The 229,739-nt window shown below is 63.5% G+C and carries 197 protein-coding genes, 2 other RNA genes and 5 pseudogenes (1 of these 204 cut by a window edge); 138 read left to right on the top strand and 66 right to left on the bottom strand.

Translation table 11 applies throughout. The features are described 5' to 3' along the window. Positions 1-135: the 5' end (the start) of an ATP-binding cassette domain-containing protein gene (locus tag LB558_RS13690; protein WP_318011639.1), read on the bottom strand. The gene continues 606 nt to the left of window position 1, outside the view; the window shows 135 of its 741 coding nt (coding positions 1-135); it begins with the start codon at positions 133-135; its stop codon lies off the left edge, out of view. A gap of 466 nt (positions 136-601) precedes the next feature. On the opposite strand from LB558_RS13690, the gene LB558_RS13685 reads away from it, so the two are divergent. Both LB558_RS13685 and LB558_RS13680 read left to right on the top strand, forming a co-directional pair. Then, positions 602-1,591, top strand: coding sequence for a sugar-binding protein (locus LB558_RS13685; protein WP_127396614.1), 990 nt, complete (start codon positions 602-604; stop codon positions 1,589-1,591). Positions 1,592-1,789: 198 nt separating this feature from the next. After that, positions 1,790-2,572, top strand: coding sequence for a FadR/GntR family transcriptional regulator (locus tag LB558_RS13680; RefSeq protein WP_224698017.1), 783 nt, complete (start codon positions 1,790-1,792; stop codon positions 2,570-2,572). Positions 2,573-2,594: 22 nt separating this feature from the next. Here LB558_RS13680 and LB558_RS13675 read toward each other — a convergent pair whose 3' ends face one another. Next, complete coding sequence (locus tag LB558_RS13675; protein WP_224698016.1) at positions 2,595-3,533, bottom strand: NAD(P)-dependent oxidoreductase; 939 nt, start codon at positions 3,531-3,533, stop codon at positions 2,595-2,597. 119 nt (positions 3,534-3,652) lie between these two features. Between LB558_RS13675 and LB558_RS13670 the strand changes: the two genes are divergently transcribed. Together LB558_RS13670 and LB558_RS13665 are read left to right on the top strand one after the other, a co-directional pair. Further along, entirely contained in the window at positions 3,653-4,549 is an 897-nt protein-coding gene (locus LB558_RS13670; protein ID WP_224698015.1) for an NAD-dependent epimerase/dehydratase family protein, read from the top strand. A gap of 102 nt (positions 4,550-4,651) precedes the next feature. After that, entirely contained in the window at positions 4,652-5,428 is a 777-nt protein-coding gene (locus LB558_RS13665; RefSeq protein WP_224698014.1) for a FadR/GntR family transcriptional regulator, read from the top strand. A 17-nt stretch (positions 5,429-5,445) separates the two neighbouring features. Here LB558_RS13665 and LB558_RS13660 read toward each other — a convergent pair whose 3' ends face one another. Beyond that, complete coding sequence (locus LB558_RS13660) at positions 5,446-5,733, bottom strand: DUF3175 domain-containing protein (protein ID WP_224698013.1); 288 nt, start codon at positions 5,731-5,733, stop codon at positions 5,446-5,448. 170 nt (positions 5,734-5,903) lie between these two features. Here LB558_RS13660 and LB558_RS13655 point away from each other — a divergent pair, with 170 nt between their 5' ends. From LB558_RS13655 to LB558_RS13625, 7 genes are all read left to right on the top strand, one after another. Beyond that, positions 5,904-7,133 carry an MFS transporter gene (locus LB558_RS13655; protein WP_224698012.1) on the top strand — a complete coding sequence of 410 codons (1,230 nt, stop codon included), beginning with the start codon at positions 5,904-5,906 and terminating at the stop codon, positions 7,131-7,133. A 180-nt stretch (positions 7,134-7,313) separates the two neighbouring features. Beyond that, positions 7,314-8,342 (top strand): LacI family DNA-binding transcriptional regulator, encoded by a 1,029-nt coding sequence (locus LB558_RS13650; RefSeq protein ID WP_224698011.1) that lies wholly within the window; start codon positions 7,314-7,316, stop codon positions 8,340-8,342. Between the two features lie 301 nt (positions 8,343-8,643). Beyond that, positions 8,644-9,771, top strand: coding sequence for a sugar ABC transporter substrate-binding protein (locus LB558_RS13645; RefSeq protein ID WP_224698010.1), 1,128 nt, complete (start codon positions 8,644-8,646; stop codon positions 9,769-9,771). 79 nt (positions 9,772-9,850) lie between these two features. After that, positions 9,851-11,398, top strand: a complete 1,548-nt coding sequence (locus tag LB558_RS13640) for a sugar ABC transporter ATP-binding protein (protein ID WP_224698009.1) — start codon at positions 9,851-9,853, stop codon at positions 11,396-11,398. Positions 11,399-11,409: 11 nt separating this feature from the next. Further along, the gene (locus LB558_RS13635; protein ID WP_224698042.1) at positions 11,410-12,390 is read left to right on the top strand and encodes an ABC transporter permease; all 981 of its coding nucleotides are present in this window, start codon (positions 11,410-11,412) and stop codon (positions 12,388-12,390) included. After that, positions 12,387-13,373 (top strand): ABC transporter permease, encoded by a 987-nt coding sequence (locus LB558_RS13630; protein ID WP_224698008.1) that lies wholly within the window; start codon positions 12,387-12,389, stop codon positions 13,371-13,373. Before LB558_RS13635 ends, LB558_RS13630 begins: the two co-directional genes overlap by 4 nt. 2 nt (positions 13,374-13,375) lie before the next feature. Continuing rightward, on the top strand, positions 13,376-13,924 hold the full coding sequence (locus tag LB558_RS13625) for a gluconokinase (RefSeq protein WP_224698007.1): 549 nt from the start codon (positions 13,376-13,378) through the stop codon (positions 13,922-13,924). Here the strand turns inward: LB558_RS13625 and LB558_RS13620 are convergent. After that, positions 13,919-15,079, bottom strand: a complete 1,161-nt coding sequence (locus LB558_RS13620) for a hypothetical protein (RefSeq protein ID WP_224698006.1) — start codon at positions 15,077-15,079, stop codon at positions 13,919-13,921. The two genes, LB558_RS13625 and LB558_RS13620, sit on opposite strands and share 6 nt — an antisense overlap. Positions 15,080-15,238: 159 nt before the next feature. Continuing rightward, positions 15,239-16,144 carry a LysR family transcriptional regulator gene (locus LB558_RS13615; RefSeq protein WP_224698005.1) on the bottom strand — a complete coding sequence of 302 codons (906 nt, stop codon included), beginning with the start codon at positions 16,142-16,144 and terminating at the stop codon, positions 15,239-15,241. 119 nt (positions 16,145-16,263) lie between these two features. Here LB558_RS13615 and LB558_RS13610 point away from each other — a divergent pair, with 119 nt between their 5' ends. Both LB558_RS13610 and LB558_RS13605 read left to right on the top strand, forming a co-directional pair. Then, positions 16,264-16,686 (top strand): DoxX family protein, encoded by a 423-nt coding sequence (locus LB558_RS13610; protein ID WP_224698004.1) that lies wholly within the window; start codon positions 16,264-16,266, stop codon positions 16,684-16,686. Positions 16,687-16,729: 43 nt separating this feature from the next. Continuing rightward, entirely contained in the window at positions 16,730-17,599 is an 870-nt protein-coding gene (locus LB558_RS13605; protein ID WP_224698003.1) for an NmrA family NAD(P)-binding protein, read from the top strand. 118 nt (positions 17,600-17,717) lie between these two features. Here LB558_RS13605 and LB558_RS13600 read toward each other — a convergent pair whose 3' ends face one another. Both LB558_RS13600 and LB558_RS13595 read right to left on the bottom strand, forming a co-directional pair. Further along, the gene (locus LB558_RS13600; RefSeq protein ID WP_023813227.1) at positions 17,718-18,167 is read right to left on the bottom strand and encodes an RrF2 family transcriptional regulator; all 450 of its coding nucleotides are present in this window, start codon (positions 18,165-18,167) and stop codon (positions 17,718-17,720) included. Positions 18,168-18,427: 260 nt separating this feature from the next. Then, on the bottom strand, positions 18,428-19,414 hold the full coding sequence (locus tag LB558_RS13595) for a sulfate ABC transporter substrate-binding protein (protein WP_224698002.1): 987 nt from the start codon (positions 19,412-19,414) through the stop codon (positions 18,428-18,430). Positions 19,415-19,666: 252 nt separating this feature from the next. On the opposite strand from LB558_RS13595, the gene LB558_RS13590 reads away from it, so the two are divergent. The 3 genes and pseudogenes from LB558_RS13590 to LB558_RS13580 form a co-directional block, all read left to right on the top strand. Beyond that, on the top strand, positions 19,667-19,948 hold the full coding sequence (locus tag LB558_RS13590) for a DUF1778 domain-containing protein (protein WP_224698001.1): 282 nt from the start codon (positions 19,667-19,669) through the stop codon (positions 19,946-19,948). Beyond that, positions 19,948-20,433 (top strand): GNAT family N-acetyltransferase, encoded by a 486-nt coding sequence (locus LB558_RS13585; RefSeq protein ID WP_224698041.1) that lies wholly within the window; start codon positions 19,948-19,950, stop codon positions 20,431-20,433. The genes LB558_RS13590 and LB558_RS13585 overlap by 1 nt, the downstream gene beginning before the upstream one ends. Positions 20,434-20,548: 115 nt before the next feature. Further along, a pseudogene (locus LB558_RS13580) lies at positions 20,549-20,791 on the top strand (antitoxin); the annotation flags it as partial. Positions 20,792-20,825: 34 nt separating this feature from the next. Here LB558_RS13580 and LB558_RS13575 read toward each other — a convergent pair. The 7 genes from LB558_RS13575 to LB558_RS13545 all read right to left on the bottom strand — a co-directional run bounded on the left by LB558_RS13575 (position 20,826) and on the right by LB558_RS13545 (position 33,592). After that, on the bottom strand, positions 20,826-21,866 hold the full coding sequence (locus tag LB558_RS13575) for a sulfate/molybdate ABC transporter ATP-binding protein (RefSeq protein ID WP_224698000.1): 1,041 nt from the start codon (positions 21,864-21,866) through the stop codon (positions 20,826-20,828). A gap of 13 nt (positions 21,867-21,879) precedes the next feature. Beyond that, positions 21,880-22,764 carry a sulfate ABC transporter permease subunit CysW gene (gene cysW / locus LB558_RS13570; RefSeq protein ID WP_224697999.1) on the bottom strand — a complete coding sequence of 295 codons (885 nt, stop codon included), beginning with the start codon at positions 22,762-22,764 and terminating at the stop codon, positions 21,880-21,882. Beyond that, complete coding sequence (cysT, locus tag LB558_RS13565; protein ID WP_224697998.1) at positions 22,757-23,608, bottom strand: sulfate ABC transporter permease subunit CysT; 852 nt, start codon at positions 23,606-23,608, stop codon at positions 22,757-22,759. Before cysT ends, cysW begins: the two co-directional genes overlap by 8 nt. A 22-nt stretch (positions 23,609-23,630) precedes the next feature. Further along, positions 23,631-24,659, bottom strand: coding sequence for a sulfate ABC transporter substrate-binding protein (locus tag LB558_RS13560; protein ID WP_224697997.1), 1,029 nt, complete (start codon positions 24,657-24,659; stop codon positions 23,631-23,633). Positions 24,660-24,876: 217 nt separating this feature from the next. Beyond that, a complete protein-coding gene (locus LB558_RS13555) occupies positions 24,877-25,593 on the bottom strand; it encodes a M15 family metallopeptidase (RefSeq protein WP_224697996.1) in 717 nt (238 codons plus the stop codon). A gap of 245 nt (positions 25,594-25,838) precedes the next feature. Beyond that, positions 25,839-27,920, bottom strand: a complete 2,082-nt coding sequence (gene pbpC / locus LB558_RS13550) for a penicillin-binding protein 1C (protein WP_224697995.1) — start codon at positions 27,918-27,920, stop codon at positions 25,839-25,841. Between the two features lie 173 nt (positions 27,921-28,093). Further along, a complete protein-coding gene (locus tag LB558_RS13545) occupies positions 28,094-33,592 on the bottom strand; it encodes an alpha-2-macroglobulin family protein (RefSeq protein ID WP_224697994.1) in 5,499 nt (1,832 codons plus the stop codon). A 272-nt stretch (positions 33,593-33,864) separates the two neighbouring features. On the opposite strand from LB558_RS13545, the gene LB558_RS13540 reads away from it, so the two are divergent. From LB558_RS13540 to LB558_RS13515, 6 genes are all read left to right on the top strand, one after another. Beyond that, positions 33,865-35,793, top strand: coding sequence for an autotransporter assembly complex protein TamA (locus LB558_RS13540; protein WP_224697993.1), 1,929 nt, complete (start codon positions 33,865-33,867; stop codon positions 35,791-35,793). A 3-nt stretch (positions 35,794-35,796) separates the two neighbouring features. Then, positions 35,797-41,850: a translocation/assembly module TamB domain-containing protein gene (locus tag LB558_RS13535; RefSeq protein ID WP_224697992.1), complete on the top strand. Its 6,054-nt coding sequence runs from the start codon at positions 35,797-35,799 to the stop codon at positions 41,848-41,850. A gap of 266 nt (positions 41,851-42,116) precedes the next feature. Then, positions 42,117-43,769, top strand: coding sequence for an ABC transporter substrate-binding protein (locus tag LB558_RS13530; RefSeq protein WP_127255393.1), 1,653 nt, complete (start codon positions 42,117-42,119; stop codon positions 43,767-43,769). A gap of 226 nt (positions 43,770-43,995) precedes the next feature. After that, positions 43,996-45,030 carry an ABC transporter permease gene (locus tag LB558_RS13525; protein ID WP_027035014.1) on the top strand — a complete coding sequence of 345 codons (1,035 nt, stop codon included), beginning with the start codon at positions 43,996-43,998 and terminating at the stop codon, positions 45,028-45,030. 12 nt (positions 45,031-45,042) lie between these two features. Next, complete coding sequence (locus tag LB558_RS13520) at positions 45,043-46,200, top strand: ABC transporter permease (protein ID WP_127255391.1); 1,158 nt, start codon at positions 45,043-45,045, stop codon at positions 46,198-46,200. Between the two features lie 67 nt (positions 46,201-46,267). Next, entirely contained in the window at positions 46,268-48,604 is a 2,337-nt protein-coding gene (locus LB558_RS13515; RefSeq protein WP_224697991.1) for an ABC transporter ATP-binding protein, read from the top strand. Positions 48,605-48,803: 199 nt separating this feature from the next. Here LB558_RS13515 and LB558_RS13510 read toward each other — a convergent pair whose 3' ends face one another. Continuing rightward, positions 48,804-49,394: a transglycosylase SLT domain-containing protein gene (locus tag LB558_RS13510; RefSeq protein WP_027035011.1), complete on the bottom strand. Its 591-nt coding sequence runs from the start codon at positions 49,392-49,394 to the stop codon at positions 48,804-48,806. 218 nt (positions 49,395-49,612) lie between these two features. Here LB558_RS13510 and LB558_RS13505 point away from each other — a divergent pair, with 218 nt between their 5' ends. Both LB558_RS13505 and LB558_RS13500 read left to right on the top strand, forming a co-directional pair. Further along, entirely contained in the window at positions 49,613-51,151 is a 1,539-nt protein-coding gene (locus LB558_RS13505) for a trimethylamine methyltransferase family protein (protein ID WP_224697990.1), read from the top strand. Between the two features lie 56 nt (positions 51,152-51,207). Further along, the gene (locus tag LB558_RS13500; RefSeq protein WP_224697989.1) at positions 51,208-53,634 is read left to right on the top strand and encodes a GcvT family protein; all 2,427 of its coding nucleotides are present in this window, start codon (positions 51,208-51,210) and stop codon (positions 53,632-53,634) included. Positions 53,635-53,747: 113 nt separating this feature from the next. Here the strand turns inward: LB558_RS13500 and LB558_RS13495 are convergent. Next, positions 53,748-54,133: pseudogene (locus LB558_RS13495) on the bottom strand (DoxX family protein). 196 nt (positions 54,134-54,329) lie between these two features. Between LB558_RS13495 and LB558_RS13490 the strand changes: the two are divergent. Beyond that, positions 54,330-54,818 carry a hypothetical protein gene (locus LB558_RS13490; RefSeq protein WP_224697988.1) on the top strand — a complete coding sequence of 163 codons (489 nt, stop codon included), beginning with the start codon at positions 54,330-54,332 and terminating at the stop codon, positions 54,816-54,818. 82 nt (positions 54,819-54,900) lie between these two features. Here the strand turns inward: LB558_RS13490 and LB558_RS13485 are convergent, their stop codons facing one another. Further along, the gene (locus LB558_RS13485) at positions 54,901-55,677 is read right to left on the bottom strand and encodes a VOC family protein (protein WP_224697987.1); all 777 of its coding nucleotides are present in this window, start codon (positions 55,675-55,677) and stop codon (positions 54,901-54,903) included. A 173-nt stretch (positions 55,678-55,850) separates the two neighbouring features. Here LB558_RS13485 and LB558_RS13480 point away from each other — a divergent pair, with 173 nt between their 5' ends. The 11 genes from LB558_RS13480 to LB558_RS13430 all read left to right on the top strand — a co-directional run bounded on the left by LB558_RS13480 (position 55,851) and on the right by LB558_RS13430 (position 67,343). Continuing rightward, a complete protein-coding gene (locus LB558_RS13480) occupies positions 55,851-56,579 on the top strand; it encodes a gamma-glutamylcyclotransferase (protein WP_224697986.1) in 729 nt (242 codons plus the stop codon). Positions 56,580-56,709: 130 nt separating this feature from the next. After that, positions 56,710-58,074: an NAD(P)-dependent oxidoreductase gene (locus LB558_RS13475; RefSeq protein ID WP_224697985.1), complete on the top strand. Its 1,365-nt coding sequence runs from the start codon at positions 56,710-56,712 to the stop codon at positions 58,072-58,074. Positions 58,075-58,076: 2 nt separating this feature from the next. Then, positions 58,077-59,390 (top strand): NAD-dependent dihydropyrimidine dehydrogenase subunit PreA, encoded by a 1,314-nt coding sequence (preA, locus tag LB558_RS13470; protein ID WP_224697984.1) that lies wholly within the window; start codon positions 58,077-58,079, stop codon positions 59,388-59,390. 108 nt (positions 59,391-59,498) lie between these two features. After that, complete coding sequence (locus tag LB558_RS13465; RefSeq protein ID WP_224697983.1) at positions 59,499-60,002, top strand: RrF2 family transcriptional regulator; 504 nt, start codon at positions 59,499-59,501, stop codon at positions 60,000-60,002. A 42-nt stretch (positions 60,003-60,044) separates the two neighbouring features. Further along, the gene (locus tag LB558_RS13460; RefSeq protein WP_024501510.1) at positions 60,045-60,503 is read left to right on the top strand and encodes a carboxymuconolactone decarboxylase family protein; all 459 of its coding nucleotides are present in this window, start codon (positions 60,045-60,047) and stop codon (positions 60,501-60,503) included. Between the two features lie 68 nt (positions 60,504-60,571). Next, positions 60,572-60,949, top strand: coding sequence for a DoxX family protein (locus LB558_RS13455; RefSeq protein ID WP_224697982.1), 378 nt, complete (start codon positions 60,572-60,574; stop codon positions 60,947-60,949). A gap of 113 nt (positions 60,950-61,062) precedes the next feature. After that, positions 61,063-62,124 (top strand): glycosyltransferase family 4 protein, encoded by a 1,062-nt coding sequence (locus LB558_RS13450; RefSeq protein ID WP_224697981.1) that lies wholly within the window; start codon positions 61,063-61,065, stop codon positions 62,122-62,124. A gap of 50 nt (positions 62,125-62,174) precedes the next feature. Beyond that, positions 62,175-64,337, top strand: a complete 2,163-nt coding sequence (locus tag LB558_RS13445; RefSeq protein ID WP_224697980.1) for an amylo-alpha-1,6-glucosidase — start codon at positions 62,175-62,177, stop codon at positions 64,335-64,337. 145 nt (positions 64,338-64,482) lie between these two features. Continuing rightward, on the top strand, positions 64,483-66,261 hold the full coding sequence (locus LB558_RS13440; RefSeq protein WP_224697979.1) for an alpha,alpha-trehalose-phosphate synthase (UDP-forming): 1,779 nt from the start codon (positions 64,483-64,485) through the stop codon (positions 66,259-66,261). 17 nt (positions 66,262-66,278) lie between these two features. Then, positions 66,279-67,037, top strand: coding sequence for a trehalose-phosphatase (gene otsB, locus LB558_RS13435; protein WP_224698040.1), 759 nt, complete (start codon positions 66,279-66,281; stop codon positions 67,035-67,037). A gap of 57 nt (positions 67,038-67,094) precedes the next feature. Then, positions 67,095-67,343, top strand: a complete 249-nt coding sequence (locus LB558_RS13430; RefSeq protein ID WP_224697978.1) for a hypothetical protein — start codon at positions 67,095-67,097, stop codon at positions 67,341-67,343. Positions 67,344-67,348: 5 nt separating this feature from the next. Here LB558_RS13430 and LB558_RS13425 read toward each other — a convergent pair. Then, positions 67,349-67,690: pseudogene (locus tag LB558_RS13425) on the bottom strand (SDR family oxidoreductase); the annotation flags it as partial. A gap of 1 nt (position 67,691) precedes the next feature. Between LB558_RS13425 and LB558_RS13420 the strand changes: the two are divergent. Next, positions 67,692-68,108 (top strand): annotated as a pseudogene (locus LB558_RS13420) (transcriptional regulator); the annotation flags it as partial. A 4-nt stretch (positions 68,109-68,112) separates the two neighbouring features. Here the strand turns inward: LB558_RS13420 and LB558_RS13415 are convergent. Next, positions 68,113-68,748: a TetR family transcriptional regulator C-terminal domain-containing protein gene (locus LB558_RS13415; RefSeq protein ID WP_224697977.1), complete on the bottom strand. Its 636-nt coding sequence runs from the start codon at positions 68,746-68,748 to the stop codon at positions 68,113-68,115. A 226-nt stretch (positions 68,749-68,974) separates the two neighbouring features. Between LB558_RS13415 and LB558_RS13410 the strand changes: the two genes are divergently transcribed. The 5 genes from LB558_RS13410 to LB558_RS13390 all read left to right on the top strand — a co-directional run bounded on the left by LB558_RS13410 (position 68,975) and on the right by LB558_RS13390 (position 73,971). Next, entirely contained in the window at positions 68,975-70,303 is a 1,329-nt protein-coding gene (locus tag LB558_RS13410; protein ID WP_224697976.1) for an aspartate aminotransferase family protein, read from the top strand. A gap of 139 nt (positions 70,304-70,442) precedes the next feature. Then, positions 70,443-70,862 carry an endonuclease domain-containing protein gene (locus LB558_RS13405; RefSeq protein ID WP_224697975.1) on the top strand — a complete coding sequence of 140 codons (420 nt, stop codon included), beginning with the start codon at positions 70,443-70,445 and terminating at the stop codon, positions 70,860-70,862. Positions 70,863-70,865: 3 nt separating this feature from the next. Next, entirely contained in the window at positions 70,866-72,116 is a 1,251-nt protein-coding gene (locus tag LB558_RS13400) for a Zn-dependent hydrolase (protein ID WP_224697974.1), read from the top strand. Positions 72,117-72,178: 62 nt separating this feature from the next. Continuing rightward, positions 72,179-73,630 carry a dihydropyrimidinase gene (gene hydA / locus LB558_RS13395; RefSeq protein ID WP_224697973.1) on the top strand — a complete coding sequence of 484 codons (1,452 nt, stop codon included), beginning with the start codon at positions 72,179-72,181 and terminating at the stop codon, positions 73,628-73,630. A gap of 2 nt (positions 73,631-73,632) precedes the next feature. Then, on the top strand, positions 73,633-73,971 hold the full coding sequence (locus LB558_RS13390) for a hypothetical protein (protein ID WP_224697972.1): 339 nt from the start codon (positions 73,633-73,635) through the stop codon (positions 73,969-73,971). A gap of 60 nt (positions 73,972-74,031) precedes the next feature. Here the strand turns inward: LB558_RS13390 and LB558_RS13385 are convergent, their stop codons facing one another. Further along, on the bottom strand, positions 74,032-74,436 hold the full coding sequence (locus tag LB558_RS13385; protein WP_109668350.1) for a cupin domain-containing protein: 405 nt from the start codon (positions 74,434-74,436) through the stop codon (positions 74,032-74,034). A gap of 130 nt (positions 74,437-74,566) precedes the next feature. Between LB558_RS13385 and LB558_RS13380 the strand changes: the two genes are divergently transcribed. From LB558_RS13380 to LB558_RS13365, 4 genes are all read left to right on the top strand, one after another. After that, the gene (locus LB558_RS13380) at positions 74,567-75,358 is read left to right on the top strand and encodes an ABC transporter ATP-binding protein (RefSeq protein ID WP_224697971.1); all 792 of its coding nucleotides are present in this window, start codon (positions 74,567-74,569) and stop codon (positions 75,356-75,358) included. Between the two features lie 361 nt (positions 75,359-75,719). Beyond that, positions 75,720-76,598, top strand: a complete 879-nt coding sequence (locus LB558_RS13375; RefSeq protein WP_224697970.1) for an ABC transporter permease — start codon at positions 75,720-75,722, stop codon at positions 76,596-76,598. Then, positions 76,595-77,749, top strand: a complete 1,155-nt coding sequence (locus tag LB558_RS13370) for an ABC transporter permease (protein WP_224697969.1) — start codon at positions 76,595-76,597, stop codon at positions 77,747-77,749. Before LB558_RS13375 ends, LB558_RS13370 begins: the two co-directional genes overlap by 4 nt. 41 nt (positions 77,750-77,790) lie before the next feature. After that, the gene (locus LB558_RS13365; protein ID WP_127260347.1) at positions 77,791-78,762 is read left to right on the top strand and encodes an ABC transporter substrate-binding protein; all 972 of its coding nucleotides are present in this window, start codon (positions 77,791-77,793) and stop codon (positions 78,760-78,762) included. Between the two features lie 50 nt (positions 78,763-78,812). Here LB558_RS13365 and LB558_RS13360 read toward each other — a convergent pair whose 3' ends face one another. Continuing rightward, entirely contained in the window at positions 78,813-79,271 is a 459-nt protein-coding gene (locus LB558_RS13360; protein ID WP_224697968.1) for an Lrp/AsnC family transcriptional regulator, read from the bottom strand. Between the two features lie 122 nt (positions 79,272-79,393). Here LB558_RS13360 and LB558_RS13355 point away from each other — a divergent pair, with 122 nt between their 5' ends. Together LB558_RS13355 and LB558_RS13350 are read left to right on the top strand one after the other, a co-directional pair. Then, complete coding sequence (locus tag LB558_RS13355) at positions 79,394-80,677, top strand: cystathionine gamma-synthase family protein (protein ID WP_224697967.1); 1,284 nt, start codon at positions 79,394-79,396, stop codon at positions 80,675-80,677. A gap of 159 nt (positions 80,678-80,836) precedes the next feature. Then, positions 80,837-81,277 (top strand): CHRD domain-containing protein, encoded by a 441-nt coding sequence (locus LB558_RS13350; protein WP_224697966.1) that lies wholly within the window; start codon positions 80,837-80,839, stop codon positions 81,275-81,277. A gap of 41 nt (positions 81,278-81,318) precedes the next feature. On the opposite strand, the gene LB558_RS13345 is transcribed toward LB558_RS13350, so the two are convergent. From LB558_RS13345 to LB558_RS13335, 3 genes are all read right to left on the bottom strand, one after another. Further along, the gene (locus LB558_RS13345; protein ID WP_224697965.1) at positions 81,319-82,968 is read right to left on the bottom strand and encodes a thiamine pyrophosphate-binding protein; all 1,650 of its coding nucleotides are present in this window, start codon (positions 82,966-82,968) and stop codon (positions 81,319-81,321) included. Then, entirely contained in the window at positions 82,965-84,140 is a 1,176-nt protein-coding gene (locus LB558_RS13340; RefSeq protein WP_224697964.1) for a CaiB/BaiF CoA transferase family protein, read from the bottom strand. The genes LB558_RS13345 and LB558_RS13340 overlap by 4 nt, the downstream gene beginning before the upstream one ends. Positions 84,141-84,239: 99 nt before the next feature. Continuing rightward, positions 84,240-85,172, bottom strand: a complete 933-nt coding sequence (locus LB558_RS13335; RefSeq protein ID WP_224697963.1) for an alpha/beta fold hydrolase — start codon at positions 85,170-85,172, stop codon at positions 84,240-84,242. 180 nt (positions 85,173-85,352) lie between these two features. Between LB558_RS13335 and LB558_RS13330 the strand changes: the two genes are divergently transcribed. Then, positions 85,353-86,360 (top strand): ribonuclease T2 family protein, encoded by a 1,008-nt coding sequence (locus tag LB558_RS13330; protein WP_224697962.1) that lies wholly within the window; start codon positions 85,353-85,355, stop codon positions 86,358-86,360. 69 nt (positions 86,361-86,429) lie between these two features. Here the strand turns inward: LB558_RS13330 and LB558_RS13325 are convergent, their stop codons facing one another. Next, positions 86,430-87,716: a sensor domain-containing diguanylate cyclase gene (locus LB558_RS13325; RefSeq protein ID WP_224698039.1), complete on the bottom strand. Its 1,287-nt coding sequence runs from the start codon at positions 87,714-87,716 to the stop codon at positions 86,430-86,432. A 274-nt stretch (positions 87,717-87,990) separates the two neighbouring features. Between LB558_RS13325 and ettA the strand changes: the two genes are divergently transcribed. The 3 genes from ettA (at position 87,991) to LB558_RS13310 (ending at position 91,754) form a co-directional block, all read left to right on the top strand. Continuing rightward, a complete protein-coding gene (ettA, locus tag LB558_RS13320; protein WP_224697961.1) occupies positions 87,991-89,640 on the top strand; it encodes an energy-dependent translational throttle protein EttA in 1,650 nt (549 codons plus the stop codon). A gap of 46 nt (positions 89,641-89,686) precedes the next feature. Continuing rightward, positions 89,687-90,454, top strand: coding sequence for a trans-aconitate 2-methyltransferase (tam, locus tag LB558_RS13315; RefSeq protein ID WP_224697960.1), 768 nt, complete (start codon positions 89,687-89,689; stop codon positions 90,452-90,454). A 178-nt stretch (positions 90,455-90,632) separates the two neighbouring features. Then, on the top strand, positions 90,633-91,754 hold the full coding sequence (locus tag LB558_RS13310) for a beta-ketoacyl-ACP synthase III (RefSeq protein WP_224697959.1): 1,122 nt from the start codon (positions 90,633-90,635) through the stop codon (positions 91,752-91,754). A gap of 10 nt (positions 91,755-91,764) precedes the next feature. Here the strand turns inward: LB558_RS13310 and LB558_RS13305 are convergent, their stop codons facing one another. Then, positions 91,765-92,331: a methyltransferase family protein gene (locus tag LB558_RS13305; protein WP_224697958.1), complete on the bottom strand. Its 567-nt coding sequence runs from the start codon at positions 92,329-92,331 to the stop codon at positions 91,765-91,767. Between the two features lie 197 nt (positions 92,332-92,528). Between LB558_RS13305 and LB558_RS13300 the strand changes: the two genes are divergently transcribed. After that, positions 92,529-93,146 (top strand): MOSC domain-containing protein, encoded by a 618-nt coding sequence (locus tag LB558_RS13300; RefSeq protein ID WP_224697957.1) that lies wholly within the window; start codon positions 92,529-92,531, stop codon positions 93,144-93,146. Between the two features lie 44 nt (positions 93,147-93,190). On the opposite strand, the gene LB558_RS13295 is transcribed toward LB558_RS13300, so the two are convergent. Together LB558_RS13295 and LB558_RS13290 are read right to left on the bottom strand one after the other, a co-directional pair. Next, the gene (locus tag LB558_RS13295; protein ID WP_224697956.1) at positions 93,191-94,030 is read right to left on the bottom strand and encodes an SDR family oxidoreductase; all 840 of its coding nucleotides are present in this window, start codon (positions 94,028-94,030) and stop codon (positions 93,191-93,193) included. A 132-nt stretch (positions 94,031-94,162) separates the two neighbouring features. After that, positions 94,163-95,125: a D-amino acid aminotransferase gene (locus LB558_RS13290; RefSeq protein WP_224697955.1), complete on the bottom strand. Its 963-nt coding sequence runs from the start codon at positions 95,123-95,125 to the stop codon at positions 94,163-94,165. A gap of 159 nt (positions 95,126-95,284) precedes the next feature. Here LB558_RS13290 and LB558_RS13285 point away from each other — a divergent pair, with 159 nt between their 5' ends. Next, on the top strand, positions 95,285-95,788 hold the full coding sequence (locus LB558_RS13285) for a hypothetical protein (protein WP_224697954.1): 504 nt from the start codon (positions 95,285-95,287) through the stop codon (positions 95,786-95,788). A gap of 6 nt (positions 95,789-95,794) precedes the next feature. Here LB558_RS13285 and LB558_RS13280 read toward each other — a convergent pair whose 3' ends face one another. Together LB558_RS13280 and tsaA are read right to left on the bottom strand one after the other, a co-directional pair. Beyond that, positions 95,795-96,109, bottom strand: a complete 315-nt coding sequence (locus tag LB558_RS13280) for a DUF2293 domain-containing protein (protein ID WP_224697953.1) — start codon at positions 96,107-96,109, stop codon at positions 95,795-95,797. After that, positions 96,106-96,645: a tRNA (N6-threonylcarbamoyladenosine(37)-N6)-methyltransferase TrmO gene (gene tsaA / locus LB558_RS13275; protein ID WP_224697952.1), complete on the bottom strand. Its 540-nt coding sequence runs from the start codon at positions 96,643-96,645 to the stop codon at positions 96,106-96,108. The genes LB558_RS13280 and tsaA overlap by 4 nt, the downstream gene beginning before the upstream one ends. 122 nt (positions 96,646-96,767) lie before the next feature. Between tsaA and LB558_RS13270 the strand changes: the two genes are divergently transcribed. Both LB558_RS13270 and metF read left to right on the top strand, forming a co-directional pair. Continuing rightward, positions 96,768-97,790, top strand: a complete 1,023-nt coding sequence (locus tag LB558_RS13270; protein ID WP_224697951.1) for an ArsR/SmtB family transcription factor — start codon at positions 96,768-96,770, stop codon at positions 97,788-97,790. Continuing rightward, a complete protein-coding gene (gene metF / locus LB558_RS13265) occupies positions 97,787-98,704 on the top strand; it encodes a methylenetetrahydrofolate reductase [NAD(P)H] (protein WP_127260326.1) in 918 nt (305 codons plus the stop codon). Before LB558_RS13270 ends, metF begins: the two co-directional genes overlap by 4 nt. A 468-nt stretch (positions 98,705-99,172) precedes the next feature. Here metF and LB558_RS13260 read toward each other — a convergent pair whose 3' ends face one another. Continuing rightward, a complete protein-coding gene (locus tag LB558_RS13260; protein WP_224697950.1) occupies positions 99,173-100,090 on the bottom strand; it encodes a DMT family transporter in 918 nt (305 codons plus the stop codon). A 313-nt stretch (positions 100,091-100,403) separates the two neighbouring features. Here LB558_RS13260 and LB558_RS13255 point away from each other — a divergent pair, with 313 nt between their 5' ends. Next, on the top strand, positions 100,404-101,624 hold the full coding sequence (locus LB558_RS13255; protein WP_013530936.1) for an alanine racemase: 1,221 nt from the start codon (positions 100,404-100,406) through the stop codon (positions 101,622-101,624). Positions 101,625-101,726: 102 nt separating this feature from the next. Here LB558_RS13255 and LB558_RS13250 read toward each other — a convergent pair whose 3' ends face one another. Next, positions 101,727-102,905, bottom strand: coding sequence for a lytic murein transglycosylase (locus LB558_RS13250; RefSeq protein WP_224697949.1), 1,179 nt, complete (start codon positions 102,903-102,905; stop codon positions 101,727-101,729). 127 nt (positions 102,906-103,032) lie between these two features. After that, a complete protein-coding gene (locus tag LB558_RS13245; protein ID WP_224697948.1) occupies positions 103,033-103,833 on the bottom strand; it encodes a GH25 family lysozyme in 801 nt (266 codons plus the stop codon). 228 nt (positions 103,834-104,061) lie between these two features. Here LB558_RS13245 and LB558_RS13240 point away from each other — a divergent pair, with 228 nt between their 5' ends. Beyond that, on the top strand, positions 104,062-105,441 hold the full coding sequence (locus LB558_RS13240; protein WP_224697947.1) for a serine hydrolase domain-containing protein: 1,380 nt from the start codon (positions 104,062-104,064) through the stop codon (positions 105,439-105,441). Positions 105,442-105,444: 3 nt separating this feature from the next. On the opposite strand, the gene LB558_RS13235 is transcribed toward LB558_RS13240, so the two are convergent. The 3 genes from LB558_RS13235 to LB558_RS13225 all read right to left on the bottom strand — a co-directional run bounded on the left by LB558_RS13235 (position 105,445) and on the right by LB558_RS13225 (position 111,103). Continuing rightward, on the bottom strand, positions 105,445-106,128 hold the full coding sequence (locus tag LB558_RS13235; RefSeq protein WP_224697946.1) for a class I SAM-dependent methyltransferase: 684 nt from the start codon (positions 106,126-106,128) through the stop codon (positions 105,445-105,447). After that, a complete protein-coding gene (locus tag LB558_RS13230) occupies positions 106,125-107,372 on the bottom strand; it encodes a DUF3419 family protein (RefSeq protein ID WP_224697945.1) in 1,248 nt (415 codons plus the stop codon). The genes LB558_RS13235 and LB558_RS13230 overlap by 4 nt, the downstream gene beginning before the upstream one ends. Positions 107,373-107,455: 83 nt before the next feature. Next, complete coding sequence (locus tag LB558_RS13225; protein ID WP_224697944.1) at positions 107,456-111,103, bottom strand: hydantoinase B/oxoprolinase family protein; 3,648 nt, start codon at positions 111,101-111,103, stop codon at positions 107,456-107,458. A 194-nt stretch (positions 111,104-111,297) separates the two neighbouring features. Between LB558_RS13225 and LB558_RS13220 the strand changes: the two genes are divergently transcribed. From LB558_RS13220 to rnpB, 5 genes are all read left to right on the top strand, one after another. Then, positions 111,298-111,558, top strand: a complete 261-nt coding sequence (locus LB558_RS13220) for a hypothetical protein (RefSeq protein WP_013530943.1) — start codon at positions 111,298-111,300, stop codon at positions 111,556-111,558. Positions 111,559-111,724: 166 nt separating this feature from the next. Continuing rightward, entirely contained in the window at positions 111,725-112,444 is a 720-nt protein-coding gene (locus tag LB558_RS13215; RefSeq protein WP_224697943.1) for a J domain-containing protein, read from the top strand. Continuing rightward, positions 112,441-113,196 (top strand): N-acetylmuramoyl-L-alanine amidase, encoded by a 756-nt coding sequence (locus LB558_RS13210; protein ID WP_224697942.1) that lies wholly within the window; start codon positions 112,441-112,443, stop codon positions 113,194-113,196. Before LB558_RS13215 ends, LB558_RS13210 begins: the two co-directional genes overlap by 4 nt. 209 nt (positions 113,197-113,405) lie before the next feature. Further along, positions 113,406-114,137, top strand: a complete 732-nt coding sequence (locus tag LB558_RS13205; protein ID WP_224697941.1) for a lytic transglycosylase domain-containing protein — start codon at positions 113,406-113,408, stop codon at positions 114,135-114,137. Positions 114,138-114,187: 50 nt separating this feature from the next. After that, positions 114,188-114,597: RNase P RNA component class A (rnpB, locus tag LB558_RS13200), an RNA gene on the top strand. Between the two features lie 160 nt (positions 114,598-114,757). On the opposite strand, the gene LB558_RS13195 is transcribed toward rnpB, so the two are convergent. Continuing rightward, complete coding sequence (locus tag LB558_RS13195) at positions 114,758-115,873, bottom strand: cystathionine gamma-lyase (protein ID WP_224697940.1); 1,116 nt, start codon at positions 115,871-115,873, stop codon at positions 114,758-114,760. 410 nt (positions 115,874-116,283) lie between these two features. Here LB558_RS13195 and mraZ point away from each other — a divergent pair, with 410 nt between their 5' ends. The 23 genes from mraZ to LB558_RS13080 all read left to right on the top strand — a co-directional run bounded on the left by mraZ (position 116,284) and on the right by LB558_RS13080 (position 143,725). Further along, positions 116,284-116,742, top strand: coding sequence for a division/cell wall cluster transcriptional repressor MraZ (gene mraZ, locus LB558_RS13190; protein ID WP_224697939.1), 459 nt, complete (start codon positions 116,284-116,286; stop codon positions 116,740-116,742). After that, positions 116,739-117,788: a 16S rRNA (cytosine(1402)-N(4))-methyltransferase RsmH gene (gene rsmH, locus LB558_RS13185; protein ID WP_224697938.1), complete on the top strand. Its 1,050-nt coding sequence runs from the start codon at positions 116,739-116,741 to the stop codon at positions 117,786-117,788. Before mraZ ends, rsmH begins: the two co-directional genes overlap by 4 nt. Positions 117,789-117,792: 4 nt before the next feature. Next, positions 117,793-118,191, top strand: a complete 399-nt coding sequence (locus LB558_RS13180; RefSeq protein WP_127260311.1) for a hypothetical protein — start codon at positions 117,793-117,795, stop codon at positions 118,189-118,191. Further along, on the top strand, positions 118,188-119,897 hold the full coding sequence (locus LB558_RS13175) for a peptidoglycan D,D-transpeptidase FtsI family protein (protein ID WP_224697937.1): 1,710 nt from the start codon (positions 118,188-118,190) through the stop codon (positions 119,895-119,897). The genes LB558_RS13180 and LB558_RS13175 overlap by 4 nt, the downstream gene beginning before the upstream one ends. Positions 119,898-119,951: 54 nt before the next feature. Beyond that, positions 119,952-121,406, top strand: a complete 1,455-nt coding sequence (locus LB558_RS13170) for a UDP-N-acetylmuramoyl-L-alanyl-D-glutamate--2,6-diaminopimelate ligase (RefSeq protein WP_224697936.1) — start codon at positions 119,952-119,954, stop codon at positions 121,404-121,406. After that, a complete protein-coding gene (locus LB558_RS13165) occupies positions 121,403-122,860 on the top strand; it encodes a UDP-N-acetylmuramoylalanyl-D-glutamyl-2,6-diaminopimelate--D-alanyl-D-alanine ligase (RefSeq protein WP_224697935.1) in 1,458 nt (485 codons plus the stop codon). Before LB558_RS13170 ends, LB558_RS13165 begins: the two co-directional genes overlap by 4 nt. A gap of 18 nt (positions 122,861-122,878) precedes the next feature. Then, positions 122,879-123,961: a phospho-N-acetylmuramoyl-pentapeptide-transferase gene (mraY, locus tag LB558_RS13160; protein WP_224697934.1), complete on the top strand. Its 1,083-nt coding sequence runs from the start codon at positions 122,879-122,881 to the stop codon at positions 123,959-123,961. A gap of 8 nt (positions 123,962-123,969) precedes the next feature. Continuing rightward, a complete protein-coding gene (murD, locus tag LB558_RS13155; RefSeq protein WP_224697933.1) occupies positions 123,970-125,370 on the top strand; it encodes a UDP-N-acetylmuramoyl-L-alanine--D-glutamate ligase in 1,401 nt (466 codons plus the stop codon). Continuing rightward, complete coding sequence (gene ftsW / locus LB558_RS13150; protein WP_027034940.1) at positions 125,370-126,521, top strand: putative lipid II flippase FtsW; 1,152 nt, start codon at positions 125,370-125,372, stop codon at positions 126,519-126,521. Before murD ends, ftsW begins: the two co-directional genes overlap by 1 nt. 1 nt (position 126,522) lies before the next feature. Continuing rightward, positions 126,523-127,650 carry an undecaprenyldiphospho-muramoylpentapeptide beta-N-acetylglucosaminyltransferase gene (murG, locus tag LB558_RS13145; protein ID WP_224697932.1) on the top strand — a complete coding sequence of 376 codons (1,128 nt, stop codon included), beginning with the start codon at positions 126,523-126,525 and terminating at the stop codon, positions 127,648-127,650. Next, on the top strand, positions 127,647-129,053 hold the full coding sequence (gene murC, locus LB558_RS13140; RefSeq protein WP_224697931.1) for a UDP-N-acetylmuramate--L-alanine ligase: 1,407 nt from the start codon (positions 127,647-127,649) through the stop codon (positions 129,051-129,053). Before murG ends, murC begins: the two co-directional genes overlap by 4 nt. Continuing rightward, positions 129,050-130,015, top strand: a complete 966-nt coding sequence (murB, locus tag LB558_RS13135) for a UDP-N-acetylmuramate dehydrogenase (RefSeq protein WP_127260304.1) — start codon at positions 129,050-129,052, stop codon at positions 130,013-130,015. Before murC ends, murB begins: the two co-directional genes overlap by 4 nt. A 448-nt stretch (positions 130,016-130,463) precedes the next feature. After that, complete coding sequence (locus tag LB558_RS13130) at positions 130,464-131,390, top strand: D-alanine--D-alanine ligase (RefSeq protein WP_224697930.1); 927 nt, start codon at positions 130,464-130,466, stop codon at positions 131,388-131,390. Next, positions 131,378-132,319: a cell division protein FtsQ/DivIB gene (locus LB558_RS13125; protein ID WP_224697929.1), complete on the top strand. Its 942-nt coding sequence runs from the start codon at positions 131,378-131,380 to the stop codon at positions 132,317-132,319. Before LB558_RS13130 ends, LB558_RS13125 begins: the two co-directional genes overlap by 13 nt. Further along, positions 132,316-133,623: a cell division protein FtsA gene (gene ftsA / locus LB558_RS13120; RefSeq protein WP_127260302.1), complete on the top strand. Its 1,308-nt coding sequence runs from the start codon at positions 132,316-132,318 to the stop codon at positions 133,621-133,623. The genes LB558_RS13125 and ftsA overlap by 4 nt, the downstream gene beginning before the upstream one ends. Positions 133,624-133,691: 68 nt before the next feature. Beyond that, positions 133,692-135,371: a cell division protein FtsZ gene (ftsZ, locus tag LB558_RS13115; RefSeq protein ID WP_224697928.1), complete on the top strand. Its 1,680-nt coding sequence runs from the start codon at positions 133,692-133,694 to the stop codon at positions 135,369-135,371. A gap of 281 nt (positions 135,372-135,652) precedes the next feature. Further along, positions 135,653-136,603 (top strand): UDP-3-O-acyl-N-acetylglucosamine deacetylase, encoded by a 951-nt coding sequence (lpxC, locus tag LB558_RS13110; protein ID WP_224697927.1) that lies wholly within the window; start codon positions 135,653-135,655, stop codon positions 136,601-136,603. A gap of 262 nt (positions 136,604-136,865) precedes the next feature. Further along, positions 136,866-137,735 (top strand): outer membrane protein assembly factor BamD, encoded by an 870-nt coding sequence (locus LB558_RS13105; protein WP_024501459.1) that lies wholly within the window; start codon positions 136,866-136,868, stop codon positions 137,733-137,735. Positions 137,736-137,855: 120 nt separating this feature from the next. Further along, on the top strand, positions 137,856-139,529 hold the full coding sequence (gene recN / locus LB558_RS13100) for a DNA repair protein RecN (protein WP_224697926.1): 1,674 nt from the start codon (positions 137,856-137,858) through the stop codon (positions 139,527-139,529). Positions 139,530-139,641: 112 nt separating this feature from the next. Next, positions 139,642-141,846 (top strand): NAD-dependent DNA ligase LigA, encoded by a 2,205-nt coding sequence (ligA, locus tag LB558_RS13095; RefSeq protein ID WP_224697925.1) that lies wholly within the window; start codon positions 139,642-139,644, stop codon positions 141,844-141,846. Continuing rightward, on the top strand, positions 141,846-142,538 hold the full coding sequence (locus LB558_RS13090) for a DUF2461 domain-containing protein (protein WP_224697924.1): 693 nt from the start codon (positions 141,846-141,848) through the stop codon (positions 142,536-142,538). The genes ligA and LB558_RS13090 overlap by 1 nt, the downstream gene beginning before the upstream one ends. A gap of 165 nt (positions 142,539-142,703) precedes the next feature. After that, complete coding sequence (locus LB558_RS13085) at positions 142,704-143,432, top strand: AzlC family ABC transporter permease (protein WP_224697923.1); 729 nt, start codon at positions 142,704-142,706, stop codon at positions 143,430-143,432. Then, a complete protein-coding gene (locus tag LB558_RS13080; RefSeq protein ID WP_057142891.1) occupies positions 143,429-143,725 on the top strand; it encodes an AzlD family protein in 297 nt (98 codons plus the stop codon). The genes LB558_RS13085 and LB558_RS13080 overlap by 4 nt, the downstream gene beginning before the upstream one ends. A 74-nt stretch (positions 143,726-143,799) precedes the next feature. Here the strand turns inward: LB558_RS13080 and LB558_RS13075 are convergent, their stop codons facing one another. From LB558_RS13075 to LB558_RS13065, 3 genes are all read right to left on the bottom strand, one after another. Next, positions 143,800-145,644 (bottom strand): aminopeptidase P family protein, encoded by a 1,845-nt coding sequence (locus LB558_RS13075; protein ID WP_224697922.1) that lies wholly within the window; start codon positions 145,642-145,644, stop codon positions 143,800-143,802. 145 nt (positions 145,645-145,789) lie between these two features. Continuing rightward, positions 145,790-146,662, bottom strand: a complete 873-nt coding sequence (locus tag LB558_RS13070) for a 50S ribosomal protein L11 methyltransferase (RefSeq protein ID WP_224697921.1) — start codon at positions 146,660-146,662, stop codon at positions 145,790-145,792. Between the two features lie 10 nt (positions 146,663-146,672). After that, positions 146,673-147,251: an SCO family protein gene (locus tag LB558_RS13065; protein WP_224697920.1), complete on the bottom strand. Its 579-nt coding sequence runs from the start codon at positions 147,249-147,251 to the stop codon at positions 146,673-146,675. A gap of 197 nt (positions 147,252-147,448) precedes the next feature. Between LB558_RS13065 and LB558_RS13060 the strand changes: the two genes are divergently transcribed. The 3 genes from LB558_RS13060 (at position 147,449) to LB558_RS13050 (ending at position 149,429) form a co-directional block, all read left to right on the top strand. After that, complete coding sequence (locus LB558_RS13060) at positions 147,449-147,958, top strand: CreA family protein (protein ID WP_224698038.1); 510 nt, start codon at positions 147,449-147,451, stop codon at positions 147,956-147,958. Between the two features lie 148 nt (positions 147,959-148,106). Then, positions 148,107-148,748: a DapH/DapD/GlmU-related protein gene (locus LB558_RS13055; RefSeq protein ID WP_224697919.1), complete on the top strand. Its 642-nt coding sequence runs from the start codon at positions 148,107-148,109 to the stop codon at positions 148,746-148,748. A 255-nt stretch (positions 148,749-149,003) separates the two neighbouring features. Next, the gene (locus LB558_RS13050; protein WP_224697918.1) at positions 149,004-149,429 is read left to right on the top strand and encodes a low affinity iron permease family protein; all 426 of its coding nucleotides are present in this window, start codon (positions 149,004-149,006) and stop codon (positions 149,427-149,429) included. Positions 149,430-149,432: 3 nt separating this feature from the next. Here the strand turns inward: LB558_RS13050 and LB558_RS13045 are convergent, their stop codons facing one another. Continuing rightward, positions 149,433-150,299 (bottom strand): SDR family NAD(P)-dependent oxidoreductase, encoded by an 867-nt coding sequence (locus LB558_RS13045; RefSeq protein WP_224697917.1) that lies wholly within the window; start codon positions 150,297-150,299, stop codon positions 149,433-149,435. 188 nt (positions 150,300-150,487) lie between these two features. Here LB558_RS13045 and LB558_RS13040 point away from each other — a divergent pair, with 188 nt between their 5' ends. Next, positions 150,488-150,769, top strand: a complete 282-nt coding sequence (locus LB558_RS13040; protein WP_023813121.1) for a hypothetical protein — start codon at positions 150,488-150,490, stop codon at positions 150,767-150,769. A 51-nt stretch (positions 150,770-150,820) separates the two neighbouring features. Here the strand turns inward: LB558_RS13040 and LB558_RS13035 are convergent, their stop codons facing one another. Then, positions 150,821-151,396: a TMEM175 family protein gene (locus LB558_RS13035; RefSeq protein ID WP_224697916.1), complete on the bottom strand. Its 576-nt coding sequence runs from the start codon at positions 151,394-151,396 to the stop codon at positions 150,821-150,823. Positions 151,397-151,636: 240 nt separating this feature from the next. On the opposite strand from LB558_RS13035, the gene LB558_RS13030 reads away from it, so the two are divergent. Together LB558_RS13030 and LB558_RS13020 are read left to right on the top strand one after the other, a co-directional pair. Next, positions 151,637-152,038: an SH3 domain-containing protein gene (locus tag LB558_RS13030; protein ID WP_224697915.1), complete on the top strand. Its 402-nt coding sequence runs from the start codon at positions 151,637-151,639 to the stop codon at positions 152,036-152,038. Between the two features lie 184 nt (positions 152,039-152,222). Continuing rightward, positions 152,223-153,433, top strand: a pseudogene (locus LB558_RS13020) (MFS transporter). A 33-nt stretch (positions 153,434-153,466) separates the two neighbouring features. Here the strand turns inward: LB558_RS13020 and LB558_RS13015 are convergent. Next, positions 153,467-154,939: an MATE family efflux transporter gene (locus LB558_RS13015; protein ID WP_412033464.1), complete on the bottom strand. Its 1,473-nt coding sequence runs from the start codon at positions 154,937-154,939 to the stop codon at positions 153,467-153,469. Positions 154,940-155,107: 168 nt separating this feature from the next. After that, positions 155,108-156,583, bottom strand: coding sequence for an esterase-like activity of phytase family protein (locus LB558_RS13010; RefSeq protein WP_224697912.1), 1,476 nt, complete (start codon positions 156,581-156,583; stop codon positions 155,108-155,110). Positions 156,584-156,893: 310 nt separating this feature from the next. On the opposite strand from LB558_RS13010, the gene LB558_RS13005 reads away from it, so the two are divergent. From LB558_RS13005 to LB558_RS12995, 3 genes are all read left to right on the top strand, one after another. After that, positions 156,894-159,305, top strand: a complete 2,412-nt coding sequence (locus tag LB558_RS13005) for a GcvT family protein (RefSeq protein WP_224697911.1) — start codon at positions 156,894-156,896, stop codon at positions 159,303-159,305. A 12-nt stretch (positions 159,306-159,317) separates the two neighbouring features. Further along, a complete protein-coding gene (locus LB558_RS13000; protein WP_224697910.1) occupies positions 159,318-160,871 on the top strand; it encodes a trimethylamine methyltransferase family protein in 1,554 nt (517 codons plus the stop codon). 119 nt (positions 160,872-160,990) lie between these two features. Then, complete coding sequence (locus LB558_RS12995; RefSeq protein WP_224697909.1) at positions 160,991-161,305, top strand: hypothetical protein; 315 nt, start codon at positions 160,991-160,993, stop codon at positions 161,303-161,305. Positions 161,306-161,330: 25 nt separating this feature from the next. On the opposite strand, the gene LB558_RS12990 is transcribed toward LB558_RS12995, so the two are convergent. Beyond that, positions 161,331-162,356, bottom strand: a complete 1,026-nt coding sequence (locus LB558_RS12990; RefSeq protein ID WP_224697908.1) for a LacI family DNA-binding transcriptional regulator — start codon at positions 162,354-162,356, stop codon at positions 161,331-161,333. 206 nt (positions 162,357-162,562) lie between these two features. Here LB558_RS12990 and LB558_RS12985 point away from each other — a divergent pair, with 206 nt between their 5' ends. The 5 genes from LB558_RS12985 to LB558_RS12965 all read left to right on the top strand — a co-directional run bounded on the left by LB558_RS12985 (position 162,563) and on the right by LB558_RS12965 (position 167,549). After that, a complete protein-coding gene (locus LB558_RS12985) occupies positions 162,563-163,594 on the top strand; it encodes a Gfo/Idh/MocA family protein (RefSeq protein WP_224697907.1) in 1,032 nt (343 codons plus the stop codon). After that, positions 163,591-164,499 carry a sugar phosphate isomerase/epimerase family protein gene (locus LB558_RS12980; RefSeq protein ID WP_224697906.1) on the top strand — a complete coding sequence of 303 codons (909 nt, stop codon included), beginning with the start codon at positions 163,591-163,593 and terminating at the stop codon, positions 164,497-164,499. The genes LB558_RS12985 and LB558_RS12980 overlap by 4 nt, the downstream gene beginning before the upstream one ends. Before the next feature lie 103 nt (positions 164,500-164,602). Then, positions 164,603-165,616 (top strand): substrate-binding domain-containing protein, encoded by a 1,014-nt coding sequence (locus LB558_RS12975; RefSeq protein ID WP_224697905.1) that lies wholly within the window; start codon positions 164,603-164,605, stop codon positions 165,614-165,616. Between the two features lie 89 nt (positions 165,617-165,705). Beyond that, positions 165,706-166,503 carry an ATP-binding cassette domain-containing protein gene (locus tag LB558_RS12970; RefSeq protein WP_224697904.1) on the top strand — a complete coding sequence of 266 codons (798 nt, stop codon included), beginning with the start codon at positions 165,706-165,708 and terminating at the stop codon, positions 166,501-166,503. Then, complete coding sequence (locus LB558_RS12965; RefSeq protein WP_224697903.1) at positions 166,500-167,549, top strand: ABC transporter permease; 1,050 nt, start codon at positions 166,500-166,502, stop codon at positions 167,547-167,549. The genes LB558_RS12970 and LB558_RS12965 overlap by 4 nt, the downstream gene beginning before the upstream one ends. Before the next feature lie 232 nt (positions 167,550-167,781). Here LB558_RS12965 and LB558_RS12960 read toward each other — a convergent pair whose 3' ends face one another. Beyond that, complete coding sequence (locus LB558_RS12960; RefSeq protein WP_224697902.1) at positions 167,782-170,454, bottom strand: ATP-dependent helicase; 2,673 nt, start codon at positions 170,452-170,454, stop codon at positions 167,782-167,784. A gap of 273 nt (positions 170,455-170,727) precedes the next feature. Here LB558_RS12960 and LB558_RS12955 point away from each other — a divergent pair, with 273 nt between their 5' ends. Beyond that, positions 170,728-173,043, top strand: a complete 2,316-nt coding sequence (locus tag LB558_RS12955; RefSeq protein ID WP_224697901.1) for a glucose/quinate/shikimate family membrane-bound PQQ-dependent dehydrogenase — start codon at positions 170,728-170,730, stop codon at positions 173,041-173,043. Positions 173,044-173,180: 137 nt separating this feature from the next. Here LB558_RS12955 and LB558_RS12950 read toward each other — a convergent pair whose 3' ends face one another. Next, positions 173,181-173,615, bottom strand: a complete 435-nt coding sequence (locus LB558_RS12950; protein ID WP_224697900.1) for a hypothetical protein — start codon at positions 173,613-173,615, stop codon at positions 173,181-173,183. Positions 173,616-174,047: 432 nt separating this feature from the next. On the opposite strand from LB558_RS12950, the gene LB558_RS12945 reads away from it, so the two are divergent. Further along, a complete protein-coding gene (locus LB558_RS12945; protein ID WP_224697899.1) occupies positions 174,048-174,935 on the top strand; it encodes a dienelactone hydrolase family protein in 888 nt (295 codons plus the stop codon). A 10-nt stretch (positions 174,936-174,945) separates the two neighbouring features. Here the strand turns inward: LB558_RS12945 and LB558_RS12940 are convergent, their stop codons facing one another. Then, complete coding sequence (locus tag LB558_RS12940; protein WP_224697898.1) at positions 174,946-175,854, bottom strand: EamA family transporter; 909 nt, start codon at positions 175,852-175,854, stop codon at positions 174,946-174,948. 90 nt (positions 175,855-175,944) lie between these two features. Here LB558_RS12940 and LB558_RS12935 point away from each other — a divergent pair, with 90 nt between their 5' ends. Then, positions 175,945-176,424 carry an Lrp/AsnC family transcriptional regulator gene (locus LB558_RS12935; protein ID WP_224697897.1) on the top strand — a complete coding sequence of 160 codons (480 nt, stop codon included), beginning with the start codon at positions 175,945-175,947 and terminating at the stop codon, positions 176,422-176,424. Between the two features lie 15 nt (positions 176,425-176,439). Here the strand turns inward: LB558_RS12935 and LB558_RS12930 are convergent, their stop codons facing one another. Continuing rightward, complete coding sequence (locus tag LB558_RS12930) at positions 176,440-176,637, bottom strand: hypothetical protein (RefSeq protein ID WP_013531006.1); 198 nt, start codon at positions 176,635-176,637, stop codon at positions 176,440-176,442. Positions 176,638-176,872: 235 nt separating this feature from the next. Next, positions 176,873-177,352 (bottom strand): thioesterase family protein, encoded by a 480-nt coding sequence (locus LB558_RS12925; RefSeq protein WP_224697896.1) that lies wholly within the window; start codon positions 177,350-177,352, stop codon positions 176,873-176,875. Between the two features lie 162 nt (positions 177,353-177,514). Between LB558_RS12925 and LB558_RS12920 the strand changes: the two genes are divergently transcribed. Next, complete coding sequence (locus LB558_RS12920) at positions 177,515-178,930, top strand: FAD-binding oxidoreductase (protein WP_224697895.1); 1,416 nt, start codon at positions 177,515-177,517, stop codon at positions 178,928-178,930. Here the strand turns inward: LB558_RS12920 and LB558_RS12915 are convergent. After that, positions 178,893-179,915 (bottom strand): Dyp-type peroxidase, encoded by a 1,023-nt coding sequence (locus tag LB558_RS12915; protein WP_224697894.1) that lies wholly within the window; start codon positions 179,913-179,915, stop codon positions 178,893-178,895. The genes LB558_RS12920 and LB558_RS12915 overlap by 38 nt on opposite strands. A 132-nt stretch (positions 179,916-180,047) precedes the next feature. Between LB558_RS12915 and LB558_RS12910 the strand changes: the two genes are divergently transcribed. Beyond that, the gene (locus LB558_RS12910; RefSeq protein ID WP_224697893.1) at positions 180,048-184,049 is read left to right on the top strand and encodes an AsmA family protein; all 4,002 of its coding nucleotides are present in this window, start codon (positions 180,048-180,050) and stop codon (positions 184,047-184,049) included. Positions 184,050-184,072: 23 nt separating this feature from the next. Here the strand turns inward: LB558_RS12910 and LB558_RS12905 are convergent, their stop codons facing one another. Beyond that, a complete protein-coding gene (locus LB558_RS12905) occupies positions 184,073-184,510 on the bottom strand; it encodes a MarR family winged helix-turn-helix transcriptional regulator (RefSeq protein WP_224697892.1) in 438 nt (145 codons plus the stop codon). A 155-nt stretch (positions 184,511-184,665) separates the two neighbouring features. Between LB558_RS12905 and LB558_RS12900 the strand changes: the two genes are divergently transcribed. After that, positions 184,666-186,468 (top strand): chloride channel protein, encoded by a 1,803-nt coding sequence (locus LB558_RS12900; RefSeq protein ID WP_224697891.1) that lies wholly within the window; start codon positions 184,666-184,668, stop codon positions 186,466-186,468. Here LB558_RS12900 and LB558_RS12895 read toward each other — a convergent pair. From LB558_RS12895 to LB558_RS12880, 4 genes are all read right to left on the bottom strand, one after another. Further along, positions 186,465-186,689 carry a ribbon-helix-helix domain-containing protein gene (locus LB558_RS12895; RefSeq protein ID WP_224697890.1) on the bottom strand — a complete coding sequence of 75 codons (225 nt, stop codon included), beginning with the start codon at positions 186,687-186,689 and terminating at the stop codon, positions 186,465-186,467. The two genes, LB558_RS12900 and LB558_RS12895, sit on opposite strands and share 4 nt — an antisense overlap. Before the next feature lie 10 nt (positions 186,690-186,699). After that, entirely contained in the window at positions 186,700-186,897 is a 198-nt protein-coding gene (locus tag LB558_RS12890; RefSeq protein WP_127260259.1) for a DUF4169 family protein, read from the bottom strand. Between the two features lie 16 nt (positions 186,898-186,913). After that, positions 186,914-187,450, bottom strand: a complete 537-nt coding sequence (locus LB558_RS12885; RefSeq protein ID WP_127260258.1) for an SspB family protein — start codon at positions 187,448-187,450, stop codon at positions 186,914-186,916. Positions 187,451-187,568: 118 nt separating this feature from the next. After that, positions 187,569-188,258 (bottom strand): TetR/AcrR family transcriptional regulator, encoded by a 690-nt coding sequence (locus LB558_RS12880; RefSeq protein WP_224697889.1) that lies wholly within the window; start codon positions 188,256-188,258, stop codon positions 187,569-187,571. Between the two features lie 188 nt (positions 188,259-188,446). On the opposite strand from LB558_RS12880, the gene LB558_RS12875 reads away from it, so the two are divergent. Next, positions 188,447-189,652, top strand: a complete 1,206-nt coding sequence (locus tag LB558_RS12875) for a multidrug effflux MFS transporter (protein WP_224697888.1) — start codon at positions 188,447-188,449, stop codon at positions 189,650-189,652. 43 nt (positions 189,653-189,695) lie between these two features. Here the strand turns inward: LB558_RS12875 and LB558_RS12870 are convergent, their stop codons facing one another. Both LB558_RS12870 and ssrA read right to left on the bottom strand, forming a co-directional pair. Beyond that, positions 189,696-190,250, bottom strand: coding sequence for an AAA family ATPase (locus LB558_RS12870; RefSeq protein WP_224697887.1), 555 nt, complete (start codon positions 190,248-190,250; stop codon positions 189,696-189,698). 87 nt (positions 190,251-190,337) lie between these two features. Further along, positions 190,338-190,697, bottom strand: a transfer-messenger RNA (tmRNA) gene (gene ssrA / locus LB558_RS12865). A gap of 170 nt (positions 190,698-190,867) precedes the next feature. Between ssrA and LB558_RS12860 the strand changes: the two genes are divergently transcribed. After that, positions 190,868-191,179 carry a DUF2853 family protein gene (locus tag LB558_RS12860; protein ID WP_224697886.1) on the top strand — a complete coding sequence of 104 codons (312 nt, stop codon included), beginning with the start codon at positions 190,868-190,870 and terminating at the stop codon, positions 191,177-191,179. Between the two features lie 154 nt (positions 191,180-191,333). After that, positions 191,334-192,128 carry a thymidylate synthase gene (locus tag LB558_RS12855; protein WP_224697885.1) on the top strand — a complete coding sequence of 265 codons (795 nt, stop codon included), beginning with the start codon at positions 191,334-191,336 and terminating at the stop codon, positions 192,126-192,128. Positions 192,129-192,164: 36 nt separating this feature from the next. On the opposite strand, the gene LB558_RS12850 is transcribed toward LB558_RS12855, so the two are convergent. After that, positions 192,165-192,344, bottom strand: coding sequence for a TOBE domain-containing protein (locus tag LB558_RS12850; RefSeq protein WP_224698036.1), 180 nt, complete (start codon positions 192,342-192,344; stop codon positions 192,165-192,167). Between the two features lie 107 nt (positions 192,345-192,451). On the opposite strand from LB558_RS12850, the gene modA reads away from it, so the two are divergent. From modA to LB558_RS12830, 4 genes are all read left to right on the top strand, one after another. After that, positions 192,452-193,246: a molybdate ABC transporter substrate-binding protein gene (gene modA, locus LB558_RS12845; protein WP_224697884.1), complete on the top strand. Its 795-nt coding sequence runs from the start codon at positions 192,452-192,454 to the stop codon at positions 193,244-193,246. Positions 193,247-193,261: 15 nt separating this feature from the next. Next, positions 193,262-193,966, top strand: coding sequence for a molybdate ABC transporter permease subunit (gene modB / locus LB558_RS12840; RefSeq protein ID WP_224697883.1), 705 nt, complete (start codon positions 193,262-193,264; stop codon positions 193,964-193,966). After that, complete coding sequence (gene modC, locus LB558_RS12835) at positions 193,963-195,075, top strand: molybdenum ABC transporter ATP-binding protein (RefSeq protein WP_224697882.1); 1,113 nt, start codon at positions 193,963-193,965, stop codon at positions 195,073-195,075. Before modB ends, modC begins: the two co-directional genes overlap by 4 nt. A gap of 80 nt (positions 195,076-195,155) precedes the next feature. Beyond that, positions 195,156-195,497, top strand: a complete 342-nt coding sequence (locus LB558_RS12830) for a winged helix-turn-helix domain-containing protein (RefSeq protein ID WP_013531026.1) — start codon at positions 195,156-195,158, stop codon at positions 195,495-195,497. Between the two features lie 42 nt (positions 195,498-195,539). Here the strand turns inward: LB558_RS12830 and cobF are convergent, their stop codons facing one another. Next, positions 195,540-196,325, bottom strand: coding sequence for a precorrin-6A synthase (deacetylating) (cobF, locus tag LB558_RS12825; RefSeq protein WP_224697881.1), 786 nt, complete (start codon positions 196,323-196,325; stop codon positions 195,540-195,542). Positions 196,326-196,498: 173 nt separating this feature from the next. Between cobF and LB558_RS12820 the strand changes: the two genes are divergently transcribed. The 6 genes from LB558_RS12820 to LB558_RS12795 all read left to right on the top strand — a co-directional run bounded on the left by LB558_RS12820 (position 196,499) and on the right by LB558_RS12795 (position 202,119). Next, the gene (locus LB558_RS12820) at positions 196,499-197,500 is read left to right on the top strand and encodes a DUF4424 domain-containing protein (RefSeq protein ID WP_224697880.1); all 1,002 of its coding nucleotides are present in this window, start codon (positions 196,499-196,501) and stop codon (positions 197,498-197,500) included. Beyond that, entirely contained in the window at positions 197,500-198,018 is a 519-nt protein-coding gene (locus LB558_RS12815) for a dihydrofolate reductase (RefSeq protein WP_224697879.1), read from the top strand. Before LB558_RS12820 ends, LB558_RS12815 begins: the two co-directional genes overlap by 1 nt. Positions 198,019-198,186: 168 nt before the next feature. Further along, on the top strand, positions 198,187-199,311 hold the full coding sequence (hflK, locus tag LB558_RS12810) for an FtsH protease activity modulator HflK (protein WP_224697878.1): 1,125 nt from the start codon (positions 198,187-198,189) through the stop codon (positions 199,309-199,311). After that, complete coding sequence (hflC, locus tag LB558_RS12805) at positions 199,311-200,279, top strand: protease modulator HflC (RefSeq protein WP_013531031.1); 969 nt, start codon at positions 199,311-199,313, stop codon at positions 200,277-200,279. Before hflK ends, hflC begins: the two co-directional genes overlap by 1 nt. A gap of 6 nt (positions 200,280-200,285) precedes the next feature. Next, a complete protein-coding gene (locus tag LB558_RS12800; RefSeq protein ID WP_013531032.1) occupies positions 200,286-200,474 on the top strand; it encodes a DUF2065 domain-containing protein in 189 nt (62 codons plus the stop codon). A 127-nt stretch (positions 200,475-200,601) separates the two neighbouring features. Next, complete coding sequence (locus LB558_RS12795) at positions 200,602-202,119, top strand: DegQ family serine endoprotease (protein WP_224697877.1); 1,518 nt, start codon at positions 200,602-200,604, stop codon at positions 202,117-202,119. A gap of 46 nt (positions 202,120-202,165) precedes the next feature. On the opposite strand, the gene LB558_RS12790 is transcribed toward LB558_RS12795, so the two are convergent. Together LB558_RS12790 and serB are read right to left on the bottom strand one after the other, a co-directional pair. Then, positions 202,166-202,738 (bottom strand): GNAT family N-acetyltransferase, encoded by a 573-nt coding sequence (locus LB558_RS12790; RefSeq protein ID WP_224697876.1) that lies wholly within the window; start codon positions 202,736-202,738, stop codon positions 202,166-202,168. Next, complete coding sequence (serB, locus tag LB558_RS12785) at positions 202,735-203,622, bottom strand: phosphoserine phosphatase SerB (protein ID WP_224697875.1); 888 nt, start codon at positions 203,620-203,622, stop codon at positions 202,735-202,737. The genes LB558_RS12790 and serB overlap by 4 nt, the downstream gene beginning before the upstream one ends. Between serB and miaA the strand changes: the two genes are divergently transcribed. Together miaA and LB558_RS12775 are read left to right on the top strand one after the other, a co-directional pair. Next, complete coding sequence (miaA, locus tag LB558_RS12780) at positions 203,612-204,580, top strand: tRNA (adenosine(37)-N6)-dimethylallyltransferase MiaA (RefSeq protein WP_224697874.1); 969 nt, start codon at positions 203,612-203,614, stop codon at positions 204,578-204,580. The genes serB and miaA overlap by 11 nt on opposite strands. A 105-nt stretch (positions 204,581-204,685) precedes the next feature. Beyond that, on the top strand, positions 204,686-205,477 hold the full coding sequence (locus tag LB558_RS12775) for a GGDEF domain-containing protein (protein WP_127260243.1): 792 nt from the start codon (positions 204,686-204,688) through the stop codon (positions 205,475-205,477). Positions 205,478-205,686: 209 nt separating this feature from the next. Here LB558_RS12775 and LB558_RS12770 read toward each other — a convergent pair whose 3' ends face one another. Continuing rightward, a complete protein-coding gene (locus LB558_RS12770) occupies positions 205,687-207,516 on the bottom strand; it encodes an ATP-binding protein (RefSeq protein WP_127260799.1) in 1,830 nt (609 codons plus the stop codon). Between the two features lie 155 nt (positions 207,517-207,671). Between LB558_RS12770 and LB558_RS12765 the strand changes: the two genes are divergently transcribed. From LB558_RS12765 to LB558_RS12755, 3 genes are read left to right on the top strand one after another with little or no spacing between them, the layout of a single operon-like run. Beyond that, positions 207,672-208,235: a helix-turn-helix domain-containing protein gene (locus LB558_RS12765; protein WP_224697873.1), complete on the top strand. Its 564-nt coding sequence runs from the start codon at positions 207,672-207,674 to the stop codon at positions 208,233-208,235. Positions 208,236-208,239: 4 nt separating this feature from the next. Continuing rightward, complete coding sequence (locus tag LB558_RS12760; protein ID WP_224697872.1) at positions 208,240-208,548, top strand: hypothetical protein; 309 nt, start codon at positions 208,240-208,242, stop codon at positions 208,546-208,548. Between the two features lie 38 nt (positions 208,549-208,586). Further along, complete coding sequence (locus LB558_RS12755; RefSeq protein ID WP_224698035.1) at positions 208,587-209,114, top strand: GNAT family N-acetyltransferase; 528 nt, start codon at positions 208,587-208,589, stop codon at positions 209,112-209,114. 4 nt (positions 209,115-209,118) lie between these two features. On the opposite strand, the gene LB558_RS12750 is transcribed toward LB558_RS12755, so the two are convergent. Further along, positions 209,119-209,997, bottom strand: a complete 879-nt coding sequence (locus tag LB558_RS12750) for a LysR family transcriptional regulator (RefSeq protein WP_224697871.1) — start codon at positions 209,995-209,997, stop codon at positions 209,119-209,121. 121 nt (positions 209,998-210,118) lie between these two features. Between LB558_RS12750 and LB558_RS12745 the strand changes: the two genes are divergently transcribed. Together LB558_RS12745 and LB558_RS12740 are read left to right on the top strand one after the other, a co-directional pair. After that, positions 210,119-211,270, top strand: coding sequence for a gamma-butyrobetaine dioxygenase (locus LB558_RS12745; protein ID WP_224697870.1), 1,152 nt, complete (start codon positions 210,119-210,121; stop codon positions 211,268-211,270). Continuing rightward, positions 211,267-211,857 (top strand): HD domain-containing protein, encoded by a 591-nt coding sequence (locus tag LB558_RS12740; RefSeq protein ID WP_224697869.1) that lies wholly within the window; start codon positions 211,267-211,269, stop codon positions 211,855-211,857. Before LB558_RS12745 ends, LB558_RS12740 begins: the two co-directional genes overlap by 4 nt. 76 nt (positions 211,858-211,933) lie before the next feature. Here LB558_RS12740 and LB558_RS12735 read toward each other — a convergent pair whose 3' ends face one another. Beyond that, a complete protein-coding gene (locus LB558_RS12735) occupies positions 211,934-213,736 on the bottom strand; it encodes an NAD(P)/FAD-dependent oxidoreductase (RefSeq protein WP_224697868.1) in 1,803 nt (600 codons plus the stop codon). A gap of 350 nt (positions 213,737-214,086) precedes the next feature. Between LB558_RS12735 and LB558_RS12730 the strand changes: the two genes are divergently transcribed. From LB558_RS12730 to LB558_RS12685, 10 genes are all read left to right on the top strand, one after another. Continuing rightward, a complete protein-coding gene (locus LB558_RS12730; RefSeq protein ID WP_224697867.1) occupies positions 214,087-215,310 on the top strand; it encodes a DUF6600 domain-containing protein in 1,224 nt (407 codons plus the stop codon). 256 nt (positions 215,311-215,566) lie between these two features. Then, positions 215,567-217,348 (top strand): acetolactate synthase 3 large subunit, encoded by a 1,782-nt coding sequence (locus LB558_RS12725; protein WP_224697866.1) that lies wholly within the window; start codon positions 215,567-215,569, stop codon positions 217,346-217,348. A gap of 84 nt (positions 217,349-217,432) precedes the next feature. Continuing rightward, a complete protein-coding gene (gene ilvN / locus LB558_RS12720) occupies positions 217,433-218,005 on the top strand; it encodes an acetolactate synthase small subunit (RefSeq protein ID WP_023757090.1) in 573 nt (190 codons plus the stop codon). A gap of 84 nt (positions 218,006-218,089) precedes the next feature. Further along, on the top strand, positions 218,090-218,686 hold the full coding sequence (locus LB558_RS12715; protein ID WP_224697865.1) for a LysE family translocator: 597 nt from the start codon (positions 218,090-218,092) through the stop codon (positions 218,684-218,686). A 237-nt stretch (positions 218,687-218,923) separates the two neighbouring features. Further along, positions 218,924-220,183: an efflux RND transporter periplasmic adaptor subunit gene (locus LB558_RS12710; protein WP_224697864.1), complete on the top strand. Its 1,260-nt coding sequence runs from the start codon at positions 218,924-218,926 to the stop codon at positions 220,181-220,183. After that, positions 220,180-223,341 (top strand): efflux RND transporter permease subunit, encoded by a 3,162-nt coding sequence (locus LB558_RS12705; protein WP_224697863.1) that lies wholly within the window; start codon positions 220,180-220,182, stop codon positions 223,339-223,341. Before LB558_RS12710 ends, LB558_RS12705 begins: the two co-directional genes overlap by 4 nt. A gap of 76 nt (positions 223,342-223,417) precedes the next feature. After that, positions 223,418-224,023 (top strand): nitrile hydratase subunit alpha, encoded by a 606-nt coding sequence (gene nthA, locus LB558_RS12700; RefSeq protein ID WP_224697862.1) that lies wholly within the window; start codon positions 223,418-223,420, stop codon positions 224,021-224,023. Then, positions 224,020-224,679, top strand: coding sequence for a nitrile hydratase subunit beta (nthB, locus tag LB558_RS12695; protein WP_224697861.1), 660 nt, complete (start codon positions 224,020-224,022; stop codon positions 224,677-224,679). The genes nthA and nthB overlap by 4 nt, the downstream gene beginning before the upstream one ends. A gap of 7 nt (positions 224,680-224,686) precedes the next feature. Further along, positions 224,687-225,025: a nitrile hydratase accessory protein gene (locus LB558_RS12690; RefSeq protein ID WP_412033466.1), complete on the top strand. Its 339-nt coding sequence runs from the start codon at positions 224,687-224,689 to the stop codon at positions 225,023-225,025. Positions 225,026-225,170: 145 nt separating this feature from the next. Continuing rightward, complete coding sequence (locus LB558_RS12685; protein WP_127260782.1) at positions 225,171-226,298, top strand: ATP-dependent DNA helicase; 1,128 nt, start codon at positions 225,171-225,173, stop codon at positions 226,296-226,298. On the opposite strand, the gene LB558_RS12680 is transcribed toward LB558_RS12685, so the two are convergent. Further along, positions 226,291-226,713 (bottom strand): STAS/SEC14 domain-containing protein, encoded by a 423-nt coding sequence (locus tag LB558_RS12680; protein WP_224697859.1) that lies wholly within the window; start codon positions 226,711-226,713, stop codon positions 226,291-226,293. The genes LB558_RS12685 and LB558_RS12680 overlap by 8 nt on opposite strands. A gap of 133 nt (positions 226,714-226,846) precedes the next feature. Here LB558_RS12680 and LB558_RS12675 point away from each other — a divergent pair, with 133 nt between their 5' ends. After that, positions 226,847-227,587 (top strand): pyridoxine 5'-phosphate synthase, encoded by a 741-nt coding sequence (locus tag LB558_RS12675; RefSeq protein ID WP_224698034.1) that lies wholly within the window; start codon positions 226,847-226,849, stop codon positions 227,585-227,587. Positions 227,588-227,686: 99 nt separating this feature from the next. Further along, entirely contained in the window at positions 227,687-229,597 is a 1,911-nt protein-coding gene (locus tag LB558_RS12670; protein WP_224697858.1) for a potassium transporter Kup, read from the top strand. Positions 229,598-229,739: the final 142 nt, after the last annotated feature.

Genomic DNA, 229,739 nt, shown 5'->3' with positions numbered 1-229,739 from the left:
CAGCGTCGACTTGCCGGCGCCGTTGTCGCCCATGAGGCCGACCACCTGTCCGGGCTCGATCGACAGCGAAACGTCGTTGACAGCCTGGATGGCGCCGAAATGCCTTGAGATGTTGGTGAGTTCGAGAACCGCCACCAGCCTTTGCCTCCCCGTGATTTGCGACCTGCCGCTGTTCCCGGCGTGGATGCCGGCGCTGCTTTGGCCTCGCTCTCCCCGGCTCCTCCCGAAGACGGCGTTAGCGTTCTTTTACGCAAAAGCCGGCGCACGTCAATCAATTGTCGGACGAATTGGGCCAGGACTATTTTAAAAATCCGTTTTGTAGGACAAATAGCATTGACGTTGGCGCCAAGCCGATATTAGCTAAGCGTCGGAGGAGATTATGCCGATCCCCGCTGGCGGTTCGCCGGCAGGAATCGGCGGAGGTTTGACGGTCCAGGATCCGGCGCCACCTGTGTGTGAGCTGATCTGAAGCCGAATCTGGAAATGCTTATCGATCTGTCCTGGCGATACGAGCGCTCGCGAAACGACCCTCGGTCATCACGCATCCGGTCGATCTGTATGGCGGGCACGCCGTGTCCGTTTGTTTCAAGGGAGGACTGACATGAGGAAGACACTTTTGCTCGCCGCCGTCGCCGCCATGGCGTTGGGTGCCGGGCCGGCTTTGGCCAAGAAACAGCTCGTCATTGTCGTGAAAGGTCTCGACAATCCGTTCTTCGAAGCCATCCACCAGGGCTGCGAGAAATGGAACAAGGAAAACGCCAGCTCGGAGTATGAATGCTTCTACACCGGTCCGGCGTCGACTTCAGATGAAGCCGGCGAGGCGCAGATCGTCCAGGACATGCTGAGCAAGGCCGACACGGTGGCGATGGCGATTTCGCCGTCCAACGCGCCGCTGATCGCGCAGACGATCAAGAGTGCCAATCCGACGATCCCGATCATGACGGTCGATGCCGATCTCAGCAAGGAAGACGCAGGTCTTCGCAAGACCTATCTCGGTACCGACAATTACCTGATGGGCAAGAAGATCGGCGAGTACATCAAGAAGGGCAAGCCGAATGGCGGCACGATTTGCACGATCGAGGGCAATCCTGCGGCTGACAACATCCTGCGCCGTGCGCAAGGCATGCGTGACGCACTGTCGGGCAAGGAGGGCCTTGCCGCACTTGCCGGTGAAGGTGGCTGGACCGAAGTCGCCGGCTGCCCGGTGTTCACCAATGACGATGGCGCCAAGGGCGTGCAGGCGATGACCGACATCCTCGCCGCCAATCCCAAGCTGGACGCCTTCGGCATCATGGGCGGCTGGCCGCTGTTCGGCGCGCCGCAGCCCTATCGCGACCTGTTCGGGCCGCTCAAGGACCGGATCGCCAGCAACGACTTCGTCATCGGCGCCGCCGACACGATCGGCGACGAAGTGGCGATCGCTCGTGACGGCCTCGTGACGGCTCTGGTCGGTCAGCGGCCGTTCGAAATGGGCTACAAGGCACCGTCGGTGATGATCGATCTGATCGAAGGCAAGGCGGTCGCCGATCCGGTGTTCACCGGCCTCGACGAGTGCACCAAGGATACGGTCGACACCTGCATCCAGAAGTAGGTTCTCGATTTCGGGGCGCCCGGTTGCGGGTGCCCCGTCATTCCTGAACGGAAGCGATAATTCCCGAACGGATGCAATGGTTGGGGCAACCGGCTCCGGCTTTGCAGCGCCCGTGATCTGGATTTTTCGGCAACGAAATCGGCGCCCGTGCGGTTCGGACCAGTCCGGACGACAGACGGTCGACGCATTGGAACGTGGATGCCGGACGAGAAATCAAGCAAGCGAGCCGACCGGGCCAAGGCACAAGCCAGCCACGGCCCGGCTGTCATGCGGAAGGCTGGTGCCGCGCATTTTGCTGGAGCGAGCGTCCATGTCTCGCTGGCCGGCGAGATTGGCCTGCGGATCGTGCGTGGCGACTATCCGCCTGGCACCATCCTGCCCAACGAGTCCAAATGGGCAGAGATCTTCAATGTCAGCCGTTCGGCGGTGCGCGAAGCCATCAAGATGCTGATGGCGAAGAGCCTGTTGGCCTCACGCCCCAAGATCGGCAGCTGGGTCGAGCCGAAGGAGCGCTGGAACCTGCTCGACCGCGACGTGCTGGCCTGGTACGCGACGGCGCCCGACCGCGAGGCGTTCCTGCGAACCGTGCAGGAGTTTCGTCATATCATCGAGCCGGAAGCATCGGCCTTTGCCGCCATGCGGCGCAGCGACGAGCAAATGGCGGAAATCAGCCAGGCCTGCCGCGAGATGGGCGAGGCCTTGAGCCTGCAGGAGCGTATCCGCGCCGACACACGCTTTCATCTCGCCATTCTGCGCGCCTCCGGCAACGATCTTCTGGTGCCGCTCGGCGTGCTGATCGAGTCGGCGCTCGACCATCTCTTCGCATTCACGACACAACAGGTCGCCGATCAGCGCCAGGCTCAGAAGCTGCATGAGGCGATCGAAAAGAACATCCGCCTGCAGCGCCCAGCCGCAGCGCGCAACGCCGTGCACAAGCTGCTTGCGGATACCGATGAAGGGATCGGGCGCTGGAGGCGGTGATCCACGCTTGCGTTTGGCAATCTCAAATCGTCTGTTTCTTCCCATCCTTCATCGGCATCAGGTCGACACCGTTCACCTCAGCGATATGCGTCGCCAGCATCGGCACGAATTGCTCGGCCGAGCCGGTTGCATGGGCACCGGCGAAGGAGTTCTTGGTAGCGTTGCCGAGCGGGTTGGCAATGCCGGCCGCACCCGCCATCGATTCCAGATAGGTCAGGTCCTTGAAGGCATTGGCGATGGTGAATTTGTGCGCATCGCGGTCACCTTCCAGCGTCCAGCGCATGAAGGTCTGGTAGAAACCGCAATCCATGCGGCCATTGCGGATGACGCTGTCGAAGCGCGGCGGCGAGATGCCGACCTTCTCAGCCAGCGCCAGTGCCTCGGAATAGATCGCTGCGTAGCCGAGCGAGATGAAATTGTTGAGCAGCTTCATGCGATGGCCATCGCCGGTGTCGCCGATATGGACGATGCGGCCGGCCCAGGTTTCGATCACCGGTTTCACCCTGGCAAAGAGGGCGTCCGGTGCGCCGACCATGGCGTCGAGCGTGCCTTCCCAGGCTTCCTTCGGCGTGCGGCTGAGCGGTGCGTCGACAAAATCGATGCCGAGCGCATTGAGCTCAGCCGCAAGCGCAATGGTCGAGACCGGGTCGGAGGTCGAGCAGTCGACGACGACCGAACCTTTCTTCAAACCCTCCTTGAGGCCGCCCGGGCCGCGAATGATGGCTTCGACCTCGCGCGAACCGGTGACGCAGATGAAGACGATTGTCGATGCCGCCGCCACATCACGCGGGGTCGATGCTTCCGTGGCGCCGCGGCCAAGCAGGTCTTCTGCCGGCTTGCGGTTCTTGCGGCCGAGGAAAGTCAGGCTGTAGCCCTTGTCGACCATGTTCTTGGCGATCCCGTGGCCCATCAGCCCAAGCCCGATGAAGCCGATCTTTTCGCTCGCGGCAGTCGTGTTCATGTCTTCAAGTCCTGTTGCAATGATTGATGTCAGGCGCTGCCGTTTTGCAGGCGTGGGTGGTTGCGGATGGCGATATTGTCTGACAATACACATAAATTCCTGAGGATGTGGAGAGCAAAATGACGAAGCGGATCATGTTCACCGGCGGCAGCGGCAAGGCCGGACGCCATGTCGTCCAGTATCTGGTCGAGCAGGGTTGCCAGGTGCTCAACATCGACACCAGGCCGCTCGACAATCCCAAGGTGCGCACGCTGATCACCGACATCACCGACAGCGGGCAGGTGTTCAACGCACTGTCGAGCTATATGGGCCTGCATGAATTCGACCCCTCGCTGCGCCCGCAGCCGGTCGATGCGGTGGTGCATTTCGCCGCCATCCCGCGCATCATGATCACCACCGACAATGAGGTGTTCCGCATCAATGCGCTCGGCACGTACAATATCATCGAGGCGGCGGTGAAGCTCGGCATTCCCAAGGTTATCATCGCCTCGAGCGAGACGACCTATGGACTTGTGTTCGCCAACGAGCCGCGCGATCCCAAATATTTCCCGCTCGACGAGGAGTATGATGTCGACCCGATGGACAGCTATGCTTTGTCCAAGGTCGTCAACGAGAAGACGGCGCGCGCATTTGCGCAGCGCAATGGCACCGACATCTATGCCCTGCGCATCGGCAATGTCATCGAGCCGCACGAATATTCGCTGTTTCCGAAATGGTTCGCCGATCCGGGCTTCCGCAAGCGCATCGCCTGGAGCTATGTCGACGCGCGCGACCTTGGCCAGATCACGTTGCGCGCCGTAGAGAAGGACGGGCTCGGCTATCAGGTGTTCAACGCGGCCAATGACGACACATCATCCGACCTGCCGACTGCCGAACTCTTGAAGCGGTTCTACCCCGGCGTGCCGGTCAAGGCCGAACTCGGCGAATACGAGACGCTGCTGTCGAACCGCAAGGCGCGCGACGTACTGGGCTTCCGCCCGGAGCATAGCTGGCGCAAATACGTTAAGCAGGACTGATCCGCGAAGCAATCGAGGCTGATCTGTGCACAGCGGGCGGCTTTGCGGTGCAAGCCGCTTGCCGCGCTTGACAGCCTGCTTAATACGGACTTTCTGGAGCCCATGCGGGACGCGAAGCCGAACAAGGAAAAATCGTTGGGGAAAGCGGCCTCGGGGGACCGTCCGGGCGGCGTTCGCCGGGCGGACGCCGCGCGTATTCCAGGCTCCAGCGTCCACGCCTCGCTGGCCAGCGAAATCGGCCTCAGGATCGTGCGCGGCGACTATCCGCCCGGCACCATCCTGCCCAATGAAGCGAAATGGTCAGAGACCTTCAGCGTCAGCCGCTCGGCGGTGCGCGAGGCCATCAAGATGCTGATGGCCAAGAGCCTTTTGGCCTCACGTCCCAAGATCGGCAGCTGGGTCGAGCCGAAGGAACGCTGGAACCTGCTCGATCGCGATGTGCTTGCCTGGTACGCGACGTCGCCGGATCGCGAAGTGTTCCTTAAGACGGTGCAGGAATTCCGCCACATCATCGAGCCGGAAGCGACCGCGTTTGCAGCCATGCGAAGAACCGACGAGCAGATGGCCGGGATCAGCCTGGCCTGCCGTGAGATGGGAGAGGCGACGAGCCTGCAGGAGCGGACCCGCGCCGACACGCGCTTCCATCTTGCCATCCTGCGGGCTTCGGGCAACGACCTGCTGGTGCCGCTCGGCGTACTGATCGAATCCGCCTTCGATCATCTCTTTGCCTATACGACGCGGGAGATCGACGATCTCAACCACGCGCAGAAGCTGCACGAGGCGATCGAGAAGAACATCCGCCTGCAGCGCCCTGACGCGGCGCGCAATGCTGTGCGCAAACTGCTCGCCAACACAGACGGCGTCATCCGCGCCCGGTAGGGCCTGACCGGCCGGCGCTAATCGTCCTTGTCACGTCCGAAGGCGCTGCGCAGTTCGTCCTTGGCGTCCTCAAGCACTTTTTTGCGCGCGGCAGGCAAGTTCTTGCCGGCGCGGTTGATGTAAAAATTCAGCATCGACATGGCGGATTGAAAAGGCTCGGCCTTGCGCCTGTGGCTGTGTTCGGCGGATCGTTTCAGCGAGGCAGCGATCTTCCTGGCGTCGTCGGATTCGAAGACGTGATCCTCAAGATCCATCGCGTTGCTGTGCTCGGTCACCTCGGCCGACCATTTCCTGGTGGCGGTCATCGCAGGACTCCTTGCAGGGTGGGTTGCCGGGAAACTCCGCACATCGGCATCGGTTCCGCCCTGGCTCTGGAGCCACGGATTTGCCCGCTGTGGCGCTGCTGCGGCCTGAGAATGCGCCGATAGTGGCGCAAACGGCAGCCGTTTTTCCGAGACCGCCGACAGGAAACGCCTTGACCCGAACCGACAGTATCCAGCCCGGCCCCGGCATCGACAGCTCCTATGCCTGGATGCGGCTTGCCATCTCAATGCTGCTGGCGACGATCGGCGCCGTGGGCATGTGGGCTGTCGTCGTCGTGCTGCCCGCCGTGCAGGCCGAGTTCGGCGTCGACCGCGCCGCGGCGTCCATGCCTTACACTGCGACCATGGTCGGTTTCGCCGTCGGCAACGTGCTGGTCGGCCGCGCCATCGACCGGATGGGTTACTGGATCCCGGCGCTGCTCTCTTCGATTGCGCTTTCCGCCGGCCTGCTGCTCGCGGCGCTGTCGACCTCGATCCTGCAATTCACGCTTGCCCAAGGAGTGCTGATCGGTGTCGGCACGTCGGTGATCTTCGGGCCGCTGATCGCCGACATCTCGCACTGGTTCAACCGCCGTCGCGGTGTTGCGGTCACGGCGGCGGCGGCTGGCAACTATCTCGCCGGGGCGTTGTGGCCGACCATCATGCCAACAATGATGAAGGCGGAGGGCTGGCGCTTCACTTATGCGGCAATCGGCATCTTCTGCCTGGTGACAATGGTGCCGCTGGTGCTGATGCTGAGGCGCGGTGCCCCGGCGGCGGCCGTCGCGGGTTCGCCCGGAAGCCGGTCGGTGCAGCCGATCTCGCTGTCGCCGGCGGCCTTGCAGGTGCTGCTGGTCGTCGCCGGGCTCGGCTGCTGCGTGGCGATGTCGATGCCGCAAGTGCATATCGTCGCCTATTGCATGGACCTTGGCTACGGCGTCGCACATGGCGCCGACATGCTGTCGATCATGATGGCGGGCGGCGTCGTCAGCCGGCTGGCGTCCGGCTTCCTCGCCGACCGCATCGGCGCCGTGTGGACATTGATGATCGGCTCGGTGCTGCAGTGCCTGTCGCTGCTGTTCTACATCCCGTTCGACGGGCTAGCCTCGCTTTATGTGGTGTCGCTGGTGTTCGGCCTGTCGCAAGGCGGCATCGTGCCTTGCTACGCGATCATCGTGCGCGATTACATGCCGGCCAAGGAGGCCGGGCAGCGTATCGGCATCGTCATGATGGCGACAATTTTCGGCATGGCGATCGGCGGCTGGATGTCGGGCTGGATCTATGATTTGACCGGCTCCTATGCGGCTGCCTTCCTGAACGGCATCGCCTGGAATCTACTGAACATTCTGGCGATCGGGCTGCTGTTCTGGAGGGCACGGCGCAGCACCGCCGCGATGGCCTGAAGGAAGTCGGTGGTCTTCACACGCACGTAAGCCCGGCACGTGCCTTGGCTTGACAACCGGCGGGTGCCGCGCGACGCCAGAAGGCAAGTTGGGGCGGCAAAGGGCCGGTGAGATGGCGACAGCAATAACGATCGTATCGCGACCGCGCCCTGCCGGCGGTATTTCCGAGCGAGCGGGGCCGTGATCAAGCCGCGCTCACGTCGGGGTGGCGGCCGCCCGACGATTGCAGATGTCGCGCGCAAGGCCGGTGTCGGCGCCATCACCGTGTCGCGCGCCCTGCGCGAGCCGGAGCGTGTGTCCGAAGAGCTGCGCCGCCAGATCCAGGCCGCGGTCGACGAACTCGGTTACGTGCCGGACCCGAATGCGCGGGCGCTGGCCTCGGCGCGCGCCGAAGTGTTCGGCGTGCTGGTGCCGTCGCTTACCAACAACGTCTTCGCCGAGGTGGTGCGCGGCATCTATGACAGCCTGTCGGCCAGCCCGTTCCGCATCCAGCTTGGCAACACCCACTATTCCGGCCTCGAGGAAGAGCGGCTGCTGCAGGTGTTCGGTTCGCAACGGCCAGCCGCGCTGATCGTCGCTGGCATCGACCAGACGCCGACCTCGCGAAAACTGCTGGAGAACGCCGGCTGCCCGGTGGTGCAGGTGATGGAAACCGGTCTCGATCCGGTCGACATGATGGTCGGCTTCTCGCATCTCGATGGCGGCAGGGCGGCGACCGAGCATCTGATCGAGGCCGGCTATCGCCGCATCGGCTTCATCGGCGCGCGCATGGACCCGCGTTCGCAGCGGCGCCTGGCCGGCTATCGCGCGGCGATGGAGGCCGCGGGCTTGTTCGACCCACGCCTCGTCACCACCACGCCGGTGCTGTCCAGCGTGTCGCTTGGCCGCGAGATGTTCCGCGACGCGCTGGCCAAGGTGCCGACACTCGACGGCGTCTTCTGCAACAATGACGATATCGCGCTCGGCGTCTTGTTCGAATGCCATCGCGCCTCGATCGCGGTGCCGAAGACGATCGGCATCGTCGGTTTCAACGATCTCGACATGATGCAGGTGGCGTTTCCTTCAGTCACCAGCATCCGCACCCATCGTTATGAGATCGGCCGGCGTGCCGTTGCCATGGCGCTGGCGGCGATTGCCGGCAACAGACCGGAGCAACGGATCGTCGACCTCGGTTTCGAGCTCAAGCGCCGCGAGAGCACGGCGCGTTGAAACGCACAGAGGCGACTGTGCGAATGCCGGTTTACAGGCCAATTTGGTAGCGCTACCATTTCCTCCAGGCAGGTGCATGAACGATAGGTCGTACCTGTTTATTATACATAAGCGACAACTAATCCTTGTTTATTATGGATAATATGATAGTTTTCGCCCCGCTGGCGGCGACAAGGGAGGAACCGGGTCGGCCACCACGGGCGGCCAAGGAAGCGCATGGCGAGGCGGGAGGTGCCGGTCCATCGCGCGAAAAATTCGCATTGCGAAACGACAATCAGAACTGCAATCGGGAGGATTATCGATGATCAAGTCACTTGTTGGTGGCGTCGTTGCCGCCACTGCATTCGTCATGCTCAATTCGGCCGCCATGGCCGCCGGACCCGAAATCGTGTCGGGTCCTGCCGCTCAGGCGGACTGTTTCGCGCCGTGGAGCGCGGAGACCAAATTCTTCAAATATCCCAAGAAGGAAGGGCCGTTCCGCATCGCCTTCGCCAATGGTTATATCGCCAACACCTGGCGCATCCAGATGGTGCAGACGGCCAAGGCCTACGCCGCACAACCTGAAGTCAAAGCCAAGATCAAGGAATTCAAGGTCGTCTCGACGGGCGAGGACGTGCCGGCACAGATCTCAGCGATCAACAATTTCATCGATTCCGGCTATGATGCCATCGTCACCGACGCCCAGAACCCGACGGCCTTCGGTCCGGTCATCAAGCGCGCCAAGGAAGCGGGCATCGTTCTGGTCGCCTTCGACAACATTCTCGACACCAAGGACGCCATCAACGTCAATGTCGATCAGAAGGGCCTTGGCGAATTGTGGGCAAAGTGGCTGGTAGCCAAGATATCGAACGGCGGCAAGATCCTGGAAGTGCGCGGCGTCGCCGGCACCTCCGTCGACACCGATCGTCACAACGGCATCCACGAGGTCTTCGATGCATCCGGCAAGAAGTGGGACGTGACCGAAGTCGCCGGCAAATGGGATGACGGCGTGGCACAGAAAGTGACCGCGGATGCGATCGCCACCAACGGTCCGTTCGACGGCATCACCGGGCAGGGCGGCGACACCGGCATCGTGCAGGCGATGATCGACGCCAAGCATCCGTTCGTGCCGTTTGGCGGAGAGACCGAGAACGGCTTCCGCAAGTTCTGCGCCGCGCATTCGGCCGACGGGCTGAAGTGCTCGTCCGCAGGCTCGGGTCCGGCTCAGGTCGCCGTCGCCATCAAGACCGCGATCGCCGCACTCGAAGGGGAGGTGGTGCCACAAGAGGTGAAGCTGCCGCTGGCGATCGCCGAAGACCCGAACTTGAAGGAAGGCACGGATTACTTCCCCAAGGAATCCGATAATTTCTTCGTCGGCAATTCCTTCCCGACCTGCGGCATCAATTTCAGCGCCCAGGAAATCATGGGTCAGACCAAGGAAAACCAGTAAATCAGCACAGGCTGTCACCTGGCGCCGCGGCTTGAGCCGCGGCGCTTGTCTCAATTACACAATCGCCCTGGGAGGGCCGATGGACGGTGCGGCTCCGCTCTTTCGGATGGAAGGCATATCCAAGCGCTATGGCGGTGTACGCGCGCTGGAGAAGGCCGAGCTTGTTGTCGAAGCCGGTAGCATCCACGCCATTCTCGGCGAAAACGGCGCCGGCAAGTCGACGCTGATCAAGGTCATGGCAGGTGTCGTGGCGCCCGATGAGGGTCGCATGACGCTGGACGGGCGCGAGGCGACCTTCGCTTCTCCGGGTGCCGCCAACAAGGCCGGCATCGTCTGCATCTTCCAGGAACTGTCGCTGGTCCCCGAGCTCAGCGTTGCCGACAACATCGTCATTTCCGACCCGCCCAAACGCTTCGGCATGATCGACCGCAAGGCGCAGCGCCGCATCGCCGAAGAAGCACTTGCTCGTGCCGGCGCCGCCGACATCCACCCGCTGGCGCTGGTCAAGGACCTGCCATTGTCCCGCCGGCAGATGGTCGAGATCGCCAAGGCATTGGCACGTAAGCCGCGCATCCTCATCCTCGACGAAGCGACCTCCGCGCTGACCGCCGCGGATGTCTCGAAGATCTTCGCGGTGCTCAAGCGGCTGCGCTCGGAAGGGCTGGCGCTGCTTTACATCTCGCACCGCATGAACGAGATCGCCGAACTGGCGGATCAGTGCACGGTGTTCCGCAACGGCCGCAATGTCGCCAGCTATCCGGCCGGCTCGAAGAGCGACAATGAGGTGGTCGAACTGATGATCGGCCGCGAATACAGCCATATCTTTCCGCCCAAGCCGGCGGCCGTGCCCGCCACCGCGGCCCCCAGGCTCGAGGCCCGCAAGCTCTCATGGGCCGACCGGCTGCACGACATCTCGCTGACCGTCAGGGCAGGCGAGGTGGTCGGCCTCGGTGGTCTCGACGGCCAGGGCCAGCGCGAATTGTTGCTCGCCTTCTTCGGCGTGCTGCGCGGCCTCAGCGGCCAGATCCTGATCGACGGCAAGCCTGTGTCGATCACCAGTCCATCCGTTGCGCGCGACGACGGCATCGGCATGGCGCTCATTCCCGAGGACCGCAAGACCGAAGGTCTGATGCTGCCGATGACGGTGCGCGAGAACCTGTCTTTCGCGGCGCTCGACCGGCTGTCGAAAGCCGGCATCATCGACCGCGCCGCCGAGCAGCGGCTGATCGACGACATGGTCGGCCTCTTGGCGATCAAGACGGCGGGCCTCGACATCCCGGTCGGCGCGCTGTCGGGCGGCAACCAGCAGAAAGTGGTCATCGCCAAATGGCTGATGCGCCAGCCGCGCATCATCCTGCTCAACGATCCGACGCGCGGCATCGACGTCGGCACCAAGCAGGAACTGTACCAGCTGATGCGCAAACTGGCCGACGCGGGTGCGGCGATCCTGTTCTACTCGACTGACTATGACGAGCTGATCGGCTGCTGCGACCGTGTGCTGGTCCTCTATGACGGGGCGGTCAAGCGCGAGCTGGTCGGTGCCGAGATCACCGAACGGGCGCTGATATCAAGCGCGCTCAACATCCACGGCGAGGACAGCCCGGTGGGCCTGGGAGCAAGCGCGTGAAAGATTGGCACATGAAGGATTGGCGCTACTGGCTGGCCGAGCAGCGCGGAACGCTGCTGGCGTTCGGCATCTTCATCGTCATGTTCGTCATCTACACCTCGAACCATCCGGCCGGCTTCACCGCCAATGTGGTGCAGACGGCGGCAAACAAAGGCGTGCTGCTCGCCTTCGTCGCCATGGCGCAGACGCTGGTGGTGATCACGGCCGGCATCGACCTGTCCGTCGGCATGATCTTCCTTTTGACCAACTGCCTGGCCTCTTGGCTGGTGGTCGGCACGCCGATGCAGACGACGCTCGGCGTCATCGCCGTGCTGGCGGTGGGGCTGCTGTGCGGCGCCATCAATGGCGCCATCGTCATCTATGGCCGGCTACAGCCGATTGTCGCCACCATTGCCACAGGCGCCGTCTATTACGGCATCGGCCTGTTGCTGCGGCCATTTCCGGGCGGCTCGGTCAATGAGGATCTGGCCGATGCGCTGACCGGCCGTGTGTTCGGCGTGGTGCCGGCAAGTATCGTCGTGCTGCTGGCCATCGTGCTGGTGATCTGGGTGCCGTTCAGCCGCTCGGTGCTCGGCCGCGCCGCTTACGCGGCAGGCTCATCGGAGACGGCGGCCTATATGTCGGGTGTGCCGATCCGGCGCGGCAAGTTCGCTGCCTACACGCTGGCTGGCCTGCTGGCGGCGATCGGCGGACTGTTCCTGACCTTCTTCACCTATACGGGTGAGGCGGCCTATGCCAGCGGCAACTCCTACACGCTGTTTTCGATCGCCGCCGTGGTGCTCGGCGGTGTCTCGCTGTTCGGCGGCAAGGGCAGCGCCATCGGCGCCATCTTCGGCGCGCTGGCTTTCCGTACGATCGGCGACCTGTTGTTCGTCTTCGATTTCGATCCGCTCTGGCAGCCGCTGTTTCAGGGCGTTATCCTGCTGGTCGCCGTCAGCCTCGGCGCCTTCACCCTGTTTCGGATCCGCAACCGGCTGGAGTGGTTCCTGTGAGCGAAACGACGCTTGGCGGCATTGCCGGCCGCATGCCCAGATTCATCCGCCGCGCCGACCCGGCGGTGCTGACGGCCTTTGCCTGCATCGTACTTTTGCTGTTCCTGGGCAGCCTCTATTCCAGAAGCTTCCTGTCGCCTGAATATCTTCTGCAGCAGCTCAAGGTGGCTTCATTCCTCGGGGTCATCGCGACCGGCATGATGTTGGTCATCCTGCTCGGCCAGATCGACCTGTCGGTGCCTTGGGCGGTGGCGGCGGGCGCCATGATGGCCTGCGCTGCAGCGGCGTACGGCCCGGTCGGCGTGGCGTTGGCCATCCCGTTCGGCATCGTCTGCGGCATGCTGATCGGCATCGTAAACGGCATCGGCGTCGCCTATCTGCGCATCCCCTCGATGATCATCACGTTGGCCACCAACGCTGTCGCGCAAGGGCTGATGGTGGTCTACACCGGCGGCTTCTCGCCGCAGGATTCGGCAACGGGCGCGATGCGCTATCTGGCGACCGGCTTCGCCATTCCGGGAGTGCCCAACGCGGTCATCATCTGGGCGCTGATCGGGGCCGCGATGGTGTTCGTGCTGACGCGGACCAGCTTCGGCCGCACCGTTTACGGCATCGGCAACCGCGAGCGCGCGGCCTATCTCTCCGGCATCGATACAAGGCGCGTGGTGATGATCGCCTTCGCCGTCTCCGGCGGGCTCTCGGCTTTCGGCGGCGTGCTTCTGGCTGGCTATGCCTCCAAGGCGGCCCAGTCGATGGGTGACGCTTATCTGCTGCCGTCGATCGCCGCGGTGGTGCTTGGCGGCACCTCGATCCTGGGCGGGCGCGGCTCCTATCTCGGCACTGTCGCCGGTGTCATCCTCATCACGCTGCTGCAATCCATCCTGTCGGTCATGCAGATGCCGGAGGCCGGGCGGCAGATCATCTACGGTGTCGTCATCGTCGCCATGCTGCTGCTCTACGGCCGCGCGCCGGCAAGCCGCTGACAGTGGACGAAAAGGCAGCACAAGCGCCAACGGGCGCTCCCGGCTCGGTGCCTCCGGCCATCGTGGTGATGGGCGTCGCCGGCTGCGGCAAGTCGGCAGTGGGTATTGCACTGGCGGCCGCGCTGGGCGTTATCTTTATCGAGGGCGACAGGCTGCACCCGCCGGAAAATGTCGCACGCATGGCAAGCGGCGAGCCGCTCACCGATCAACTGCGCGAAGGCTGGCTCAACGCGATCGGCGAACGCGTCGCGGCGTCGGTGGGGCAGGGACAAGGGGTGGTTGCCGCCTGCTCGGCTCTGAAGCGCAGCTACCGCGACCGGCTGAGCGGCTTCTGCCCAGGGCTCGTCTTCCTCTATCTGGAGATCGACCCAGCCACGGCCAGGCACCGCGTCGGCAACCGCAAGGGCCACTTCATGCCGGCGAGCCTGGTCGACAGCCAGTTCGCCATCCTCGAGCCGCCGGCTGCGGAAGAGCGCGCCTTGACACTTGATGCCACACGCCCGGTCGGTGAGATCGTCGCTGCCGCGGTCCGCCTGATACGCCGGTCATGAGCCTTCATCCATTCCGATGCCGGTGCTGTCCTGGGCCTCGGTCAGCCGCTGCCGGCGGGACCACGTCAGCATCTGCTCGGGGTAGAGCCTCAGCGCTTCCAGCAGGCGGTCGCGCTTGAGCAGGATGTAGTGCGCCTGCACAGTCATGTTCTTGGCGCCATCCCTGGCCATGTCCGTTGCCGGGGTGACAGATGCCTCCGGCGTCAGTTCGGGGCTGAGCACGGCCCTGTATTCGACGAAGGGAACCACTTCGAAGGTCGACATGGCAAACAGGGCGGTTCTGCCCCTGGCGGCAAAATTCGCCGGCGCCGAGGCCAGATGCGTCCAGCCGCTTTCGCCCATGGCTGCCTCGGTGAAGGTCGTGCCGGCATGGACGGTATTGGTCATCGTCACCACGCCATTCTGCTTCAGGATTTTCTGGATGCGGATGGTGACCTGATAGGCGTCGTCGCGATCAAAGACGACCCGGCTTTTCAGGAACCGGTTTTCGACATTGATCAGCGGCGGGTTGAGGAAACGCAAGCCAAACGCCGATTCGGAAATACCGTGGGTGTTGACGCTCACCTGATGCGCTTCGATACCGGCCTCGTACAAGGCGCGCTTGCCGATGATGGTCTGGGCGGTGAACTGATCGCACCAGAGGATGGCGCCGTGGCCGCGCTGCAAGGCCGACCGCAGCCCCTCCAGCCCCTCCAGCCCCTCCAACCGGATCGTCGGCGACCAGCGGCCGGCCACCAGATGTGCGGCGAGCTGCAAGCGGCGGCGGTGGCGCGCCGCCAGCAATCCCTCGAACAGCTTGCGTGCATCGATACCCTCCCCAAGCACCGCGCGTGTGGCGGCAGCGAAGGCCGGGAATTCCTTGCGCATATGGCGCTTGAGGCGAAACCTTGATATGCGGCCGCAGATCGGCGCCCACCAGCGCACCGGCAGTGCCGCTGCCACCAGGAGATAGAAGACGGACAGCAGGCCTTCGCGGAGATCCTTGTTGGAAAAGCGGCGAAGCCGGCCGGGGTGAACCAGCTTGCGGCTGAAGAAGCGCACGTCCTCCGCCCGTTCCGGAACGAAGACGTCGGCGATGACTTCAGTGCGGAAACTGGCTGCCGATGGCAGCTTGCGGGCGGCCTTGCGGGATTTTGCTAACCACCACAGCCTCATCGGTCCAGCCCGTTCTTCGAACCCCGCTTTACTGCGTCGGGTTGGGCCGTGCAAGGTCATGTCCGCGCTCGAACTGGCGTCGGCGACGCCGGACCGCCGGTCGGCAGACCTGACCTCAGAAACGTTGATTCCGAGGGCCGGACGAAGATATTCGTGTCGCTATTCCATATATGGCGTCAGCACATCTTCGATCCATTTCATGAACGCGCGGACTCGGCGCGATAGATTGCTCCGATGTGCGACGACGAGGGACACGGCGAGCGCCCGGCGACGAAAATCGGGTATGATCTCGACAAGCGCTCCACTCTCTAAGTATCGGCCAATGCCCAAGAGTGGCGCCTGGATCAGGCCAAGGCCGGCGAGGGCCGCGGCTTCGTAGGTCTGCGCGCTGTTGACGTGTAGAGCACCTGGCAACTGAAGCGTCGCGTAGCTGTCGCCGTCCGGATATTCCCATCCATAAGGTTTCGCCCCCAGCATCGTCGAAAAATGAATTGTCCTATGTTCCTGACGCTGGAGATCTTCCAGCGATCGAGGCACGCCATAGCGCGCCAGATAGGCGGGACTGGCAGCGTTGGCCATGCGCAACAGGCCCAACGGGCGGGCAATCAGGGTCTCGTCCCGAATGGGCCCAAGCCGCAATACACAATCGAACCCCTCTTGAACCAGATCGACTTGCCGATCGGTACTCGACACCTCCAGCTCCAATTCGGGGTGCGCCGCCATGAAATCCGGCAAGGCCGGCACGATCGTTGTGCGCGCCACTTCGGTCGGAAGGTCGACCCGCAAACGCCCGCGAAGTGCCACGCGGTCGCCTGCGAACATCGAGTGCAGATCATCGACTTCAGCAAGCAGATCGCGGGCACGGGCATGAAATGCGCGTCCGTCCTCCGTCAACCGCACGCTGCGCGTCGTCCGGTGCAGAAGCCTGACACCCACAACTTCTTCCAGCTTCCGGACCGCCGTTGAGGCTCTCCCCTTTTGGATGCCCAGGCTATCGGCCGCGCGGGTGAAGCTCCCCATTTCCGCTACCGTTGTGAAAATGAGGATGGGTTCGAGATTCTGCATTTTCGTGGCCCGGTATTGTTTCCCGAAAAGAGAACAGTTGGTTCATTTCCTGGGTGTTTATCACACCTGGGAGGCACAGTAAGCTTCGAATATGGGATCTCCCCATCGGAGAATGACAAGTGTCCGAAACTGTGAACCTGCATCAGACACCGGAAACTATGACCTTGCATCGCGCCGTGTGGGCCGGCCGGTTAATGAGCGCGTTTGTCGTCATCGCTCTGACGGCAGATGCCGCTGTTCAGCTTTTCGCGCCGGCGCAGATCGCGAGCATGTTGCAGGAAACCGGGTTTGCGATGGACCTGACCCGTGTCGTGGGTCCGATCATCCTCGCCTGCGCCATCCTCTACGCCATCCCGGTCACCGCCGTCCCCGGCGCGATCCTGGTGACGGGCTTTTTGGGAGGTGCCATCTGCGCCCATCTCCGCATCGGTGAGGTGGGGTCGCCGCCGGAAATCATCTCCCTGCTTCTGGGCGCGATGACCTGGGGCGGCCTCTATCTGCGCGATCCCCGTGTCCGGGCCATTCTGCCGCTCATCCATTGAACCAACAGGGGCAGCTCTGTCCCTCAACATCAGGAGAAAACACATGTTCCTAGTAATGGGAATCACAGGAAAAGTTGGCGGCGCAACGGCAGAGCATCTGCTGGCGCACGGCAAGGAGGTACGCGCGCTCGTCCGCAATCGTGAAAAGGCGGCCACTTGGGCAAACCAGGGCGTGGAACTGGTAGACGGCGATTGGAATGATTCGGCAGCCATCGAGCGAGCGCTCGAAGGCGTCGAAGGCGCGTTCGTCATGTTGCCCCCTGTCTGGGCGCCGTCGCCCGATTACAAAGAAGCAAAGAGCGTGATTGCCAACTATGTCGAGGCGCTCACCAAGGCGGCGCCGCCGCGGGTGGTTGCGCTTTCGTCGATGGGTGCGAACAGAACCAGCGGGCACGGGGTGATCGCGGCCTTGTCGCTTCTGGAGCAAGGTTTTCGCGACCTGACCTCGCCAACCGCATTTGTACGCGCGGGTGGATTCTTCGAAAACTTTCTTTACGGCTTGCAGGTCGCGCAGGGCGGAACGCTGCCGGTCTACTACAATCCGACAAACCGGAAATCGACCATGGTCGCGACGAATGACATCGGCGCGGAGGTCGCAACCCTTTTGGCCGGGCCAGCGTGGTCAGGGCAGCGTATCGTCGAGATTGGTTCGATGGTCACGGCGGATGAGGTCGCGGAGCAGTTGGGTGAAGTCCTGAATCTCGACGTGAAAGCCTTTGCAATTCCGCGTGAGGGATGGGCGGAAGCGTTCGAGCAATTCGGCATCCCGAAGGGTCGCTCCGGACCTGCCGAAGAAATGTTTGAGGCCGTGAATGCAGGATGGATGGACCTCGGTGTGGCGGGTACGGAGCACGTAGCGGGTACGACGTCCGCACGCGATGTATTCGAGGCTGCGTCTATTGTGAACGGGTAGGCCAAAACTGCATGGGGTTCTCCGTGATTTCGAGCTTCGTAACGCGAGATTCGGAGAGCCCTTCTTCAATCGAAGGATCTCATGTCTGTCTGAGTGCGGTCAGCTTGGAGTCGGTGGTTTAGATCTGCGACGTCAGCTCGACCGGAAAATCATCATTGTCGGCGTCGCGCATGGCGGCGAGGCTGCGATTGTCCAGCACCTCGGCGATCGCCTGCCGCACCTCCAGCATCATGTGGCGGACCTGGCAGGTCGCCTCGTCGCAATCCTCGCAGCGTTGATACTGCGTGCGGCTGGCGCAAGGGATCGGCGCCAGCGGCCCGTCAAGCACGCGCACGACATGGCCGATCTTGATTTCGGAGGCCAGCCGGGCGAGGCGGTAGCCGCCTTCCTTGCCCTTGCGGCTCTGGACGAAGCCGGCATTGCGCAACTCCCCCAGGATGGCATCGAGAAATTTCTTCGGGATGTTGTTCGCTACAGCGATGTCATTGACGAAGGCCAATTGGCCGGCCGGCAGGCCAGACAAATGCACGAGGGCCTTGAGGCCGTATTTGCCTTTTTTTGTCAGCATGCCCAGATCAACCCATAAAAGCCCCAACCACCCGCATCTGGCGACTGTTTGTGTGCAAATAATGACGTTCTCGCCGCGCGATGATGTTTCGCGAAACAGCCACCAAATTGCACGTTAGGCACAAACGCGTTGATTCTTTCTAACGTTTTGCACTGAGAACGCGGATATTCCGCTCACAACCAGGTTTTCGGCGTTCAAAACGGAAAGGCCGGCAGGGCGCCGGCTTTTCCGTCTGCTCTGCTCCGAGATCATCGCTGCCTTCAACGGCTGCCGTAGGTCTGGTCGAGCAGGCCGCCGGCGGCGAAATGCTCTTTCTGCACTTTGTCCCAGCCGCCGAAAACGTCTTCCACCGTCAGGAGCCGGATATCGGGGAAATCGGCCTTGTATTTCGCCGCAACAGCGGCGTCGCGGGCTCTGAGGCCGTTGCGGGCGGCGATGTCCTGGCCCTCCGGCGTGTAGAGGAAGTCGAGATAGGTCTTGGCCAGATCGCGTGTGCCGTGCTCGTCGGCAACCTTGTCGACGATCGCGATCGGGAATTCGGCCAGCAGGCTGACCGTCGGCGTGACCTGCTCGAACTTGTCGTCGCCATACTCCTTGCGGATGCCGCGCGTCTCGGACTCGAAGGTGATCAGCACATCACCGATCTCGCGCTGCACGAAGGTGGTGGTTGCGGCGCGGCCGCCGGTGTCGAAGATCGGCACGTTGTTGAACAGCTTGGTGATGAACTCTTTCACCTTGGCGTCGTCGCCCTTGAAGGCTTCCTTGGCGTAGGCGGTGGCCGCCAGATAGGTGTAGCGCGCATTGCCGGAGGTTTTCGGGTTGGGGAAGATCACCTGCACGTCGTCGCGCACGAGATCGTTCCAGTCCTTGATGTGCTTGGGGTTGCCCGCACGGACAAGGAACGAAGGCAGAGAATAGAACGGCGAGGCGTTGTCGGGGAAATCCTTCTGCCAGTCGGCCGAGACGAGGCCCTTCTTGACCAGGAAGTCGATGTCGATGACCTGGTTGAAAGTAACAACGTCGGCGCCAAGGCCCTCGGCGATAGCGCGCGCCTGCGCCGAAGTGCCGGCATGCGACTGGTCGACGGTGACGCCCGGATGCTGAGCGATGAAAGCCTTGTTGACCTGCACGAACAGCTCGCGGCCGACATCATAGGACGCGTTGAGCAGTTTGTCCGCCGACCAGGCCGGGGAGGATGCGAGGAAGAGGCCGGCGACGGTGGCAAGCCCGAGGAAAAATCGCTTCATGAAAACAGGCTCCGATGCAATGCGTTTATGGTCGGACCATAGCCGGGGTACATGGTGTGCGACGAGGCATGGGTCCGAGGATCAATGCATCGCTTCTAGAAAACCTATCCCCGGAACAGAGGGTTCGTAGTTTTTTCTTTCAAGCGCGACTTGGCCTCGGTGCACGCCGATCGTTCCAATTCGTTGACCTTCGCCAAAATAGATACACATTGTGTATGCGGGTGTGCTACGGGAGTGACAAGGAGCGCCGCCATGACAAAGACCACACCCGAGACCCACGCCAAGCCTGTCAATCTGCGCATTCGGGAAGATGTGCGCACGCTGATCGACCGTGCTGCGAAAATACGCGGGAAAACCCGTTCCGACTTTATGATCGATGCTGCATATCGTGCGGCCGAGGACACGCTGCTCGACCAGGCACTGATCAAGGTGGATCCCGAGAGCTACCGGCACTATCTCGACATCCTCGATGAGCCGCCAAGCGGTGAAGGTTTTGCACGCCTTATGAACGTACCCAGGCCGTGGCAGGGATGATGCTATCGGCGCCCGCGCCTCTGGCCGAAAACCATGATCTCGACCTTTTCCAAAGTGGGACGGAAAGTCTCGACCAATGGCTTCGCCTGAGGGCGCGAGCCAACCAGGTCAGCGGCGCGTCGCGTACCTATGTGGTGGCGGAAGACGCGCGGGTTGTCGGTTATTACTGCCTCTCTTCGGGCGGGCTTGATCTCGCGCAGGCACCCGGCGCCATTCGTCGCAACATGCCAGATCCCATTCCAATGGTCGTGCTCGGGCGTCTCGCCGTGGACGCGGGCTGGCAAGGGAAGGGGGTGGGCGCTGCGCTGCTGCAAGACGCCGTTTTACGGGCAGGTCACGCCGCGACGATCCTCGGCATTCGTGGTATTTTTGTTCATGCCATATCGGATGAAGCGAAAGCCTTTTATGAGCACTATGGCTTCGCGGCTTCCCCGAAGAATCCAATGACCTTGGTGCTATCGTTGAAAGGCCTGGTGAAAGGGTAGCCGATGTCGATCGGGATGAAGCAGCGACCGGTATCAAACCAAGATGTTCCTGGTGCAATAGTCGGCCGATGTCGTCTGCCGAGTTTTCCTGCATCTTGCATCGAGGAGTGTCCTTATGTCCCGGCATCGTCATTCAACAACGCCGCCACCGAAGGAGGCGAAACTGTTTCGCAACAACCGCAGCCAGGCGGTGCGCATTTCTGTCGAGTTCGAGTTGCCCGGCGATAAGGTTCTGATCAGTCGCGAAGGCGGCCGCCTGATCATCGAGCCGGTCCGCAAACCTGGCCTTGGCGCGTTGCTCGCTCAGTGGACGAAGGAGGCGCCTCTTGCCCCTGAAGACGACTATCCCGTGATCAAGATCCGCCTGCTTGCAATAGCGCTCGGCCAGAGGGTCAAGCCGCCGGAAAAAGCTTCCAGCGTCCGGGGCGGAACGCCACCCGGCTTTTCTGGGCCGCGGGGTGATCGACCGGCAGTTCGATTTCGACGCGCTGGCGCTCACCACCGATCTTGAGCTCGACCCGGCGCGTGCCGGCGACGCGGCGGCTGGCAGCGACCGTGCCGGCGATACAGCCGCTGCAGCCGTCCAGCAGTTCGATATCATGCGGGCGGAAGTAGAGCGTCGCGTCGCCCGAGGGCTCGTTGGGCGCGGCAATCCCGATCGGACGGTCGGCGAGCCAGATCTCGCCATTCTCGACCTTGACGGGAAGCGAGCTCGATTCACCGATGAAGCCGTAGACGAAGGGCGAGTTCGGCGTGTCGTAGATATCGTCGGCAGTGCCGACCTGTTCGATGCGGCCCTGGCTCATCACCACGACGCGGTCGGCAAGCTCCAGCGCCTCTTCCTGGTCGTGGGTGACGAAGACGGTGGTGTGGCCGGTGGCGTCATGGATTTCGCGCAGCCAGCGGCGCAATTCCCGGCGCACCTGCGCGTCAAGTGCGCCGAACGGTTCGTCGAGCAGCAGCACCTTGGGTTCGATGGCCATGGCGCGCGCCAGCGCCACGCGTTGCCGCTGGCCGCCGGAAAGCTGCGCCGGATACCGCTTCTCCAGCCCGGAAAGCTGGACAAGGTCGAGAAGCTCGGAGGCGCGGCGGCGGATCTCCTGCGCCGGCGGGCGCGACGGCCCGTGCCGGACCTTCAGGCCGAAGCCGATATTGTCGGCCACCGTCATGTGCCGGAACAGCGCATAGTGCTGGAAGACAAAGCCGACATTGCGATCCTGGATCGACTTGTGCGAGGCGTCCTCGTCGCCGAAGAAGATATTTCCGCGCGTCGGCCGCTCCAGTCCGGCGATGAGCCTGAGCAGCGTCGTCTTGCCGGAGCCGGACGGCCCGAGCAACGCGATCAGTTCGCCCGACTTGATGTCGAGCGACACGTCGTGGAGAGCCGGAAACCGGTCGAACTCCTTGCGCACGTTGGCAACGCGAACTTCCATGCAAATCCCTCTGTCAGTGTCCGCGCGTCGCGGCGATCTCGGCGCCGTAGCGCATCTCGAGAAGTGTTTTCAAGACCAGCGTGACGAGCGCCAGGCCCGCAAGCAATGAAGCGACGGCGAAGGCGCCGACGGCGTTGTACTCGTTATAGAGGATTTCGACATGCAGCGGCATGGTGTTGGTCAGGCCGCGTATGTGGCCCGACACCACCGAGACCGCGCCAAACTCGCCCATGGCACGCGCATTGCACAGGAGCACGCCGTAGAGCAGCCCCCATTTGACGTTGGGCAAGGTCACGTACCAGAAGGTCTGCCAGCCATTGGCGCCAAGCGAAAGTGCTGCCTCCTCGTCGCCATTGCCCTGCTCCTGCATCAACGGGATCAACTCGCGGGCGACGAAGGGGAAGGTGACGAAGACGGTGGCCAGCACGATGCCCGGCACGGCAAACAGGATGACGATGCCATGCGCTTTCAACCAGCCGCCGAGCAGCCCCTGGGCGCCGAACAAAAGCACATAGACGAGGCCCGATATGACCGGCGAGACCGAGAAAGGCAGGTCGATCAGCGTGGTCAGGAAGGCCTTGCCCTTGAACTCGAACTTGGCGATCGCCCAGGCGGCGGAGATGCCGAAGACGATGTTGAGCGGCACCGAGATCGCCGCCACCAGCAGCGTCAGCCGGATCGCCGAGCGCGTGTCGGCATCACTCAGCGATTGCGTATAGGCACTGACGCCTTTTGCCAGTGCTTCGTGGAAGACGATGATCAGCGGCAGGAGCAGGAAGATGCCAAGGAAAGCGAAGACGATTGCCATCAGGACGGCCTGCGCCGGCCGGCTTTCGGTGACCGCCGGCGAGCGGCTCTCGTGATGCGGTGCGTAGGATTTGATCTCGGGATCAGCCATAGCGCTTGCGGCTCCATGATTGTGCGAGATTGACGATCAAAAGCATCAGGAACGACAAGAACAGCATGATCGCCGCGATCGCGGTCGCCGCCGGATAATTGTACTCCTCCAGCCGGATGACGATCAGAAGCGGCGCGATCTCGGATTTGTAGGGCAAATTGCCGGCGATGAAGATGACCGAGCCGTATTCGCCGACGCCGCGCGCGAAGGCCAGCGAAAAGCCGGTGATGATGGCCGGCGCCAGGCCCGGAAACAGGATGCGGGTGATGATCTGGAAGCGGCTGGCGCCAAGCGTGGCGGCGGCCTCCTCCACCTCCTTGTCGATCTCCTCCATGATCGGCTGCACGGTGCGCACGACGAAAGGCAGGCCGATGAAGATCAGCGCGATGACGATGCCGAGCGGCGTATAGGCGACCTTGATGCCGAGCGGCATCAGCAATTTACCGATCCAGCCGTTCGGCGCATAAAGCGTGGTCAGCGCGATGCCAGCCACCGCCGTCGGCAGCGCGAAGGGCAGGTCGACCATGGCATCGACGATGCGGCGGCCGGGAAAGCGGTAGCGCACCAGCACCCACGCGACGAGCGTGCCGAAGACGACGTTGACGCCAGCCGCGACGAAGGCGGTGCCGAAGCTGATCTCAAGCGCATTGATGGTGCGGCGGTCGGTTGCGATCGCCCAGAACTCGGGCCAGCCAAGGGCGGCCGAGCGCCAGATCAGTCCCGACAGTGGGATGAGGATGATGAGGGTGAGGTAGGCAAGCGAGAAGCCGAGCGTCAATCCGAAACCCGGAATGACACTCGGCTGTCTGAACCGCCACCCCGCCTGCGCGGGTGCTATGGTCATATCGTCCTGATCTAGATTTAGCTCACTGGGCCGGCTTGTAGATCTGGTCGAATATACCACCGTCGCCGAAATGATAAGGCTGTGCCTTCTTCCAGCCGCCAAAAAGCGGATCGTCGATGGAGATCAGCTTGATTTCAGGTGTTTTGGGCAGATCCGCCGGAGCCACGAGTTCGGGCTTGGCCGGACGATAGTGGTTCTTGGCGATGATCGTCTGCGCTTCCTTGGAATAGAGCCAGCCCAGATAGGCTTCGGCGACCTTGCGCGTGCCTTTGGCGTCGACATTGGCGTCGACAATCGCCACCGGCGGCTCGGCCAGGATCGATGTCAGCGGGTAGACAATGTCGAAATTGTCGGCACCGAATTCGTCGAGTGCCAGATAGGCATCGTTTTCCCAGCCGATCAGCACATCGCCGATGCCCTTTTGCGCGAAGGTCACGGTCGAGCCGCGCGCACCGGTGTCGAGCACGGGGGCATTGGCGTAGAGCTTGCCGACGAATTCCTTGTTCTTGGCCTCGTCGCCGCCGTCATTGGCATTGGCGTAAGCCCATGCGGCGAGATAGTTCCAGCGTGCGCCGCCGGAGGTCTTGGGGTTGGGCGTGATCACCTGGACGCCGTCCTTGACGAGGTCGCTCCAGTCGTGGATCCCCTTGGGATTGCCCTTGCGCACAAGGAAAATGATGGTCGAGGTGTAAGGCGCTGAATTGTTTTCGAATTTGGTGCGCCAGTCCGGATTGATCTTCTTCGATTTCGAGACGATGGCGTTGATGTCGCCTTCGAGTGCCAGCGTCACCACGTCGGCGTCGAGGCCATCGATCACGGCGCGGGCCTGGGCGCCCGATCCGCCATGCGATTGCTGAACGGTGACCGTCTCGCCGGTCTCGGCCTTCCAGTGGGCGATGAAAGCTTCGTCATAGGCCTTGTAGAGCTCGCGTGTCGGATCGTAGGACACGTTGAGAATGGTGGTGTCGGCAAACGCGAAACCGAGCGTACCGAACTGGACAGATGTGGCGACCAGTGCGCCGAGCAGCTTCCTGAAATGAGGTTTGGTCATTTCTGCCTCCGTTGAACCCGCGCCAAATCTACCGAATTGGTAGAGATTAGATGCATTCAATGTTGCCTTTTTTGCCCCTTTGGAGAAAATATTCGACGCCATTTCGTCGTTTGGAGAAATGTTTTCCTCTCGCGCCCACAGGAAGAATCTCTGCCGGCCACTCAGCCTATCTAGCAATGGGCGGTGCCCAGGCAAGGTGTGGAATTTGGCCTGGGCCTCAATCAGCGGTGATGGGGAAGTCGAAACGCTGCCTGGCGAACGGTTCGTTTGTCAGCGTGAAATGCCACCATTCCCGTGCAGAGTTTTTGAAGCCGCCGGCGCGCATGGCGTCGACGAGCATCTTGCGGTTTGCCGCCGCTTCAATGGCAAGGCCGCGGTGGGCGGTTTCGCTCATCGGGTCGAAGCAGTCGAAGCCAGTGCCGAAATCGAGTGTGTCGGCGTCGCCGGCGCCGCAGGCCGGGTTCGGGCTGGACCTGCGGTCCGTTCGGGCGATGGCGACGTCGACGGTTGAGCCACGTGAATGGGTCGATAGTTCTCCGACATAACCCTTGGCGATCAGCTCGCTGCGCCTGACTTTCGGATACCATTGCGGATCGGGCAGGCCGCCCCCACGCGTCCACTCGCCCATGTCGGCGACTGCGCGGGCAGGGCGATAGCAATCGAACACCACCAGGGTCAGGCCTTTCGCCGCGATCGCCTTCTGGACCGCGGAGAGTGCCTTTGCCGCCTGCTCGGTGAGAATGCAGGCCGGCGCGTCATAGCCGTTCACCTTGCGATGCAGAAAATTGTCCGATCCGGCGTAGCGGATGTCCTGGCGGATCGAGGGGTCGACATCGGCGAGCCGGACGAAGCCGGCGGGCAGGGCATCGGCGAAGGTGGGGAGGGTGATTGCTAAAACGAGCGCTGCCGCAGCCAGCGCCGAGGCTGCCGACAATCGAGGACTTCGCGAGGCACCCCCCTCTGCCCTGCCGGGCATCTCCCCCTCAAGGGGGGAGATTGGCAGCATTGGCGTTCTGCTCCACCATCGACAATTGGCGAAAGCGGCAAGGACATCCGATCTCCCCCCTTGAGGGGGAGATGGCCGGCAGGCCAGAGGGGGGCGCCTTGGAACCGGCATGGGCAAGTGTCCTGCTATTCTCTGGCCTTGGAAAGCTAAGCCTATGAATCGCTTGCAGCGATCTATTCGACGAACACCTTGACGCTGGCGGCACGCCCCGCGGCGTCGATCACGGTCAGCGTCGAATAGCCGGCGCCGTCAGGCTGCCAGGTCGCGGTGCGGCGACGATCGATGCCAACCAGCGGCTTGCCGTTGGCCAGCCAGCGGAAGGGCGCGCGGCCGCCTTGCAGCTTCAGCACCAGCGGCGAGGCGTCGACTGAATTGGTGCCGAGATCGACCCGGGCGCCGTCGGGCGGGAAGATGATGGTCGGTGCGGGTTCGGTCACCATCGCCTGCACCAGGCCGTCCGACCCGGCGCCAAAGCGGGCGAGCGTCACCGGCAGGTCCTCGCGCCTGGGGCTGAACAGGCCGGGCGGCTTGCCCGGCAACGGCACCGTGGCCAGACCCGAGCGAACAAAACCCTCGAACAGGATGGGGGCGGCCGAGACATAGCCGGACAGGCCCGGCACCGCGCCGGCGTCGGGGCGGCCGACCCAGACACCGAGCACATAGCGGCCGTCGAAGCCGACCGACCAGGCGTCGCGGTATCCGTAGGACGTGCCGGTCTTGTAGGCGATGCCGCGCTGCAGGGCGCCCTCGGGCGGCTTGACGCCCGACAGTATGTCGATGATCTGCCAGTTGGCCTGACCGTCGAGGATGGTGGCGCTGGTGCGCTCCGCATTGGCCGACTCGGTGCCGTCATGCAGCGTGTGCGTCTTGCCGCCATTGGCCAGCCCTGTGTAGAGCTGGACGAGGTCGCGCAGCGTCACGCCGACACCGCCAAGGCCGATGGCCAGGCCCGGCGCTTCGTTGACCGGCAGTATGGGGCTGACGCCGGCCTGGCGGAAGCGCGCCATCAGCCGCGTTGGTCCGACCGCGTCGAGCACGCGGATTGCCGGCACGTTGAGCGACAGTTGCAGCGCTTGCCGGATGCTGACATCGCCCTGGTAGCCCATGTCGAAATTCTTCGGCCGGTAGCCGGAGAAATCGACGGGGCTGTCGTCGATCAGCGTTTCTTGCGCCACCAGTCCCTGTTCGAAGGCAAGACCGTAGATGAACGGCTTCAGCGTCGAGCCGGGCGAGCGGACGATCTTTGTCATGTCGATCCAGCCGGAGCGGCTGGCGTCGAAGAAATTGGCCGATCCGACTTCACCGAGGATGTCGCCAGTGCGGGAGTCGGCCAGCACCATGGCCACTGACAGGCGAGGCCCAAGCTTGGTGGCAGCGTCCCTCGCCACCTGTTCCAGCCCTTCCTGGACGCTCTTGCGGATCGTCAGTTGCAAGGGCTGGCCGGGCACGGCCTTGGGCAACATCGCATAGGCGGCATGTGCGGCGAGCGCCGGCAGGGTACGGCGCAGGCCCGACACATCGTCAAGCGCGGCGCGCGCGGCCTCGCGCTCGCCGAGCAGGCCGGAGGAGACCATGCGGGTCAGCACCCGGTCGCGGGCGCCGTGGGCAATTTTCAAATTGCGGTCGGGCCGGCGCTTTTCCGGCAGTTGCGGCAGAGCGACGAGCAGCGCGGATTCGGAAACGGTAAGCCGCTTCGGCTCCTTGCCGAAATAGGCGAGCGAGGCGGCGCGCACGCCTTCCAGATTGCCGCCATAGGGCGCCAGCGTCAGGTAGCGTTCGAGGATCTCGCGCTTGGACAGCCGGCGTTCGATCTGGATGGCGCGCAGCATCTGCTTGATCTTGGAGCCGAGGCTGCGGCTTTCGCGCGGTTCGATCAGCCGGGCGAGCTGCATCGACAGCGTCGAGCCGCCGGAGACGATGTGGCCGCTGGTGGCGAACTGGCCGGCGGCACGCGCCAGCGCCAGCACGTCGACGCCTTCATGGTCCCAAAAACGCTTGTCTTCGTAGGTGACCAGCATGTCTACGAATTGCTTGTCGACCTGGTCGAGACGGGTCTCCAGCCGCCAGTAGCCGTCCGGCGTAGCGAAGGCACGCAACAACTGGCCGTCGCGATCCTGCACTTCGGTGGAGACCGTGAGTTCGGCCGACAGCGGGGGCGGGAAGGCGCGGTCGAGTTCCCAGAGGGTGGCTGCGGAAAGGGCGAGGATGCCGGCGCACCCTGCAGCTCCAACAGCGAATTTGCGAAGCGTCTTCATGTTAGTAAAGATGCCCCCTCATCCGGTCGCGTCGCGGCCACCTTCTCCCCGACGGGAGAAGAGACTGGCGCCGGCGCTGGCCGTCTCCTCTCCCCTCGGGGAGAGGTCGACCGAGCGAAGCGGAGGGCGGGTGAGGGGGCACTTTGCTCATCGCGTCCGTCACCATCAGCGCCTTACGGCGCCTTGATCTCCATCATGCCGGTGGCGGTGCGGGCCGAATATTGCGGCCGGTACATGTCCTCCACCGTTGCCGCCGGATGCGCGTAGGTGCCCGGTGTCACCGCGCGTACGACATAGGCGAGGGTCAAATTGTGGTCGTGGTCGCCGTCGGCCGGGTTGAACGCCGCGACGAAACGGTCGTCGCGGAATTCGAGATGGGCCGCGTCGGTCTGCGCCAGCCACGAGAAGTTCGTCAATTGGGCGCTGGACACCAGGCCGGGATTGTCGATCTCGAAGCCGGCCGGCAACAGGTCGGTGACCAGCAGGCGCGACGGCCATGTGTTCTGCTCGTTGACCTTGAGCACGACGACATAGCGTTCGTTCTGCGTCGCCTCGGTGACATTGGCTTCGGTGCCATCAAGCTTGTAGTAGGTGCGGCTGATGGTGAAGCCGTCGCCACCGGCCGGCAAGGGCTGGACCGGCGACGCCACCGTGGTGACGACGGCCTGCAGCGAGGTCTTGCCGGTGTTGGCGATGGTCAGCGGGCTGTCAACCAGGTCAGAGCCTTCGACCTGGTTGGAGTAGCCGCCGGAATGCGACGCGCCATTGACGGTCAGCGTGATCGTATCATTGCCTTCCTTCAGCGCGCGGGCTGCCAGCAGCATCCAGGATTCGTCCTGGGTGCTGGTCCGGCGGGCTTCGGCGCGTTCCCTGGTCACCAGCTTGATCAGCTCCGGCACGATCGTCGGCGCCGGCTTGGATTCCGCCGCCAGCGCCAGCATCGCCGCGCCATCACGCAGCCGCGAACCGTAGTCGGAGCGGTAGTAGTCGTAGTCGGTGGTGGACTTTGCCAACTGCAAGGCAGTCTTGAAGGTGGCTTCTGCACGTGGCGTATCGCCGTAGAGCGCCAGGCTCGCCGCCAGCTGGGCAACGGCCATCGGGCTCGAGAAAGCTTCGAGCTGGGTGTCCGCGTAGTAGCGCAGGTCGCCGATCGAGGCCTTCTTGTTGCGGGCCAGAACGTAGAGGGCGTAGGCGATCTCGCTGCCACGGTCCTGGACGCTCTGGTCGTAGCCGAGCGAGTTCTGCAGATTGCTCAGCGCCTGGTTCATGGCCAGGCTCGGCACGTCGTATTTCTGCTCGCGCGCCCTGGTCAGGAAGTCGGTGACATAGGCATCGAGCCACAGATCGCCGGAGCCCGGACCCCACAGGCCGAAGCTGCCGCCCGAGGCCTGATAGCTCAGAACCTTGTAGATGGCGTCCTGGATGCGGCCATGGATATCGGGATCGCTGGCCATGCCGATGCCGGATGCCAACTCGTTGACGTAGAGAAGCGGCATGGCGCGGCTGGTGGTCTGCTCGGCGCAACCATAGGGGTAGCGGTCGAGCGTCATCAGCAGCGACGGCACGTCGAAGGCGGCTGCCTGCGAAACGCCGACGCTGACGGAAGCGCCGTGGAGCAGGCTTGCCGCCAGCAGTTCCTTGTCGACGCGCAGCGCGCCGCCATTGCCCTTGAGGTCGACCACCAGGCGGGTGGTGACCGGCAATTGCGCCGGGCGCACCGGCACATAGAGTGTCTGCTCGACCTTGGTGCCGTCGGCATGGGCGAGCTTGATGGTGAGCGAGGCATTGCCCGCCGTCTGCGCGATCAGCGGCACAGTCAGCGTCTGGCGCTTGCCCTGGGCGAGCGTCAGCTTCTGAGGCAGGGGCTTGTCGCCCGTCGACAGGTCGCCCGTCGTTTCGATTGACAGCGCATAGTCGCCGGCAGGACCGTCGGTGTCGGCGACATCGAGGCGCATGACGGCGGCGTCACCAGGCGCCAGGAAGCGCGGCAGGCCGGCGGTGATCACCACGGGATCGCGCACGATGACATCGGACTGGGCATGGCCGACCGCATCTTTGGTCCAGGCGACGGCCATGACGCGCACGGTGCCGTTGAACTGCGGGATGTCGAAGTCGACCCGCGCCTTGCCGTCGGCATCGAGCTCGACGATACCAGAGAAGAAGGCGACCAGCTTTTCGGTCGGCGGGCTGCCTTGCGCCTGCATGTTGGCGCCGTCGCCGCCGGTCCTGAGCTTGCCGGTGTTGCCAAGCGAGCCGTCGATCAGGCGACCGTAGATGTCGCGGATTTCCATGCCCAGCATGCGCTGACCGAAGAACCAGTTCTCCGGATCCGGCGCCTTGTAGTTGGTCAGGTTGAGGATGCCGACATCGACGGCGGCAACCATGACATAGGCGTTGCTGCCCGGCTGCACGCCGGCGACTGAAACCGGGATCGACAGCTGTTGGCGCGGCATCGTCTTGTCCGGCGGCGTCAAGGTAATAGCGAGCTTCTTCGAGCCCGGATCGACCTTCAGCCATTTCACGCCGATGGCGCGGGCCGGCATACGTGATTCCTGCGCATCGCCCGGCCTAAACAGAGTGGCCGTGACATAGGCGCCGGCGCCCCAGTCCTCGCCGACCGGAATATCGACGGTGCTGCCGCCGGCCGGCACGAACGCGGTGACGGTCTTCAACAGCTTGTCGGAGCCGATGTTGATGAGAAGTTCGCCGGCAAAGTGCGGCGAGACTTTCAGCTTGGCCACTTCGCCGGCGGCATAGTTGTCCTTGTCGAGGGCGATCTCGAGACCGTCAGGCGTTTCTGTGGTGGTCGACGAAACATACCAGCCGGCATCGAACTCGTAGCTGGTCGCCGGTCCCTCGGGATCCGATGTCTCCACCTCAAGCCGGTACTGGCCCCAGTCGACCGGCACGGAGACCGTTGCGTCGCCGTCGGCGTTGAGGTCGACCTGGCCGTTGGCGATCGACTTGGTGAAGGTGACCGGCTCGTAGTTCCAGGAATTGTTGGAGCGATACCATTGGTAATTGCGTTCGACCTTGACCAGCGTCCATTGCGCGCCTTTCAGCGCCTCCCGCTTGCCGTCGGGATCGACGGCGATCAGGCTGAACTTGGCCGTGCCGCCCTGCGGCACTTCATTGTCGGCGAAATCCGGACGAATGCCGATCATATGGCCCTGCGGGCGGATGCCGATGTTGAGCGAACGCTCGATGGCGCGGCCACCGGTTTCGCGCATCCTGACCGTCACCTTGGCGTCGACCAGCTTGGTGGTCGAGGGCAGTTGGTCGACGGAGACCGGGAAGGTCACCTTGCCGTCATCGCCGACCACCGGCAGATCGGCGAGGGGGGTGACCGTGGGTTCGGCCGACTGCTCGTCGGCGAGGCCGAAGAAAAAACCCTGGAAACGGTCCCAGTCGCGCGACGTCGACAGCGTCAGCTCGCCTTCCAGTGCCAGGCCTGCCGCCGGCGCGCCATAGAGGAAGCGGCCGTCAATGTCGATGTTGGCGGTTTCGCCCTGCGCGATTTCCTGCTTGTCGGCCTTCATGTCGAATTCGATGCGATCCGGCACGAAATCCTCGACCAGGAACATCTGGCTGGCCACCGCCGGCTGCTTGGGATCGGTGTAGATCGACACCGACCAGGTGCCGCGCATAGCGTTGGGTGCGAGCGGCAGGTCGACGGCATGGCCGCCGGCGGAGGCGCCGTCGCTGACGATGCGGCGGTCCTCGACGCCGTCGGGGCGCGAGAAGATGAAGGTCAACGGCAGGTTCTCGACCGCCTTGGCGGCGCCGTCGCGAGCAAGTGCCGCCACATGAACATCCTCGCCGGCGCGGTAGATGCCGCGTTCGGTCCAGGCATAGACGTCGAGGGCGCCAGGCGCCGCGCGCCCGGTGACGCCGCGGTCGGACAGGTCGAAGCCGGCCCGGCCCATGTCGAGGAAGACGAAGTCATTGTCGCCCTGCTTGGCCATCAGCACGGCCGGCACCATGCCGCCGTCACCGCGCGTCAGGCCGGGGTTGAAGACGGCATGGCCGTCGGCATCCGACGTCGCCGTGCCCAGAACCTCATTGTTCCTGGCAACCAGCGTCAATTCGGCGCCGGCGATCGGCTTGGCGCTGCCCAGCGAACGGGCAAAGACATTGAGCCCGTCCTGGCCGGTATAAGTCGACAGACCGATGTCGGAGACGACGAACCATTGCGTGGCCATCGAATTGTAGTCGTCGCTCTTGTCGTTGACGGCCTGGGCGGTCAGTACATAGACGCCGGGCTTGCGCTGCGGCACCGCCTCGTCGACCGGGAAGGAGGTGGTGACCTCCTTGTTGAGATCATTGGCGATGTCGAGCTGGCCTTGCCAGACCGGCGCGCCCATCTGTTCGGAAATGTTGGAAATATCATAGCCATCGAGCTGGTGCAGGAACTGGTAGCCCGACAGAAGCTGGGCCAGCGAACGATCGCCGATGCGGTAGAGCTTCATCTCGGCGGCGTTCATGTTGACGGTAACGACCGGAATGCCACGGCGCGCGCCGGCCGGCAGCACGAAGCTGTCACCGGTGAAGCGGGCGGACGGTGCGCGGTCCTGCACATAGATCGACAGCACCACGGGTGCCGCGGTCACTTCTCCGATTGCCGCCGGCAGGCCGGCGCGGAAGGTGACGTCGTAATGCTGGCCGTGCTCCAGCCCTTCGACGCAGATCTGCTTGTCCTTGGCCTCGACGCCCTTGGGCGGTGCATTGTCGACGGTGACGAATTGCGCGTAGTCGACGCCGGTCTTGACCAGATCCTCGGAGAATTGCGCGCAGATGCGCGGCGCGCTGGTGTCGGCGTCGATGGTGTGGTCGATGACGCGGAAACCCTTGCGCGCCTTCAGATCGGCATAGTCGGCCTGGACCGCCGGCGAAGGATTCAGGGCAAGGCTGGCCTCATAGGCCTGCAGCGCCGGCCGGTAGAGATCTCGCTTGTCGAGGCCGTTGCCGAGCAGCGCCAGCACTTCGGCGCGCGTCTTGGTGGTGCGCAGTAATTTATAGGCGTTGAATGCGGCCGAAGTGCCGTTCGTCGGCAAAGTGGAAGCTTCGGACGTGCTGGCGGCGGGCTGCACGGCCAGCGTTTCACGCGCCAGGTTGAGCCAGAGCTGGCCATCATCGGGCAGCACCGAGACCGCGGCCTCGTATTTCAGCATGGCTGAGCGGTGGTCGCCGGTCAGTGCGGCCTGTTCGGCGGCGCTCAGCAAGGCAGCCATGCCTTCTGTCGGCTCGTCATAGGCCGGGCCGAGCAGCTTGTTGCGGTATTGCTGGGCCTGATCGGACATCCAGTTGGGGAAGAAGGCGAGTTCCGGCGGCGCGCCGATATCAGGATCGCCATCGATGTTGACGACCTTGCCCGCGACCGCGCCGTTGAAGGTTTTCAACTGGTTGTAGTCGGATTTGAGGAAGCACCATTTGGCTTTTTTGTTGTAGGTGAAGGCGCGGCAGGCCGGGTCTCCCAGGCATGTCGTCTTGCACTGGTCGATTGTCACATTCTGGTCGGACCTGAGATCAAAGCCGAAATAATCGGAATTGTCAGTTGTCGCGATTCGCCGGGCTTCGGCTGCTTGCGCGACGCTGCTCCAGGCCAGGACATTGGCCCAGGCAAAAAACAGGAGAATCAGAATCGAAAGACCACGAGCCGCGCGCATTGCCATAACACCCCTCCAGACACAGCTGACGTCCGGGCATGATCAAGCTTCAGTCAGGCTTGTCAACACAAGGACGCGGCAGGGTTCCGCCTGCCAACGGTTTCCTTTCCGGCCGATGACCGGTAGTACCTCCATAGGACAGGGGATCACGCATTCTTGCGGCGACGCAAAAGGTGTGAATTCCAAGCCCGCCCTATTTCAGACAATTGGATTGTGGCCCCTTTACGAGCGCTTCAGAACTTCATTCCAATTTTAGGTTTGTAATCTAGGTTGTCTTAATGCCGGCGCATGAAGAGCAGATGTCAGGAGGTCGCGCGCCAGGGCGTGCGCTTCCGCGCGCCCTGCTGCTGGCCATGATGTGCTCGACCGTGCTCGTCGCGGAATCGCGCCCGTCGGCCGCTTTCGAGCTTTTCGGCATCAAGCTGTGGGGATCGTCCAGCGACGAGGATGCCGATATCGTCGATCCTCTGCGGTACGCCGTGACCATCAACGCCCCCGACGCCGACAAGGATCTGGTCAAAAAGCTTGAAAATGCCTCGGCGCTGAAGAGTGACGAGGAGCGTCCGGTTTCAGGCTCGCTCGGGCTGCTGGCCAAGGCGCGCAGCGACCGCGAACAGCTTGTCGCCGCGCTCTATGCCGATGCCCGCTACGAAGGCGTCGTCACCGTCACCATCGACGGCAAGCCGCTCGACGATTTGCCGCCGGATGCCGAATTCAAGGGTCCGCAGCCGGTTCCCGTGGCCATCGACATTGCTACCGGGCCGAAATTCACCTTGGGCAATATCAGGCTGCAAGGCGACGCGGCAGGCCTGATGAGCGCCGATTATGGCCTGATATCAGGCGGCGACGCCGGATCCGGCGCCGTGCTCAAGGCCGAGGCGCTGATCGTGCGCACGCTGAAGGAGCAAGGCAGGCCGCTGGCCAAGGTGACGGATCGCCAGATCGTCGCCGACCATGCCTCTTCGACGCTCGACGTGACGCTGACGGTCGCCGCCGGCCCGGTCGCCGGCTATGGCCCGACCACGGTGGAAGGCACCGAGAAGGTCGATCGCGACTTCACCGAATACATGACCGGCCTCAAGCGTGGCCGGCAATATTCGCCGCAAGAAATCGACGATGCGCGCGACCGGCTGCTGGCGCTTGAGGTCTTCAACAGCGTGACGTTCAGGGAAGCCGACGCACTCGATGCCGAGGGCAACATTCCGATCGGCGTCCAGGTCAGCGAGCGCAAGCCGCGCTATTTCGGCGTCGGCGGCACTTTTTCCAATACCGAGGGACTGGGCCTTGAGGGCTATTGGGGCCATCGCAATTTGTTCGGCCGGGCCGAGAAGCTGCGCATCGAGGGCAAGATCAGCGGCATCGGCAGCAACGATCTCGGCGAGCTCAACTACAATGCCGGCATCATGTTCGAGAAACCCGGCGTGGTCGGGCCGGCATCGAAGTTCTTCGCCAGCGTCAAGACGGTGCTCGAACATCCTGATGCCTATGACCATTTCTCGGTCAAGGGCAGCACCGGCCTGTCCTACGAACTGACCAAGAAGCAGACGGTTTCCGCCGAGGCAGCGCTCGACTATTCCCGCATCCACGATGCTTTCGGCAAGCACAAATACCTGATCGCCAGCATTCCGCTGCAATATGTCTACGACAGCCGGGACAACCGGCTGAACCCGACAAGCGGCTTCCGGGTGCTGGCCTATGCCGAGCCCAGCTACGACATTTTGAGCGGTGCGGCCTTTCTCAAGCTGAAGGGAGAGGGGTCGGCCTATCAGTCGCTGGATTCAGCTTCGAAGTTCGTGCTGGCCGAACGTGTCGCCATCGGTTCGATCGTCGGCACCAGCCTCGAACATGTGCCGGCCGACCGGCGCTTCTATTCCGGCGGCGGCGGTTCGGTGCGCGGCTACGCCTATCAGGGCATAGGTCCGAAGGATTTCACCGGCCAGCCGATCGGCGGCCTGTCCTTCTTCGAAACCTCGGTCGAGATGCGCATCGCCATCACCGACACGATCGGCATCGTGCCGTTCGTCGATGCCGGCACCGTGTCGACCAAATCGGTTCCCGATTTCTCCGATGTCAAGGTCGGCGCCGGCGTCGGCCTGCGCTATGTCACGCCGTTCGGGCCGCTGCGCATCGATGCCGCCGTGCCGCTCAACCGCGATCCGGGTGACCCGCATTTCGGCATCTATGCCGGCATCGGGCAGGCATTCTGAGCGATGAAGATATTCAAGCGCATCCTTCGCATTGTCTTCTACACGCTGCTGATCGTGGTCGCGGGGGCGATCGGTGCGCTGGTGGTGCTGACCAAGACCGAGCGCGGACGCGACAATCTCGCCGGCATCATTTCGCGGCTGGCCTCGAGCGACGACCGCAAGATCACGGTCAGCGGCATAGATGGCATCTGGTCCGGGGCTCTCAGTGTCGACCATGTCGTGCTGGAGGACCGCGAGGGCGCCTGGCTGGTGGCGCGCAAGGTGGCCGTCGACTGGTCGCCGCTGGCGCTGCTGTCGAAAAACTTCAGCGCCGACCGTATCGCTGCCGAGCGTATTGAACTGGCGCGATTGCCGGTGGCCAGCACGCAGCCAGCGCCGAGCGGCGGCACGACGACGCTGCCGGTTTCCATCGACATCAAGCAGATCGACCTGCCCGAGATCGCGCTGGGGCAAGACCTTGCCGGCAGCGGCATCGCCGAGCTTGCGGCCAAGGGATCGGTCAAGGCCGATGCCGCACCGCTGGCGGTCGAGACTGTCCTCAACATCACCCGCCATGACGGCAAGCAAGGCGATGTCGATGCCAAGATCCACTTTGCGCCGGCGGACAACAGGCTCGATCTCGACCTGAAGGCCTCGGAGCCGGCAGGCGGCATCATCGCCAATCTGCTCGAGCTGCCCGATACGCCGCCGGTCAACATAAATGTCTCGGGCACCGGGCCGCTCGCCAATTGGAACGGCATCGGCACGTTCTCAGTCGACGGCAAGATCGTCACCCAGCTGACAGGCCGCCACCAACTGACCGACAAGGGTAATCATATCGAGGCCAAGGGCGACGGCGATTTCGCTCGCTTCCTGCCTGAGAATCTCAAGCCGCTATTTGCCGGGAAGACCAGTTTCGACGTCGCCGGCACCGCCACATCGGCCGGTGGCGTCAGTGTCGACCGCGCCAACATCGACAGTGATGCGGTGCACGGCACCGCGACCGGCATTGTCGATCCTGCCGGCGCCAGCGACCTCTCGGTCCAATTCGCCGCCAAGGGCCCGCCCGTGGTGATCAGCGTCGGCAGCAAGGCGCAGCCGATCACGCTGGCGATCAGCAATGCCACCGCCCGTGCCTTCGGCGACGGCAAGGCGCCGATCATCGACATCGGGGCCTCCTTCGTCTCCATCGTCGCCGGCGGCACGCGGCTGGATGATCTGGCGGCGCAGATACATTCCGACGGCTTCGATATCCAGAACCGCGCCGGACCGGTCACCGTCAAGCTGGGAGCGGGCGGCCTCAAGACCGATGTGGCGACGCTGGCGCCGCTGATCACCGGCAAGATCGATGTCGATCTGGCCGGGTCGGTCAGCAAGGATGCCATTGCCATCGACCAGGGCACGCTGCGTTCCGACGCGCTCAACGCCTCGCTGACGGCAACGGTGGCGCTTGCCGACCTGTCGATGCAACTGAAGATGAACGCGGATGCCGTGGCGACGGCCTTTCCGCCGCAGATCGCCTCGGTGCTCGGCGCCCGAGTGAAATTCTCGGCCAGCGCGGCCCGCGATCCGCAGGGATCCTTCGCCGCCAACTCGATCGAATTCACGTCCGGCACGCTCAGCGCCGCCGGCACCGCCAGCATGCAAGGCACCGACATCCAGGCCGACATCAAGGGCAAACTGGGCGATGTTTCGGTGCTGTCGCCGACGGTCGGCGTGCCGGTTACCGGCGGCGTCGATTTCGCGCTGTCGGCAAGCGGCGCGATGACGGCGCCGGATTTCACCGTTACCGCCGGCAGCGACAGCCTGACCGCCTCGGGCCGCACGGTGAAGACCATCAAGCTGACGGCGAGCGGCAAGGCCGATATCACCAGTCCCGCCGCCAACGTGTCGCTGACCGGCTCCGTCAACGACCAGCCGCTCGACATCAAGGCAGCGCTGGTGACAAGCGAAGGCAAGCGTTCGATCAACGGATTCCTGGTCTCGCTGGGCGACAACAAGGTCTCGGGCGATCTCGCGCTGGACGACAAATATATGCCGCTCGGCACGCTGACGCTCGACGCGCCTGCCATCGACCAGTTGGCCGCACTTGCCGGCCAGGCGGTGACGGGCGACATCGACGGCACCATCAGCTTTGCCAAGGAGGGCGACGCGCCCTCCGTCGCTATCGACGCCAAGAGCACGTCGATCGCGCGCGGCGAGGTGACGGCCAAGGCCATCACCGTCAATGCGCTGATCGCCAATTATCTCAACGCGCCGGCGATCGCCGGTTCAATCAAGGCCGACAGCGTGACCTCGGGGGCTACGGAAATCGGCGGCATCGCCGTCGACCTGAAGCGCGACGGCGCTTGGACCAATTTCACCGGCGGCGCCACCATAGCAGGCATTCCGGCAACCGCTGCCGGCCGGGTGAAGATCGCCGACGGCACGACGAGCGTCGAGATTGCTTCGGGCGAGGCGACGGTTCGCGGCATCAAGGCGGCAATCGCTCAGGCGTCGACACTGAGCATCGCCAACGGCACGGCCAGCATCGAGAAACTGGCTCTCGATGTCGGTGGCGGCTCGGTGACCTTGTCGGGTACCGCCGGCCAGACACTCGATCTCGCGGCGCAATTTTCGGCACTGCCCGCGGCACTCGCCAATGAATTTTCGCCCGGCCTCGAGGCTGTGGGCACGCTCAACGGCACGGCTGGTGTGACCGGATCTCCGGCCGCTCCCGATGTCCGCTTCAATGCGCAACTGGTCGGTATCGAAACCAGCCAGACCCGGCAGGCCGGGATCGGGCCGCTCGCTGTCGATGCGGCCGGCAGCTACACCATGGCCGGCGGCGTGATGCTCGATCAGGCGACGCTGACCGGCGACAAGATTTCGGGCAAGGCGACCGGCACCCTCAACCCGAACGGCGCCAGCGATTTTGCGCTCGATCTCATATCATCCGGCCCCAGCCTGCCCCTGACTGTCGGCAGCGCCGAGAGCCCGGTCAAGATCGAGATCCAGTCGCTGTCGGCAAAGGTGGCGGGCGAGAGCACGCGGGCCCGCCTGGATGTCTCTGCGATCCTGCCCTCGATCGTCACCAGTCCAGCGAGGGTGGAGGGGCTTGCCCTGGCGTTGCATTCGGATGCGTTCGATCTCAAGAACCGTGCAGGGCCGGTTTCCGGCACCGTGTCGGTGGACAAGGTCGGTCTCGACAATCCGGTGATCGCGCCGCTGATCGCCGGCAAGGTCACGGCAGCGCTCAGCGGCCGCCTGACAGCCGATGCGGTTGCCATCGACAGCGGCTCGCTCAAGAGCGATGCGCTGAACAGCCAGGTTGCCGGCCAGGTGTCGCTGCGTGACGGTGCCATAGACCTCAACCTGAAGGCGGATGCCCCATCGTCGGCCTTGCCGGCGGCGGCGCGCGGCATGCTTGGCGAACGCGCTGAGATCAGCGCCACGCTGAAGCGCGACCCCAATGGCAGTATCAATGTAAGCGGATTGAAGCTGGCCTCGGGTGCGCTGACTGCCGATGGGCAGGCGAGCCTTGCCGACAACAAGGTGGCCGCCGACATCAAGGGCGCGCTGAGCGACATCTCGCTGCTGTCGAAAGACGCCAAGGGCGCCATCGCCTTTTCGTTGAACGCGCAGGGCCCGGCCGCGGCGCCCGACCTGTCGCTGACTATCGACAGCGACCGCCTTCTCGTGGCGGCGCGAGAGATCACCGGGCTGAAGCTGACCGCCACCGGCAAGGCCGATGCCGCCAATCCGGCGGCGAATGTGCAACTGACCGGCAATGTCGCCGGCCAGGCGCTGCAAGGCAGCGCGGTGCTGGCGACGGCTGACGGCAAGAGCGCCATCAACGGCCTGCTGCTGTCGCTGGGCAAGAACAGGATCTCAGGCGATCTGGCGCTGGATGAGAAGTTCGTGCCGGTCGGCACCATCGCGCTCGACCTGCCCGATATCGGCCCGCTGGCGGCACTTGCCTTGGAAAAGGCCGAAGGCGACGTGCGCGGCACGATCGCTTTCTCGAAGAACGGCACCGCGCCGCAGGTCGCCATCAAGGCGGCGACAGCATCGATTACGCGCGGCGACCTGCAGGCGAAAGCCGTCTCGATCGATGCGCTGGTCGCCAACTATCTGGTGGCGCCCGTGATCTCCGGAAAAATCCGCGCCGACACCGTCACGTCGGGCGGCACCGTGATCAGCGGCATCGATGTCGACTTGAAGCGCGACGGCGACTGGACCGGCTTCTCCGGCGGCGCAACCGTCAAGGGCATTCCGGCACAGGCCGCCGGCCGGGTGAAAGTGGCCAACGGCACGACAACCGTCGAGCTTGCCTCCGGCCAGACGACCGTCCAGGGCATCAAGGCGGCCATCGCCCAGCCCTCGACCGTCAGCATCGCCAATGGCACGACGACGCTGGACAGGCTGGTGCTCAACCTTGGCGGCGGCACGGCGACGGTGACCGGCAAGGTCGGCACCGCGCTCGACATCAATGCGACGCTGGCGCGGGTGCCGATGTCGCTCGCCAACAGTTTCTCGCCGGGGCTCGACGCCGCCGGCTCGATTTCGGGCACGGTAAAGGTGACGGGCGCGCCGGCAAATCCCGCCGTTGCCTTCAACATCGACGCGGCCGGCGTGCAGACCTCACAGACCCGCGGTGCCGGTGTCGGTGCGGTGAGTGTTTCCTCGTCGGGCACCTTCGGCGCCAACAAGCTGACCTTCAATGCCAATGTCAGCGATGGAGCCGGCCTTGGCGTCAAGGGCGGCGGCACCGTGACGACGGCCGGCACGCCGGCACTGGCGCTCGACTTCAATGGCGCCGTGCCGTTCGGCCTGCTCAGCCAGAAGCTTGCCGCGCAGGGCCTGTCGCTGTCTGGAACCGCCAATGTCAACGTGCAGGTGCGCGGTCCCGCGACATCGCCCGTCATCGGTGGCAGCGTCAGCACCTCCGGTGCACGCCTTGTCGATGCGCGCTCCGGCCTCGCCGTGAACGATCTCGCCGCCGATGTCTCGATTGCAGGCGGCGTCGCCAGGATCAACCGGCTGACCGGAACGCTGTCGACGCGCGGCAGCCTGTCGGCCAGCGGCACGGTCGGCATCAACCCGGCGCAGGGTTTTCCGGCCGATCTGTCGATCAAGCTGGTCGACGGCCGCTATACGGACGGAAGGGTGGTGACCGCCAATCTCGGCGGCGACCTGACGATCAAGGGACCGCTGACCTCCGCACCGGTCATCGCCGGCACCGTCAATCTCGCCAAGACGGTGATCACCGTACCGGACAAGTTGCCGGGCTCACTGGCTGCGCTCGACGTCAAGCACAAGAATGCGCCAGGTGCGGTCAAGGCGCAGGACAAGGCGCTGCGGCCGCCGACGACCAGCGGCAAGGGCGGCGGTAGCGGCCTTGCGCTCGATGTCTCGGTCAACGCGCCGAATCAGATCTTCATCCAGGGCAGGGGCGTCGATGCCGAACTCGGCGGCTCGCTGAAGCTGACCGGCCCGGCCTCCTCGCCGCAAGCGGTAGGCACCTTCACCTTGCAGCGTGGCCGGCTGTCGATCCTCGGCAAGCGGCTGACCTTCACCGAAGGCACGGTCGGGTTTTCCGGCTCCCTGGTGCCTTATCTCAATTTGACGGCGACCACGACGACGACCAGCGCCACCGTCACCATCGTGGTGTCGGGCGAGGCGACCAATCCGAAATTCACCTTCTCCTCGGTGCCGGCGCTGCCCGAGGACGAGGTGCTGGCGCAATTGATCTTCGGCCGCTCGATGTCGAACCTGTCGCCACTGCAGATCGCCCAGCTCGCCGAAGCGGCCGGGCAACTGGCCGGCGTCGGCGGCTCGACGTCGCTGCTGGAAAACCTGCGCAGCGCCATTGGCGTCGACGATCTCGACGTCACCACCGACGACCAGGGCGGCACGGCGGTCTCGGCCGGCAAATACCTCAACGACCGCACCTATGTCACGATCCAGAAGGGCGACAAGCCGGGCTCGGGCAAGGCGACGATCGACCTCAATGTCGGGCGCGGCGTCAAGCTGCGTGGCGAGGCCAACGATGCCGGCGAAGCCAAGGGCGGCATCTTCTACGAGAAGGAATACTGATAGTTCGTTGGGATTTTTGGCCTCATGGTGGATCGATTCTGGTGCTGTCCGGGCCAGAGTAAATGTCTCAGTCTAATCGGCTATCGAGATTCCAGAAGAATCCGTCGGACAGTAGCAAATTTGCGCCAAGACTGTCGTTATCACGCGAACCGCTCCCCTTTCAAAGTTGCACATTCCCTAACATGTTCTCAATCCACGCCGTCTTTGACATCATGGCCTGGATGCGGAATGTTAAAAGGCGGAAAGCCAACAATGGGAGTTAAGTCATGACAATTTATAAGAGCAATGGCGATCGCGTTCCGGATCACATCCTGGCCATGGCCGAAGAAGCCAAGGCAGGCAAGGTGGATCGCCGCGAATTCCTGGCCATGGCCAGCGTCTTCGGCGCATCGACGGCAATGGCTTACGGCTTGCTCGGACTCGCCGATCCGACGCCGGCGAAGGCCGAAGAGGTAAAGGGCAAGAAGGGCGGCACGCTGAAGATTGCCCAATGGATCAAGGATCCCAAGGACCCGCGCAAGGCCGACTGGTCGGAAATCGCCAATGCCGAGCGCCAGGCGCTCGAGCCGCTGGTCAAGTACACCTCCGAATACACGTTCCGCCCTTATCTGCTGGAAAGCTGGGACGTCAACGACGATGCCACGCAGTACACGCTGCATGTGCGCAAGGGCGTCACCTGGTCGAATGGCGATGCCTTCACCGCCGATGACGTCATCTTCAACCTGAAGCGCTGGGCCGACAAGAAAGCCGAAGGCAATTCCATGCCCGGCCGTCTCGGCTCGCTGGTCAAGGACGACAAGCTCGACGAAAGCGCCGTGACCAAGCCGGACGACCACACGGTCGTGCTGAAGCTCACCAAGCCGGACATCGCGCTGATTCCGAACATGTGCGACTATCCCGGGCTGATCGTCCACAAGACCTTCGATGAGAAGGGCGGCGACTTCAAGGCCTGCCCGATCGGCACCGGCCCGTTCGAACTCGTCTCCTACGATGTCGGCCAGAAGGTGGTCTACAAGCGCCGCACCGACGACAAGTGGTGGGACGGCGAAGTGTTCCTCGACGGCCTGGAATTCATCGACTACGGCACCGATCCGGCAGCCATGGTCAGCGCTTTTGAAGCCGGCGAAGTGCACACCAATTTCGAGACTTCGGCCGACTACGTGTCGATCCTCGACGGCATGGATCTGGTGAAGTCGGAGATCGTCACCGCGTCGACCATCGTCTGCCGCACCAACGTCAACAACAAGCCCTATGGCGACCAGAAGGTGCGCAACGCGCTGCAGCTTGCGGTCGACAACAATGTCGTCTTGCAGCTCGGCTACGGCAATGCCGGCTCGGTCGCTGAAAACCATCATGTCTGCTCGATCCATCCGGAATATTACGAGCTGCCCAAGGTTGCTCGTGATCCGGCCAAGGCGAAGGCGCTGATGGCGGAAGCCGGCCAGGCCGACTTCGAACACGAGCTGATCACCGTCGACGAAGACTGGCACAAGAACACCGGCGATGCGATCGCCGCCCAGCTGCGTGACGCCGGCATCAAGGTAAAGCGCACCGTTCTGCCGGGTTCGACGTTCTGGAACGACTGGACGAAGTATCCGCTGTCGATGACCAACTGGAACATGCGCCCGCTCGGCGTCCAGGTTCTGGCCATCGCCTATCGCACCGGAGAGGCCTGGAACGAGGCCGGCTGGTCGAATCCGGACTGGGATGCCAAGCTCAATGCGGCGCTCGCCGTTGCCGACGCCGCCAAGCGCAAGGACATGATGAAGGACATCGAGCAGATCCTGCAGGATTCCGGCATCATGATCCAGCCGTACTGGCGCAAGCTCTACAGCCACTCGGTCAAGGCGGTGCAGAATTACAAGATGCATCCGACCTTCGAGCGCGACTACGGCAAGGTCTGGCTCGACCAGGCTTGATCGCATCGACATGGGGGAAGGGGTTCGCTCCCTTCCCCCGCTCTTTGCATCGTCCGTCCCTGCTGATCCGCACTTTCTCAAAAAAGTTACGGACTCGCGGTCCGGGCCATGCAACAAAACAGGGTTGATCGCATCCGAAGGCCTGTTTGACAGCCAGCCCCGCCGGTCACGGCAGGGTTGGCTTTCATAGCCGGCTCAAACCCCAACCCATCGGCAGGGGGCCGCCATGCTTTCCTTCGTTATCAGGCGTCTCGGCACCATGGCATTGACGATGCTGTGCCTGACCATGGTCGTCTTCTTCCTGATCAACCTCGAACCCAATTTGAAGAAGCTGGCGATCAGCCAGACCGAAATGCATACGTCGGCCGAGCAGCTCGAGAGCTGGCTGGTCAACCATGGCTATCGGCAGAACTTCTTCGTCCGCTATGGGCAGTGGCTGGGCGTGGTGCCCAAGCAACCTGTGACAGACCCGGCGACCGGCAAGCCGGCGCAGCGTTTCTCCTTCTGCAACGATCCACTCGTGCCGACCTTCGCCGGCGTTTTCCAGGGCGATTTCGGCTGCTCGACCAAGTTCAAGGCGACCGTCGCCTCAAAACTGTTTCCGGCACTCGGCGCTACGGGCATCCTGATGTTCTGGGTGCTGGTGGTGATGGTGCCGATATCGCTGCTGATCGGCATTCTGGCCGGCATGCGCGAGGGGTCGCGAACCGACCGGGTGCTGTCCGTGGCGTCGATCGCCTCGACGGCGACGCCTGAATATGTGTCGGGCGTCATCTTCACCGTCATCTTCGCCTCATGGCTAGGCTGGCTGAACGGCTCGGCGGCTTCGGCCAGCCAGGGCATCACCTTCTACAATTTTACTTTGCCGGTGATGACGCTGGCGATCTACGGCATCGGCTATATCGCCCGCATGACGCGTGCTTCGATGGTCGAAGTGATGACGCAGCAATATATCCGCACCGCCAGGTTGAAGGGTCTTTCCTTCGGCAGCGTCGTGGTCAAACATGCCTTGCGCAACGCGCTGATCGCACCGTTCACCGTCATCATGCTGCAGTTCCCCTGGCTGCTCACCGGCGTCGTCATCGTCGAGGTGATGTTTCGCTACCAGGGCTTCGGCTACACGCTGGTCGAGGCGGCCGGCAACAACGACATCGACCTTTTGCTCGGCTGCTCGCTGGTCTCGGTGTTCATCGTCTTGATCACGCAGCTCATTTCCGATGTCGGCTACGCGTTTCTCAATCCGCGTATCAGAGTTCAGTAGGGAGCGAAGCGGATGCCGGTTCAATACATCAGTGGCTTCACCGTCGTTCTCGAAGTGCTGTCGCGCTTCTGGCCGGTCTGGATCGCGCTCGTCATCGTCATGGGCGCGAGCTTCGCCTACAAGAAGAAGCTGGCGCTCTACGGCCAGCTGTTCGACAGCGGTGTCGGCATCGTCGGCGTCGGTATCTGCCTGTTCTGGCTGTTCACGGCGATCTTCGCGGCGACCATCTCGCCCTTCGATCCGTTGGCCCAGATCCCCATCATGAAGGACGTGTTGCCGGGCGCCGTCGAACCGCAATCGGGACTGACCTATCTGTTCGGCGGCGACAAGCTGGCGCGTGACGTGTTTTCGCGCATGGTCTATGGCAGCCAGATCGTGCTGATCATCGCGCCTGCCGCGACCGGCTTCGCGCTGATGGTCGGCATCACGCTCGGCCTGCCCGCCGGCTATTACGGCGGCAAGATCGACACCGTGCTGTCGTTCCTGGCCAATCTCGTGCTGGCCTTCCCGGTCATCCTGCTGTTCTATCTCTTGGTGACGCCGGGCATCATGGACACGCCAATCCCCTATGGCATGGCCGGCGTCTTCTTCCTGTTCCCGATCATCTTCTTTTCCGTGCTGTTCTGGACCCGCTACAAGAACCGGCCCGACCGGCTCTATATCCTGCTCGGCATCACCCTGATCCTCGGCGGCTGGATCTATCTCGGCCTGGTCTTCGACGCCGATCCGCTGAAGATCGTGCATATCGATCCTAACCAGCTCAACATTTTCGTGGCGGTGGTGTTCGCGTCCAGCCCCGGCGTGTTCCGCATCGTGCGTGGCCTGGTGATGGACATCAAAACGCGCGATTATGTGGCGGCGGCGCAGACGCGCGGTGAATCGCCCTGGTACATCATGCTGTGGGAGATTCTGCCCAATGCGCGCGGGCCGCTGATCGTCGACGCCTGCCTGCGCATCGGCTACACCACCATCCTGCTCGGCACGCTCGGTTATTTCGGCCTTGGCCTGGCGCCGGAAAGCCCGGATTGGGGCACCGCGATCAAGGACGCCAGCCGTCTGCTGCGCTCCTTCATCCACCCGGCGCTGCCGCCGACCATCGCATTGATGTCGTTCGTGCTGGGCTTGAACCTGCTCGCCGACTCGCTGCGCGAACAATCGATGAAAGACTGATCTCGCGGGTTTCGACCCGATGCGCCTGAGAGAAACAGGCCCAAAGGAAACAGGATTGGAGCGACCCATGAACGAGGCAGTTCGAAATCCCGCCACGCCAACCAATGGGCCGATCATCGAGATCGAGAACCTGTCGATCTCCTTCTTCACCCGCAAGGGCGAGATCCCGGCCGTCATGGATTTTTCCTGCACCGTCATGCCGGGCGAGGCGATGGGCATCGTCGGCGAATCCGGCTGCGGCAAGTCGACCGTGTCGCTCGGCATCATGCGCGACCTCTCCAACATCGGGAAGATCGTCGGCGGCAAGATCAAATTCCAGGGCAAGGACATGGGCGAACTCTCCGACGAGGAGTTGCGCTCCATTCGCGGCAACAAGATCGCGATGATCTATCAGGAGCCGATGGCGAGCCTCAACCCGGCGATGAAGGTCGGCCAGCAGTTGATGGAAGTGCCGCTGATCCACGACAAGGTGTCGAAGGAAGAGGCGTATAAACGCGCCCTGGATATGGTGCGCTCGGTCAAGCTGCCGGACCCCGAGCGCATGATGCGCTCCTATCCGCACCAGCTTTCGGGCGGCCAGCAACAGCGCATCGTCATCGCCATGGCGCTGCTGTCGAAGCCGGCGCTGCTTTTGCTCGACGAGCCGACGACGGCGCTCGACGTGACGGTGGAGGCGGGCATCGTCGATCTGGTCAAGGGGCTGGGCGAGAAGTTCGGCACGTCGATGATTTTCGTGTCGCACAATCTCGGCCTGATCCTGGAAACCTGCGACCGCATCACGGTGATGTATTCGGGCGAGGCGGTGGAGACCGGCAAGATCAAGGACGTCTTCGACCGGATGCGCCACCCCTATACGCAAGGGCTGTTCCGATCGATCCCGCTGCCCGGCGCCGACAAGAATTCACGGCCGCTGATTTCGATCCCCGGGCAGCTGCCGCTGCCGCACGAGCGCCCCAAGGGCTGCAATTTCGGCCCTCGCTGCCACCATTTCGTGGAAGGCGTCTGCAACGCCGCCGAAATCCCGATGATCGAGGTCGCTGGTCACGAAGGCCATTTCTCGCGCTGCGTGCGCTTCAACGAGATCGACTGGGAGGCGCTGCCGCCCGGCGCCAAGAAGGTCAATGAGCGCGTCGTGCCCGGTGCGCCGGTGCTTAAGATCGAGGATCTCAGAAAATACTACAGGGTCGGCGGCAGCGAGGTGTTCGGCTCGAGCGAGGGCCGCGTCGTCAAGGCCAACGAGACAATCTCGTTCATGGCGCGCGAATCCGAGACGGTCGCCATCGTCGGTGAATCCGGCTGCGGAAAGTCGACGCTGGCCAAGGTGCTGCTCGGGCTGGAGACGGCAAGTGCCGGCACGGTGACGCTGGGCAACAAGGAAATCCAATCGACGGGCATCGAGAAGCGGAGCGTCGACACGGTGTCGTCGATCCAGATGGTGTTCCAGAACCCGTTCGACACGCTCAATCCCAGCCATTCGGTCGGTTCGCAGATCATCCGCACGCTGGAGAAGTTCAATGTCGGCAAGACGGTTGCCGATCGCCGCAAGCGCATGCTGGAACTGCTTGACCTGGTGAAGCTGCCGCGGGCCTTCGAGACCCGCAAGCCGCGCCAGCTTTCGGGCGGCCAGAAGCAGCGCATCGGCGTGGCGCGCGCCTTTGCCGGTGACGCCAAGGTGGTGGTGGCCGACGAGCCGGTTTCCGCACTCGACGTGTCGGTGCAGGCGGCGGTGACCGAACTTTTGATGGACATCCAGCGCAAGAACAAGACGACGATGCTGTTCATCAGCCATGACCTGTCGGTCGTACGCTACATCGCCGATCGCGTCGTCGTCATGTATCTCGGCTATATCGTCGAGCAAGGCACGACCGACCAGATCTTCGCGCCGCCCTACCATCCCTATACCGAGGCGCTGCTGTCGGCGATTCCCATCGCCGACACCAGCGTGGTCAAGCGGCACATCGTGCTGGAAGGGGACATTCCCTCGGCGATGAATCCGCCTTCCGGCTGTCCTTTCCAGACCCGCTGCGGCTACAAGAAGCTGGTGCCTGACAATCTCTGCGAAACCAAGGTGCCGCCAGTCAAGCATCTCGGCGACGGCCATATGAGCCTGTGCTGGCTCCCCGACGACGTGCTGGCCAAGATGGAGCCGGTGATCAAGTTCGACAAGGAACACGCCGCGCAGGAAGGCGTGCCGGATGACGCGCCGCATGGCGATGGCCCCGGTTTTGCCGGCACGCCGCCAAAGCGTCCGCGCGGCAAGACGGGCAGTGCGCAAGCCGACATCATCGGGCAGGCTGCCGAGGAGACGGAAGCCGTTTCGAAAGCCCGCCGTCACGAGGTTCGCGATGAGATTTCGGAAACGGGCGATTCCCCAAAGCCGGGTGATTCCACGAAGCCGAATTGACCAGCATCAGGCACCGCGGCGGCGATTTGAAGTCGCGGCATGGATCCCTTGGGCTGCGGAGCAGCTCCAGGGGGGCTGCGCCGCGTCGCTGCGCTCCTTGCTCCGCCCGTCGATGACGAGGCGATGAGCGTTTGCCGCTAATCGGCAAGCATACTGCCCACCAGCGCACTCGGTTGGTTGAAATGCTTGTGCGCGGAAATCAGTTGCCGCACTCGCTCAATTGCTGCGCATAGTCCCGCGCCATCTTGTCGGTAGCCCGGGCATAGCCCTGCACGCCGGCATCGCCCCGGTTGCCGCGGCCATAGGCGGTCCAGCCGAGATAATAGGCGAGGTAGAGATTGTAGGTGTCGTTGCGGGCAACGCCGTACGTGTCAGCGGTCTTGGAATGATACCAGCCGACGAAATCGACCGCGTCGGCGAATTTCGTCCGCCGCGCCGCCCAGTTGCCGGTCTCGCGCTGATATTGCGACCAGGTCCCGTCCAGCGCCTGCGAGAAGCCGGTGGCCGATGAGACATGCTTCCACGGAATGAAGCCGAGAAGCTTGGTGCGTGGCGGCCTTGCATTGCTTTTGAAGCCGGATTCCTTGCGAACCGTCGCCATCAGCACGGGAACGGGGATGCCGTATTTCTGCTGCGCGCGCTCGGCGGCCGACTGCCAGTTGTCGAACCAGCCGTCATTCTGGTCGAAGACGGCGCAGACATTGTTGATGTGATTGGGCGGCGTGGCGCAGGCCGAAAGCGCCAGCAGCACGCAAACCGCACCAATTTTACTAAAACTCGAGCTACGCATTGGCAGAGCAATAGGCCGAAATCATAAAGGGAATCTTGCAGCGTCTGTTAACGCTTCGCCCGGAACAGTCGCTTGAGGGGATCTTGTATCAGTAATCCGACGCATTTCGTCGCTTTCTATAAATACGTGTTGGAGAAATGCCGCCGTGGCTAAAATCACGCCTGCTAACGGCGTTTTTCTGACAGCTTGCCCGGTTTGCCGGGGCTTTGATGCCAGGCATGACCGAACCAAGACGCAAACGCGGCGCCGAGCGCACCAGCAACAGGGGGCCGTCGGCCATCCCGCAACTGCCGCTCAGGCGGGTGACAAATCCCTATCCACCTATGGCCATGCTGTCGCCCGATCAGATCGAGCAGATCCACCAGGCGTCGATGCACATATTGGAGAATTTCGGCATCGAGATGATGAGCTCGCGCGCGCTGTCGCTGTTCGAGAAGGCCGGCGCCAGGGTCGATCATGCCTCGGCAAATGTCCGCATCGATCGCGGCCTGATCGAAGACGTGCTGAAGACCACGCAGCCCAGCTATGTGTTGACGCCGCGCAACCCGGCCAACGCGGTTCATCTCGGCGGCAACACCATCAATTTCACGCTCGTTGCCGGTCCGCCGAATGTGCACGACATGGAGCGCGGCCGCCGCGCCGGAAATTTGCGCGACTATGCGGATCTCACCCGGCTGGCGCAGCATTTCAACTGCATCCACATGCTCGGCAACCAGGTCTGCGCACCGGTCGAACTGCCGGCCAATTCCCGCCATCTCGACACTTACTTCACCAATCTGACGCTGACCGACAAGAGTTTCCATGTCTCGGCGATCGGCCGGGGCAGGGCGCTTGACGGCATCGAGATGATGGCGATTTCGCGTGGGCTGACGCTCGACCAGATGCGCGATGATCCCGGCATTACCACCATCATCTCGGTCAACTCGCCGCGCCGCTTCGACGAGATGATGGCCGAGGGGCTGATGACCATGGCCGAATTCGGCCAGTCGGTGGCGGTGACGCCGTTCACGCTGATGGGAGCGATGAGCCCGGTGACACTGGCCGGCGCGCTGGCGCAGCAGAACGCCGAGGCGCTATTCGGCGTCGTGTTGACACAGCTTGTCCGTCCAGGCGCGCCGGTCATGTATGGTGCCTTCACCTCCAATGTCGACATGAAGTCGGGCGCGCCGGCCTTCGGCACGCCGGAGAACACCAAGGCCAATATTGCGTCAGGGCAGTTGGCGCGGCGCTACGGGCTGCCGTACCGCACGACACCGGGCTCGGCCTCCAACGCCGCCGATGCGCAAGGCGCCTATGAGACGCTGATGGCGCTGTGGGGCGCGGTGCTCGGCCACGGCAACCTCGTCTACCACGCCGCCGGCTGGCAGGAGGGCGGACTGACGGCGTCGTTCGAAAAACTTATCATCGATGTCGAGATGATCCAGCACATGATGGAGTTCTTGCGCCCGATCGAGGTCAACGAGGCGGAGCTTGCCGTCGAGGCGCTGGGCGCGGTGCCGACCGGCGGGCATTTCTTCGGCGAGCCGCACACGCTCGAGCGCTACGCCACCGCCTTCTACCAGCCGATGCTGTCCAACTGGCAGAATTACGAAGCCTGGCAGGAAGCCGGCGGACTCGACGCCACCGTACGCGCGACGCGGCTGTGGAAGAAAGCCCTGGAGGACTATGTCGAGCCGGTGATGGATATCGCGGTGCGCGAGGCGCTGGAGGCCTACATGGCCAGGCGCAAGGAAGCGATCGGGCAGGGCGAGCCGTGATCGTTCCCATCTTGAATCTACCCACCCATCCACTCACTGATATCAGAGAAAAATCCATGAAGTCGCATGCAAAGGTCGTGATCATTGGCGGCGGTGTCGTCGGGTGCTCCGTGCTGTTCCATCTCGCCCGCCACGGCTGGACCGATGTTGTCCTGCTGGAGCGCGACGAGCTGACGTCCGGTTCGACCTGGCACGCGGCCGGCGGCATGCACACCATCAATGGCGACCCCAACGTCGCCAAGCTGCAGAAATACACGATCAACCTCTACAAGGAGATCGAGGAGCTTTCCGGCCAGGCGACCGGCGTGCATCTGACCGGTGGCGTGCTTCTGGCGGCGACCGAGGCGCGGCTGGACTGGCTGCGCGGCGTCGTCGCCAAGGGCCGTTATCTCGGCATCGAGCTCGAGGAGATCTCGCCCAATGAAGCGGCCGAACTGATGCCGCTGCTCGATCCCAAGCAGTTCGTCGGCGCCGTCAGGAACAAGGAGGACGGCCATCTCGATCCCTCAGGCGTCACCCATGCCTATGCCAAGGCCGCGCGCAAGCTCGGTGCCGAGGTCGAGCGCTTCACCAAGGTCGAGGACATCGTGCGGCGGCCCGACGGCTTATGGCGCGTCATCACCAACAAGGGCGAGGTGGTGGCCGAGCATGTCGTCAATGCCGGCGGCCTGTGGGCGCGCGAGGTCGGCCGCATGGTCGGGCTCGAACTGCCTGTGCTGGCCATGGAGCACATGTACCTGATCACCGAGGACATGCCGGAGGTCGCCGCCTGGAACGCCAAGACCGGCACCGAGATCATCCATGCGGTCGACTTCGACGGCGAGCTTTACCTGCGCCAGGAGCGCGGCGGCATGCTGATGGGCACCTATGAAAAGGCCAACAAGCCTTGGTCCGAATACCAGACGCCGTGGAATTTCGGCCATGAACTGCTGGCGCCCGACATCGACCGCATCGCGCCGTCGCTTGAGGTCGGCTTCCGCCATTTCCCGGCCTTCCAGAACACCGGCATCAAGCAGATCATCAACGGGCCTTTCACCTTTGCGCCGGACGGCAACCCGCTGGTCGGGCCGGTGCGTGGCCTGCCTGGCTTCTGGGTCGCCTGCGGTGTCATGGCCGGTTTTTCGCAAGGCGGCGGCGTCGGCCTCGCTTTGTCGAACTGGATGATCGAGGGCGATCCCGGCGCCGATATCTGGGCGATGGATGTCGCGCGCTATGGCGACTGGGCGACGATGGCCTATACCAATGCCAAGGTGCGCGAGAATTATTCCAGGCGCTTCTCGATCCGCTTCCCCAATGAGGAACTGCCCGCCGGGCGGCCGCTGAAGACGACACCGGTCTATGATCTGCTGTCGGCCAAGGGTGCGCAATGGGGCGTTGCCTATGGGCTGGAAGTGCCGCTGTGGTACGCGCCGGAAGGCGTCAAGGACGAGTTCTCGTGGCGCCGCTCGAGCGACTTCACGCAGGTCGCCAAGGAGGTCGCGACGGTACGCGACAGTGTCGGCCTGTCCGAGATTTCGAGCTTCGCCAAATACAAGATGACGGGTGAGGGGGCGGCCGCCTGGCTCGACCGGATGCTTGCCTGCAAACTGCCGAAACCCGGCCGCATGACGCTGGCACCGATGCTGAAGCAGGACGGCAGGCTGATCGGCGATTTCACCCTCGCCAATCTCGGAAGCGAAGGCTGGTTCCTCGCCGGCTCCGGCATCGCCGAGCAATACCATATGCGCTGGTTCGAGCAGCACCTGCCCGCCGATGGATCGGTCCGCATCGAGGCGCTGGGCGCGAAGCTCACCGGGCTGTCGATCGCCGGTCCGAAGGCGCGGGATGTGCTGGCAAAGGCCACGCGCTCGGATGTCTCCAATGCCGCCTTTTCCTTCATGGCCATTGGCCGGATGGATGTCGGCATGGCGCCGTGCCTGGTCGGCCGCGTGAGCTATACCGGCGATCTCGGCTACGAGATCTGGGTGGCGCCGGAATACCAGCGCGCCGCCTATCAAGCGCTGATGGCGGCGGGCGAGGAATTCGGCATCGGCCTGTTTGGCTCGCGCGCGCTCAACGCGCTGCGGTTGGACAAGAACTACGGTTCATGGGGGCGTGAATACCGGCCGATCTACGGACCGCTGGAAGCCGGGCTCGACCGCTTCGTTGCTTATGGCAAGGAGGCCGACTTCATCGGCAAGGCCGAGGCGCTGGCCGAGCGCAAGCAGGGCGGCAAATTGCGCCTGCGTGCCTTTATCGTCGAGGCCGACGATGCCGATGTCATCGGCGACGAGCCGATCTGGTTCGATGGTGCGGTGCGCGGCTGGGTGACTTCGGGCGGCTATGCGCATCATTCGAAGAAATCCGTCGCCATCGGCTATGTGCCGAAGGAGATCGCCGATGAGAGCGACGGCTTCGAGATCGAACTGCTGGGCAAGCGCCATGCGGCGCGCATTCAGGCGGCGCCGCTGTTCGACGCCAATTTCGAAAGGATGCGCGCCTGAAGCGCCTCGGCTTCGCCGATGCGCTTCAGATTCCTGTTTTGTGCATGTCGTTGTCCCAAAACCGCTGGGCACTTTTGGGCGACATGCACTGGGCACGCCCCCTTCTTATGGCGTCAGGCGCCGCGGCGGTTGTCCAGCGCGAAGGCGCCGGCGCCGGCAAACACCAGATAGAGGAAGATGAAGCAGAACGAGATCGCCGAATCGCCGCCATTGTTGACCGGGAAGAAGTCGCGCGGCATGTGCGCCATGAAATAGGCGATCGCCATTTCGCCGGCCAGAAGGAATGCCACGGGCCGCGTGAACAGGCCCAGCGCCAGCAGGATGCCGCCGGCGAATTCGAGACAGTGAGTGACAGTCCGCTCAAAGCACCGGCGTGGTCGCTGACCGGGAAATTGAACAGTTTCTGGGTGCCGTGTTCGATGAACTGCAGCGCGGTCACGATGCGCAGAATGCCGAGTGCCTGCGGCTGATATCTGGCAAGGCCGTCGAAATGCTTCATCTAAAACTCCCTTAAGCTTCCGGATCGGCCGTAGATTATCGCCCGGCATTGCACCATTCACTTCCCATGGCTTGCCATCAACAATCGGTGATTGGGAATGTTCCCAATTCCTGCAAATTCTTCTCGCAATGGTTGCATTAATAACTCTATGGTTGTATCAATGCGTGTACAACAATCTGAATGTGGGGGTCTTGCCATGAAAAAAGTCGTCATCAGCCTGTTCGCGATCGTCGCAGGCACCAGCTTCGCCATGGCCGAGGACGCCGGTTGTGAGGCCTTCAAGTGGCCGGTGACGCGGGAGCAGACCTTGTTTGCCGCGGCACCGGCAGCGCCGTCCGGAGCGGCGCTGGCGGTTGGTGCGGCTGCGGACCTGGCGCTGGTGCCGGTAGAGAAAGCCGGTTTTGCGGTGTCGCCCGAACGTGCGCCGGCATCAGACACGTTCGGGGCCGTCGCCAGCGTGGAAGTGCCATCCGAGGGAGCCATCCAGATAAGTCTCTCTGGGGAGGCCTGGATCGATGTCATTCAGGATGGCCAGGCCATCAAGTCGGCTGGCTATAGTGGCGTGAAAACATGCCCTGGTATTCGCAAGAGCGTGCGCTTCAAGCTTGCGCCCGGACCGGCCACCGTCCAGTTCAGCGGCGCGAAAAAAGCTGAGCTGAAGGTCGCGGTGCTGGCGCCGGAATAGGTCGGCCCCAGCAGAGGAATACGGCCTTTCATCGGTGGTGCGATGAAAGGCCGGTGCTTTGTACCAGCCGTGTTTATCGCCGTCAGCGGACCGGCGCCATCAAGGCGAAGTGCGCGCCTTGCGGGTCCTGGCACTGCACGACCCAACTGCCGCCGGGGACCTCCATCGGCCCCATCAGGATCTTGCCGCCATTGTCGGTCACCCGCTTGGCCGCCGCATCGATGGCCGGGACGTTGAAGTAGAACTGCCAGACCGGGACCGGAATCTGCTCCGGCTTGTTCATGATGCCGCCGCCGGATTCGGGGCCGGCGGTGAAGGTCTGGTAGGTGCCCATCGGGCCCATGTCGAAATCGCCGGCATCGACCCAGCCGAACTGGTCGCGATAGAAATCGAACGCGGCTTTCCAGTCGCTCGTGTAAAGCTCGTGCCAGCCGATATGGCCCGGCGTGCTGGCCGGCACGACTGGCTGGTCCGGGCCGTTCGGCTGCAGGAACATGAATGTCGCGCCCTGCGGATCGGCGACGACGGCAAAGCGGCCGACGCCCGGAATATCGTCGGGCTGGCGATGAACGGTGCCGCCGGCTTTCTCCAAGGCAGCCGTGGAGGCGTCGACATCCTTGGTGTGGATGTAGCCGAGCCAGGCGGGCGGCATGCCCATCTTGGCGGCGTCCTCGGGCATCGTCATCAGGCCGCCGACGCCACGTTCGCCGACATTCATGACGACATAGCGCGGCATGCCGGGCGCCACGTCGAAAGGCTTCGCCGTCCAGCCGATCACTTTGGGGTAGAACGCCTCGGCAGCGCCGAGATCTGTGGTCATCAATTCGTACCAGAAGAAGGGCATCGGGGATTTTGGCATTTTCGGTCTCCTCACCTTTCATGCATCGATCGTCGTCCGATCCATCATAGGACGATCCTCACGACGGAAATCCGACACCGCCCGGACAGTAATGGTCGAACCGAGGCAAGCGTTCCGAGGCTTGCACGCCGAGCGGTTTTCGATTTCTCTGCGATGATGAGGGGATGTCGTTCATGCGCTTGATGTCGCTCACGCCCGAGCTTGTCGCACTGTGCCACCGGGAGGAGGCCGATCCCGGTCCGGACCCGAGCTGGACGGAGTTGAACGACGAGGATTTCCGCACCCTTGCCTTGCGGCTGTCCGAGCAAGCCGACGAGGGGCCACTATGGGTGTTCGCGTATGGGTCGCTGATCTGGAAGCCGGAATTCGAATCGGTCGAGCAACAGCTCGCCACCGCTTTTGGCTGGCACCGCTCTTTCTGCCTCGACATGGTGCGTTGGCGCGGCAGCGCCGAGCAGCCGGGTTTGATGATGGCGCTCGAACGGGGCGGACGCTGCAACGGGGTGATCTACCGCTTGCCGGAGGGCGAAAAGCCGGTCCAGATCGAAAGGCTGCTGCGGCGCGAGATCAGCGACCACGAAAGCATCGACACGGTCAGGTGGCTGCCGGTGCATACGGCGCAAGGTGCGCTGCGCGCGCTTGGCTTCTGGGTCGGCGTGAAGGGCAGGGGAACGTCGCCGAACCAGCCGCTGGACAAGGTGGCGAGCGTGCTGGCCCGAGCCTGCGGGCATATCGGATCCGGCGCCGAATATCTCTACAACACGGTCAGCCACCTCGAAGCATTCGGCATCCATGACCGCAATCTGTGGCGGTTGCAGGAATTGGTCGCGGACGAGGTCAGGGCTATCCATGGCCATGGACTTGAGCCCGGCCATTCGCTCACGCTGCAAACGCAGCCGTAATTGCCAATAACATGAGTAAAAAAATCATGTTATTGTCGAGCCTTTTCAAGGGCTTGTGCCGAAAATTGACCAATTGATAAAAAAATAAAACGTGCTAGCCTTCCCCAAAAGAAAACATGGGGAACTGACGATGCCAGAAGGCCAATTCAGGGAAGGGATTGCGGGCGGCAGGCTCTCGGCCGACCAGTACGCGGACAATTTTTCCGACCTGCACCCACCGCTCGACCACCACGAGGCGCTGGTCGAATCCGACCGCTGCTATTTCTGCTACGACGCGCCGTGCATGAATGCATGCCCGACCTCGATCGACATTCCGCTGTTCATCCGACAGATCTCGACCGGCAACCCGATCGGTTCAGCCAAGACCATCTTCGACCAGAACATATTGGGCGGCATGTGCGCCCGCGTCTGCCCGACCGAGACGCTGTGCGAGGAAGTCTGCGTGCGCGAAGTGGCGGAAGGCAAGCCGGTGCAGATCGGCCGCCTGCAGCGCTACGCCACCGATGTCGCCATGGGCGAGAACAAGCAGTTTTATCCGCGCGCCGAGCCGACCGGAAAGACGGTCGCCTTGGTCGGCGCCGGGCCGGCCGGCCTTGCCGCGGCGCACCGGCTCGCCCGCCACGGCCATGACGTGACCATCCTGGAGGCGCGCGCGAAGGCCGGCGGCCTCAACGAATACGGCATCGCCGCCTACAAGAGTGTCGACGATTTCGCCCAGGCCGAAGTCGATTACGTGACCGCGATCGGCGGTATCGACATCCAGAACGGCAAGGCGCTCGGCCGCGACTATCAGCTGTCGGATCTGATCCGCAATTACGATGCGGTGTTTCTCGGCATGGGTCTTGGCGGCGTCAATGCGCTGCGTGCCGATGGCGAGGAGGCCGACGGCGTCATCAACGCGGTCGAGTTCATTGCCGAACTGCGCCAGGCCAGCGACCTTTCCGGCCTGCCGGTTGGCCGCCGCGTCGTCGTCATCGGTGGCGGCATGACGGCCATCGACGCCGCGGTACAGTCGAAGCTGCTCGGCGCCGAGGAGGTTACGATCTGCTACCGTCGCGGCCAGGAACACATGAACGCTTCCGAATTCGAACAGGATCTGGCGGCAGCCAACGGCGTCAGCATCCGCCACTGGCTGCAGCCGAAGCGGGTGATCGCCAAAGACGGCAAGGTCACCGCCGTCGAACTCGAATACACCGCCCTCAACGGCGACAGGCTTGCCGGCACCGGCGAGACACTGACGCTCGTTGCCGATCAGGTGTTCAAGGCGATCGGCCAGAGCTTCGTGCCGGCAGCCCTTAACGGCAGCGGCGCTTCGATCGACCTCGAAGCCGGCCGCATCAAGGTGGACGCGGAAGGGCGCACGTCGCTCGACAGGGTCTGGGCCGGTGGCGACTGCATCTTCGGGGGCGACGACCTCACCGTCTCGGCGGTCGCGCAGGGCCGCGACGCGGCGGAGAGCATCAATCGGGCACTGACCTCGAACGGGAGGGCATGAGCATGGCAGATATCAGAAACAATTTCGTCGGCATCAAATCGCCCAACCCGTTCTGGCTGGCCTCGGCGCCGCCGACCGACAAGGCCTACAATGTCACCCGCGCCTTCAAGGCCGGCTGGGGCGGGGTGGTGTGGAAGACGCTGGGCGAGGAAGGCCCACCGGTGGTCAACGTCAACGGCCCGCGCTATGGCGCGATCTGGGGCGCCGACCGCCGACTGCTCGGCCTCAACAACATCGAGCTGATCACCGACCGCGACCTGCAGGTCAACCTGCGCGAGATCAAGCAGGTCAAGAAGGACTGGCCCGACCGCGCCATCGTCGTCTCGCTGATGGTGCCCTGCGTCGAGGAGGCCTGGAAGGCGATCCTGCCGGTGGTCGAGGAGACCGAGGCTGACGGCATCGAGCTCAATTTCGGCTGCCCGCACGGCATGTCGGAACGCGGCATGGGTGCCGCCGTCGGCCAGGTGCCGGAATACATCGAAATGGTGGTGCGCTGGTGCAAGCAGAACACCCGCATGCCTGTCATCACCAAGCTGACGCCCAACATCACCGATGTGAGGAAGCCCGCGCGTGCAGCACATGCCGGCGGCACCGACGCGGTGTCGCTGATCAACACCATAAACTCGATCACCGGCGTCGATCTCGACAGTTTTGCGCCGCAGCCGACCATCGATGGCAAGGGCTCGCATGGCGGCTATTGCGGTCCGGCGGTTAAGCCGATCGCCATGAACATGGTGGCCGAGATCGCGCGCGATCCCGAAACCCACGGCCTGCCGATCTCCGGCATCGGCGGCATCACCACCTGGCGCGATGCGGCCGAATTCATGGCACTCGGCGCCGGTAATGTGCAGGTCTGCACGGCGGCGATGACCTACGGCTTCAAGATCGTGCAGGAGATGATCGCCGGCCTCGAAAACTGGATGGACGAGAAGGGCCACGCCTCGCTCGACGACATCGTCGGCCGTGCCACGCCCAATGTCACCGACTGGCAGTATCTCAATCTCAACTACGTCGCCAAGGCGCGTATCGACCAGGACGCCTGCATCAAATGCGGCCGCTGCCACATCGCCTGCGAGGACACCTCGCACCAGGCGATCACCAGCATGGTCGACGGCATCAGGCACTTCGAGGTCATCGAGGCCGAATGCGTCGGCTGCAATCTCTGCGTCAATGTCTGCCCGGTCGAGAACTGCATCACCATGGAGCCGCTGGCGGCCGGCGTGATGGACCAGCGCACCGGCAGGCCGGTATCGCCGGTCTATGCCAACTGGACGACGCACCCGAACAATCCGATGGCCAAGGTGGCTGCGGAGTAGGGATCGCAGGATTCGAAAAGCGGCGCTTTCGAGCGCCGTTTTTCATTTTCTTATTGCGGATAATGATTATCCACGATAATGTGTATCCATGAATTGGAGATCAACACAATGAAACTGGGCGAGGGCGTCGAAGCAGCCATCCATTGCGCCGCCACGCTGGCCAGTGTGGAAGGTAGCAGCACCATGCCTGGCGCTGCTCTCGCCGAGGCCTTTGGCCTTTCGCCGAGCTATCTGCTGAAGCATCTCAACATGCTGAGCGCGGCGCGCATCCTGGAATCGGTGCCCGGGCCTGCCGGTGGCTATCGGCTGGCCCGGCCGGCCGAGCGCATCACGCTGCTCGACATCGTGCTGGCCGTCGAGGGCCGCGAGCCGGCCTTCCGTTGCGGCGAGATCCGCCAGCGCGGTCCGGTGAAGCTCGATGCATCGGCCTATGTCAAACCCTGCGGCATCAACGCCGCGATGCTGAAGGCCGAGCGCGCCTATCGCGCCGCGCTCGCCGAGACCAAGCTCTCCGATATCGTGGCCACCTATGCTGCGGAAGGCGATCCGAGATCGCTTGCCGCGAGCTGCGCCTTCGTCGAGCGCCACCAGCGGCCGCAGAAATCCAGTTAACCCCGTAGACCCAAACCCAAGCAGATTTGAAAGGACAAGACGATGAAACAGAGGCTGCAATTTTTCGCCAAGGCGCCAGAGATCATGAAGGCGGTGTCGGCGCTCAACAAGGCGGTGGACGAATGCGGGCTGGAGGTGAGCCTGCTGCACCTGATCAAGCTCAGAGCGTCGCAGATCAATGGCTGCTCGTTCTGCGTCGAGATGCATAGCCGCGAGGCGAGGCGCGACGGCGAGACCGAGCAGCGGCTCTATCTGGTTTCGGCGTGGAAGGAATCGCCGCTGTTTTCCGAACGCGAACGCGCCGCCTTGGCCTGGACCGAGGCCGTCACCCTGATCGCCAACAATGGCGTGCCGGACGAACTCTATGCAAGGACGCTCGAGCATTTCTCGGAAGAGGAGCTGGTCAAGCTGTCCGTTGCGCTCGGCATGATCAACACCTGGAACCGGCTGTGCATCCCGTTCCAGGCCATTCACCCGATGCCGGCGGCCAAGGCTGCCTGATTGTCCGGATTGTGTTTTGGAGCGCCGTCGAATGGCGGCGCTCCAACTGTTTCTGAAGGGAGAGTCTGATGCCTGCTGATTTGCCTTCAACGCTGTTGTTTCTTGGCCGCCTGTTGCTCGGCGGTGCCTTCGTCTTCGCCGGCCTGCGCAACATCCAGAACGCGGCCTTCCTGGCCCAGATGATGGCCGCGCGCGGTGTGCCGCAGGCAAGATTGGCGCTGTGGCTCGGCATCGTGCTTCAGATCACCGCCGGCGTGCTGGTCATCGCAGGACTCTGGACCGCATTCGCCGCAGCGGTGCTGCTGCTGTTCCTCATCGTCGCCACGCCGATGTTCCACAATTTCTGGAACCATCAGGGTCCGGACCGTGCGTCCCGCGTCAACGGCTTCGTCGGCAATGTCGCGCTGAGTGGTGGTTTCCTGACGCTGATCGCGCAGTCTGTTTGACGCGCAGTTCCACGCCGACTGCGGCCTCTGGTGCCGACGCTCGACCATAAAATCGGAACCAATCGAGCCGTTGACGCATTTCACACCTGCATGCCCAGCATCCAGGATGAAATATGAAAATCGCCCATGTCGCGCCGCTTTATGAATCGGTGCCGCCGAGGCTCTATGGCGGCACCGAGCGCATTGTCTCGTATTTGACCGAAGCGCTGGTCGATCTGGGCCATGAGGTGACGCTGTTTGCCAGTGGCGACAGCCGGACATCCGCGACGCTGGTGCCCAGCCGGGAACGCGCGCTGCGCCTCGATCCGCGTCCGCTCAAATCCGAGATCGCGGCGCATCTTTCGATGCTTGCGCAGGTGAGGGACAGGGCGTCGGAGTTCGACGTCATCCACTTCCACCTCAGCCACTTCCTGCACTTTTCCTTCTTCGAGGATCTCGCTGACCGGACGGTGACGACGCCGCATGGCAGGCTGGATTATGTCGACCTGGCGCCGGCCTACGAACGGTTCCCGCGTTTTCCCCTGATTTCCATTTCGCACAGCCAGAAGGCGGGCCTTGCCAACGCCAACTGGTTGGCGACGATCCATCACGGGTTGCCGACCACTCTCTACGAACCGTCTTTCGAGACGACGGCGGAAGAACCCTACCTTGCCTTCCTCGGCCGGTTCTCACGCGACAAGCGCCCGGATCGCGCCATCGAGATCGCCTTGCGTTCGGGGCTCAAGCTCAAGCTCGCGGCAAAGATCGGGGACGACGACCGCGCCTATTTTCGTGAGGTGGTCGAGCCTTTGATCGATGGCGATCGCGTCGTCTATGTCGGTGAGATCGAGGAAAACCAGAAGGCGGAATTTCTCGGCAAGGCGGCCGGCCTGCTGTTCCCGATCGACTGGCCGGAGCCGTTCGGCCTTGCCGCCATCGAGTCCATGGCCTGCGGCACGCCGGTGATCGCCTGGAATTGCGGTGCGCTGCCCGAGATCATCGATCAAGGCGTGACCGGTTTCATCGCTGATACAATGGATGGCGCGGTCGCCGCGGTGCCGGACTTGCTGCAGCTCGACAGGCGCAAGGTGAGGGCCGTCTTTGAAAAGCGGTTCTCCGCCAGGAGAATGGCTGGCGACTATCTGGCCGCCTATGCGCGCCTGATCGGCGTCCCGAGCGCGGCGAAGGCGTCTTGAGCAGCGACGTGCTCGAGCCGCGGCAACGAAACAACAGGGATCTTTGACGAATGGCCCAACTCGATGAGCGCCAGCTCGATCCTGCGGTCGCGCTTGCATCGCTCGACGCTACCGCCCCTCGCGAGCCGCATCGGTTGTTTGCGCTCAAGCAGGGCGATTGCTTCGCGGTTGCCGACGCCTATGGCGACATACGTGGAGCCGGCGACGGCTTCTTTCGCGACGACACACGGGTTCTTTCCGAGTTCCGGCTGACCGTCGGCGGCAGGCAGACATCGCTGCTTGGCGCCTCGCTAAGCCAGGACAATGTGCTGTTCACCACCAACTTGACCAATCTGCCGATACAGAGCGCCGGTGGACGCGACATCCCGCAGGGAGCCATTCACATCGAACGCGTCAGGCTGCTTTGGCAGGACAGGCTGTTTGAACGCATCACCCTTTCCAATTACAGCCGGGAACACTCGACGATCAGCGTTTCTCTGCACTATTCCGCCGATTTCCGGGACATGTTCGAAGTGCGCGGCTCGACGAGGCTGAAGCGCGGGCTGGCCCATGCCGCCGAAACAGACACGACGTCGGTGCTGCTGCGCTATGACGGGCTCGATGGCCTGGCCCGCCTCTCTGCGATATCGTTCTCGCAGGCGCCGGACGAACTGAGTGCCAACCGTGCTGATTTCCTGATCGCCGTGACCAAGCGCAGCAGGAAGGTGCTTTATGTCGAGGTCGGTCCCGAGGTGGCCGATAAGCCCGACCGCGACCGGTTCCGCGCCGCTGCCGCCCGCGCCCGCTTTGGCATGCGGGCCAAACGTCGCCATGGCGCGACGGTGCGCAGCTCGGGCCGTGTCTTCAACGACTGGGTCGAGCGCGCCCGCGCCGATGTCGCGCTGCTGACCACCGAACTGGCGACCGGCCCCTATCCCTATGCCGGCATTCCCTGGTTCTCGACGGCGTTCGGCCGTGACGGCGTCATCTCGGCACTGCAGATGCTGTGGCTCAATCCGGGCCTGGCGCGGGGCGTGCTGGCATTTCTGGCCCAGCACCAGGCGACCGAGACATCGCCGTTCAGCGATTCGCAGCCGGGCAAGATCATGCACGAGACCCGCAAGGGCGAAATGGTGGCGCTGCGGGAGCTTCCCTTCGGCCGCTACTATGGTGGTGTCGATACGACACCGCTCTACATCTATCTTGCTTGTGCCTACGCCGATCGTACCGGTGACATGGCGTTCATCGACGGCCTGTGGCCGTCGCTATGCGCCGCGGCCGAATGGACGGAGGAGGCAGGCCGGGAGACGGGGTTCGTGACTTACCAGCGAGCGGCCGAGTCTGGTCTCGCCAACCAAGGATGGAAGGACAGTTTCGATTCGGTCTTCCATGCCGATGGCCGCATTCCCAAGGGCCCGATCGCCCTGGTCGAGGTGCAAGGCTATGTCTTTGCCGCGTTCCGGGGGCTCGCCAAGCTTGCCCGCCGCCGTGGCGAGGACGACAAAGCCGATCACTGGGAGGACCGCGCCGAGGCCATGCGGGTGGCTGTGGAACGCGATTTCTGGCTCGACGATCTCGGCTTCTATGCGCTGGCGATCGACGGTGCCGGCGAGCCCTGCAAGGTGCGGACCTCGAATGCTGGGCATCTGCTCTTTGTCGGATTGCCTGAGCCGGCGCGGGCGCAGATGGTCGCCGACCAACTGCTTTCCGCCTCCTTCCATTCCGGCTGGGGGCTGAGGACGCTTGCCGACGATGCGGTGTTCTTCAACCCGATGTCGTACCACAATGGCTCGATCTGGCCGCACGACACCGCCATGTGCGGTGCCGGCCTGGCGCGTTATGGCGAGCGTGAAAGCGTGGTTCGCCTGATGAGCGGCACATTCGAATCCGCGGTCCATTTTAACATGCGGCTGCCCGAACTGTTCTGCGGGTTTACCCGAGCGCCGGGCGAGGCACCGATAGCCTATCCGGTCGCCTGCCTGCCGCAGGCGTGGTCGGCGGGCTCAGCCTTCATGCTGATGCAAGCCTGTCTTGGCCTGGAGATCGACGGCTGGGATGGCGAAATCCGCGTCACCCGCCCGAGGCTGCCGATCGGCATCGACACGCTCACGCTTCGTCACCTGGGTGTCGGCGAGAGAGTGGTCGATCTCACCTTTCAGCGCGTCGGCGACCGGGTCGTCGCTTTCCTCGCCGATCGCCATGAAGGGCTGGTTCCGCTCATCGTTCGAACATGATCCGAACAAAATTGGCGGAACCGATCCCGGCTTTGTGCGTTGCGAAACTACAGGTCCGGATGGCGACCATGTCGCCGCGGACAGCTTCAAATTGGAAACACGAACAAAACGGCCGCCGAACGGCCGGAGGTGAGTTGGCATTACCATGACAAATTACGGTGCGGACCTGCTCTGGGTTCTGATCCTCGCGAGCCTCGGTTTTTCCGCTTTTGCCGTTTTCTTCTCCCTATCGCGGCAGCGCCGCACTCACCCTCCGGCGGTTGCGCATACAGCGGGCGAAGACGTGGCTGCGGAGGCGGCGCGCAAAGTGATACGTGAGTTCGAAAAGAACGGCCAATCGGCCGACGCGGCGCTGGTGACGTGGTCGCCCGAAACATTGCGCAAGATCCTCGCCGACGATTTGCCCGATGCGCAGGTCATCGTGGTCTCCAATCGCGAACCCTATATCCACAACATCAGGGATAATGGCGTCGAATTGCTGGTGCCGGCCAGCGGGCTGGTGTCGGCGCTCGAGCCGATTACCCGCGCGTGTGGCGGCACTTGGATCGCCTATGGTGGTGGAACCGCGGACCGCCTCACCGTCGACGACCACGACCGGGTACAGGTGCCGCCCGGCCATCCGTCCTACACGCTGCGCCGGGTCTGGCTGACGGAGGAAGAGCATCAGGGCTACTATCTCGGCTTCGCCAATGAGGGCCTCTGGCCGCTTTGCCATATTGCCTTCACCCGGCCGATTTTTCGCGCCTCGGACTGGCAGGCCTATGAGGCCGTCAACCGGAAGTTCGCCGACACGGTGGTTGCCGAAGCGCGCAACGAGCGGCCTATCGTGCTGGTCCAAGACTACCACTTCGCGCTGCTGCCGCGCATGATCCGCGAGCGCCTGCCGGAGGCGATCGTCATCACCTTCTGGCACATCCCATGGCCGAACTCGGAAGTGTACAGCATCTGCCCGTGGCGTGAACGCATCCTCGAGGGTCTGCTCGGCAGCTCGATCATCGGTTTCCACACCCAGTTCCACGCCAACAATTTCACCGAAAGCGTCGATCGCTTCCTGGAAAGCCGCATCGAGCGGGCGGATGCGGCGATCTCCTACGGTGGCCAGACGACGCTGGTGCACGCCTATCCCATCTCGATAGAATGGCCGGCGGAACTGCTGGCAAAATTGCCTGACGTCGGTGACTGCCGGGCACGCCTGCGCAATAGGTTCGGACTGAAGGCGGATGTGAAGGTGGCCGTGGGCGTCGAGCGTCTCGATTACACCAAGGGCATTCTGGATCGGTTTCAGGCGCTGGACGAATTGTTCAAGCGATACCCTGAATGGATCGGAAAGCTGGTTTTCCTGCAGATCGCGGCCCCCAGCCGCGGCACGCTCCCGGCTTACAAGCTGCTCCACGACGAATGCCACCGCTATGCCGAGGAGCTCAACCAACGCTATGGCAGCGAGGGCTACAGACCGGTGGTCATGGTGGCCGAGCATCACTCACAGGAACAGGTCTATGAGATCTATCGCGCCGCCGACATATGCATGGTCACAAGCCTGCATGACGGTATGAACCTGGTCGCCAAGGAATTCGTCGCGGCGCGCGACGACGAACAGGGCGTCCTGATGCTCAGCACCTTCGCCGGCGCCTCGCGCGAATTGCTGGAGGCGCTGATCGTCAACCCCTACGACGCGGCCATGATGAGCGAAGCGCTGCTGCAGGCGCTGATCATGACTTCAGACGAACAGCGCGAGCGCATGCGGCCCATGCGCGAGACGATCCGCAACAACAATGTCTATCGCTGGGCCGGCAGCATGCTTCTGGATGCAGCGCGCTTGCGCAAGCGCGGTGACCTCGACCGGGTAACCGGTGGCGGTGACCGGCCGCCGCCTAGCGTCGACAATGTCGTGTCCCTGTTCGAGCGCAAACGGGTCATGTCATGAACGAGGTCCTGCAAAAGATGATCAGTGAAAGCCCGCAGCCGCAGGCCGTCATGCCGAAACCACAGACTGTGCTGACCGGCGAATGGGCATTGTTCCTCGACATCGACGGCACGCTGCTGGAACATGCCGAACACCCGGACGCCGTCTCGGTCAGCGACGAGCTTCGCTCCTTGCTGCAAGGCCTGGATCGCAAGCTGGATGGGGCATTGGCCTTCATCACAGGCCGCTCCGTCGCCGCCGTGGACCATCTGTTTCAGCCTTTGAAGCTGCGCGCGGCCGGGCTCTACGGCCTCGAACACAGGCTATCCCCGGGTGACGACGTCGAGATCGCGGACGAGCCGGCGGATATTGCGGCGCTTGCCGACGAGATCGAGGCCGAGCTCGGTCGTGGCGCTTATATCGAGCGCAAAGGACGGGTGCTGGCCATCCACACGCGCGCCGCCCCGCATCTGCTTCCCCGTGCGACGCAGCTCGTCGAGCAGGCGCTGGCCACGCTGCCCAAGGGTTACCGGGTGGTTCCCGGCAATGCCGGTGTGGAATTGCTGCCGCTCGAGGCCGCCAAAGGCGCCGCGATCCGGCGTTTCATGGACATCGCGCCATTCACAGGTCGCCGCCCGGTCTTCCTGGGCGATGATACCTCGGACGAGAACGGCTTCGAAACGATCAATGATGCCGGCGGCATATCGATCCGGGTCAAGCCACCGGCGCACACCACCGCGCAGTACGGGCTTGCCGGCGTTGCCGAGACGCTGGCCTGGCTGAGAGGTCAACTTTAGGTCCAGCCGACGCAACCGCGATCGCCTCCTGGAAAGACAAGGAAAGGAACGGTTTCGATGGGACGCTTTGCACAATTGGTCCGAGAGATCACCCCGAACTGGCTTCACGCTCGCTCCTCCCGTCATGAGATCGCCGACGTTTCACCATCCGACGCGGACTACAGCTGGCAAGAGGCGATCGACAACAAGATGTATGGGGCGGATACATCTGACTATTCCCATGTGCCGGAAAAGCCTGTTTCGGCAAAACCGTCAGGCGACAGCCCTGCGGACGAGAACGACCGCGGTCCAAAGAAGGCCAATTAAGGTCCCTATGCCGCAAATCTCAGACCGCCGTCGCAGGTCAGCACCTGGCCGGTCATGAAGCCGTTGGAGACGAGGAAAGCGATTGCGTCGGCCACGTCTTCGGCCCGGCCGACGCGGCCGACCGGGGTCCTGCCGGCATAGTCGGCAAAGATCGTTTGCTTCTGCTCCTCGGCCAGAAAATCCCACCAGGGCGTGTCGATGACGCCTGGCGCCACGACATTGACGCGCAGCGGTTTCAACTCCAGGGCCAGGATCGGCACCACGGTCAACAGCATGCCGTTGATGGCGGCGATACCGGCGACGCCGGGCGTTGCGAGCTGCGCCGAGACCGCCGAGATGAAGGTCACCGGCTTGCTGGAGGGTGATGCCCGCAATATCGTCCACATGGTGTTCACGAGCCCGCACCATCGGCGCCTGCTGGTCGACTGGGAGCAACTGGCGCGCACCGTGCTGGCCTCGTTCCGGGCCGCGAGCGCCCGCTATGTCGGCGATCCGGATTTCGAGCGGCTGATCGAGTTGATGACGCGTTCGAGCCCCGAATTTCGCGCCTGGTGGCCGCAGCGCGACGTCGCGCACCGGCTGTCGGGGGTGAAGCATGTCCGGCACCCGAGCGCGGGCGCCATGACCTTCGAGCATATGAGCCTGTCGATCGGCGACGGCTCCGACATGAAGCTGATCGTCTACACGCCGCTCGCCGAGCAGAACTCGGTCGCCAAGCTGCAGACATTGATGGACGCACTGCCGGCCGAGCGTCGCAGCGCCTGAGGCGTCAGCTTTTCGGCTTCAGCCCGTCGAGGAACAGTTGCTCGAGAAATCTTGCCGCATCCTCGAAGCGGCCGTCACCGCCGCGGTTCGGCCCGAGCACGGCGCGGACCTGGACGTCGAAATCGGCATAATGCTGTGTCGTCGCCCAGATCGAGAAGATCAGGTGCCACGGATCGGTTTTGGCGATCTTGCCGGCGCGCATCCAGCCCTTGATGACGGTCGCTTTCTCGTCGACCAGCGTCTTCAACTCTCCGGCCAGCAGCGGCATGATGCGCGGCGCGCCTTGCAGGATCTCGTTGGCGAACAGCCGGCTCTCGCGCGGAAAATCGCGCGCCATCTCCAGCTTGCGCCTGATGTAGCTGCGCAGTTCGGTAAGAGGATCGCCAATGTCGTCGAGTTCGCGCAGCGGCGCCAGCCAGGTGTCGAGCAGGCGCTGCATCAGCGTCTCGTGGATGTCTTCCTTGCGGCGGAAATAATAGAGCAGGTTCGGCTTCGACATGCCGGCGGCTTCGGCGATCTGGTCGATGGTCGAACCACGAAAACCGTTGGTGGAGAAAACCTCGAGCGCCGCCTCCAGGATGAGTTCGCGCTTTTCCTGCTGGATGCGGGTGCGGCGAGGGGCGTCCGTGCCGATGGTCACCGTTGCGAGCCCTCGTGTTGAGGGTCGTCTGGACCAATTCTCTGGACCAGTTTTTCCCTAGCCTGTGGAACGCACTTCAGTTGCCGCATTTCCGCTAGTAATCCTTGACCGCCGACAGGGCGGTGCTAACGTTTGTCCAATCGGTCAAAAATTTGCGTAGCATGAAAACGCGGCAAAGACCAAGCGTTGGGCGCAGCGAAACAGATTACAAGGGGAAGTCCTGGTCATGTCCAACCGGCTGAAAGTCACGCCGAACGATCTCAGCGCATTCTGGATGCCGTTCACGGCAAACCGGCAGTTCAAGCAGGCGCCGCGCATGATGGTGTCCGCCAAGGACATGCATTACACGACCAGCGATGGCCGCAAGGTGCTCGACGGCACCGCCGGCCTGTGGTGCGTCAATGCCGGCCACTGCCGTCCGAAGATCACCGAGGCGATCCAGCAGCAGGCCGCCGAGCTCGATTATGCGCCCGCCTTCCAGATGGGCCATCCGATCGTGTTCGAACTGGCCAACCGCCTGGTCGACCTAGCGCCGAAGGGCATGGACCATGTCTTCTTCACCAATTCCGGCTCGGAATCGGTAGAGACCGCGCTCAAGATGGCGATCGCCTATCACCGTGTGAAGGGCGAGGGCTCGCGCACCCGGCTGATTGGCCGCGAGCGCGGCTATCACGGCGTCAATTTCGGCGGCATCTCGGTCGGCGGCATTGTCACCAACCGCAAGATGTTCGGCACGCTGCTCGGCGGCGTCGACCATATGCCACACACGCATCTGCCGGAAAAAAACGCCTTCACCAAGGGCGTGCCGGAGTATGGCGCGGAACTCGCCAACGAACTGGAGCGTATCGTCGCCCTGCACGATGCTTCCACCATCGCCGCTGTCATCGTCGAGCCGGTCGCCGGCTCCACCGGCGTCATCCTGCCGCCGAAGGGCTATCTTCAGAAGCTGCGCGAGATCTGCACCAAGCACGGCATCCTGTTGATCTTCGATGAGGTCATCACCGGTTTCGGCCGTCTCGGTACGCCGTTCGCCGCCGACTATTTCGGCGTCACGCCCGACATCATGACCACCGCCAAAGGCGTCTCCAACGGCGTCATCCCGATGGGCGCGGTGTTTGTGAAAAAGGAGATCCACGACGCCTTCATGACCGGCCCCGAGCACATGATCGAGTTCTTCCACGGCTACACCTATTCGGGCAACCCGATCGCCTGCGCGGCCGCACTCGGCACGCTCGACACCTACAAGGAAGAGGGCCTGCTGACCCGTGGCGAGGAGCTAGCGCCGTACTGGGAAGACGCGCTGCATTCGCTGAAAGGCGAGCCGAACGTCATCGACATCAGGAACATCGGCCTGATCGGCGCGATCGAGCTGGCGCCGATCGCCGGCCAGCCGACCAAGCGGGCCTTCTCGGCCTTCGTCAAGGCGTTCGAGCGCGGCGCGCTGATCCGCACCACCGGCGACATCATCGCGCTGTCGCCGCCGCTGATCATCACCAAGGGCCAAATCAACGAATTGATCGACCATGTGCGTGAAGTGCTTAGGTCGATAGATTGAAAAACTGGACGTGGATATCCCTCCCCCTCGAGGGGAGGGTGGCCGCGAAGCGGTCGGATGGGGTCGGTGCGGCAGTGCGCCGACCTGGTCTTTTGCTGCGAGGTCTCTGCTGATGCCCCGTACCCGAGTGAGCTTCGAAATGCGCCAGAAGGCGCGCGCGCTTCGAGTTCATGCGACCAAGGGCGAATCTCTGCTGTGGTATGAGCTGCGGGAGCTGAAATCGAGCGGCATTAAGTTTCGCCGTCAGTGCCCGATTGGGCCTTACATCGTCGACTTCGCTTGCCTCGCGGTGAAGCTGATCGTTGAGGTCGACGGTGATCTGCACGAACACGCGAAGGGCAAGCAGCATGATGCTGTTCGTGATGCCTATCTGCGCTCACTCGGGTTTGACGTCTTCCGTGTTGACGAGTCCGATGTCATAAACAGCGCTTGGCATGGCGCGCAGGTGGTCAAGGGGAAGGTCGAGCATATGTCAGCCGACCCCACCCGACCGCTTCGCGGCCACCCTCCCCTCAAGGGGGAGGGGGACGCCGGCGACCCGCAATCGATGAGGTTTTAGAGCATGGCCGCACCCGGCGAGAATCTGCGAATCAATTCAGACCGTTTGTGGGATTCCATCATGGAGATGGCGAAGATCGGCCCCGGCATTGCCGGCGGCAACAATCGCCAGACCGTGACCGACGAGGACGGCGAGGGCCGGCATCTGTTCAAGCGCTGGTGCGATGCGGCCGGGCTCGAAATGGGCGTCGACGAAATGGGCACGATGTTTGCCCGCCGCGAAGGCACTGATCCCAGCCTGCCGCCGGTCTATGTCGGCAGCCATCTCGATACGCAGCCGACCGGAGGCAAGTATGACGGCGTGCTTGGCGTGCTGGGCGGGCTTGAAGTGGTGCGCTCGCTCAATGATCTCGGCATCAAGACCAAACATCCGATCGTCGTCACCAACTGGACGAATGAGGAAGGCTCGCGCTTTGCCCCGGCTATGATGGCATCCGGCGTGTTCGCCGGCGTGCTCGACCAGGCCGATGTCTACGGGCATGTCGACAAGGCCGGCAAGAAGTTTGGTGAGGAACTCGAGCGCATCGGCTGGAAAGGCAGCGAGAAGGTTGGCGATCGCAAGATCCACGCCTTCTTCGAACTGCATATCGAACAGGGTCCGATCCTCGAGGACGAAGATATCGACATCGGTGTCGTCACCCATGGCCAGGGCCTTAAATGGCTGCAGGTGACGCTGACCGGCAAGGAAGCGCATACCGGCTCGACGCCGATGCCCAAGCGCCGCAATGCCGGGCTCGGCATGGCGCGGGTGATCGAGTTGGTGCATGAGATCGCCATGGACTACCAGCCCGATGCCGTCGGCGCGGTCGGCCACATGGAGGTCTATCCCAACTCACGCAACATCATCGCCGGACGCACTGTCTTCACCGTCGATATCCGCTCGCCGGAAAAGGAAGTGCTGGACGCGATGGATGGCCGCATCCGCGAAGGCATCGACACGATCTGCGATGCACTCGACATCCGCTACGAGATCGAACAGGTCGGCGCTTTCGATCCGGTCACCTTCGATGCCGGCTGCGTCAAGGCGATCCGCGATGCCGCCGAACGCCTCGGCTATTCCCACCGCAACATCGTCTCCGGCGCCGGCCACGACGCCTGCTGGATCAATCGCGTCGCGCCGACCGCCATGGTGATGTGCCCCTGCGTCGACGGCCTCAGCCACAACGAGGCCGAGGAGATCACCAAGGAATGGGCTTCGGCGGGCGCCGACGTGCTGTTCCACGCGGTGGTGGAGACAGCTGTCATCGTGGAGTGAGCCTAGAAATCTACCTTCCAAACGCTGCTCACAAGAAGCGCGAAGAGAACAAGGGAACAAAAATGACCAAAGTCATCAAAAACGGCACCATTGTCACCGCCGACCGCACGTGGAAGGCCGATGTGCTGATGCAGCACGGCAAGATCGTCGCCATCGGTTCGGACCTGCATGGCGATCACGAGTTCGACGCCACCGGCTGCTACATCATGCCGGGCGGCATCGACCCGCACACGCATCTCGAAATGCCGTTCATGGGCACCTATTCGGCCGATGATTTCGAATCCGGCACCCGGGCAGCCTTGTCCGGGGGTACCACCATGGTGGTCGATTTCTGCCTGCCGGCGCCACAGCAGTCGCTGCTCGAAGCCTTGCAGATGTGGGACAACAAGACCTCGAAAGCGTCGTGCGACTACTCCTTCCACATGGCGATCACCTGGTGGGGCAAGCAGGTATTCGACGAGATGGCCACTGTCGTCGACAAGGGCATCACCTCGTTCAAGCACTTCATGGCCTACAAGGGCGCGCTGATGGTCGATGACGACGAGATGTACGCGTCGTTCCAGCGCTGCGCCGACCTCGGCGCGCTGCCGCTGGTGCATGCCGAGAATGGCGATGTCGTCGCCGCCCTGTCGCAGAAGCTGCTGGCCGCCGGCAACAACGGCCCCGAAGGGCACGCCTACTCACGTCCGCCGGAAGTGGAAGGCGAGGCGACCAACCGCGCCATCATGATCGCCGACATGGCCGGCGTGCCGCTCTATGTCGTGCATGTCTCCTGCGAGCAGAGCCATGAAGCGATCCGCCGGGCGCGGCAGAAGGGCATGCGGGTGTTCGGCGAACCGCTGATCCAGCACCTGACGCTGGACGAGAGCGAGTATTTCGACAAGGACTGGGATCATGCGGCGCGCCGCGTGATGAGCCCGCCCTTCCGCAACAAATTGCACCAGGATTCGCTGTGGGCCGGCCTGCAGGCGGGCTCGCTGCAGGTGGTGGCGACCGATCATTGCGCTTTCACCACCAAGCAGAAGCGCAACGGCGTCGGCGATTTCACCAAGATCCCGAACGGCACCGGCGGGCTTGAAGACCGCATGCCGGTGCTATGGACGACCGGCGTCAACACCGGCCGGCTGACGATGAACGAATTCGTCGCGGTGACCTCGACCAACATCGCCAAGATCCTCAACATGTATCCGAAAAAGGGCGCCATCGTCGAAGGCGCTGACGCCGACATCGTCGTCTGGGATCCGAAGCGTAAGAAGAAGATCACCTCCAAGAAGCAGCAGTCAGTGATCGACTACAACGTCTTCGAAGGCTTCGAGGTGACCGGCCTGCCGCGCTTCGTCTTCTCGCGTGGCGAACTGTCGATCCAGGAGACCGAGGTCAAGGCCAAGCCTGGGCATGGAGAATTCGTCGGCCGCGAGCCGAATGCGGCGGTCAACCGGGCGCTGTCGACTTGGAAGGAAATCTCCGCGCCGCGCAAGGTGGAACGCACCGGCATCCCGGCGACCGGGGTTTGAGCTTGGCGCATTCGGCCGCGTTCATTTCGCTGGTCTTGGCGGCTATTGCCGCTGGCCCGGCAGCAGGCGGCGTGCTGGCCGGCTCCTGGGGCAATGACGTCGGCTGTGCTGGCGTCAAGGCCGGTTATCAGGACAGCGATGCCTATATCGTGCTGACCGCGGAAGGCATCGAGACCTATGGCAGCGGCTGCCGGTTCGCGCGGCAATTGACGCCGGTGCTGGGTGCGCAATCGCTGACTTCGACCTGTTCCGCCGAAGGCGAGGCGGGAACGACAATGGAAACCCGTCGTGGTCACCAACAAGGGAGAGGATGGTTTCTTTGTCACCATCCCCGGCCTTGAGGAAATGGGGCCGCTGCAATCATGTTCGTGACGGTGACGGTCTCTCCGTCGATGCCGGCTTCAGGCGACCAGCGCATCCAGTTCCGGCAGCAGCACCACGCTTTCCTGTTCGTTGGGGTCAGTGCGGGCAATGACGGCCGAGGACGGGGCGCCGCTCAGATTGGCCGGCAGATGCGGCACGCCGGCGGGAATGTAGAAGAGGTCACCGGCCTTGACGACGATATGATGCTCGAGCCGGTCGCCATACCAGGTATGGACTTCGCCGGAGAGGACATAGATCGCCGTTTCATGGCTCTCATGCATATGCGCCTTGGCGCGGGCGCCGGGCGGCAAGGTGAGCAGGTGCATGCAGATGCCGGAGGAGCCGACGGTCTCCGTGGCAATGCCGGCGAAATAGGTCAAACCCTGCTTGCCTTCATAAGTGCTTTCAGGGCGGATAAGATGACACGTGGGTTTGGGCGACATCGGGGAAACTCCGGGCGTCGATCGAGTGGGACAAGACCAATGGGACAGGGCGAGTGGAAAACAACATCGCGATAAAAGCAATCGGATTCGAGCCGGCGCCGCAGGGGCGGGAACAGGCAGGCGGCAGCCGATGACAGGAACTTCGCCAGCCGTCGTCGCGGCAAGCAAACTCGGACTGACCTTCCAGACCAATGACGGGCCGGTGCAGGCACTGTCCAATGTCGATCTCACCATCGGCAAGGGGGAGTTCGTCTCCTTCATCGGGCCTTCGGGCTGTGGCAAGACCACGCTGCTGCGCGTCATCGCCGATCTGGAGAAGCCGACCTCGGGGACGATTTCCGTCAATGGCATGACGCCGGAGCAGGCGCGCGAGAAACGCGCCTATGGCTATGTCTTCCAGGCGGCGGCGCTGTTTCCCTGGCGCACCATCGAGCGCAATGTCGGGCTGCCTTTGGAGATCATGGGCTTGTCCAGGGCGGAGCGAGGCGAGCGGATCAAGCGCACGCTCGACCTCGTCAACCTCTCTGGTTTCGAGAAGAAGTATCCCTGGCAGCTCTCGGGAGGCATGCAGCAGCGCGCCTCGATCGCGCGCGCGCTGGCCTTCGATGCCGACCTGCTGCTGATGGACGAGCCGTTCGGCGCGCTGGACGAGATCGTGCGCGACCACCTTAACGAGCAATTGCTGGAACTGTGGGGACGCACCAACAAGACCATCTGCTTCGTCACCCACTCCATTCCGGAGGCCGTCTATCTGTCGACGCGCATCGTCGTCATGTCACCGCGGCCGGGCCGCGTCAGCGACATCATCGAATCGACGCTGCCGAAGCAGCGGCCGCTCGATATCCGCGAGACGCCGGAGTTCTTGGCGATCGCAGCGCGGGTGCGCGATGGGCTGCGGGCGGGGCATAGCTATGATGATTGAGCGGGTGAGGGACGAGGTTCCTCCTCTCCCCAACGGGGAGAGGGTGGCCGGAGCGAAGCGGAGGTCGGGTGAGGGGGCGGCCCACCACGCCTTCGTCATCCTAGGGCGAAGCAGGCGCGAAGCGGTCTGCGTAGACCCTAGGATCCATGCCGCGACGTCCGCCGAAGGGCGAAAACGGTTGAGAATATGCACTAAACACAACGAGGCGAAGGGAGCCATGTTCCGCACCGTTGGGAAGGACGGAGGTAACGGCATGGATCCTAGGGTCTGCGCCGCGTCGCTTCGCTCCTTGCTCTGCCCTAGGATGACGAAGAATGGGTGTCGTCGCCCTCTCTTGTTCGCGGGAAGAGGGCACCGCTAGATGGACACCTTCCGCGACAAACTCATCCCCGTGACCTCCATCCTGTTGGGCGTGGTCGTGCTCTGGTATGTCTTCGCCGTCATCCTCAACGCGCCGTTCCAGCGCGATCTCGACCGTCGCGCCGGTGAAACATCCACGTTCAGCGAACTCATCGGCAAGACGCTGTCGCAGCCGAAGCCGACATTGCCGGCGCCGCATCAGGTGGCGGTGAATTTCTTTGAGAACACCTTTCTGCGGCCCATCACCTCCAACCGCAGCCTCGTCTACAATGCCTGGGTGACGCTGTCTTCGACGCTGCTCGGCTTTGCCTTCGGCACTGCGCTCGGCATCATCATCGCTGTCGGCATCGTGCATGTGGCGACGCTCGACCGCAGCTTGATGCCGTGGATCATCGCCTCGCAGACCATTCCCATCCTGGCGGTGGCGCCGATGATCATCGTCGTGCTGGGGGCGATCGGCATCAGCGGCCTGATCCCGAAGGCGATGATCTCGACCTATCTGTCGTTCTTCCCGGTGACTGTCGGCATGGTGAAAGGTCTGCGCTCGCCCGAGATCATGCATCTCGACCTGATGCACACCTACAATGCCAGTCGTGCGCAAACCTTCTGGAGATTGCGCGTGCCTGCTTCGGTGCCGTTCCTGTTCACCTCGATGAAGGTGGCGGTGGCGGCAAGCCTGGTCGGCGCCATCGTCGGTGAACTGCCGACCGGTGCGGTCGCCGGGATCGGCGCCAAGCTGCTCGCCGGCGCCTATTACAGCCAGTCCATCGACATCTGGTCGGCGCTGGTCGCCGGCTCGGTGGTGGCGGCACTGCTGGTCATGGTGGTCGGCATAGCCGGGCGCATCGTCGACCGCGCCATGGGCGGGAGGCCGGCATGAACTGGCTGAAACCCTCCTGGCAGGCGGTGTTGGCGATCGTGCTGTGCCTGATCGCAGTTGCGCTCGGCCCGATCGCCGCGCCGAAAATCGATGCACTGGCGCAGCCTGCAGGGACGTTGATATACCCCTATGTCGCGACGACCTGGCTGACCTTCGGTGTGCTCCTTCTCGCCGCTTTGATCTCGATGGCCAGAATCCCGTCCATCGTCGAAGCTGTTGTGCTTTTCATCGGCGCGCATCTGGTCGCCTGGCTGCTGATTGGAGGCATCACTGGGTTCGAAGGCCTGGCGCGGACGCCGTTCTTCCTGTTGCTCACCGCCGCATGGCTGCTTGGCTGGCGATGCGTGGCGGTGCTGTCATCGTTGCGTCCCTACGCCCAATGGGCTCGCACCGCGCTGCGCCTGATCATTCCCGCCATCTTCGGCGCCTGGATCCTGATCATCTGGGAGGCGGTGACGCGAGGTGCCGGCATCCCTTTCATCCTGTTGCCGCCGCCAAGCGCCATCGGCGCGCGCATCGCCGGCTCGCTGCCGGTGCTCGGCGCCGATGTCAGGCAGACCATCTTCAAGGCGGTGATCTTCGGCTATGTGGTGGGCAGCGGCGCCGGCTTCATCACCGCCGTGCTCGCAGACCGTGTGCCGTTCCTGCGGCGCGGGCTGTTGCCGATCGGCAATATGGTCTCGGCGCTGCCGATCATCGGCGTCGCGCCGATCATGGTCATGTGGTTAGGTTTCGACTGGCAGTCCAAGGCGGCGGTGGTCATCATCATGACCTTCTTCCCGATGCTGGTGAACACGGTCGCCGGCCTTGCGGCCTCCGGCCATATGGAGCGCGACCTAATGCGCACCTATGCGTCGGGCTACTGGCAGACGCTCTTGAAGCTTCGGTTGCCGGCAGCCGCGCCTTTCATCTTCAACGCGCTGAAGATCAACTCGACGCTGGCGCTGATCGGCGCCATCGTCGCCGAGTTCTTCGGCACGCCCGTCGTCGGCATGGGCTTCCGCATCTCGACCGAGGTCGGGCGGATGAACATCGACATGGTCTGGGCTGAAATCGCAGTTGCAGCACTTGCGGGTTCGGTCTTTTATGGCGTGGTCGCTCTTGTCGAAAGAGCCGTCACGTTTTGGCATCCCTCTGTCCGTGGTGGATAGGGGCGGTGGGTTTAAGGGCACTAACTTCAGAGGGTAATAAAATGAAAAGACTGATTATTCCCGTTCTGGCCGGCGCGATGTCGCTTGCCGCTTTCCAGGCAATGGCCGCCGACAAGGTGACGTTGCAGCTGAAATGGGTCACGCAGGCCCAGTTTGCCGGCTACTATGTCGCCAAGGCCAAGGGTTTTTATGACGCCGAGGGTCTCGACGTCGACATCAAGCCGGGCGGTCCCGATATCGCGCCCGAGCAGGTGATCGCCGGCGGCGGCGCCGACGTCATCGTCGACTGGATGGGCGGTGCGCTGGCGGCCCGCGAAAAGGGCGTGCCGCTGGTCAACATCGCCCAGCCGTTCAAGAAAGCCGGCATGGAACTGGTCTGCCCGAAGGACGGCCCGATCAAGACCGAAGCCGACTTCAAGGGCCACACGCTCGGCGTCTGGTTCTTCGGCAACGAGTATCCGTTCTACGCCTGGATGAACAAGCTCGGCCTGAAGACCGAAGGCGGCCCGGACGGCGTCACGGTGCTCAAGCAGAGCTTCGATGTGCAGCCGCTGATCCAGAAGCAGGCGGACTGCATCTCGGTCATGACCTACAACGAGTACTGGCAGCTGATCGATGCCGGCTACAAGCCGGAACAGCTGACCGTGTTCAACTACTCGGCGATGGGCAACGACCTGCTCGAGGACGGGCTCTATGCGTCGGAAGACAAGCTCAAGGATCCGGCCTTCGAAGACAAGATGGTGCGTTTCGTGCGCGCCTCGATGAAGGGCTGGAAATATGCCATCGACAACAATGACGAAGCGGCAGGCATCGTCATGGACGGCGGCGGCCAGGACGAGAACCACCAGAAGCGCATGATGAGCGAAGTGGCCAAGCTGATCGACAATGCCGACGGCAAGCTCGACCCGGCAACCTACGAGCGCACCGCCAAGGCGCTGCTCGACCAGAAGATCATCACCAAGGAGCCGACCGGCGCCTACACCACCGCCATCACCGACAAGGCGGTCAAGTAAGCCTAGCCGGCAACAATATCGATCTCGAAACGGCGCCTCTGGCAGAAATGTCAGAGGCGCCGTTCCTTTATGGTGTTCATGACGAAGCTGGTTTCGATCGAGGCGACGCATTTCAGCCGCGCGATCTTTTCCTTGATGAAGCGCTCGTATTGCTCGAGGTTTCCCGTCACCACCTTCAGCACATAATCGCGCGAACCGGTGACAAGGTGACATTCCAGCACCTCTTCCCAGCCGCGGATCGCGTCCTCGAACATGACGATCTCGTCTTCGTTCTGGCGGCTGAGCCGGATGGTGGCGATGGCGACCATGCTCCAGCCGAAGGCTGAGGGATCGACCAGCGTGGTGTAGCCCCTGATGACACCGGTCTCCTCCAGCCGCCGCACGCGCCGCAGGCAGGGCGACGGCGACAGGCCGATCCGCTCGGCAAGCTCGTTGTTGGTGATGCGGGCGTCGGCCTGCAGTTCGCGCAGGATCTTCAGGTCGAAATCATCGGCTATCTTCTGCTGCATTTTTGGCCACCCTCGGCAATTCATTGCGGGGATGCAGCCATGCGAGCCCGAAAATAGCAAGGACTGCGCGGTGGGGATCGCATAAATTGCCGTGCGACACTCTTTCAAAAGCAGGAAAAGCCATGACCGCGCCACGCCCGTCGAAAACCCATATCGGCAACCACAAGCTCCATCCGGAGACGCTGATGCTGAGCTATGGCTTCGATCCGCAGCTTTCGGAGGGCGCGGTCAAGCCACCGGTGTTCCTGACCTCGACTTTCGTGTTCAAGTCGGCGGAGGAGGGACGCGACTTCTTCGACTACACCTCCGGCCGCAAGGAGCCGCCAAGCGGCACGGCGTCCGGACTGGTCTATTCGCGCTTCAACCATCCCAACAGCGAGATCGTCGAGGATCGGCTGGCGATCTATGAGGGGACGGATTCCTGCATCCTGTTTTCATCAGGCATGTCGGCGATCGCCACGACGCTGCTCGCCTATATCAGGCCGGGCGACGTCATCCTGCATTCGCAGCCGCTTTACGGCGGCACCGAGACACTTTTGACGCGAACGCTTTCCGGTTTCGGCATCGGCGCTGTCGGCTTCGCCGACGGCGTCGACGAGACGGCGGTGCGCGCGGCCGCCGAAACGGCCGTCGCGAAAGGCCGCGTTTCGGTCATCCTGATCGAGACGCCGTCCAATCCGACCAACAGCCTGGTCGATATCGCGCTGATGCGGAAGATCGCCGACGAGATCGGCACGCGCCAAGGGTCGACGCCGATCATCGTCTGCGACAACACATTGCTCGGCCCGGTGTTCCAGCGGCCGATCGAACACGGCGCCGATGTCTCCGTCTATTCGCTGACCAAATATGTCGGCGGCCATTCCGACCTGATCGCGGGCGCCGCCATGGGCAGCAAGGCGGTGACCAAGCCGATCAAGGCGCTGCGCGGCGCGATCGGCACGCAGTTGGACCCTCATTCCTGCTGGATGCTTGGCCGTTCGCTGGAGACGCTGTCGATCCGCATGGATCGGGCCAACGACAATGCGCGCCTGGTCGCCGAATTCCTGCGCGATCATGCCAAGGTCGAGAAGGTGCATTACCTGCCGTTCCTGGGCGAGGACACGCCGGCGGGGCGCGTCTACAGGGCGCAATGCACCGGTGCCGGCTCGACCTTCTCCTTTGATATCAAGGGCGGCGAGAAGGCAGCTTTTGCCTTTCTCAACGGGCTGCAGATCTTCAAGCTGGCGGTGAGCCTGGGCGGAACGGAATCCTTGGCCAGTCACCCCGCGGCCATGACCCATTCGGGCATTCCCATCGAGGTGCGCCAGCGCATTGGCGTGTTGGAGACCACGGTCAGGTTGTCCGTCGGCGTCGAGCACCCGGACGATCTGATCGCCGACCTGACGCAGGCGCTGGCGGCGGTCTGACCGCCGCCATTCCGCTGAAATTTGGTGGGGCAGGTAATCGGGCTTGCCTGCCATCACATATGCGTGCGCCAAGGATACTTTTGGCTGGCTGACCGTTGTGCCGACGTAGCCGTGCGCTGGGGAGCCGCAGGGAGTTACATCCAACGGAGGTTTTCTAAAATGCGTATGCATTCCTTTTCGCCGATGGTGTCGGCACTCGCCGTCTCTGCTGCCGTCTTCCTTGCTTCGCCGGCCCTGGCTGACGTGGTTAAGTACAAGGCGACGCTCGATGGCAGCCAGCAAAGCCCGCCCATCACGACCAAGGGCAAGGGCACCGCCACTTTAACGTTCGACACGACCAAGAAGAAGCTCAGCTGGAACGTCAAATATTCGGGCCTCAGCGGGCCGGCAACGGCCGCGCACATTCACGGCCCGGCGGCGATGGGTGAAAACGCCGGACCGGTCATCCCGTTCAAAAAGCTCAAGAGCCCGATCAAGGGGTCCGAAACGCTGACGGATGCCCAGGCGGCTGATCTGGAGGCAGGCAAATATTACGTCAACGTCCATACCGCCGCCAACAAGGACGGCGAAATTCGTGGGCAGATCGAAAAGGCGAAGTAGTAGAAACCGTTTCGAAAAGGGGCGGGTGGCCGCCCCTTTTGTCAGGCCTTGTCGCGGATCTGGGTCATCGTCTTGGTCGGCGTGATCGCTTCGGGGTCGAGCCGTATTTCGACGATCGCCGGCTTGCCGCTGGCGCGGGCACGCTCAAAGGCCGGGGCGAAATCGACAGTCTTCTCGACCGTTTCCCCATGGCCGCCATAGGCACGGGCGAGAGCCGCGAAATCGGGGTTCTTGAGGTCGGTGGCCACGACGCGGCCGGGATATTCGCGCTCCTGATGCATGCGGATGGTGCCGTAGATGCCGTTGTTGACGACCACCACGACGATCGGCAGGTCATACTGCACGGCGGTGGCGAATTCCTGCCCGTTCATCAGGAAGCAGCCGTCGCCGGCAAAAGCGACCACGGTGCGCTCCGGAAACAGCTCTTTGGCGGCGACTGCCGCAGGCGTGCCATAGCCCATCGAGCCCGACGTCGGCGCACCTTGAGTGGCGAAGCGGCGGAAGCGGTGGAAGCGATGCACCCAGGTGGCGTAATTGCCGGCGCCGTTGGTGAGGATGGCGTCGTCGGGCAACATCTTTTCGAGGTAGTTCATGATCGGGCCCATCTGGACCGGGCCGGGGCCGCCTTCCGGTGGCGTCGACCAGTCGAGATAGGCGGCATGCAGTTTTGGCGTTTCGGTTGCCCAGGTCGGCTCCGCGGCCGGTTTGCGCTTGGCGAAAGCGTCGACGAAGGCGGACGGCGAGGCGTTGATCGCCAGTGTCGGTCGGTAGACGCGGCCGAGCTCGCCAGCGTCGGCATGGACATGGGCCAGTGTCTGGTCGGGGTAGGGGCTTTTCAGCAGCGTGTAGTCGGACGAGGGCATTTCGCCCATGCGGCCGCCGATCAGCAGCACGAGATCGGCCTGCTTGATCGCTGTGGCCAGCTTCGGGTTGATGCCGATGCCGACGTCGCCGGCATAGTTCGGATGCAGATGATCGAACAGCATCTGGCGGCGGAAGGAGCAGCCGACCGGCAGCGACCAGGCTTCGGCGATCATGCGCATCTGTGCCACGGCATCGGCATCCCAGCGCGTGCCGCCAAGGATAACGAACGGCCGCTTGGATTTGGCCAGCAGCTTTTCCAGCGCATCGAGTTCTGCTTCGCCGGCCCGTGTCTCAACCGGCGTGTGCGGCAAGGCGATGGGCGCTTCGACGATGCTGGTCAGCATGTCTTCCGGCAATGAGATGATCACCGGGCCGGGACGGCCCGATGTCGCCACCGCGAAGGCGCGGGTGACCAATTCGGGGATGCGCGAGGCGTCGTCGATCTCGACCACCCATTTGGCGATGTCGCCAAAGAACCTCTTGTAGTCCACCTCCTGGAAAGCCTCGCGCTCCTTGGCGTGGCTGGCGACCTGACCGATGAACAGGATGACGGGTATCGAATCCTGCATAGCGATGTGGATGCCGGCCGAGGCGTTGGTGGCGCCGGGGCCGCGCGTGACGAAGCAGATGCCGGGCTTGCCGGTCAGGCGGCCGTGGCAATCGGCCATCATGGCGGCACCGCCTTCCTGGCGGCAGACGATGGTGCGGATCGCTGAATCGTGCAGCGCGTCGAGCACCGCCAGATAGGATTCACCCGGCACGCAATAGATACGGTCGGTGCCATTGGCTTCGAGCGCGTTGACGATCAGTTGTCCGCCGGTCTTCATTGTCCAGACTTCTCCAGTTCGGCAAGGATTTCTTGCGTGTGTTCGCCCAGGCGCGGCGACGGGCGCTCATAGACCAGCGGCGTGCCGGACATCACCATCGGCGCCCGCACCGAAGGCAGAAGATTGCCATGGCCGTCGGCGAGATCGAGGCGCATGCCGCGGGCGATCGTCTGCGGATCGGCAAACATCTGGCCGATCGTGTTGATCGGGCTTGCCGGAACGCTGGCCGCTTCCAGCTTGGCCAGCAGCGGATCGCGGTCAAAAATCTTCAGCGCCTCGATCATGTGTTCGCGCAGCTTTACCCGGTTGGCGACCCGGGCGGGATTGGTGGCGAAGTCGGGATTGGCAGGCAGATCGTCCAGTCCGACGGCAGCGCAGAATTTCGCGAACTGGCCGTCATTGCCGACCGCCAGGATGATGTGCCCGTCCCGGACCGGCACCACCTCGTAGGGGGCGATGTTCATATGCGCATTGCCCATTTGCACCGGCGACTTGCCGGAGACGAGATAGTTGAGGTTCTGGTTGCCGAGCGCCGAGATCTGGGTGTCGAAGAGCGCCATGTCGACGTGCTGGCCGTCGCCGGTCTGTTCGGCGTGGCGCAGGGCTGCTTGGATGGCGACGACCGAATAGAGGCCGGTGAAAATGTCGGAGATGGCAACGCCGGCCTTTTGCGGCTCGCGGCCGACCTCGCCGGTGATCGACATCATGCCGGCCATGGCCTGGATGATGAAGTCGTAGCCGGCGCGTGGTGCGTATGGCCCGTCCTGGCCGAAGCCGGTGATCGAGCAATAGACGAGGCGCGGGTTGATCTGGCGCAGGCTGTTGTAGTCGAGCCCGTATTTCTTCAGGCCGCCGAGCTTGAAGTTCTCGATCAGCACGTCCGATGTCGCGACCAGCCGGCGCACGGTCTCCGCGCCTTCCGGCGTCGAGAAATCGATGGCGATGGAGCGCTTGCCGCGGTTGCAGGAATGGTAATAGGCGGCCGACAGGTTCTCGCCCTCCTTGCCCATGACGAAGGGCGGACCCCATTTGCGGGTGTCGTCGCCGCCATCGGGGCTTTCGACCTTGATGACATCGGCGCCGAGATCGGCAAGCAACTGCCCGGCCCATGGCCCGGCAAGGATGCGGGCGAGTTCGACGACGCGGACGCCTTTCAGCGGGGGCTCAGCCATGGATCACCGTGGTTGCCGCAATCACTGTGATTGCTGCGAAAGCAGAGCCTCTATCAAGCCCTGCAACGGCTGTCACGGCTCTTGCAATGGGCCAATCCGTCACGCTTTCAGGACTTCGTCGGCCCAGGCGGCGAAATCATCCATGATGATGTCGCGATTCACTTCGTTCAGGCTTTCGTGGCGGGTGTCGGCGTAAACCTTTGAAACCAGATTCGAAAAGCCCATCTTTCGTATGCGATTGGCAAGATGGGTGATCCCTTCGCCATAGTCTGAAGCCGGGTCCCTTTCGCCGCCGACGATGCTGACGGGCAGGTCGCGCCGGACGCCGGCAAAGCCGGCATCCTTGCCGCCATTCAGCGCCATGCCGACAACGTCGCGCCACATCGATACCGAGGCATCCCAGCCGCAGAGCGGATCGGCGATGTATTTCGCCACTTCCGTTTCGTCGCGTGACAGCCAGTCGAACAATGTACGGTGATTGGGCACTGCCTTGCCCCAGGCCTGGAAGGTGAGCTTCGGCAGCAGGCGCGATGGCACGTCGGAGCCGAGCCGGAACCGCTCCCACGCCAGGACACCGAGCGCCAGCTGTCCGAGCAGGCCTTGGGAGAAATTGCCATTCCAGATCGCGGCGGCGTGAACGCGTGGCGAGTGGCGCAACAGGAAGTTTAGCGCCACCGACGCCCCCATCGAATGGCCAAACAGGATGACCGGTCTGTTTGGCTGTTCGCGGGCGATGAGATCATGGATGGCGCCGATGTCGGCGATCACCTTGGCCGGGCCATTCCTTTCGGCGAACCTGCCGAGCGGCGCGTCCGGCGCCCTGGTTGCGCCATGGCCGCGATGGTCGTGGACATAGACATCGAAGCCGCGGGAGCCAAGAAAATCGGCAAAGCGGTCATAGCGCGCGGCGTGCTCGGCCAAGCCATGATTGATCTGGACGACGGCGCGTGCCCGGCCATCGGCCTGCCTGACGAAAAGATTGAGCTCGGCACCGGTCGGCGAGGAAACCACGCGCTGCTGGCTGAATGACATGCCGCCTGGTCCCCCCCTTGCTTTTGTCGTTGGCTTTGTTTGCGCCGGTCCACATTATGGGTCAATCCGGCAAACCCGCTTTTCGCGACGATGTTTCTTGCGTTTGGCGAGCAAAATATCGCAATTCTGACATGGAGACAGCTTCAGTGTGTCGCCCACTTGTCCAGCCGGGGATTTTCCATGCGTATTGCTGTCATTTTCGGATTGGCCATGCTGGCCGCGTCACTGGCCGGTGCCGCACGTGCCGACGTCAAGATGAGCGGCAGCTTCGTCGCCGACGCTGCCTGTCCGGCAACGCAAGCCATCAAGAACGGCAAGAACCCCGGCAATGTCTCGACCGATGCCGGGCAGAGCTATCAGCTGCTTGCCGGCAACAAGGATGCGCCGACGCATTACCTCATCCTGGTGCCGGGCGCCAATCCGGAGCGCCGCTGGGTGAAGGTCAGCTGCGGCCACGTTTCCGGCAGCAGCGCGGCGACCGTGCCGGCCGCCCCTGACGGGCAAGGCAAGCCGGCGGCATCGGGGAAACCCGAATACGTCTTCGCGCTGAGCTGGCAGCCGGCCTTCTGCGAGACAAAGTCGAACAAGACCGAATGCAGGGCGCAGAGTGCTGGTGATTTCGACGCCACGCATTTCACCTTGCACGGGCTGTGGCCGCAGCCGAACGGCAATTTTTATTGCCAGGCGACAGCGAGCGACAAGGCCAACGACAATCCGGCCCACTGGAAAGACCTGCCGCCGGTCAATCTTGACGCCAACACCCGCACGGAGCTCGATCAGGTGATGCCTGGAACGGCCTCCCACCTCGAGCGGCATGAATGGATCAAGCACGGCACCTGCTACGGCAAAAGCCAGCAGGACTACTTTTCCGATGCGCTCAATTTGATGCGCGCGGTGAACAGCTCGCCGGTGCGCGATCTCTTTGCCAAGAACATCGGCGGCAAGCTGACGGCTGACCAGATTCGCGGCGCCTTCGACACTGCCTTCGGGGCGGGAGCAGGGGACCGTGTGCGCGTTTCCTGCGTCATCGATCCGTCGAGCGGCAGGCGGCTGATCGGCGAACTGACGCTCGGCCTCGCCGGCCCGATCGGTCCCACCAGCTCGCTCAAGGATCTGCTGCTGGCTTCGGTGCCGACCAACAAGGCGGGCTGCCCGACAGGCAATGTCGACGCGATCGGGTTCCAGTAAGTACGGGCGACTTCCTGATGGCGGTTTCCACCGTGACCGGTCTTCGGCGGCAGAGGAAGTCGTAACGAACTAAATCTGTGCGGATTTGGTCCACGCAGCGGCGGTGTCGGCTTCGTGGCCGCCCGGCTCGCCAACGACGCGATCGCGCCCGGTCGACTTCGCCTTGTAGAGGCGCTGGTCGGCAAGCGCGAACAGGTCGGCAAGGCAGCGCGTCGTTTCGCTGACGCTGGAAACACCGGCGCTGACGGTCAGCTCGAACCGGGTGGTGGCGGGCGAGCCCTTGACCGCGTAGCGAATGCTTTCGCCGAACAGCCTGGCGACCGAGTGCGGACGAGAACTGAGGATGGCGAATTCCTCGCCGCCGATGCGGAACACCTGGTCCTCGGCGCTTGCCGCCTCGCCAAGCAGGGCAGCGACCGCCTTCAGCACCTTGTCGCCTTCGGCATGGCCGAAACGGTCGTTGATCGATTTGAAATGGTCGACATCAATGATCAGCAGGCTGAGCGGCCTTGCGGTGCGCAGGCTGACCTGGACGGCGGCTTCACCATCGGCGTCGAAGCGCCCGCGATGCAGCAGGCCTGTCAGCCCGTCGCGGCCGACATGTTCGACCAGCGCTTCGTAGCGTTCGCGATAGGTCAGCGTATCGAAGATGTCGGTCAGCCCGCGCGGCGCCGTGATCTGGCGTTCCTCGAACCATTTGAGATAGGCGACAAGCATGGTGCTGAAGGTCAGCGCCGCCGCCATCTTGGCAAACCAGCCGCCGAAAAAGACCGCGATCGGCGCACCGGCGACAAAATGCAGCGCGGTGAAGAACCCGACCTGGTCGAAGGTGAGCACGCAAGCGACGGAAATCAGGATGCGCGCGAACGGTGCCTTGCGCAGGGTGCGCCCGAGCTTCTCATAGAGCAGGATGATCAGGATGGCATCGACGAACAACAGCGTCGTGCCCCAAACCATCAGCCAGCCCATCTCGTCGATGAAACTCATGTCGGGTAACCTGCCGTCGGGAAGCGGGGCGACGGTGTGGAGGCGCAGCAGCAGCACCAGCCCGATCATCAGCGCATTGCCGAGCAGCAGGCCGTAGATCGGCTGACGCACCGTGGCGGCATCCTCCTTCATGTAGAGCAGCAACAGCATGACCAGCTTGCCGGAAAACAGCACCGCCGAGCCCGGCGAGGCCATGCCGAACGGCAAGGCGACGTAAAAAACGCTGGCGAGATAGGTCTCAAGGAAGTGCATGACGCCGAGCGCGCAGACGAAGACGCCGAGGCCGATACGCCGTCTGAAGCGGAAAAGCGTCACCATGACGCTGAAGTAGACGACCGCTTCGGCAAGGAGCAGGAAACTGTTCAGCAATCCCGTCGATCCGATCTCTTTCTCGAAATCGCGAATAGCGAGCGATTCCACTCCGATCCTGTTTTGACGCCGAAGAGTTAACCGGAGATTTCAGCACGCTTCGTGCGGGTGGAAAACTTCGGCGATTGGCGGACACTTCCGCGTGTGACCGGGCAGATATGGCAAAAGCGATTGCCGTTCGCCGCCGCATCGCCTACATAGCGGCCAACCTCCACTCAATTCGACAGATCCAGTCAGTTTTCTGGGCCAGTCAGTTTTTTCAGGGAAAGCGCGCGTGGCACGCCAGTTCATCTATCACATGGCCGGCCTCAACAGGGCCTATGGCACCAAGAAGGTGCTCGAGAATGTCCATCTCTCCTTCTATCCCGACGCCAAGATCGGCATCCTCGGCCCCAACGGTTCGGGCAAGTCGACGATCCTCAAGATCATGGCCGGGCTCGACAAGGAGTGGAACGGCGAGGCGTGGCTGGCCGAAGGCGCCACTGTCGGCTACCTGGCGCAGGAGCCGGCGCTCGATCCGGACAAAACCGTGTTCGAAAACATCATGGAAGGCGTCGCTGCCAAGACCGCCGTCATCGAACGCTACAACGAATTGATGATGAACTACTCCGACGAGACGGCCGACGAGTCGGCCAAGCTCCAGGACGAGATGGACCGGCTCAACCTGTGGGATCTCGAACAGCAGGTCGAGATGGCGATGGAAGCGCTGGGCTGCCCGCCCAAGGATTCGGAAGTCACCAAGCTTTCGGGCGGCGAGCGCCGCCGCGTCGCACTTTGCCAGCTTCTGCTGCGCCAGCCCGACCTTCTGCTGCTCGACGAACCGACCAACCATCTCGACGCCGAAACCACGGCATGGCTGGAAAAGCATCTGCGTGCCTATCCGGGCGCCGTGATGATCATCACCCACGATCGCTACTTCCTCGACAATGTCACCGGCTGGATTCTCGAACTCGACCGCGGCCGCGGCATTCCCTATGAGGGCAACTACACCAAATATCTCGAAGCCAAGGCCAAGCGGCTCAAGCAGGAAGGCCGCGAGGACGATGCCCGCCAGCGCGCCATCGGCCGCGAGCGCGAATGGATCCAGTCGAGCCCCAAGGCCCGCCAGACCAAATCCAAGGCGCGTATCCAGGCGTTCCAGGACCTTTTGGATGCAGCCGACAAGCGGCGTCCGAGCGATACGCAGATCGTCATTCCGCATGGCGAGCGGCTCGGCAATGTGGTGATCGAGGCGGAAGGCCTGTCTAAGGGCTTTGGCGACACGCTTTTGATCGACGGGCTGGAATTCAAGCTGCCGCCCGGCGGCATCGTCGGCGTCATCGGCCCGAACGGCGCCGGCAAGACGACGCTGTTTCGCATGATCACCGGCCAGGAAAAGCCGGATGCGGGTTCTGTCCGCGTCGGCGAAACGGTGAAGCTCGGCTATGTCGACCAGAGCCGCGATGCGCTCGATCCGTCAAAGACGGTGTGGGAAGAAATTTCTGGCGGCGCCGAAGTGGTCAAGCTCGGCAAGTTCGAAGCCAACACGCGTGCCTATTGCGCCTCGTTCAACTTCCGTGGCGGCGACCAGCAGCAGAAGGTCGGCAACCTCTCCGGCGGCCAGCGCAACCGCGTGCATCTGGCCAAGATGCTGAAGACCGGCGGCAATGTGCTGCTGCTCGACGAACCGACCAACGATCTCGATACGGAAACGCTTGCCGCACTCGAAGACGCGCTGGAAAACTTCGGCGGCTGCGCCGTCATCATCTCGCACGATCGCATGTTCCTCGATCGCCTGGCGACGCACATCCTCGCCTTCGAGGGCGACAGCCATGTCGAATGGTTCGAGGGCAATTTCGAGGATTACGAGCAGGACAAGATCCGCCGCCTCGGCCCCGATGCCGTTAACCCGCACCGCATGACCTACAAGAGGCTGACGCGGTAAGGGGTTTTCCGGGCGGCGAATTCTCAAGAAGACATGAGGAGTTCACATGGCTGATTGGTCCGCCGCCCAATATCTGAAATTCGTGGACGAGCGCACGCGACCGGCGCGGGATCTGGTGGCGCAGGTCCCCCTCGACTTCCCGCGCCGGGTCGTGGACATCGGCTGCGGGCCGGGCAATTCGACCGAGCTGCTTGTCGGGCGCTGGCCGGATGCGCAGGTGAGCGGCTTCGACACCTCACCCGACATGATCGAGAAGGCGAGGGCGCGCCTGCCCGAGGTCACCTTTGACCTGGCCGATGCTTCCAAATGGCAGCCGGCGGAGCCGGTCGACGTGATTTTTGCCAACGCGGTGTTCCAGTGGCTGCCCGAGCATCCCGCGGTGTTCCAGCGGCTGATGGGTTTTCTCGCGCCAGGCGGCGCGCTGGCCATCCAGATGCCCGACAATATGGGCGAGGATTCGCACCGCCTGATGCGCGAAACCGCCGCCGAAATGCCGTTTGCCGAAAAGCTCAAGGGCGCGGCACGCGGCCCGTTGCCGCCGGTGTCGTTCTATTATGACCTGCTGTCGCCGCTCAGCGATCGGCTGGATATCTGGCACACCATCTACAACCACCCGCTTGCCGACGCGCAGGCGATCGTCGAGTGGGTGAAGTCGACTGGACTGAAACCGTTCCTCGATCCGCTGGACGCAGACGAGCGGACGATGTTCCTCGAATGTTACACGGCCAAGATCGCCAAGGCCTATCCGAAGACGGCTGATGGCAAGGTGCTCTTGCGCTTTCCGCGCATTTTCGTTGTCGCCAAGCGGGCCTGATCATCCACGTTGCAAAGCGCCCATTGCGCCGCTTGACCCGGTTTTGCCGCCATGCGCCTTGCCTGGTGAAATCAGGCTTAAGCCGGCGTAAACCGCCGCGGTGAGAAAACTGTTGCGCCGGAGCGTTCCGGCGTCCACATGAAGCCCGCAACGCCTGCGGATGGGACGGACTGGATATATGCATCGCGTCATCATCAGCGGCATCGGCGTTGAAATCCCTGAAGCCAAGATCACCAACGAAGAGCTGGTCGCCAGCTTCAATGCCTGGGTTGACACGGAGAATGCGCGCCGCCTGGGCACCGGCGAGCCGCCGCTGGCGAAATCGGACAGCGACTTCATCGTCCATGCCTCGGGCGTGCGCACCCGCCATGTGATCGAGCGGGAAGGCATTCTCGACCCGACCCGGATGTCGCCGCGCATTCCGGCACGGCCGGACGATGCGCTGTCGCTGGAGGCCGAGTTCGGCATCGCCTCGGCGAAGAAGGCCCTCGACCATGCCGGGCTAAAACCGTCCGATATCGACCTGGTGATCTGCTCGGCCTCGCATCACCAGCGGCCCTATCCGGCGATCGCCATCGAAATGCAGGAGACGCTGGGGACAAAGGGTGCCGGCTTCGACATGGGGCTTGGCTGTTCTTCGTCGGCGGCCGCCTTGCACATCGCCGTCAACCTGGTGCGGTCGGGTGCGCACAAGCGCATTCTGGTGACGACGCCGGAGATCATCACCGGCCACCTCAATTTCCGCGATCGGCAGACGCATTTCATCTTCGGCGACGCTTCGGTGTCGATGGTGGTGGAAGGCCTGGCCAAGGGCGACAAGCGGCCGGGCCGCTTCGAGGTGCTCGACACGCGCGTCTGGACGCAGATGTCGAACAACATCCGCACCAATCTGGGCTACCACACCCGCACCGCCCAGGATGATCCCTACATGATCAATCTCGAAGGCAATCTGATCAAGCAGGTCGGCAACAAGGTATTCAAGGAAGTCACCGTCGCCGGACAAAAATTCATCGTCGAATTCCTCGCCGAACACGGGCTGACGCCACAGGCGATCAGGCGCTTCTGGCTGCATCAGGCCAATGCGCGCATGAACGCGATGATCCTGAAACTGTCGTTCGGCCATGAGGTCGACCACGACCGCGCGCCGATGGTGCTGGAGCGGCTGGGCAACACGGCGGGCGCTGGCGCCATCGTCGCGCTGTCGGAAAACCATGCCGACATGAAGCCCGGCGATTTCGGCCTGATCTGCGCCTTTGGCGCGGGGTATTCGATAGGCGGCGCGCTACTACGGATGCTCTGAGCTTGCCGCGTCAAGCTGGTGCGAACGGCACCAGCATCGGCACGCGCCTGGCATAGTTGTCATAGGCGCTGCCCAGCTCGCCGCGCAGGAAGCTTTCTTCCAGTCTTGCCTTGGTCACGATGCCGATGATGAGCAGCGCGGTTCCAGCTATGCTCCAGACGGTACCCTTGGCCGCCATGGTGGCGAGGATCGCCAGCAGCAATCCGGTGTAGATCGGATGCCGGACAAGGCCGTACGGGCCGGTGTTGACGACACGGTGCCCGGCCTTGGCGGTGATGGTGCCCGACCACAGCCTGCCGAGATGCAGGCGCGCCCACCAGGCAAAGGCGATGCCGATGGCGATCAGGGCGACACAGATCCAGGCTTCGGCGAGATCAGGCATCCACAGGCTGAGCCGGCCTTCATAGCCGTGCGCCGGAATGAACAACAGCACCGCGCCGGCCAGCCAGAGCCCCCGATAGCGGGCCTCGGCCCTCAATCCGGCGCGCTTCTGGGCAGGGTCGGACCACAGGGCGGCGACGGCCCAGGTTCCTGCCCAGATCAACCAAAGCAACGTGATTGCCGTCACAGGCCGCATGATCAGCCTCCACAAACCGTCTGGACGTCACTATGAAACCGGCACCGCGCGGCGGCAATGCGGTGCGAGATCGATGACAGGTAAGAAACGCGTGATCGCCATCCCATCGGTGCTGTTGATCGGACGATCAGCACTTTCGACTGGACGCCGCGAAGCCCGCCCGGCTAACTCGTCGAATGACGATTAGAAAGAACGCCATGCTGGGTCTCTTCCCCGAGGCTGAAAGGCCGGTTGAAATCATCCCCGCGCAAAAGCTTGCCGCCAAGGCGGCAGCGCTTTACGTGGCGCCAGCGGATCATTTTCAGACGCGCCCTGTGGATGAATTGCGGCTGGGTTTCGACGGCATTTCGGGCGATTTCCATGCCGGTCCGACGCGGCGTTCCGGCGGGCGCGAGCCCTGGTATCCGCGCGGCACCGAAATGCGCAACGAACGGCAATTGTCCATAGTGGCGGCGGACGAGCTGGCGGTTGTCGCCGAACGGATGGGCCTCACCGAGATCAAGCCGGAATGGATCGGCGCCAATCTTGTGATCGAAAGGGTGCCGAACCTCTCCATGCTGCCGGCCGGTACGCTGCTGTTCTTCAAGAGCGGGGTGACCATCAAGGTCGACGCGCAGAACGGCCCGTGCCGCATCGCTGGCCGGTCGATCGCCGAAAACGCCGAAATGGCTGATATCGAAGCTGGCGCGCTGTTATTCCCGAAGGTGGCAAAACGGCTGCGCGGCGTTGTCGCCTGGGTCGAGAAACCGGGAACGGTCAAGGCCGGCGAGGAGATCTCGGTGCGCGTGCCGGAGCAGTGGATCTATCAAGCCTGAGGGCTACGCCGCCCATGGAGCGGCGTAGCAAAAAGCGCTGGGCCTCAGCCCTTGCGGTTCTTCCTGGCGCCTTGCGCCATGATGGAGATGTCGTCCCACTTCTCCCAGGTGGCAATGCGGTTGGCGTATTCCTGCTTGATCATCGGCAGGCCGCCGTCGCCGAAGAACACCCGGAGCGGCGGCTCGGCCGCGTCGACAATGGCCAGCATGGCCGGCCCGGTGGCCTCAGGATCGCCGGCGACCGAATTGGCGCGGCGCTCGGCCATCTTGGCACGAGCGGGCGCATAGGCCTCGATCGGTTCGGACACCTTTGCAGACGCGCCGGCCCAGTCGGTGGAGAAGCCGCCGGGTTCGACCAGCGTCACATGGATGCCGAATTCCGCGACCTCGATGCTGAGCGACTGGCTGAAGGCCTCCAGCGCCCATTTCGAGGCGTGGTAGAGGCCGAGCGAGGCAAAGGCATTGACGCCGCCGATCGACGAGATCTGGATGATGTGGCCGGAACGCTGCGCCCGCATGATCGGCAGCGCGGCCTGGGTGACCCATAGGGCCCCGAACACATTGGTTTCGATCTGATCGCGGGCTTCCTGTTCGCTGACCTCCTCGATGGCGCCGAAATGGCCGTAGCCTGCATTGTTGATAACGACGTCGAGCTGGCCAAAGCGCTTGTGCGCCTCGGCGACAGCGGCATCGACGGCTTTCTTGTCGGTGACGTCGAGCTTTATCGCGGCAATCCTGTCGCCGTATTTCTCGACGAGATCGGCGAGCGTGCCGGCATCGCGGGCGGTCGCCGCGACGCTGTCGCCGCGCGCGAGTGCGGCCTCGGCCCAGACGCGGCCAAAGCCCTTCGACGATCCGGTGATGAACCAAACCTTGTTTGTCATGATCTTGGAGTCCTTGCCCCTGCGGGCGTGATTTTGGGTGAAAGCGGAGGCTTCTCCGCTTCCGGGCATATACGGTCGGTCCTCTGATTTTCCAGAGGCGACGGGAATCTTTTGAAAAAGACGCCTGAATTATCAGGGATAATTCACCTGAGACGACCAGGCCGGGTCATCGTGCTTTTGCCAGTAGCGCGCCATCAGCCGGCTGGTGGTCGGTCCCACCTTGCCGTTGGCGATCGCCGCGCCGTCGATCTCCGTCACCGGCATGATGCCGCCTGCGGTCGAGGTGATGAAAACCTCGTCTGCCTCGCGCAATGCCGCGACACTGACATCGGTGGCGGTGGCGGCAAGACCTTCTTCGGCGCACAGGTCAAAGACAGTGCGGCGGGTGATGCCGGGCAGCACACCGATGGAAGGCGTCGATAGTTTGCCATCCCTGACGCAGAAGACGTTGAAGCCCGGGCCTTCGGCGACATTGCCGTTGAAGTCGAGAATGAGCGCTGTCTCGGCGCCGCGGTCATAAGCATCGTAGAGGCCGCGCACCAGATCGAGCCAGTGGTAGTTCTTGATCGTCGGGTCGATCGAGGCCGGCGGAATGCGTACCTTGTCGCTGATGGCGACGCGCAGGCCGCGCTGCAACTGCTCGGCATTGGCGACAGAGCCGAACGGCACGGCGAATGCCATGAAGCGGTTGACCGCCTGGCGCGGGTCGCGGCTGAAGGTAGGCGAGGCGCCGCGCGTGCACAGCATTTCGACATAGGCGGCGCGATGACCCGACAGCGCCACGCAATTGTGCAGGATTTGGTTTACGCCTTTGCGGTCGAAAGGGATCGTCATGCGCAGCTTTTCCAGCCCGTCGAAGAAGCGGTCGAGATGCACATCGAGGCGGAAGAAGCGGCCATTCCAGACATGCACGGTGTCGTAGGTTGCGTCGGAATGCAGAAAACCCCAGTCCAGCACCGAGATCTTGGCCTGCGACATCGGCAGGTATTGGCCATCGAGGAAAGCGACCCCCTCGGGATAGGAGTGCGGGTCGACATGACGGTCGTCGACCATGGGCAGTTGCTTCCCGTCCTGTATCGTCGCCGTGTGGCTCATCGAGGCCTCCTGTCGCGCAAGGCGAGATCAGCAGGCTATCGGCGCAGGGCAGAAGGCATAGAGCCACCCGCCCGGTGCTGTTCGGCCTCGATGACGATCTCGCCGATACATTGGATCGGAATTGCCTTAGATTGCGCGCTCTGAACGGGAGGGGGGAAGATGGGCAGGCTTGGGGCCGTCATAGCAGCCATGACGATGTTCGCTGCTGCGAGCGAAGCCAGCGCCGAGTGCGCGCGCGAAGGCGAGGAATTGTGCCAGGGCGGGCAGACCTATCGCTGCGAGAAAACCGGCAGCGAACTGACACCGATCTTCCAGAACCTGCCTTGTGCGGTGAGCGTGCCGTCGCTGAGCGGCACTTGGCTCGGCAATGGCCACCAGAGTCCGGCTGGCGATGCCGGCGCCGACTGGGCGATCGCCATGACCATCCACGATGGCAGCGCGTCGATCGACTATCCGTCACTCGGCTGCGGCGGATCGCTGTCACAGACCTCCAGGGACGACATTTCGGCGGAATACCACGAGAGCATCACTTACGGTCAGGACAAGTGCATCGACGGCGGCAACATCACCGTCAGGTTATTCAAGGGAAATCTGTCCTGGACCTGGGTCGGCCAGGCCGATGGCCAGCCCTACAATGCGGTCGCAGTGCTAAAGCGGAAGTAGCCGTGGTCATTCCTCCTCGTCGTCCGCGTCGAGCAGGCGGGTTGCGCGCCAGCGGGTGAGCACGATGTTGGTCGGCTCGATGACGAAGAAACGCGCCGAGTCGCGGTCGTAACCTTCGGCCAGCAGTTTTTCGTAATCGGTGTGCATGTGGCGGATATGGGCAATCGTCGCCAGCCATACGGCGATGCCCGGCGGCAACGTCTTCATGTGAACCGCGCCGGCGTCGGTGCGGATCTTCTCCATGTCGGCATAGGGCGCCAGCGGCAGCAGTGCCGTCAGTGCCTTGGCGATGGCGCGGCGGCGGCCGGTCGGCGCCGTCATTGCCCGATCCGATCGGGCTCGCCGCGCCCTTCGATGGTCGCCTCGGCAATAGCGTCGGTCGAGGCGAAATAAGGCTTGATGTCGATGACCGGCGTGCCGTCGAGCACGTCGATGGCGTCGAGATCGATGCGGCCGGTGTTCTGGTCGAGCCCGACGAGCCTGGCCACATGCAGCCCGATCGGGTTGGGGCGGGCAGGGGAGCGCAGCGAAAATACGCCTTTCGCTTCAGCCGCATGGCGCGGTTTCTGCACAATCAGGTCCCGCGGCGCATGATGCAGCCAGGAGAGGATGATGACGTGGCTGGTGCGCCCCAGCCCCCGCAGGCCATTTCGGTAGGGCGCGTCGATGGTCAGCACCGCCTTCTGCCCGGTCTCGCGCGCGGCGCGCATGTTCTTCGGGCAGGTTTCCCGTGTCGTCCACGGCGAGGCAATGCGGCCGATGAAGACGATGCCGCCATCAGGCGGCATCAAGGCCGGATCGTTTTCAAGCCTCTGCTCGCCTTCGCGCTCTTCGAACATCTCACGCGTTTCAGTCATGGCCCACGTCTCTTAAACCGCCACACAAGCGGCGTTTTCTTGTCCGGAAGCGACATAGCGCTTGCAACGTCTCGAAAACCCACATAAACATATGTTTATATCTTTTCAAAGAGAATACGCTGATGCATGTCTCGCTCGACACTATGGTGGATACGTTAAAGGCGGCGGCCGAATCCAGCCGATTGCGCATACTGGCACTTCTGTCGCGCGGTGACCTCACCGTTTCCGATCTTACCGAAATTCTCGGCCAGTCGCAGCCGCGCGTTTCGCGGCACCTGAAGCTGCTTCTGGAGGCAGGGCTGATCGGCCGCTACCAGGAAGGGTCCTGGGCCTTCTTCCGTCTGTCGGATGCGGATTCCGCGCGTGACTTCGTCATGGGGCTGGTTTCCGGCATTCGCGGCGCCGATCCGCAGGTCGAGCGCGATCTTGAGCGTCTGGCCTCGGTCAAGCGCAAGCGGCAGGACCGGGCGGTCGAGTATTTTTCCGTGAATGCGGCAAGCTGGGACCATATCCGCTCGCTGCATGTGCCGGACCGCGCCGTCGAAGCCGCGATGCTGAAACTGGTCGGCAAGCGGCCGTTCCAGTCGATGCTCGATCTCGGCACCGGCACCGGGCGTCTGCTCGAAATCTTCTCGCCGCTCTATCGGCGCGGTGTCGGCATCGACATGTCTCGCGAGATGCTGACCGTGGCGCGCGCCAATCTCGACAAGGCTGGGGTTTCGAACGCGCAGGTGCGGCAGGGCGACATCTTCGCGCCGCCGGTGGAGCGCGATGCCTTCGATCTCGTCACCATTCATCAGGTGCTGCACTATCTCGACGATCCCGCCCGCGCCATCCACGAGGCGGCGCGGCTTTTGCGTCCGGCGGGACGCCTGGTCATCGTCGATTTCGCGCCGCATGCGCTGGAATTCCTGCGCGAGGAGCACGCGCATGTGCGGCTCGGCTTTTCGGACCGGCAGATCGCCGACTGGTTTGCGGAAGCCGGCCTCGATCTCGAGGATGCGCAGGAGTTCGAGCCGCGCGGCGGCAATGAGGCGAGGCTCACCGTAAAACTCTGGCTTGGCCGCGACCGGCGCCTGCTGATCGCCGATCCATCCAACGACACAAGGCAGGCCAAAGCGAACTCGATAGGGGAAATCGCATGAACCAGTTCCGCTTTTCCCGCCGCCCCGATATCGGCGACAAGGTCAGGGTTTCCTTCGAATTCTTCCCGCCGAAGACCGACGAGATGGAAGCGAGGCTGTGGGAGACGGTGACAAGGCTGGAGCCGTTGAAGCCGAAATTCGTCTCGGTGACCTACGGCGCCGGCGGCTCGACACGGGAGCGCACCGCACGCACTGTAAAGCGCATCCTGACGGAAACCGGTATTCCTGCAGCGGCGCATCTGACCTGTGTCGGTGCAACGCGCGACGAGGTCGACGCGGTCATCCAGGATTACAAGTCGATCGGCATCAACCGGTTCGTGGCGCTGCGCGGCGACCCGGCCTCCGGCGTCGGCGAGCCCTATCGGCCGCATCCCGGTGGCTACGAGAATGGTGCCGAACTGGTCGCCGGGCTCAAGGCAATCGCGGATTTCGACATCTCCGTCGCGGCTTATCCGGAAAAGCATCCGCAAAGCCCCGATTTCGCCACCGACATCGAGATGCTGAAACGCAAGGTCGACAATGGCGCGACGCGCGCCATCACCCAGTTCTTCTTCGACAACGATCTCTACGAGCGCTATGTCGAGCGCGTCCGCCGCGCCGGCATCTACATCCCCATCGTGCCGGGTATCCAGCCGGTTCACAGTTTCAGGCAGGTCGCGAACTTTTCGGCGAGGGCGGGCGCGCACGTGCCCGGCTGGCTGGCGGAGCGCTTCGAAGGCCTCGACCAGGACCCGCAGACGCATGCGCTGGTGGCGTCGGCGGTGGCGGCCGAACAGGTGATGGACCTGGTCGAGCGCGGTGTCGGCGATTTCCACTTCTACACCATGAACCGCGCCGATCTGGTCTTTGCCATCTGTCATATGATCGGCATCCGCTCGCACGAGGCGGCGGCCGCCGGATCAGCCGCGGCCTGAGAGTGGATTGAACAACAAAAGGCCGGGAAAACCCGGCCTTTTGAATTGGTTGGACTATTTGGGTGCTGTCTTCCCCGCTTGGCGGTCAGGGAAGGAAGCCCATAATAAGGGCTCCGATAAAGGCGAATGCAGCACAGATCATCAATGCGTTGATAGGCCTCGTAAGTCCCATGACATAGCCTCCTCTTAAAGAGCTATGTCATGGAGTCTAGGTTCATTTGTGCCACAGGCAAGCGGAAAATGTGCTGCATTGCGACGTGATTGTGAAATCCGCGACATGTCTTTTGCCGTTAGGCTTTGAAATTCCTGGGCAAAAACCCGCTTCAGACCTGTGAATAAAATGTGGCCGACTCGTGTCGCTGCCGTGTCATGGCAGCGCTACCGCTGCGAAAGTCGAATCGACTTTCGCAGCGGGGGGCAACTAGGTGGTTAGACCATCCTTTGCGCGTCCAGTGGACGCGCGGTGCTCTAACGTCGGCCGAACAGCCGCCCGTCGATGGTGACGAGGCCGAGCGCGATCAGCACCACGCCGCCGATTTCGAACAGTTCCAGCCGCTCGCCAAGGAACAGGAAGCCGAGCAGCATGGCGCTGGCCGGCACTACAAGCGTGACCAGCGAGGCGTTAGTCGCGCCGGCCGAGGCGACGAGGTTGAAATAGAGGATGTAGGCGAAGGCCGTGGACAGAAGCGCCAGCGCCAGCACCGCCGCCCAGACCGGCGGCGAGGCAGAGAACAGGCCGGACGGACCGTAGGTGAAGAGCACGATCGGGATCATGATGATGGTCGATGCCGTCAATTGTCCGGTGGCGACGACCGGTGAGGGCACGCCTCTGAAGCGGCGGGCGACCATCAGCGCAATACCATAGGACAGCGAAGCGCCGATCAGCGCGAATTTGGCCCAGACCGGGCCGCCGAGCCCGGCAAGCAGGCCGGGGCCGATCATGACGGCCGTACCGGCGATGCCGAGCGCAATGCCGGCGAGCTTGTTCCAGGAGAGCTTTTCGTCCGATGTCAGCGCATTGGCGAGGATCAGCGTCCAGAACGGCGTCGTCGCGTTGAGCACCGAGGCGACGCCGGCGCCAAGCTCCGTCTGGCCGGCGAAGATCAGCGAGAAGGGCACGACATTGTTGGTGAGCGCCAGCAGGAAGAACAGGCCTGCCTGCGGAAGCGCGAGGCGGAAGGACGGACCGCGCAGGCCGAGATAGATCTGCAGCGCAATCGCGGCGATGGCGACGCGAAACAGCACCAGCACCAGCGGGGGAAGTTCCGCCACCGCGATGCGGGCAAAGAAGAACGAGCCGCCCCAGATCGCGCCGAGCAGCAGGAGTTGCCCCCAATCCTTGAGTACCATCGGGCCGCGCGGTGCTGATGTCGCGGCTATTGCCATGTGAGTCGCCCTCCCAGACGGCCTGAATGCCAGTCAATCAGGCAGAAGCCATATCGGACTCGGTGACAAGGGCCACCCGAAACCTGATCGCTGGCAAACGTTGCCGGCAAAGACCTAGCGCCGCTGCGTCAGCCGCACGAGACACAGAATTGTTTTCATTGCAGCGCCGCGCGTCTCTAGAGACGCGCAAAGGACGCTGCAAAGACTCATATTTGGCGCATGATCCTTTCCGAAAGTCGAAATCGACTTTCGGGGTCATGCGCTAGCCGCTAGCTTGGATTAACTGAGCGCAGGCTAGGTTAAGGATTCGTCGATGCAGCGATTCGAAAATGCCCGCGAGGCGGCACTGGCGCTGCGTCCGGACGATCCGGTCTATTGCTTCCGCCCGCAAGTGCTGATGGCGGATGCCAGGCAATTCATGGGCATGTTCCCCGGCAAGACCGCCTATGCGGTCAAGACCAATGGCGAGCAGATCGTGCTGAAGACCCTGGTCGAAGCCGGCGTCAAGGCTTTCGACGTCGCTTCGCCGGGCGAGTTCGCCGCCGTGCGCGCCGTCTCTCCCGATGCCGAGATGCTCTACATGCATCCGGTCAAGGCGCAGTCGGACATCAAGCTGGCGCTGGAGAAATACGCCATCCGCGTTATTTCGCTGGATCATGAGGACGAGATCACCAAGTTGACACGAGTGGTGCGGGCTCTCGACATCGATCCGGGCTCGATCAGCGTGTTCGTGCGGGTGCAGACCAAAGGGCATGCCGCTTACGAGCTGTCGAAGAAGTTCGGCGCCGGGCCGGCCTATGCCGTCGAACTGGCCGAGCGGCTGAACCGCACCGGCTACAAGGTTGGCCTGTGCTTCCACGTCGGCAGCCAGATCGAGGATCCCGACACCTACGAGCGGGCGCTGGCTTCCGCCGATTGGGTGCGCAACCGGCTGACCTTCGATATTGCCGGGCTCGACGTCGGCGGCGGTTTCCCCGCCGAATACGGCCACGACCCCAATCGCAAGCAGATCGAGATGCCGTCGCTCGGCCAGATCATGTCGCGGCTGTCGGGCGACCTGAAGGAGTATCAGTTCGACCAGATGCCGCTGGTGGCGGAGCCGGGCAGGGTGATCGTGGCGCGCTGCCTGTCGCTGATCGTGCGAGTGCTGCTGCGCAAGGGCAAGCGGCTCTATATCAACGACGGCATCTGGGCGTCGCTGTCGGATTCATGGACCGGCAAGATCACGCTGCCGGCGCGCTTCATTCCCGATCCGGCGATCCGCTCGCGCAATGGCGAGGAGAAGAACATCGTGCCGTTCAAGGTCTGCGGCGCGACCTGCGATTCCGTCGACATCCTGTCGCGGCCATTCTGGCTGCCGGAAACGGTCGATACCGGCGACTGGATCGAGATCGGCCATATCGGCGCCTATTCGCTGTCGCTGCGGACCCGCTTCAACGGGTTTTACCCCGACACCTTCGTCGAGGTGACGACGCCGTTCGACGAGGGCGACGCGCCACAGGGGTTTGCCAGTTTGGAGACGATGGCGGATTAGCGAATAGGAAATAGCCAATAGGGAAGATTTGCTGAGACAACAGCAAGGAAGGATTACCGTCTATTCGCTATTCGCTATTCGCTATTCGCTATTCGCTATTCGCTAAAGCTTAGCCAAAAGCTCCGGCGTCGGCCAGCCATCGACCGGCAGGCCAAGGCGCATCTGCTCCTTGCGGATCGCCTCGCGGGTGTTGGTACCCAAAATGCCGTCGACAGTGCCGACATCGTATCCCCTGGCTTCCAGCTTGGTCTGCAGCGCCTTCATCTGCTCGTTGTTGAGACCGGTCTCGGGATTGCGCGGGTCCAGCGGCGGCGCGCCTGCCAGTCGTGCGGCAAGGTTGGCTGCCGTCAGCGCATAGGTGAAGGACTGGTTCCATTCGAGATAGACGTCGAAATTGTCGTAGGTGAGAAAGGCTGGTCCCCTGCGGCCCATGGGCAGCGCCAGGCCTGCTTTCAGGCCGTTGTCGACCAGCGGCGCGCCGCTGGGGTAGGTAACGCCCCATTGCGCCCACTGTGACAGCGGCAGCTTGTTGGTGCGACCGGTCTGGTCCCACGGCATGTCTTCGGGCACGCGGACTTCCTGGATCCAGGGCTGGTCGCGTTTCCAGCCGCGCGACAGCACCTTGTTGGCGGTGGTCATGATCACATCGGGCACGCTGCCGCGCAGGTCGATCTTGCCGTCGCCGTCGCCGTCGACGCCGCGTGCCAGATAGTCGGAGGGCAGGATCTGCGTCTGGCCGATCTCGCCGGCCCAGGCGCCCCTGACATCGGCCGGCAGCACGCCGCGATCGATCAACTCCAGAAGTGGTACCAGCTGTTGCCGGAAGAGCTGCGGCCGGCGGCAATCATGCGACAGCGTCACCAAGGCGCTCAGCGTGTGGAAGTCGCCCTGCACGGCGCCGAAATCGGTCTCCAGCGCCCAGAAGGCGGCGATGATCGGCGCCTGGACGCCGAACTGCTGGTCGGCGCGGGCGAAGACGTCGGCGTATTTCTTCAGGTTTGCCGCGCCTTGCTTCAGGCGATAGGCCGAGATCATGCGGTTGGAGAATTCGACGAAGGTCTGGGTGAAAACGCCCTGGGCGCGGTCGCGCGCCAGCACCTTGTCGTCGATGGTCGCGGCCTCCAGCGCGTCAAGGCCAGCGGGGCCGACACCAGCGGCCTTGGCCTCGGCAGCCACGCCCTGTTTCCAGGCTTCGAAGTCGCCGCCGCATTCCTGCGCCATCGCCGGCAAGGCCGTGGCGCACAAGAACAGCGCCGCGAGGGCTTGAGAACGCAGTCGCATCAGCTTCCTTTCGACATTCAGAGTTCCAGGGCGTCCTTACGCGTCCATCGGGGCGCAGGGCTCTGGAATACCGGCGGTTGCAGACTTTACCGCTGGCTGTGTCGAAAAGCAGGCGGCAGGCCTGGTGTCAACGGGTGTTCTGCCGCAGCCATTTGTTCCAGGCGGCTTCGCTGCCGTTGAAGACGTTGATGTCGGACTTGCCGGTCATGCCGGGAACGATGCCGGTTCCGGTGTACTGCCAGAAGGTGAAGGGGTGGCTGCCGTATTTCTCACGCGGATGGCCGGCGACGGAACGCAGCCAGTAGGGATAGCCGCGGAACCCCGACAGTTCGTTGTCGTCGAAGAAGTCGACCGAAGTGTAGATGATCGGCTTCTTGCCGTAGTGCCGCTCGACGATTTCAAGGAAGGTGGTCATCTCCGCGCGTACCGTGGCAGCGTCGGGACGCAGCCTGCAGGTCGGCGATTTCGGGTTCCATTCCATGTCGAGGACTGGTGGCATCGCCGAGCGGTCGACGGGGACGTTGCGGATGAACCAGCGCGCCTGCACGGCAGCCGGGGTGCAGAAATAGTAGAAATGATAGGCGGCACGCGGAATTCCGTTGGCCTTCGTGCGCGCCCAATGCTCGTTGAAGTATTCATCGAAGCGATCGCCGCCCTCGGTTGCCTTGATGAAGGCGAAGGAGATGCCGCTGGCCTTGGCCGCCGGCCAGTCGACCGAGGTCTGGTATTTGGAGACATCGGTGCCGTGGACGGCATAGTTCCATGGCGCGCCGCTCTCCCATTCATGCGGCTTGGAATCGGCAAAGCGCGGCGCGCGCACGGCAACCGTCGGGCTGCTCGAAGTGGACGGCGACAGCGGCGAGAGATCGTCCACGGTCGAGCAACCGCCAAGCAGCGCTAGCATAATGAGGCCCGCAAGACGGCGCATCGCAATTCCCGAGCCGGATTCAGCCGGTCGCTGATGGGTCTATACACTGATGGCCGGTTTTGTGATCGGGCCCCTCCGAGCGATCGCCCCACAGCATCGCTCAGCATATCCTGTGATCGCCGATCATGGTTGATAATCCGTTGATGGCGCTCGACAAGCATTGTGATTTGCGGAAGCAATGGCGGCAAATCGATGACATAAGGGTCGCGCAGAGCCCGGAGGAAATAAATGCGGATCGTGGTCAAGATCGTCAAATGGCTGCTTGGCCTGATCGTTCTGGCGATCGCAGCACTTTTCGCCTGGCTTTATATCGCGCCGCCGGAATTGATCCGCGTCGGCTCGGGCTACTCGGCCAAGATCGTCTGCTCGAACGTCTTCATTGCCGGCCGCGATCCCAATGAGGTGCTCGCCGTCGACGTGCAGGCACCCGGGCATCCCCTGCTGCGGCTGATGCGGGTTTCGGTGGACAAGAACAGGGGAACGGTGTCCGCCGGCCTGTTTGGTTTCCTGGGCAAGAGCGTTGCCGTCGCCCGCGACGGGCTTGGCTGCGCTTCGGTTCCGGACGGCGATGTCGGCAAGGCACGGCGCACGACAATCCAGGCCGAGCCATCGGCGGCCATTAAAGGCGATTTGTGGCCGGAGGGCGAGCGGGTCGAGGCTTCACAGGATCCGGTGATTGCCAAGCTGCTGGACGATGCGGCGCTGACCGGCACGGGCATGCGCGCGGTGGTGGTGGTCAAGAATGGCCGCATCGTCGCCGAGCGCTATGGCGACGGCTTTTCCGCCAGGACGCCGCTGCTCGGCTGGTCGATGACCAAGACGGTGAACGCCGCCATCGTCGGTACGTTGGTCAAGGACGGCAAGATGGCTTTCGACGACAAAAGCCTGTTTGCGCCGTGGAAGGCGGATGGCCGCGCCGCGATCAGCCTTGCCGATATGATGGCGATGTCGAGCGGGCTGGAGTTCAACGAGGATTATGGCGACGTCGCCGACGTCACGCGCATGCTCTATCTCGAGCCAGACATGGCGGACTTTGCCGAATCCAAGCCGCTGGCTGCAGAGGTGGGCAAGGTGTTTTCCTATTCGAGCGGCACGGCGGTGATGCTGTCGCGCCTCTGGCAAGATGCGATCGGCGACAAGGCCAAGGCGCTGACGTGGCCTCGCACCGCCCTGTTCGATCCGCTTGGCATGCATAGCGCGGTGCTCGAGACCGACGAGCAGGGGACCTTCGTCGGCTCGTCCTATCTCTACGCAACCGCGCATGACTGGGCGCGCTTCGGCCAGTTCCTGTTGCAGGGTGGGGTATGGAACGACAACCAGATCCTGCCAACCGGTTTCGTCGACTGGATGCGCGAGCCGGCATCCGCCTCGAAGGTCTACGGCAAAGGTCAGTTGTGGATCGAGGCCCCGGGCGATGAGGAAAACCCCGGCGCCGGCGTCGCGGCAGGCCTGCCCAAGGACACGTGCTGGATGGAAGGTCATGACGGACAGACGGTCGCCATCATCCCCTCGGAGCAGTTGGTGGTGGTGCGGCTGGGGCTGACGCCTGCCAAGCTCGGCTACCGGCCGCAGACGATGGTGGGGGCGCTGGTGAAGGCGCTGCACTAGTTTCTATTGACGCGGCCCGATCACCGCCAGCCAGGCATAGCCGCGATAAAGCGTTCGGAAACGGAAGCTTGCGCCGGTTCGGCGAGATTCCGATTCCAGAACTTCGCGCAATGATTCACGCGGCGCGACGTGGAATTTTTTGAGCCAGCCGCGCAGCAACGCGCGGAACCAGCCCGGCAGGCCTTCCTGCTGGCCGAAATCGACGATGTGCAGCGAACCATTCGGTGAGAGCGCGGCAAGGGCCGCCGCCACGGTCTCTTCCCAGCCGGGGATCATCGACAGCGAGTAGGACACGAAGACACGATCGAAGCGTTCGGCACCAAAGAGTGCCTTCGCATCAAAGTCGGTGGCGTCACCCCTAGCCAACAGGACGCGGCCGGACAGGCCTTCGCGTGCAATCGCGGCGCCGGCCGTCTCCAGCATTTCAGCTGAGATGTCGAGGCCGAAGTAACGCGCGTCGGGATAGCGACGCGCGGCCAGGATCACGTTGCGGCCGGTGCCGCAGCCAAGTTCCAGCACGGTGCCGCCGGCCGGGACGTCGAGCCCGTCGATCAGTCGGTCGCGGCCGAGAAGGTAGTATTTGCGGGTCAGGTCGTAGATGTGGCGCTGCCAGCGGTAGACGCCGTCCATCAGGTCAGCATGGCTGGCCTTGAATTCGGGGCTGGCCGGCAGCTCTGTCGTGCTCATGCCGCACGCTTTACATAGAGGTGGAAGCCGCCATAGATGGCCGAGCGGTCGCGGGCCGAAAATTCCCGCGAAGCCTCGTCCTGATAGTCCCACTGGTCGAGGAGCGAGCTAGAGACGCGACCCGGTAACAGGCTGGGCTCGGCGGCGGTGCGGAAGATGACGCGGGCGCCGGCCGAAGCCGTACGGGTGATTTCCGCCCACAGCGCGTTGAGCTGATCGTCAGTCATCCAGTCCTGCGCATCGAGCAGGATGAAGCGGTCGACGGAGCCGGCATCCTTGCCGGCGAGGAATTCGATCAGATTGGCATGGTGGATGGCAACGCGATCGATGTTGCCGCGGATGGTCCCGTAATTCTGTTTTTCGAGATAGGCGGGGAGGGCGGCCTCGCCTGGGTTCGGATAGCGCCGGGCAAAGGCCTGCCAGGCGAAGTAGTTGTTCTGCAGCGGAAAATCGCAAGCGAGTTTTTCCAGCCGGGCTTTCAGCACGCTGGCCATGGTGCCGTCGCCAGAAGTGATCAGCGAATCGTACTGCGCCGGCGGGATACCGAGGCCGAACAGCGAAGCCTTGCGCGACGTCGCCCATCTCAAAAGCTTCTTGTCGAAGACTGGCGCCAACTCTTCGTTGAAGAAGCGGCGCTGCTCGCCGATGTTCTTGGCCTGCATGATGCCGGCAGGGTCGACGCCGAAGAACTTTGCCGTGCGATGGCCCATGGCGATGAACAGGCCAAGCAGGCCGGTCTGGTAGAAATTGCGGTCGAAAACGGCGATGCGCCTGCTGCCGCGCCAGTTGCGGCGCTCCCAGTAGTGACGGCTGACAGGATCGAGATTCGGCGCGATGAAACAGTCATACGCTTTCGAATTGTGGATGGTGTCGGCGGCGCCGAAGAAGCGGAACAGGTCGCCCTGCGATGGCAAATGGCGCACCGCCTCCAGCTTCATGCGGTTCAGCGCGATGTGCGCGGTGTTGAGGTCGACGGCATCGACCCGGGCCGGCGAGCGGGTGAGGTAGGCCAGGATGTTGCAGCCGCCGGAGGCGATGGTGACGACGCGGTGGCCTTGGCCAAGCTGCATCGCCTCCATGTCGACATCGGGGTCTTCCCAGATCTGCGGATAGACGAGGCCGGAAAACAGGAAGGCGAACAGCCGCTCCGAAATGCCGGCCTTCGACAGCGGCCGGTTCTGGTAGACGGCCTTTCCAACTTCCTTGCCGCGGCGAAAAACCAGATCTGCGGAAACGTCCGTCATGGCAAGATGATTCCCATTTGCTTTGCCGCAAGCGGGTAACTCAGGGTCATGACAGGCCGGTGACAGCCTGTTGACGCCTCTTCTTACGGTTTGCCAAATCCCCCCGGCGTCGGCGTTGTCAGGACGACGGCGTCGCCCGCCTGAAGCATGGTCTGGTCGCAGGCCTTCAGCACGTCGATCGTGCCGTCCTTGCGGCGGATTTTGGTCGAACCGACCTCGCCATCGCTACCGCCATCCAGCCCTTGCGGCGGGCGGTTGCGGTGCGAGGACAGGATCGCGCATTCCATCTTTTCGAGGAAGCGGATGGTGCGCCTGGTGCCGTCGCCGGCGCTCCATCTGCCCTTGCCGCCTGAGTTCTCCCGAATGTGGAAATCTTCGAGCAGAACGGGAAAGCGCAGCTCCAGCACTTCCGGGTCGGTGAGGCGCGAATTGGTCATGTGGGTGTGGACGCCGGAGGTGCCGGCAAAGCCGCGGCCCGAGTTCATCCGGCCGGCCGGCGAGCCGGAGCAGATCGTCTCGTAATATTGGTATGTCTTGTTGCCGAAGGTCAGGTTGTTCATCGTGCCTTGCGCGTTGGCCATGGCGCCCATGGCGCCGAACAGCGCGTTGGTGACGTGCTGCGAGGTCTCGACGTTGCCGGCAACCACGGCAGCGGGGTAGGCGGGTTTCAGCATCGAGCCGTCGGGAATGATGATGTTGATGGGCCGCAGGCACCCGGCATTCATCGGGATCATGTCCTCGACCATGACGCGGAAGACATAGAGCACGGCGGCGCGAGCGACGGGTTCCGGCGCGTTGAAATTGTTCTTCATGACCGGCGAGGTGCCGGTGAAGTCGACGGTCGCCTCGCGCTTATTTCGATCGACCGTGATCTTCACCTTGATGACCTGGCCGGTGTCGGTCGGGTATTCGTACTCAGAACTATCCGGCAGCCGCTCCAGCACGCGGCGGACGCTTTCGGCCGCATTGTCCTGGACATGGCCCATATAGGCCTCGACGACATCGAGGCCGAAATGCGTGACCATCTTGCGCAGTTCCGCGACGCCCTTCTCGTTGGCAGCGATCTGCGCCTTGAGGTCGGCGATGTTCTGGTGCGGGTTGCGCGCCGGATAGCGGTGGTCGGTGAGCAGCGTTTCCAACTCCTTCTCGCGGAATTTTCCGCGATCGACGATGCGGAAATTGTCGAACAGCACACCTTCCTCGTCGACCGTGGTGGCAAGCGGCGTCATCGAGCCGGGTGCCGTGCCGCCGATATCGGCATGATGGCCGCGCGAGGCTGCCCAGAAGAGGATTTCGTGTTGGGCGTCGTCGAACACCGGCGTCACGACAGTGATGTCGGGCAGATGCGTGCCGCCATTGTAGGGTGCGTTGAGGGCAAAGACGTCGCCGGGATGGATGTCGCCGGAGTTCAACCGGATGATGGTTTCGACCGAACGGTCCATAGAACCCAGATGCACCGGCATGTGCGGCGCATTGGCGACCAGCGCGCCATGGCGGTCGAAGACGGCGCAGGAGAAATCCAGCCGTTCCTTGATGTTGACCGAATAGGCGGTGTTCTGCAGCGTGACGCCCATCTGCTCGGCGATCGACATGAAGAGGTTGTTGAAGACCTCCAGCATGACCGGATCGGCCTCGGTGCCGAGCGCTGCCTGCCGGCGCTTTTTCTCGACACGGCGCAGGAGCCCGTGGTTCCTGGCGGTGATTTCGGCCTGCCAGCCCGGCTCGACGACGATTGTCTGGTTCGACTCGATAATCAAGGCAGGTCCCGCAACCCTGTTTCCCGGCTTCAGCGCCTCGCGGCGGAAGATGGGTGAAGTACGCCACTCTCCCTCGGTGAAGATTTCGCGGGTTTGCGAAGGGCTTACGGCAAGGTCCTCGGTTTGCGATTCACTTTCGTCGCGGCCGGTGCCGCCGGTGTCGGTGCCTTCGACGCCGACGGTCTCGACGATCATCGGCTTGTCGTCATAGACGAAACCGAACTGCGCCTTGTGGGCGATTTCAAAATCGCGCCTGGCCTGGAAAATCGAATCCGTCTCGAAATTCACAGGCAGTGTCGTGTCGGTGCCGTCATAGCGAATGTGCAGCACCGGCTTCGTGGCGACCGTATCTTCGCCGATGCCTTGCGCCGCGAGCTCGGCGATGACGGCTTCTCTCAAGCTGGCAATGAGGTTGCCGATCTCCGTTCTGGACTCTTCGGCAAGCGGCTTGAGCAGCGCCTGCTGTCGCGAGGCAAAGACCGAGGACAGGCCAATGCCATAGGCCGACAGCAGACCTGAGAAGGGATGGATCAGCACCGCTTCCATGCCGAGCGCATCGGCGACCAGGCAAGCGTGCTGGCCGCCGGCGCCGCCAAAACAGTTCAGGAGATATTCGGTGACGTCGTAGCCGCGCTGCACGGAGATCTTCTTGATGGCGTTGGCCATGTTCTCCACGGCGATGGTGACGAACCCTTCGGCGACAGTCTCGGGCGACCGGCCATCGCCGATTTCGGCGGCGAGTGCGGAGAATTTTTCGCGCACTGTGTCGACGTCGAGCGTCTGGTCCTGGCCGGGCCCAAAAATCGCCGGAAAGAAATCGGGCTGCAGCTTGCCCAGCATCACATTGGCGTCGGTGACGGCGAGCGGGCCGCCGCGCCGGTAGGCTGCCGGGCCGGGATTGGCGCCAGCCGAATCCGGTCCGGCACGGAAGCGGCCGGCCTCGTAGTGCAGGATCGAACCGCCGCCGGCGGCAACGGTGTGGATGCGCATCATCGGCGCGCGGATGCGTACGCCGGCGACCTCGGTGTCGAAGGCGCGTTCGTATTCGCCGTCATAGTGGGCGACGTCGGTGGAGGTACCGCCCATGTCGAAGCCGATGACCTTGTCGAAGCCGGCGAGCCTGGCTGTCTCGACCATGCCGACGACGCCACCGGCCGGTCCTGACAGCAATGCGTCCTTGCCCTGGAACATGTCGGCGGCGGTGAGGCCGCCCGACGACATCATGAACATGAGATGAGGCTGGTGCGGCCCCTCGGCGGCACTGCTGGCGCTTCCAACAATCCCCAACTCTCCCGCAACCCTTTGCACATATCTCGACAGGATCGGCGACAGATAGGCGTCGACCACCGTGGTGTCGCCGCGGCCGACCAGCTTGATCAGCGGCGAGACCTCATGGGAGACCGAGACTTGGCTGAAACCAAGCTTCCGGCAGACTTTCGCCACGGCCTTCTCGTGGTCGGGGTATTTCCAGGCGTGCATGAAGACGATGGCGACCGCATCAATGCCATCGGCCCTGGCCTGTTCGATCGCCGCCCGGCAGGCGGCGATGTCGAGCAATTGTTCGACGCAGCCATCGGCGCGCACGCGCTCGTTGATTTCGATGACGCGCTCGTAGAGCTGTTCGGGAAGGATGATCTCCTTGGCGAAGATGTCCGGGCGCGCCTGGTAGGCGATCTTCAGCGCATCGCGAAAGCCCCTGGTGATGAGCAAAAGCACGCGGTCGCCCTTGCGCTCCAGCAGCGCATTGGTGGCGACCGTGGTGCCCATCTTGATGTCGCCGATCAGGCCGCTCGGGATCGTGTCGCCGGCCGACAAGCCAAGAAGGTCGCGAATGCCCTGGATGGCGGCATCGCTATAGGCTTCGGGATTTTCGGAGAGAAGCTTGCGCGGGTGCAGCCCGCCTTCCGGATCTCGGCCGATGATATCGGTGAATGTGCCGCCGCGGTCGATCCAGAAATCCCATTTTTCGGTCATGACAGCCCCTGGCGCTCTTCTGTTCATCGGTGGTTCGGCACATGCTGTTAGTTCGCCACGGCCTGAGCGGCAATCGCAAATGGACCAGACGATGTTACATGCGGAAACGCAACGTTACGAAACTCATGGTCGTCTGGCGCATTTGTCCTTCGACCGCTCACGGCAACGTGAGCGTGTGTTGAAGGAGAGACAAAATGAAAAAGCTCATTCTCGCGTCCGTTTCCGGTTTGGCCCTGCTTGGCGTTGCCGCCTGCAGTGACAGCGGTACGGACAATACCACCACCCAGAGCACCAATCCGCCGGCCGCCGAGGAACCGATGAAGCCGGCTACCCCGGAAGCCACGCCGCCGGCCGCGACGCCTCCGGCAACGGATAATTCGACCACGAAGAGCATCACACCCGAGAAGCCTGCCGAGCCGGCTCCGGCAACACCAGCTCCTGCGCCCGCGCAGTAGTGAGCAAGCAGTACTTCGTGTGATGTATGAGGAAGGCCGGCTCGCGCCGGCCTTTCTCATATTGTCCGGGCCCGTGGCTAACCCCTCTTGCGCGTCGGATGTCGCGCAAAGCCTGCGGCACTGTCCCGGCTTGATAGGAGGGGGCGGTGGCTCTAAGAAGCAGGCCATGTCGATTTGGGATCGCCTCGGCGAATTCGTCACCCGCGTTTCATCCTCAACCTCGTCGGGTGTCGCCGACGTGGTCGAGGCTGTGCGCACGGTTTTCTCCGGCGATGCGGATTTGCGCCGGCGTGTCGCCTTTTCGGTGGCGATGATCGCGCTGTCGGCCAAGATGGCCAAGGCCGATGGCATCGTCACCCAGGACGAGGTGCGCGCCTTCCAGGAAATATTCGAAGTGCCGCCGAAGGAGACGCGCAATGTGGCGCGGCTGTTCGATCTCGCCCAGCGCGACGTGGCCGGTTTCGAGACCTATGCCGAGCGGATGGCGCAGATGTGCGGTTCGGGGCATTCCAATTGCGTGATGCTGGAAGACATACTCGACGGTCTGTTCCACATCGCCAAGGCCGACGGCCTGGTGCATGAGCACGAAGGGCTCTTCCTGCACCGCATCGCCGAGATTTTCCGCATCGACGAAGCGCATTACGAGGCCATCATGGCGCGGCACGTCAATCTCGGCGCCGGGGATCCCTATGTCGTGCTTGGCATCGAGCGCGGCAAGCCGTTCGAAGAGGTCAAAAAACGCTATCGCAAGCTGGTTTCCGACAATCATCCGGACCGGCTGATCGCGCGCGGCCTGCCTCAGGAATTCATCAAGATCGCGACGACCAGGGTGGCGGCGATCAACGCCGCCTACGAGATGATCGAGCGGGGCCTGCGCCACGCATGAGCGGCTTTCTGCCCGACGAGCCACGTGCCGAAGTCAGGGTATCGCCGAATTTCGGCCTGCGGCGAGAGACGCCCGGGCCTGACATGATCGTGCTGCACTACACCGGTATGGCGACCGGCGCCGGGGCCGAGGCTTGGCTTTGTGATCCGGCCAGCGAGGTCTCGTCGCATTATCTGGTGCACGAGAATGGCCATGTCGTGCAGATGGTCAGGGAAAGCGACCGCGCCTGGCATGCCGGCAAGAGTTCGTGGTTCGGACGCGCCGACATCAATTCCTGTTCCGTCGGCATCGAGATCGTCAATCCGGGACATTCTCTGGGCTATCCCGGGTTTCCCCGGCGGCAGATCGATGCGGTGATCGGGCTGTGCAGGGGGATTGCCGGTCGGCATTCGATCGCCGCCGAGCGTGTGCTGGCGCATTCCGACGTGGCGCCGGGGCGCAAGATCGATCCCGGCGAGAAGTTTCCGTGGCGGACGCTGTTCGAGGCCGGTGTCGGCCACCTCGTGGCGGCCGCACCCGTCAGGCGAGGCGCCACTCTGACAACCGGCGACACCGGCGGCGATGTCGAAGCGTTGCAGTCGATGCTTGCCCTCTACGGCTATGGCGTTGAAATATCCGGCATTTTCGATCGGCAGACGGAGGCGGTGGTCGAAGCCTTCCAACGACATTTCCGGCCGCGCAAGGTGGACGGCGTTGCCGATGGCTCGACGCTGCGGACGCTGCAAAGGCTGCTTGCTTCCGTGAGGCGCTAAGCTCCGGGAGGCCCCTCCCAAGCAATTCTTTCCGATCCTTAAGTTACAAGCTGTCACTCAAAGTGACTTGCCTGGCCTTGTTTGACACCAATTCGGGCGTCAAACGGCTGCCGTGTAGATGTCGGACCCCAAGCCCCCCGGGTTGTTCCGACGTTGGTTAGGCGTTGCTGCGTGAACATCTTCGCGCGGTTCAGACAGAACAGGATCACATGCAGAAATTTACCGTTTTAACGGCAGCTCTTGCTGCCGGCGTAATGAGTTTTGCCTTCAGTGCGGCGCATGCAGCGTCATTCAGCCCGCGGGCCGATCAAGGGTTTCCCGTGGTATCCGCAAAAAGCGGCAAGGCAGGCCACGACGCCAAGGCAACAAAACGGGCTTCCGCCAAAGCGGAGACGAAGCGGGCTTCCGCCAAAGCGGAAAAGGCAAGCTGGTCAAAAGCGAAGAAGTCCACCGCCAAAAGGCAGACGAAGCGCGGCCGCAAGACCGTCGACATGACGGCAACGGCGTCGATCGGAGTCCGGAACGCGGCGGCATCGACGGCGGCGGTGGCCAGCAGTGGTCAGTATTCCGCTCTCGTTGCACGCTATGCGGCGATCGAAGGCGTGCCGGTGTCGCTCGCCACTGCGGTTATCAAGATCGAAAGCAACTATCGGCCCAACATCGTCGGCAGCGCCGGCGAGATCGGCCTGATGCAGATCAAGCCGGCCACGGCTCGGATGATGGGCTATAGCGGCTCCGCCAAAGGCCTGTTCGATCCCGACACCAACATCAAATACGGCATGAAATACCTTGCCATGGCACGGAGCCTCGGTGGCGGCACGACCTGCGGCACGATTCTGAAATACAATGCCGGCCACGCCGCAACGCGGATGAACCCCGTCTCGGCAGCCTATTGCGGCAAGGTCAAGGTGCAGATGGCTGCGCTGGGATCGCCCGCATAAGTCTGCTTTTTCGTTTGCGTTTTTGGGCGTGAACCCCTTTATACGCTCTGCCAGCTGGCTGGGCGGCCGCACCCGCAAACGCCGAAAGGTCGTGGGTGAGGAAAGTCCGGGCTCCATGGAAACACGGTGCCGGTTAATGGCCGGCGGGGGCGACCCCAGGGAAAGTGCCACAGAAAGCAAACCGCCACGATCCGGCTTGCCGGATTCGGGGTAAGGGTGAAAGGGTGGGGTAAGAGCCCACCGCGCGACTGGCAACAGGAGCGGCACGGTAAACCCCACCGGGAGCAAGACCGAATAGGGACGGTGCGAGGGGAAACCCTCGAGGGCTGTTTCCGGCTCACCGTCCGGGTAGGTTGCGTGAGGCGCATGGCAACATGCGCCCAAGATGAATGGCCGCCACGTTCTCGCACCGCAAGGGGCGAGGGCCATACAAAACCCGGCTTATAGGCCAGCTGGCAATTCTCTCCATGTTATCGAAGAGAACTCTTTGAGATCAGCAGGTTGCGCCCTCGGGCGCGCCTGCTGATTCAAGGTCTCTTGTTGCCTGGTCAATTCACCATCCGTGTGCTGCAAGGCAAGCGCAAGATCGAAGCCGATGACCTGAACCGGTACCGATCCGCTCACCCGCCGATCTTGTCCAGCGACGTCTCGATCGCCTTCCAGAGCTCGTCCACCGGTTCGCAGCCAACCGAGAGGCGAACGAAGCCGGCGGAAACCGCATCGCCCCGCTTCAAACGCCGCTCGGCGGAGGTGTGGACACCGCCGAAGGATGTCGCGGCCTGCATCAGTTCGCAATTGTTGATGAAATCCTCGGCCTTGTCCTCCGAGGCGAGCTCGAAAGAAATGAGGAAACCGAAGCGCTCCATCTGGGCGCGGGCAAGGTTGTGAGACGGATCGCCTTCCAGTCCGGGATAACGCAGGCCGCTGATTGCCCTGTGGCCCTGCAGCCGCCGCGCGATGACCTCCGCCGAGGAACACATGCGGTCGAAGCGCACATCCAGTGTTTCGAGGCCGCGATGCACCAGCCAGGCCTCGAATGGCCCGGGAATGCTGCCGGAAACCTCGCGCCAGCCGGTCACGGCGGCGATGATATCGGCGTTGCGGCTGGCCACATGGCCGAACAGCACGTCGGAGTGGCCATTGGGTGCCTTGGTGTCGGCGGCAACGACGACATCGGCGCCATGGTCGAGCGGCCGCTGGCCGAAGGGCGTCATGGTCGTGTTGTCGACGACAAGGATCGCGCCGGCCTTGTGAACAGCATCGGCAACGGCGGCGATATCGCAGATATCCAGCCCCGGATTGGCAGGGGTTTCGACAAAGGCGAGGCGATAGCCATCGAAGCCGCCATCGAGGAAGGTCGAGGTCGGCCTGACGTCGTAGGTGATGCCGAGCGGCTTGAGGAAGCGTTCGGCCAGCGCTCTTGTCGTGTGGTAGCCGTCCGAAGGCAGCAGGATACGGTCGCCGGCTTTGAGCACGGCAAAAAACGCCGCCGAGATTGCCGCCATTCCGGAAGGGAAGGCGACGCAGGGCGCGTCCTCCAGATGGGCCAGCATATGTTCAACCGCATCCCAGGTCGGGTTGCTGAAGCGGCCGTACTGGTTGAAGCCGGTAGCGTCGCCGGGCGCGTGAAAAATGGCGGCCATGGTCAGGGGCAGCGGGATGGAATCGCCCATTGCAAGCCGGCTGCGACGCAGATGAGGAAGTGCTGCCGCGCGTGACTTTGCTGTTTCAGACATCGAATTTCCAACCCTGTTTGCGACCGACGAGATTTGGCGAGACGCTATGCCCGGCAGCGGCTCGCGGCAAGGCGCGTCCGGTTGGGCCAGACGGCTCTAAACGCTTCGTTAGGCTTAATGGACCATAAAGACGAGACGTGCCGTCACGGCTGCTCTCCTTGGTCGCGGCGCGCGTGTTTGTGAAGCCTATTCCCGTTGACGCCCATAGTGTCCCATGATACCCCATCTAGACATCAAAGCCTTCGTTCCGTGTCAGGGTAAAGCGTACGCCAATCGAGCAGCCGCGGCGGCTGCGCGTTTGCCGGTTTTTGCCTGTGCGGACGAGGTTGATACGGGGCAGGGAGCGCGCTGCGGCGGCGCGTGGGACAAGATGGAGAGGGGTGCGGCGGCGCAAGCGGCTGCAGTGTTCAATGGACCGGTTTCTGTCAAACACGGTGAGCAGGATCGATGCGAAGGGACGGGTGTCCGTTCCCGCGCATTTCCGTGCCGTCGTGCAGAAGCGCGGCTATTCGGAACTTTATGCGCTGCGCTGCCTGGATCTGCCGGCGATGGATGTCGGCGGGCTCGATCTGCTCGACCGCTACGAGCAGCGCATAGCGCTCGAGGATCCCTTCCTGCAGACGGCGGACGATATGTCGTTCTTCTGCCATGGCGACGGAACCTTCTTGAAACTCGACCAGGACGGCCGCATCACGATGAGCGATTTCCTTCGCGAACACACGGGCATTTCGGCCGAAGTGGCCTTTGTCGGGCGCGGCAATTTCTTCCAGATCTGGGAGCCGGGACGGCTTGCCGCCTATGGGGCGCAGGCGCGCGCACGGCTTTTGCAGCTTCGGCAGGGGACGAAGCTTGGGGAGCGACCGGAATGACGGCAGGCCACGGCGATGACCTTCCTCGCGCCGTAGATGGGCACGCCGTTGGCGGATCGGCCCGCCACATTCCGGTCCTCCTTGCCGAAGTGCTCGAAGCGCTGGCGCCCGCGCAGGGCGACATCATCATCGACGGCACGTTCGGCGCCGGCGGCTACACCAAGGCCATTCTGGCAACGGGCGCCTCGGTGGTGGCGATCGACCGCGATCCGGATGCAATCGCTGCCGGGCGCGATCTGGAAGCGCTGTCGGGCGGCCGGCTGCGGCTGGTGCAGGCGCCGTTCTCGACGCTGGACGAACATGTCGAGAGCGCCGACGGGATCGTGCTCGATATTGGTGTCTCCTCGATGCAACTCGACCAGGCGGAGCGCGGGTTTTCGTTCCGCGCCGACGGGCCGCTCGACATGCGCATGGCGCAGGCTGGTTTGAGCGCCGCCGACGTCGTCAATAGCTTCAAGCCGGGCGACCTTGCGCGCATCTTCGGCTTCCTCGGCGAGGAGCGTCATGCCGGGCGCATCGCCCGCATGATCGAGGCTCGCCGCGAAAAGCGCCCGTTCGAGCGCACGCTGGAACTCGCCGACGCCATCGAGACGCATATCGGCCGGGCGCCGAAGGACAAGATTCATCCGGCGACGCGCGTCTTCCAGGCGCTGCGCATTTTCGTCAATGACGAGCTTGGCGAACTGGCCAAGGCCTTGTTTGCCGCCGAACGCGCTCTGAAGCCGGGCGGACGGCTCGCCGTGGTGACGTTCCATTCGCTGGAAGACCGCATCGTCAAGCGTTTCATCGCCGACCGGGCAGACGTCGCGACCGGCTCGCGTCATCTGCCCGAGGCGCATGCGCGCACCGCGACGTTCCGCAAGGCGGGCGGCGGGGTGACTGCCGGCGACGCCGAGGTGGCGGCCAATCCGCGCGCTCGTTCGGCCAGGCTGCGCGCGGCAATCCGTACCGAGGCGCCGGCGCGCAGCAGCGACTTTTCGATTTTCGGCCTTCCAAAGCTTCCCGGCCCAACACTTCCCGGCACAGGCCGGCCGGGGGAGAGGTAGCTAAGTGTTTCGTACCAGCGACATTGTCCTGATCGCCGTCATGGTTGCGGTCGCGGCCCTTACCTACAAGGCCAAGCGCGAGGCCGAGGAACAATTGGCTTCGGTGCAGAAGATCCATGCGCAGATACGCTATGAGGAGGACACGATCGACCTGCTCAAGGCCGACTGGAGCCTGCTCACCCAGCCGTCGCGGCTGCAGAAGCTGACTGAACTCTACAAGTCGCAGCTCGAACTCGAGCCGGTCAGCGCCCGCCAGATCGGCGGCATCGGCGACCTGCCGGCCAAATCCCTTGACATCCAGGACATACTGTCGGGACGCCAGGGCGGCATGGCCGACAATTCGGGCGGCAAGGCGCCGTCGGACGGCAGGGATCCCGTGGTGACCGGAGGCATCGCCCAATGATCGGCAAACTGCTGAAGCGTCGCGCCAGGACGAGTGTAGATGGATCGATCGTGGTCGAGGGCGCCCGCAAGGCGACCGGCGGCAAGGGCAGGACGCGCATCGTCATGACGATGGCGGTGTTCTTCGGCATCTTCTCGACCATATCAGGGCGGCTGGTCTATCTCGGCTTCCAGACCCCCGACATGTCGGGCGGTCCGCAGAGCCGGGTGACGGCATCACGGCCCGACATCGTCGACCGCAACGGCGAAGTGCTGGCCACGGACATCAAGACGGCGTCGCTGTTTGCAGAACCGCGCCGGATTGTAGACGCCGACGAGGCGATCGAGAAGCTGTCGACGGTGCTTCCGGATATCGACTATGAGCAGACCTACCACAAGCTGAAGAGCGGCGCCGGTTTCGTCTGGCTGCAGCGGCAGCTGACGCCCAAGCAGCAGTCCGACATCATGCAGCTCGGCATTCCCGGTTTCGGCTTCCGTACCGAAAAGCGCCGCTTCTATCCGAGCGGCGAGACCTCGTCCTACATTGTCGGCCTCACCAACATCGACAACCAGGGCATCTCCGGAATGGAGAAATATGTCGATGAGCAGGGGCTGAGCGACCTGCAGGCATCGGGCCTTGCCATTGCCAAGGATCTCAAGCCGGTAAAGCTTTCGATCGATCTGCGCGTGCAGCATGTCGTGCGCGACGAAATCGCCGCCGGCCTGGAGCGCTATCGTGCCATGGGCGCCGGCGCCGTCGTGCTCAACGTCAAGACCGGCGAAGTGGTGGCGATGGCCTCGGTGCCGGATTTTGATCCGAACAATCCCTACAATGCACAGGACAAGGACCGGCTGAATCGCATGTCGGCGGGCCTCTACGAGATGGGTTCGACCTTCAAGAGCTTCACCTCAGCCATGGCGCTCGATTCCGGCAAGGCGACGATGGCGAGCCGCTTCGATGCTTCGCATCCAATCCGGGTCGGCCATCAGGCCATTCACGATTTCCACGGCAAGAACCGTGTGCTGTCGTTGCCGGAGGTGTTCCTCTATTCGTCCAACATCGGATCGGCCAGGGAAGCCGAGATGGTCGGCATCGAGGGGCATCGCGAATTCCTGCATCGTCTTGGCATTCTGGACAGGATGCAGACCGAATTGCCGGAGACTGCCCGTCCGACTGAACCGAAGGTCTGGAAACAGGTCAATTCATTCACCATCGCCTTCGGCCATGGCGTGTCGACGACGCCGCTGCAAGCGGCTGTGGGCTGCGCGGCGTTGATGAATGGCGGCTTCCTGATGAACCCCACCTTTTTGGTGCGGACGCAGGCCGAAGCGATGGCCACCGCCAAGAGAGTGGTGAGCGAAAAGACCGTCGAAGGCATGCGCTACCTCTATTCGCTCAATGCCGAGAAGGGCTCTGCTAGAAACGCCAGAGTCCCCGGCTACCGCGTTGGCGGCAAGACCGGAACGGCCGAGAAGGTCATCAATGGCCGCTACTCGAAGGACTTGAATTTCAACACCTTCGTCGCCGCTTTCCCGATGGACGATCCGCAATACCTGGTGTTTACGATTGCCGATGCCCCGCACCCGGAAAAGCCTGGCATGACGGATGTCGCGGCGTCGAATGCGGGGGTTATGGCCGGCAATATCATCAGGCGTTCAGCTGCCATGCTTGGCGTGAAGCCAGATTTCAGCCATGAAAATGGTGCAACGCTGGTTTCCTATCAGTGATTCTTAGGGCGCGCCGGCAACAGCGCGCTATTTTGTTGCGGTGAACGGGACTCGATGAAGCTCAGAGATCTAGCCGGTATCCTGCCCGTCGAGGGAATAGCTTCCGTCGATCTGGAGGTTACAGGGATTTCTTCGGATTCCCGCCAGGTAAAACCGGGCGTTGTCTTTTTTGCGCTCGCCGGAACCAAGGCCGATGGCGCCGTTTATGCCGCAGATGCCGCCGCGCGCGGTGCGGCTGCGATCGTGGCGGGCAAGGGCAGCACCATTGCTGGGCTCCCGGTTCCGGTGCTGGCGGTCGACGATCCGCGCCTGGCGCTGGCGCTGGGTGCGGCCCGCTATTTCGGCAAGCAGCCTGAGATCATGGTCGCGGTGACCGGCACCAGCGGCAAGACCTCGGTCGCCGCCTTCACCAGGCAGATCTGGGAGCAGGCCGGTTATGCCGCCGCTTCGATCGGGACCACGGGCGTGGTGGCTCCTGGACGCAACGACTATGGCTCGCTGACGACACCCGATCCGGTCGCCCTGCATCAATTGCTGCGGGAATTGGCCGATGCCGGCGTCACCCACGCCTCCATGGAAGCCTCCAGCCATGGGCTCGACCAGCGCCGCCTCGACGGCGTGAAGCTGGCGGCCGGCGGCTTCACCAATCTCGGCCGCGACCATATGGACTATCATCCGACCATCGAGGACTATCACCGCGCCAAACTGCGTCTGTTCGACACGCTGCTGCCGAAGGGCGCACCAGCCGTGATCTTCGCCGACGATCCATGGTCGGCCCCGACGACCCTGGCCGCACAGGCTGCCGGGCTCAATGTGCTGACGGTCGGCCGCCATGGCGATTTCCTCAGGCTGAAGCGGGTCGAGCACGAGCGCCACCGCCAGCGCGCCGAAGTCGAGGCCGATGGCGTGCTCTACGAGATCGACCTGCCGCTGGCCGGTGATTTCCAGATTTCGAACGCCCTGGTTTCGGCGGGGCTTGCCATCTCCACGGGAACACCTGCCGCCAAGGCCTTGATGGCGTTGGAGAAACTGAAGGGCGCGCCGGGCCGGCTCGACCTCGTCGGCACCACCGCCAATGGCGCGCCGGTCTATGTCGATTATGCCCACAAGCCCGATGCGCTCGAAAACGTGCTGGCCTCGGTGCGCCCATTCACCACCGGCCGCGTCATCGTCGTGTTCGGCTGCGGCGGCGACCGCGACCGCGGCAAGCGACCGATCATGGGCGAGATTGCCACGCGACTTGCGGATGTCGTCATCGTCACCGACGACAATCCGCGCTCCGAAGTGCCGGAAACGATCCGCGCCGCTATTTTGGCCGCTGCCCCCGGTGCCATCGAGATCGGCGACCGGCGCCAGGCGATCCATGAGGCGGTCGCCATGCTGCATGCCGGCGACACGCTGATCGTGGCCGGCAAGGGCCATGAGGAGGGCCAGACGATCGGCTCCGAGACCTTGCATTTCTCCGATCACGAGGAAGTCCGCGCGGCACTCGTGGAGCGTGCCGCATGAGCTTGCTGTGGACCTCCGAGGCGCTGGTTGCCGCCATGGACGGGCGGCCGCTCGGGCCGATGCCGGACGGCATTTCAGGCATTTCGATCGACAGCCGCAGCCTGCAGCCGGGCGACGCCTTCTTCGCCATCAAGGGCGAGGCGATGGACGGCCATGACTTCGCAACCGCCGCCATCAAGGCTGGCGCCGGCGTGCTGGTGGTGGCCGAAGGCAAGCTGCCGTCGCTCGGGCGGCTGACGGCGCCGATCATCGTCGTCGAGGACGTGCTGGTCGCGCTGGAAAAGCTTGGAGTTGCGTCGCGCGCCCGCTCGAGCGCGAAAATCATCGCCGTGACCGGTTCGGCCGGCAAGACCACCACCAAGGAAGCGCTGCGCCATGTGCTGCAAGCCGTCGGCAAGGTGCATGCCTCGGCGCAGTCCTTCAACAATCACTGGGGCGTGCCGCTGACTTTGGCACGCATGCCTGATGATTGCGACTATGCCGTGTTCGAGATCGGCATGAACCATCCCGACGAGATCCGTCCGCTGGTCAAGATGGTGAGGCCGCATGTCGCCATCGTCACCATGATCGCTGCGGCGCATCTCGGCTTTTTCCGCAATCTGGACGAGATCGCCAAGGCCAAGGCCGAGATTTTCGAGGGGCTGGAGCCCGATGGGGCCGCCGTCCTCAACCGCGACGATGCGCGCTTCAAGCTGCTCGACAAGATGGCCCATGCCGCCGGTGTCGAGCACGTCTACGGCTTCGGCGAGAATGCGCGCTCCACCTTCAAGCTCACCAAATGCGAACTGCATGCGGATCATTCCGACATCATCGCCAGGATCGGCGGCCACGAAGTGACGGCGCGGATCGGCGCGCCCGGCCGCCATATGGTACAGAACGTGCTGGCGGTGCTGGGTGCGGCGCATCTGGTCGGCGCCGATCTCGACAAGGTGGCTTCAGCACTGGCCGATCTCTCCGCGGAGCGCGGGCGCGGCAAGCGCCATGTGCTGCGCCATCCCGGTGGCTCGACTTCGAGCCACCCAGGTGGACTGATCACGCTGATCGACGAAAGCTACAACGCCAATCCGGCATCGATGGCCGCTGCGATGGCATTGCTCAACGCGACGCCGGTGACGGGCGAGGGCCGCCGCATCGCCGTGCTCGGCGACATGCTCGAACTCGGCGATCATTCGGCCAAGCTGCATGCGGCCCTTGCCGATCTCATCGTCGGCACGGGCACGCGGACCGTCTTCCTAGGCGGCCCGGAAATGCGGGCGCTGGCCGAAGCGCTGCCGGCTGAGATCAAGACGGAATACCGCGCCGGTGTCGAGGAGCTGAAGCCGGTGCTGCTTGCCGCGCTTAAGCCGGGTGACGTGGTGATGATCAAATCGTCGAAGGGCATCGGTTTTGCAAAACTGGTCGATGCGCTGCTGGGCAAGTTCCCGGCTGAATCGACAGTCAGAAAACAGACCTAGGTCGGGGACGAAAAGCGCATGTTTACACTGCTCGTCGATTTTGCGGACAAGGTCTCGGTCTTCAATGTCTTCCGCTACATCACATTCCGCACCGGCGGGGCGCTGATCACGTCGGCGCTGATCGTCTTCATCTTCGGACCGACCATCATCAATTCGCTGCGGCTGCGGCAAGGCAAGGGCCAGCCGATCCGCGCCGACGGGCCGCAGACACATTTCAAGAAGGCCGGCACGCCGACCATGGGGGGGCTGATGATCCTGTCGGGCATCATCGGCTCGTCGCTTTTGTGGGCGAACCTGTCTAGCATCTATGTCTGGGTGGTGCTGCTGGTGACGCTGGGCTTCGGCTCGATCGGCTTTTACGACGACTATCTGAAGGTGACCAAGCAGTCGCATCTCGGCTTTTCCGGCAAGGCACGGCTGGCGCTTGAATTCGTCATCGCCGGCATCGCCGCCTGGGTGATCATGCACAATGGCCAGGCGCCGTTCTCGTCGTCGCTGACATTTCCCTTTGCCAAGGAATTCATCGTCAATCTCGGCTGGTTTTTCATTCCGTTCTCCTGCTTCGTCATCGTCGGCGCCGGCAATGCCGTGAACCTGACCGACGGCCTGGACGGGCTGGCGATCGTGCCGATCATGATCGCGGCGGCCTCCTTCGGCGTCATCGCCTATCTCTCGGGCAATGCGGTGTTCGCCGAATATCTGCAGATCCATTTCGTGCCCGGCACCGGTGAACTGGCGGTCGTGCTTGGCGCGGTCATCGGCGCCGGCCTGGGCTTCCTCTGGTTCAATGCGCCGCCTGCGGCGATCTTCATGGGCGACACCGGATCGCTGGCCATGGGCGGCCTGATCGGCACGGTCGCGGTCGCCACCAAGCACGAGATCGTCCTGGTCATCGTCGGCGGATTGTTCGTCGTCGAAATCCTGTCCGTCATCGTCCAGGTCGGCTACTTCAAGATGACCGGCAAGCGGGTGTTCCTGATGGCGCCGATCCACCATCATTTCGAAAAGCTTGGCTGGACCGAAAGCCAGGTGGTGATCCGCTTCTGGATCATCGCCGTCATCCTGGCACTGGTCGGCCTGTCGACCCTCAAGCTGAGATAGGAGGCCTTTTGATCCCCGCCGCATCCTTTTCAGGCAAGCGCGTTTCGCTCTTCGGGCTCGGTGGCTCGGGGATCGCGACGGCGCGTGCGCTGATTGAGGGCGGTGCGGACGTGCTGGCCTGGGACGACAATCCCGACAGCGTGGCCAAGGCCGCCGTTGCCGGTATCGCGACCGCCGATCTGCGCGGCGCCGACTGGGCGAAATTCTCGGCCTTCGTGCTGTCGCCGGGTGTGCCGCTGACGCATCCCAAGCCGCATTGGACGGTGGAGCTGGCGCGCGGTTCAGGCGTCGAGATCATCGGCGACATCGAGCTTTTCTGCCGCGAGCGGATGCTGAGCGCGCCAAATTCGCCTTTCATCGCCATCACCGGGACCAACGGCAAGTCGACGACAACCGCGCTGACCGCGCACATCCTGAAAGCCGCGGGGCGCGACACGCAGATGGGCGGCAATATCGGCCGCGCCGTGATGACGCTCGATCCGCCCGAGCCCGATCGGCACTATGTCGTTGAATGCTCGTCCTATCAGATCGACCTCGCGCCCTCGATCAACCCGACGGCCGGCATCCTGCTCAACCTGACGCCCGACCATCTCGACCGCCACGGCACCATGCAGCACTACGCCGCGATCAAGGAACGGCTGGTGGCCGGCAGCGAGACGGCTATCGTCGGCATCGACGATTCCGGGTGCGCTCAGATTGCCGAGCGGCTGGAGCGGGCGGGGCGGCATGTCATCCGCATTTCCAAGCGCCTGCCGCTGACCGATGGCTATTTCGCCGATGGCAGCAACCTGATGGAAGCGGTGCACGGCCGTTACAGCCGTGTCGCCTTCCTCGAAGGCATCGGCTCGCTGCGTGGCCAGCACAATGCGCAGAACGCGCTGGCAGCGGTCGCCGCCTGCCTCAAGGTCGGGCTGGAGCTTGGCGAGATCCAGTCGGGGCTGGAAAGCTTTCCCGGCCTTGCGCACCGCATGGAACAGGTCGGCCGCAAGGACCATGTGCTGTTCATCAACGATTCCAAGGCGACCAATGCCGATGCTGCTGCGCCGGCGCTGTCCAGCTTCGCGCGCATCTACTGGATCGCCGGCGGCCTGCCCAAGGAAGGCGGCATCGAACCCTTGCGCGGCTTCTTCCCGCGCATCGCCAAGGCCTATCTTATCGGCGAGGCCGCCCCAGCGTTTTCGGCGACGCTCGGCGAGGCAGTTCCCTACGAGATTTCGGGCACGCTGGCCGCGGCGGTCGAGCACGCCGCGCATGATGCGGCTAAGGACGACAGCGGCGAGGCGGTGGTGCTGTTGTCGCCAGCCTGCGCCAGCTTCGACCAGTTCAAGAATTTTGAAGTCCGCGGCGAAGCCTTCAGGCAAGCTGCGAATGCTATCGAGGGTGTGAAACCCATCGGAGGGGCACGATAATGCAGAGCCGTCTCGACAAAAGTCCGGTTGCGACCTGGTGGTGGACGATCGATCGCTGGTTCCTGGCGGCGTTCCTGTCGCTGATGGGGCTTGGCATCGTCTTGTCCTTCGCCGCCAGCCCGGCGGTGGCCGAACGCATCGGCCTCGACAGCTTCCACTTTGCGACCAGGCAGATCATCTTCACCGTGCCGGCGCTCGGCGTGATGCTGGCCGTTTCCTTCCTCGATTCCCGGCAGATCAGGCGCATGGCGCTGATCATGCTGTGCCTGATGCTGGTGCTGATGGTGGCGGTGCTCTACATCGGCGTCGAGGTGAAGGGCGCGCGCCGCTGGGTGTCGCTTGCCGGCCTGTCCATCCAGCCCTCGGAATTTCTGAAACCCGCCTTCGTCATCATGTGCGCCTGGCTTTTCGCCGAGCACAAGCGCCAGCCCGACATTCCGGGCAATCTGTTCGCCATGCTGCTGCTGGTGCTGGTCGTGTCGCTGCTGGTGGCGCAACCGGACCTCGGCCAGACCATGCTGACGACCGGCACCTGGGGCATCATGTTCTTCATGGCCGGGCTGCCCTGGCTGTGGATCGTCGCGCTCGGCGCGGCCGGCGTCGGCGGCGTCTTTGCCGCCTATACGGTGTTCCCGCACGTTGCCTTGCGCATCGACAAGTTCCTCACCGGCGAGGGCGACACGTTTCAGGTCGACATGGGGCGCGAAGCGCTGATCAATGGCGGCTGGTTCGGTGTCGGACCGGGCGAGGGCACCGTCAAGCGCGTCATCCCCGATAGCCATGCCGACTTCGTGTTCTCGGTCGCGGGCGAAGAGTTCGGGCTGATCATGTGCTTCTTCATCATGTCGATCTTCGCCTTCATCGTGCTGCGCGGCCTCAACACGGCGCTCAAGGAGCATGACGATTTCACCCGCTATGCGGTCGGCGGCCTCGTCACCGTGTTTGGCCTGCAGGCGGTCATCAACATGTGCGTCAACCTCCAGCTCGTGCCGGCCAAGGGTATGACGCTGCCGTTCATCTCCTATGGCGGCTCCTCGCAGATCGCCATCGCCATCTCCATGGGCATGGTGCTGGCGCTGACACGCAAGCGGCCGGAAAAGCGCAAGCAGATGGGCTTTGGCCTGTCGCAACGCGCCGTGCCGGCGGAGTGATATGGCCAGAGGCGTCATCCTTCTCGCGGCAGGCGGCACCGGTGGGCATCTTTTCCCGGCCGAGGCGCTGGCGCATGAGCTGAACGAGCGCGGCTGGTCGGTGCATCTGGCAACCGACGACCGTGCCGAGCGTTTCGCCGGCCATTTTCCGGCCGCCGCCATCCACCCGATCCGGTCGGCGACGATGGGCTCGAAAAACCCTTTTGCCCTGCTTGGCGCCTTCTGGAAAATCTGGCGCGGCGTGCGCCAGGCCTCCGCCGTCATCGCCAGGATCAAGCCGGATGCGGTCGTCGGCTTCGGCGGCTATCCGACCCTGCCGCCGCTCTACGCGGCGACACGGCGCAAGGTACCGACCCTGATCCATGAGCAGAACGCGGTGATGGGGCGCGCCAACCGGGCGCTGGCCGGCCGTGTCGACGCCATCGCCGGTGGCTTCCTGCCGCAGGACACCAGTGCTGCCGGCATCAAGACGGTGACGACGGGCAATCCGGTCAGGCCTGCCGTGCTGGAAGCGGCCAGGACGGCTTATGCGGCGTCGACCGGGGAGCAGCCGTTCCGCCTGCTGGTGTTCGGCGGCAGCCAGGGCGCCCAGTTCTTTTCCGATGCCGTGCCGGGAGCCATTGCGCTGCTTTCCGATGCCCAGCGCGAGCGGCTGGTGATTACCCAACAAGCCCGCGCGGATGACGTGGCGCGGGTCAAGGTGGCCTATGCCGCGCTTGGCGTCGCCGCCGAGGTCTCGCCCTTCTTCACCGACATGGCGGCACGCATGGCGGCCGCTCATCTGGTGATCTCGCGTTCCGGCGCCTCGACCGTCTCGGAGATCGCCGTCATCGGCCGGCCGGCGCTGCTGGTGCCTTACCCCTATGCGCTCGATCACGACCAGGCGGCGAATGCGGCGGCCCTTGCCGCTGCCGGCGGCGGCGAAGTGCATCCGCAATCCTCGCTCTCGCCCGAACGCATCGCAGCGCTCATTGGCGATCTGATGGACGGCCCCGATCGGCTGACGGCGATGGCGGCGGGCGCGAAATCGGCCGGCAGGCCGGACGCGGCACGGTTGCTCGCTGATCTCACAGAGGCTATTGCGTCCAAAAAAACCATTTCGGATTTCAGGAAGGGGACGCAAGCATGAAGATGCCGCAGACCATCGGCCTTGTGCATTTCATCGGCATTGGCGGTATCGGCATGAGCGGCATTGCCGAAGTGCTGCACAATCTCGGCTACAAGGTGCAAGGGTCCGACCAGGCCGAAAGCGCCAATGTGCAGCGGCTGCGCGACAAGGGCATCGAATGCTTCGTCGGCCACAAGGCCGAGAATCTCGGCGATGCCGAGGTTGTCGTCGTCTCGACGGCGATCAAGAAATCCAACCCGGAGCTGAAGGCCGCGCGCGAAAAGCTGTTGCCGATCGTGCGCCGGGCCGAAATGCTGGCCGAGCTGATGCGCTTTCGCCAGGCGGTGGCGATCGGCGGCACGCATGGCAAGACGACGACGACCTCGATGGTGGCGACGCTGCTCGATGCCGGCGGGCTCGATCCGACCGTCATCAATGGTGGCATCATCAACGCCTATGGCACCAACGCGCGCATGGGCGACGGCGAATGGATGGTGGTCGAGGCCGACGAGAGCGACGGCACTTTCCTCAAGCTGCCGGCCGAGATCGCTGTCGTCACCAACATCGATCCCGAGCATCTCGATCACTACGGCAGCTTCGACAAGGTGCGCGAGGCGTTTCGCCAGTTCGTCGAGAACGTGCCGTTCTATGGTTTTGGCGTGATGTGCACCGATCACCCCGAGGTGCAGGCGCTGGTCAGCCGCATCGAGGACCGCCGGGTCATCACCTATGGCGAGAATGCGCAGGCCGACGTGCGCTTCACCAACCACCGCATGGCAGGTGCCATTTCGGAATTCGACGTGGTGATCCGCGACCGCAAGACCGGCGGCCAGACGACGATAGCAGGCCTGCGCCTGCCGATGCCCGGCCGTCACAACGTCTCCAACGCGACGGCAGCGATCGCGGTCGCGCATGAGCTTGGCCTCTCTGCCGAGGCGATCAAGAAGGGCCTGTCGTCCTTCGCCGGTGTCAAACGCCGCTTCACCCATACCGGTTCGTGGGACCGCGTCGAAATATTCGACGATTACGGCCACCATCCGGTCGAGATCTCGGCGGTGCTGAAGGCGGCGCGCAGCGCCACCCAGGGCCGCGTCATCGCCATTGCCCAGCCGCATCGCTTCACCCGGCTGCATGATCTGTTCAACGAGTTTTCCACCTGCTTCAACGACGCCGACACGGTGATGGTGGCGCCGGTCTATGCGGCCGGCGAGGAACCGATCGATGGCGTCAGCTCGGACGCGCTGGTGTCGCGCATCCGCGCCGGCGGTCATCGCGACGCCCGCTACATTGAGGGTCCGGCGGCGATTGCCCCCATCATCCGTGATCTGGCCAAGCCGGGCGATTTCGTCGTCTTCCTCGGCGCCGGCAACATCACCCAATGGGCCTATGCGTTGCCCAAGGAGCTTGGCGGGACCGTCTCATGATGCACGGCCAGGCCCTGATCGACAGACTGGGCGACCGGCTTGCCGGCTTGCGCGGCCGCCTGACGCCGAACGCCGAGATGGACAAGATCACCTGGTTTCGTGCCGGTGGCCTGGCTGAAGCGCTGTTCCAGCCGGCCGATGAGGAGGATCTTGCAGCGTTCCTCAAAGCCGTTCCCGAAGAAATACCACTGACCGTCGTCGGCGTCGGCTCGAACCTTCTGGTCCGTGATGGCGGCATTGAGGGCTTTGTCATCCGGCTTTCGGCCAAGGGCTTCGGCGAGGCCGAGGTGATTTCGCCGATCAGGATCAAGGCGGGAGCCGCGACCCCCGACAAGCGCGTCGCAGCGGTGGCGCTTGAGGCCGGCATTGGCGGCTTTCATTTTTACCACGGCATTCCGGGTGCAATCGGCGGTGCGCTGCGGATGAATGCCGGCGCCAACGGCGTCGAGACGCGCGAGCGCGTCGTCGAAGTGAGGGCGCTCGACCGCAAGGGCAATGTGCAGACGCTGAGCAATGCCGATATGGGATACGCCTATCGCCATTCAGCAGCGCCCTCCGGGCTGATCTTCACCTCGGCCGTGTTCGAGGGCTTCGCTGAGGACAGAGCGGCGATCAAGGCGGCGATGGAGGCCGTGCAGAACCATCGCGAGACCGTGCAGCCGATCCGCGAGAAGACCGGTGGCTCGACCTTCAAGAATCCGGACGGCACGTCGGCCTGGAAGGAGATCGACAGAGCGGGCTGCCGCGGCCTGATGATCGGCGGCGCGCAGATGTCGCCTATGCATTGCAACTTCATGATCAACACCGGAACCGCGACCGGCTACGACCTTGAATATCTCGGCGAGACGGTGCGCACGCGGGTGCTGGAGAATTCCGGCATCCGTCTGCAATGGGAAATCAAACGCATAGGTAATTTCCGGCCGGGGCATGCCGTACAGGAGTTTCTCGGGCAGCTCCTTTAAGGTGTGCTGATATTCAGGTGATGCCGGCCTGCAAACGACAGCTTTCTGCGCTTCCGGTGCTCACGGACCCGAATGTCCGCTCCGCTCCGGTTCTCGAAAACCATCGTTTTCGACTCGGCCTGACCTAAATCTCAACACACCTTCAGCCCATGATGAAGTTCATGTGATGCATGAACTTCAACGAGGCCGAAACGGTCCGCGACCGTTGCCGCAAAGACTCAACGACACGCTTTTCGCATCCATTTTCTCAGAAAGTGAATCTCTCGGAATCGTAAGCACTTGCCAGTGAATCAACTCTCTGATTCTCTGCTCGAAAGCGTTTCCTGATTTGAGTCGTTCGACGCGTTTTCAGCGTTTTCCGTCCGGGGGGGCAACCTGCCGGGAGACTCTGACTCAATGTTGCGGAAAATCTGATTTTGGTCCGCCGTGAGAGAGGGGATGCCGGGGAATGAAAAACAAGCATGTGGCCGTTCTGCTGGGTGGTTTTTCGTCCGAGCGGCCCGTGTCCCTGTCCTCCGGAAAGGCTTGCGCCGATGAGCTTGAGAAGGAAGGTTACCAGGTCACCCGCGTCGATGTCGGGCGCGATGTCGGCTCCGTGCTTGCCGAGCTCAAGCCCGATGTCGCCTTCAATGCGCTGCATGGCCCTTTTGGCGAGGACGGCACCATCCAGGGCATCCTGGAATATCTCGGCATTCCCTACACCCATTCCGGCGTGCTCGCCTCGGCTCTGGCGATGAACAAGGAGCAGGCCAAGCGGGTTGCCAAGTCGGTCGGCATCGTGGTCGCCGAATCGAAGGTCGCCAGCCGCTTCGCCATCCAGAACAAGCATCCGATGAAGCCGCCCTATGTGGTCAAGCCGGTCAATGAGGGTTCGAGCTTCGGCGTCGTCATCGTGCATGAAGGCCAGTCGCATCCGCCGCAGGTGATCGGCTCGTCCGAGTGGAAGTATGGCGACACCGTCATGGTCGAGCGCTACATCCACGGCCGCGAGCTGACCTGCGCGGTGATGGGCGATGTGGCGCTGGGGGTCTGCGAGATCATCCCGACGGGCCATTCCTTCTACGACTATGATTCAAAATATGTCGCCGGGGGATCAAAGCACGAATGCCCCGCAAAAGTTTCACCGAATATTTACCAAAAAATACAAACACTGGCGCTCAAGGCTCACCAAGCGATCGGCTGTCGGGGCGTTTCCCGGTCGGACTTCCGTTATGACGATCGTCATTCCGAAAACGGCGAGATTGTCTGGCTCGAGGTCAATACCCAGCCGGGTATGACGCCGACGTCCTTGGTGCCTGAAATCGCTGCCCAGGCCGGGCACTCGTTTGGCGATTTGTTGAGTTGGATGGTGGAGGACGCTTCGTGTCTGCGTTGAAATGGAGACAAGGTTGGGAGAGGAGTGCGGCGGGGCCGGCGCTGTTCGGCCTGCCATTGTCGTCGGGCCATTTCGTGCTGCCGCGCATGCTGCGCCGCCCGGTGCGCATTCTGGCGCGCCTGGGCGTCGGGGAATTCCAGGCGCCGCGTTTTTCCGCGGCCATGATGTCGGCCGTGCTGATTGCTTCGAGCAGTGCCTATGGCGCCTATCTCGGCGGTCATGTCGACGGTATCGTGCAGAGCATCACAGCCCGCACCGGATTTGCCGTCGATCAGGTCAAGGTGGTCGGCAATCGCCAGACCTCGGAAATCGATATACTCGACAGGCTTGAACTTGATGGCTGGACATCGCTGATCGGCTTTAATGCCGAGGCGGCGCGCGAGCGGATCTCCGGCCTGCCGTGGATCGAGGTTGCGGCGGTGCGCAAGGTCTATCCGCACACGCTGGAAGTACGTGTCGAGGAGCGCGAGGCTTTCGCGCTCTGGCAGCAGGGCGACGAGCTTTCGGTCATCGAGAGGAATGGTGCCATGATCGCGCCGTTCTCGGGCGGCAAGCAGGTGCTTCTGCCGCTGCTGATCGGCACCGGCGCGCCGGCGAGCGCGCCCAATTTCCTGGCCAAGGTCGAAAAATATCCCGAGCTCGCGAGCCGGATCAAAGGTTATATCCGTGTCGGCGAGCGGCGCTGGGACCTGAAGCTGGACAATGGCATCACCATCAAGCTTCCCGAGGACGACGAGGATCAGGCGCTCGCCGAACTCGTGAAGATGGATCACGACAACGGCTTGCTGTCGCGCGACATCGCCGCCGTCGACATGCGCCTGACGGACCGGCTGGTCGTGCAGTTGTCGGCGGAAGCGGCGACGCAGCGCGAAGCCGCCCTCAACGAGAAACCCAAGAGCCTGAAGCGCAAGCCGGAGACGAAGATATGAGCTGGCTTGGCGGTCCTGGCGATGCCGCGTCGCGCCGGTCTGGCACCCTGACGGTGCTGGATGTCGGTTCGAGCAAGGTCTGCTGCATGGTGGCCAAGCTGAAGCCGTGCGATGACGGCAAGCTGCTGCGCGGCCGCTCGCACCGGATCCAGGTGATCGGCATCGGCCATCAGAAGTCGCAAGGCGTGAAGTCTGGTGTCGTGGTCGATCTCGACAGGGCGGAACATGCCATCCGCCTTTCCGTCGACGCGGCCGAGCGCATGGCCGGGCTGACGGTCGATTCTCTGATCGTCAACATGACCGCTGGCCGGCTGAAGAGCGAAGCCTTCTCCGCCACCATCAATCTTGGCGGCCATGAGGCCGACGAGGCCGACATCAAGCGCGTTCTCGGTGCCGGCGCCAAGCAGGCGCTGAAGGCCGAGCGCGAGGTGATCCATTCGCTTCCCGTCGGCTTTTCGCTGGATGCCGAACGCGGCGTGCGCGATCCACGCGGCATGGTCGGCGACGCACTCGGCGTCGACATGCATGTGCTGACCGGCGACGCCGCGCCGATGCGCAATCTGGAGCTGTCCATCAACCGTTCGCATCTGTCGGTCGAGCGCATGGTGGCGACGCCCTATGCCAGCGGTCTGGCGGCCCTGGTCGACGACGAGCTGGAAATGGGTGCGGCCTGCATCGACATGGGCGGCGGCACGACGACGATCTCGGTGTTTTCGGAAGGCAAGTTCGTCCATGGCGACGCCATCGCCATCGGCGGCAACCATGTCACGCTGGACATGGCCAAGGGGCTGTCGACCTCGCTCGATGCCGCCGAACGGCTGAAGGTGATGCATGGCTCGGCGCTGCCGGGCAGCGCAGACGACCGCGACCTGGTCTCGATCCAGCCGATCGGCGACGATGGCGACGTGCCCTTGCAGATCCCGCGCTCGGTGATGACGCGCATCGTGCGCGCCCGCATTGACGAGACGCTCGAACTGCTGCGCGACCGGCTGAACAAGTCCGGCTATGGCAATGCAGTGGGCAAGCGTGTGGTTCTTACCGGCGGCGCCAGCCAGCTTGCCGGCCTGCCGGAGGCGGCGCGCCGCATCCTGGGACGCAATGTGCGCATCGGCCGCCCGCTCGGCGTGGCCGGCCTGCCGGAAGCGGCCAAGGGGCCTGCCTTCTCGGCTGCGGTGGGGCTTCTGATCTATCCGCAGATGGCGAGCTTCGAGAGCCATCCGGCGAAAGGAATTTCCGGTCTCAAAATGACCGGAACGGGCGGAAAACTGCATCGCATGAGTCAGTGGTTGAGAGACAGTTTCTAAAATTGACGGGGACAGCCCCATAGGCGGCCGCGGCGGCGAAGCGGCGTGAAAGGCAAAGGACGGAGACAATGACCATCAATCTGCAGAAGCCGGACATCACCGAGCTTAAGCCGCGCATCACCGTGTTCGGTGTCGGCGGCGGCGGCGGCAATGCCGTCAACAACATGATCACCGCCGGTTTGCGCGGTGTCGAGTTCGTGGTGGCCAACACCGACGCGCAGGCGCTGACCATGTCGAAGGCCGGCCGCCTGATCCAGCTCGGCGCGCATGTCACCGAGGGCCTCGGCGCCGGCTCGCAGCCGGAAGTCGGCCGTGCGGCGGCGGAAGAGTGCATCGACGAGATTCTCGATCACCTGACCAACACCCATATGTGCTTCGTCACCGCCGGCATGGGCGGCGGCACCGGCACGGGTGCTGCTCCCGTCGTTGCCCGCGCGGCGCGCGAAAAGGGCATCCTCACCGTCGGCGTCGTCACCAAGCCGTTCCATTTCGAAGGCCAGCGTCGCATGAAGACGGCGGATTTCGGCATCGAGGAATTGCAGAAATGCGTCGATACGCTGATCGTCATCCCCAATCAGAACCTGTTCCGGCTAGCCAATGACAAGACCACCTTCGCCGATGCCTTCGCCATGGCCGACCAGGTGCTCTATTCCGGTGTCGCCTGCATCACCGACCTGATGGTCAAGGAAGGCCTGATCAATCTTGACTTCGCCGACGTCCGTTCCGTCATGCGCGAGATGGGCAAGGCGATGATGGGCACCGGCGAGGCTTCCGGCGAGGGCCGCGCGATGGCCGCCGCCGAAGCGGCGATCGCCAACCCGCTGCTCGACGAGACCTCGATGAAGGGCGCCAAGGGCCTGCTGATCTCGATCACCGGCGGCCGCGACCTGACGCTGTTCGAAGTCGACGAAGCCGCGACCCGTATCCGCGAGGAAGTCGACCAGGACGCCAACATCATCCTGGGCGCTACTTTCGACGAGGAACTCGAAGGCGTCATCCGCGTCTCGGTGGTTGCCACCGGTATCGACAAGTCGGCCGCTGAAATCGCCGCCGCGCCGATCTCGATCCGCACGGCGCCGCCGAAGCCGGTCAGCCGCCCGGCAGCTCAGATCGCGGAGGTTCGTCCGGCGCCTGTCCAGCAGGCGGCATACGAGCCACGCGCTGTCGACCCGGTCGCGGAAGCCATCCAACTGGCCGAAGCAAATGCCGCGGCCATGGCGCAGGCGCGCCCGGCTCCGGTCGCTCATACGGAAGATTTCCGCCCGCAGAGCAAGATCTTCCAGGCGCCGCCAGCACAGCCGATGCCGCATCCCGTGGTTCAGCAGATGCAGCCGGCCCCGCAGCCGCGTGAGATGTTGCGCGAAGCCCCGCAGCCGGTTGCGATGGCGCCGCAGCGTATGCCGCGCGTCGAGGACTTTCCGCCGGTCGTCAAGGCCGAGGTGGATGCCAAGAGCCGCCCGGCCGACCACGAGAACAACAGCGGACCGATGGGCCTGCTGAAGCGCCTGACCAATGGTCTGACCCGCCGCGAGGAAGAACCCGCACGGCTGCAGCCGGCGCAGCCGCGCGAGCCCAAGCTGCGCCAGGCCGCGCCCGAAGTGCGCCGTCTCGCCAGTCAGGATGCGCAGCTCTATGCGCCGCGCCGTGGCCAGCTCGATGATCAGGGCCGCCTGACGCCGCAGGTGAGGACGACTCAGGAAGACGATCAGCTGGAGATTCCGGCGTTCCTGCGCCGCCAGGCCAACTGATTGGTAAACGGATTGTAACATTTGTTAACAGGCGAGCGAGGAACCGCTTGCCTGTTAACGTTTTAAATGATGTGATTTCAACTACTTACCAAGTCGCACCCATTCCATTTCGCGGTTACACCGAGTAAGAAACCGTGATTTGGAGTCTCCCTGACGGGACATTATCTTCGCTGCCTACCATCATCGGTTTGCCGGGATTTCGGGGGAAGTCGCCCTGCCAGCCGATTCACACAAGAGCCGCGCCCTCGGGCTGGAGAAGCGGACCTAGGCATTACGGGCTTATGGGGATTGTCTTGCACGACTATCAGACGACATTGAAGACGCGCGCGTCGCTTACCGGCACCGGCGTCCACAGCGGCAAGGAAGTGTCCATCAGCTTCGTGCCGACGGATGCCGACAGCGGCATCGTTTTCCAGCTTTTCAGCGGTGCGGAGCAGGGCCGCGAGTTTCGTGCCCTGGTCTCGGAAGTCGGCGCCACCGACCTCTGCACCATGCTTGGTGATCCCGCCGGCGAGCATATCGCCACGGTCGAGCACATCATGGCAGCGCTGTTTGGGCTCGGCATCGATAATGTCGCTGTCGAGATCGATGGTTCCGAGGTTCCGATCTTCGACGGCAGCGCCATGGCGTTCGTCGAAGCCATCGACCAGGCGGGCATCGAGACGCTTTCGGTCAAGCGCCGCTATATCAGGGTCATCAAGCCGGTCCGCATCGAGAACGGCGCCTCGTGGGCGGAGTTTCGGCCCTATGACGGGACCCGTTTCGAGATCGAGATCGACTTCGAAAGTCCGGCGATCGGTCGTCAGCTGTTTGCCTCCGACCTCAATGCCGATATTTTCCGTCGCGACATCGCGCGCGCCCGCACCTTCGGCTTCATGAAGGATGTCGAGCGGCTGTGGGCTGCAGGCTACGCGCTCGGCTCCTCGCTGGAGAACTCGCTGGTCATCGGCGACGACAACCGCGTCATCAATATGGGCGGCCTGCGGTATCCCAACGAATTCGTGCGCCATAAAACGCTGGACGCCATAGGCGACCTGGCGCTGGCCGGCGCCCGCTTCATCGGCTGCTTCCGCTCCTATCGCGGCGGCCACAGGATGAATGCCGCGGCCCTGCGCCGCCTGCTGTCGGACCGCACGGCGTTCGAGATCGTCGAGACGACGCGCCGTGAGCGTGGCCGCGGCGCCGAGATGCACGCCGTCAACGCGCCACTCTATGCGCCTTGGATGATCTGATTTCCCGGGTTTTTCGGGTTCCATGGGCGGTAGCGCATGTTGCAGGAATGCACCACCCGCCGGTGAAATTGCATTGATGTCCAAGCAGCGTCCGGCCGCCACAAAAATGCGCGATTGGCCGGAGATAGCGTTGCCGGGCAAGGCGGTTATGGTTTATGGCTGCTGCCGTCGATTAGTGCATGTCGTTCAAAAGTGGGGACCAGTTTTGAAACAATGGCATGCAACTGGCATTGAAATAGCGCCGAAAGGGCGAGATCCAATCATGTTCTTCAAGCGAGTTGGTCAATTGAAAGCACCGCAGAGGGCTGTTTTCCTGGCGCTTTCAGTAGTTGTTCCATCGCTCTTCCTGTCGGCCTGCATGTCGTCGGAGAAAGATATCGACCTGTCGACCTATGTCGACCAGACCGAGCCGGCCGATGTTCTCTACAATCAGGGCCTTGCCAATCTCAATGCCGGGCGCCTGCAGGAGGCGAGCCGCAAGTTCGACGCCGTCGACCGCCAGCATCCCTATTCGGAATGGGCCCGCAAATCGATGGTGATGGGCGCTTTCGCCGACTACCGCCAAGGCAATTACGACGAGGCTATCGGCTCGGCCAAGCGCTATCTCACGCTTTATCCGTCGACCGATGACGCCGCCTATGCGCAGTACATCATCGGCTTGAGCTACTACCGCCAGATCAAGGACGTGACGCAGGACCAGAAGGAAGCGCGTCAAACCGTTCAGACGATGCAGGATCTCGTCACGCGCTGGCCGACATCGGAATATGTCGACGACGCCAAGGAAAAGATCCGCTTCGCCAACGACCAGCTGGCCGGCAAGGAAATGCAGATCGGCCGCTACTATCTCGAACGTCGCGAATACATCGCCGCCGTCAAGCGCTTCCGCACCGTGGTCGAGAACTATTCCAACACGCGCCATGTCGAGGAGGCGCTCGCCCGCCTGACCGAAAGCTATTACGCGATGGGCCTGACGTCGGAGGCGCAGACCGCCGCCGCCGTGCTCGGCACCAACTACCCTGACAGCCCTTGGTACAAAGATTCCTACAAGCTCTTGCAGAGCAATGGGCTTGCACCGCGCGAAAATGCCGGGTCGTGGATATCCAAAGCCGGGAAGATGATCACCGGGGCCTGACGCCAGAGCATCGACTGAAGCGCTTGCAGCGCTTTTTCGGATTGATCCGGTGCTCAAACAAAAAGATAGTGCGGCGCTGCGACTCCAAATGGTCGCCTGCCGTTCTAGATTTGGGTTCTGATGCTTTCCAGACTGTCGATCCGCGATATCGTCCTGATCGAGAAGCTGGATATCGACTTCCAGCCGGGTCTTTCGGTGCTGACCGGCGAAACCGGCGCCGGCAAATCCATCCTGCTCGATGCCCTGTCGCTGGCGCTCGGAGCGCGCGGCGACGCGTCGCTTGTGCGCCACGGCGCGGCACAGGGCCAGGTCATCGCCGTCTTCGACGTGCCGCGCAATCATCCTGCCCGTACGCTGCTTGCCGACAATGCGATCGAGGATGATGGCGACATCATCCTGCGCCGCCTGCAGACGGCGGACGGCCGCACCCGCGTCTTCGTCAACGATCAGCCTTCAAGCGTCACCCTGATGCGCGATGTCGGGCGCGCGCTGGTCGAGATCCACGGCCAGCATGACGAGCGTGCGCTGGTCGATCCCGGTGCGCACCGCGAGGTGCTCGACGCTTTCGGCGGTCATCTCGGCGCCGTCCGCTCGACAGGCGAGGCATGGCGGCACTGGCGCGCCTGCGAGCAGGAGCTGTCGCGCCACCGTGCCAAGGTGGCGGCGGCGGCGCGCGAAGCCGACTATCTGCGCGCGGCGGTGGCGGAGCTGACGAAGCTCGATCCGCAGCCGGGCGAGGAGACCGACCTTGCCGAACTGCGGGCGTCAATGATGCGAGCGGAGAAGATCACTTCCGAAATCCATGACGCGCAGGATGTGCTGTCCGGCCCGTCCTCGCCCTTGCCGCAACTGGCCAGCCTGCTGCGGCGGCTGCAACGCAAGGTGACGGAGGCGCCCGGCCTGCTCGACGATGTCGTCAAATCGCTCGACGAGGCGATGCTGTCCCTCGACGCGGCGCAATCGGGGGTCGAGGCAGCACTGCGCGCCACCGAATATGATCCGCAGAAGCTGGAAAAGGCGGAGGAACGGCTGTTTTCGCTGCGTGCGGCCTCGCGCAAACACAGCGTCGCGGTCGACGATTTGGCGCAGCTGCGCGACACGATGTCGGCCGATCTCGCCGATCTCGATGCCGGCGAGGAGCGCCTGCACGGGCTGGAAAAGCAGGCCACCGCCGCGCGCGAGACCTATGACATTGCCGCAGCACAACTGTCTTCGCTTCGTCATGCGGCGGCGGTCGGCCTGACCAAGGCGGTGATGGCCGAATTGCCGGCCCTGAAGCTCGAACGCGCCGCCTTTATCGTGGAAATGAAGAGCGAGGCCGAGAGCCGCATGGAAGAGGGCATCGACCAGATCGAATTCTGGGTGCGCACCAATCCCGGCACACGGCCCGGGCCGATGATGAAAGTGGCCTCCGGCGGCGAGCTTTCGCGCTTCCTTCTGGCGCTGAAGGTGGCGCTGGCCGACCGCGGCTCGGCGCCGACACTGGTGTTCGATGAAATCGACACCGGCGTGGGCGGTGCTGTCGCCGACGCCATCGGCCAAAGGCTGGCGCGGCTGTCGAAGCGCGTCCAGGTGCTCTCGGTGACGCACGCGCCACAGGTGGCAGCACGCGCGGCGACGCATTTCCTGATCTCCAAATCCGGCACCACCGACCGTGTCGCCACAGGCATTGCCGAGATGGACCGGCCGGCGCGGCAGGAAGAGATCGCGCGCATGCTGGCCGGCGCCACCATCACCGACGAGGCGCGCGCCGCCGCCGAGCGGCTGCTGCGTGAGAACACCACGGCTGCATAACAACAACGGGTATTAGGGATCGAGTCAGCATATGGCTCCATCCTGCTGTTCAGGAATGATTTTCCCAAAATCCTGATCTATTGTGTAGCGCCACCGTTCGGGGAAGAAAAGCATGTCCGAGAAACCCGTTGATGCTCTGACCGAAAGCGAGGCCGAAGCCGAGCTGAAGCGGCTGGCAGAAGAGATCGCCGAGCACGACCGGCGCTACCATACCGAAGATGCGCCTATTATCACCGATGCGGAATATGATGCGCTGGCGCGGCGCAACCTTGCCATCGAGGAGCGCTTTCCGGCGCTGGTGCGCGAGGATTCGCCATCGCTCAGGGTCGGAGCAGCACCTGCGGAGGGCTTTACCAAGGTGCGCCATGCCGTACCGATGCTCAGCCTTGCCAAGGCCTATACCGACGATGACGTCACGGATTTTATCGAACGCGGGCGTCGGTTCTTCGATCGCGACAAGGAGCTCGATATCGCGTTCACGGCCGAGCCGAAGATCGACGGGCTGTCGGCTTCGCTGCGTTACGAAAACGGTGTGTTCGTGCAGGGCGCAACGCGTGGCAATGGCGCCGTCGGTGAAGACATCACCGCCAATTTGAAGACCATCGCCGACATCCCTGCGAAGTTGAAAGGCTCGGGCTGGCCCGAAACCATCGAGATCCGCGGCGAGGTCTATATGACCTATGCGGAATTCGAGGCGCTGAAGCAACGCTCGGCAGCAGTGGGCGGCCAGGACTATGTCAATCCGCGCAATACGGCGGCCGGGTCGCTGCGCCAGAAGGATCCGTCCGTCACCGCCAGCCGAAACCTCAAATTCTTCGCCTATGCCTGGGGTTACACGACGGCGGATCCCGCTCCGACCCAATATGATTCGGTGCAGAAATTTGCCGAGTGGGGGTTCAAGATCAGTCCCCTGATGGTGCGGGCGAAATCGGCCGAGGAGTTGATCGCCCATTATCATCGGATCGAGGAGCAGCGCTCGGCGCTCGGCTACGATATCGACGGCGTCGTCTACAAGGTCGACCAGCTGGAGTTGCAGCGCCGATGGGGTTTCGTCACCGGCGAACCGCGCTGGGCGGTCGCGCATAAATTTCCGGCCGAACAGGCAATGACGACCGTGCAGAAGATCGACATCCAGGTCGGCCGTACCGGTACGCTGGCGCCGGTTGCGCGGCTGGCGCCGGTCACTGTCGGCGGCGTCGTGGTCGAGAACGTCACGCTTCACAATGAGGACTATATCAAGGGCATGGACAGCACCGGCCAGCCGATCCGCGACGGCATCGACGTGCGCATCGGCGATACGGTGGTGATCCAGCGGGCAGGCGATGTCATTCCGCAGATCGTCAGCGTCGTCATCGACAAGCGGCCTGCTGATGCGGTGCCCTACGAGTTCCCGCATACTTGCCCAATCTGCGGCTCGCCGGCGACGCGCGAGATCAACGAGAAGACCGGCAAGGAGGATTCGCGCCGGCGCTGCACCGGCGAACTGATCTGCCCCGCGCAAGCGGTGGAGGGATTGCGCCACTTCGTGTCACGCGGCGCCCTGGACATCGAAGGGCTCGGCGCGGAGAACATAGACACCTTCTTCAATGCGGGATTGATCAAGACCGCCGCCGATATCTTCACACTTAGGGACCGCCGTCCGGCTGTCACCAGGGCGCTGGCCGAGCGCCGTGAGGAGCAGGCAAGGCAGCGCGAGGCCGCATCGGGCAAGACGCGCAAGAATGTGCGCAGCGTAGAGGATCGCAACTATGAGGGTCTCGACAAGCTGTTCGCGGCCATCGACTCGCGCCGCGAGCCGGAGCTCGACCGCTTCATCTTGGCGCTCGGCATCCGCCATATCGGCGAAACGACGGCCGCCGTGCTTGCCCGCACCTTCTCGACCATCGAGGAGCTGATCCGCGTCGGCAAGGAGACAGCGGCAGCGGAGGATCCACACACGGTTTTCCCCTCGGTCAACGGCATCGGCGATACCGTGATCGAAGCTTTGCGCGACTTCTTCGGCAACGAGCGCAATGACGACGTGCTTGATGCGTTGCTCCGCCAAGTCAAGCCGAAGCCGTATATTGTCAACGTCTCGGCCGACAGCGAGGTCGCCGGCAAGACGGTCGTGTTCACGGGTTCGCTGGAGAAGATGACACGCTCCGAAGCCAAGGCGATGGCGGAGCGCCTCGGCGCCAAGGTCGCGGGCTCGGTCTCGGCGAAGACGGATCTGGTGGTCGCCGGGCCGGGTGCCGGCTCCAAGCTCAAGCTCGCCAGCGAACTCGGCATCGAGGTGATCGACGAGGATGCCTGGCTGGCGCGGATCGGCAAGGCCTGATGGACGGCGCATTCAAAGGGTTCGGCCCAAAAGCCATTCCGTTCCTCAAGGCGCTGGACTTCCACCAGAGCCGGGAGTGGTTTTTGGAGAACCGTGACCTGTTCGAACAGGAATTGCGCGATCCGCTCAGTGATCTCGTGGACACGCTCACCGAACGCTTCCAAGAGGCCGGACTCGGCCTGCGCGGCGATCGCAAGAAGTCGCTGTTTCGCATCAATCGCGACGTGCGCTTCGCCAAGGACAAGCGGCCCTACAACAGGCATTTGTCGGCCATCCTGTCGCCCGACGGCACCAAGATGGAGCAGGGCGTGTTCTACGTGCATATCGGGCTTGAGCGCTGCTTTGCCGACATTGCTTGGTGGCAGCCGGAGCCGGCGCTGCTGCTTGCGATGCGCAAAGCCATCGCGACGAAGCCGGACAGGTTTCGCGCCCTGGTGGCGACGTTGAAGAAGAACCGCCTTGAACTCGAGAGCGAAGGCCGGATGAAGCGTACGCCACGCGGCTTCGAGGAAGTCAGCGATCCCGATCTGGTCGCCGCCATCCGCCACCGGCATTTCTATGTCCAGCATGTCATCGATCCGGCCGGGATCCATACGGCTGATCTGGTCGACGAACTCGTCGATTTCACCTTGCGCGCCAAGCCGCTGCTCGACTGGGGCAGGGCTATCGAGGGCAAGATCCCGAAGGAATAAGCCTCTAACTCAGCCGATCCAGCGATCATTTCCGCTGATCGTTTGGCTCAAGCGAATTCGTGTGACACGGCGAGGCGCGCCACCTACATACCGCGCTCCCTTGTTGTTGTGCATGTCGTTGTCCCCCGCTACGCACTTTTGGGCGACATGCATCAGGAGTGGTCGATGGCGACGGACGCAATTTCCGAGAGCGGCGATAGAAGCGATTTCTGGCAGGGCGTGCGGTTGTCGATGCCTGTGGTGGTGGCGTCGGCGCCGTTTGCGGTGCTGTTCGGCGCGCTCGCCGTCGACAATGGTTTCTCGGTCCTGGAAGCCTTCCTGATGAGCGCGCTGGTCTATGGCGGCGCCAGCCAGATGGTCGGCATCCAGCTGTTCGGCCAGCATGTGGCGCCGTGGCTGATCGTGCTGTCGATCTTCGCCGTCAATTTCCGCCACGTGCTCTATTCCGCCGGCATCGGCCGGCGCATCGCGCACTGGCCCGTCATCCAGCAGGCACTTGGTTATTTCATCCTCACCGATCCGCAATTCGCGGTGGCCGAAGCGCGCGCGCAATCGGGCCAGACGGTCGGCTTTGCCTGGTATCTGGGACTGGGCTTGCCGGTCTATCTGTTCTGGATCGCCGAAAGCGCGCTTGGCGCGTTGTTCGGCAAGCTGATCCCCGACACGCATGCGCTCGGCATCGATTTCCTGCTGCCGATCTATTTCCTCGGTCTCGTGCTGGGCTTCCGCAAGCGGCCGCTGTGGCTGCCGGTGGTCATTGCCAGCGCTGCCGCCTCGATCATCGCGTACAAGACCGTGGGCTCGCCCTGGCATGTCTCGATTGGCGCTGTTGCCGGTGTGCTGCTTGCGGTCATCCTGCCTCCCCATCACAGCGGCGTAAAGGCACGGCCATGAGCACGACCTTCTGGATCATCATCGCCGGTGCGATCGCGACCTATCTGACGCGCATCGGCGGGCATCTGGTCATCTCCCGCTTCGACACCATCCATCCGCGCGTCGAGGCGGGCCTCAATGCCGTGCCGGCCGCGGTGCTGACGACGCTGGTGGCGCCCGAGCTGTTGAATGCCGGGCCGGCGGAGTGGGCCGCACTGGTGGTCACCGCCGTGGTTTCGCTGCGCGGTGGGTTGATGGCGATGTTTCTGGCGGGGGCTGCGGTGTTGATCTTGGCGCGGCAGTTCGTCGGATAGCTTCTCCCCAGGGAGATTTGCGAAGGTCGCGAAACTGCCAATCTCCCCCACGAGGGGGAGATGGCAGCTTCACCTCAAATCTTGGCGTCATGCGGCAGCGGGGCGGTGGCCTTTTCCAGCCAGGCCAGCGTCTCGCCATCGAGCATCGGGCCGATCTCAGCCAGCACGCGCGCATGGTACGAGTCCAGCCAGTGCAACTCGTCACGCGTCAGAAGGTCCGACTGCACCAGTCTGGTATCGATCGGCGCCAGCGTCAGCGTCTCGAAGCCGTGCATGGCGATATCGCCGCCCTCGATCTCTAGCGCCGGCGTCACCAGGATCAGGTTCTCGATGCGGATGCCGTAGGCGCCTTCCTTGTAGTAGCCCGGCTCGTTGGACAGCATCATGCCTTCGAGCAGCTTTTCGGTGCCGGTGCGGGCAATGCGCTGCGGGCCTTCATGCACGGCCAGATACGAGCCGACGCCATGGCCGGTGCCGTGGGCGAAGTCGCAACCGTGCTTCCACAGCGCCACGCGCGCGACGGCATCGATCTCGGAGCCGCGTGTGCCGGCGGGGAAGCGCAGCGTGGAAATACCGATCATGCCTTTCAGCACCAGGGTGAACCGTTCGCGCATCTCCTGCGTCGGCTGGCCGATCGGCACGGTGCGCGTGATGTCGGTGGTGCCGTCCTGATACTGCGCACCGGAATCGAGCAGGAACAGCTCGCCGGCCTGCAGCTTGCGGCTGGTGGCGCGCGACACGCGGTAATGCATGATGGCGCCGTTCGGGCCGGCGCCGGAAATGGTGTCGAAGGAGACGTCGCGCAGTGGCATCTGCGTTTCCTCGCCGGTCTGCCGCCGCGACTCCTCCAGCCGGGTGACGACCGATATCTCGTCGAGCGAGCCGGGCTTTTGCCGCTCCAGCCAGCACAGAAGCTTCGCCACGGCCGCACCGTCACGGCGATGCGCGGCGCGCGAGCCGTTGATCTCGGCCTGGTTCTTGGTGGCGCGCGGGATGCGGGCGGGGTCTGCTGCTGCAATGACGGCGCCGCCATTGGCCTCGACCAGCATGCGCAGCCTGTCGGCCGCCAGCACCGGGTCAAGCGCGATTTTCGAGCCACTCTTGGCAAGCGCTGTGATCGCCGCTTCAAATTCGCCGGGCTCATGCGGCTCGGCGAGCTGGGTGAGGTAGGCGGCGACCTGGCGCGAGAATTTGCGCTTATCCATGAAAAGCTGGTGCGACCCATCGGCAGCGAGGATGGCGAAGCCGAGCGCCAGCGGCGTGTGCGGCACGTCGCCGCCACGGATGTTGAAGGCCCAGGCGATGGAGGAGGGGTCGGTCAGCACGGCATGGGTGGCGCCATCCTTGGCGATCGCTGCCGCCAGCCGCGCCAGCTTGTCCTTGGCGAGTTCGCCGGCAAAGCCGATCGGGTGAAGCTCGACGGGAGCCACCGGCGCGTCGGGCTGATCCTTCCAGATGATGTCGATCGGGTTGTTATCGAGCGGCACCAGCACGGCGCCGTTCTTGTCGACTGAGGCCTGCAGCGCCTTGACCTCGCCGATCGTGTGCAGCCACGGATCGAAGCCGAGCCGTGCGCCCTTGCCAAGATTGTCTTTCAGCCAGACAGCCGGGGGATTGTCGACCAGGCTTTCGATCGAAAAGACGTCGAGATCGACCTCGCCGCGCACCTGCAGCGTGTAGCGCCCGTCGACAAAGACGATGGCGCGGTCGCGCAGGACGATGGCGACACCGGCCGAGCCGCTGAAGCCTGTCAGCCATTTCAGCCGCGCCGAACGATCGGCGACATATTCCCCCTGGTGCTCGTCGGCACGCGGCACGATGAAGCCGTCCAGCCCGTTGGCGTCAAGCCATTGGCGCAGCAGCGCCACGCGCGGTTTACCGACGGCCGGGTCGCCTGCGGAATCGAAGGTCTGGAACATGGTGGGCCTCCTGCAGTCAGCGCAACGTAGCTTACGGTCGCGGAAATCGGAATCGATTTCCGGCAGGGCGCAACCTGCTACAGCATCGCTTGACTGACAACCGGCGGACCTTGGTCCAAGCTGGGTCATTGCCGGCCTGTCTGCCTCAATGCTTGAGGTGGATCGTCACCCAGCCCTCGCGATGCAAGGTTCTGATATGGCGGAAGTTCTGGCCGACATAGGCCGCGACGACGGGGTCGCGCTGGCGCTCGAGGATGCCTGACAGCACGATCGAGCCGCCGAGCGCGATGTGACCGGCCATTTGCGGCGCCAGCCGCATCAGCGGCCGCGCCAATATGTTGGCGACGATCAGATCGAAGGGCGCGCGCTTGCCGAAGATCGGATGGTGAAAGCCAGGCGCGGTTGCTGTTTCCACCAGTGCCTTGACGTGGTTGAGCCGCGCATTGGCGGCAGCCACCCGCACCGCCACCGGATCGATGTCGGTCGCCAACACCGGAATATGCGCCAGCTTGGCGACGGCAATCGCCAGTACCGCACTGCCGGTGCCGAGGTCGAGCGCATTGCGCGGGTGTTCGCGCCGAACCACTCTTTCCAGCATTTCCAGGCAGCCGGCTGTGGTGCCGTGGTGACCGGTGCCGAAAGCGAGGCCGGCCTCGATCTCGATGGCGAGTTCGCCGCTGTGGCGTTTCCTGCGGTCATGCGCGCCGTGGACGAAGAAACGTCCGGCACGCACCGGCTTCAACTCTTCCAGCGAATGTGCCACCCAGTCGATGTCGGGCAGGGCCTCGCGCTCGATCGGCTTCGACAGGGAAAGCCCGGCAAGAATGTCCTTCAAGCGGGTCTCGACCATGTCGACGTCGCCATCGGTATAGAGCGACACTTCGTGGATGTCCTTGTCCTCGTCGACCTCCCGCAGGGCGATCGGCAGGCCTTCTTCTTCGAAGGCCGCCTCGAGCGCCGCGAAAATGCTGATGGACTCGATCTTTCCGGTGGTGAAGTAGAGGCGCGTCTGGGTCATGAAATGGTGATCAGCCTTTCGCCGCCAGCCGCTTCAGCTTGGCGATGGCCGTATCGGCGCTTTCGCCATAGGCGATGGTGCCGGCAAAGTCGCCCTTGGCGTTGAGCAACAGCACCGAGGCGGTGTGGTCCATCGTATAGTCGCCATCGCCGGTGTCGACCTTCTTCCAGTAGATGCCGAACGACTTGGCCATGGCATGGACCTTGTCTGGAGTGCCCGTGATGCCGACGATGCGGTCGGAGAAATTGCTGACATAGGCGTTCATCACTTCCGGCGTGTCGCGCTCGGGATCGACCGAGACGAAATAGGCATGCAGGTTCTTGCCGTCGTCGCCGAGCGTCTTCAGCCAGCCGGCCAGTTCGAACAGCGTGGTCGGGCAGACCTCGGGGCAATGGGTGAAGCCGAAGAAGACGACGCTGGGCTGGCCCCGGAAGGCAGCTTCGGTGATCGGCGTGCCTTTCTGGTCGACCAGGGTGAAGGCGGCACCGAAGGGCTCGCCGCCATAGTGGCCGCGGTACCAGTCGAAGGTCAGCCAGCCGATGCCGGCCGCCATCAGGACGAGAATGCCGACCAGGATAGAACGCATCATCAGAAAAGCCCGTCCGCAGAAATCGCCGCGCCGGCTCAATGCCGCGCCTGTGCGACAGTCTTAGCGGTTCGGCCCCGCACAGGCAAAGTGCCGCGTTGCCGCAACCGCAGTGATGTCGACCTATCTGCTTGCAAAGCCGGGCTGCTCGCCCCACCTGTGGCCGGCAACTCGAACCGCAGGAGGCTCTTTTGCCACGAATGATTGGGCACGGATTGATTGGGCGAAAACTGATCGGCGGCGCCTTGGCCGCCTGCGTTATCCTTGGCGCCGGGGCCGCCGTGGCCGATGAAGTCGGCAAGGTCGGCGTCGATTGGCTTGGCAACGACATCATCGTCGAGGCGATCAAGGACCCCAAGGTGGAGGGCGTGACCTGCCATGTCTCCTATTTCGATCGCGGCATCATCGATCGCCTGCACAAGGGCAACTGGTTCGAGGATCCGTCCGATTCGTCGATCTCCTGCCGCCAGACCGGTGCGATCACCATCGGTGACATCGACATGAGCGAGGGCGGCGAGGAAGTGTTCAAGCAAGGCATCAGCCTGATCTGGAAGAAGCAGGTGGTGAATCGCATCTACGACAAGGCCAACGAGACGCTGATCTATCTCTCGCATTCGCGCCAGGTGCAGAACGGCTCGGCCAAAATGTCGGTCACCACCGTGCCGCTCTACGGCCAGAACGTGGTGTGGAGCAAAGGCAAGCCGCAATAGGGGGCCGCACTCCTTCGCGGGGGCCGGTATCACGGACGATTGGTCCCGCTTGCGGGACCAATCGCTCGGGCGAAGCCTTGCTGGGGAACGATCGGACGGACGATTGGCCCCGCTTGCGGGACCAATCGCCTAGGGGTAAAGCCGCCGCATGGACCGTTCCGAAAATCTCGTCCCGAAAGACCCCGAGCCGCGCATCCATCCGACCGCGGAACTGAAGGCGTGCAAGCTCGGCCGCTATGCCTCGATCGGCGAGCGGGTGGTGCTGCGCGAGGTGAATGTCGGCGACTTCTCCTATTTCGAACGCCATTCGGAAGCGATCTACACGACGATCGGCAAATTCTGCTCGATCGCCGCCAACAGCCGCATCAATGCGCTGGAGCATCCCATAGAGCGGCTGACACAGCACAAGCTCAGCTACCGGCCGAACGAGTATTTTCGCTGGCTGGGCGTCGATGCCGCTTTCCGCGAGCGGCGGCAAGCGAAAGCCGTGACCATCGGCCATGATGTCTGGATCGGCCACGGCGCGGTGATCATGCCCGGGATCACCATCGGCAATGGCGCGGTGGTTGGCGCCAACGCAGTGGTGACGCGTGATGTGCCGCCCTACACGATCGTCGCCGGCGTGCCGGCGAAGGCTCTCCGGCCACGCTTCGCTGCGGATATCGCGGCGCGTATCGAAACTCTCGCCTGGTGGGACTGGCCGGTCGAAAAGCTCGCCAGAGCGGTTCCCGACATGCAGGCAATGCCGATCGAAGCGTTCCTCGATCGCTGGGAAAACGACGCCGTCTGAGCTCTGCAAACAGGAAACCCCTTCCGCCATGCGGGGGTGGCGCGGCGGAAGGGGCTGGAGGTAAACCGCTGTGAAGCGGAAGGAACAGGCACTCTTGCCTGCAGGATTACTGTGGCATTGAACCCATAAGGTGTGTTTTTTGCCTTATTCTCCTTATGAGTGCATTCGATTGCACTTACCTATTCGTTTGCATCGGGAACCTGAAACGGTCGGTGGTTGTTTCTCATCGCGCCGCAGCGTTGAGGATTTCGATTGATGGAAAAGCATTTCACCAAGGTCGCCAACTGGGTCGCCCGCATAGCCGGCCTGCCGCCGACATTCGCCGTCTGTTGCCTGATCGTCATCGTCTGGGCGGTGAGCGGTCCGTTGTTCGGCTTCTCGGACACCTGGCAACTCGTCATCAACACGGGCACGACCATCATCACCTTCCTGATGGTCTTCCTGATCCAGAACACTCAGAACCGCGACGGCGCGGCGATCCAGGCCAAGCTCGACGAACTGATCCGGGTCGGCAAGGGCCACAACCACTTCATCGGCATTGAGCATCTGACCGAATCCGAAGTCGAGGAAATCCGCGCCAAATGCGAGCGTGCGGCAAAGCGGCATGACGAACAGATCGCCGACATGGCAGCGAAGAAGGTTGTGACGAGGAAGCGCGGGTCGAAAAAGCAGGCGGCCTGAAGATCAGTCCTTCATGAACGCCGCGAAACTGTCCTTGTGGTCCGGATGCCAGCGCGACAGGGCTGGGCGGTTCTCGATGATGTCGCCGATCGCCCAGGCCATGCGCTTTTCATCCAGCGGGCGGGCCGCCTCATTGTCCGGGCACAGGATGTAGAAATCGCCTTTGGTCAGGGATTCCAGCATGAAATCCACAACCTGTTCGCCGGTCCAGGCGCCGGCCGGTTTTTCCGTCGCGCCCTCGGTCAGGCCGGTAAAGGTGAAGCCGGGGATCAGCAGATGGGCAGCGACATGGGCGCCGGGTTCGTTGCGCAACGCATGCGCCAGGCCTTCGGTGAAGGTTTTCACCCCTGCCTTGGAGACATTGTAGGCAAGATTGCCGGGCGGCGTGGTGATGCCTTGCTTGGAGCCGGTGTTGACGATCAGACCCGGCCTGGCCGAGGCCAGCATGCGCGGCGCGAAGGCCTCCACGCCATGCACGACACCCCAGAAATTGATGTCCAGCAGCCGTTTCCAGGCATCGCGGTTTTCCCATGGCTTTCCGGGATTGTCGCCGACGCCGGCATTGTTCATCAGCAGCGACACGCCGTCGAAGGCGCCGAACGCCCTCTCGGCGAGGCGGTCCACCTCATCCGCCTTCGAAACGTCGACGGCGACGGCAAGCACGGCATCGTCGCCGGCAATCGCAGAAACGGCGCGCGAGGCGTCGTCAAGCCGCGCGCCGGCAATGTCGGCCAGCACGATCTTCATGTCCATCAGTGCAAGCCGCTTGGCGGCCGCCAGACCGATGCCGCTGGCGGCGCCGGTGATCACGGCGGCATTGCCTGGGGCAAGCGCGGGCAGGGCGGTCTGGATCTCGGCGTCGGTGATCATGGGCGATGGGTTCCTTGTTCGATGGCGCCGAACTTAGCGCCGGAACCGGCCGGTGCAAGCCTCTGCTCGCCTTGTCGGGTTGACCAGTTCGGTCGAGGCTGCGCATGTTGCCCTTTGCCTCCGCAAAAAGAGATTTTGCCCTGGGCACAAAACAACTTTGGCCCTGGGGGCAAACGGAGATTTCCTGATTGACGGACTGGGTTGCAATTCTGAAGGAACAGACCGCCATTGGCGACCAGATGGGCCGCGAGGTGCCGCAGATGCTGGCCAATCCCGACATCAGCGAAACGCAGGTGAAGACGCTCTTTTCCGCCCTGGAGAAACAAGCCGAGTTCGTCGAGAAACTGCGCATGGCGCTGGAAAAGTTCGGCCATGATTTCTCGATCATCAAGGCCGCGGAACGGCTGGAGGAGCGCTATGCCGACCTCGCCGCATCGGTGGCGGAAAAACTGAAAGCGATGCGGAAGTAGGGCACCCGGGAAAGCCGTGTAGCGCTTTCCGTTGAAAATGCGTGAAAACAGCTACTTTTCGATCACCCGCGCAAAGCGCGTATCCGGTACGAGCCATATCATCGCGACCAGCACATAGAGCGCGACGCCGATCCACTGGCTGACGAAGGTCAGCACGACGGCTGCGATGTAGACAGCCAGCGAGAGCTTCCCCTTGCGGTCAGTACCCAGCGCCTTCGCAAAGGCGGTATCATTGCCGTGCAGGCGATGCAGCGCGGCGGCGAGTATGGTGTAGGCGATGGCGCATAGCGCGAGGTCGGTGCCATAGACCGCGACCGGCACCGGCGCAAAGTGGTTCTCGCCCATGAAGGCTGTCGTCACCGGCATCAGCGACAGCCAGAACAGCAGATTGAGGTTCGCCCACAGCACGCGCCCGTCGACCCGCTGCACGGCGTGGAACATGTTGTGCAGGTTGTTCCAGTAGATGCCGACATTGATGAAGGACAGCACGTAGCAGAAGAAGATCGGCCACAACGGCGCCAAGGCGGAGAAATCCTCGCCATGCGGCACTTTCAACTCAAGCACCATGATGGTGATGATGATAGCCACGACGCCATCTGTGAATGCCTCGACCCTGCCTTTGCCCATGGATCACACCTTTGCCCGCGATGAATTGTCGAAAGAGAGTAAACGCTAGCGGATGTTGAGGAGCCAATAAATGGCAACCGGGAAATTCCTCAACCATGTCCAAAGAAAATCCGGCATCAGTCCCGCTGGTCAGGACGGTTACGGCCGCCCACCTGTTGACTTTTTCTGGCTTGGCCACTCCTCTCGCAGGGCAGTCTTGGCCGAAGCAGATGAACGGCCGGATTCGAATGGAGGGGACTGATGAGATTTCGTTTTCTGCTTGTGGTCGCGACCATCCTGGCCGCGGTCTTCGGGACGTCCGCCGCGGCCTTCGCCTACAGCGCCCACACGTCGACCAACCTCAACGTCCGTAGCGGGCCGGGAGCGGGATACGCCAGGGTGGGAACGCTGCCCGCCGGCCTCAGGGTCAATGTCACCGGCTGCCAGCCGGGCTGGTGTAGAATCCATGGCGGCGGCGTGAGCGGCTGGGCCAGCGCCGGTTATCTCGAACGCTCCCAGATCGTTCGCCCGCCAATCATCATCGTGCGTCCGCCGCATCGGCCGCCACACTGGCACAAGCCGCACCGTCCTCCGCACCATCGGCCGCCGCACAGGCCGCGTCCCGGCAAGTGCAAGATCGCGCCCGGCTTTCCTTGCAGGTGAGGCCGACCGGTTGAGCGATAGATGACGGACCGGAGCCGCTGGCCCCGATCCGAGCCTGTTCAGCCGGCGGATATCCCGCTCGAGCAATGTCCACCGTGCTGTCAGGAGCCTGCCTGTCGGCTGGAACGTCGTGGATGAAACCGCGTTAAATCCTCGATCCCCGAAATTGGTGACGAGGTTGGCCATGGCCATTCGCGATTTTGCTCATACGCATGAAGGGGCAGGTGGCGATGCCCTTGCAATCCCCACGGTCGCCGCGATGATTGCGGTGCTGTTTGCCGGCAGCACGGTGCTGACGCCGCTCTATATCGTGTACAAGCAGCAATTCGGCTTTTCACAAATCACCCTGACGTTGATTTACGCCGTGTATGTCGTCGGCAATCTGGCGGCATTGCTGATGTTCGGCGGGGTGTCCGATGTTGTCGGGCGCCGGCCCGCGAGCCTGGCGGCCATGCTTGTCGCCATCGTCAGTGCGCTTGTCTTCCTGTTTGCCGGAAACGTCGCCTCGCTCGACGTCGCCCGCATCCGAGCGGGCTTGGCATCGGCGTCGGCGCGGGGACCGGAACCGCGTGGATTGCCGAGCTTCTTCCCGGCGCCGACAAGTCGCGCGCCAGTGTGATTGCCACCGGCACCAATTTCCTCGGCCTCGGTTTTGGCGCCTTGATTTCAGGCCTTCTGGCTGAATATGAGCCATGGCCGTTGCGGCTGATCTTCATCGTCTATCTGGCAGCACTTCTGGTGGTAACGATCCTGGTCTGGCGCACGCGCGAAACGGTGGCGAAGCCGGGCGGCCTCGGGCGGTTTTCCTTGCGGCCGCAACTTTCCGTCCCGGAGGAAATCCGTGCGCGCTTCGTCGCGCCGGCGGTGACCGGCTTCGGCGCGATGGCGCTGGTCGGGTTCTACGCCGCGTTGGCGCCGAGTATCCTGGCGCAGCAGCTGCATGAGGCCAACCATGCCGTCGCCGGCGCGCTGTTCTTCGAACTGGCGATCGTCACCGCGATCAGCATTGTCGTTCTGATGCACATGAAGAGCAACAAAGCGATGCTGGCTGCGCTGGCATTGATGATCCCAAGCGTCTTGTTGGTGGTGGCGGCGCAGACACTGGCCTCGATGGCACTGCTGGTTGCTGCGACGGCCTGTTGCGGCGTTGCGGCGGCGCTTGGTTACCGTGGCGGGCTGCAAGTGGTGAACGAGATCGCGCCGAAGGATCGTCGCGCCGAAGTGGTGTCCAGCTTCTTCATCTGCTGCTTTGTCGGCAATGCCTTGCCCGTCATCGGCATCGGCATCGTTTCGACCTATGCCAGTCCCATCACTGCCAGCGTGGCGTTCGCCGGCATGATTGTGGCGTTTGCGTTGGTGGCACTGGCTTTTGGGCTGAAACAACACGGGCGTTGAGCCTTGGAGCGGTCCAGCGGAACCGGGTTGGCTTCAACCGTTCGGTGTTTCAGGCGAAAGATGCGCGCGTCCGCGCGGCACGCCAAGACCGGTGTCCGGCGGCTCGCCGGCGGCCGGCCTGTTCTCGATCATGTGCTTGGTGCGCCAGCGGCCGAAACGGTAGTAGGCGGCGGCCAGTATAAGCGAGCTGATCGAACCGGCCGGGAAACTCCACCACAGCGCTTCCTCGCCGATCACGCCTCGCATGAAATAGGCAAAGCCGGTGCGCACGACCAGGACCGAGATCACCAGGATGATCAGCGGCGGCATCACGGCACCCGTGGCACGCACCGTGGCAAACAGCACGATGGTTACGCCGAACAGGATGAACGACCACGAGGCGACATTGTTGATGTGGACGGCGATGTCGATCGCCGCGCTGTCGCTGCTCAGGAACAGGCTCAGCACCGAACGGTCGAAAACCGACAGCACGGCAACCAGCGCGCCGGTCAGGACCAGATTGAAGCCGACGCCGGAGGCGGCGATGCGGCCGATCCGGTCCCAGCGCCCGGCGCCGACATTTTGTGCCGCCATCGAGGACACCGCGGCGCCGATGGCGAGCGCCGGCATCTGGATGTAGGTCCACAGCTGGGCGGCGATGCCGTAGGCGGCGGCGACCTGTGAGCCGTAGGAATTGACGATGCCCATCACCGTCAGTGCCGCCGCCGAAATGACGATCATCTGCAGGCCCATAGGCACGCCCTTGAAAACGACGATGCGAAGCAAGGTGGGATCGGGCCGCAGCAGAGCGAGGTTGGCGCCGGCCAGCCGCAGCGGATGCTTGCGCACGTAGAGCACGATCAGGATGGCGATCACGCTGACCGTCTGGCCGATCAGCGTCGACGTGGCCGATCCGGCGATGCCGAGTTCGGGAAACGGCCCGATGCCGCGGATAAGCACTGGATTGAGCACGATGTCGAGGACGACGGCCAGCGCCATGAAGAGGAAGGGGGTGCGTGAATCGCCGGCACCGCGCAGCACGGTCATGACGAAGGACAGAAGGTTCATCATCGGCACGGCGACGAAGATGATGCGCAGATAGGACCGCGCCAGCGGCAAGGCATCGGCCGGTGTGCCGAGCGTGTTGAGAATGGCGTCGACCCAGATCCAGCCGCAGACTGCGAAGATAACCGAGACGAGGAAGAAGAACGTCGCGCTGGTGCCGACGATGCGGCGCGCCTCGGGCAGGTCGCGGGCACCGACCGACTGGGCCACCAGAATGGTGGCCGCCATGCCGATGCCGAACACAGTGCCGAGGATCAGGAACAGGACGAGGTTGGCGTTGGAGGTGGCGGTCAGCGCCGATTCGCCGAGGAAACGGCCGACCCAGACGGCGTTGATCGAACCATTGAGCGACTGCAGCACGTTGGAGCCGAGCACCGGCAGGGCGAACAGCAAGAGCGTGCGCGGGATCGGGCCGCTGGTCAGGTCCCCGGTGCGCCGGCGCGCGGGCATTTTTTCGTCCATGGCGGGCAGCTCGGCAGATGGTGATTTGGATCCGGTCCCCGATGATATCGCAGGCGGGACCGAGATGCACCCTTGCGAACGCGCCGCACGGCTGAAAGGCCGCTGCCTCGTTCATGCCAGCCGCGCGCCCCAGCGGACGCGCCAAGCGCGCCCGCTTGGCAGTGGTAATTACTTCTTGGCGAGACCCGGCAGCGTGACCTGATAGACCAGGAACATGGTGTCGACATCGGCGCCGTCTTCGGCCTTATAGGGCGCGCCGACCTGAAAACCGTCCTGGGCGAGGAAGTCGTTGTCGTTGGCGACGAACAGGAAGTAGTCGTCGGGCAGCTTCGGATCGAGAACGCTGACCACCGACATCGCCTCCCACTTCTCCGACAGGTTGTTCTTGTCGTTCGGCGCGCCATTGTGCAGGCCGAAGCGGCCGAGTTCGCCCTTGTCGTTGATGTCGATGAACGGCGTCAGCTTGGCTGGCGTCACCGACGGGTCGAGCACGCCCTTGGGCGCCAGCGGCTTGTCGGCGGCATCGAAGGCGCCGCCGGCGATGTCGGTCGCGGCCGAGACGTCGACGACGAGGATCTGGCGCACCAGCGAGGTGTCACCCTTCAGCCCCTGGCCGTTGCCGCTGTCGCGCGCCAGCATCAGGAAGGTCTTGTCGGAGAGCGCCACGATCTCACTCTGCGCGGCGACCTTGGTCTTGCCCTTGGCATCCTTGAACACCGGCAGCGGCACGACATACTCATGCGCCAGCTTGAGATGGCCGAGGTCGGATGCGTCGTAGACCAGGGCGCGGGTGTTCTGGCGCGTTGCGGGCGAATCGCCGCCATCCTGGCGGGGCGCCGACTGCAGCACCGCGATCAGGAACTTGCCGTCCGGCGTCATCGCCATGCCTTCGAGGCCCTGATTGTTCTGGCGGCCGGTGTCGGGATCCTTCGGATCGGGTTCGGCAGCACCTGGGCCTGGATTGTCCGAGGCGAAGTTCGGCGCGCCGTGGCGCATCGGCACCAGCGCAGCCGGTGGCTGGGTCGCCGACGACAGATGGCCGTCGGCGGAGAACCGGTAGATGTTGGGGCCGTATTCGTCGGAGATGAACATGGTGCCGTCGGGCAGCCGTACGATCGCTTCGTTGTCGAGCGCCAGCTTGCCATTGGCTTCGGGCAGGATCGGCATGCCGCCGCTTGCCGCGCGCACGCCGTTGAGCGGATCGAGGCCGGTGGCATCAGCGCCCTTGTCGTCGGTGAGAAGCATGGTGTCGGCGAGAGTCGCCTTGACGCCCGTCTGCTCCTGGCCGGCAGCGGGTGCCGCACCCGGTGCAACCGGGACAAATTCGATGCCAATGGTGTTGAGGCGCGGCCGGTAGTCGGTGGTGCCGACGACATTGTAGCCGCGGTCCGGCAGCAACCAGAGCGAACCCTTGTAGCCGCCGGCGTCACGCGTCCAGCCTGATGTGTCGATCGCCATGCCGGAACCAGAGCCGAACGTCTCGCCGAACTTGTCGCGCTGAGCCGCCGGGATGCGGCCGACGCCGACCAGCCCCTTGTTGACGAGGCCGCCGACGGTCGCGGTGCTGCCGGCGAGCGCCGGCGTCAAGGCGGTGAACAAGGCCAGCGCGACGCCGAGTGACGCGGTTCGATACAGGTGTTTCATGGATAATCCTCTTTGTGACGGATGTGCCGGAGCGGCCGCAGGATGGAAAAATGAAAAAGGTGCGACATCGATGATGCCGCGTGCGTCTCCCCGAACGCGGTCTACGGCGCGAACATGATGCTTGCGTGACAGCGCGCGGTGCATGCCGGCCGTCTTCTTCACGCGCCGATAAAAACGTGTGCCTGGCGGAAACAATTGATCACTCCGTCGGGCCCCGGTCGCCGAGAAGGCGCGCGGCTGTGCCGATACTGGACACTTATGTCTAGTACGTATATGGTCTGGCCTTCGGACCAACCGTGGAGGGGAAGCCTTGAAGTCGCACTACCGCGCAGTCGTCATCGGAGGTGGCGTGGTCGGAGCCTCGGTGCTCTACCATTTGACGCGGTTCGGCTGGAGCGATGTGGCGCTGATCGAGCGCGCCGAACTGACGGCCGGCTCGACCTGGCACGCGGCGGCAGGCTTCCATGCGCTCAACGCCGATCCCAACGTGGCGGCGCTGCAGGACTACACCATCAATCTCTACCGCGAAATCGAGGCCGAATCCGGCCAGGATATCGGCCTGCACATGACCGGCGGCGTCAACATCGCCAGCGATCCCGCGCGCTGGGAGTGGCTGAAATCGGCCTGGGCGGTGTTCCAGTCGGTCGGCATCGAGACCGCGCGCCTGGTCACGCCCGACGAGATCAAGGCGATCTGCCCGATCGTCGACGTCGCCGGCGTGCTTGGCGGCCTGCATGATTCCAACGAAGGCCATCTCGACCCGTACGGCACCACGCATGCCTATGCCGGTGCTGCAAAAAAGCGCGGCGCCGACATCATCCTGCGCAACCGGGTCGTCGAGCTGAAGGTGCGCGCCGACGGTCGCTGGAACGTCCTCACGGAGCAGGGCACAATCATCGCCGAGCATGTCGTCAATGCCGGCGGGCTGTGGGCAAAGCAGCTCGGCCGCATGGCCGGTGTCGACCTGCCGGTGACGCCGATGGAGCACCACTATTTCATCACCGAGGACATTCCGGAGATCGCGGCCCTGGACAGGGAAATCGGCATCGCCGTCGATCTCGATGGCTTCTCGTACCTGCGGCAAGAGCGCAAGGGCGTGCTGCTTGGCGTCTACGAGCAGAATCCCAAGCACTGGAACATGGACGGCGCGCCGTGGGACTACGGCATCGAGCTGATCCCGGAAGACATCGACCGCATCAGCCCGGAACTCGCCAAGGCGCATGAGCGCTTTCCCTGCCTGGCGACAGCCGGCATCCGCAAATGGGTCAACGGCGCCTTCACCTTCACGCCGGACGGCAATCCGATCGTCGGGCCGGTGCGCGGGCTGAAGAACTACTGGGTCGCCTGCGGCGTCATGGCCGGTTTCAGCCAGGGCGGCGGCGTCGGCAAATCGCTGGCAGAATGGATGATTTATGGTGAGCCGCAGGCCGACATCTTCGGAATGGACATCGCCCGCTATGGCGGCTTCGCCGCCAACCGGGAATATCTCAGGCAGACGACGCGCCAGTTCTATTCGCGCCGCTTCGTCATGACCTTTCCCAATGAACGGCTGCCCGCCGGCCGGCCGCTGAAACGCCCCGGCGCCTATGACGGCATGAGCGGGGCGGGGTGCGAATGGACGGCGTCCTGGGGGCTGGAAATCCCGGCCTATTTCGCGCCGATGGCATTTCGAGAGAACACGACGCTGCGGCGTTCCAATGCCTTCGACATCGTCGGCGAGGAGGCGCTGCAGGTGCGGCGCGCCGCCGGTCTCGTCGATATCTCGGCCTATGCGCGCTATTGCGTTTCGGGGGCCGGCGCGGAAGCGTGGCTGGACCGGCTGCTCGCCTGCAGATTGCCGAAGCCGGGGCGGGCCGGCCTGGCGCCGATGCTCGGCCATGACGGACGGCTGAAGGGGGACCTCACCGTCTTCAACTGGGGCGGCGGCGACTATTGGCTGATGGGCTCCTACTATCTCCGGGAATTCCACATGCGCTGGTTCGAGAACCATGCGGCTGAGGGCGTCACCGTCATCGACCTCTCCGACACGACGAGTGGTTTCCTGCTGACCGGGCCCAATGCGCGCAAGATCCTGGAGCGCACAACGCATCAGGATGTGTCGGGCGCAGCATTGCAATTTATGGCCTGTGGCGCATTTGATATCGGCATGGTGCAGGCACGTGTGGCGCGGCTGTCGATATCAGGCGAGCTCGGCTTCGAAATCAGTTGCCCCGTGACCATGCATGCCACTCTGCGCGACACGCTGCTGGCTGCGGGCGAGGATCTCGGCTTGGCCGAAATCGGCTACTATGCGCTCAACGCACTGCGGCTTGAAAAGAGCTTCGGCATCTGGTCGCGCGAATTCACGCAAGGCTATACGCCGGGCCAGACCGGTCTCGACCGTTTCATCGCTTTCGGCAAGGGCGACTTCACCGGCCGCGAAGCAGCGTTGAAACAGCGTGAGGCCGGCAGCGGCCAATGCCTGGTGACGCTGGAAATCGATGCGCTCGACGCCGACGCCAGCGGCTTCGAGCCGGTCTGGCATCAGGGCAGGCGCGTCGGCTTCGTCACCTCGGGCGGCTATGGCTATACAGTCGGCAAGAGCCTGGCGCTGGCGCTGGTCGACCGCGATGTTGCACACGAGGGCACCGCGCTCTCCGTGCATGTCGTGGGTGAGGAACGGCTGGCGCGTGTCGTCGCGGCCTCGCCCTACGATCCCGAGGGCAAGGCAATGCGGCAATGAGGAGGATTTCCGATGGTCGATGACGCGGCACGGGACGGCAGGCGTGAACGCCGGCGTGGACGCACGGGCGAGGCCGGCAGCGAAAGCAGCCGCCGGCCGAACTACCATTCGCTGAAGAACCCGTTCCTGCCGCAGCCGATCTTTTCGGACGATCAGGTGGCTTCAATCCACGACACGGCGCTGCGGGTGCTGGAAGAGCTCGGCATCAAGGTGCTGCTGCCGCAAGCGCGCGCGTATTTCGCCAGTGCCGGCGCGCTGGTCGATCCGGACACCGACATGGTGCGCATCGGCCGCGACATGGTGACGGCGGCACTCGCCTCGGCGCCGAGATCGATCCTCGCCCATGCCGGTTCGCGCGCCCGCGATCTGACGCTCGAACTCGGCTCGATGACCTTCCTGGCCGGAAGCGGGGCGCCCAACGTCACCGATCTCGAGCGCGGCCGGCGGCCCGGAACGCTGGCGGATTTCGAGGATCTCATGCGGTTGGTGCAGAATTTCGACGTGCTGCATATGCTCGGACCCTGCATCGAGCCGCAGGATGTCGACAACCGCTTTCGCCACTATGCCGTCAACCGCGCGCAGCTGACGCTGTCGGACAAGTTTCCGTTCGTCTTCGCGCGCGGCACGCCGCAGGTCGAGGACGGGTTCGAGATGCTGCGGCTGGCGCGCGGCCTGTCGCAGGACGAGTTTCTGGCGGGTGCGCATTGCTACACCGTCATCAACACCAACTCGCCGCGCCAGCTCGACATCCCGATGGCGCAAGGCATCATCGACTTCGCCCGCGCGGGGCAAGTTTCCGTCATCACGCCGTTCTGCCTGGCGGGCGCCATGGCGCCGATCACGGTCGCCGGCGCGCTGACGCTGCAGCATGCCGAGGCGCTGGCCGGGCTGACGCTGGCGCAGATCGTGCGGCCGGGTGCGCCGGTCGTCTACGGCTCGTTCTCCTCCAATGTCGACATGAAATCCGGGGCGCCCGCCTTCGGCACGCCCGAGCATGTCAAGGCGACGTTGGGCGCCGGTCAGCTGGCGCGCTTCACCGGGCTGCCCTGGCGGTCCGGCGGCGGCAGTGCGGCTAACATCTCCGACGCGCAGGCCGCGCACGAGACGCAATTCGCGCTGTGGGGCTCGGTGCTGGCTGGAGCGACGATGTGCATCCATGCCGCCGGCTGGCTGGAGGGCGGCCTCAGCGTCTCCTTCGAGAAACTGGTCACCGACATCGAGGCGCTGCAGACGGTGGCTGAACTTTGCGCCGCGACGCCCGGCGACACCGATGCGATCGGCTTCGAAGCGATCGCCGAGGTGCAGCCGGGCGGCCACTTCTTCTCGGCCGGCCACACCATGGCGCGCTACCGCACGGCCTTCTACGAGCCGCTGGTGGCCGACTGGTCGAATTTCGGCAACTGGACGCAAAGCGGCTCGAAGACGGCAAGCGAGCGCGCCACCGGCGTCTGGCGGCGGGTGCTTGCCGATTTCGCGCCACCGGCCTCGGCCGTCGCGACCTCAGGCGTGCTGGATGAGTTCATCGCGCGGCGCACGGCAGAGGGCGGAGCGGCGCCGGTATCTTAAGGCTGGCTCTCGCTGATCGCCCTGGTTGTGGCGCGATCCGGAACCTACAGCGCGTCCCGCGCATTCAAGGTTGCGGCCGGTGCACTGCGCACCGGTCTGCTGTTTGAGGGGAGGACGCCATGGGTTTCGACCAATATCACGAACCGCCCGAGGAACTGACGCAGGAGGTGCGGACCTTTGCCCGCATGATCACCTCGCTGATCGAGGAGGCGGAAGCGATCAGCTGGTACGAACAGCGCATGTCGGTGGAGAAAGACCCGCAGGCGCGCGCCATCATGAAGAACGCGCAGAGCGAGGAGTTCAAGCACTTCGGCATGGATCTCGAATTCCTTCTGCGCCAGAAGAAGGACTGGCGGGCGGAACTGAAGGAAATCCTGTTCACCACGGGGGATATCGTCAAGGCCGGGGAGGCGGGCGAGAAGAAGGTGGATTGAGCGCCTTTACCGGCTTGTGCTTTCATCAATCGCTGTCGCGCGCCACCAGCTCCAGCGGCCAGACCTCTCTGATGATCCGTGGCCCCTCGGGGCCGGCGAAGGCGGGAAGCGACGCCAGCAGCATTTCGGCGAGCCGCTGCCCCATCGGCTCCAGTGCCGGACGGAAGGCGGTCAGCGCCGGCGAGAAATAGCGGCAAAGCGGCGTGTCGACGATGACGGTCACCGCCATGTCGTGACCCGGCCTGATACCCATCTCGGCCAGTGCCTTGCAGCCGCCAAGCGCCATCGCATCATTGTTGAAGATGATGGCGGTTGGCGGGGCCTTGGAGCGCATCACCTGCGGCGTCACTTCGTAGCCGCCGGCCTCGTTGATGAAGCCGGACGCGATCAGCTCGGGGTCGACCTCGATGCCGTGCCGCCGCAAGGCCTTGCGGTAGCCGGCCAGGAACAGATAGCCGAAATTGAGGTCGAGCGACGGGCGGACGGCGGCGATGCGGCGGTGGCCGCGCGCCACAAGGCGGTCGACCGCGTCGGCGCCGGCCTTCTCGAAATCGAGGTCGAGGGAAGGGTAGGACTTGGTTCCGGAGCGGCTGCGGCCAAGCGTGGCGAAGGGAAAGCCGGCCTGGGTGAGATAGTCGATGCGTTCATCCTCGCGCCGCGTCCAGGCCAGCAGCACCGCATCGGCGCGACGCGTCTCGACGACGCGGCGCAGGCGCTCCTGCTGGTAGTCGCCCGGCGCACCCATGACCACGATCAGGTCGAGCCCGCTTTCCGCAAGCCTGGCCTGCAGCCCGATCAGGAATGGAATGAAGAACGGCTCGCCATATTGCTGGTCGCCCGGATGCGGCTGCAGCATGAAGGCGATCGAATGGGTAGCGCCTTGCCTGAGACTGCGGCCGGACTGGTTCGGCGAATAATTGAGCGTCCTGGCCGCCTCGAGCACGCGCTGGCGCGTGTCGGCATTGACGTCGGCGCGGCCGTTCAGCGCCCGCGACACCGTGCCGATCGAAATGTTCAGGTGACGGGCAAGATCGTGAATGCTGGATGCCAACTGACTGTACTCCCCCTTGCTTGGCTAGCACCGGTAGCCGCTGAGGCCAAGGCGACAGGACGATTTTCGCCAAGGGCCAATTGACATTCTACGCCTTCGGGTGTGTTCTCGTAAACGTTTACGGAAAAACGTTTACGGTCTTGCCGTGGATGCCGTGGATGCCGTGACGATCGGTCTGGAGGGACCGAGCGGAGGAGAAGCGCCGGATGATAAATGCCGTCCTGGTCGGCTGCGGAGCGATGAGCAAGGCCTGGCTCGATGCCACCAGGCAGATCGACGGGCTCGCCATTGTCGGCCTTGTCGACCTCGACGCCGACAGGGCGCGGGCGAGGGCGCGTGAATACGATCTCAGCAGTGCCGTTATCGGCAGCGATCTCGACGCTGTGCTCGACCAGACCAGACCGCAAGCTGTGTTCGATGTGGTGGTTCCCGCCGCACGGCGCGAAGTAGCGCTATCCGCCTTTGCTCACAATTGCCATCTGCTGACGGAAAAGCCGCTCGCCGACAGTCGGGAAAATGCGCGCGCCATCGTCGAGGCCGCGCACCGCGCCGGGCGCATCCATGCCGTCGTCCAGAACCGCCGCTATGTCGCCAATGTCAGGCGCATCCGCAGATTCCTGCACTCCGGCGCCATTGGCACGCCGACCAGCATCCACGCCGACTTTTTCGTCGCACCGCATTTCGGCGGTTTTCGCGAGGAGATGGCCCATGTCCTGCTGCTCGACATGGCGATCCACACATTCGATGCTGCCCGCTACATGGTGAATGGCGAGCCGGCCGGCGTCCATTGCCAGGAATGGGAGCCCTCCAATTCCTGGTACCGGCAGGGATCGTCGGCCAGTGCTGTCTTCGATCTCGGCGGCGGCAAGGTCTTCACCTATGCGGGTAGCTGGTGCGCGGCCGGCTTCCGCACCAGCTGGGAGGGCAGCTGGCGCATCGTTGCCGAGCGCGGCAGCCTCATCTGGGACGGCCATGACGACCTAAGGGCAGAAGCAGTGATGCCGGGCCGCGACGGGATGTTCGACAAAACCCAGCCGATCGAGGTGCCGCCGCTCGATGCGTCCGACCGCATCGACGGCCATCTCGGCATCATCCAGGATTTCATGCACGCCATCGAGACCGGCACCGAGCCGGAAACGCGCGGCGCCGACAACATCAAGAGCCTGGCCATGGTTTTTGGCGCCATCGAAAGCGCCGAGACCGGCCGCCGCGTGACAATCGCAGAGGACGCACAATGACGCCGAACCCGCTTCTCGACATCCGGATCGGCACCATGGTGCGGGCCAATCTCGACGACCCGGCGGCTTACATCAAACAGATCCTGCCGCTCGGCTTCGAGAGCATCCAACCCTTCTTCTGGCAGACGCTGGGCGGCAAGGATCTGCCACGGCTGGCCGGCCAGATCCGCGAGGCGATCGGCGATGCCGACGTCACCGTGTCCTCGCTCGGCGTGTTCGGCAACCCGCTGGAGGAAGGCGAGGTCGATCGCGGCGTGCTCAAGGCCTGGGAGACGGTGATCGACAATGCGCATCTGTTCGGCACCTCGATGGTCAGCGGCTTCACCGGCCGCCTGCGCGGCAAGAAGCTGACGGACAGCCTGCCGCGCTTCAAGGAGGTCTGGGGACCGTTGGCCAGGCGCGCCGCCGACAAGGGCGTGCGGATCGCCTTCGAAAACTGCGCAATGGACGGCAACTGGGCCGCCGGTGACTGGAACATCGCCCACAATCCCGACGCCTGGGAGCTGATGTTCAATGAAGTGCCTGACGACAATCTCGGACTGGAATGGGAGCCCTGCCACCAGCTCGTCTATTTGATCGACCCCATGCCGCAGATCCGCAAATGGGCGCCGCGCATCTTCCACGTCCACGGCAAGGACGCGACGGTGCGCTGGGATGTCATCCGCGAGCATGGCGTGTTCGGCCGGCTGCCCTTCGTGCAGATGCGGACGCCGGGCTTCGGCGACAGCGACTGGACGCGGGTGATCAGCGAATTGAGGCTGGCCGGTTACAAGGGGGCCATCGACATCGAAGGCTGGCACGACCCGGTCTATCGCGGCGACCTCGAGATCACCGGCCAGGTGCGGGCGCTGGAATATCTCAGGCAATGCCGGGGAGGGGCCAGCTACCTGCCGAATCCGATGTGAGGATCGGCCGGCGGGAGGAGCCGGCCGGGATGTCTGCAACGCACATTGCCGAAGCGAATGTCGAAACCCCTCGCTTGCGAGGACAAAAAGGGAGGATAAGTGCATGAGCATGACGATGAGAAGGACAGTTCTGCGCTCGACCGTCGTGGCCGCCGCCACGGTGCTTGCCGCTGCGATCTCCACCCTGCCCGCGCAGGCGCTCGACACCAAATGGTGCAAGGACGTCCACATCCGCTTCTTCGTCGGCGGCGCCGAGGGCGACGCTTTCGGCACCATCGTCTACAATGGCGCCAAGCAGGCAGAGGCCGATCTCGGGCCGAAGGTCGACTACATCTTCTCCCAGTGGGACATCGAAAAGATGGTGCAGCAACTGCGCGAGGCCGTCGCGGTCAAGCCCAACGGCATCGCCATGATGGGCCATCCGGGCGACGCGTCGATCATGCCGCTCGCTGAACAGGCGCACAAGGACGGCATCAAGATGATGTACCAGAACGTGCCGGTGCCGAAGGTGGTGGAAGCGTTCGGCGGCGGCTATGTCGGGGCCCAGCAGGAACAGCAGGGCCGCGCGCTCGGCGCCGAGGCGTTCAAGCTGGGCAAGCTGAAGGCCGGCGACAAGGCGATCATGATCGGTCCGTTCGAAAACGAAAGTCGCGGCGCGCGCGAGCGCGGCACGGTGGCAGCGCTCAAGGAAGCCGGCGTCGAGGTCATCCAGTTGTCCTCACCGCCGAGCGGCGAATGGGCGTCCGATCCCAATCTGGCCATTCCGGTGATCACCGCGGCGCTGCTCAACAATCCCGACGTCAAGGCGGTCGGCTATCCCGGCGGGCAGATGCTCGGCAATGTCTCGACCTACATGCAGGCGGCCGGACGCAAGGCCGGCGAGATCTTCAATTTCGGCTTCGACACCAGCCCGCAGATCGTCGAGGGCTTCAAGGGCGGCTGGGTGCAATTGACCGCCGACCAGCAGCCGTTCCTGCAGGGCTATCTGCCGATCCTCAGCCTCTGCCAGCAGGTTGTGCTGGGGCTGGCGCCGATGAATGTCGACACCGGCGCCGGTTTCGTCACGCCCGAGAATTATGAGATCGTCGCTGAGCTCGCTAAGCAGGCGCTGCGCTGACCTCCCAAGCCGCCGGCCGGGATCTCAGGCCCCGGCCGGCGGGACCGCTGGCGACGAAGCCGGCACGAGACAATCAAAGCGAGGATCCGATGGCAGAACGCCTCATCGAACTGCGCGACATCAGCAAATCCTATGGCCAGGTCTATGCACTGGGCGGGGTCAATCTCAGCGTCGACCGCGGCGAGGTCGTCGGCCTGCTCGGCGACAATGGCGCCGGCAAGTCGACGCTGATCAAGATCCTCTCCGGCGTGGTCAAGCCGACCAGCGGCGAAATTCTCGTGCGCGGCAAGCCGGTGACCGGGTGGAGCGCCGCGCGTTCCCGCGAGGCCGGCATCGAGACGGTTTTCCAGGACCGGGCGCTGGCCGTGCAGCAGACCATCGTTCGCAACATCTTCATGGGCCTCGAGCTGACCGGCTTCATGGGCTTTCTCAGGGTCAACAAGGAGATCGTGGAGGCGAGCCGGCTGATGCGCGAGATCGGCTTCACCTCGAAAGTGTTCACGCCGCAGTCGATCGTCGGCCAGCTTTCGGGAGGCGAACGCCAGGGCGTGGCGATCGCCCGCGCCATCTACAAGCAGGCCGAGCTGATCGTCCTCGACGAACCGACGACGGCGCTGTCGCTGACCGAAACCGCCAAGGTGTTCCATTTCGTTCGCCAGGTGCGGGCGAGCGGCCGCTCGATCCTGTTCATCGGCCACAACATCCATCATGTCTTCGACATCGCCGATCGCTTCGTCGTGCTCGACCGTGGCAAGGTTGCACTGACGACCGACCGCAGCGAGGTCAAGTCGGCCGAAGATCTCATCAACTTCATGGAAGAGGTCGCGCATCCCGGCGGGTTGGCCGGGCTGCACGATGCCGGCGACGCGGAGCAGAGAGCACGATGAGCAAGACCATGGAGCCCGACCTGCACGAGCCGTCCGCCGGCATTCCCCGCCCCAGTGCCCAGAAGGAGTGGAAGCACCCATCCGACCACTGGATGCGCGGTTTCATCCTCGACAATCGTGCCGCGCTCGGCACGCTCGCCGTGTTCATCGTCATGATGGCGGTGTTCATGATCGCCAACCCGACCGTCTTCACCACCTGGTATCTCTACCGCTCGGTGCTGACGACCTTGCCGGTGGCGCTGTTCGTGGTGGTGCCGCTGGTCTTCGTCGTCACCTGCGGCGAGATCGACCTGTCGTTTCCGGCAACAATGGGTTTTGCCTCATGGGTCTTCGCGCTGGTCGTGCAGGCCGGCTACGATCCGTTTCTCGGCATCGCCGCGGCACTCGTCACCGGCATGCTGCTCGGCTTCCTGGTAGGCTCGCTGGTCGTCTATGGCGGGCTGTCGTCGCTGATCGCCACGCTCGGCATGAATTTCCTGCTGCGCGGCCTGATCCAGATCATCAACGAAGGCAAGTCGATGGCGCTGACCAGCCTCAGCGATAGCTGGGCCTACACGATCTTTTCCAGCCAGGTCCTGGGCATTCCGGTGCAGATATTGTGGGCCATCGGCTTCGTCGTGCTGTCGGCGATGCTCTACAACAGGCATCGCTTCGGCGCGCAGGTGAGGGTGGTCGGCGACAATCCCGACAGCGCCCAGCAGATGGGCATCGACGTCAAGCGCGTGCGGGTCAAAGTGTTCGTCTTCGTCGGCATCGGCGCTGCGATCGCCGGCACCTTCTCAGTGATGATCAACTTCACCTGGTGGCCGACCGCCGGCGACGGATATCTGTTGCCGGTGCTGGCCTCGGTGTTCGTCGGCGGCACGCCGACCTGGGGCGGCATCGGAACCGTGGTCGGCGGTGCCATCGGGGCCGTCACCGTGTCCTTCATCCAGACCGGCGTCGTGGCGGCGGGATTGAGCGGCTTCTACGTGCAGTTCTTCAACGGACTGATCATCATCCTGTCGCTGCTGGGGCATAAGTGGAACCAGGCACGGTATCGGTGAGGGGCTGTTTCGTTGGCGAACCGCTTGCCTTGACGATTGGCGGAGATGCCCATCGTTTCGTCATCCTCGGGTCTGCGCTGCGTCGCTGCGCTCCTGCTTCGCCCGTGGATGACGGAGGTGGGGGCTTCCGCCAGAGAAATGATATGTTGGATGTTGTTGAAGTGATGATCGTATTGTCAAAGTAGACGCATACACAAGGCGGTCGCTTGTAGGACAACGAGGCAAGTGGGCCTCACACCGCTGCGACAAACCCGTCCAGCACGCGTTTCTGGCCGGCTTTGTCGAAATCGATGGTCAGCTTGTTGCCTTCGATGGCCGAGATGTTGCCGTTGCCGAATTTCTGGTGGAAGACGCGGTCGCCGACGTTGAAGGCGGACGGCGTGTCGGAGACGGATTTGGCGACCAGTTCGCCGTCGATGGTGCGGCCCTTGACCGAGGTGCGGCCGGCGCCGTAACCGCTGTCCGTCTCGCCGTAGCCGATGCGCTCGACCTGATGGCCGGAGCGCGAGCCCCAGTTGCGGTCGGTCGCCTCGGTGCGGTTGGCCTGGGCGCGCTGCCAGCCCGGTGTCGCATAGGTGTTGGAGAAGGCGCCGGATTTTTCGCTGTCGGCGCCGACATTGTCGAAGCGGGAGGCGCCATAGGGGTTCTGCCGTCCTGCACCCTGGCCGCCGCGGCCGGAGGCAAAGGAACCGCCGCCATAGGAATTGCCGTAGCCGCCGTAGGAATTGCCGCTTTCAGCGACCTCGACATGGGCTTCCGGCAATTCGTCGAGGAAACGCGACGGGATGGTCGACTGCCATAGGCCGTGGATGCGGCGGTTCGAGACAAACCACAGATGCAGGTTCTTCTTGGCGCGGGTCAGGCCGACATAGGCAAGGCGGCGCTCTTCCTCCAGTCCGGAGCGGCCGCCTTCATCGAGCGCGCGCTGATGCGGGAACAAGCCTTCCTCCCAGCCGGGCAGGAAGACGGTTTCGAATTCGAGGCCCTTGGCCGAATGCAGCGTCATGATGCTGACGGCGTCGAGGCCGGCATTCTGCTCGGCATCCATGACCAGTGCGACATGCTCGAGGAAGGAGCGCAGCGATTCGTACTCCTCCATGCCGCGGATCAGTTCTTTCAGGTTCTCCAGCCGGCCTGGGGCTTCGACCGAGCGGTCGTTCTTCCACATGTCGGTGTAACCGCTCTCCTCGAGAATGGTCTCGGCGAGTTCGGTGTGCGGCGTGGTTTCCAGCGCCTTCTGCCAGCGCTCGAAATTGGCCGCGACCTCGCGCAGTGCGGCGCGCGGCTTCGGCTTCAACTCGTCGCTTTCGGCCAGCTTGGCGGCGGCTTCCAGCATCGGGATGCGCAGCGCACGCGCGGTGTCGTGAATCTGGCGGATGGTGGCTTCGCCCAGCCCCCGCTTCGGCACATTGACGATGCGCTCGAAGGCGAGGTCGTCGGCGCCTTGCGCGACGACGCGGAAGAAGGCCATCGCGTCGCGGATTTCCATGCGCTCGTAAAAACGCGGGCCGCCGATGACGCGGTAGTTGAGGCCGAGCGTGACGAAACGGTCCTCGAACTCGCGCATCTGGAAGGACGCACGGACCAGGATCGCCATGTCGTTGAGATTGTGCTTTTGCCGCTGGTAGGTCTCGATGGTCTCGCCCACGGCGCGCGCTTCTTCCTCGGAATCCCAGGCGGCGTGGACATGGACCTTGCCGTCTTCGGGATCGTTGCGGTCCGTGAACAGCGTCTTGCCGAAGCGGCCCTCATTGTGGGCGATGAGGTGGGAGGCAGCGCCAAGGATGTGCGCAGTCGAGCGGTAGTTGCGCTCCAGCCGGATGATGGTGGCGCCGGGAAAATCCTTGTCGAAGCGCAGGATGTTGTCGATCTCGGCGCCGCGCCAGCCATAGATGGATTGGTCGTCGTCGCCGACGCAGCAGATGTTGACTTTGTTTTCGCTCGCGGGCTGCTCCGCGCCTGCCGGCGCGGGCCCTCCGCGGGGGCCTCGCAACGGCTCGGACGCCCGGTCGGGCTTGCGGCCTTCGGCCGAATGCAAATCCTTCGACGATGACGCGCGCCCTGCCTCCGGCCTTTGCGCCAAAAGCCGCAGCCACATGTACTGGGCGGTGTTGGTGTCCTGGTATTCGTCGACGAGGATGTATTTGAAGCGCTTGTGGTATTCCTTCAGCACGTCCGGATTGGCGCGGAAGATGCGGATCGGGTGGCAGAGCAGGTCGCCGAAATCGCAGGCGTTCAGCGTCTTCAGCCGCTCCTGATAGGCCTTGTAGAGTTCGCGGCCCTTGCCATTGGCGAAGGCGCGGGCATCGCCCTCGGCGATGTCGGCCGGGCCTTGGCCCTTGTTCTTCCAGCCGTCGATCATCTGGGCGAACTGCTTGGCCGGCCAGCGCTTGTCGTCCAGCCCTTCGGCCTGGATCAGCTGCTTGATCAGCCGCACGACGTCGTCGGTGTCGAGGATGGTGAAGTCGGATCTCAAGCCGGCAAGTTCTGCGTGGCGGCGCAGCAGCTTAACGCCGATCGAGTGGAAGGTGCCGAGCCAGGGCATGCCCTCGACATTGCCTTCGCCGATCAGCACGCCGATGCGGATTTTCATCTCGCGCGCGGCCTTGTTGGTGAAGGTCACCGCGAGGATCTGCGACGGGAACGCCTTGCCGGTGGCGAGGATGTGGGCGATGCGGGTGGTGAGCACGCGGGTCTTGCCGGTGCCCGCTCCGGCCAGCACCAGAACCGGGCCTTCGGTGGTTTCCACCGCCAGCCTCTGCTCGGGGTTCAGCCCCTTGAGATAGTCGGGCGCGTTGTTGTGTCCGCTGCGGGCAGCCATGGCGCGCGCGGCGATGCCCGACGGGGCCGTGGGCCGCGCGTTGGGTTCGTCGAAAAAGGGCATGTCTTCGGAAAAGCCGGACATTGCCCCGAATGTAGTGATTCGGTGGGGAAAGACCAGACTGTCTACGTTTTGTTCCGCTAAAGCGCCCGATTGCTGCCCCACGCTCCCACAGCGGTCGATGTTATCCCAATTGTGACGGACCATTACGGCTTGCGCTTGAGGCCCGTGCTTGACAGGCGAGACCGTCAGGAGAAAGTTGTGTTTCGGGCAGCCACGCAATGCCGGGTTGCCATGGCCGCGCCGCGAAGCGCAACAGTCGAAGCCGCGAAGCGCAACAGTCGAAGGAGTATCATCTTGGCTGTCACCATCACCTCCCTCATTCTTTTCCTCATCGGCCTGGCACTCGGCGGCGGCGGCATCCGCCTGGCGATGCTGGGCGGCAGCTGGTACTATGTCGTTGCCGGCCTTGCCTTCCTGATCGCCGCCTGGCTGCTCTACCGGCGCCGGTCCACCGCACTGTGGCTCTACGCGGCGATCGTGCTCGGCACGTTGGCCTGGGCGGTCTGGGAAACCGGCTTCGACTGGTGGGAACTCGGGCCTCGCGGCGGCATCATCGTGCTTCTCGCTTTGTGGCTGCTGACGCCGTGGGCGAGGCGGGGTCTTGTCGGCCCTGACGCACGCGCGCCGCTGATCCTTGCCGTGCTGGCATCACTGGCCGTCGCCGGTTATTCGATGACTTCAGATCCGAAGGACATTGCCGGCGAACTCGGCACCGACAAGGTGGTTGCCAACGCCAATCTCGGTAATGATGTGCCGGCCGGCGAATGGCACTATTACGGCCGCACGCAGTTCGGCCAGCGCTATTCGCCGCTCGACCAGATCACATCAGACAATGTCGCCAAGCTGGAGCCTGCCTGGACCTACCGGACCGGCGACGTGAAGGGACCGGACGATGTCGGCGAGACCACCTATCAGGTGACGCCGCTGAAGATCGGCGACACGCTCTACATCTGCACGCCGCATAATTTCGCCATCGCCATCGACGCCGCGAGCGGCAAGGAGAAATGGCGCTTCGATCCCAAGGTCAAGCTCGACAAGGACCGCCAGCACCAGACCTGCCGCGGCGTGGCCTATTACGCCGATGCCGCCGGCGCCGCCGGGCAGCCCTGTGCGACCCGCGTCTACCTGCCGACCTCGGACGCGCGGCTGATCGCACTCGACGCCGCCAACGGGCAGGTCTGCCCGGCTTTCGCCGAGGGCGGCACGCTGAACCTTCTGACCAACATGCCCTATCCGAAGTCGGGCTATTATTACTCGACCTCGGCACCGCTGATCTCAGGCGGCAAGATCATCATCGGCGGCGCGGTCAACGACAATTATTCGACGCAGGAGCCGTCCGGCGTCATCCGCGCCTACGACGCTGCCACCGGCGCGCTGGTGTGGAACTGGGATTCCGGCAATCCGGACCAGACGACGCCGCTGCCGGCCGGCCAGACCTATACCGCCAACTCGCCCAACATGTGGTCGACGCCGAGCGCCGACGAGAAGCTCGGCCTGCTCTACGTGCCGCTCGGCAACCAGACGCCGGACCAGCTCGGCGCCGGGCGCAGCGCCAATGTCGAGAAGTTCTCGTCGTCGATCACCGCGCTCGACCTCAACACCGGTCAGGTGCGATGGGTGCGGCAGACCGTGCACCACGATCTCTGGGACATGGACGTGCCGGCGCAGCCGAGCCTGATCGACATCACCAAACCCGACGGCACGGTGGTGCCGGCGCTGGTGGGACCGACCAAGCAGGGCGACCTCTATGTGCTCGACCGCCGCACCGGCGAGCCGGTCATTGCGGTCAACGAAGTGCCGGCGCCCGGCGGTGCGATCGAAGGCGACCACACATCGCCGACGCAGCCGGTCTCCGATCTCACCTTCATGCCGAAGCCGCTGACCGGCGCCGACATGTGGGGCCTCACCATGTTCGACCAGTTGGCCTGCCGGATCGAATTCCAGGGCCTGCGCTATGAGGGGCGCTATACGCCGCCTTCCGTCCAGGGCTCGCTGATCTATCCCGGCAATTTCGGCACCTTCAACTGGGGTGGCGTCGCCGTCGATCCGGTCCGGCAGGTGCTGTTCGGCATGCCGACCTATCTGGCGTTCAAGTCGCAGTTGATCCCGCGCGATCAGGTGCCGCCGCCGGACGAAGGGCGCGGCAGCGAGCAGGGGCTGAACCGCAACGAGGGCGCGCCCTATGCGGTGGTGATGGGACCGTTCCTGTCGCCGCTCGGCATTCCTTGCCAGGCGCCGCCCTGGGGCTATGTCGCCGGTGCCGATCTCAGGACCGGCAAGATCGCCTACAAGCACCGCAACGGCACCGTCTACGATATGACGCCGCTGCCGCTGCCGCTGAAAGTCGGGGTGCCGGGCATCGGCGGGCCGATGATCACGGCTGGCGGCGTCGCCTTCTTGGGGGCCGCGGTCGACGACTATCTGCGCGCCTACGACCTGACGTCGGGCAAGCAGCTGTGGCAGGCGCGGCTGCCGGCCGGCGGGCAATCGACGCCGATGACCTATACGGTCGCCGACGGCCGCCAGTTCGTGGTCATCGTCGCCGGCGGCCACGGTTCGGTCGGCACCAAGCCTGGGGATTATGTGATGGCCTACGCGCTGCCGAAGTAGGGGCGACAGGGTAACCCGATCTTTCAGAGGTCGCGCCGCCCATCATCTGTGCCGGTATCTTTTCCCCGTATAGCGACGGGGAAAAGTGCGCGACTGGGCAATGAGGGGCGGCAAATCTTCCGATCGGCCGTTGTCGATCAGCCAATCCCCAGATGGCCCCTCAGGCTGGGCACCGAGCCGAGCACCTTGTTGGTCAGCTCGGGACCGGCGGCGGCTTCGGCCTGCTGGATCAGCGTCTCGCCGGCCTTCTGGATCTGCGCCATGTCGAGCCCGGATGCCTTGAGCGCGGCGATGCCGTTGATCAGCGCGCCGGCCTTCTCGCCGAGAACGCCGCCAAGCGCGCCCTGCAACGACGACAGAAAACCGCCACCGCCGGCCGGAGCGGCGGCCATCACGTCATATTGATGGGCGAGGTCGTCGGCGCCGGGGATCTTGGCGAAGAACGCCGAGGCGCTTGTGCCTTCCGCCTCGTGTTCGAGCACCGAGAAGATGGTGCCGACGACTTTCTCCGTCGTCGCCTGGTCGAGGCCCGCCTTCTGCGAAACGGTGTTGACGATGTCCTGGACGTTCATGGCGTCACCTCAACCCTGGGTTTTCATGTTGCGGTTCCGCTCAGTGCGGACCCTGATCAACGATCGTCTGCCTGCATTCACAACCATCGAGCGTAGGGCCAAAGCGGCACCCGCCGCAAGGACGAGCGCGCTGGCGAGCATCGGAGAAGGCATGGTCATGGTCTTGCTTCCTTCTGGGTCTGACGTGTAGGCACGCGGCAAGATACCGTCGATAGCCACCTTCCCTCACTATTGTGGCAGCGCCAGCAGGATTTATCGCCAATGACCAAAAAGTGATGACACGGCCGCGCATGGCGCCGGCTTTACTGCCCGGGCGCGGCTGGCTGCATACACCCTGAAGCGATCGACGGCCGCGATGGGTGCTCGACTGGATCATGCCGGCTTGGTCCCTATGTCGCTGGGGAATTGAAGCCCGAGCAGAGGAACTCATTCATGACGAAACCCGACGCCAAGCCCGCCATCACCCAGGCGATGATCGATGCCTATGACGAATACACGCATCTGACGCTCGATCGCCGCCGGTTCATGGAGCAGTTGACCCGGCTTGCCGGATCGGGTGCGGCGGCGGTCGCGATCGCGCCGCTTCTGGCGGCAAATTCGGCGCAAGCGGCTGTTGTCGCCGACAACGATCCGCGGGTGAAGGGCGAGGACATCAGCTATCCCGGCAGCAGTGGCGAGATGAAGGGCTATCTGGTCAAGCCGGCGGACCAGGCGGGCAGGCTCGGTACTGTGATCGTCGTGCATGAGAACAGGGGGCTCAACCCGCATATCCGCGACGTGGCGCGGCGCGTGGCGCTGGAAGGGTTCGTGGCGCTGGCGCCGGATTTCCTGTCGTCGCTCGGCGGCACGCCAGCCGACGAAGACAAGGCGCGCGACATGTTCGCCAAGCTCGATCCGGCGCAGACCATCGCGGACGGTGTTGCGACCGTCGCTTTCCTCAAGAGCGACAAGGACGGCAACGGCAAGGTCGGCGCTATCGGCTTCTGCTGGGGTGGCGGCACGGTCAACATGCTGGCCGTCAACGCGCCCGATCTCAGTGCCGGCGTTGCTTATTACGGCATGCAGCCGAAGGCCGCCGATGTCTCCAAGATCAAGGCGGCCTTGCTGCTGCACTATGGCGGACTGGACGAGCGTATCAATGCCGGCATCGACGCCTTCAAGAAGGAACTCGACGCGGCGCATGTCGAATACACGGTCTATGTCTATGAAGGCGCCAACCATGCCTTCAACAACGACACGTCGGCAGCGCGCTATGACAAGAAGGCTGCCGACCTGGCCTGGGGCAGAACGATCGCCTTCCTCAAGCAGAAATTGGCCTAGGGGCCTCCGTCTAATCCGTGTTCGCCGGCTTGTGGAAGGCGACGCCTGCGACCACCAGCGCAATGCCGAGGCAATCGTTAAAACTTGGAATCTGATGCAGCACGATGACGCCGATCAGTGTTGCGGTGACCGGCAGCAGCGACAGCATCAGCGCGAAGCTCGCGCGCGGCAGCCGCGACATGGCGAGCTGGTCGCAGATGTAAGGAATGACCGAAGAACAGATGCCGACGCCGATGGCGGCGAGCAGAAGCAATGGTGAGAAAAAGGCGGGCAGGGCGTCGGTGAGGCCGATCGGCAGAACGACGATGAAGGCGATCGCCATGGCTGCACCCAGGCCGGCGATGCCTCCGCCTGCACCTGAAGCGGCGACGCGGTGGCCGAGCACGATGTAGCCGACGAACAGCGCGCCGTTGAGGAAAGCCCAGAACAGCCCGATGGGATCATCGGACCATCTGACGTCGATGAGCAGCAAGGTGCCGGTCACGGCGACGGCAAGGGCGGCAAGATTGCGCGGGCTCCTGAGGCCGACCACCGCGACGCCGATGGTGCCGACGAATTCGATCGCCGCCACCAGCGAGATCGGCAGGCGGTCGAGCGCCAGGTAGAACGAACAGTTCATCACCGCCAGACAGGCGCCGAAGGCCAGCAACAGCAGCCGCGTCGAGCGATCGGCGCGGGCGAAGCTGCGCCATGGACGGGTCAGCGGTGTGAAGACGAGTGCTGCCGTGGCGATGCGCAGCCACGCCATGCCGAGCACGCCGACATGCGGGAAAAGCAGCACGGCGAATGCCGGCCCGAGATAGTGGAAGACGGCGCTGACGCCGAACCAGACATGCGGCGGCAGTTTTTCCGTCAGCCTGCCCAGGGTGGAGTTGCCGAGGGCAGGGGCCGCGGCGAGAGCTTGCGTTTGATCATCCACCGGATCAGTATCGCAGGCGGATTTGCCTGTTTATATGGGTGATGATTGGGCTCTGTCTGCTATCTTTGTCCCGGAAGCAAGGAGTTTTCCATGAAGCGCCTTCGAATTGAAAGTGCCGACCTCGATGCCGCGGATATGAAGATCCTGCGTCTGCTGGAAAAGGACGCGCGCACCAGCACGGCGGAGCTGGCACGCTCGGTCGGCCTGTCGGCGCCGAGCGTGACAGAGCGCATCAAGCGGCTGCAGGAAAGTGGCGTCATCCAGGCCTATTCGGTCAGGATCAACCCGGCGGCACTCGGCCTGCCGCTGTCGGCATGGCTGCGCATCCGGCCGGTGCCGGGGCAACTGGCCGTCGTGGCCGAGATCATCCGCGAACTGCCGGAGATCGTGCAATGCGACCGGGTGACCGGAGAGGATTGTTTCGTCGCACTGGCGCATGTCGGCTCGGTGGCCGACCTTGAGCGTGTGATCGACCGCATCATCCCCTACGCGATGACCAACACGGCTATTATCCAGTCGTCGCCGGTGGTGGCACGCTCGGCCCTGGCGGCGTTGAGGCGCCAGGCTTGACTACAGGGAGGAGACCTATGCGTGGCCGCGCTTCATGCGCGCCTGCTTCAGGATGGCGCGCCAGCGGATCATGTCGAACGGGATCGGCTCGTTGTTGTTGGCGATGTGGAAGATCTCGTTGTTGACGTTCTTGAGCGAGCGCCAGAAATCGTAGTCGGTGATGCGCGGATCGGCAGCCAGCCTGTCCACCTCGACCTTGATGTCGGTTTTCATGCACTTTCCTCGAACCGGCGCCGCGCCGCCCGTGTCGCTACCTCGATGCGGATCGTTTTCGACCGACCCGCTGAGTCGCGCAACGGCCCAAATGGCTTGTTCCCGTTAAAACCTTGGTAAGGTTAACGTGGGCGCCGCGCCGCTTCAAGCGCCGCCGCCGGCCGATGGGAGGGTTCTGCGATTTTAGATTGCCGGTGTGGCTTTGAAGCCGGGAACGAGACGTGTCGGCTTCGCCCTATTTGCGTTTGATGCCGATCGAGCGGCCGGCTCGTTCCGGCATCGGCAGTGCCGAATGGGCGGCGCGCATGGCTTCGACCCTGGCCAGCACATCGGCGGGGAAGGGCGCCACCTTCGGCCCGGACATGTCGACATGCAGCGACAGCGATTCGGAAGTCGCGGCCAGCCAGCCGTCGACATGGCGGATTTCCTGATAGGCCCGCAGCCGCTTGTCGTCGTGGTCGATAAGCTGGAAGGAGACCGTGACCTGGTGCTCGAGGTGCAGTTCCTGCACGTAGCAGACATGGACTTCGGCCGTGTAGATGGTGAGGCGGCGATCCCTGGCATAGTTCGGTCCCATGCCCATTGCCTCGAAGGCGTCGTCCGAGCAGCGGTCGAACAGCACGTTGTAATAGGCCATGTTGAGATGGCCGTTGTAATCGATCCAGTCCTTCTCGATGTCCATGGGTTTTGAGACGAACGGAGTGGGGATGAGCATCGAAACTTCCTTGTTCTGGCGCTGGACAGAGCGTGGCTCCGGAGTGTTTTTCATTCTGACGCAATTCCGGACGGAAAACCGCTTCACACTTTTCCTGGAATTGCTTTAGGCATCCATAGCTGCATAACAAGCGTGGACGCTGGTCCATTCGCGGAGGAATTCATGGCTCTGAGCGACCTCAACCCGGTCGAACGCAACGAGGAAGGCATCGCCGCCGTGCTCGGCATCCTCAAGCAACAGCTTGGCGAGCGTTTCCAGACCGGCCAGGCTATCCGCTCGCAGCACGCTCACACCACCACCTATATTCCGACGCAGGCGCCGGATGGCGTCGCCTTTCCCGAGACGACCGCCGAGGTGCAGGAGATCGTGCGGGCCTGTGCCGCGCACCGCGTGCCGGTGATCGCCTTCGGCGTCGGCTCCTCGCTGGAAGGCCACACCAACGCGCCGGGCGGCGGCATATCGGTCGACACATCGCGCATGAACCGTATCCTGGCGGTCAATCCGCAAGATCTCGACTGCACGGTCGAGCCGGGCGTGACGCGCGAGGACCTTAACCGGCATCTGCGCGACACCGGCCTGTTCTTTCCGATCGATCCGGGCGCCAATGCCTCGCTCGGCGGTATGGCCGCGACACGGGCCTCAGGCACCAATGCGGTGCGCTACGGCACGATGCGCGAGAACGTGCTGTCACTGACGGCCGTGATGGCCGACGGCGAAACGGTGACGACCGGCAAGCGCGCGAAAAAGAGCTCGGCCGGCTATGATCTGACGCGGCTTCTGGTCGGCTCGGAAGGCACGCTCGGCATCATCACCTCGCTGACCTTGAAGCTGCAAGGCATCCCGCAGGCGATTTCAGGCGGCGTCTGCCCCTTTCCAAGCGTTGAGGCGGCCTGCAACGCGGTCATCGCGACGATCCAGATGGGGATTCCGGTGGCGCGCATCGAACTAGTCAACGCGTTGCAGATGCGGGCGATGAAGAATTATTCCAGGCTCGACTATCCCGAAAGCCCGTGCCTGTTCGTCGAGTTTCACGGCAGCGATGCCGGGGTTGCCGAACAGGCCGAGACCTTTGGCATGATCGCGGAAGAGAATGGCGGCGGACCGTTCCTGTGGACCAGCGTTGCCGAGGAACGGACGAAATTGTGGAAGGCCAGGCACGACGCCTACTGGTCGTCGCTGACGCTGCGGCCGGGCGCCAAGGGGCTGTCGACCGATGTCTGCGTGCCGATCTCGCGCTTCGCCGAATGCGTCATGGAGACCGAAGCCGACATAGCCGAGATGGGTCTGATCGCGCCGATCGTCGGCCACGCCGGCGACGGCAATTTTCACGTGCTGGTGCTGATGGATGTGAACGATCCCAAGGAGATCGCGCTGTCCGAAAAGTTCGTCGCGCGGCTCAACATGCGCGCGATCGCCATGGACGGCACCTGCACCGGCGAGCACGGCATCGGCCAGGGCAAGATCGGCTTCCTGCGCCACGAACTCGGCCACGGCGTCGACATCATGCGCACCATCAAGAAGGCGCTGGATCCGCTCGATATCATGAACCCGGGCAAGATATTGCCGGGGATGGACTAAGGGCCCGTTGGGCCTGCTTGTCCTGTGCGCCCTCGACAAGGGCCTGCAGCATCGGGCGGGTTGGCGCGAAGAATGTAGTGCCGGTGTGCGGCGTGGAGAAGTCGAGCAGCCGGTCGTAGGCGCCCGGCGGCTCGCCGATATACATGCGCTGCAGCATCTTCTCGATCACCCAGAGATACTTGCTATAGCCGATGAAGTAGGTGCCGAACTCGTTCTGTCCGGGCCTGCCGAACGGCATGTTGTCGCGCAAAATGTCGTACTCGTTGCCATCGGCATCCTCGATGGTGGCCAGCGACTTGTGTGATTTGCGCGGCGCGTCGTCATCGTCGATTTCGATGTTGTCGATCTTGGTGCGGCCGATGATCGCTTCCTGCTCGGGCGTGGGAATGCGCGCCCAGGCCTGGAGATCGTGCAGATATTTCTGGACGACGACATAGCTGCCGCCGGCGAAATCGGCGTCTTCCTCACCGACGAGCGCCGAGGCCGGCAGGTCGAGGCCGGTCGGGTTGGCGGTGCCGTCGACGAAGCCGAGCAGGTCGCGGGCATCGAAATAGCGAAAGCCGGAAACCTCGTCGACGACCCTCACGGTGTCTCCGAGATTGTCGAGCAGGATGCGCTCGAACTCGAAGCACATATCGGGGCGTTCGGAGCGGATGTGGAAGAGGAGATCGCCGGCGGTCGAAGGCGCCGAATGAACGGCTCCCTTGATCGGCGCGAACGGTTTCAGTTCCAGCGGCCGCCGATCTGGAGAAAGACGATCCCAGAGAACGCGGCCGATGCCGGCAATGCATGAAAGCCGCCCGGAGAGATCGCGGAACCCGACGGTTTTGACGAGATCGTCGAGCCCACCAAGCACGGAGGCAACCGTGGCGAGCGCGCTCTGCTCGCTGGCGACGGTGACGACAAGAAAGACCGCCGAAAGCGACAGCGGAGCATCGACGCTCTGCGCATCGATCGGCACGCGATCCCAGTTCTTCCCAGACATCCGAATTTCTCCGCTTTGCCGGGATTTGTTTCAGATCGCCGGAGATCGCGCAACACCGGATGAATTGCCTCTTTATCGACACGCGGATGCGGGTAGAGTGCGGCAGAATTTCAATCAACCCGTTCGGAGCTGATGCTCGCACGCCTGTTCGTGATCTTCGGTGGCCTTTTTGTGCTGGTGCTGTGTGCGGCGCTGGTGGTGCCGTATTTTATCGACTGGACCGGCTACCGCGCCCAATTCGAGCGCGAGGCGAGCGCCATTCTCGGCCGCAAGGTGACGGTGCAGGGCGACGCCACGGCAAGGCTGTTGCCGTTCCCTTCGGTGACTTTCTCGAATGTCGCGGTCGCCGGTGGCCCCAATGGCCAGCCGGCCATGACCGTCGAGACGTTTTCGATGGATGCGGAACTGGCGCCCTTCCTGCGCGGCGAAGTGCTGATCTTCGACATGCGGCTGGTGCGGCCGAAAGCGACCATAGATATTGCAAATGACGGCACGGTCGACTGGGCGATGCGGCCGTCCTCGCCCTTCGACCTCAACCAGATATCGATCGAGAAGCTGACTGTCACGGAAGGGCAGATCGAAGTGCGCCATGCCGCAGGCGGGCGCAGCCACCTGTTTTCCGAGATCAATTCGACCATCTCGGCGAAATCGCTGGCCGGCCCGTGGCGCATGGACGGCACGCTGCGGCTGGACGGGTTGCGCACCACGGTCGCGGCGTCCACCGGCAAGGCGGAAGGCACCGGGCAGATGCGGCTGCGGCTGAAGGCCGGCCCGGACGCCTACCCGCTGGTCATCGAGACGGACGGCAATGCCGGCATCGTCAATGGGGCTGCCGTCTATTCCGGCCAGTTCAAGATCTCAAATCCGGACAAGAATGGTGCCGACAAGAACAGCGCCGAGTTGCGCGGCACCGATGGCGAGACGGTGAAGGTTAGCGCCGGCAAGCCCGATCCGGGCTTTCGGCTGAACGGCAAGTTCTCGCTCGACCACCAGAAATTGGGCGTCGACGAGTTCCGCTTCGAGACCGGGCCGCTCGACAAACCCTACACCGCCGATGGCAAGGCTTCTGTCGATCTCGGGCTGAAACCGAGTTTCGCCATCGAGGCCAATGGCGCGCAGGTGCAGTTCGACGAGGCGGTGGGCGCCGAAGCCGGCGCCGGCCTGACGCTGGATCAGCGCATCGCGGCATTTGAGCAAGCGCTGCTCGATATGCCGAAGCCGACCATTCCCGGCACTGTCGAGGTCAAGCTGCCGGCGGTGGTTGTCGGCGACACCACGGTGCGCGACGTCCATCTTTCCGCCGAGCCGGTCGATGGCGGCTGGTCGGTGAAATCGCTTGCCGCGACCTTGCCAGGCCGCACCACGCTGGAAGCCGATGGCATGCTCGTGCTCAATTTGGAGGGTCACTTCGGCTTCAACGGCTCGCTGCTGCTGGCCGTGGCGCAACCCTCCGGCTTTGCCGCCTGGCTGTCGAAGGATGTCGACGAGGCGATCCGCCGTCTGCCGGCCGCCGGCTTCAAGGCCAAGGTCGACCTCTCGCAGAAGCGCCAGGCCTTCAGCGATCTTGAACTGATCCTGGGCAAAGCGAAGTTTTCCGGCCGCATCGATTCCAGCCAGCCCGACGATGCCAAGCCGTCAGTGCTGATGCGGCTCGAAGGCGGCGAGCTCGATGTCGATGGGCTGGCGGCCTTCGCCTCGATCTTCGTCAGCGACAAGGGCGCCAATCGCTTTGCCGACCGCGACCTCGATTTCCAGATCAAGGCAGGGCCGGTCAATGCCGGAGGGTTGACGGCCGACACGGTCGACACCGCGCTCAGGCTGCGCGACGGGCTGCTCGAAATCGACCGGCTGTCGGTGGGCGGGCTGGCCGGCGCCTCGATCAGCGCTACCGGCCGGATCAAGGATTTCCCGGCGAGCCCAACCGGCAAGCTCGATGCGTCGGTGGTTGCCGTCGACCTGAAGCCGCTGATCGACGTCGCCGCCCAGCACTATCCCGACAGCGCCGTGCTCAAGGGACTGGCGAGCCGTGCTGCTGCCTATCCCGAGCTGTTCCAGGATGCGCGCATCGACCTGGTGGCGAGTGCGGCCGACAATGGCGACGGCACCACGGGCCTTGCGGTGAGCGGGCAAGGCAGGGCCGGCGGCTCGGCCTTTTCGGCGTCGCTGTCGGGGAAGGGGGCGGTGGACAAGCTTCTCGAAGCGCCGGTGGCGCTGACCTTCAACGCCAAGAACCCTGACGCCACCGCGCTGCTGGCGCTCTACGGCCTGCCGGCGCTGCCGCTTGGCATGCTGGGCGAGGCAAGCACCGACATTCAAGCCAAGGGCACGTTTGGCGGCGGCCTGGCGACGAATTTCAGTCTTGCCGGCAATGACTTCAAGGCCGGTTTCGAGGGGACGATCGCCGACACGCCGCAAGGCCTCGCCGCCAAGGGCAAGCTCAGCCTCGACGCCGCCGACATCGAGCCATGGCTGATGACGTCAGGCATCGGCCTGCCCGGCATGGGCGCGGGGATGTCGACATCGCTCGCCGCGCAGGGCGACTATGGCAACGGTCTGCTGGTGCTGGACGAGCTCACCGGTGCCATCAACGAAGCGGCGGTGTCAGGCGACGTCAATATCGATGTAAAGGAGGGGGTCGACGGCAAGGACGGCGTGCCGCATCTGGCCGGGGCGCTGGCGCTCGACGAACTCGATCTCGATCCGATGGCGGTGGCGCTGTTCGGCGATTCCGCCTTTCTTGCTGACAAGAACGGGGCCGACAAGGACGGGGCAGGCAAGGATGGGGCAGGCAAGGGTGGCGTGTGGCCGGCGACACCATTCAGCGAGAAATCCAGCCTGCCGTTCACCGCCGACCTCGACCTGACGACGGCAGCACTTGCCGTTGGGCGGTTCGCCACGGCCTATGACGCCGCTTTTTCGCTCAAGCTCGACCAGGAAGGCATCCGCGTTTCGGATCTCAAGGCGAAATTGCTTGGTGGGGCGCTCACCGGCCTGTTCGAGCTGAAGAACAATGACGGGACCGGGCTGTTCACTGGCCAGATGAAACTGGCGGGTGCCGATCTGACGACCGTGCTGCCTGATGCCGGCATCAGCGGCATCGGCGATTTCTCGACGGCGCTGTCAAGCAGCGGCAAATCGGTCGAAGGGATGGTCGCCGCCTTGTCTGGCTCCGGCACAGCGGCGCTGAAGAGCTTGCAGGTCGCCGGCGTCAATCCCGATGCGTTCCCCGCGTTCCTTGCCAAGGCGGACGCGATCGGGCGTGACATCGATGCGGCCAAGACCGCCGGCTTCGCGCCTGACATCGCTGCTGATGGCAGCTTTGCCGCTGGCGATACCGACATAGCCTTCACGATTGCCGGCGGCACGCTGCGGGCGCCGCCGGTCAGCCTGGAAAATCCGGCGGCGACCTTGTCCGCCGACGTCACGGCGGATCTCAACGCGGCCACGGTGTCGGCCAAGGGTGCGATCACCTACCGGCCGGGCGACGAGGCGCTGGTCGGCTCCGAGCCGGTCGTGAATTTCACCGCCGAGGGTCCGTTCGGCGCGGTCAAACGAGTGTTCGACAGTGAGCCACTGGCGCAGTTCCTGACCCAGCGCGCGCTGGAAAAGGAACAACAACGCGTCGAGGCGATGCAGGCCGCGCTGCTCGAAAAGCAGCGGCTGCGGCGCGAGGCACGCTATTACGCGGCGCTGCAGACCGAACGGGACAAGGCCGTCGAGGAATTGCGCAGGCAAGAGGAGGCGGCGCGGCTGAAAGCCGAGGCTGATGCCAAAGCCAAGGCCGAAGCGGAGGCCCAGGCGAAAGCCGAAGCCAAGGCCGAAGCGGAGGCCCAGGCGAAAGCCGAAGCCGACGCCAAAGCTCAGGCCGACGCGGACGCCAGGGCCGCTGCCGAACAGCAGGCGGCCGACGAGGCGGCCAAGGCACAGGCCGACGAGCAGGAGCGGCGGAAGGCGGAAGAGGCGATGCGCCTCGCCTCGCAGGAAAAGGCAAAGCTCGAGGCTGAACGCAAGGCCGCGCAGCAGGCTCCGAAGGTGGAGCGGGCACCGCTGCCGGAGGCCAACGACAATCCGCCGCCGGCCAAGCCGAAGTCCAATCCGTTCACAATCGACAATCTGCTGAAGTCGCTACAGTAGGCTGAGCTTTTTGGGCCATACGACTACCCGCCATCCCGATCGAGCAGGCGCCGCAGCATCGGTTCGATGCGTGACAGTTCGTCGAGATGCGCCGCCGATAGCTCGGCCAGGCAATCGTCGGCGCGCTCGGTCAGCTGCAGCAGCACGCGGCGGTGGTCGTCCTTGTCCTGATCCCTTGTGACCAGCCCCGCCTCGCCGAGGCGGTTGACCAGTTCGACGGCGCTGTGGTGGCGGATGCGCAGGCGTTCGGCGAGATCGCCAACCGTCACCGGGCCGCCGCCGGGGAATCCCTTGATCGCCAGCAGCGCCTGGTGCTGGCGCGGGGTCAGGCCGGCGTCTTCCGCCTGGACCTGGCTGAATTCGAGGAACCGGCGGATCAGGTAGCGAAACTCCGATAGCCGCTGGTAATCGGCCTGGCTGATGGCGGGGCGTTGTTCTCGTGGCTGCGACATATCCGACATGTGTTCGTTTTCCGGCGAAAGCTCAAACGGATTTCGGGCGAAACCGGCTTGAATATTTATATCGTGTTACGATAGATAGCCACCGATAGGCCCGGCTGGCCGCTTCGACCGTGCCGCACCTCAGACATACCGCCGCCGCCAGGAAGCAAACTGCCATGAAGACCCATCACTCCAATCCGGAGCATCTGCGCGATTTCACCACGGATGCCAGGGTGCTGCTCGTCGCCGCCATTGCCGTGGTGGTGGCGACAGCCGGACTGGTTGCCGGCATCGCGCTTTTGAAGCTGATCCGGCTTGCCACCAACATCGCCTATTTCGGCGAGTTCTCGCTTGCCGACCTGAAACTCGAGAACACGCCGCTTGGGCTTGCCGCCGTCATCGTTCCGGTGATCGGCGCGCTGATCATCGGCCTGATGGCGCGCTTCGGCAGTGAGAAGATCCGCGGCCACGGCATTCCCGAAGCCATCGAGGCGATCCTGCTCGGGCGCTCGAAACTCGACGCCAAGGTGGCGATCCTGAAGCCGCTGTCGTCGGCGATCTCGATCGGCTCCGGCGGACCGTTCGGCGCCGAAGGCCCGATCATCATGACAGGCGGCGCGATCGGCTCGCTGATCGCGCAGATGCTGCCGGTCAGCGACAACGAGCGCAAGACGCTGCTGGTGGCTGGTGCGGCAGCGGGCATGACCACGGTGTTCGGAACACCGATCGCCGCCATCATGCTGGCGGTCGAACTGCTGCTATTCGAATGGACCCCGCGCAGCTTCATTCCGGTGGCGGTCGCGGCTGTTATCGCCGAGGTCGAGCGCACCATGCTGCATCTGCCCGGGCCGATCTTTCCGTTCCAGGGCGGCATGGAGGTGTCCTTTGTCGGCCTTGCCGGCTGGGTGGCGATCGGCGTTTGTGCAGGACTTTTGTCGGCACTGCTGACGCAGATGGTCTATGCCTGCGAGGACGGTTTTCAGAAACTGCCAATCCACTGGATGTGGTGGCCGATGCTTGGCGGCCTGGTGGTCGGCATAGGCGGGCTGATCGAACCGCACGCGCTCGGTGTCGGCTATGATAACATCACCGACATGCTGGACGGCCGCACAGTCGCGACAGCGGCACTCCTGCTGCTGGTGGTCAAGGCGATCATCTGGTCGGTAGCGCTCGGCTCGGGAACGTCGGGAGGTGTGCTGGCGCCGCTGTTGATCATGGGCGGGGCTATGGGCGCGGTGCTCGCCGGCGTTCTGCCTGCCGCGGATCCAGGTTTCTGGGCGCTGCTGGCAATGGCCGCCACGATGGGCGGTACGATGCGTGCGCCGCTGACCGCCACGTTCTTCGCCGTCGAACTGACCGGCAACACACATATGCTGGTACCGCTGATTGCGGCCTGCGCCGCGGCGCACGCCGTCACCGTGCTTCTGATGAAGCGGTCGATCCTGACCGAAAAGATCGCCAGAAGGGGACACCATCTGGTTCGCGAATACCGCGTCGATCCCTTTGCCTTGACCAGGGTGCGGGAGGTGATGACGTCACAGGTCGAAAGCGTGCCGGCGACGATGACGCTGCATGGCGCAGCAGCCTTCCTGACCGCGCCGGAAACACGGCATCCGAGTTTTCCGGTGGTGGATGAGAACGGGCATGTGCTCGGCCTCATCGATCCGCCGGCGATATTGCGTTGGCGGCGCGCCGGCAAGCACCGCACCACGACGCTTGGCGCGTTGCTGGCCGGCAGCAAGGTGACGCTGGCCTATCCGGACGAATATCTCGAAGGCCTCTCCGACAAACTCCTGCTGGCCAACGTCTCTCATCTGCCCGTCGTCACCCGTGAGGGCTTGCAACTGGTCGGTTATGTCGGTTGGAAGGATCTGATGCGCGTGCGGTCCAGGAAGCAGGCCGAGGAGCGCGAACGTTCGACCTTGCTTGGCTTCGGCACCAGGCGCAGGAAAAAGGAAGACGTGGTCGAAAGCCTTTAGATACTCTCTCCTCGCTTCGCCCATTCGAGGACATGGAGCCTCAACGCCGAGGACAGGTTGGTGTCGCGGGGCCGCGTCTCGTCGACTTCGGCGACAAGAGCAGCGAGCGTCAGCTCTCTGGTCGCCGCGATCGCGACGAGGTCGTCATAGAAGGGCTTTTCAAGCGAGTAGCTGGTGCGGTGACCACGAATGGTCACCGAGCGCTTTTCGACCGCGCTCACTGGTGACAGCTCACTGGTCGTCTTCGGCGCCGGATGGCTCACGGCGGTGCCCGGCGACGAAGTTTTCGGCCTTGTCGGCGACTATGCGGTCGCGTTGCTTCTCTGCCTTGGAGCGACCGTACAGTGCCCGGTTCTGTTCGGCGACGCGCACTTTCTCGTCCCGCGCCTTCTGCTTGCGAGCCTGGCGGAGATTGACGATATCAGCCATGGCGTGAACCGCAGGCTTATTTCTTGCGGAAGGCGTCGAGCGAGACCACTTCGGCGCCCTTGGTGGCGGCATCCGCAGCCGCGGGCTTCTTCTCCGGCTCGGCGGCGGCCTTCTTCTCGGCCTTCGGCTTTTTCTCGGAGACGATGGTCAACGGCTCCGGAGTTGGCGCAGCCGGTTCCTCGGCTGCCGCGCCATCCGTCTTGACGTCGAATTCGAGTTCGAAATTGACCGAGGGATCATAGAAACCGCGCACGGCCGAAAACGGGATTTCGAGCTTTTCCGGCACATCGGAGAAGGACAGGCCAACCTCGAAGCCGGTATCGGTCACCTTCAGGTCCCAATACTGGAACTGAATGACGATGGTCATCTGCTCGGGATAGCGCTCGCGCAGCCGCGAGGACACGCGTACGCCCGGCGCGCCGGTCAGGAAGGTGATGAAGAAGTGGTGGTTGCCGGGGAGGCCGGTGCGCGCGACCTCGGCCAGGACCTTGCGCATGACGCCGCGCAACGCCTCCTGGGCCAGAATGTCGTAGCGGATGTGGTCGTCGGCCATGTGGCGGTCGGGTTCCGTTGAATCGTCCGCATAGCTGTAATCAAGCTTGAGCGCGGCGTAAACCGCATATAGATCACCCTCGCGCGGAAGCGAAGACTATTGCCAGCGATTTGATCGCTCAGGCGCTGGCGAGCGCGCTTTGCTTTTCAACAGAGGTCGCGGAGCGGCGCTTGCCGAAGGCGCGCAGGAAGGTGCGCACGCCATTGGTCGCGGATTGCAGCACCTCGTCCTCGCTCGGCGAGCCGCCAAGCATGAAGGTGGTCTGCAGTTCGGCGTTGACGAGGCCAAGGAACTGGCGTGCCGCCACGTCCGGGTCCTCGATCGTGAGGTAGCCGCCATAGGCAAGGCGGGCGAAGCGGGCGGCGATTGCCGGCCATGTCCTGCCCGGTCCCTGTTCGCGCCATTCGGCAAACAGTTCGGGATAGCGCTCGCCTTCGGTCTGGATCAGCTTGCGCAGGAATTTTCCATCGCGGTTGCAGATGCAGTTCTGGTTCAAGCGCACGGCAAAGCCGATCAGGTCCGCTTCGAGATCACGGGGCTGGTCGGGGAAGGTGGCGATGGTGGCGAAGATGCCGGCATTGCAGCGTTCGGTGAGATCGCGCACAACGGCAACGAACAGTTTCTCCTTGTCGCCATGATGGTTGTAGACGGTCTGCCGCGAGACGCCGGCTTCGGCGGCAATCAGGTCGATGTTGGCGCCGGCGAAACCTTCGCGGCAAAACACGGTGGCGGCGGAGTCGACGATCGACAGGCGCTTGGCCTCATGACCGCGTGGCGGGAAAATGTCAGGAGAAACGTGCAGCTTCATAAAAAACTATATAGAGGTGATTGACGATTTAGACAAGAGTGTCTAAATTTGTGGACACAAGATAAAGAGATTTCGCGTGAAAGAGACGAATAGAATTCGCTCTCGATGTGTCGGAACCTCACGGGATGGAACGTCCTAGGTTAGACGTCGCCTGGCGGCGGCAACCAGATTTGAAAGAAGCCTTTATCATGAGTCCCAAATTCCTCCGCATCGCGGTCGTGCTCGGCTTGTTGTCCGCTATCGGCCCGTTCGCCATTGACATGTATCTGCCCGCGCTGCCTTCGATCGGCGCGGATCTGCATGCCGGCACCGCTGCCGTGCAGATGAGCCTGTTGATTTTCTTCCTGTCGATGGGTTTTGGCCAGATCGTCGTCGGGCCGATCTCCGACATGGTCGGCCGCAAGCTGCCGCTTTATGGCGGCCTTGCGCTGTTCATGGTCGGCGGCATCGGTTCGGCAATGGCGCCGACCATCGAATGGCTGATCGCTTTCCGCTTCCTGCAAGGGCTTGGCGCCAGCGCCGGCATGGCCGTTCCGCGCGCCATCGTGCGCGACCTGCACACCGGCAATGAGGCCGCCAAGCTGATGTCCTTGCTGATGCTGGTGTTTTCGGTGTCGCCGATCCTGGCGCCGCTGACCGGCAGCGTGATCATCGAGAGTTTCGGCTGGCGCGCCGTGTTCTGGACGGTGACGGGCGCGGCTCTGCTGGCCACCAGCCTTCTGGCGACATCGCTCAAGGAGACGCGGCCGGTTGAAGATCGCGCCGGGTCTTCGTTCGGCACTGCGCTGTCGGCCTATCGCTTCCTGATGGGTGACCGTAACTTCCTCGGCCTGACAGCGATCGCCGGCTTCGGCATTGCGAGCTTTTTTGTCTATCTGTCGAGCTCGTCGTTTATCCTGATCGACCATTACGGCCTGTCGCCTTCGGTCTACAGCGTGTTCTTCTCGATCAATGCGGTTGCCTTCATCGGCATGTCGCAGATGACGGGGCTGCTGGCCGAGCGGTTCGGGCTGCGGCGCGTGGTGCGCGTCGCGGTGACCGGCTATGCGACGACGATGGTGGTGCTGTTCGCGGTTATGGCGACAGGCATCGACCGGCTCGACGTGATGGCGGCGCTGCTGTTCGTCGGCTACGGCTTCCTTGGCCTGGTCATCCCGACCACCTCGGTGCTGGCCATGGAAGAACATGGCGAGATTGCCGGCACGGCGTCGGCGCTGATGGGCACGCTGCATTTCGCCATCGGCGCACTCGCCATGGGCGTCGCCGGCGTGTTCTTCGACGGTACGCCGCTGCCGATGGTGGCCGGCATCACGCTGTGTGCGGTGATCTCGTTCACGCTGGCCAAGTTCACGCTCGGCCGCTCGCGCGAGGCCGTCGAGGCGCCGGCGGAATGACGACTTTCGATGAGAACAAAGGCCGGGTCATGCCCGGCCTTTTTCATGCCAATCCTGTCTCGGCCAGCACGAAGCGCAGCCGCGCCTCGACAGATGCCAGCGGCAACGGAATCATCTCATAGCCCAGTTCCGTGTAGACGCCGACCAGCGCCTGGTGGGTACGCTCGGCCTCGTCGAGCGTCTGCTTGCGCTCTTCGTCCTGCGCGAAGATCTCCGGCCAAAGCGGGGCGACGAAGACGCGCTGATGATAGCGGAAGCGCTCGGCGGCAGCGTTGGCGTGTTCGGGTACCGGCAGGCCGCTCAGCCTGAGATAGCCGAGCGTGTCCGGGACGCCACGATCGAAAAAAACAGGACGCCCGGTCTGTTTTCGCGCGATTTGATATGAGCGCATCTCCCATGACAGCATCAACTCGGCAAACAGCTGGCGATCGTGCCAGGGCAAAGCGGGTCCGCCAATGGCGGACTGGTCGCGGATAATGCCGCGCCCGGCTTCCACCGAAGTGGCAAAGCCTGCGTGGCGCAGGGCTTCTATCAGGGTGGTCTTGCCGGAGCCGGGACCGCCGGTCAGCACGAAGAAGCGATCGGAATCGTGTTGCATGTTTTTGTCCATGGAGAGGGAGCATCCGGCAGGGCGCCTTCGCGGCGAATCTGCCACTGCGCATGCTGCATATCGGAGGAGGGGAGAAGTGGAGGTTTCTGTTGCCAGGTACCTCCGAACCCCGCCTAGAAGTGCGAACCTCTAGGGCTTGATTTGAAGCTATCGCACCGCTTACGCGGCGAGACGTGCTTCCGCATAGTTGTCATTTGCAACTACAGGTTTAGCCCGATGACGGTGGTACCATGCCGGGCAAAAGTACGATCTTTACACCTTCGTCGATCCTATTTCGCCCCCAGCAAAAACCGCTCTGTCATCAACAGCGGCTTTTGGTGGAGGCGCCGGGTACCGCCCCCGGGTCCGAACGGCTTATTTCATCGCCCATTTATCGCCATAGTCGGTCAAGCCGACAAACTGAATATAGGGGGCGATCGCAGGAAATGAAAGGCCGCAGTGGCACTTTGTCCCCGTGTCAAAACCGCAAGTCCCAAGGGTTGACTCGGGCGCGGTCTCAACCGAAGCTTTGCCACGGTGAGGAGTTACCGACCTAGCGCACAAGTTGCAGCAGCGCGCCACAGCCCTCATCGATCGGATCCGTGGCGCCGACGAGGGGAATTTTGATGGCCGACTATCTTGCAGACGTGAAGAAATACGACGCCGGCGCCAGTGCTGATGCGGTTGAAAAGATCGTCAAACACCTGGGCATCGCGCTCAGGAACCGCGATTCCTCGCTGGTATCCTGCACCGACCCGAAGGAACTCGGGCGTGTCAGGGACAACTGGGTCGCCAAGAAGCTCGGCATCAGCGATGCAGCGAAGGCCGATGTGTCCATCGAGAAGACCTGCAAGGCGATGGCGGCCGATAACACCAAGAGCCGGGTTACCTTCTACTACCTGGTTGCGAAGGACCTGGGTAAGCTCGGCTCCCTCTGACGATCGCACGTTAACTGCAGGGCTGGCGCGGCCTGCGCGCCAGCCTGTTGGTGGGGACTGGCTGGCTTCGGGCAGGGTTTGCGCGCCGCTTTCTGGTGTTCGGACGCCTGTCCGTCAGCTATGATGGCTGAACAACCGAATCGAGCCGGAACCGATGCGCCAGTATCTCGACCTCCTGCAGCACGTGCTGGACAACGGCGCCGATCGCGGCGACCGCACCGGCACCGGAACGCGCTCCGTCTTCGGCTACCAGATGCGTTTCGACCTGGCGCGCGGCTTTCCCGTCACCACGACCAAGAAGCTGCATCTCAAATCGATCGTCCATGAGCTTCTGTGGTTCCTGGCCGGCGACACCAACGTCAAATACCTCACCGACCATGGCGTTTCGATCTGGGACGAATGGGCCGACGAGAATGGCGATCTCGGCCCGGTCTACGGCAAGCAGTGGCGTTCCTGGCCGGACGGCCATGGCGGCTCGATCGACCAGATCGCGAATCTTCTCAGGGAGATACGTAAAAACCCTCAATCGCGGCGGCTGATCGTTTCGGCATGGAACCCAGCCGAGGTGGAAGCGATGGCGCTGCCGCCCTGCCACTGCCTGTTCCAGTTCTATGTTTCGGAAGGGCGGCTTTCCTGCCAACTCTACCAGCGTTCCGCCGATATCTTCCTTGGTGTGCCGTTCAACATCGCGTCCTATGCCCTGCTGACCTTGATGGTGGCGCAGGTCACCGGGCTGAAACCCGGCGATTTCGTCCACACACTTGGCGATGCGCATCTCTACTCGAACCATTTCGAGCAGGCGCGCGAGCAGCTGCGGCGCACGCCGAGGACGCTGCCGACGATGTGGATCAATCCGGAGGTGAAGGACCTGTTCGCCTTCCGCTTCGAGGATTTCCGGCTGGAAAATTACGTCGCCGATGCAAGCATCAAGGCGCCGATCGCGGTCTGAGTCCGAGGCTTTACTCTACCCTGAATCACGCGCCGATCAGTCGATGCCGACCATCACGTCTGAGGCCTTGACCGCGGCATAGGCCTGTTTGCCTTTTTCGAGCTTCGGCGACGGCCTCATGGTGATTGAGGCGGTGACGATTGCGCCGCCAATGTTGATCCTGACATGCGAGGTGACGGCTCCCTTCTTTGGCGGTCTTACGAGAACAATCTGTATCGTACAGACGCTTCAGGAGGCGCCGGGCCTTCCCTTGTTATATTCATGCGGATATATCGGTTGGCAGGCTTCGGGTCGATCGGATTTCAAACCAGGGAGAGTTTTCCATGACGCGCAAAGGTTTTGGATCGAGGGCGATCGCCATTGGCGGTTTCGCTGCGGCGCTGATGGCAGTCGTGCCGGCAGCACATGCGGAAGACAGGGTGGTGGTGTTTGCCGCGGCCAGCCTCAAGGACGCGCTCGACGCGGTGAACAAGGCCTGCGAGGCCGATGTCGGCGAGGCGGCGACTGTCTCCTATGCCGCGAGCTCGGCGCTGGCCAAGCAGATCGAGGGCGGGGCGCCTGCCGACGTCTTCATCTCGGCCGACCTCGACTGGATGAAATATCTCTCCGACAAGAAGCTGACCAGGCCGGACACCGAAGTGAAGCTGCTGGGCAATCAGATCGTGCTGGTGGCGCCGAAGGACTCGGCGGTCGACACCAGGATCAAGAAGGGCTTTGATCTCGCCAAGCTGATCGGCGACGGCAAGCTCGCCATGGGCGATTTCAAGGCGGTGCCGGCCGGTAAATATGGCAAGGCCGCACTTGAATCGCTCGGCGTCTGGTCCTCGGTCGAGGGCAAGGTGGCGCAGGCCGAGAATGTGCGCGCGGCACTGAAGCTGGTTTCGACGGGCGAAGCAGCCCTTGGCATTATCTATGCCACCGACGCGCATGCTGAAAAGGGCGTCAAGGTGGTCGGCACCTTCCCGGAGGATTCGCATCCGCCGATCATCTATCCGGTTGCCCAGACCGCCGATTCGAAGGACAAGGACACGCCGGCTTTCCTGAAGTGCCTGCAGTCGGCCAAGGCGGCCGCGCTGTTCAAGGATCAGGGATTTACCGTGCTCGCGCCGAGCAACTGAGTTCCAAGGGGCATTATGAACTGGCTGCTGGACCTCACTCCCGACGAATGGAATGCGGTCCGGCTGTCCATCAAGGTGGCGACGGTGGCGATGCTTGCCAGCCTGCCGCCGGGCATATTGATCGCACTGCTGCTTGCCCGGGGACAATTCTGGGGCAAGACCGTTCTCAACGGGCTGGTGCATCTGCCTCTGATCCTGCCGCCGGTGGTGACCGGCTACCTGCTGCTGCTCACCTTCGGCCGGCGCGGCCCGGCCGGCGCTTTCCTGGCAGAGCATTTCGGCATTGTCTTCTCCTTCCGCTGGACGGGTGCGGCGCTGGCCTGCGGCGTCATGGGCTTTCCGCTGATGGTGCGGGCGATCCGGTTGTCGATCGAGGCGGTGGACCGCAAGATGGAAGCGGCGGCGGGAACGCTCGGCGCCAATTCGCTCTGGGTGTTCGCCACCATCACGCTGCCGTTGATCCTGCCCGGGCTGATTGCCGGCGCCATCCTGGCCTTCGCCAAGGCGATGGGCGAGTTCGGCGCCACCATCACCTTCGTCTCCAACATTCCCAATGAGACGCAGACATTGCCGTCGGCGATCTACACCTTCATGCAGGTGCCGGGTGGCGATGAAGGGGCGCTCCGCCTGACGCTGATTTCCATCGTCATCTCCATGGCCGCGCTGGTGGCTTCGGAGGTGCTGGCGCGGCGCGTCGGCCGGCGACTGGACATCGAATGAGCGTTCTCGTCGACATAAGTCATCGGCTGGGTGGTTTCGCCATCGAGGCCCGCTTCGAAAGCGCCGGGCGGCTGACGGCGCTGTTCGGAGCGTCGGGGTCGGGCAAGACGACGCTGATCGACATGATTGCCGGGCTGATCCGGCCCGACAAGGGGCGCATCGAGGTCGACGGCCGTGTGCTGGTCGATACCGGTGCCGGCATTTTCGTGCCGAAGCACAAGCGCCGCATCGGCATGGTGTTCCAGGACGCACGGCTGTTTCCGCATATGAGCGTTGCCGGCAATCTGCGCTACGGCCGCTGGTTCACACCGCCGGCGGAGCGCTACGCCGATATCGATGCCGTCGTCGACCTGCTCGGCATCGGGCCGCTCATGAACAGGCGGCCGGCAAAGCTCTCGGGCGGCGAGAAACAGCGCGTGGCGATCGGCCGGGCATTGCTTGCCAGCCCCAGACTGCTGCTCATGGACGAACCGCTGGCCTCGCTCGACGAAGCGCGCAAGGCCGAAATCCTGCCCTATGTCGAAAGGCTGCGCGACGAGACGAAAATCCCGATCGTCTATGTCAGTCATTCGGTCGCCGAAGTGGCGAGGCTGGCCAGCGACGTGGTGATGCTGGCGCACGGCAATGTCATTGCCAGCGGGCCGACCGGGGCGGTGATGCAAAGGCTCGACCTGTTGCCGGCGGAGGAGCGCGGCGAGGGGGGCGCCGTGCTGGACACCAGGGTGCTGCATCACGACGAGACTTTCGGCATGACCGTGCTCGGCTCGGCCGCGGGCGAGCTCCGGGTGCCACAACTGGCGATGAAAACAGGTACGCCGGTGCGCATCCGTATCCGCGCCCGCGATGTGATGATCGCCACCGAAAAGCCGAGGGGCCTCAGCGCGCTCAACATCCTGCCGGGAACCATTACCGCGATAATCCCGGGCGAGGGCCCGGCGGTCGAGGTCGGCATCGACTGCAATGGCGCAACCGTGCTTGCCCGCATCACCGAACAGTCGCGGCAGGCGCTGAAGCTTCATCTTGGCGGTAAGGTTTTCGCGGTGATCAAGACGGTGAGCTTCGACCGGGCCAACACCGGCGCCGGCCTGTCCGCCGAGGCGGATGGATGATCCCGCTATGTCTTTTTGGAATAGCGGTTTCGCCAGGGAGCTTCTAGTATGAGGTTGGGGTTTGACCGCGGAGAGTAATGATGCCGTCGCTGAGCTTGCGGATAAATCTCGATCCCGACGGGCGCGTCGGGCCGGGCAAGATCGAACTCCTGGAACAGATCGCCGCCTTCGGCTCCATCTCGGCCGCCGCGCGCGGCATGGAGATGTCCTATAAGCACGCCTGGGACCTGGTCGAGGACATGAACCGGGTATTCGGCAAGCCGCTGGTGGCGGCACAGACCGGCGGTCGCAAGGGCGGCGGCGCGCAACTGACGGCGGTCGGCCTGGCAGTGGTCAGCCGTTTTCGCGCCATCGAGCGCGCGGCCGCGGCCGCGGCAGCGACGCATATGGAGGCGCTGCAGGCGGAGATTGAGGCTGGGTGAGGAGGAAGGGAGTAGGGGAGTAGGGGAGTAGGGGAGTAGGACTTATTGCTCTTCACCGGGCTTGCGCAGCAAATAGCTGTCCATGATCCAGCCCTTCCGCCGACGAGCTTCCTCTCGAACCTCTGCGATCTTTGTGCCGATGTCACCGATCCTGCCGGAGAGAGTGATCTCGTCTTCCGTTCCGAGATAGGCGCCCCAATGGATGACGACATCCTTGTCGGCCAGCGTGTTGAAAGCGCATTTGCCGTCCAGCAGGACGACCGCGCTCCCGGCGTTGTCCGGCATGCCTTCCTTGGCCAGGCGGCGGCCGGTGGTGATGAGGACGGAATCGCCGATGCGGTTCAGCGCCATCTTGTGACTGGCGGCAAGCGCCTGGACGGCGGTGATGCCGGGGATCACCTCAAGCTCGAACGCCACATTGCCTCGCAGGCGCACGCGCTCGAGGATGCGCAGCGCGCTGTCGTAGAGCGAAGGGTCGCCCCAGATCAAAAAAGCGCCGCAGCCGTCGCCTGCAATCTCGTCGCGGATCAGGCCTTCGTAGATCGCGGCGATGGCCTCATGCCAGTCATCGACGGTCGAGCGGTAGGAGGTCGCCGGCCCATCTTCTACCGGGAGGTCGCGCAGCGGCACGTCGAATTCGACGCGGCGTGACTTCGGATTGGTGACGAAGCGGTCGCATATCCGGCGGCGCAGTTCCGCCAGCTCATTTTTTTTCGCGCCCTTGTCGGGGATGAACAATACATCCGCCTGATTCAGGCCTGATATGGCCTGAACGGTCATATGGTCGGGATTGCCGGCGCCGATGCCGATGACGAGAAGCTTGCGCATGGGGCGAACTCCTGCCCGATCGGGACTTGTTAGTCCAGACCGCGCTGGCGCGTGTCCAGACCGCGTTGGCGCGTGTCCAGCTCCCTTTGGTGCGTCCGCGGATACGGAAGGGCTTTGAAACGCCACATTGAAACGGCTAGGGTCCTGCAAGCATTCTAGCCGAGGGGGCTTCCATGTTGCGATATGTTCTGACCGCCGTGCTGGCCCTGTCGCCCGCGCCCGCCTTCGCCAATGATTCGGTTGCCGAACTTGGCACCGGCGGCCTGATCCTGTCGCGCAGCGATGCCGTGGCGATGCAAAGCGAGGATCTTTTCATCTCGCCGGAAAAGGTGACGGTCGGCTACGTCTTCCACAACAACACAGACAAGGATGTCGAGGCAATCGTCGCCTTCCCGATGCCCGACATATCGGGCAATCCCGAAGAAATCCCGGCGATCCCTGAAAATCAGAGCGACAATTTCCTCGGCTTCGAGGTGACGATCGACGGTGTCGCCGTCAAGCCGCAGCTCGAGCAGAAAGTGTTGGCGCTCGGCATCGACATCAGCGCCGAGCTGAGGGCGCAAAACGTGCCGTTCTATCCTTTCGGCGATGCGGCGAAGGCGGCACTGGCCAAGCTGCCGCAAGCGGTTGTCGATGACTGGGTGAACCGAGGTATCATCATCGAGGACACCGGCAGCGACGGCACCGAGACGACCAAGGTCTACACGCCGTTCTGGCAACTGCGTTCGACCTACTGGTGGCGTTCGACCTTTCCGGCCAACAAGGACGTCCATGTTTCCCACCACTACAAGCCGAGCGTCGGCGGCACGTCTTCAGTGAGCTTCTTCTACGACGGCAAATTCCAGGGTCAGTATGCGGCCTACAAGCCCCGCTATTGCATGGACGACACATTCGAAAATGCCGTGCGCAAAGCGGCCAAGGACGACCCTGACGGCTACCCCAAATATGTCGAGAACCGCATCGCCTATATCCTGACCACCGGCGGCAACTGGGCCACCGGCACGATCGGCAGGTTCAAGCTGACGATCGACAAGGGCAATCCGAAAGCCCTGGTCTCGTTCTGCGGTGACAATGTCAAAAAGACCGGACCGATGACCTTCGAGATGACGACGGATGATTTCTACCCCGAGCGCGACATCGACGTCCTGATCCTCGAGCCAACGGACGACAATTGATGCACGTCGCAATCTACGTTGCCATTGCCGAGAACGGCGTGATCGGGCGGGACGGCGGGCTCCCGTGGCGGCTCTCCACCGATCTCAAGCGCTTCAGGGCCGATACGATGGGCAAGCCCATCATCATGGGCCGCAAGACCTATGAGGGCATCGGCCGGCCGCTGCCGGGCAGGTTGAACATCGTCGTCACCCGCGACAAGACTTGGCGTGCCGAGGGCGTCGAGGTGGCACATTCGCTCGAAGCCGCGGTCCAGTTGGCGACGGTGCGCGGGCGCCGCATGGCCGATGTGGACGAGGTGTGCGTCATCGGCGGCGGCGAAATCTATGCCCAGGCCATGCTGCTGGCCGATCGCCTGCATGTCACCCATGTGCTGGCAGCGGTCGACGGCGACGCGCATTTCCCGCCGATCGATCCGGAGTCCTGGCGCATTGTCAGCTCGCGGGAGTTTCCCGCTGGGGAAAAGGACAGCCACGCGACGCGCTATTCGGTTTACGAGCGGCGCCGAGAGAGACATTGACTGAAAAAAGGGGCATTGAAGGAAGACAAAGGGTCGCGACCGGACAAATCGGACGAAGTCGGCAGCGCATCGCGTTGAAAGCGCCTCGTGGCGTCCCTATAGAAGAACAATACTGGATTTTGCGCCGTAATACCGGCGCTTGAGGGAATTCCAAGCGAAAGGACATTCATGCCCTGGAACGACAAAAGCGGCGGTGGCGGCGGCCCGTGGGGTGGCGGCGGCAACAATCAGGGACCCTGGGGGCAGGGTCCAAAGGGACCGAGCGGGCCACAGGGCTCGCCTCCAGATCTCGAAGACATCATCCGCCGCGGCCAGGACCGGCTGCGGCGCGCTCTTCCGGGTGGCGGCGGCGCGAGCCCGGCTATCTTCGCACTGATCGCGGCTGCACTTGTGGTGCTGTGGGCGTTCAAGGCGGTTTATACCGTGCAGCCCGACGAGGTCGCGGTCGAACTGCGCTTCGGCAAGCCGAAGACCGAACTGTCGCAGCCTGGCCTGCATTTCCATTGGTGGCCGCTCGAAACCGTCGAGACGGCCAAGATTTCCGAGCAGCTCGTCGATATCGGCGGCGGCGGCGCGACGAGTGGCAACACGTCCGGGCTGATGCTTACCGGCGACCAGAACATCGTCAACGTCCAGTTCTCGGTGGCCTATCAGGTCTCCGACCCGAGGGCGTATCTGTTCGACGTGTCCGATCCCGACGGCATGCTGCGGCAGGTTGCCGAAAGCGCCATGCGTGAAGCCGTCGGCCGCCGGCCGGCGCAGGACATCTTCCGCGACGACCGCCAGGGCATTGCCGCCTCGGTGCGTGAAATCATCCAGTCGACGTTGGACGGCTACAAGGCCGGTCTCAACGTCAACGCCGTCTCGATCGAGGATGCGGCACCGCCACGCGAAGTGGCCGATGCGTTCGACGAGGTGCAGCGCGCCGAGCAGGACGAGGACAAGTTCGTCGAGCAGGCCAATCAGTATTCCAACCAGAAGCTCGGGCAGGCGCGCGGCGAGGCCGCACAGATCCGCGAAGATGCGGCCGCCTACAAGAACCGGGTCGTGCAGGAAGCCGAGGGTGAGGCGCAGCGCTTCATCTCGGTCTATGACGAATATGCCAAGGCGCCCGATGTAACGCGCAAGCGCCTCTACCTGGAAACCATGGAGAAGGTTCTGAAGGATTCGAGCAAGGTCATCGTCGAGCAGGGCAACGGGCAAGGGGTCGTTCCCTATCTGCCGCTGCCGGCATTGCAGCCGAAAGCGCCGGCACCCGCTGCGCCCAGTGGCGCTACGGGAGGTAACCAGTGATGGCCAACCGTCTTCCCATCATCGTCGTCGCAGCAGCGGTTATCCTGTTCCTGCTCTATTCCTCGGTCTTCGTGGTCAATGCGCGCCAGCAGGCGCTGGTGCTCAGGTTCGGCGAGATCGTCGACGTCAAGAGCGAACCCGGCATCTACTTCAAGGCGCCGTTCTCGTTCTTCGACGCCGACACCGTGCAGCTGATCGAGAACCGGGTGCTGCGCTTCGACCTCGACAACATTCGCGTCCAGGTCTCGGGCGGCAAGTTCTATGAGGTCGATGCCTTCATCGCCTATCGCATCTCGGATCCGCGGGTCTTCCGCGCCGCGGTGTCCGGTCAGATCGAATTGGCCGAGGCCCGGCTCAGGACGCGTCTCGACGCTGCCTTGCGCCGTGTCTATGGTCTGCGTGATTTCGAGGCAGCACTCTCCGAAGAGCGCGGCGTGATGATGCGCGAAGTCCGCGACCAGCTCAGGCCCGATGCCACATCGCTCGGCCTGCAGATCGAGGATGTCCGCATTCGCCGCACCGATCTCACGGCCGAAGTCTCGCAGCAGACCTTCGACCGCATGAAGGCGGAACGCCTGGCGGAAGCTGCCCGGCTGAGGGCGCGCGGCAATGAGGCGGCACAGCGCATCACCGCCCGCGCCGATCGCGAAGTGGTCGAGATTGTCGCCGAAGCGCAAAAAGAGTCGGAAATCTTGCGCGGCGAGGGCGAGGCCCAGCGCAGCGCCACCTTCGCGGGAGCCTATCAGCGCGATCCGGCTTTCTTCGACTTCTACCGGTCGATGAATGCCTATGGCACGGCGCTGGACAACACCGGAACAACGATGGTGTTGTCGCCGAACTCGGAGTTCTTCCGCTTCTTCCGCAATCCCGACGGCAGCGAGGGGCCGGCAAAGCCTGCTTCGCCTGCGCCAAACGCTCCGGCGACGGCACCCGCCGCGCCGGCGGCACAGCCCAGCACCGGCCAGTAGCGGCCGGTGCAGGATTTTCTTGCCGCCATGGGCCTCGTCCTCGTCATAGAGGGTCTGGTCTATGGCGGCTTTCCCGGCCTGGCCAGGAAGCTTGCCACCGAAGTGCTGTCGCTGCCCGAGAACGCGCTGCGGATTGCCGGGCTGGCGGCGATCGCGATCGGCGTCGGCATCGTCTGGCTGGTACGAGGCGCATGACGGCGGCGATGATTTATCCTCTGCCGATAGTCATAGCCGCAAACGTGCCGTATTTTTTGCCAACATGGCGTGACGTGGCGTTTTCGTCGAAGCGCTTTTCTTTTCAAGAATACCGGGAGGCCTCTCGATGACATCCAATAAAATTCTGCGCGCGGCGCGGCGGACATTCATCGCCGGCGCGGCGGCACTGCTTGTCAGCGCCGTCGCTGTCCCGTCCTTCGTGACGCCGACATTTGCCGCCGATGGGCCCGCTTCGGTCGCCGATCTGGCGCAAGGCCTGCTCGGCGCGGTGGTCAACATATCGACCTCGCAGACGGTCAAGGGTACCGAAGGCCCGGGCGCGGTGCCGATGCCGCAATTGCCCGAGGGTTCGCCCTTCCAGGATTTCTTCGACGATTTCTTCAAGAACCGCGGCGGCGACAAGGACAACGGCGCGCAGAAGGTGCAGTCGCTGGGCTCCGGCTTCGTCATCGATGCCGAGCAAGGCATCGTCGTAACCAACAACCATGTCATCGCCGACGCCGACGATATCGAGGTCAATTTTTCCGATGGCGTCACCTTGAAGGCGACGCTGGTCGGCACCGACACCAAGACCGATGTCGCCGTGCTCAAGGTGGATCCGAAAGGCCACAAGCTGACGGCGGTGAAGTTCGGGGATTCCACCAAGATGCGCGTCGGCGACTGGGTGATGGCGATCGGCAATCCGTTCGGCCTCGGCGGCACGGTGACGGTCGGCATCGTCTCTGCCCGCAACCGCGACATCAACTCCGGCCCCTATGACGACTTCATCCAGACCGATGCCGCGATCAACCGCGGCAATTCCGGCGGACCGCTGTTCAACAGCGCGGGCGAGGTCATCGGCATCAACACGGCGATCATTTCGCCTTCCGGTGGCTCGATCGGCATCGGTTTTTCCATCCCCTCGCAGCTCGCCTCGGGTGTCGTCGACCAGTTGCGTCAGTTCGGCGAGACACGGCGCGGCTGGCTCGGCGTGCGCATCCAGCCGGTGACCGACGACATCGCCGAGAGCCTCGGCATGGCGACCGCCAAGGGCGCACTGGTTGCCGGCGTGATCAAGGGCGGCCCGGTCGACAATGGCACCATCCAGGCGGGCGACGTCGTCATCAAGTTCGACGGCAAGGATATCCATGAGATGCGCGATCTGCCGCGCGTCGTCGCCGAAAGCCCGGTTGGCAAGGCGGTCGATGTGCTCATCGTGCGAAAGGGTGTCGAGCAGACCGTGAAAGTGACGCTTGGCCGGCTCGAGGATGGCGAGAAGCTCGCCAGCAGCGAGGAGGGCAGCAACACCGATCAGGACAAGGGCGACAAGGCTCCGGCCGTTTCCACTGCTTCGGTGCTCGGCATGACGGTCGGCGAACTGAACGACGAGACACGCAAGAAGTTCAGCATTGCGGCCGATGTTTCGGGCGTCGTCATCACCGACGTCGCCAAGGACTCGGCAGCCGCCGAACGCGGCATCCAGCCCGGCGAGGTGATCACCGAGATCGCACAGGAATCGGTTGCCACCCCCAAGGATGTCATGGACCGGATCGGCGCCTTGAAGGAACAGGGGCGCAAGAATGCGCTCTTGATGCTGGCCTCGAAGACCGGCGAGCTCAGGTTCGTGACGATCCGGATGGACTGAGATCCGGAAGATCCGGCGAAATCCTCATCTTGAATGGAAAGGGCGGCTAGCGGGCCGCCCTTTTTCTTGCCTGCCAGTCTTGGCGTGACAGTCTGTACAGGACATGGCGCTTGAGCGCGGGGTGGCTGTCGGGAATGCCGGGGTGGTCGAATTCGGCAGACGGATCCGCGCTCATGCCGAGGCGCTCCATGACGGCCGTGGAGCGGTGGTTGTTCTCGACGGCAAAGGAGACAATCTCGCCAAGGCCCAGCCTTTCGAAACCGTAGGCCAGCCAAGCCTCTGAGGCTTCGGTGACGTAGCCCTTGCCCCAAAATTCCGGTGCGAGACGCCAGCCGATCTCGATCGTACCGGCTGGCAGGACGTCGATATCTTCCGTCCCGGTTATCCCGACAAAACCGATACATTGGCCCGTGGCCGCAATCTCGGCAGCGGCGAAGCCATAGCCGTCCTTATCGATCCACGCGCGGACCTCGTCCATCTTGGCATCCGCCTGGGCGCGGTCGCGGCGGAATGGAAAGAACTCCATGACCCGGTCGTCGGAGTTGATGCGGTGGAACAGGTCGCGGTCGCGATCCTCCCAGTTGCGCAGGATCAGGCGTTCGGTCCGCATTGGTTTCATTGCACAAACTCCTCCTGCCTGTAGCCTTGCATATAGAGCAGCGCGGTCAGGTCGCCATGATCGATGCGGACCTTGGCCTGTGCCGCTACCGTCGGCTTGGCGTGAAGCGCGACACCGGTACCGGCCAGGCGGATCATGTCGAGATCATTGGCGCCGTCACCAACGGCGATGGCGTCGGTGGGTGTCAGGCCGAGGCGCGCTGAAATTTCGATCAGCGCGTCGGCCTTGGCGGCTCGGCCGAGGATCGGCTCGCCGACCAGCCCGGTGAAGCGGCCGTCCTGTTCGAGCAGGCGATTGGCACGGTTCTCCTGGAAGCCGAGCATGGCGGCGATGCGCGTCGTGAAGACCTCGAATCCGCCAGACACGAGTGCCGTCCAGGCGCCATTGGCGCGCATGGTCCGGACCAGAACACGGCCGCCCGAGGCCAGCGTCAGGCGATTGGCGACGATGCGATCGACCACGGCGGCGTCGAGGCCCTTGAGCAGCGCCACCCGCTCGCGCAAAGCCGGTTCGAAGGCGATCTCGCCATTCATGGATCGCGCGGTAATCGTGGCAACCCGATCCTTGACGCCGATCTCGTCGGCCAGCTCGTCGATGCATTCCTGGTCGATCATGGTCGAATCCATGTCGGCGATCAGGATTTTCTTGCGGCGGGTTTCTGCCTCCTGGATGATCACGTCGACCGCTTCGCTGGCGAGTGCCGTGCGCAAGACGGCACTCGTAACGGCGGCGTCGGCTGCCCCGGGCAGGACGAGATCGCAGGCAATACCTTCAGCCAGCCAGACAACAGCGCTTGCGCCGACCGACCGTGAGGCCATATTCGCAAGCGACAGCGACAAAGCGCGCTCAGTGGGACGGGAAACAAGCGTGGCGATGAGCGGCATGGAACATTCCGGCGGGCAGGCGGGCGAGGGCCGCGTGAAGAACGCGATCCTGATAGCCGGGCCGACCGCCAGCGGCAAGTCGGCGCTTGCGCTCGATCTGGCCGAGCGCAGGGGTGGCGTGATCGTCAACACCGATTCCATGCAGGGCTATTCGGTGCTCGACGTGCTGACCGCGCGGCCGGAGGCGGCCGACCTCGCCCGCGCACCGCATTTTCTGTATGGCCATGTCCACCCGGCGACACCCTATTCCACCGGCGCCTGGCTGCGCGACGTGAGGAAGTTGATCGACGACGGCACATTCTCCGAACGGCCAGTGATTTTTGTCGGCGGCACCGGCCTCTACTTTCGTGCGCTGGCCGAGGGCATTTCGGAAATGCCCGACATTCCGCAGCGGGTCCGCGACCGTTGGCGCTACGAATTGAAGGAGCAGGGCGCCGTCAAGCTGCACAGCCTGCTGCTGCGCGAGGATTCGGCGGCCGCCATGATGCTCAAGCCGACCGACAGCCAGCGCATCGTGCGCGCATTGGAGGTTCTCGATGCGTCTGGCCGTTCGATCCTGGAATGGCAGGCAGAGCGCGGCCAGCCGCTCATCGACAGGGAAAGCGCGCGTTTCTTCGTGATCGAGCCGGAACGGGCGGCGTTGGTCGGACGCATCGACAAGCGCTTCGACCAAATGCTGGACAAGGGCGCGCTAGACGAGGTCAAGCGGCTTGCGGCACTTGGCCTCGATCCCGAATTGCCGGCGGTGAAAGCCATCGGCGTTCGCGAACTGCAGGCGGCTATGGCCGGAGAGATTGGCTTTCCCGAGGCAATCGAACGCGCCAAGATCGCGACCAGGCAATATTCCAAGCGGCAAACCACCTGGTTCAGGCATCAATTGGGGCCGGAATGGCTGAGGTTGCGCCCCGGTGATGATCTGGAAACCACGATCTTAACGCTTGCTTCCGATGCAACCTGAAAAGTTTACCTGCAAGGAAAGGTTCCCGTTGGGGTTGTCCGAATTAACCCTCCGTAAGCCCGCCCATGCCATAAGGTCGGTGGGCACTTTTCCAACGGGGAGCAGATGCGTTTCCACAAGGCGGAATCAGCGTTTTTCGTCTTTATATTCGTGATCCTGGCCGCCGGCCTGGTGACGCTGCATGCTTATGGACTTCTGCAATCCTTCGCCGACGAGTTGCATACGGCTTCGGGTCTGGACAAGGTCATCTATCTCAACAAGCTCTTGTTTGCGACCGGCGTGCTCCTGGCCACCGCGCTGTTCTTCGGCATTTTCTTCATCTATCCGCTGATCCGCAAACAGGCGACGGAGGAAGGCAAGCTGCGCGCCATGACGGTCTCGCTCAGCGCGCGCTCGGAAACATTCGAGCATGCGGCGCTGACCGATGGCCTGACCGGCATGCAGAACCGGCGCTATTTCGATGATGCGCTGAAGGAGTATCTCGAGGAGTTCCGGCGCATCGAAAAGCCCGTCGGGCTGATGATCCTCGATCTCGACCATTTCAAGCAGGTCAACGACACCCACGGCCATGACGTCGGCGACGAAGTGCTCAAGGCCGTCGCGAGCTGTCTCAAGGATATGACGCGCTACCACGATGTGGTGGCGCGGTTGGGCGGCGAGGAGTTCGCCGTGGTCACGCCGAACATGGACGCCGAGCTTCTGGGCAAGTTTGCCGAGCGGATCCGCAAGGCGATCGCCAACATGTCGGTGCTGTCAGGCAATGTCCGCCTGAAGATCACCACCAGTGTCGGGCTTGCCGTATGGGACCGCAAGGAAACAGCGGAAGAGTTCTATCGCCGCGCCGACCGCCAGCTTTACGAGGCGAAGAGGCAGGGCCGCAACCGCGTCTGCGCCTAAAATCCCGAAGAAGAATTCATGAGGCCGGTTGCCTGACGCGGCTTTCTCGACTTCCGGTGCTCACGGACTGAATGTCCGCTCCGCTCCGGCTTCTCGAAAACCACGCCATTCAACCCGGCCTGATGAATTCCCTTTCGCGCTTACCCAAGCTGGTTTGACGATGGAGTCCCCGGTGCGGCTTACCGGCCGGTCGTCAGGGAACTGCAGGCTCAATCGTTTTGCGGGCGCAGGCCGAAGGTTGCGGGTTTGAGACCGTAGCGCATGTCGAAATCGTCGTCCGACGGCGCGCGCGCGGCGGGTGGCTTGCGGTAGTCGGGATCGCCGGCCTGGCGGCCTGAATCGACGACCTCGGCGAAGGCCATCGCCTGCTGGGTTGATTTAGGCACGTTGCGCAGTCGTTCCACGATCGCCACCAGATCGACATCGTCGCCCGGCTTCGACGTGGCCTCTTCGCGTTTTGCGGTGCCGGGGAGCAGTTCGCTCGGCAGTTTTTCGAACTTCAGCCGCATGGTCGTCGCCACGCCTTCGCCGAAGGCGATGGCTTCGCGCTGGCCCATGGAGGACAGGAAGGCAAGCGTCGAGGCGGAAGAGTCGGCAATCGCCGAGCGGATGATCGCCTGGTCCTGCTCATTGGCGAGCCGCATGGCAAAGAAGGTCGAGCATTGCGACAGGATGGTCGGGTCGAGCTCGCCAGGGCGCTGGGTGACGACGCCGAGATAGCAGCCATATTTGCGGCCTTCCTTGGCGATGCGCGAAAGCGCATGCCTGGTCGGCGCGAAGCCGAGACGCGGGTCGGCCGGCATATAGCGGTGCGCTTCTTCGCACAAAAACAGAAGCTGCAACTTGCCCTCGCTCCACAGAGCGAGGTCGAAGGCCAGGCGCGCCAGCACCGAGCAGACCGAATTGACCACTTCGGACGGCATGCCGGCCATTTCGAAGCAGGTTACCGGGCGGCCATGATGCGGCACGCGGAAGATGTTGCCGATCGTCTCGTGGATGGTGTCCTCGATCAGGCGCGAGTTGAACATGAAGCGGTAGCGTGGATCGGCCGCCGCCGATTCGATGCGCGTCTTCAGCGATTTGAGCGTCGGGCGATCGGTCTTGCTTTCGAGCATGCCCATGCGCTCATCGATCTGCTTGAGCAGGTCGGCGATGCGGTAAGGCACCGGCGTATCGGCGGTCAGCGCATCGCTGCCGCGCCTGATATAGGAGCCCGAATTCGGGTTGCGGTAGAGATTCTTGGCGGCCGGGATGAGGTCGCGCAAGGCGTCGATTTCTTCCGGCTCGGTCTCGCGGCCCCGGAACAGCACCTCGGCGAATTCCTCGAGCTTGAACATCCAGAACGGCAGATCCAAGGTTTTGGAATCGACCCTGACGCAGTATTCGGGCAGCGATGCAGCGAACTCGTTGTGCGGGTCGAGGATCAGGATACGCAGATCCGGCCGTGCCGCTATCGACTTGCGCAGCAGCAGCGAGACGGCGGTGGATTTGCCGACGCCGGTTGTGCCGACAATGGCGAAGTGACGCGCCAGCGTATCGTCGATGGCGATGTTGGCGGCGATCGTCTCGTCCTGCGCGAGCGTGCCGATGGTGATCGAATGACGCCCGGCGAGGTCATAGACCGCCTGCAGGTCGCGGGTGCGGATGCGATGCGCTACGGCGCCGATATGCGGATAGGTGGTGATGCCGCGGTCGAAGACCGGTTTGGCGCCGGGCTCTGCTCCGTCACGGACTTCGCCGATCAGTTCGATGCTGACCTCGATGGCGTTTTGGCCCTCATTGCTCCAGGCGCGGTCCGACTTGCCGATCCCGTAGACCAGGCCGACGGTTCGCGTCGATCCGAGATTGATGGAAATCATCTTCCCGACCGTCCACAGGCCGGTCACCGCGCCGTCGGCATCGTCCGCATAGGCGCTGATGGTGGCGCGCGCGCCATCGCATTGCACGACATTGCCGAGGATGCGCTTGTCGTTCTGCTCGGCCTGGCGGCGCTCCTGCGAGGTCGGTTCCCCGACGGAGGCTTCGCGTTCGACATACATGGACAGGCCAATCCCCATTTCCCTGGAGCATCGATCCTACCGGAATGGGGTTAAGGCCCGATGAGGTCGGATGGTGTAGAGAGCATTAAGGAGCCCGTGAAAATTGTCGCAAAGCGGCTCTTCTCCGGCGTGTACGTTTTCGCTATAATAGACATATGGATGATATAGCGAACGACATTTCCTCGACGATCGGCCGCAGGATACACGCCGAAAGAATCGCGCGCGACTGGTCCCTGGCGGAACTCGCGGAGCGTTCCGGCGTCTCGAAGGCGATGCTCAGCACGATCGAGCGGGGCAAGACCAGCCCGACGGCGGCGCTTCTGGTGCGCATCGCGTCGGCCTTCGGCATGACGCTGTCGACCTTGATCGCACGCGCGGAGTTGCAGGGCGGCGGGCTGTTGCGCGAGACCGACCAGCCGGTGTGGCGCGATCCCGATACCGGCTATGTCAGGCGGCATCTTTCGCCGGCTTCCGACATGCCACTGGAGCTGATCAAGGTGCATCTGCCGGCAGGGGCCAGGGTCAGTTTTCCGGCTGCTTCATATGCCTTCATCAAGCAGCAGATATGGCTGATTTCCGGGCGGCTCGAATTCGTCGAAGGTGAGACAGTGCACAGGCTCGAACCAGGCGACTGCCTGGCGCTTGGGGCGCCGTCGGACTGCACCTTCCATGCCCTGGAGCCCGGTGCCGACTATCTGGTCGCGCTGGTCAGGGGCTGACACAATGGCAAGAAGACCAAATCGCTCCCACAATGGGGGGCCGCCTCTCGATGAATACAAGGGCCCGCCATGGGGCAAGGGCGATCCTTACATCTTCCTGGCCTGGCAGGCCGCCCATGCCAAGGCGTGGAAGGCGCCGAGCCACGAGGTGATGCTGCTGCGCATGGACAGAGCCGAGCGGCTGGGCCTGACCTATGAGGAGTACACGCTCGAGATTCTCGAGCGCGGGCGGCATCTCGGGCACGAAGACACCGAACGCATCAGCGCCATCAAGGCGGCGCGAAAGCGACGCCGCGTGCGCCATCTGGAGTGACAGCGATGCGTCAGCTTCTATCACAGGATGTCCTGCACATGAATTCGATCGAGATCGCAACCCTTGACCCGGCTGCCGAGACGCAGGATATGCTGGCCGAATTGCTGGTCGCAACGGTGGCGGCAGGCGGATCGGTCAGCTTCATGCATCCGTTGGCGCCGCAGGCGGCAAGGGCCTTCTGGGAGAAATCACTGGCTGCGGCGGCAAGGGGCGAACGAGTGCTGCTTGGCGCCTGGGACGGCAAGAACCTCGTCGGTACCGTGACCTTGCTGCTCGACTGTCCGCCCAACCAGCCGCACCGGGCCGAAATCGCCAAGCTGATGACATCAATCGATTGCCGGGGCAGGGGCGTGGGAACGCGCCTGATGCGGGCCGCCGAGAGCCTTGCCGTGGAGAAAGGCCGCACGCTGCTGGTTCTGGACACGGCGACCGACGAGGGCGCCTCAGGCCTCTATGAGCGGTTGGGCTTCACGCTGGCCGGTGAGATACCGGACTATGCCCTAAAGCCGCACGGTGGGCTGACCGGCACGCTGATCTACTGGAAGCGGATCGGGCCATTCTCGTAACCGGTCATGCCAGCGCGGAGAGGCGCGACAGCAGCCACTGGCGAAAATCCTGTTCGGCACCGGTCAGGCGCGCTGTCGACGCCTTGGTCAGGAAATGCCCCGATGTGCTGGAGAGTTCGTAGTCGGAAAGCCTGACCAGCGTCTTGCTGTCGAGTGCCGCATCGACCAGCGGCCGCGAGCCAAGCAGCACACCGGCACCGGCGCTCGCCGCCTCCATGGCGGCAACGAAGCTATCGAAACGGTGCGATCGCCTGGGGTGGCCGGCCAACCCGGCGGCGGCGAACCATTCCGCCCACATCTCGCGTGCGCCGGCAACCAGAAGCAGCGGCAAGGAGGTCCAGTCGGCGTCGCTGACGAGGCCCGGCGACGCCACCGGCACGAGCCGCTCGGCGGTCAGCCTGTCGGCCTCGCGACCAGGAAAAGACCCGTTGCCGAAACGGATATCCAGCACCGAGCCCGGCAGGTCGTAATCGGTCGGGCGATGGATCGTCAGCAGATCGAGCTGGATGCGCGGCAGTGCCTTTGCGAGATCGGGCAGCGCCGGAACCAGCATCAGCAAGGCAAAGGAGATCGGCGCCCGGATGGTCACGGTCTGGACCGCGCGCGGCTCGAACAGTTCCGCGGTGCTGTTGCCGATGGTGGCGAAGGCCGACTGGATGTGCGGCAGATAGGCGGCACCCTCCGGCGACAGCGCGACGCCGCGCGCCAGCCGCGAAAACAAACGTGTCTTCAGCCGCTCCTCAAGAAACCGGATGTGCTGGCTGACGGCCGCCTGGGTGAGGCCAAGCTCGCTTGCCGCCGCGGTGAAATTCGACAGCCGCGCCGCCGCCTCGAAACTGCGCAGCCAGTCCAGAGGCGGCAAGGGTGGGTTTGCTCGAGTCATTAGTGTTCTGCGGTCATTGGCCAAAAAATGATAATTTGAGTTATGCCTGTCGCGCGATCACCATGCAATCGAAACCCTGCGGATGAGGCTGCGGGGGACGCAAAGGACAGGAACGGATCTCATGCTCACCCACGCGCTGATCGGCGACGAAGGCAGAACAATCGACCTTGGCTGGCAGGACGGGACGCGCAGCCGTTTTCATGCCGTGTGGCTGCGCGACAATGCGCTGGACGACAAGACGCGCAGCGCCGGCAACGGCCAACGGCTGATCACCATTCTCGACATTCCCGCCGGCACCAGGATCGGTGCCGCATCGGTCAAGGGCGGCGCCCTGGAAGTCAGCTTCGTGCCCGAGCAGAAGACGGTCAGCTTTCCCGCGTCATGGCTGCGCGCCAACACCTATGATCGCGGTGAGGCGCGCCGGCCTGGCTGGACAGGCGAGGATATCGTGCGATGGACCAAGGCCGCCATGCAGAATTCGGTGCCGCGCGCCGGTTATTCTGCTGCCAGCGGCGACCAAGCCGTTTTGCGGCAATGGCTGTCGGCCGTGAAAGCCTATGGTTTTGCGGTGATGGACGATCTGCCGGCCGAATCCGGGGCGCTGTGCAAAGTGTCCGATCTTTTCGGCTATATCAGGGAGACCAATTACGGCCGCTGGTTCGAAGTGCGCGCCGAGGTCAATCCGAACAATCTCGCCTACACCAATCTCGGCCTCCAGGCGCACACCGACAACCCCTATCGCGACCCCGTGCCGACGCTGCAGATCCTGTCCTGCATCGAGAATACGGTTGAGGGCGGCGAATCCAGCGTCGTCGACGGGTTTGCTGTCGCGGCTGCGCTGCAGGCTGAGAACCCGGAAGGTTTCCGGCTGCTGAGCTCATGCCCGGCGCGCTTCGAATATGCCGGCTCTTCCGGCGTTCGGCTTCAGGCGAAGCGGCCGATGATCGAGCTCGGGCCCGATGGCGAGCTGATCTGCATCCGCTTCAACAACCGCTCGCTGGCGCCGACTGTCGACGTTTCGTTCGCCGATATGGAAGCGTACTACGCCGCCTATCGCCGGTTCGCCGAACTGATCGAGGATCCATCCTTCGAGGTGACGTTCAAGCTGGAAGCGGGGCAGGCTTTCATCGTCGACAACACGCGCGTCATGCATGCGCGCAAGGCATTTTCCGGTACCGGCAAGCGCTGGCTGCAGGGCTGCTACGCCGACAAGGACGGCCTGCTGTCGACGCTCGCGGCGATCGAGCATGGGTTCAAGGAGGCGGCGGAATGAGCGGCCAGGATTTGAACGCGGACACCATCGTCGAGTTCATCGCCGATATCTTCGAGCGCCGGGGCGCGGAATCCTATCTCGGCGAACCCGTCACCATGTCGGAGCACATGCTGCAGGGCGCCTGGTTCGCCGAAAAGGACGGCGCGCCCGACGAGCTGGTTGCGGCGGCGCTGCTGCACGACATCGGTCACTACACCAGCGAGTTCGGCACCTATTCGCCCGAGGATGTAGAAGACAAGCATCATGACGAGGCCGGCGGCGAGGTGCTGGCACCGTTCTTTCCACCGGTCATCGTCGAATGCGTCAGGCTGCATGTCGCGGCCAAGCGCTATCTCTGCGCTACCGACCCGACCTATTTCGGCAAGCTTTCGCAGGCCTCGGTTCATACGCTGTCGCTGCAAGGCGGGCCCATGAGTGCCGAGGAGGTTGCCGAGTTCCGCAAGAACCCGTTCCATGAGGAAGCGGTCCGGGTCCGCATCTGGGACGAGAGCGGCAAGATCGCCGACATGAAGACACGGACATTTCGCGATTACGTGCCGCTGCTGCAGCGGGTAGTGACCCAGTTCGCGGCGGGCAAGCCGGCGTAATCCCTCGAGAAAGGAGGCAGGGTGCAAGCCGTGCCTCCTTCTTTCTTTCGGCTGGCTTTGCCGGAATGGCGCTCGGCTATCCCTTATGGTGAACCTGCTGCAGCCCATAGACCGGCGTCGCGATGCCTTCGTGCCGCGCCTTCAGTTGCAGCGACAGGAATTGCGAATAGTGGCGCGACTGATGCAGGTTGCCGCCGTGGAACCACAGCGCTTCCTGTTGCGTCGGCTTCCACATGTTGCGCAATTCGCCTTCCCAGGGGCCGGGATCCTTGGTGGTGTTCGAGCCGAGGCCCCAGCATTTGCCGACCTTGTCGGCGGTTTCGCGCGATATCAGATCGGCGGCCCAGCCGTTCATCGAGCCGTAGCCGGTGGCGTAGACGATGAGGTCCGCAGGCAGTTCCGACCCGTCGCTGAGCAGAACCGAGTGCTGCTTGATCTCTTCGACGTCGACGCCGCTCTTCAGCTTGATCGAACCATCGATGACCAGCTGCGAGGCGCCGACATCGATGTAATAGCCAGAGCCGCGCCTGAGGTACTTCATGAACAGGCCGGATTCGTCGTCGCCCCAGTCGAGCATGAAGCCGGCCTTTTCCAGCCCGTTGTAGAAGGCCGCGTCGCGTTTCTTCATCTCGGCATAGGCCGGGATCTGGAACTCGTGCAGGATCTTGTAGGGCAGCGACGCGAAGATGAGATCGGCCTTGGCCGTGGTGATGCCATTCTGCAGCGCCTGCTCCGAATAGAGCGAACCCAGTCCGATTTCCATCAACGTGTCGGACCGGGAGATGTGGGTACTGGAGCGCTGCACCATGGTGACGTCGGCGCCGGCTTCCCAAAGTGCCGCAGCGATGTCATGGGCGGAATTGTTGGAGCCGATGACAACGGCCTTTTTGCCGGCATAGGCGTCGGGACCCGGATGCTTGGAGGAGTGGTGCTGGTCTCCCTTGAAGGTCTCCATGCCCTTGAATTTCGGCAGATTGGCCTTGCCGGACTGTCCGGTGGCCAGCACCAGTTGCTTCGGCTTCAGCGTGATGTCCTTGCCGTCGCGGTGGACGATAACGGTCCATTCCTTCGTCTTGTCGTCATAGGAAGCGCTTTTGGCCTCGGTCGAGGACCAGTAGTTCAACTCCATCACCTTGGTGTACATTTCCAGCCAGTCGCCGATCTTGTCCTTGGGCGAGAAGACCGGCCAGTTCTTGGGGAAGTCGATATAGGGCAGATGGTCGTACCAGACCGGGTCATGCAGGCAGAGCGACTTGTAGCGCTTGCGCCAGCTGTCGCCGGCGCGCTCGTTCTTCTCGATGATGATGGTGGGAACGCCAAGCTGCCGCAGCCGCGCGCCGAGCGCGATACCGCCCTGGCCGCCACCGATGATCACCGTATAGGGCTGCGTCTTGAAGCCGAGCTCGGCGGCCTCCCTCTCGCGTTCTTCCTTCCATGTCGGACGGTTCTTGCCCGAGCCGTGCCTGGCGCCCATCGGCCGCGCGAAGCCTGCCGGCTCCTCGTGGCCTTTCAGTTCGGCCATGGTGGTCAGCAGCGTCCAGATCTTGCCGTCCTTCAGTCTGATATGACCGAAGCCGCGTGCCACCTCCGTCTCGAAGCTGATCCAGCCCTCGATCAGCCCGCCGCTCTCGGTCGCGTCCTCGCCCTTGGCGATGGCAAAATTCGATGGCTTGGTGTTCGACAACTGGCTTTTCAGCATGTCGCGGACCTGGTCGCGGCCTTCCATGGTCTTGATGTTCCAGGTGAAGGTAACGAGGTCGCGCCAGTAGCAATCCTCTTGAAAGCAATCGACCGCCTTCTCGATGTCATTGGCAGCAAGCGCGGCGCCGAACTGATCGAGCAGGTCGGACAATTTCTTGCCAGGGGCCTTGTCGAGCATCAGGTTTCCTCCCGTGAAATCCAGATCGTCATGGTGGTGGCTCCGCCGGGCTTGCCGCCGGACGATCAAGTATCGCCAGAGATGGCGGCCCTCGTCACGCCCCACCATAGTTTCCAGCGATTTCAATCGTCTATCCTCGAAATGGGATCGCCAGGCGGTTTCGGAATCGCCCGGGCGCCGGAAACGAACGTCCCATTTGTGAATACCGCGCCGGTCGCGCAAAATTGATGGGCAAATGCCGCAATGCGGTCACCGAGGCCGATGACAACCGATCGGTGAGAAGCCGGGAACCGGTGGCGGGCAACAGGGCGGTTCCCGGATTTTCTGGATGCGGAACTCTGGAGCCCGTTATGATCATCATACCCTTTATCGAAGCGTCTTCACGTCACTCTCTCAGCCGGCGTGGGCGTGCTGCAGCAATGGCCGCGATCATGGCCTTGAGCGCGACCCTGACCGGCCCGCTGGTGCTGCCCGGAACGCAGGCGCATGCGGCGGAAATTTCCGTCACCGTTCGCGAAAGGCTTTCGAACTATGGCGGATGGCGAACCTCCAGCCGCTTCGGCGATGTCTGGGTTCCCTCGGTCCGTGCCGAATGGCGGCCCTACACTGAAGGCAGGTGGGTCTGGACCGACGACGGCTGGTACTGGCAATCCACCGAGCCATTCGGCGATGTCGTCTATCACTATGGCCGCTGGGCGTATGATCCGGATTTCGGCTGGGTATGGATATCAGGCGATCAATGGGCGCCGGCCTGGGTGGTCTGGCGCCAGGGTGGCAATGATGTAGGCTGGGCTCCGGCGCCGCCCGACGTCGGTGTCGCCTTCGACGACGCCTGGTGGTGTTTCGTGCCTGTGGCGGCGATCGGCGCGGTCGATCTGGTCAGGGTGGTGCGGCCGGTTCAAGAGAACGTCGTCATCGTGCGCAACACGACGATCATCAACCAGACGGTCGTGGTCAACAATGCGCCGCATGTGCGGCTTGGCAATCAGGTGGTTGCAATCAATGCCGGACCCCGGCTGCAGCAATTCCCGAAGCCCGTCATCGAATCGATCAAGGCGGCAAGACTGGTTCCTCCGCCCAAAGGCGTGTTTGCCAGTGCACGGCTCGATGCTTCCAGGGGCGCGGAGATCAAGAAGCTGGTCGGCAATGCAACCGGGAACGGGCAAATCGTGGCGGGCCCCAAGACTGCGAGCGGCGGCAAGGCCATTTATCCGGGCGCGGTGGCTGCCAGCAATCCGGTCGTCGTGAAGCCTGGCGACGCCGTGCGCAAGCGGATGGCCGCCGGCAACGGCGCGAAGGCCGATGGGGTCAAGCCGCATGCCGACAGGACCGCGGGCGATGGACGTATCGTTGTCAAAACGTCGGCCAAGCCGGGTCCGGCCAAGCCGGTTTCGGGGCAGCGTCCAGCACGCCGTGCAGGGCAACAAAAGCCGCATCAGCAGGCGTTGGCAATGCACATGCCCCAGCACCATGGCCCGGCAAGGATGGCACCTCACCATCCGCCAGCGAAGATGCAGGCCAGGAAGGTGTCCAAATGCGATCCGCGTGTTTCCCGCTGCAAGGCGCCGGGCTGATCGCCGCAATCGCGCCGGCATGCGGGTGTGCCGGCGCGATTTTTCCCGTTGACAGGCCGCCTTTCCCGCCCTTAGTGTCCGCCACCATGAAAACGGCACTCATTCTCGTAGGAAAGCGCGTGGGCAAGGCGGTGTAACCGCCGGGCAAAAACCCCCCATGCGCAAGACACAGGCTCCCTCGGGGGCCTTTTTTATTGCCTGAAACACGACTAAACGACCAGCAAACGCCCAATGGCGACAGTACGGGACCAGACCGATGAGCAACGGACAGAACGAGCGGCGAGAGATGACGGGCGCCGAAATGGTGGTGCAGGCGCTGAAGGACAATGGCGTCAAGCATGTTTTCGGCTATCCCGGCGGCGCTGTCCTTCCGATCTATGACGAGATATTCCAGCAGGACGAGGTCGAGCACATCCTGGTGCGCCATGAGCAGGGTGCCGGCCATGCCGCGGAAGGCTATGCGCGCTCGACCGGCAAGGCGGGCGTGATGCTGGTGACGTCGGGTCCTGGCGCCACCAATGCGGTGACGCCGCTGCAGGACGCGCTGATGGATTCGATCCCGCTGGTCTGCCTGACCGGGCAGGTGCCGACCTCGCTGATCGGCTCCGACGCTTTTCAGGAGTGCGATACGGTCGGCATCACGCGCCCCTGCACCAAGCACAACTGGCTGGTGAAGGACGTCAACGAGCTCGCCGCCACCATCCACGAGGCCTTCCATGTCGCGACCACCGGCCGCCCCGGTCCGGTCGTCGTCGATATCCCGAAGGACGTGCAGTTCGCCAAGGGATTCTATGTCCCGCCGCAGATCGCGCCGCGCACCAGCTACCAGCCCAAGGTCCAGGGCGACCTGGAAAAGATCAAGGCGGCGGTCGAGCTGATGGCGGGAGCCAGGAAGCCGATCATCTACAGCGGCGGCGGCGTCATCAATTCCGGTCCGGAGGCGAGCCATCTGCTGCGCGAACTGGTCGATCTCACCGGGTTCCCGATCACCTCGACGCTGATGGGCCTGGGTGCCTATCCGGCATCGGGCAAGAACTGGATGGGCATGCTCGGCATGCACGGCACCTATGAAGCCAACATGGCCATGCATGATTGCGACGTGATGATCTGCATCGGCGCGCGTTTCGACGACCGCATCACCGGCAGGCTCACTGCATTCTCGCCGAACTCGAAGAAGATCCACATCGACATCGATCCGTCGTCGATCAACAAGAACGTCCACACCGAAGTGCCGATCATCGGCGATGTCGGCCGGGTGCTGGAGGATATGGTGCGGCTGTGGCGGGCGGGCGCCAAGGCCGACAAGAAGGCGCTCTACCCCTGGTGGGAGCAGATCGCCAAATGGCGTGCGCGCGACTCGCTCGCCTACAAGATGAACAACGACGTGATCATGCCGCAATACGCCATCGAGCGGCTCTACGAACTGACCAAGGGCATGGACACCTACATCACCACCGAGGTCGGCCAGCACCAGATGTGGGCGGCGCAGCATTATCATTTCGAGAAGCCGAACCGCTGGATGACGTCGGGCGGGCTGGGCACGATGGGCTACGGCCTGCCGGCGGCACTCGGCGTGCAGATCGCGCATCCGGACGCGCTGGTCATCGACATCGCCGGCGACGCTTCGGTGCAGATGACGATGCAGGAGATGAGCGCTGCCGTGCAGCACAATGCACCGATCAAGATTTTCATCCTCAACAACCAGTATATGGGCATGGTGCGGCAGTGGCAGCAGCTGCTGCACGGCAACCGGCTGTCGCATTCCTACACGGAGGCGATGCCGGACTTCGTCAAGCTGGCCGAGGCCTATGGTGGCCACGGCATTCGCTGCGAGAAGCCTGACGAACTGGACGACGCGATCAAGGAGATGATCTCGGTCAAGAAGCCGGTGCTGTTCGATTGCCGCGTGGCGACGCTCGCCAACTGCTTCCCGATGATCCCGTCGGGCAAGGCGCACAACGAGATGCTGTTGCCCGACGAGGCGACCGACGAGGCGGTGGCCAACGCCATCGATGCCAAGGGCAGGGAACTGGTGTAGCCGGCAGAAGAAAGGCAGGGTATCGCGAGAAAGCCCTGCGCAAACAGAGAATTAGCTCAAGAGCTTGAAAACGAGATTGATGTCATGAACGCACAGCTACAACCGACCGGCTCTGCCTATTTCATCGCCAAGGAGACGGAAAAGCCGGAAAACCACACGCTCTCCGTGCTGGTCGACAATGAGCCGGGCGTGCTTGCCCGGGTCATCGGCCTGTTTTCCGGGCGCGGCTACAACATCGAGAGCCTGACCGTCTCCGAGACCGAGCATGAAAAACACCTGTCGCGCATCACCATCGTGACGCGCGGCACGCCGCATGTGCTGGAGCAGATCAAACACCAGCTCGAGCGCATCGTGCCGGTTCACCGCGTCGTCGACCTGACCGTGCGCTCGCATGAATCCGGCCAGGAGCGGCCGCTGGAGCGCGAACTGGCGCTGGTCAAGGTCGCCGGCACCGGCGAGGCCCGCGTCGAGGCGTTGCGGCTGGCCGATGCGTTCCGCGCCAGCGTCATCGACGCCAACACCGAGCATTTCATCTTCGAGATCACCGGCAAGGGCTCCAAGATCGACCAGTTCATCGCCATCATGAAGCCGCTCGGCCTGGTCGAGATCTGCCGCACCGGCGTGGCCGCATTGAACCGCGGTCCGCAGGCGATGTAGGACTTCGGCGGGACTGGCACCGAACGCGCCGGCCAGTTTCCATAGTGAGGCTTCAGGTGCTGACTTGTCAGAGGGAGGATATCCATGTCGCTCGACGCTTTCCTTGCCCTGCTTGTCTACGCCTTCGTGACCTCGATCACGCCGGGGCCGAACAATCTCATGCTTCTGGCATCGGGAGTGAATTTCGGCATCGTCAGAACCGTTCCGCACATGGTGGGCATCAGCATGGGTTTCCTCGTGCTGCTGCTTGCCGTCGGTCTTGGCCTCGGCGCTGTGTTGACGGCGTTTCCGGCGCTGCATACCGCGCTCAAGATCGCCGGCGGGGCCTATCTTCTGTACCTCGCCTGGAAGATCGCCATGTCGCGCACGCTGACCGGCAAGGGCGAGACGAAGGCGCGTCCTATGCGGTTCATCGAGGCAGCCGCATTCCAGTGGGTCAATCCCAAGGCGTGGGTGATGGCGATCACCGCCATGGCCGTCTATGCCAATGCCGAGCACCCGTTCCTGTCGGTGGTGTTGATCGCTGTGGCGTTCACCATCGTCAATTTGCCGAGCGTCTCGGTGTGGGCGGGGTTCGGCACCGCGTTGCGCGGTTTCCTGTCGGATCCAGTGCGGCTGAAATGGTTCAACATCGCCATGGGCGTGCTGCTGGCGGCGACGCTTTGGCCGATGCTTAAATAGGCCCGGGCGCATCATCTGATCGTCGGGAGACGGGATCCGGACTCGTCCGGATCGGGAGCCAGGCCGTGTTGCACATCCATTGTGCAGTGCACATTAAATCTTCGTAATGCCGCCTTTTGGCCCTTTTCCGACAAAGGCGTGTCCTATCTATTCGGCGAAATCGCGGCAACGGGCCGTGATTTGCGCTAGAATAGATCCATCGGACCACGACGTGTCGGGTGGAGAGGGCCTTTGACCATGCGTGGAAAAGTCGTTCTTTCGTTGCTGGCCGTCGCCTGCCTGGGTGCGGCCGGGTGGCTCTATCTTTCGCCTGATGCGCTGGGCAAGGTTCAACAACTCGTTGGCGCAAAGCAGGTGGCTGTATCGGACAAACCGACAGCGGCTTCCGCCAAAAAAGACTCCAGCGCGGCGCGCTCGGCCTCCATCCTTTCGGCCGTCGCCTCGACAGCCGATTTCCCGATCCGGCGCTACGCCATCGGCTTCGTTTCCTCTCCCGCCGTCGTAAACATCAACGCGCGGGTGTCCAGCCAGATCGTGTCCATCGACGTCAAGGACGGGCAGATGGTCAGGGTCGGCGACGTTTTGTTTTCGCTCGATGACCGGGCGCTGAAGGCGCAGCTTGCCAAGGATCAGGCAGCGCTCGCCAAGGATCAGGCGATGCTCGCCAGCTCGCAGTCCGATCTCCAGCGCGCCAAGGATCTGGTCGCCAAGCAGGCCGGCACGCAGCAGACCTACGACCAGGCCGTCGCTGCGCAGAAAGCTGCCGCGGCGACTGTCGATGCCGACAAGGCGACAATCGACGCCGACAATGTCCAGCTTGGCTTCGCCACGATCACGGCGCCGATTTCCGGCAGGCTGGGTGCTGTCAGCGTCGCCGTCGGCGATCTCGTCACCGTCAGCAATGGCAACAGCAGTACGGCGACCCCGCTGGTGACCATCACCCAGATGGACCCGCTGCAGGTCAACTTCAACCTTCCCGAGAGCAACCTTGCGCTGCTGCACAAGGCGCTTGCCAATCCGCAGCAGGGCGCGGTGACGCTGACCAAGGATGGCGACCCGACGCCGATCGGCAAGGGTACGCTCGATTTCGTGGACTCCAGCGTCGACACCGCGTCGGGCACCATCGCGACGCGGGCAAGCATTCCCAACGCAGATCTTTCGCTATGGCCCGGCCAGTATGTGAATGTCGTGCTCGACGCCGGCATCATGCCGCAGATGACATCGGTTCCTACCGTCGCGGTGCAGCCAAGCCAGAAGGGGCCGTTCGTCTATGTGGTCAAGCCGGACAACACGGTCGAGATGCGGCCGGTGCAGGTGGCGCTGACCGAAGGCGACAACAGCGCCATCAGCCAGGGGCTGAAAAGCGGTGAGAAGGTTGTCACTGAAGGCCAGACACGACTGAAGGACGGCGCTGCGGTGCATGAAGGCAAGGCCACGGCGAGTGCCGCCGCGCCCAAGGTGGCCGAGGCGACCAACGCTGGCGAGGCTGCCCAATGATTTCCGAATTCTGTATTCGCAGGCCGGTCGCCACCCTTCTGATGTCGTTCGCCCTCGTGCTGGGCGGGTTGTTCGCCTACAAGTTCCTGCCGGTGGCGGCACTGCCGAGCGCTGAATTTCCTGTGGTCAACGTCTCGGCCTCGCTGCCTGGCGCCTCGCCGGAAACCATGGCCACATCTGTGGCGACGCCACTGATCAAGCAGTTCGCCACCATCGCCGGCATCGATTCCATTTCGACCACCAACTCGCTTGGCCAAACCTCGATCGCCATCCAGTTCGTGCTCAACCGGGACATCGACGCGGCAGCCGCCGACGTTCAGGCGGCGATCGCGCGCACGCAGAAATCATTGCCGCCGCAGATGACGTCGCCACCAAGCTATCGCAAGGTCAATCCGGCCGACGCGCCGATCCTTTTGATGTCACTGGTCAGCGACACGGTTCCGCTGACCGATCTCGATGCTTTCGCGGAAAACGTCATCTCGCCGTCGCTGTCGACCATCGACGGCGTGGCGCAGGTCTCGATCTTCGGCCAACAGAAATACGCGGTGCGCATCCAGATCGACCCGACTGCGCTTGCGGCGCGCGGCATCTCGATCGATCAGTTGCAGGCCGCGGTTGCCTCGGCCAACAGCAACACGCCGCTCGGCGTGCTGCAGAACGACAAGCAGCAGCTCACCATCACCGCCAACACGCAGCTGACCGACGCCGCCGGTTTCTCCAACATCATCATCGCCACCAAAAACGGTCACCCGGTACGGCTGGGCGAGGTGACCCGCGTCGTCGATTCGGTGCAGACCACGACGACGGCTAGCTGGTACGATGGCACCCGCGCGATCATCATGGCCGTGCAGCGCCAGCCCGACGCCAACACTGTCGACGTCGTCGACAAGGTCAAGGCGATGCTGCCGTCCTTCAAGGACCAGATGCCGGCCGCCGCCGACATCAAGCTGCTTAACGATCGGTCCAGTTCGATCCGCCAGGCCGTCAGCGACGTGCAGTTCACGCTGCTGCTCACCATTGCCCTGGTGATCATGGTGATCTTCGTGTTCCTGCGCCGGGTGACGGCGACCATCATTCCGGCCGTGGCGGTGCCGATCTCGCTGATCGCCACGCTCGGTGCGATGTTCCTGTTCGGCTTTTCCATCGACAACATCTCGCTGATGGGCCTGACGCTCGCCGTGGGCCTCGTCGTCGACGATGCCATCGTGATGCTGGAAAACATTTTCCGCCATATGGAGGAGGATGGGCTGTCGGCCTTCGATGCATCGCTGAAGGGCGCGCGCGAAATCGGCTTCACCATCATCTCGATCTCGATCTCGCTGGTCGCGGTGTTCATCCCGGTGCTTTTGATGGGCGGCGTGATCGGACGCATCTTCAACGAGTTCGCCGTCGTGGTGACGGTCGCCATCCTGGCGTCGATGTTCGTGTCGCTGACGCTGACGCCGATGCTGTGCTCACGGCTGCTGTCGGTGACCAAGGCCGACCGCGACAAGCATGGCCCCGGCCACAAGCAGGACCTCGTCACACGCGGCTACGACAGGGTCTTGAGCTTCTGCCTACGGCATACCTTCCTGGTGTTCCTCGTCTTCGTCGGCACCGCGGCAGCGTCGGCGTGGCTGATCCAGACTTCGCCGAAGGGTTTCTTCCCGCAGGAGGACATCGGCCAGATATCGGTGACCACCATCGCACGTCAGGACATCTCTTTCGACGCCATGTCCAGGCTGCAAGGACAGGTCGCCAGCGTCTTCTCGCATTCGCCCTATGTCGACCATGTGGCGTGGTCGGCGGGCAGCGGCAACAATGCGCTCAACCAGGGGCAGCTTTTCGTCCAGCTCAAGGGCAAGGACCAGCGCCCCGATATCGAGAAGGTGCTTTCGGATCTGCGCAAGCAACTGGCCGGCGTGGCGGGTATCGAGACCTACATGCAGCCGGTGCAGAACCTGAGGCTCGGGTCGCGGTCGTCGGCCAGCGCCTACCAGCTCGTGGTTCAGGGGCTTGATACCGGCCTGACCGATATCTGGGCGCAGAAACTGAACGACGCGATGGCGGCCGACCATGCGAACTTCACCGACGTCACCAGCGATCTTCAGAACAATGCGCTGCAGGCGACGCTGGTGGTGGATCGCGACAAGGCCGCCCAGCTCGGTATCGACACCGACACGTTGCGCTCCGCCCTTTATGGCGGGTTCGGTACCGACCAGGTTTCGACAATCTTCGGTTCGGCCGACAGCTACGAAGTCATCACCGAGCTCGATCCCAAGATCGAGTGGTCGCCCGAGCGGATGCTGGCCATCCAGATGAGGACGGCGAGCGGCAGTCTTGTTCCGCTCGGCGCCTTCGCCCGGGTCGATCGCACGGCCGGCGCCCTGACTGTCAACCAGCTCGGCCAGCTTCCAGCCGTGACCATCTCCTACAATCTGCCGCAGGGCGTGGCGCTGGGCGACAGCGTGACGCGCATCAATGCGCTGAAGGAGCAGATCGGCATGCCGACGGTGATCTCGACCAGCTTCGCCGGCACGGCCAAGACCTTCCAGGATTCTCTTGCCAACCAGGGTTTTCTGGTCGGCGGCGCGATCCTGACTATCTATATCGTGCTCGGCATTCTCTACGAGAGCTTCATCCACCCGCTGACCATCCTCACTGGCCTGCCGTCGGCCGTGCTCGGAGCGGTCGTTGCGCTGCGCTTCGCCGGCATGGATCTGTCGGTCATCGCGGTGATCGGCATCCTGATGCTGATCGGCATCGTCAAGAAGAATGGTATCATGATGGTCGACGTCGCGCTTGAACTGCGACGAGAAGGCATGTCCGCGACCGAGTCGATCCACAAGGCCTGCCTGATGCGGTTCAGGCCGATCATGATGACGACGCTGGCGGCACTGATGGGCACATTCCCGATTGCGCTCGGCACCGGCGCCAGCGCCGAACTGCGCCAGCCGCTGGGCGTTGCCGTTGTCGGCGGCCTGCTGGCTTCACAGGCACTGACGCTGTTCGTGACGCCGGTGATCTATGTCTACATGGAGAATTTCTCGGGCTGGCTGGTCGGGCTTTGGTCGAAGCGCAAGGGCGAGCCGGGCCCGGCCGATGATGTTGACCAGCCCTCACTGTTCAAGGCCAGGGAAGACATGCTGCCCGAACCGCAACGGGCGGCGGCCGAATAGAGGCAACCGACGCCATATGCCGTTGGCCCAAGCCGTGGTGCTTGCGGCGCCATGATCGGAAACGTATTTTGCAGTCATGTCCCATGATCATGACCACGACAACGAACTCGATCCGTTTGCCGCCCGCGTGCGCGCGCTGGAAACCATTCTCACCCAGAAGGGGCTGATCGATCCGAGCGCGATCGACGTCATCGTCGATACCTATGAGACGAAGATCGGCCCGCGCAACGGTGCCAGGGTAGTGGCCAAGGCCTGGAGCGATCCTGCCTTTGCCGACTGGCTGAAGCGCGACGCGACGGCGGCGATCGCATCGCTTGGCTATACCGGCCGCCAGGGCGAGCACATGCAGGCGGTGTTCAACACGCAGGACACCCATAATCTCGTCGTCTGTACGCTGTGCTCCTGCTATCCTTGGTCGGTGCTCGGCCTGCCGCCTGTCTGGTATAAGGCGCCGCCCTATCGTTCGCGCGCGGTGATCGATCCGCGCGGCGTGCTGGAGGAGTTCGGGCTGACGCTGCCGGCGGACAGGAAAATTCGCGTCTGGGATTCCACTGCCGAGCTGCGCTATCTCGTCGTGCCGATGCGGCCCGAAAATACCGAGGGCTGGGGCGAGGAGCGGCTGGCGGAGCTGGTCAGCCGCGATGCGATGATCGGGACCGGCCTGGCGAGGCAGCCGGCATGAACGGGCCGCACGATCTCGGCGGACAGATGGGGTTCGGCCCCGTCGCGCCCGAAAAGGACGAGCCGTATTTCCATGCCGCGTGGGAAAGGCGGGCGCTCGGTGTGACACTCACCGCTGGCGCCATGGGGGCGTGGAATATCGACGAGAGCCGGCATGCACGCGAATCACTGCATCCGGCTGTCTACTATTCATCGAGCTACTACCAGATATGGATCAAGGCACTGGAGGAGCTGTTGAAGCGCCATGGCTTCGTCAGCGAGCGCGATCTCGAAGCAGGCAAGGCAGCCGATCCAGCAGCGACCCCCAAGAGGGTGCTGAAGGCGGAGAACGTGCCCGCAGTGCTGGCCAAGGGCAGCCCTTGCGACCGGCCGGTGGCGCAAGCGGCGCGGTTCAAGGCCGGCGATCCCGTGCGGACCAAGAACCTCAACCCGACCGGCCACACGCGGCTGCCGCGCTACGCACGCGGCAAGCTGGGTAGAATCGAGGCCGTGCGCGATGGGTTCGTGTTCCCCGACTCGAACGCGCATGGCCACGGCGAAAACCCCCAATGGGTCTACACGGTGGTTTTCGAAGGGCCGGAAATCTGGGGCGAGGGGGCCGACCCGACGCTGACCGTGTCGATCGATGCCTGGGAGAGCTATCTTGAGCCGGCGTGACTCGGACATGGCCGATTTGCCGCCGGGCGTCGATGCCGCTGTTTTCGCCGAACCATGGCAGGCCGAAGCCTTCGCCATGACGGTGGCGCTGCACGACAAGGGCCTGTTTTCGTGGAGCGAATGGGCGCAGGCGCTGTCGGCGCAGGTGAAAAAACCGGGTGCCGCGGCTGACGGCCATGACTATTACGAGCATTGGCTGGCGGCACTGGAAAGCCTGCTTGTTTCAAAAGGGCTGGCAGCCAGAGCCGATGTCGACGCGATGGCTGAAGCCTGGGAGCGCGCCGCACACGCCACCCCGCACGGCAAGCCGATCTTGCTGGAGAACGATCCCCGGCAGATCCGATAAAGGTGTGGGGTGGGTTTGTCTGTTCCCTTTACGTTCTTGTCCGTGCCTGATAGCCTGACCCGTCGGCGGCGCTGAAGCGTCCCGACGCATCGATGGTGGTGGCAGCTGTCTTGTCTTTCCCTTGCGAATCCGGTCTCTCGCGCTGATGGAATTCTCTCCCCAACAGGACGAGGCGTTGCAAGCCGTCGCCCGCTGGCTGAAGACCGGCCAGCCGCAGCTTTTTCGGCTGTTCGGCTATGCCGGCACCGGCAAGACGACGCTGGCGCGCTATTTCGCCGAACATGTCGACGGCCAGGTGCAGTTCGCCGCCTTCACCGGCAAGGCGGCGCAAGTTCTGCGTTCCAAGGGCGCGGTCAATGCGCGGACCATCCATTCGCTGATCTATCGGCCGAAGGGCGAGGAATCGGTATCGGACGAGGTCACCGGCAAGACCTCGATGTCGCCGACCTTTTCGCTCAACCGTCAAAGCCCTATATCGCGGGCCAAGCTGGTCGTCATCGACGAATGTTCGATGGTCGACGAGCAGCTCGGCCGCGACCTGATGAGTTTCGGCACGCCGATCCTGGTGCTCGGCGACCCAGGCCAGTTGCCGCCAATCTCGGGTGGCGGCTTCTTCACCGACCACGAGCCGGATTTTCTGCTCACCGAAATCCACCGGCAGGCGCGCGACAACCCGATCCTGCGGCTGGCGCTCGATGTGCGCGAGGGCCGTGAATTCATGCGTGGCGACTATGGCACGGCGCAGGTGATCGGCAAGGAAGACGTTACCCAGGAGCTGGTGCTCAAGGCGGACCAGGTGCTGGTCGGCACCAACCGCACGCGGCGCCGCTACAATCAGCGGCTGCGCGAGCTCAAGGGCTTCAACGCCGATTATCCGCAGGCCGGCGACAAGCTGGTCTGCCTGCGCAACGATCCGGCAAAGGGCCTGCTCAACGGCTCGCTTTGGAAGGTGATGACTTCGTCGCGCGAGACGGTGAAGCCCGGCATCAACCTTCTGGTGTCGCCGGAAGAGGACGATCCGGATCGCGGTGTCGCCAAGATCAAGCTGCTCAAGGCGGCCTTCGAGGATCCGGACGCCGATATCCCCTGGCAGCAAAAGAAGCGCTTCGACGATTTCGACTATGGCTACGCGCTGACCGTGCACAAGGCGCAGGGCTCGCAGTGGAACGAGATCGTGCTGTTCGATGAAAGCTGGGCCTTCAAGGAAACCCGCCAGCGATGGCTCTACACTGCCATCACGCGGGCGGCCGAGCGGCTGACGATCGTCAGGTAGGGGCGCCGGATGCTGTTGCCCCGATAGGCTGTGCGGCAAGCCACTGCCAGGCGGCAGCCTCGTCCTCCGCCTTGAAATGCCTGATTTCGATGGGCGGTGAGGACGGCAGAAAGCGATGTGCGTCCGCTATCCAGTCCGGTTCGCCGATGGTTGCGCAACGGCCGACATGTTCCAATGCATGGATGGCGCCCTGCTTCAGGGTCTCGTCCGCGATGTCGGCCCAGTCGACGCCATCGTGGTCGACGAGGCGCACCAGCACATCGACGCGCGGATGGAGGGCATAGGCTGCCTCCAGCAGCCCGAAAAGATTTTCACCGTCGGCCGCGGAAACGTGCCCGACAACATCGATGGCGAAAAGGTCGTCGCGGCTGGTCTCGAGACGGCGGATTGCCGGCACCTCATCGAGAAAATTCATCGGCGCTTCCTTTCCCGGCTCGTTCATCAGGGTTGGAACACCCGAAACCCCCAGTCTGTTCCACCAAAGGCATTACTGTTCCCCTCAAAGGCATTATAGGTGGGCGCGTCGAATGAACTCCGAGGCCGCCCGCATGCCTGCAAAGCTCTCCGTCAACCTCAATGCCATCGCCATGCTGCGCAATCGGCGCGACCTGCCTTGGCCCAGCGTCACCGGCCTCGGCCGCATTGCGCTGTCAGCCGGGGCGCATGGGCTGACGGTGCATCCACGCCCCGACGAGCGGCACACAAGACACTCCGATCTGCCTGAGATCCGGTCGCTGATCGACGACGAGTTTCCGCGCGCGGAATTCAACATCGAGGGCTATCCGACCGAGGATTTCCTGTTGCTTGTGGAAAAGCATCAGCCTGAACAAGTGACCTTGGTGCCGGACGATCCCGCCCAGGCGACATCGGACCATGGCTGGAACTTCGCCACCCAGGCCGCGTTCCTCACACCGATCGTCAAGCGTCTGAAAAAGGGGGGCTTTCGCGTGTCGCTGTTTTCCGATCCCGACCCCGATTGGGTGGCGGCCGCCCGCGATGTCGGCGCCGACCGCATCGAGCTCTATACGGGTCCATATGGCAGCTATCACACAGATTCCGCCAAAGCGGCCAAGGAGCTGGAAAGACTGGGAAAAACCGCCGACGCGGCGCTTGCCGCCGGGCTCCAGGTCAATGCCGGGCACGATCTGGTGGTCAGCAATCTGCCGGCACTTGCCAAGCGCATTCCGGCATTGGCCGAAGTGTCGATCGGACATGGGTTGACAGCCGACGCGTTGGAGTATGGCATGGCCGGCACGGTGGGTCGGTTCCTCAAAGCCTGCGGGTGGTAGGGGTTGAGCTTGGCACAGCAAAGCATGGCAGCCATCGTGTGCAATTGATATCGTGTCGCAGCATGCTAAGTGCACCGCACGCCTACCGGAGAGTGGTTCATGGCACTTGCCAGTAGCCATAGCGACGCCGAAACCGTCGTGTCGGGCCATCCCGAGGTCGAGCAGCATAGCACCAAGATTCTGATGCTTGGTGCGTTGGGTGTGGTGTATGGCGATATCGGCACCAGCCCGATCTACGCCTTCCGCGAGGCGCTTCATGCTTCTCCGGGCACGGATACACGCGGTGATGTCTTGGGTGTTCTGTCGCTGATCGTCTGGGCGCTGACCATCATCGTTACCATCAAATATGTCGCCTTCGTGCTGCGCGCTGACAACAAGGGCGAGGGTGGTACACTGTCCTTGATGGCGCTTGCACGCAGCGCCTATCCAAAGGGCGCGCGACTCATTCTCGGGATCGGGCTCTGCGGCGCGGCGCTGTTTTTCGGTGATGCGATCATTACGCCGGCCATCTCCGTGCTATCGGCGGTCGAAGGCCTGGAGGTGGTGACCCCGACATTGGATGCCTATGTCGTGCCCATCACCTTGGTTATTCTGGCCATCCTGTTCTCGGTGCAACGGTTCGGCACCGGTAAGGTTGCGGCAGTGTTCGGTCCGGTGACTGCGTTGTGGTTCCTGGCCATTGGCGTCGCCGGAGTCTATCACCTGATGGACGACCCGTCGGTACTGCTGGCGATCAATCCATATTATGCGGTAGCCTATCTGGTCGGCACACCGACTGCAGCGTTCGTCACGGTCGGAGCGGTGTTCCTCGCGGTGACCGGGGCGGAGGCGCTCTATGTCGATCTGGGCCATTTCGGACGCAAGCCGATCGTGCTCGCGTGGCTGGCGATCGTGTTTCCCTGCCTGCTGCTGAACTATTTTGGGCAAGGCGCCTTCGTCCTCGCAAATGGTGGCAGGCCCACCAATCCGTTCTTCCAGATGCTGCCGGACTGGGCGCTGATGCCGATGGTCGGTCTGGCCACCGCCGCGACCGTCATCGCCAGCCAGGCGGTAATTTCTGGCGCTTTTTCGCTGACTCGCCAAGCGGTTCAACTGAATCTTCTGCCGCGCATCGAGGTGCAGCACACGTCCGAAGTGCAACTCGGGCAAATCTACATGCCGCGCGTCAACTTGCTCATCGCGTTGGGGGTGATGCTGCTGGTCGTCGGCTTCGGCAGTTCGAGTTTGCTCGCCTCCGCCTATGGTATCTCGGTGACCGGCGAAATGCTGATGACGACAATCTTGCTGTTCGTGGTGATGCGCAAGCTATGGAAATGGAAGCTGGCTCTGGCCCTGGCACTGGCACTGCTGTTCGGCATTATCGATAGCGGCTTCTTCCTGGCAAACGTCGTGAAGATCTTCGAAGGCGGCTGGGTATCGATTACCGTTGCCTGCGTCATGGGTTTGGTCATGTCGACGTGGATACGCGGCAGCCGCTATTTGTTCGACAAGACCCGCCGCAACGAGATCCCGCTCGATTTTCTCGCAGGCAATCTGTTGAAGAAAAAGCCGCAACTGGTGTCCGGCACCGCCGTGTTCCTGACCAGCGATCCGCTCAGCGCACCAACCGCGCTGATGCACAGCCTGAAGCACTACAAGGTGCTGCATGAGCAGAACGTCATCCTTTCGGTGGTGACCGCACCGCAGCCGGTGGTGCCCGACAGCGAACGGGTCAAGATGGAGACGGTCAACGAGCTGTTCATGCGGGTGACGCTGACCTTCGGCTACATGGAGCAGCCCAATATCCCGCGCGCGCTGGCGATCTGCCGCAAGCAGGGCTGGAAGTTCGACATCATGACGACCTCGTTCTTCCTGTCGCGGCGTTCGCTCAAGGCCTCGCCCAATTCCGGCATGCCGGTGTGGCAGGACCGGTTGTTCATCGGCCTGGCGCGCACGGCGGCCGACGCGACGGAGTACTTTCAGATCCCGACCGGGCGCGTGGTGGAGATCGGCACGCAGGTGGCGATCTGATCGACGAGCGTGCGGTCCGTCGGTGGGGCTTTTCGGTAGCGTGGTTCGAACCTGCGAATGCCCATCAGTCGAAGGATTTCCGGCGAGCCTCGCGTGGCAGACATGGCTGCCATTACGCGACGGCACTTGATATTGCATTGCA

Origin of the sequence: Mesorhizobium sp. CO1-1-8 (assembly GCF_020164875.1) — a bacterium.
GTDB lineage: Bacteria > Pseudomonadota > Alphaproteobacteria > Rhizobiales > Rhizobiaceae > Mesorhizobium.
Note: the sequence above shows the minus strand (reverse complement) of the source record. Positions and strands in the feature narration are given on the sequence as shown.

What these genes read in the sequence shown, in the direction of transcription:
- LB558_RS13685 (WP_127396614.1), top strand. Translation starts at nt 602, where the DNA reads ATGAGGAAGACACTTTTGCTCGCCGCCGTCGCCGCCATGGCGTTGGGT.
- LB558_RS13680 (WP_224698017.1), top strand. Translation starts at nt 1,790, where the DNA reads ATGCCGGACGAGAAATCAAGCAAGCGAGCCGACCGGGCCAAGGCACAA.
- LB558_RS13675 (WP_224698016.1), bottom strand. Translation starts at nt 3,533, where the DNA reads ATGAACACGACTGCCGCGAGCGAAAAGATCGGCTTCATCGGGCTTGGG.
- LB558_RS13670 (WP_224698015.1), top strand. Translation starts at nt 3,653, where the DNA reads ATGACGAAGCGGATCATGTTCACCGGCGGCAGCGGCAAGGCCGGACGC.
- LB558_RS13665 (WP_224698014.1), top strand. Translation starts at nt 4,652, where the DNA reads ATGCGGGACGCGAAGCCGAACAAGGAAAAATCGTTGGGGAAAGCGGCC.
- LB558_RS13660 (WP_224698013.1), bottom strand. Translation starts at nt 5,733, where the DNA reads ATGACCGCCACCAGGAAATGGTCGGCCGAGGTGACCGAGCACAGCAAC.
- LB558_RS13645 (WP_224698010.1), top strand. Translation starts at nt 8,644, where the DNA reads ATGATCAAGTCACTTGTTGGTGGCGTCGTTGCCGCCACTGCATTCGTC.
- LB558_RS13640 (WP_224698009.1), top strand. Translation starts at nt 9,851, where the DNA reads ATGGACGGTGCGGCTCCGCTCTTTCGGATGGAAGGCATATCCAAGCGC.
- LB558_RS13635 (WP_224698042.1), top strand. Translation starts at nt 11,410, where the DNA reads ATGAAGGATTGGCGCTACTGGCTGGCCGAGCAGCGCGGAACGCTGCTG.
- LB558_RS13620 (WP_224698006.1), bottom strand. Translation starts at nt 15,079, where the DNA reads ATGAGGCTGTGGTGGTTAGCAAAATCCCGCAAGGCCGCCCGCAAGCTG.
- LB558_RS13615 (WP_224698005.1), bottom strand. Translation starts at nt 16,144, where the DNA reads ATGCAGAATCTCGAACCCATCCTCATTTTCACAACGGTAGCGGAAATG.
- LB558_RS13605 (WP_224698003.1), top strand. Translation starts at nt 16,730, where the DNA reads ATGTTCCTAGTAATGGGAATCACAGGAAAAGTTGGCGGCGCAACGGCA.
- LB558_RS13600 (WP_023813227.1), bottom strand. Translation starts at nt 18,167, where the DNA reads ATGCTGACAAAAAAAGGCAAATACGGCCTCAAGGCCCTCGTGCATTTG.
- LB558_RS13595 (WP_224698002.1), bottom strand. Translation starts at nt 19,414, where the DNA reads ATGAAGCGATTTTTCCTCGGGCTTGCCACCGTCGCCGGCCTCTTCCTC.
- LB558_RS13590 (WP_224698001.1), top strand. Translation starts at nt 19,667, where the DNA reads ATGACAAAGACCACACCCGAGACCCACGCCAAGCCTGTCAATCTGCGC.
- LB558_RS13585 (WP_224698041.1), top strand. Translation starts at nt 19,948, where the DNA reads ATGCTATCGGCGCCCGCGCCTCTGGCCGAAAACCATGATCTCGACCTT.
- LB558_RS13575 (WP_224698000.1), bottom strand. Translation starts at nt 21,866, where the DNA reads ATGGAAGTTCGCGTTGCCAACGTGCGCAAGGAGTTCGACCGGTTTCCG.
- cysW (WP_224697999.1), bottom strand. Translation starts at nt 22,764, where the DNA reads ATGGCTGATCCCGAGATCAAATCCTACGCACCGCATCACGAGAGCCGC.
- cysT (WP_224697998.1), bottom strand. Translation starts at nt 23,608, where the DNA reads ATGACCATAGCACCCGCGCAGGCGGGGTGGCGGTTCAGACAGCCGAGT.
- LB558_RS13560 (WP_224697997.1), bottom strand. Translation starts at nt 24,659, where the DNA reads ATGACCAAACCTCATTTCAGGAAGCTGCTCGGCGCACTGGTCGCCACA.
- pbpC (WP_224697995.1), bottom strand. Translation starts at nt 27,920, where the DNA reads ATGAAGACGCTTCGCAAATTCGCTGTTGGAGCTGCAGGGTGCGCCGGC.
- LB558_RS13545 (WP_224697994.1), bottom strand. Translation starts at nt 33,592, where the DNA reads ATGGCAATGCGCGCGGCTCGTGGTCTTTCGATTCTGATTCTCCTGTTT.
- LB558_RS13540 (WP_224697993.1), top strand. Translation starts at nt 33,865, where the DNA reads ATGCCGGCGCATGAAGAGCAGATGTCAGGAGGTCGCGCGCCAGGGCGT.
- LB558_RS13535 (WP_224697992.1), top strand. Translation starts at nt 35,797, where the DNA reads ATGAAGATATTCAAGCGCATCCTTCGCATTGTCTTCTACACGCTGCTG.
- LB558_RS13530 (WP_127255393.1), top strand. Translation starts at nt 42,117, where the DNA reads ATGACAATTTATAAGAGCAATGGCGATCGCGTTCCGGATCACATCCTG.
- LB558_RS13525 (WP_027035014.1), top strand. Translation starts at nt 43,996, where the DNA reads ATGCTTTCCTTCGTTATCAGGCGTCTCGGCACCATGGCATTGACGATG.
- LB558_RS13520 (WP_127255391.1), top strand. Translation starts at nt 45,043, where the DNA reads ATGCCGGTTCAATACATCAGTGGCTTCACCGTCGTTCTCGAAGTGCTG.
- LB558_RS13515 (WP_224697991.1), top strand. Translation starts at nt 46,268, where the DNA reads ATGAACGAGGCAGTTCGAAATCCCGCCACGCCAACCAATGGGCCGATC.
- LB558_RS13510 (WP_027035011.1), bottom strand. Translation starts at nt 49,394, where the DNA reads ATGCGTAGCTCGAGTTTTAGTAAAATTGGTGCGGTTTGCGTGCTGCTG.
- LB558_RS13505 (WP_224697990.1), top strand. Translation starts at nt 49,613, where the DNA reads ATGACCGAACCAAGACGCAAACGCGGCGCCGAGCGCACCAGCAACAGG.
- LB558_RS13500 (WP_224697989.1), top strand. Translation starts at nt 51,208, where the DNA reads ATGAAGTCGCATGCAAAGGTCGTGATCATTGGCGGCGGTGTCGTCGGG.
- LB558_RS13490 (WP_224697988.1), top strand. Translation starts at nt 54,330, where the DNA reads ATGAAAAAAGTCGTCATCAGCCTGTTCGCGATCGTCGCAGGCACCAGC.
- LB558_RS13485 (WP_224697987.1), bottom strand. Translation starts at nt 55,677, where the DNA reads ATGCCAAAATCCCCGATGCCCTTCTTCTGGTACGAATTGATGACCACA.
- LB558_RS13480 (WP_224697986.1), top strand. Translation starts at nt 55,851, where the DNA reads ATGCGCTTGATGTCGCTCACGCCCGAGCTTGTCGCACTGTGCCACCGG.
- LB558_RS13475 (WP_224697985.1), top strand. Translation starts at nt 56,710, where the DNA reads ATGCCAGAAGGCCAATTCAGGGAAGGGATTGCGGGCGGCAGGCTCTCG.
- preA (WP_224697984.1), top strand. Translation starts at nt 58,077, where the DNA reads ATGGCAGATATCAGAAACAATTTCGTCGGCATCAAATCGCCCAACCCG.
- LB558_RS13465 (WP_224697983.1), top strand. Translation starts at nt 59,499, where the DNA reads ATGAAACTGGGCGAGGGCGTCGAAGCAGCCATCCATTGCGCCGCCACG.
- LB558_RS13460 (WP_024501510.1), top strand. Translation starts at nt 60,045, where the DNA reads ATGAAACAGAGGCTGCAATTTTTCGCCAAGGCGCCAGAGATCATGAAG.
- LB558_RS13455 (WP_224697982.1), top strand. Translation starts at nt 60,572, where the DNA reads ATGCCTGCTGATTTGCCTTCAACGCTGTTGTTTCTTGGCCGCCTGTTG.
- LB558_RS13450 (WP_224697981.1), top strand. Translation starts at nt 61,063, where the DNA reads ATGAAAATCGCCCATGTCGCGCCGCTTTATGAATCGGTGCCGCCGAGG.
- LB558_RS13445 (WP_224697980.1), top strand. Translation starts at nt 62,175, where the DNA reads ATGGCCCAACTCGATGAGCGCCAGCTCGATCCTGCGGTCGCGCTTGCA.
- LB558_RS13440 (WP_224697979.1), top strand. Translation starts at nt 64,483, where the DNA reads ATGACAAATTACGGTGCGGACCTGCTCTGGGTTCTGATCCTCGCGAGC.
- otsB (WP_224698040.1), top strand. Translation starts at nt 66,279, where the DNA reads ATGATCAGTGAAAGCCCGCAGCCGCAGGCCGTCATGCCGAAACCACAG.
- LB558_RS13430 (WP_224697978.1), top strand. Translation starts at nt 67,095, where the DNA reads ATGGGACGCTTTGCACAATTGGTCCGAGAGATCACCCCGAACTGGCTT.
- LB558_RS13410 (WP_224697976.1), top strand. Translation starts at nt 68,975, where the DNA reads ATGTCCAACCGGCTGAAAGTCACGCCGAACGATCTCAGCGCATTCTGG.
- LB558_RS13405 (WP_224697975.1), top strand. Translation starts at nt 70,443, where the DNA reads ATGCGCCAGAAGGCGCGCGCGCTTCGAGTTCATGCGACCAAGGGCGAA.
- LB558_RS13400 (WP_224697974.1), top strand. Translation starts at nt 70,866, where the DNA reads ATGGCCGCACCCGGCGAGAATCTGCGAATCAATTCAGACCGTTTGTGG.
- hydA (WP_224697973.1), top strand. Translation starts at nt 72,179, where the DNA reads ATGACCAAAGTCATCAAAAACGGCACCATTGTCACCGCCGACCGCACG.
- LB558_RS13385 (WP_109668350.1), bottom strand. Translation starts at nt 74,436, where the DNA reads ATGTCGCCCAAACCCACGTGTCATCTTATCCGCCCTGAAAGCACTTAT.
- LB558_RS13380 (WP_224697971.1), top strand. Translation starts at nt 74,567, where the DNA reads ATGACAGGAACTTCGCCAGCCGTCGTCGCGGCAAGCAAACTCGGACTG.
- LB558_RS13375 (WP_224697970.1), top strand. Translation starts at nt 75,720, where the DNA reads ATGGACACCTTCCGCGACAAACTCATCCCCGTGACCTCCATCCTGTTG.
- LB558_RS13370 (WP_224697969.1), top strand. Translation starts at nt 76,595, where the DNA reads ATGAACTGGCTGAAACCCTCCTGGCAGGCGGTGTTGGCGATCGTGCTG.
- LB558_RS13365 (WP_127260347.1), top strand. Translation starts at nt 77,791, where the DNA reads ATGAAAAGACTGATTATTCCCGTTCTGGCCGGCGCGATGTCGCTTGCC.
- LB558_RS13360 (WP_224697968.1), bottom strand. Translation starts at nt 79,271, where the DNA reads ATGCAGCAGAAGATAGCCGATGATTTCGACCTGAAGATCCTGCGCGAA.
- LB558_RS13355 (WP_224697967.1), top strand. Translation starts at nt 79,394, where the DNA reads ATGACCGCGCCACGCCCGTCGAAAACCCATATCGGCAACCACAAGCTC.
- LB558_RS13350 (WP_224697966.1), top strand. Translation starts at nt 80,837, where the DNA reads ATGCGTATGCATTCCTTTTCGCCGATGGTGTCGGCACTCGCCGTCTCT.
- LB558_RS13345 (WP_224697965.1), bottom strand. Translation starts at nt 82,968, where the DNA reads ATGAAGACCGGCGGACAACTGATCGTCAACGCGCTCGAAGCCAATGGC.
- LB558_RS13340 (WP_224697964.1), bottom strand. Translation starts at nt 84,140, where the DNA reads ATGGCTGAGCCCCCGCTGAAAGGCGTCCGCGTCGTCGAACTCGCCCGC.
- LB558_RS13335 (WP_224697963.1), bottom strand. Translation starts at nt 85,172, where the DNA reads ATGTCATTCAGCCAGCAGCGCGTGGTTTCCTCGCCGACCGGTGCCGAG.
- LB558_RS13330 (WP_224697962.1), top strand. Translation starts at nt 85,353, where the DNA reads ATGCGTATTGCTGTCATTTTCGGATTGGCCATGCTGGCCGCGTCACTG.
- tam (WP_224697960.1), top strand. Translation starts at nt 89,687, where the DNA reads ATGGCTGATTGGTCCGCCGCCCAATATCTGAAATTCGTGGACGAGCGC.
- LB558_RS13310 (WP_224697959.1), top strand. Translation starts at nt 90,633, where the DNA reads ATGCATCGCGTCATCATCAGCGGCATCGGCGTTGAAATCCCTGAAGCC.
- LB558_RS13305 (WP_224697958.1), bottom strand. Translation starts at nt 92,331, where the DNA reads ATGCGGCCTGTGACGGCAATCACGTTGCTTTGGTTGATCTGGGCAGGA.
- LB558_RS13300 (WP_224697957.1), top strand. Translation starts at nt 92,529, where the DNA reads ATGCTGGGTCTCTTCCCCGAGGCTGAAAGGCCGGTTGAAATCATCCCC.
- LB558_RS13295 (WP_224697956.1), bottom strand. Translation starts at nt 94,030, where the DNA reads ATGACAAACAAGGTTTGGTTCATCACCGGATCGTCGAAGGGCTTTGGC.
- LB558_RS13290 (WP_224697955.1), bottom strand. Translation starts at nt 95,125, where the DNA reads ATGAGCCACACGGCGACGATACAGGACGGGAAGCAACTGCCCATGGTC.
- LB558_RS13285 (WP_224697954.1), top strand. Translation starts at nt 95,285, where the DNA reads ATGGGCAGGCTTGGGGCCGTCATAGCAGCCATGACGATGTTCGCTGCT.
- LB558_RS13280 (WP_224697953.1), bottom strand. Translation starts at nt 96,109, where the DNA reads ATGACGGCGCCGACCGGCCGCCGCCGCGCCATCGCCAAGGCACTGACG.
- tsaA (WP_224697952.1), bottom strand. Translation starts at nt 96,645, where the DNA reads ATGACTGAAACGCGTGAGATGTTCGAAGAGCGCGAAGGCGAGCAGAGG.
- LB558_RS13270 (WP_224697951.1), top strand. Translation starts at nt 96,768, where the DNA reads ATGCATGTCTCGCTCGACACTATGGTGGATACGTTAAAGGCGGCGGCC.
- metF (WP_127260326.1), top strand. Translation starts at nt 97,787, where the DNA reads ATGAACCAGTTCCGCTTTTCCCGCCGCCCCGATATCGGCGACAAGGTC.
- LB558_RS13260 (WP_224697950.1), bottom strand. Translation starts at nt 100,090, where the DNA reads ATGGCAATAGCCGCGACATCAGCACCGCGCGGCCCGATGGTACTCAAG.
- LB558_RS13255 (WP_013530936.1), top strand. Translation starts at nt 100,404, where the DNA reads ATGCAGCGATTCGAAAATGCCCGCGAGGCGGCACTGGCGCTGCGTCCG.
- LB558_RS13250 (WP_224697949.1), bottom strand. Translation starts at nt 102,905, where the DNA reads ATGCGACTGCGTTCTCAAGCCCTCGCGGCGCTGTTCTTGTGCGCCACG.
- LB558_RS13245 (WP_224697948.1), bottom strand. Translation starts at nt 103,833, where the DNA reads ATGCGCCGTCTTGCGGGCCTCATTATGCTAGCGCTGCTTGGCGGTTGC.
- LB558_RS13240 (WP_224697947.1), top strand. Translation starts at nt 104,062, where the DNA reads ATGCGGATCGTGGTCAAGATCGTCAAATGGCTGCTTGGCCTGATCGTT.
- LB558_RS13235 (WP_224697946.1), bottom strand. Translation starts at nt 106,128, where the DNA reads ATGAGCACGACAGAGCTGCCGGCCAGCCCCGAATTCAAGGCCAGCCAT.
- LB558_RS13230 (WP_224697945.1), bottom strand. Translation starts at nt 107,372, where the DNA reads ATGACGGACGTTTCCGCAGATCTGGTTTTTCGCCGCGGCAAGGAAGTT.
- LB558_RS13225 (WP_224697944.1), bottom strand. Translation starts at nt 111,103, where the DNA reads ATGACCGAAAAATGGGATTTCTGGATCGACCGCGGCGGCACATTCACC.
- LB558_RS13220 (WP_013530943.1), top strand. Translation starts at nt 111,298, where the DNA reads ATGAAAAAGCTCATTCTCGCGTCCGTTTCCGGTTTGGCCCTGCTTGGC.
- LB558_RS13215 (WP_224697943.1), top strand. Translation starts at nt 111,725, where the DNA reads ATGTCGATTTGGGATCGCCTCGGCGAATTCGTCACCCGCGTTTCATCC.
- LB558_RS13210 (WP_224697942.1), top strand. Translation starts at nt 112,441, where the DNA reads ATGAGCGGCTTTCTGCCCGACGAGCCACGTGCCGAAGTCAGGGTATCG.
- LB558_RS13205 (WP_224697941.1), top strand. Translation starts at nt 113,406, where the DNA reads ATGCAGAAATTTACCGTTTTAACGGCAGCTCTTGCTGCCGGCGTAATG.
- LB558_RS13195 (WP_224697940.1), bottom strand. Translation starts at nt 115,873, where the DNA reads ATGTCTGAAACAGCAAAGTCACGCGCGGCAGCACTTCCTCATCTGCGT.
- mraZ (WP_224697939.1), top strand. Translation starts at nt 116,284, where the DNA reads ATGGACCGGTTTCTGTCAAACACGGTGAGCAGGATCGATGCGAAGGGA.
- rsmH (WP_224697938.1), top strand. Translation starts at nt 116,739, where the DNA reads ATGACGGCAGGCCACGGCGATGACCTTCCTCGCGCCGTAGATGGGCAC.
- LB558_RS13175 (WP_224697937.1), top strand. Translation starts at nt 118,188, where the DNA reads ATGATCGGCAAACTGCTGAAGCGTCGCGCCAGGACGAGTGTAGATGGA.
- LB558_RS13170 (WP_224697936.1), top strand. Translation starts at nt 119,952, where the DNA reads ATGAAGCTCAGAGATCTAGCCGGTATCCTGCCCGTCGAGGGAATAGCT.
- LB558_RS13165 (WP_224697935.1), top strand. Translation starts at nt 121,403, where the DNA reads ATGAGCTTGCTGTGGACCTCCGAGGCGCTGGTTGCCGCCATGGACGGG.
- mraY (WP_224697934.1), top strand. Translation starts at nt 122,879, where the DNA reads ATGTTTACACTGCTCGTCGATTTTGCGGACAAGGTCTCGGTCTTCAAT.
- ftsW (WP_027034940.1), top strand. Translation starts at nt 125,370, where the DNA reads ATGCAGAGCCGTCTCGACAAAAGTCCGGTTGCGACCTGGTGGTGGACG.
- murG (WP_224697932.1), top strand. Translation starts at nt 126,523, where the DNA reads ATGGCCAGAGGCGTCATCCTTCTCGCGGCAGGCGGCACCGGTGGGCAT.
- murC (WP_224697931.1), top strand. Translation starts at nt 127,647, where the DNA reads ATGAAGATGCCGCAGACCATCGGCCTTGTGCATTTCATCGGCATTGGC.
- murB (WP_127260304.1), top strand. Translation starts at nt 129,050, where the DNA reads ATGATGCACGGCCAGGCCCTGATCGACAGACTGGGCGACCGGCTTGCC.
- LB558_RS13130 (WP_224697930.1), top strand. Translation starts at nt 130,464, where the DNA reads ATGAAAAACAAGCATGTGGCCGTTCTGCTGGGTGGTTTTTCGTCCGAG.
- ftsA (WP_127260302.1), top strand. Translation starts at nt 132,316, where the DNA reads ATGAGCTGGCTTGGCGGTCCTGGCGATGCCGCGTCGCGCCGGTCTGGC.
- ftsZ (WP_224697928.1), top strand. Translation starts at nt 133,692, where the DNA reads ATGACCATCAATCTGCAGAAGCCGGACATCACCGAGCTTAAGCCGCGC.
- lpxC (WP_224697927.1), top strand. Translation starts at nt 135,653, where the DNA reads ATGGGGATTGTCTTGCACGACTATCAGACGACATTGAAGACGCGCGCG.
- LB558_RS13105 (WP_024501459.1), top strand. Translation starts at nt 136,866, where the DNA reads ATGTTCTTCAAGCGAGTTGGTCAATTGAAAGCACCGCAGAGGGCTGTT.
- recN (WP_224697926.1), top strand. Translation starts at nt 137,856, where the DNA reads ATGCTTTCCAGACTGTCGATCCGCGATATCGTCCTGATCGAGAAGCTG.
- ligA (WP_224697925.1), top strand. Translation starts at nt 139,642, where the DNA reads ATGTCCGAGAAACCCGTTGATGCTCTGACCGAAAGCGAGGCCGAAGCC.
- LB558_RS13090 (WP_224697924.1), top strand. Translation starts at nt 141,846, where the DNA reads ATGGACGGCGCATTCAAAGGGTTCGGCCCAAAAGCCATTCCGTTCCTC.
- LB558_RS13085 (WP_224697923.1), top strand. Translation starts at nt 142,704, where the DNA reads ATGGCGACGGACGCAATTTCCGAGAGCGGCGATAGAAGCGATTTCTGG.
- LB558_RS13080 (WP_057142891.1), top strand. Translation starts at nt 143,429, where the DNA reads ATGAGCACGACCTTCTGGATCATCATCGCCGGTGCGATCGCGACCTAT.
- LB558_RS13075 (WP_224697922.1), bottom strand. Translation starts at nt 145,644, where the DNA reads ATGTTCCAGACCTTCGATTCCGCAGGCGACCCGGCCGTCGGTAAACCG.
- LB558_RS13070 (WP_224697921.1), bottom strand. Translation starts at nt 146,662, where the DNA reads ATGACCCAGACGCGCCTCTACTTCACCACCGGAAAGATCGAGTCCATC.
- LB558_RS13065 (WP_224697920.1), bottom strand. Translation starts at nt 147,251, where the DNA reads ATGATGCGTTCTATCCTGGTCGGCATTCTCGTCCTGATGGCGGCCGGC.
- LB558_RS13060 (WP_224698038.1), top strand. Translation starts at nt 147,449, where the DNA reads ATGATTGGGCACGGATTGATTGGGCGAAAACTGATCGGCGGCGCCTTG.
- LB558_RS13055 (WP_224697919.1), top strand. Translation starts at nt 148,107, where the DNA reads ATGGACCGTTCCGAAAATCTCGTCCCGAAAGACCCCGAGCCGCGCATC.
- LB558_RS13050 (WP_224697918.1), top strand. Translation starts at nt 149,004, where the DNA reads ATGGAAAAGCATTTCACCAAGGTCGCCAACTGGGTCGCCCGCATAGCC.
- LB558_RS13045 (WP_224697917.1), bottom strand. Translation starts at nt 150,299, where the DNA reads ATGATCACCGACGCCGAGATCCAGACCGCCCTGCCCGCGCTTGCCCCA.
- LB558_RS13035 (WP_224697916.1), bottom strand. Translation starts at nt 151,396, where the DNA reads ATGGGCAAAGGCAGGGTCGAGGCATTCACAGATGGCGTCGTGGCTATC.
- LB558_RS13030 (WP_224697915.1), top strand. Translation starts at nt 151,637, where the DNA reads ATGAGATTTCGTTTTCTGCTTGTGGTCGCGACCATCCTGGCCGCGGTC.
- LB558_RS13015 (WP_412033464.1), bottom strand. Translation starts at nt 154,939, where the DNA reads ATGGACGAAAAAATGCCCGCGCGCCGGCGCACCGGGGACCTGACCAGC.
- LB558_RS13010 (WP_224697912.1), bottom strand. Translation starts at nt 156,583, where the DNA reads ATGAAACACCTGTATCGAACCGCGTCACTCGGCGTCGCGCTGGCCTTG.
- LB558_RS13000 (WP_224697910.1), top strand. Translation starts at nt 159,318, where the DNA reads ATGGTCGATGACGCGGCACGGGACGGCAGGCGTGAACGCCGGCGTGGA.
- LB558_RS12995 (WP_224697909.1), top strand. Translation starts at nt 160,991, where the DNA reads ATGGGTTTCGACCAATATCACGAACCGCCCGAGGAACTGACGCAGGAG.
- LB558_RS12985 (WP_224697907.1), top strand. Translation starts at nt 162,563, where the DNA reads ATGATAAATGCCGTCCTGGTCGGCTGCGGAGCGATGAGCAAGGCCTGG.
- LB558_RS12980 (WP_224697906.1), top strand. Translation starts at nt 163,591, where the DNA reads ATGACGCCGAACCCGCTTCTCGACATCCGGATCGGCACCATGGTGCGG.
- LB558_RS12975 (WP_224697905.1), top strand. Translation starts at nt 164,603, where the DNA reads ATGAGCATGACGATGAGAAGGACAGTTCTGCGCTCGACCGTCGTGGCC.
- LB558_RS12970 (WP_224697904.1), top strand. Translation starts at nt 165,706, where the DNA reads ATGGCAGAACGCCTCATCGAACTGCGCGACATCAGCAAATCCTATGGC.
- LB558_RS12965 (WP_224697903.1), top strand. Translation starts at nt 166,500, where the DNA reads ATGAGCAAGACCATGGAGCCCGACCTGCACGAGCCGTCCGCCGGCATT.
- LB558_RS12960 (WP_224697902.1), bottom strand. Translation starts at nt 170,454, where the DNA reads ATGTCCGGCTTTTCCGAAGACATGCCCTTTTTCGACGAACCCAACGCG.
- LB558_RS12950 (WP_224697900.1), bottom strand. Translation starts at nt 173,615, where the DNA reads ATGAACGTCCAGGACATCGTCAACACCGTTTCGCAGAAGGCGGGCCTC.
- LB558_RS12945 (WP_224697899.1), top strand. Translation starts at nt 174,048, where the DNA reads ATGACGAAACCCGACGCCAAGCCCGCCATCACCCAGGCGATGATCGAT.
- LB558_RS12935 (WP_224697897.1), top strand. Translation starts at nt 175,945, where the DNA reads ATGAAGCGCCTTCGAATTGAAAGTGCCGACCTCGATGCCGCGGATATG.
- LB558_RS12930 (WP_013531006.1), bottom strand. Translation starts at nt 176,637, where the DNA reads ATGAAAACCGACATCAAGGTCGAGGTGGACAGGCTGGCTGCCGATCCG.
- LB558_RS12925 (WP_224697896.1), bottom strand. Translation starts at nt 177,352, where the DNA reads ATGCTCATCCCCACTCCGTTCGTCTCAAAACCCATGGACATCGAGAAG.
- LB558_RS12920 (WP_224697895.1), top strand. Translation starts at nt 177,515, where the DNA reads ATGGCTCTGAGCGACCTCAACCCGGTCGAACGCAACGAGGAAGGCATC.
- LB558_RS12915 (WP_224697894.1), bottom strand. Translation starts at nt 179,915, where the DNA reads ATGTCTGGGAAGAACTGGGATCGCGTGCCGATCGATGCGCAGAGCGTC.
- LB558_RS12910 (WP_224697893.1), top strand. Translation starts at nt 180,048, where the DNA reads ATGCTCGCACGCCTGTTCGTGATCTTCGGTGGCCTTTTTGTGCTGGTG.
- LB558_RS12905 (WP_224697892.1), bottom strand. Translation starts at nt 184,510, where the DNA reads ATGTCGGATATGTCGCAGCCACGAGAACAACGCCCCGCCATCAGCCAG.
- LB558_RS12900 (WP_224697891.1), top strand. Translation starts at nt 184,666, where the DNA reads ATGAAGACCCATCACTCCAATCCGGAGCATCTGCGCGATTTCACCACG.
- LB558_RS12890 (WP_127260259.1), bottom strand. Translation starts at nt 186,897, where the DNA reads ATGGCTGATATCGTCAATCTCCGCCAGGCTCGCAAGCAGAAGGCGCGG.
- LB558_RS12885 (WP_127260258.1), bottom strand. Translation starts at nt 187,450, where the DNA reads ATGGCCGACGACCACATCCGCTACGACATTCTGGCCCAGGAGGCGTTG.
- LB558_RS12880 (WP_224697889.1), bottom strand. Translation starts at nt 188,258, where the DNA reads ATGAAGCTGCACGTTTCTCCTGACATTTTCCCGCCACGCGGTCATGAG.
- LB558_RS12875 (WP_224697888.1), top strand. Translation starts at nt 188,447, where the DNA reads ATGAGTCCCAAATTCCTCCGCATCGCGGTCGTGCTCGGCTTGTTGTCC.
- LB558_RS12870 (WP_224697887.1), bottom strand. Translation starts at nt 190,250, where the DNA reads ATGCAACACGATTCCGATCGCTTCTTCGTGCTGACCGGCGGTCCCGGC.
- LB558_RS12860 (WP_224697886.1), top strand. Translation starts at nt 190,868, where the DNA reads ATGGCCGACTATCTTGCAGACGTGAAGAAATACGACGCCGGCGCCAGT.
- LB558_RS12855 (WP_224697885.1), top strand. Translation starts at nt 191,334, where the DNA reads ATGCGCCAGTATCTCGACCTCCTGCAGCACGTGCTGGACAACGGCGCC.
- modA (WP_224697884.1), top strand. Translation starts at nt 192,452, where the DNA reads ATGACGCGCAAAGGTTTTGGATCGAGGGCGATCGCCATTGGCGGTTTC.
- modB (WP_224697883.1), top strand. Translation starts at nt 193,262, where the DNA reads ATGAACTGGCTGCTGGACCTCACTCCCGACGAATGGAATGCGGTCCGG.
- modC (WP_224697882.1), top strand. Translation starts at nt 193,963, where the DNA reads ATGAGCGTTCTCGTCGACATAAGTCATCGGCTGGGTGGTTTCGCCATC.
- LB558_RS12830 (WP_013531026.1), top strand. Translation starts at nt 195,156, where the DNA reads ATGCCGTCGCTGAGCTTGCGGATAAATCTCGATCCCGACGGGCGCGTC.
- cobF (WP_224697881.1), bottom strand. Translation starts at nt 196,325, where the DNA reads ATGCGCAAGCTTCTCGTCATCGGCATCGGCGCCGGCAATCCCGACCAT.
- LB558_RS12820 (WP_224697880.1), top strand. Translation starts at nt 196,499, where the DNA reads ATGTTGCGATATGTTCTGACCGCCGTGCTGGCCCTGTCGCCCGCGCCC.
- LB558_RS12815 (WP_224697879.1), top strand. Translation starts at nt 197,500, where the DNA reads ATGCACGTCGCAATCTACGTTGCCATTGCCGAGAACGGCGTGATCGGG.
- hflK (WP_224697878.1), top strand. Translation starts at nt 198,187, where the DNA reads ATGCCCTGGAACGACAAAAGCGGCGGTGGCGGCGGCCCGTGGGGTGGC.
- hflC (WP_013531031.1), top strand. Translation starts at nt 199,311, where the DNA reads ATGGCCAACCGTCTTCCCATCATCGTCGTCGCAGCAGCGGTTATCCTG.
- LB558_RS12795 (WP_224697877.1), top strand. Translation starts at nt 200,602, where the DNA reads ATGACATCCAATAAAATTCTGCGCGCGGCGCGGCGGACATTCATCGCC.
- LB558_RS12790 (WP_224697876.1), bottom strand. Translation starts at nt 202,738, where the DNA reads ATGAAACCAATGCGGACCGAACGCCTGATCCTGCGCAACTGGGAGGAT.
- miaA (WP_224697874.1), top strand. Translation starts at nt 203,612, where the DNA reads ATGAGCGGCATGGAACATTCCGGCGGGCAGGCGGGCGAGGGCCGCGTG.
- serB (WP_224697875.1), bottom strand. Translation starts at nt 203,622, where the DNA reads ATGCCGCTCATCGCCACGCTTGTTTCCCGTCCCACTGAGCGCGCTTTG.
- LB558_RS12775 (WP_127260243.1), top strand. Translation starts at nt 204,686, where the DNA reads ATGCGTTTCCACAAGGCGGAATCAGCGTTTTTCGTCTTTATATTCGTG.
- LB558_RS12770 (WP_127260799.1), bottom strand. Translation starts at nt 207,516, where the DNA reads ATGTATGTCGAACGCGAAGCCTCCGTCGGGGAACCGACCTCGCAGGAG.
- LB558_RS12765 (WP_224697873.1), top strand. Translation starts at nt 207,672, where the DNA reads ATGGATGATATAGCGAACGACATTTCCTCGACGATCGGCCGCAGGATA.
- LB558_RS12760 (WP_224697872.1), top strand. Translation starts at nt 208,240, where the DNA reads ATGGCAAGAAGACCAAATCGCTCCCACAATGGGGGGCCGCCTCTCGAT.
- LB558_RS12755 (WP_224698035.1), top strand. Translation starts at nt 208,587, where the DNA reads ATGAATTCGATCGAGATCGCAACCCTTGACCCGGCTGCCGAGACGCAG.
- LB558_RS12750 (WP_224697871.1), bottom strand. Translation starts at nt 209,997, where the DNA reads ATGACTCGAGCAAACCCACCCTTGCCGCCTCTGGACTGGCTGCGCAGT.
- LB558_RS12745 (WP_224697870.1), top strand. Translation starts at nt 210,119, where the DNA reads ATGCTCACCCACGCGCTGATCGGCGACGAAGGCAGAACAATCGACCTT.
- LB558_RS12740 (WP_224697869.1), top strand. Translation starts at nt 211,267, where the DNA reads ATGAGCGGCCAGGATTTGAACGCGGACACCATCGTCGAGTTCATCGCC.
- LB558_RS12735 (WP_224697868.1), bottom strand. Translation starts at nt 213,736, where the DNA reads ATGCTCGACAAGGCCCCTGGCAAGAAATTGTCCGACCTGCTCGATCAG.
- LB558_RS12730 (WP_224697867.1), top strand. Translation starts at nt 214,087, where the DNA reads ATGATCATCATACCCTTTATCGAAGCGTCTTCACGTCACTCTCTCAGC.
- LB558_RS12725 (WP_224697866.1), top strand. Translation starts at nt 215,567, where the DNA reads ATGAGCAACGGACAGAACGAGCGGCGAGAGATGACGGGCGCCGAAATG.
- ilvN (WP_023757090.1), top strand. Translation starts at nt 217,433, where the DNA reads ATGAACGCACAGCTACAACCGACCGGCTCTGCCTATTTCATCGCCAAG.
- LB558_RS12715 (WP_224697865.1), top strand. Translation starts at nt 218,090, where the DNA reads ATGTCGCTCGACGCTTTCCTTGCCCTGCTTGTCTACGCCTTCGTGACC.
- LB558_RS12710 (WP_224697864.1), top strand. Translation starts at nt 218,924, where the DNA reads ATGCGTGGAAAAGTCGTTCTTTCGTTGCTGGCCGTCGCCTGCCTGGGT.
- LB558_RS12705 (WP_224697863.1), top strand. Translation starts at nt 220,180, where the DNA reads ATGATTTCCGAATTCTGTATTCGCAGGCCGGTCGCCACCCTTCTGATG.
- nthA (WP_224697862.1), top strand. Translation starts at nt 223,418, where the DNA reads ATGTCCCATGATCATGACCACGACAACGAACTCGATCCGTTTGCCGCC.
- nthB (WP_224697861.1), top strand. Translation starts at nt 224,020, where the DNA reads ATGAACGGGCCGCACGATCTCGGCGGACAGATGGGGTTCGGCCCCGTC.
- LB558_RS12690 (WP_412033466.1), top strand. Translation starts at nt 224,687, where the DNA reads ATGGCCGATTTGCCGCCGGGCGTCGATGCCGCTGTTTTCGCCGAACCA.
- LB558_RS12685 (WP_127260782.1), top strand. Translation starts at nt 225,171, where the DNA reads ATGGAATTCTCTCCCCAACAGGACGAGGCGTTGCAAGCCGTCGCCCGC.
- LB558_RS12680 (WP_224697859.1), bottom strand. Translation starts at nt 226,713, where the DNA reads ATGAATTTTCTCGATGAGGTGCCGGCAATCCGCCGTCTCGAGACCAGC.
- LB558_RS12675 (WP_224698034.1), top strand. Translation starts at nt 226,847, where the DNA reads ATGCCTGCAAAGCTCTCCGTCAACCTCAATGCCATCGCCATGCTGCGC.
- LB558_RS12670 (WP_224697858.1), top strand. Translation starts at nt 227,687, where the DNA reads ATGGCACTTGCCAGTAGCCATAGCGACGCCGAAACCGTCGTGTCGGGC.